This window comes from Streptomyces tirandamycinicus, from assembly GCF_003097515.1.
Taxonomy (GTDB): Bacteria; Actinomycetota; Actinomycetes; order Streptomycetales; family Streptomycetaceae; genus Streptomyces; species Streptomyces tirandamycinicus.
Genome location: NZ_CP029188.1, coordinates 3513051 through 3743736, shown reverse-complemented (window position 1 = coordinate 3743736; position 230686 = coordinate 3513051). Strand labels below are relative to the sequence as shown.

Here is a 230686-nt window from a genome sequence, read left to right as displayed (position 1 = left end):
CGCGGCGCAGAAGCACGCGCTGAACGCGGACAACGCGCACCGGCTGCGGGCCGCGCTGGTGGTCGAGGGCGGCAACATCACCTCCACCGCCCAGGCGCGGGAGAAGGCACGGGCCTCGGGCGCCTTCCTGGTGCCGGGCGTGATCGCCAATATCGGCGGGGCCGGCTCGGCTGCCCTGGCCGTCACCCGCGTGGTGCCCTTCGGCCTTGCGGCCGAGGCCCGGAAGGCCTGGGTCTTCGACTGGGTCGGCGACCGGGTCCGCCAGAACACCCGGGACCTGCTGGACATCGCCGCAGGGCGTCCCGGCGACCCGCTGCCCGAGCTGCTCGCCGTCCGGGGGAAGGAGCGCGTATGACCACCGCGACGACGAGGGGAACCGCCCCGGGCCCGGCGCCGGACACGACCGAGTATCGGCGCCGGGGCTGGTGGCGGGACGAGACCTTCCTCGACGACCTGCACCGCCAGGCACGCGAGCGGCCGCACAAGCTCGCCATCGCGGGCCGCCGGATCGCGGAGTCGCGCACCGACACGCTGGACTACGCCGAACTGTCCGCCGTGACGGACCGGTTCGCCGCCGGGCTGCTCAAGCTGGGGATCCGCAGGGGCGACTTCGTCGCCGTCCAGCTCCCCAACCGCTGGGAGATGGTGGCGCTGTTGTTCGCCTGTATCCGGATCGGCGCCGTCATCTGCCCCATCTCGCCGATCTGCCCCGAGGACGATCTGCGCCACCGCCTCGCCCTCACCGAGGCCCGGGTGTGCGTCACTCTCCCGGAGTGGTCGGGCACACCGCTGGCGGAGATCGCCACGGGGCTGAAGGCCGAACTCCCCTCCCTGGAGCACGTGCTGGTCGTGGACGGGCAGGCCCCCGCGGGCGCGCTGTCCTTCCACGGCCACTTCACGGCCGAGGCGCGGGAGGAGCACCACGGCGCGGACCTGGACGGCCTTGCGCTCACCGCCGACGAGCCGTTCGTCGTGCTGTTCACCTCCGGCACGACGGGCGAGTCCAAGGGCGTACTCCACAGCCAGAACACCGTCCATTCAGCGGTACGGGGCTACGTGGACGCCTTCGGTGCGGGCGACGACTGGGTCGCCGCCGTGTCCACACCGCTCGTCCACTACTCGGGCTTCGCGCAGGGCGTCCTCGCCGGCGTCATGCTCGGCGGCACGGTGGCGTTCCAGGACGTGCGCAGGAACGAGGCGCTGCTCGACCTGGTGGAGCGCTACGGCGCCACGCTCCTGTACGGGCCGCCCGCCACGCTCGCCGATGTGGCCGCGTCGCAGCGGGCCGAGAAGCGGGACACGAGCAGTCTGCGGCACGTGGTGATCGGCTCCGCGCCGGTCCTGGAGAAACTGGCCGCCGAGGTCCACGAAATCTTGGGCGCCCGAGCCCACTCCCTGTGGGGCATGTCGGAGAACGGTCCGGTGACCATGACCCGGCCCACGGACCCCGGCGACTGGGCGGCGCACAGCAACGGCCGCGCCATCGACGCCATGGAGATACGGATAGAGCCGTCGGGTCTCCACGGCGAGAACGGCCTCGTGGGCCGGCTGAAGGTGCGCGGGGCATCGCTGGCGCTCGGCTACCACCGGCGCGAGGAGGCGTTCGCGGCGGAGCTGGGCGCGGACGGCTGGTTCGACACCGGGGACCTCGCGCGGGACGACGGGCGGGACGGCATCCGCATCATCGGCCGGGCCCGCGACGCCATCGTCCGCGACGGCCTGGTGGCACCCATGACGGAACTGGAGGCGCTGATCGGCAGCCACCCGAAGGCGTTGGAGGCCGCGGTGGTTGGCCTGCCGTCGGCGGCGGCCCGCGGCGGGACCGCGATCTGCGCGATCGTCGTCCCGGCCGGCGGGGCGCAGCCGTCCCTCGACGACATCCGCGCCCACCTGCGGGCGTCGGGCCGGGACGACCGCTTCCTGCCGGACCGCCTGGAGCTGCTGCCCGAGCTTCCCAAGACCCTGACCGGCAAGGTCCGGAAGGCGGAGCTGCGACAGCGGTACGCGGCGCCGGCAGGCTGACCCGGCCCGGCAGCACGCGAAGGCGGCGGTCCGGACGGCCGGCCGAACCCTCGCCCCGCCTGCCCACCGCCCGGCGGACCGCCCGGGCCCCCTCCCTCCGGCCCGCCGCACCTCACCCCCTCCCTCCGGCCCGCCGCACCTCCCGCCCCCTTCCCCTTGGAGCCTGACATGCCCGAACCCGCACCGGTCTCCGTGTCGGCGACACTCGCCGCCGACGAGGCCATGGCACGGCGGCGCCGCGCCGGGGAGCAGGTGCTGCCGATGACCAGCGGGGAGATCGGCCTGCCCGTACACCCCGCCCTGCGCGAGCGGCTCGCTGCCGCCGTGGACGAGAACGCGTACGGCCCCGTACCCGGCGGGGAGGCCCTGCGCGCCGCCTCCGCCGGCTACTGGGAGCGGCGCGGGCTCGGCACGGATCCCGCACTCGTCGTCGCCGGACCGGGCAGCAAACCGCTGCTGTTCGCGTTGCTCCTGGCCATCGGCGGCGACGTGGTCGTGCCCGTGCCGAGCTGGGTGAGCTACGCCGCGCAGGCCCGGCTCGCGGGAGCCCGGCCCATCGCCGTACCCACCCTGCCCGGCCAGGGCGGCGTACCCGATCCGGAGCGCCTGCGCGAGGCGGTCACCGCGGCACGAGCCGCCGGGCAGCACCCGCGGTCCGTGGTGGTGACGGTGCCGGACAACCCGACCGGCACCATCGCCTCACCCGAGACGGTGCGGCACCTCGCCGCGGCAGCGAGGAGGCTGGACCTGGTCATCGTCTCCGACGAGATCTACCGCGACCTCGTGTACGACCCGTCGGCGTCCGTCGAGTCCCCGGCCCGGCATGCCCCCGAGCGCACCGTCGTCACCACCGGACTCACCAAGAACCTGGCGCTGGGCGGCTGGCGCACCGGCGTCGCCCGGCTGCCCGAAGGAGACCTCGGGCGGGCGCTGTACGACCGGCTCGTCTCGATCGCCAGTCAGATCTGGTCCAGCCCGACCGCGCCCGTGCAGACGGCCGCCGCGTACGCCTTCGGCGAGCCCCCGGAGATCATCGAGCACATCGCGGCGAGCCGCAGGCTGCACGAGACGGTGGCCCGCGCGGTCGCCGACCGCTTCACCGCGGCCGGTGCGACTCTGGCCCCGGTCCGCGCGACCTCCTACCTGTACCCGAGTTTCGAGGCGCTCCGGGGGCACCTGGCCCGGACACACGGCATCCTCGACGGCGACGGCCTGGCCCGCTTCCTCACCGAGCGCCACGGCCTCGGCGTACTGCCCGCGAGTGCCTTCGGCGAGTCCCGCCAGGTGCTGCGCATCAGGGCCGCCACCAGCCGCCTCTACGGCGACACCGAAGAGCGGCGGTGGGCCGCGCTCACCGCGCCGGACCCCCTCGAACTGCCGTGGATTCGGGCGGCGGTGGACCGTGTCGGCACGGTCCTCGCCAGCCTCGCCGACACGGCCTCCCTCTCCTCCAGCGCACAGTCCTGACACCCACGAGCCCCAGGAGAATCTTCCCCATGTCCGACCCGCTCCTTTTCGAGGCCCTTTACCAGGGCGCACGTCACGTCGGCTTCGACCGCCCCGAGCCAGGCGCGAAGCAGACGCTGTACCGAGTGGCCGACGGCACGCTCGCGGCGGCCTTCATCGCCACCGACGGCTCCGCGGCCGCGGTCAGGGCCGCTGTCACCGAGCGCTCCGAGGCGATCAGCGTCACCTCCGGCGACCCGGAGGTGCGGCCGCTCCCGCCGCTGCTGCCGACGGCCACCGGGAACGCGCTGCTGAGCGGCTTCATGGGCACGCACAAGAAGAAGTGGGGCGGCAGAACCGCCCCGGAGGGCGAGTTCACGCCGCCCAAGTGGTTCTTCAAGGGCTTCGGCGACTGGGTGCGGCTGCCCGGAGAGGCACTGAACGTGCCGGCGAGCCCGGTCGCCCTGATCGAGGAGCCCGAGATCGCCCTCGTCTACGTCAACGACGCCGACGGCACCCCGCACTACGCGGGCTACACCTTCGGCAACGACCTGTGCGACATCGGCCTGCACCGACGGGACCCCGGCTACAACCCGTACTGCAAACTGTGCGACACCGCCCTCGCCCCCTGGCTGTTCCTCGGCGAACCGCCGGCCTCGGCTGCCGGCCGGGTCACCATCGAGCGGGACGGTGCGACCGCCTGGGAGGGCAGCTTCGACTGCGGCGAGGACGCCCTGTACTTCCGGGTGCGGGACATGGTGGGGCACCTGTTCTCGTTCCCGGCGGTGCGCCGGCCCGGCCTGGTCAACTACGTGCTGCTGGGCGCCGACGAGGCCAGTTTCCACGACGGCTTCCGTATCGAGGACGGCGACAACATCGCCATCGACGTCAAGAGCCACGGCGTGACCTTCGACAACACGGTGCGGTTCGTCTCCCCCACCGCCCTCGTCTGAGAGCCGGGCGGTACCAGCGTCCCGTCCCACTGCGGCCGCTGCCGGTGCGCGAGCCGCCCCGGCAGCGCACCGGCCTCGCCCCCTGCCCGTCCTGCTGCGGGGACGCGCGGGAGCGGTGCCCCTCGGCCTGCACTGGTGCAGAGTCGTCGGCCACCGCCCCGCGGTCGTCCGGAAGGGTCGGACCCGAGGCGGGGCCTCAGGGACCCGCCGCGTGCCTGCCGCCCCGCGGACCGCGCCCGGCCTTCCGGGCGCTTCTCCGTTCCTGAACGGTACGCACCGGGGACCCGCCGCCGATCGCCGGTGAACCCCCGGGCACACGAGGCTCCTGGAGGCGGTGCGGGCGGCACCACCAGAGGCGGCCGATCGCCGACACCAGAGGCATAAGGAGGAAGCTGCCGCCGACGCCCGGCCCTCCAGCAGCTCTGGACGGTCCCACCGAACCTCGACCGGCGCTCCTCACCGGCCCGGTGACCCGCGTCAGTCGAAGAGGACGACGAGTCCGTTCACCCAGATCGCCAGGACCACCAGGGCCGCCGCCAGGCAGCCGACGCCCGCCAGCACGTCGCCGACCGTCCACGGCGCGGGGGACGCGTCGTACTCCTCCTCCAGGTCCTTCCGGTAGGAGGCGGGGTCGTCCCAGTCGACGGGGCGCCCCAGTTCAGCGGCGCAGGCGGTCCGGAGCGCGACCAGCTGACCCTCCGCGAAGACGGTGGCGGCGTTCGCCTCGGGACCGCGCCAGGCGAGGGCCTTCATCCGCCATCCGGGCGACCCGTAACGCGCCTCGAAGGCGGCGGTCTCGTCGGCCCTGCGGTCCTCTTCGAGGTACATCCAGCGTCCGGCCTCGGCGGCGTCGCCGTAGAGCCGGTACACCTCGGCCAGACGACGGCGGAGCGTCAGGTCGTGCGGGAAGGACGAGACGAGGCCGCGCAAGCGCTGGCGCGCGACGGGAATCCGGCCGGCTGCCAGGTCCGCGTCGACTCGGGCAAGGGTCTCCACCAGGGGCATGAACGCATGATCGGGTAACGCGCCGACCGGCGTCGACCCGGTTTCGCCGGTCAGCACCCGCTCGCCCCCGACGGGCTCTCCGATGCCCGACCGGGACGGCCGTCGGGGCGCCTCCTCGTGCTCCCCCGGGGGCCTCACGCCTGCCCTCCGATGCGCGGGCCGGCCAGGGCAGACGTGCGGTCGGCCCGCCGCGAGCGGGAGGTGTGCGGTCAGCCCGCCGCGAGCGGGAAGTGTGCGGTCAGCCCGCCGCGTGCGGCGCCGCGCGCGCGAAGTCCGTCGCCGCGAGCGCCGTCGACGCGCTGCCGTAGCGCCGCGGGCTCCACTCCGCCAGGCTCAGTTCGCCGTACGTCCGCCGGTCGGTGAAGTACTCACCGCGCAGCCCTTCGCCGGGCACGGCGCCGATCCACAGCTCGGCCACCCCGCGGTGCCGCTGGCTGCGCTGCCGGGCCCCGGGCCGGGGCTGGTTGGAGAACTGCCAGCGCAGGCACCATCGGCCGTCGTCCCCGCACCGCAGCGAGGCATGGGTGGAGGTGGACAGCGAGTCCGCGGTGAAGAGGGACACGCTGACCCGGGAGGCACTCTGCACCACGTGCAGGACGGCGGGGATCGGGGGCACCGGGGTGCCGTCCTCACGGATGACGGAGGTGACCACCTCGCCCCGCCACGTTCCGTGCAGCAGCGGGCTCCCGGTGAACCGGCGCACGAGCCTCCAGCGCCACAGCCACCTCTCGTACGCCAGGGCCACGATGGCCACCGTGGTCCCGGCCGCCGAGAAGAGCCGCAGCGGCGTCGGGGACAGCGCCTCGCCGGTGAGCAGGGCGAGCGCGAGCCACACGAGGCAGACGATCCCGACGGTGACCTGCTGCCGGATGCCCTTCACGGCCGTCGCCGCCCCGCACCGCGTACGTGATCCGCCGGAATCGGGAACGCGGTGCGGAACACGAACCCGCGCGGATCGCCGGCGTCCCTGGCCAGCACCACGCGGACGCCCGTCACATCGGTGCCGTCCGCGTGGTCGCGGCTGCGGGCCCAGCGGCCGGTCTCCCTCCCGAGGTCGGCGTCGCAGACGAAGGGACGCGGGTCGTCGCCGGCCAGCCAGTCGACGATGTCGCCGGCGGAGCGGCACAGCGCGTCGTTGACGGCGTCGGCCGCCTGCCCTGGGGTGTCGAAGGAGGACGCCCCCTTCTCCGAGGTGTACGAGGCGAACTCCCGCAGCTCGTCGAGGGAGCACCCGGTGTGCTTGTCGAGCGCGTGGCCGACGTCGCGCAGCTCCTCACGGTAGAGGTCGCTCAGCACGTCGACGCCGGACGGCGGCAGCCGGTCGGCCGGTTCGCGGTACTCCGGGTCCCGGTCCTGGAAGTCGGTGACCCGCCCCCGCTCCCGGTGGTGGCCGGGGTGCAGGTCCCGGTGGTCGTCGAGGGCCCGGCGCAGCAACTCCCGGTGGTCCCGCTCGTCCTCGGGTGTGTCGTGGCGGATCACCGTGCGCCTCCCGCCCGTGCCGCCTGCTTGCGTACGACCGCGGTCAGGTCGGACTGCCGGCGCTGCGGCGTCAGGCCGGGGAGCGGCCTGTCGAGGTCGACGTGGACCATCGCGCAGTAGGTGTCGGCGACGTCGCCGGCACAGGCGCGGCCCATGGACTGGGCGAGGTCGCCGAGGGCGGGCGCGCGGCGCGGCTCACCGCGTGGCGCCCGGTGTGCCTCGGCGCGTTCCTCCCGGCGCCGGGCGAAGGCGAGGGCCCGTCCTCGTTCCCTGCGCTGCGGCGCGCAGCCGTCCCGGCAGACGTCACGGCAGCACAGCTCGTACGGCAGCAGCCGGGACAGGGCACGGGTCGGCTCCGCCATGTGCCGTGCGACGGCGTCGTCGACGACGACGCGTGCGGTGTCCACGGCCGGGTCGGGCCGGATCTCGGCGAGCAGGGGATCGGTGGTGCGGGGTGTGGAGACGAGAGCCTGGCCGCGCCGGAGGGTGGCCGCGGTCCGCGCGGCGCGGGGTCCGGCGCCCATGTCTCCGAGCATGGCCTGCCGGCTCTGCTCGCTGCGCAGCGCATGCATGATCTTGACGCCGGTGAGGGCGGTGGCGGCCTCGTCCAGGCGTTCGGGCACCTGGTCGACGAGGACGAAGCCCTGCCCGAAGGCACTGAGCTCGGCAAGGGCGTTGGCGAGGGCGGAGACCGCCTCCGCCGACCTGCGGTCGGGACCGCCGCCGGGGCGCGCGAAGACCCGGTGGGCCTCCTCCAGCACGATGAGGTGGCGCAGCCGGCGGTTCTGGCTGCCGCGCAGCCGGGCGAAGGCCGACAGCTGGGAGAGCAGGAAGCCGAGGGTCATGTCGATCGCGGCGGGGTCGGCCATGGAGGCGAGTTCCAGCACGGCGGGCCGCTCGACGAGGCCGGCCCAGTCGGTCTGCTCCACGGTGTCGAACATGTAGCCGTGCTCGCCGCCGAGCAGGGCCCGGACGCGGGTGGCGAGGGCCGGGAAGACGTTGAGGGCCTGGCCGCGGTAGTCGCTGTCGTCCTGGAGCGTGTCGAGGACGGGAAGCAGCGCGCGCAGGGTCGGGACACGGCCGGGCAGGGTGCGCCCGCCGTCCCAGCCGGCGCGGACGTAGGTCTCCTCCAGGGCCTGCTCGAGGATGAGCGGAAGTGCGCCGTCCATGTCCGGTACCACGGCGCGGAAGACGGCCATCAGCGACGAGATGTGCGCGTGGACGGTGGTGCCCGGCGGCGGCTGGAGCGGGTTGAACCGCCAGGGCGCGCGCTCGGAGTCGCCGAGGGTGTGGATGCGCAGCGCCTCCATTCCCGGCACGGCGAGCATGCCGCGGTGTTCGGTCTTGACCGGCTCGATGACCAGCCAGGGCACCGTGTGGTCCCGCCACAGCTGGACGAGAAGGCTCTGCAGGGTCGTCGACTTGCCGGTGTTGGGCGCGCCGGCGATCAGGCCGTGGCCGACGAGGTCGTCGAGGGGGAGGTGGAGGGCGGCCGCGGGGCCGCCGCTGATCCGGTCGCCGAGGGCGAGCACGGGGGTGTCCGGACCGGTCGCGGGCGCCGGGGTGATCTGGTCCAGTGCGGGCGGCGACACCTCCAGACCGGGGCAGCCGTCCGGGCCGGGCACCGGGAGGACGAGCATCGAGGCGGCTTCCTCGGACCCGAACAGATAAGGCACGCGGCGTATGGACCCGGGTGCCTGGGGCAGCTGCCAGACGGGGTGGCCGCCCCAGGGCGCGATCGAGCCGCTGGCCAGGCACTGGGCGGCCAGCCGGAGCTCCTCGCCGTCGCCGGGCCGGACGATGCTCACGCCGCCGGACATCCCGCGTTCGGTGGCCTCGTACGACGACCCGACCGCTGCCGCGAGCATGGCGGCGACCGTGTCGGTGGTGCCCGGGTCACCGACGACCGTGGCCCGTGCCAGGACCTTGGCCGAGCTGTCGCCGAAGCGGCGCCAGGCCTCCAGGGCGCGGCGGGCGCTGTCGTCGGGCGGCAGTTCCAGCGGCCCGAGGTAGTCCTGCACGGTCCGGGGGGCGGCCTCGTACTCCAGACCGGAGCACAGGTGGCCGTAGGCGTCGCTCTCCAGGGGGGTCAGCGCGGTCGGCAGGAACACCAGGCTGACCAGGACTCGGGACGGCGTGTGCAGCAGGGCGCGGAGGAACGGGTCCCAGGCGGAGCCGTCGCCGTGCAGCCGCCCGGGCAGGTAGTAGTACTCGGCGGCGGAGTAGCCGTCCAGGGCAGGGGCGACGACCTCCTCGCGCCGGCGGACCTCGGCGCAGGTCACCGCGCCCATGGGGGCGACGAGGCCGGCCGGGTCGGCCGGCTCCACGACGAAGCCCGGGGGCAGCAGCCGCGCCGCCGCACCCAGCAACTGCTCGGCGGACGCCCGGGCATCGAACGGCGTGCCGCCCGCGGCGCGGGCGACGAGATGGCAGTCGATGCCCTGGGGGCGACCGGCGGGGGGCGAGGTGTAGCGGACCTCCAGGGCAGCGCGGTTCGCCCAGCCCTGCAGCGCGTGCACGATGCGGGTGGACACGGCGCGCATCGTCGCGCCGCTCTCCGCGGGACCGGCCGTCTCGGGTGCGCGGGGGCCGGCCGTGATCCGGGCCGTCGCGGTGGCCCAGCAGGACGGCTTGGCGAAGCGTTCCGGGTCGGCCCAGATCACGGCCTTGTCATGGCGGACGTCGGGGGGCCACTGCACGTTGTCACCTCCTGCGGAGAGCGGGCGTCGGCGGCTCAGAGGTCGTCGAACGGGTTGCGGGTGCCGTGCCGGGGCTGTGGCGCGGGGGTGTTCCGCGGGGTCTCGTCGTCGCGCATGAGGTCGGCCACGCTCTGCCGGGAGGCCTGGCGGTGCTGCTGCCGGCGCTGCGCCACGAGCAGAAGGATCGGCAGGCCGATGGGCCAGAAGGTGCCCGGCATCATGGTCTTGAAGCGGGAGCCGATGCCGTTCAGACCGGACCCGTTGATGTCGGCCCAGTGCAGGTCGAAGATGTGCATCGCGTAGCGGGTGGTGCCGATGATGCCCGCGACGTAGAGGATGAAGATGACCCAGCCCATGGCTGTCCTTCCGTGACGACTCGGATGGTCGGGGACGCGGAGGGTCCCGGACGGTCGGGGACGCAGAGGGTCCCGGACGGTCGGGACGCGGAGGGTGCGGCGCCGCCGCCAGCGGGGCGGCGGCGCGGAGGATGCGGCGGCGCGGAGGATGCGGCGGCGCGGCGGCGCGGCTCAGACGCCGAAGAAGCCGCTCTGGTACTTGCGGATCTCCTCGCGGGCGAAGCCGGTGCCGTCCGCGACGCTGTAGAGCGCGGGGACGACGGCGAGTCCGTGCACGGACTCGATGACCGCGGTGAGGTCGAGGTAGTCGAAGAGCTTGAGGTTGCCGGTGGTTCCGGTGAGGAGCCAGCCGGCGGTGAGGTTGGTGCCGACCGGGAAGCCGTAGTGCATCATCCGCAGGCCGCGGGCCTTGCGGTCCGACGGCTGGACGACGAGGAATCTGCGGGCGCCCTGCCCGCGCATCGCGGCGAACAGGCCGTCGGAGTTGTTCTCCAGGTTCATCTCCACGGGCAGGCCCTGCTCCTGGGTCGACTTGGCGACCTCGCGCAGATAGCCGTCGGAGTATCCGGCCGCGCCGGGGATCAGCTGGTTGAAGGAGTCGATGACGTCGAACTGGTTGAGGATTCCCACGGTGCCCCCGAGATCGTCCGATTGACTGACAGGGGGAAGTGAACACGCCGCATGGCGCACTTACGGCGCACGGAGCGCCCTTGCGGCGCACCGGGGGGCCACGTCCCCGTTGCCGCTCACCAGTTCCAGCGGAAGCCGACCACCGACCGCTCGACGAAGGGCACATAGCGGTGCGCCCTGCCGGTGCGGCACACCTGGGCGGGTTCCAACTGCACCGGATCACCGAGGTGGTGGTCCGACCAGGTCGCCCACCAGAGCCGGCTGGGCAGCCGAGGCGGCGCGAAGTGCACCGCCATGTCGAAGTTCTCGATCCGGCCGCGGGCGGGGCGCCGCACCTCTTGGGGTGGATGCGGGGCGGGGTGGTAGGCGGTCCGGTACTCGAACGAGGTGCGCTGACCCCGCTTGAGCGGCTGCGGGAACACGATCTCGTGGGACACCAGCCCGTCGTAGCGATGCTCCGGTCCGAGGGTTCCGCCGTGCATCACCTCGATGGCCGCCACGGAGGATTCGTGGTTGAACAGGTAGCTGTCCACCCCGTCCTCCAAGGCCATGATCACGTGCTTGGTACGACGTTCGGTCAGCTGCCTTTCACGGTCCAGGAAATAGCGTTCGAATACCGTCACCGTTCGATGCCATTGGCGCCGGACCATCTTCCGCGGTTCCCGGACCGCGTCGGAGATCCCGTCGGGCCGGCTGCCGGAATCGCTTTCGTGTGTGGCCCGCAGGCATTCCGCATCACGCGGGTCCATGTGAAAGGCGTCGATGAGCCAGGCGAGCGTCTCCGTCGTGATCATCGTGCCGTCGAGCGCACGCCGGACGCGGTCCTTCAGGTTGCGCGGGAGGGACTGCTCGGACTCGGGGAACTCGCCGGAATCCCACAGGTGTTCGGCCAGGACCTGGGCCACGGCGGCGATGCTCACCCGGCCGCCTGAACGGTCCCGCTGGACACGGGCGCGCCACCGGCTCCGGTATCGCGGCCGGGTGTCCAGCAGGTCGGTGAGCAGCACCGAAGTGGCCTCGAAAGTATTGCCCTTGATCAACGCTGCACCATCCGCGAGGAGCCGAATCACGGCACATTCATTGAACCATAGGGAAAAGATCGCCAAACTCGTCCGAAGACATCGAAGTCCACTCGCCACAGCGGTGGTTGTGACACGTGATGACGCATCGCCTATCTGCCGGCGGGCCGTCCGCCGAGACACTGCCGGACTGCGCCGCTCCTCCCCCGCTGTGCGGCGGCCCCGGGAGAAGCCGACACGGAGCGCGGCTTCTCCATGGCCCTCGGCCGCGGCCTGCTCCCGCCCTTCCCCTCGCACGCCCCGTCCCCTCACAAGGGAGGGACGAGGCCTCGGCGGACTCCCCGAAGCAGCGGTTCAGTGCACACGTGGGAGGCCGGCAGGGTTTCTCCTCGGCAGAATGAGCCGCATGGCCGTGGACAAGGACGCAGCGTTCACACTGCCGCGAGGCGCGACGGGCTTCTTCCGGCCGAAGGACGGGCCGCTACCGGAAACGGATCGGCGCAGGTTCCGGGCGGCGCTGTATGCCGCCGCCCGGGCGGCCGACGGTCGCGTGGGCGAGCTGGAGGAACAGGCGTACCCCCGCACATTCCACACCGCGACGGTCGTCGAGGGCACGCACGAGTCCGTCGTCCTGTGTCACGCCCACCACCCCTGGATCGCGTTCGCCCGGGAACGCCGGGACTGGTACACCGAGGAGTTCCTCGCACCGCCGCCGTGGGCCCACGCCTTCGCCGACCTGGGGTTCGCCGTACTTGGGCGCGCGCAGCTCACCCTGCCGCTCCCGGACGTCGACACCTCGGTCCTCACCCGGGGCGAGTGGCGCGAGGTTCGCTTCTACGGCATCACCACCTTGGGCGGAGTGCTCTTCAACGCATGGGCCTGACTCCCGGAACATCCAGCCAGGACTCCGCACTCGGGCGGGACGACGACCGTCAGGCGTGCAGGCCCGCACAAGCACTCCCGGACGAACGGCGGCCCCTCGACCGCAGGCGGCCGCCGCCACCGTCCTGCCCGTCGGACGTCCTCGGCCACCCGCCCGTCCACCGCTCCGCGCGCTCGCCGACCGCCGTCCCTCGGCCGTCCACCGGTGGTGACCGCGATGCCCGGGAGGGGGCTCCCCACCACTACGACGATGTGCTCTCGGAAAGAACAAAGGCCCAGGTCAGAGGGTATCTGTCCTGGGCCTTCCCTGAGCCGCCTTCGGGATTCGAACCCGAGACCTACGCATTACGAGTGCGTTGCTCTGGCCAACTGAGCTAAGGCGGCAGGCCGCGGATATGACCGCTCCGGCAGGAGCAGGTTCGCATCAGCAGCGGCGCCAAGTCTACAGGGTTGTTCGGGGTGCCCCTGACCAGCCCGGTGGTCACGCGGTCCGGGCCGGTCGTACGGGGCGCGAGGCCCGGCCGTCAGCGGCAGCGCGTGCCGTCCGCAGGCGGAGTTCCGGTCAGCAGGTACTTGTTGATCGCCGTGTCCACGCAGTCGCTGCCGCGGCCGTACGCCGTGTGCCCGTCGCCGTCGTACGTCAGCAGTGTCCCCGAGTCGAGCTGGCGGGCGAGGGCCTCGGCCCACTTGTAGGGGGTGGCCGGGTCGCGGGTGGTGCCGACGACCAGGATCGGGGCGGCGCCCTCGGCCTTGATGCGGTGCGGGGACCCGGTGGCGGGTGTGGGCCAGTAGGCGCAGCTCAGGGAGGCCCAGGCGAAGTTCCGGCCGAAGACGGGGGATGCCTTCTCGAAGTCGGCGGCGGAGGCCGTGACCTCGTCGGGCGAGGCGAAGGCGGGTGGCAGGTCGAGGCAGCTGACCGCGGAGTAGGCGGACATCAGGTTGGAGTAGGAGCCGTCGCTCTCGCGCTCGTAGTAGCTGTCGGAGAGGGCCAGCAGTCCCGCACCGTCGCCGTTCATGGCCTCGGTGAGCCCGTCGCGGAGTTGCGGCCAGGCGCCCTCGTCGTACATCGCGGCGATCACTCCCGTGGTGGCGAGCGACTCGGTGAGTTCGCGGCTCTCCCCGGTGGGCACCGGCCGGGCGTCCAGCTTGGCGAAGAACGCCTTCATCCGGGCCGCCGCGTCCGCGGTCGACTTGGTGCCGAGCGGGCAGTCCGGGCGCTGCGTGCAGTCGGCGGCGAACGACGTGAAGGCCGTCTCGAACCCCTCGGTCTGGTCTCGGTTCATCTGGCGGGCCGGGAGGGAGGGGTCCATCGCCCCGTCGAGCACCAGCCGGCCGACCCGCTCCGGGAAGAGCTCTGCGTAGGTCGCACCGAGGAAGGTGCCGTAGGAGGCCCCGACGTACGACAGCTTCTCGTCACCCAGCGCGGACCGGAAGACGTCCATGTCCCGCGCCGCCTCGACCGTGGAGACATGCGGGAGGACCGTGGACGACCGCTCCTTGCAACCTGCCGCGAAGCCCTTGAACGCCGTGCTCAGCTTGTCGATCTCGGCCGGGTCGTCGGGTGTCTGGTCGCTCTGGGTGTAGGCGTCCATCTCCTTGCCGTCGAGGCAGGTGACGGGCTCGCTGCGGGCCACGCCGCGCGGGTCGATGGCCACCATGTCGTACCTGGCCCGTACCGGAGCGGGGTAGCCGACGCCCGCGTACGCCTGGAGGTACCCGACGGCCGAGCCTCCCGGGCCTCCCGGGTTCACCTGGAGTGATCCGATCCGCTTGCCCGGCCCGGTGGCCTTCACCCGGGCGACGGCCAGCTTGACCGACGGCCCGTCGGGCTTGGAGTAGTCGAGCGGCGCCTTGAGCGTGGCGCACTGGAAACCGGGGGCACCGCAGTTGCGCCAGTCCAGCTTCTGGTTGTAGTACGGCTTCAGCGCGGCGGTCGACACCGGGGAGGGCGCTGCCGCTCCCGGCACCGAACCCGAGGGTTCGGACCCCTCCGAGGCCGGGCTGCCGCCGCTGCAGCCCGAGACCAGCAGCCCCAGGGCTGCGGCGGACGCGATGGCGGAGGTCCTGAGGAACTGCCTGGTGGTCATCCTGGGAGCCTATCGACACAAAGCGGGGATCATGCCCCTTCCTACCCGTATAGGTGATTCACCCGAAACATCCCCACATCCGCGAGCCAGGGGCATCCGCACGGGATCGCCACCGCCGGGAACCCGGTGACGACGCCCGCCCGGCCGAGGACCCGGTGCCGGACGGCCCCAGCCGCGCCGACGACCCGGACACCCTGTGCTGCCTGCACAGCGGCGGACCCGGGAGCGCCGGGGAGTTCACCCCGTGCGCAGCGCCACCGCCATCGCCTCCACCGCCAGCAGCGGCGCCACGTTCGTGTCCAGGGCCTCACGGCAGGCGAGGACCGCCTCCATCCGGCGCAGGGTCCCCTCCGGGCTGGAACCGCGCGCCACCCGGTCGAGTGCCTCCCGCACGTCCTCGTTGGCGAGGGGGACCCTCGAGCCCAGCTGCAGCGCGAGCACGTCCCGGTAGAAGCCCGTGAGGTCGGTGAGCGCGAGATCGAGGCTGTCCCGCTGGGTGCGGGTACGGCGGCGCTTCTGCCTGTCCTCCAGCTCCTTCATCGCCCCCGCGGTGCCCCGCGGCAGCCTGCCGCCCGCCGCCGCACCCAGGGCCGTCCTGAGGTCCTCGGTCTCCTTGGCGTCGATCTCCTCCGCGACCTGCCGCGCGTCCTCCGCGGCCGCGTCGATCAGCTCCTGTGCCGCCCTCAGGCAGCCGCCGACGTCCTCCACCCTCAGCGGGAGCTTCAGCACGGTCGCGCGACGGGCGCGGGCCGCCTCGTCGGTGGCGAGGCGGCGGGCCCGGCCGATGTGCCCCTGAGTCGCCCGGGCGGCGGACGCGGCCGCCTCGGGCTCGATGCCGTCCCGTCTCATCAGCACGTCCGCGACGGCCTCGACGGAAGGAGTGCGGAGCGACAGGTGACGGCAGCGGGAGCGGATCGTGGGGAGCACGTCCTCCAGGGACGGCGCGCACAGCAGCCAGACCGTACGCGGGGCCGGCTCCTCCACGGCCTTCAGCAGGACGTTGCCCGCGCCCTCGGTGAGGCGGTCGGCGTCCTCCAGGACGATCACCTGCCAGCGGCCGACCGCGGGCGAGAGCTGCGCCCGTCGGACGAGGTCACGGGTCTCCTTGACACCGATGGACAGCATGTCCGTCCGGACCACCTCGACGTCGGCGTGCGTGCCGACCAGGCTGGTGTGGCAGCCGTCGCAGAAGCCGCAGCCCGGTGCGCCGCCCAGCGCCCGGTCGGGACCGGTGCACTGCAGGGCCGCCGCGAAGGCGCGCGCAGCGGTGGAGCGGCCCGAACCGGGCGGGCCGGTGAACAGCCAGGCGTGCGTCATCTTGGACGCGGCGGTCGCCTGCTCCCCCGCCGCCTCCGCCGTGACGAGCGCGTCGGCGTCCCGCGCGGCGGCGGCGAGCTGCTCCTGGACACGCTCCTGGCCGACCAGGTCGTCCCACACGGCCATGCTGCCGCCACCGCCTTCCGACGTCGTATGAACCACGAACCACGAACCACGAACCACGACCCGCGAGCCATGAGCTGCGAGCCATGAGCTGCAGGCTGCGGCTGCGATCTGCGGGTGCGGGTGCAGGTCCCCCACCGGCTTCCCATTGTGGGGCAGTGGTCGGACAGTCCTCACCGCCTGTGGACAACCCGCCTGTGGACAACCGGCGCACCCGCACGCACCAGCCGGCCGGGGGCGCGCGATGCCCCTGCCGTTCCGGGTACCGGCGGCAGCCCCTCCGGACCGGCCCTGGGGCCGGCGTGCGCACGATCGCCTTCTCCGGCCGGTCCGGCTGGAGCCCCACCCGGACCGGCCCGGATCCGCCTAACGCCCCCGGCGCCCGTCGTCCTCGTCGTCGCGCGGACCCAGCAGTTCGTCCGCCAGCGTGGGCAGGTCGTCGAGCGGCGTCTCCTCCGCCCAGTCGGAGCGGCGGCGCGGCCGTCCCTCCTCGTCGACCCGGGGCAGCTCGCGCGTACGCTGCTCCTCCTCCCGGGCGGACCGCTCGTCACGGAAGAGGTACGGCGGCACACGGTCCGCGGGGCTCTCGCCCCGGACCGGAGGCAGTACCGCGGTCTCCTCGGCTCCCGCCGCCCCCGGCCGATCGCCCCGCACCGGCGGAAGCACCGCGGTCTCGTCGACCTGCCCCGCGGACGCCGGCGCGCTGCCCGGTCCCGCTCCGCGCGCGCCCCGCGCGCCTCCGTCCGGAGGCTGCGGCACCTGCGGGAGGACCGCCGTCTCCGCGTCCTCCTTGGTCATGTCGACGCGCGGGCGGGGCGTCTCGACCGTACGCGTCGCGTCGTCCGCCCCCACCGCAGGAGTGGGCACCGTCGTCTCGGCGGCCGAGGACTCCGCGGCGGCCGCGGCCGCCTCCGCGGCCCGGCGTGCCTCCTCGGCCCGCAGCAGGGCCTCCTCGGCCTTGCGCTGCTTCTCCCGGCGGCGCTCCTCGGCCTCGGCCCTCAGCCGGGCCTCCTCCTCGGCCTGACGGCGGCGGCGCTCCGCCTCCTCCCGGACGGTCTTCTCCTCGGCCTCGCGCCGGCGCCGCTCCTCCTCGGCCAGCCGCCGGGCCTCCTCGGCGCGCTGCCTCGCCTCCTCCGCCTGGCGCTCGGCCTCCCGCCGCCGCGCCTCCTCCAGTTCGCGCCGCTTGCGCTCCTCCTCCTCGGCGCGCAGCCTCGCGAGCTGCGCCTGGCGCTCGCGCTCCAGGCGCTCCTCCTCGGCCTTGAGGGCGGCCTCCTCCTCGGCCTTGCGGCGCGCCTCCTCCTCGGCGGCCCTCCGCGCCTCCTCCCGGGCCCTCACCTCGGCCTCGGAGAGGGGGAGCATCCGGTCGAGCCGGTGCCGCACCACCGTGGTGACGGCCTCGGGCTCCTGGCCCGCGTCCACGACGAGGTAGCGGCCGGGGTCGGCGGCGGCCAGGGTGAGGAACCCGGCCCGCACCCGCCCGTGGAACTCCGCAGGCTCGGACTCCAGCCGGTCCGGTGCCTCCGTGAAGCGCTCGCGCGCGGTCTCCGGGGAGACGTCGAGCAGCACGGTCAGATGCGGTACGAGCCCGTCCGTCGCCCAGCGGGAGATCCGGGCGATCTCGGTGGGGGAAAGGTCGCGGCCCGCGCCCTGGTACGCCACGGACGAGTCGATGTAGCGGTCCGAGATGACGACGGCACCGCGCTCCAGCGCGGGGCGGACGACCGTGTCGACGTGCTCGGCGCGGTCGGCGGCGTACAGAAGGGCCTCGGCGCGGTGGGACAGCCCGGCCGACGAGACGTCGAGCAGGATGGAACGCAGCCGCTTGCCGACGGGGGTGGCACCGGGTTCCCGGGTGACGACGACCTCGTGCCCCTTGGCGCGGATCCACTCCGCGAGCGCCTCGACCTGGGTGGACTTGCCCGCGCCGTCGCCACCCTCGACGGCGATGAAGAAGCCGGTGGCCGCGGGTGCCTGGGCGGGGTCCGCGCCGCGCCGGACCGCGTCGGCCAGGTCGCGGCGCAGCGGCACGCCGGACCGGTCGTCGGTCCTGGCGAGGACGATCACCGCGACGGGCAGCAGCAGCGCGCCGACCAGCATCAGGGTGAAGGCGGCACCGCCGTGGGCGAAGACGAAGTCGCCGCTGGCCAGGCGGTGCGGACCGATGGCGGCGGCGAGCAGCGGGGCGCCGACGGCGGCGAGCCCGATGGCGACCCGGACCACTGCCTGCAGATGCTCGGTGACCCGCGGCCGCCGGAACTCCTCGGTCTCCAGGTCGATCAGTGCGTGCCCGGTGTGCGCGGCGACGCCGGCCGCACCCCCGGCGAGAACGGCGAGGAACAGCACCGTCGCCGTGTCCGGGACGAGGCCCATCGCCAGCAGCGCCACGCCGGTGACGGCGATCACCAGCGCGAGCAGCCGGCGCCGGGACAGCGCCGGCAGCACGTTCGGGGCGCCCCGGACGCCGAGGGCCGTGCCCCCGGTCAGGGCGAGGACGAGGAGGGCGAAGGCGACCGGGCCGCCGCCCAGGTCCCGTGCGTGCAGGGCGGACACGGCGGCGGCGGAGGCGATGGCCTCGGCGATCGCGGCGCAGGCCACGACCAGCAGCGGGACGGCACCCGTGCGGCCCTTGTCCAGGCCGCCGCCGGTGGACGGGCGGCGCAGGCCCTCCAGCGGGGAGCGGGGGCGCGGTGTCGGTGCGTCCGGGAGTTCGACGGCTGCCAGCACGGACAGCGATGCGGCGAAGAGGCCCGCCGCCACGTACGACCCGAGCGCGGCCTGGTTCGCCGAGAACCATTCGACGCCGGTGCCGAGCAGGTTGCCGATCAGCGTCGCCACCAGCAGAGCGGCGGCGGCGATCGGGACGACCGCGAAGGAGGTGCGGAGGGACAGCCTCCGGAGGGCGTCCTGATGGTCGGGCAGCGGGCGGACCGCCGCGCCCTCCGGCGGCGGCGGGGGGAGCAGCGCGGGGGCGGCGCTCTCCCGGGCGACGGTCCAGAAGCGTTCGGCGACGCCGGTGACGAAGACCGTGGCGAGCACGTACGCCACCGCGCTGCCCGGGGTCCAGCCGATCCACAGGGGGGCGATGACGAGCAGGGCGATGCGGAGCCCGTCGGCGCCGATCATCGTCCAGCGGCGGTCCAGGGGTCCGCTCGGTGCGGTCAGCGCGGTGAGCGGGCCGAGGAGGACGGCCCCGAAGAGGAACGTGGCGAGGAGGCGGACCCCGAAGACGGCGGCGACGGCGAACGCCGCGCCCCGGTATCCGCCGCCGAAGGCTCCTTCGGCGACCGCCGTCTGGAGCGCGAGGAGGACCAGCACCAGGAGGGCGAGGGCGTCACCGGTGCCGCCGGCGACATGCGCACTCCACAGCCGCCGCAGCGCGGGCACGCGCAGCAGCGACCGTACGGCGCGCTCGCGTGAGTCCGCGGCCAGTGCGTCGGCGGCACGGGCTTCGGGTTCAGAGGTGGGGCTCTGGGCCGTTGGCTGCTCGGCTCGCGTCATCCGCCCAGCCTATCCGGAGGAGGTCGCTCCTCGGAGGCCCCGCCCGAACAAACGGGCGGCGAGCACCCGGTGAGACGACGGAGGGGCGTCCCGCGGTGCTCCGCGGGGCGCCCCTCGCCCGGGCTCGTGTGCCGGCGGCGCCGTGCCGGCCGCGCTAGGCGTCCGAGGACGCCGTGTTCGCCGCGGTCCGGTCGGCCGTGGCCTTCTTGGCGGCCGTCTTCGCCGCGGTGGTCTTCGCCGCGGTCGTCTTCTTGGCCGCGGTCTTCCTGGTGGCCGTCTTCGCCGCGGTCGTCTTCTTCGCCGCGGTCTTCTTGGCCGCCGTCTTCTTGGCCGCCGCCTTCTTCGCGGGGGCCTTCTTGGCGGCCTTCTTCACCGGGCCCTTGGCGCGCTTCTCGGCGAGCAGTTCGTAACCGCGCTCCGGTGTGATGGTCTCGACGCTGTCACCGGTCCGCAGGGTCGCGTTGGTCTCGCCGTCGGTGACGTACGGGCCGAAGCGGCCGTCCTTCACCACGACCGGACGCTCGCTCACCGGATCCGTGCCGAGCTCCTTCAGCGGCGGTTTGGCGGCCGCCCGGCCGCGCTGCTTGGGCTGCGCGTAGATCGCCAGCGCCTCGTCCAGCGTGATGCCGAAGATCTGGTCCTCGGTCTCCAGGGAGCGGGAGTCCGTGCCCTTCTTCAGATACGGGCCGTAGCGGCCGTTCTGCGCGGTGATCTCGACGCCCTCGGCGTCCGTGCCGACGACGCGCGGCAGCGACATCAGCCTGAGTGCGTCCTCGAGGGTCACCGTGTCGAGGGCCATCGACTTGAAGAGCGATGCGGTCCGCGGCTTCACCGCGTTCTTGCCGGTCCTCGGCGTGCCCTCGGGCAGGATCTCGGTGACGTACGGACCGTAGCGGCCGTCCTTCGCGACGATCTCGTGGCCGGTCTCGGGGTCCTTGCCCAGCTCGAAGTCCCCGCTCGGCTTGGCCAGCAGCTCCTCGGCGAGCTCGACGGTCAGCTCGTCCGGCGCGAGGTCGGCCGGCACGTCGGCGCGCTGGTGGCCCTCGGCGTCCTTCTCGCCCCGCTCGACGTACGGGCCGTAGCGGCCGACCCGCAGCACGATGCCGCTGCCGACCGGGAAGGACGAGATCTCCCGGGCGTCGATCGCGCCGAGGTCGGTGACGAGCTCCTTGAGTCCGCCGAGGTGGTCGCCGTCGCCGTTGCCGGCCTCTGCGGCACCGCCCTCGGCCCCCGCGGCGAAGCCGCCGCCGGGCACCGTCTCGCCGAAGTAGAAGCGCCTCAGCCACGGCACCGCCTGGGCCTCGCCCCGCGCGATGCGGTCGAGGTCGTCCTCCATCCTGGCGGTGAAGTCGTAGTCGACGAGCCGGCCGAAGTGCTTCTCCAGCAGGTTGACCACGGCGAAGGAGAGGAAGGACGGCACCAGTGCCGTGCCCTTCTTGAAGACGTAGCCGCGGTCGAGGATGGTGCCGATGATCGACGCGTACGTCGACGGGCGGCCGATCTCGCGCTCCTCCAGCTCCTTGACCAGGCTGGCCTCGGTGTAGCGGGCCGGGGGCTTGGTGGCGTGCCCGTCCGCCGTGATCTCCTCGGCGGTGAGCGGGTCGCCCTCGGCGACCTGCGGCAGCCGGCGCTCACGGTCGTCCAGCTCCGCGTTCGGATCGTCGGCGCCCTCGACGTACGCCTTCATGAAACCGTGGAACGTGATGGTCTTGCCGGAGGCCGAGAACTCGGCGTCACGACCGTCCGAGCCGGTGCCGCCGATCCTGACGGTGACGGAGTTGCCGACCGCGTCCTTCATCTGGGAGGCGACGGTCCGCTTCCAGATCAGCTCGTAGAGACGGAACTGGTCGCCGGTCAGACCGGTCTCGGCCGGGGTGCGGAAGCGGTCACCCGAGGGGCGGATGGCCTCGTGCGCCTCCTGGGCGTTCTTGACCTTCCCGGCGTACGTGCGCGGCTTCTCGGGCAGGTAGTCGCCGCCGTACAGCTGGGTGACCTGCGCTCGGGCCGCCGCGACCGCGGTGTCGGAGAGCGTGGTCGAGTCCGTACGCATATAGGTGATGAAGCCGTTCTCGTACAGCTTCTGCGCGATCTGCATCGTCGCCTTCGCCCCGAAGCCGAGCTTGCGCGAGGCCTCCTGCTGGAGCGTCGTCGTACGGAACGGGGCGTACGGCGAGCGGCGGTACGGCTTGGACTCGACGGAGCGGACCGAGAACGCCGCGTTCTCCAGCGCCGCCTTCAGGGCGCGCGCGTTCGCCTCGTCGAGGTGGAGCACCTGGTCCGACTTGAGCCGTCCGTCCGGGCCGAAGTCACGGCCCTGGGCGACGCGCCGTCCGTCGACACTGGCCAGCCGGGCGGTGAAGGCGGCCGGGTCGGACGCTCCACCGGCCTCCGGGGCGGCCCCCCATCCGGCGCGGCCCGCGGAGAACGTGCCGGTCAGGTCCCAGTACTCGGCGGAGCGGAAGGCGATGCGCTCACGCTCGCGCTCGACGACGAGGCGGGTGGCCACGGACTGGACACGGCCCGCGGACAGCCGCGGCATGACCTTCTTCCAGAGGACCGGCGAGACCTCGTAGCCGTAGAGGCGGTCGAGGATGCGGCGGGTCTCCTGGGCGTCGACCATGCGCTTGTTGAGCTCGCGCGGGTTGGCGACGGCCTCCTGGATCGCGGCCTTGGTGATCTCGTGGAAGACCATCCGCTTGACCGGGACCTTGGGCTTGAGGACCTCCAGCAGGTGCCAGGCGATGGCCTCGCCCTCGCGGTCCTCATCGGTGGCGAGGTAGAGCTCGTCCGAGCCGGCCAGCTGCTCCTTGAGCTTTCTGACCTGCGCCTTCTTGTCCGCGTTGACGACGTAGATCGGCTGGAAGTCGTGCTCGACGTCCACCCCGAGACGCCGCACCTCGCCGGTGTACTTCTCGGGGACCTCGGCGGCGCCGTTCGGGAGGTCGCGGATGTGCCCGACGCTTGCCTCGACGACATAGCCGGGGCCCAGATAGCCCTTGATCGTCTTCGCCTTGGCAGGCGACTCGACGATGACGAGTCGGCGGCCGCCCTGTGCGGTCTCGCTGGTCGGGGACAACTTCGCTCTTCTCTCCGGTCGACGCTCGGTGGGCTCGTACGGCGTACAACGTACGGCGTACGGCCGTACTGCACTTTGCTGTCGCTGCGGAGTGTGACGGTACAACCCGCCCCCGTGTCAAACGGCAAAAGTTCGCAACGGCCACTCGAACGGTAACCCGACTCCGGGCATTCCTGCCGCCCGGACTCCCATGGCGATCGGCGGGAGAAGGCGACCGGACGAGGGCCGCGAGGCGTTCAGACGCGGCTGAGGCACCAGACGCCGGCGAGCAGGAAAGCGGTGCCGAAGATCGTGGTCAGGGTTGCGGCCGTGGCGGGATTCACGCCGTGCGCGACCGGGGCCCGGTGCCGGACCCGCGCTCCCGTCCATATCAGCAGTGCGGCTCCGAACAGCGTGAATGCCGTACCCGCGAAGATCGCCGGACCGCTCTCCATCCCCGTCTCCTATTTCTCGGCCTGCCCCGGGAAGCCCCGTGGCCGAGGCTGGCACCTCCGGGCGTCAGCCACGCGAATTCCAGGTGAACGCGGCACGGGTTCACCCGGGCGGCGCCGGTGCGGGCGTGGTGCGGAGTAAGGCGCTGCGCGGAGTGAGCGGAGCCACGACCTCCGCGAGGCGCAGGCGCCCCGGCGGGTGCCGGAGCGAGGGGCCGGACGTGGTGCCGAGCAGGCGGAGTCACGACCTCCCCGAGGTGCCGAGGCGGGTGCCGGAGCGAGGGGCGCCGACCGGAGCGACGAACTCGCCGGTCCGCGCATGCGCCCGGCGCCCTGACCGGCTGCGCCGGCACCCGAGCGGTGCCCGTACGGCGCCTGCTCGGTACCCGCACGAGCCCGCGCACATTGGCCGGTTCCCGGCGGAGACCATGGCCGAAGGGTGCCGCCGCGGGACCGGAGAGGCCATTCCGGTCCTGGGTGACACGCGAGCCGGCCCGGTCGCCCACCCGGGGCGGAACGGGCCGTTCCGGCGACGGGGCGTCGATCGCACCGACCGCGCGGCGGCGCCTGACGGGCGCGGCGGGCGCGGGGGCGCGGCGGTCCCTGGCAGGGGCCGTGGACGCGGCGGGCGCCACCCGGTACGCCGGGGGCAGGGCGGCGCACGGAACATCGCGACCGCCCCCCGGCGGCTGGCTCAGTGCCGCGTGGAACGCACCACAGGGAACGCACCACAGGGAACGCACCGCAGGAAACGCACCGCCCGGAACGATCCCCGCCCGGGACGATCCCCGGTCGGCGCCCGGCGCGTCTCAGTCGCGTGGACCGGCGGGCTCCAGGAAGCCTTCACCGACCAGCAGCCTGATCGCCTCCGGCGTGCGGTCGCGCAGCAGCACCGGGTCCTCACCGACCAGCTGGGCGATGGCGTCGAGGATCCGCCCCGCGCTCAGCGTGCCGTCGCAGACGCCCGCGAAGCCGGCACCGACCGTGTCCACCTTCGTGGCACGCCGCATACCGCGGCTCTGGCGCAGCACGACGTGCTCCGGGTCCTCGGCGCCGGGCAGCCCGACCTGCTCCTGCACCACGTCGTCGACGAGCACGAAGTGGTCGGCGAGCAGTGCCGCGTCGTCGTGCGCGCGCAGATAGTCCTGCCGGGCGAAGTGAGCCCGAACGGCTTCGCCGAGCGGCTGCTCGACCGGGTGGGGCCACTCCTCGACGACGATCGACGGCCGGTCCGAGGCCGTCTTCCGCAGCACGATCCAGCCGAAGCCGACCGCCTTCGTCCCGCGCGCCTCGAACTCGTCGAGCCACGCGTCGTACCGCGCCGCGTACTCCTCGGGGGCAGCACGGTGGTCACCACTGTCCCGGAGCCAGAGCTCGGCGTACTGCGTCACGTCCTGGACCTCGCGCTGAACGATCCAGGCGTCGCAGCCGCGCGGCACCCACGAGCGCACCCGCTGCTGCCAGTCCTCCCCTGCCACGTGCTGCCAGTTCGCGAGGAACTGCGCGAACCCCCCTTCGTTCAGACGGTCCCCGGCCTGCTGAACGAGCGAGCGGCACAGATCGTCCCCGCCCATTCCGCCGTCCCGGTAGGTGAGGCGGGCATCGGGAGAGATGACGAACGGCGGGTTCGACACGATCAGGTCGTACGTGTCCGATCCGACCGGCGTGTAGAGCGACCCTTCGCGCAGATCCGCCTCGGGTGCGCCGGACAGCGCCAGGGTGAGCCGGGTGAACGCCAGGGCCCGCGGGTTGAGGTCGGTGGCCGTGACCCGGGTGGCGTGCCCCGTGGCGTGGAGCGCCTGGATGCCGGAGCCGGTGCCGAGGTCGAGGGCGGAGGACACCGGGACACGGACGGTGATGCCGGCGAGGGTGGTGGAGGCGCCGCCGACCCCCAGGACGACACCCTCGGCACGGCCGGTCGCGCCACCGGCCCCGCCGACCGCGCAGCCGAGATCGGAGACGATGTACCAGTCCTGCCCTTCCGGCCCGCCGTACGGGCGGACGTCCACCGTCGCCCGGATGCCGTCGGGGGACTCGGCCACCCAGCCGTCCGCGAGCGCCACGTCCAGCGGCAGCGCCTCCCGGGCGCGTTCGGCCGCCACCGGCCGCTGCAGCAGGAAGAGCCGTACGAGCGTCTCCAGCGGGGAGCCGCCGCGCGTGGCTCGCAGGGCGGGGACGGTTTCGCTGCGGGCGAGGGCGCTGTAGGCGGGCGCACCGAGCAGCTCGAGCAGCCCGTCGGCGGTGAAGTCGGCGGCGATCAGGGCGTCGCGGAGCCGGGCGGACTGATCGGGAACGGGAAGGCCTGCGGCGAGGCTGGTCGTACTCACGAACCCATTCTGACCCGCGGCGTTCGGCCTGTGCCGCCCGCCGCTGCCGCGGCACACCGCTTCCGCCGGGACGCGGTCCGCGCGGTCGGTCGGCCGGAACGGTTCAGTCCGGCCGGTCCAGCCGGTCCGGCTCAGGGGCCCGCATCGACGAGTCCCATCTCGCGGAGCCCCGTCCCGGGGAGCCCCGTCTCGCGGAGCCCCATTTCGACGAGTCCCGACTCGCGGAGCCCCGTCTCGACGAGTCCGGATCCCCGACACGGGCCCAGGCGGAGAGGCCGACCGGGGGCCGCCGCGGCGCTCCGTTCGGCGGAAACGCGTGTGCCGGAGCCGGCCGGGCGCGGACCGCCGGGGGATCCGGGAACGGGCGCGGCAGCGCGTCGCGACCGGGCGTGCCGCCCGCCGCGCGGCCGGCACGACTACTCGGACGCCTCGGGCTCCGCCGATCCGGCCGACTTCGACGGACCGGCCGCGTTCGACGGCTTGCCGCTCGGCTCGGAGGGGCCGTCGCCCGCGGCAGGGGGCGGGGTGACCGACGGCCTGGCCCGCTGGCAGCCCTTCTGCTTCCCCATCGCCTTGCCCAGATCGCCGGACTGCAGTTTGCCGAGGGCGACCTGGTCCGTCTTCTGGATCTTCTTCAGCCCCTTTGCGACGTCCTTCAGGCCGTCGGCGAACTCCTGCTGGTCCTTGGGGTCGAGCTCGTCGACCTTCTTCTTGAGGTCGAGGTACGCGGTGGCGGTGGCGTTGAGCTCCTTGATCGCGTCCTGCTGGAGCTGCTCCTGGCCCTCGCCGGGCGGGGTGCCCGCGGCCTGCACCGCGGAGGCCAGCGCCCTGTTGGCGTCGGCGATGTCCTTGAAGGCCTTGGAGTCGGCCGCCTGTATGTCGGCGGGCTTGCCGTCGACGGAGGTCGAGATGATGGCCTGCCGGGCGTCGGCCCGCTTCTGGATCTGCGGCTGCGCCTTCTCGCAGACGCTCTTCGCCCAGGCGTCCACCTTGGCGCTGTCGTCTCCGTCACCGCAGCCCGTCAGCGCGAGCACCAGCAACGCACCGCCGGACACGGCGGCCGAAAACTTCCTGTTCACCTTCACCGGATCGGTCCCTTCCAAGGCTCTCGGCCCCGGAAGATACACGGCCTCCGCACAACAATCCCGGGCTGGATGTCTGCCTCGTATGGATACGAGGCTGTTTGCCCGATGAGAGACAAAGCTCACCGCGGTCCCGCACCCGGACTGCCCGCGAACCGGCGAACGGGCGGACGGTGCGGTCGACCGCACCGTCCGCCCGTGCTGTGAGCAGGCGTTTCGTCCAGGTGAGACGTCTACTGCGAAACGACCGCCGGGTCCGGTGACTTCGACGACCGATCGGCGGCGTTGCTTTCGTCACCCACCGCGACCGAGCGCCTCTTCGAGAGGTACACCGCGACGACGATGACCAGGATCGCCAGGGTGGCGATCGCCGCCCGGACGCCCGCGTTGGCGTCGTCGCCGTAGCTGAACTGCACGACCGCGGGCGCGATGAGCAGCGCCACGAGGTTCATCACCTTCAGCAGCGGGTTGATCGCCGGGCCCGCGGTGTCCTTGAACGGGTCGCCCACGGTGTCACCGATCACCGTCGCCGAATGCGCCTCACTGCCCTTTCCGCCGTGGTGCCCGTCCTCGACGAGCTTCTTGGCGTTGTCCCACGCGCCACCGGAGTTGGCGAGGAAGACGGCCATGAGGGTGCCCGTGCCGATCGCACCGGCGAGGTACGAGCCGAGAGCGCCGACGCCGAGTGTGAAGCCGACCGCGATGGGTGCCATGACCGCGAGCAGACCGGGTGTGGCCAGTTCGCGCAGGGCGTCCTTGGTGCAGATGTCGACGACGCGTCCGTACTCCGGCTTCTCGCTGTAGTCCATGATCCCGGGGTGCTCACGGAACTGCCGCCGCACCTCGAAGACCACGGCACCGGCGGACCGCGAAACGGCGTTGATCGCCAGCCCGGAGAAGAGGAAGACGACCGCGGCGCCGAGGACCAGGCCCACCAGGTTGTTGGGCTGGGAGATGTCCAGGCTCAGGTTCATCTCCCCGGCCTTCGCACTGACCTCCGCGACGGCGGTGGCGATCGCGTCCCGGTACGAGCCGAAGAGCGCGGCCGCGGCGAGGACGGCCGTCGCGATGGCGATGCCCTTGGTGATCGCCTTGGTCGTGTTGCCGACGGCGTCCAGGTCGGTGAGGACCTGCGCCCCCGCGCCCTCCACGTCGCCGGACATCTCCGCGATGCCCTGGGCGTTGTCGGAGACCGGGCCGAACGTGTCCATGGCGACGATGACGCCGACCGTGGTGAGCAGTCCGGTGCCGGCGAGCGCCACGGCGAACAGCGCGAGCATGATCGACGTGCCACCGAGCAGGAACGCCCCGTAGACGCCGAGGCCGATCAGCAGCGCGGTGTAGACGGCGGACTCCAGGCCGATGGAGATGCCGGCGAGCACGACGGTGGCCGGGCCGGTGAGCGACGACTTGCCGATGTCGCGGACCGGGCGCCGGTTCGTCTCGGTGAAGTACCCGGTCAGTTGCTGGATCAGGGCGGCCAGCACGATGCCGATCGCGACGGCGACCAGCGCGAGGATGCGCGGGTCGCCCTCGTGGGCCCGGATCGCGGGCTCGGTGACGCCGCTGAGGGCGGCGTACGACGACGGCAGGTAGGCGAACACCGCCGCGGCCACTAGGGCCAGTGAGATCACCGCGGAGATGAAGAAGCCGCGGTTGATGGCGGACATCCCGCTGCGGTCGGCGCGCCGCGGGGCGACCGCGAAGATGCCGATCATCGCGGTGACCACGCCGATCGCCGGGACGATCAGCGGGAAGGCCAGCCCCAGATCGCCGAAGGCGGCCTTGCCCAGGATGAGGGCGGCGACGAGCGTGACGGCGTACGACTCGAAGAGGTCGGCGGCCATGCCGGCGCAGTCGCCGACGTTGTCGCCGACGTTGTCCGCGATGGTCGCGGCATTGCGCGGGTCGTCCTCGGGGATGCCCTGCTCGACCTTGCCGACGAGGTCGGCCCCGACGTCCGCGGCCTTGGTGAAGATGCCGCCGCCGACACGCATGAACATGGCGATCAGTGCGGCGCCGAGGCCGAAGCCCTCCAGGACCTTGGGGGCGTCGGCGGCATAGACCAGAACCACGCAGGCGGCGCCGAGCAGACCGAGGCCCACCGTGAACATGCCCACCACGCCGCCGGTACGGAAAGCGATCTTCATGGCCTTGTGCGCGACGGTCGTCAGATCCTTCGCCGGTTCCCCTTCGGCCGGGGTGGCCTCACGCGCCGCCGCGGCCACTCGCACATTCGCGCGCACCGCGAGACGCATTCCGATGTATCCCGTGGCGGCCGAGAACAGCGCACCCACCAGGAAGAAGACCGAACGTCCCAGTCTCTGCGACCAGTCGTCGGCCGGCAGCAGCATCAGCAGGAAGAAGACGACCACGGCGAAAATGCCGAGCGTCCGCAACTGCCGGGCCAGATAGGCGTTCGCGCCCTCCTGCACGGCTGCCGCGATCTTCTTCATCGACTCGGTGCCTTCACCGGCCGCCAGCACTTGACGCACCAGCAGCTGGGCGACGACCAGAGCCGCGATCGCGACGGCCGCGATCACCATTACGATCATTCTGTTGTCATCGGTGAGTACCGCGGCCGCGAGGGAAGTGGGGTCGGTCAGGGTTGGGTTGAAGAGCCCCGCCATTCGTCCTCCTTGACGTTCAGAGCTCAAGATGTGGACGGATTGTAGGGAGCGGAACCTGATCAAAACAGTGCGCGACAATGGGAATTGACCTTCGTTCGCTCCTTACCAAATGATCGCGGCTCAGGATTGCCCCCGAAAGCAGTAATGGGGCAAAAGCATTGACGGTTGATCAATGATCTAGGGAAATGAAAAAGGCCCTGCTCAGCAGGGCCTCTCAAAAGGGTGAACAGCCAGGTCGCCGTCAGCGTGGCGCGCCCGGCACGCTCATCGGGTCATGGCACGATCGTGGCCGGATTCGACGGCCAGCTCATACGGATGAGGCCTCCGCGCCCACTCGTCGTCACCTCGACGTCGTCGACGAGACCGCTGATCACCGCGAGTCCCATCTGGTCGCGGCCGTCGGCGTCCTCGGGGTCGTCCCCGGGACCGGCGCCGTGTTGCCCGGCGTCGGATCCGGGGGAGCCGCCCGACGCGGGCACCTCGTCGCCGACCTCGATCGAGAAGGACTTCTCCTCCTCGGTGAGCAGGACGCGCACGGGAGCGGTGACGCCATGGCTGCGGTGCAGCCCCACGGCACGGCTGCACGCCTCACCGACGGCGAGCCTGACCTCGTCCAGCACCGCCTCGTCGACCCCCGCCCGCCGCGCCACTGCGGCCGCCACCAGGCGAGCCGTCCTGACGTGCTCGGGCTGAGCACTGAAGCGGAGTTCAACGGTGGCCATGCGGTCCCCCTCGGACGTACGAGCGTGCGAGCGTGCTTCTCAGGGGCACCGGGCCTGGACCCGGCACCCTGGCCTTCCTCCGGACTCCCCGGAGCCTCCGAACGGGCCGGAGTCCCCGGGGAACCCCCGGGCGACTCAGTCGGTCGCCGCGACGGCCTCGTCGACCGTGGTGTGAATGGGGAACACCTTGGTCAGACCAGTGATCCGGAAGATCTTGAGAATGCGCTCCTGGTTGCAGACCAGGCGCAGCGAGCCTTCATGCGCACGTACGCGCTTCAGACCGCCCACGAGCACGCCGAGGCCGGTCGAGTCGAGGAAGTCCACGCCCTCCATGTCGACGACCAGGTGGTAACTGCCGTCGTTCACCAACTCGACCAACTGCTCGCGCAGCTTGGGCGCGGTATACACATCAATCTCGCCACCGACCTCGACGACCGTGCGGTCGCCGCCAGGGCCGGACACATTGCGAGTCGACAGGGACAGGTCCACGGATCCTCCAGCACCTTGCTATCGAGCGGTCGCCCCTCGGTCTCCCCGGCGGAGCCAGGGGACGGATCGCCAGCCGCGATGGCATTCAATCACTTACCAGCAGCCATGCACGACGCCTTGGGACCATTGTCCGTCACGCCGGTGACACACTCGGTGCCGATGGCCATGAATCACCGACCCAGACGACCCTCCGAGAGCGGGGGCACCCGCCCCTCCCCCGGTACGGTCCTCGACCGGCTCGCCGCAGCGGCGGGCCGGGCTGCGCGCATCACTCATACGGAGCACTTGCCCCCAAGGCCGGGTCGCCATGCAGTCTGGCCGCACCGCGTCCGCCCGGAAGTGATCAACGCCATCGAGCGGGCCGGGATCGAGCACCCCTGGGCCCACCAGGCGGCCGCCGCCGAGCACGCCCTGGACGGCGAGTCGGTCGTGATCGCCACCGGCACCGCGTCCGGCAAGTCCCTCGCCTACCTCGCCCCGGTCCTCAGCACCCTGCTGGACGGCTCCGAGGCGCCCAACGGACGCGGCACCACCGCCCTGTACCTGGCCCCGACGAAAGCCCTCGCGGCCGACCAGTGCCGCGCCGTGCGGGAACTCGCCTCGCCGCTCGGCAACCGTGTGCGACCCGCCGTGTACGACGGCGACACCCCCGTCGAGGAGCGCGAGTGGGTCCGCCAGTACGCGAACCACGTCCTCACCAACCCGGACATGCTGCACCGGGGCATACTCCCGTCACATTCCCGCTGGTCCTCCTTCCTGCGCTCGCTGCGCTACGTCGTGATCGACGAGTGCCACACCTACCGCGGCGTCTTCGGGTCCCACGTCGCCCAGGTACTCCGCCGGCTGCGCCGCGTGTGCGCCCGCTACGGCGCCCATCCGGTGTTCCTGCTGGCCTCGGCGACGGCCGCCGATCCCGCCGTCGCGGCCGGCCGGCTGACCGGGCTGCCCGTAACCGAGGTCTCGGACGACGCCTCGCCACGCGGTGAGCTCGTCTTCGCCCTCTGGGAACCGCCGCTCACCGAGCTGCACGGCGAGAAGGGCGCCCCGGTACGCCGCACCGCCACGGCGGAGACCGCGGACCTCCTGACCGACCTGGCCGTCCAGGGCGTCCGTACCGTCGCCTTTGTGCGCTCACGGCGGAGCGCCGAGCTGATCTCGGTCATCAGCCAGGAGCGGCTGGCCGAGGTCGACCGGAACCTCGCCCGGCGTGTCGCCGCGTACCGGGGCGGCTATCTTCCGGAGGAACGGCGCGCACTGGAGCGGGCACTGCACTCGGGCGAGCTGCTCGGGCTGGCCGCCACCACCGCCCTGGAACTGGGCGTCGACGTCTCCGGCCTGGACGCGGTCCTCATCGCCGGCTACCCCGGCACCCGTGCCTCGCTCTGGCAGCAGGCGGGCCGGGCGGGCCGGGCCGGCCAAGGCGCTCTCGCGGTGCTGGTCGCCCGCGACGACCCGCTGGACACCTATCTCGTCCACCACCCCGAGGCCCTGTTCCGGCAGCCCGTCGAGTCCACCGTCCTCGACCCGGACAACCCCTACGTACTGGCGCCGCACCTCTGCGCGGCCGCGGCGGAGCTGCCCCTGACCGAACAGGACCTGGAGCTGTTCGGCCCGACCACCCCAGAGCTGCTGCCTCAGCTGGAGAGCGCCGGGCTGCTGCGCAGACGCACCGCCGGCTGGTACTGGACACGCCGGGAGCGGGCAGCCGACCTCGCCGACATCCGCGGCGAGGGCGGGCGGCCGGTGCAGATCGTCGAGGCCGCCACCGGCCGGCTGCTCGGCACGGTCGACGAGCCCGCCGCCCACACCGCCGTGCACGACGGCGCCGTACACCTTCACCAGGGCCGCACCTACCTGGTGAAGCGGCTGGATCTGGAGGACTCCGTCGCCCTCGTCGAGGAGGCCGACCCGCCGTACTCCACCATCGCCCGGGACACCACCTCCGTGTCCGTCCTCGAGACCGACACCGAGGTCGCCTGGGGCGCCGGCCGTCTCTGCTACGGCTCCGTCGAGGTCACCAACCAGGTCGTCTCCTTTCTGCGCCGGAAGCTGATCACCGGAGAGGTACTCGGCGAGACCAAGCTGGATCTGCCGCCGCGCACCCTGCGCACCCGCGCCGTGTGGTGGACCGTGACCGAGGACCAGCTGGATGCCGCCCGGGTGAACCCGGAGCAGCTGGGCGGGGCCCTGCACGCCGCCGAGCACGCCTCCATCGGGCTGCTCCCGCTCTTCGCCACCTGCGACCGCTGGGACATCGGCGGGGTCTCCGTACCGCTGCACCCGGACACCCTGCTGCCGACGGTCTTCGTGTACGACGGGCACCCTGGTGGTGCGGGCTTCGCCGAGCGGGCCTTCCACACGGCCCGCGATTGGCTGGACGCGACCCGAGAGGCCATCGCCTCGTGCGAGTGCGACGCGGGCTGCCCCTCCTGCATCCAGTCCCCCAAGTGCGGCAACGGCAACGACCCCCTCCACAAACGGGCCGCCGTCCGCCTGCTCACCGTTCTCCTCAGTGAGGCCCCGGCCGCTCCCCGTCCGGGGTGACCGGCACCCCCGATCCCCGGCAGGCCCCGGTCACCCCGGACGGGGACGTGGAGGCGACGGAGGAGGCACCGGGCTTACAGGAGGATCCGGCAGCCTCACGGGCCTATCGCCGCGAGCCCCGGTGGGGCCGGACGCCAGAGGGACCGGAAGCCGTCGAGGGGTGACGGTGGTCCGCGGCCCCGGCGGACCGGGCCGGCTGCCCGAACCGGGCCGGACGGGCGGGCCGGGCGCCGTTCCGCCCGAGACCTCTTCGGCGACCGGCCCGGCGCACCGAGCGGACCGGGATGGCCCGGTGGACCGAGCAGGTCCTGATGGCCCGGCGGGACCCGCGGAGCCTGCGGGACCTGCGGAGCCTGCGGAGCCTGCGGAGCCTGCGAGAGCATCGGCCCTAACCGGAACAGCGGCCTCGGCCCGACCGGAGACCCGGGCGGGACCGGCGGACCGGCGCGGGACCGGACCTCGGGCCGGTACGGGCCGAGAGCCGCGGCGGCCGTCACGTCGGCGATCTCGCCGGCCACCGCGCACCGCACGACCACCGCCCCCTGTGCCCGGGCCACCCGTGCCGCCCGGGCACACGCCTGCCCGGCTCCCTCCAGTGCCCGGTCGGCCGCGGCGAGTGCCGCGAGGTCGGCCGCGGCTCCCGCACGATGACGAGCGACCACCGCCTGCCCCATGGCGAGCACCACGGCGAAGACCACGCACATCGTGCATGCCGCCATGGCCGCCCACACGGTGGCCGAGCCCCTGTCGCTTCTCCTCATGTTTCGCCGCTCCCCACTGCGTCCTCCGCGAGTGCCACCGCTTCGGCCGTCAGAGTGAGGGACGGTGTCACAGGACCCGGACTCGGTGCCTCGACCCGCACCCGCCACAGGTCCCCGTCCCTGCCCAGCAAGATCTTCGCTCCGGGCGGTGCGGCCGAACGGGCGGCGGAGAGCGCGGCGGCCTCCGGTTCCGAACGGGCGGCCGCCCGAGCCCCCGCCCTTGCGGCGTCCACGCACTGGATCTGCGCCGAGGCCGCCATCAGTGCCCACACGAGCGCCATCGTGAACACCACCAGCGCGGGCACGGCCACCGCGGCCTCCGCCGTAACCGATCCCCGGTCCGCGCCGCAGCGGGAACCCGGTTGCGCCGTGGCCGTGGTGTCGGAACCGATGTCAGAACTGCGCACTGAGCGCCTTCCCGATGATCGATTCAAGTGCCCCGGAGACCGTTTCACTCGTGATCACCTGATACAGCACGGCTGCGAAAGCGCACGCCGCGATCGTGCCCATCGCGTACTCCGATGTCGTCATCCCGGCGTCGCCATGGTTCTGCCGGCCCCTCGTCCTGGTGAGAATCGCCCTGGTCCGGGCCACGACCCCGGTGCATACGGCGTCGATCAGCCTCCTTGCGGTGCATCGCGTCGTCCGGACCCTCAGGTCGTTCATGCTCATGTCGATCTCCTCATTCCCTCGTGATTCCCTCGTGCGGCCGCAGCTGCTTACGCCATCGATCCGTCGATGCTCCTGATGCCGTGGATGCCATGCGCTGGCGTGCTGATGCGCTGATCCGGTTGCGCCACCGCTCAGTTGCCTCCGCTGCCGTGCAGCAGTCCGGTGGCCAGACCGATCACGACGGGAGCCACCCCGACCGCGAGAAAGGCGGGCAGGAAGCAGAGCCCTACCGGTGCGGTGATCAGTACGTGGGCGCGCTGCGCCCGGGACACCGCGATACGGGTCCTCTCCGCCCGGAGTCCCGCGGCGAGCCGGGCAACGGGCTCGGCGGCCGGTGCTCCCGATGCGGCCGCCTGCTCCAGGCAGCGGGCGAGTCCCGCCGCACCCGGAATCTCCCCGAACCTCCCCCATGCGCGGGCCGGTTCGCTTCCCAGCCGAAGCTCGGCCGCCGTCTGCTGCAGCCGCTCTCCGACCGGCCCTCCGAGCGACTGCCCGACCGCACACGCCGCCTCGCGCGGTCCGGCTCCTGCCGAGGCACAGGCCGCCAGGAGCTCCGCGGCGAGGGGCAGTTGACCAGATACCTCCCCCGCGGAGGCGCCCGCCACCCGGTCCCGGGCGCGGCCCCGCCGCCATCTGTGGAGCCCGTATGCCGCCGCCAGTCCCAGCAGGCATCCGGTGACGCCACCTGCCAGGACCCAGCCTGTCGTCACCGCCACGACCGTGGGAGCCCATGGCCCCACCCGCACCGGTGCGCGCACCAGGCGCCGACGGCTCGGCGTCCCGTGCCGCACCGCGCTCGGTCCCAGGAGGGCGTGAAGCCGCCGCAGCGCCCGCCGGCGACGCATTCGCGCCCTCACCACCCATGCCGCGGGCGCGCCGGCCAGCAAGGCGATGCCCAGGCCCCTGATGAACTCCACGCTCATGACCGCTCCGCCGCCCGTACGATCCGCGTCGCCCAGTACAGACCGGCGGCCTCCAGCAGTCCGCCCACCACCAGACAGCCCAGCCCCGCGGGGCTGTGCAGCAGGACCCGCAGGGGATCCGCGCCGAGCGCCCAGCCGAGAGCCAGCCCGATCACCGGTAGCAGAGCCAGTACCACGACCGTCGACCGTGATCCCGCCAACTGCGCTCGCAGAGCCGCCCGTTGGTCCCGCTCCGACCTGAGGGCGGCCTCCAGCCGGTCGATCCCCGTCGCCAGTCCGGCACCGCTGTCCACGGCGACGAGCCAGCAGGCGGCCAGCCCGGCCAGTCCCCCGGCGCCCGGCTCGCGGGACGCACGCCGAAGTTCCGCGGGCACATCCCCGCCGAACCGGGCGGCGGACAGCACCGCCGCCTCGGCGGCGCCCAGCGCGCCCGTGGCCCGGCCCACGGTCAGCAGCGCCTGCCCCGGTTGGCCACCGGCCCTCAACTCCCCCACGATGCCGCCGCATAGAGCGATCACCGCAGCGGCTCTGCCGTCCTCTGCCCGGCGCCGCTCGGAAGCCCTCAGCCGCCGCCCCGCCAAGGGGACGCCCACCGCACCCGCGAGCAGCGGAAGCACCGACTCCCCCAGCACGGCCAGCAGCGCCCCCGCCGGCAGGCACAGCCACTCCGGCCGCAACCGGTCGGCGAATCTCCTCCAGTGCGCCCAGGGCCGTCGGGGACCCCTCCCCACCACACCGCCGGACGCCAGCACCAGCCGTGCCCGCCGCAGCCCCTCGTCGCGGCCGACCGTCAGGCAGGCCGCGGCCCCCGCGCACACCGCCGCGTACACCGCCGCCGTCGTCGTCATCGCGGTCCCCCGATCAGGGACCGCAGCTGCTCCCAGCCGCGCTCGCGGACGAAGTGAGCCGCGCTCCACCGCAGAGCAGGCACGGTCACCACGAGTCCCGTGGCGTCCCGCTCCAGCACATGGATCTCGGCGACCCGACGGCCGCCGTCCCGTCCTCGTACGAGATGCACCACGACCGACAGCGCCGCGGCCAACTGGCTGTGCAGAGCGAGCCGGTCGAGACCGGCGGCCGTCCCCAGAGCTTCCAGCCGCGCGGGGACGTCCGCGGCCGTGTTCGCATGGACGGTTCCGCAGCCGCCGTCGTGCCCGGTGTTCAGCGCAGCCAGCAGATCGGTCACCTCGGGACCGCGCACCTCGCCGACGACCAGCCGGTCGGGGCGCATCCGAAGCGCCTGGCGCACCAGGTCGCGAAGGGTGACCAGCCCCGCGCCCTCCTGATTGGCCGGGCGGGATTCGAGTCGCACCACGTGCGGATGGTCGGGGCGGAGTTCCGCCGAGTCCTCCGCCAGCACGATGCGCTCGTGCTCACCCACCAGTCCCAGCAGGGTGGACAGCAGCGTCGTCTTCCCGGACCCCGTGCCGCCGCTGACGAGATAGGAGACTCTGGCCTCGATCAGCGCCCTGAAGAGCCGGTCGCCGCCCGGTGGTACCGTCCCGGCCGCCATCAGCTCGTCCAGCGAGAACGCCCGGGGCCTGACCACCCGCAGCGAGAGGCAGGTCGAGCCGACGGCCACCGGAGGCAGTACCGCGTGCATCCGGGTGCCGTCGGGGAGCCGCGCGTCCACCCAGGGGCGGGCGTCGTCCAGCCGGCGTCCCGCCACCGCCGCGAGCCGCTGCGCCAGCCGGCGCACCGCTGCCGCGTCGGTGAAGCTCACCTCCGTCAGCCGGAGTCCGCAGCCCCGGTCGACCCACACCCGGTCCGGTGCGGAGACCAGCACATCGGTCACGGCTGGATCGGCCAGGAGCGGCTCCAGCGGCCCGGTGCCGACCAGTTCGCACCGCAGTTCCTCGGCGGCGCCGAGCACCTCCGCGTCCCCGAGCAGCCGCCCGTGGGCCCGCAGCGCGGCCGCGACCCCGGCCGGGGTCGGCTCCACCCCGCTCTCCGCGAGTCGTTGCCGTACCGCTTCGAGAAGCACCGACGTCACGACGCACCTCCACCGGTGTGCGCCCGCGCCCAGAACGCGGAGCAGAACCCGGCGAGCGGGTCGCGCTCCCCGGCACCCGGCGGAACTCCCGCATCGAGATCGGCGGCCAGTCCCGTCTCCAGCGGCAGTTCGCCGAGCAGCGGCAGTCCCAGTGCCTCGGCGACCCACTGTTCGTCGAGCCCCGAGCCCCAGGGCCCGCGGACGACGACCCGCAGATCGCCCAGCACCATGCGGACGGTCGAGGCGACCCGCCGCGCGGCCGCCACGGCGCGCAGATCGCCCGGCACCACGAGCAGCCCGACATCGAGCTGCGCCAGTGCCTCCGCGGTCCCCTCGTCGACCCGGCGGGGCAGATCCACCACGACGACGCCACCGCGCCTGCGTGCCGCAGCCAGCACCGACCGCATGGCCTCCGGCGGAATCGTCACCGAGTCGCCCCGGTCCCAGCTGAGCACCCGCAGCCCGTGCACCGAGGGCAGCGCCTCCTCCAGCGCACCGCCGGCAACACGGCCTCGGGACGCCGCGAAGTCGGGCCAGCGCCGCCCCGCCTGCTGCTCTCCGCCGAGAAGCACGTCAAGGCCGCCACCGAGCGGATCTCCGTCGACGAGCATCGTGCGCCGGCCGCCCCGGGCCGCTGTCACGGCGAGCGCGCAGGCCAGCGTGGACGCGCCCGCTCCGCCCCGCCCACCGATCACCCCGACGGTCAGCGCCGGGCGGCCCACGCCCTCCGCGACGTCGGCGATCCTGTCGACGAGCCATCCCTCGGCGTCGGGGAGCCTCAGCACGCAGTCGGCACCGATCTCCACCGCCCGTCGCCAGACCTGCGGATCGTCCTGGTCGCGACCGACGAGGAGGACACCTCTCCTGCGGGTGGCCCCGACGCATCGGGCGGCCGCGTCGTCACCGACCAGGACCAGTGGCGCCGCGTCCCAGCCGCCCCGGCCTTCGGGCACCGCATGGTGGACCTGAGGCTCGGCGCCGGCCGCGGCGCACAGCCTCAGCAGGTCGTCCAGGAGCGTCGGGTCCTCGGTGATGATCAAGGGGCCGGCCCGGCGCTCTCCCTGGAGCCCGTCGCCGCCGTTCGCGCCGGTCGCACCGCCCGCACCCGCTGCTCCGGCCATCATGTGTCCCACCACGACTTCTCCCCCTCTCGCCGCGCTGCCGCGGCGGTCTCGCGGGGCGCCGTACAGCAGTCCCCACGTGCCCGGCCCGCTCCCGCGACAGGCGGGATCGATCCGGGATCGGTGATTCCTCCGGCCCGTGGACTTCACGGCCGGAATCACCGTGCAGGGCGGCCGAAAATCGTGTGGATCTTGCTCAAAAACTGTGGACGACTCAACGCTTGTGAATAACCCGGTAACCCATACCGGTGACTTCCGGCATGGCTTCCACAGCGCAGCAATACACTCACGCAGAGTGACGAACGACCGAGGAGGTGGACCGGCCCGTCTGGGCGCCGAGAGGGGAGAGTCACCGGCGAAGGCCGGCGAAAACGCGTCCGGACATGCGACGACCCCCGCCGGGGGGGAGAGCGGGGGTCGTCCCCACGGCCGACTCGGGGGGGGAGGAGTCGGACCGGGTTAGCACGGTCGCGAACGATCCGTGACTTCCATGGTGTACCCGAGAGCCTTCTCAGGCAAACCCACGCGCCCCACCTTACGCCGAATGGAGGGCGCATATGCTCTGCGTCGTGGAAAACCACTCCTTGCCGCGCACAGCAGCCTTCTTTGATCTGGACAAGACGGTCATCGCGAAGTCGTCGGCGCTGACCTTCAGCAAGTCCTTCTACCACGGAGGGCTGATCAACCGTCGCGCCGTGCTCAGGACGGCTTACACCCAGTTCGTCTTTCTCGCGGGCGGCGCCGACCACGACCAGATGGAGCGAATGCGGAAGTACCTGTCATCGCTCTGCAAGGGCTGGAACGTCCAGCAGGTGAGGGCGATCGTCGCCGAGACCCTTCACGACCTCATCGACCCGATCATCTACGACGAGGCCGCCTCCCTGATCGAGGACCACCACACCGCAGGCCGCGACGTCGTCATCGTCTCCAGCTCGGGCGCCGAGGTCGTCGAGCCGATCGGCGAGCTGCTGGGCGCCGATCGGGTGGTGGCGACGCGGATGGTGGTCGGCGAGGACGGCTGCTTCACCGGCGAGGTGGAGTACTACGCGTACGGCCCCACCAAGGCCGAGGCGGTCAAGGAGCTCGCCGCGTCCGAGGGGTACGACCTCGAGCGCTGCTACGCCTACAGCGACTCCGTCACCGACGTTCCGATGCTGGAGGCCGTGGGTCATCCGTACGCGGTCAACCCCGACCGGGGACTGCGCCGTGAGGCGTCCTCACGGGGCTGGCCGGTGCTCGTCTTCGACCGGCCGGTGCGACTGAAGCAGCGGATCCCGGGGTTCACGATGCCGCCGCGCCCCGCACTGCTCGCGGCCGCTGCGGTGGGAGCGGCCGCCGCGACCGCCGGACTCGTCTGGTACGCCAGCAGGCGCCGCGGCCCAACGGCCTGTGCCCGCATCTGAGAGGGAAAGTAAAAAGTGCGGCCAGGGGTTCCGCTTGTCGTACGGTCGGAGTACAAAGGAGTTAACGGCCCGCGAGACCTGGGACATCCGAGAGGATCACCTTCTACGCAACAAAGGCCCCACGGACCGAGCATGGACGCCGAGCACCCACGCGACGTCGACCCGTCGATTACGGGCCAGCCGCACCAGGTGACGGGCAAAGTTCCCGACCTGATGGGCAACATATCGAGGACGCTTGGTAACTTGGCCGACATGCCAGCGGCGGTACCGTCCGGTACCGCCGCAACCCTTGCGCCCGGCCGGCGCACCCCTCCACCACGTCCCTGCCCGCCGCCCTCAATGCCGTGGGCGCCCGGCGCCCTTGGCCCGGCCGGACGGCGTCACGCCGCTCCGCGCTGAAGCGCTTCGCACACCGCCGTCGACTCCCGGACGCCGAGTTCGACGGCGCGGCCGCAGTGGGCGATCCAGGCGCTCAAGCCCTCCGGGGTCCCGGACAGATAGCCGTCGAGCGCCGCGAGGTACGCCGCAGGGCCGAGCTCGGCGTGACCGACCTCCGCGGGGCAGATCGACTTGGGGTCCAGTCCGCTGCCGACGAGGACGACGCGCTCCGCCGCCCTGGCGACCAGCCCGTTGGCCGAGGAGAACGGGCGCAGGGCAAGCAACTCGCCGTGCACCACGGCGGCCAGCACCAGCGCAGGGGCCGAACTCCCCGCGATGACCAGGCGCGAGAGCCCCTCGAGCCGCCCGGCCACCTCCTCCGCGTCCGGAAGTGGCGCATCGATCAGCGGCTCGTCGACCTCCTCTCCCACGAGTCGCGGCCTGCCGACCGTCTCGTCGGGGGCGGCGCCGCCCTCGGCGACCAGGTGCAGCCGGGCCAGCACACGCAGCGGAGACTGCCTCCAGATGGACAGCAGCTGCCCCGCCTCGGCGGTCAGCCGGAGTGCCGCCCCCACGGTACGGGCCTCTCCCCCACTGCCGAAGTCCGTGCGCCGGCGGACCTCCTCCAGCGCCCAGTCCGCGCCCGAGAGCGCGGCGGACGCCCGGGCTCCGCGGAGCGCTGCCTCCGAGGTGACCTCGTTGCTGCGGCGCCGCATGACGCGGTGTCCGTAGACACGGTCCACGGCCTTGCGCACCGAGTCCACGGCATCCGCGACCCCGGGGAGGTCACCCAGTGCGGCCAAGGGGTCAGAGGAGTTCGTACTCATAAGCAGGGAGGCTACGCGCCCCGACCGCGCACCCCACGTTGGAGTGGTCTTCTTCACCCACTGCGGACACCACGGGCCACCGACCCGCTACCTTAGGTGAACATGAAGATCGCTTTCGTGGGAAAGGGCGGTAGCGGCAAGACGACGCTGTCCTCGCTCTTCATCCGTCACCTCGCCGCCCAGCAGGCCCATGTCGTCGCGGTGGACGCCGACATCAACCAGCACTTGGGCGCCGCGCTCGGGCTCGACGAGCAGGAGGCCGGGGAGCTGCCCGCGATGGGCGCACACCTGCCGCTCATCAAGGAGTACCTGCGCGGCACCAATCCGCGGATCACCTCCGCCGAGAAGATGATCAAGACGACACCGCCCGGAGAGGGCTCGCGGCTGCTGCGTGTCCGTGAGGACAACCCGGTCTACGACGCCTGTGCCCGGACGGTGCGGCTCGACGACGGGCAGATCCGGCTGATGGCGACCGGCCCGTTCACCGAGTCGGACCTCGGCGTCGCCTGCTACCACTCCAAGGTCGGAGCGGTGGAGCTGTGCCTCAACCACCTCGTCGACGGCCCGGACGAGTACGTCGTGGTCGACATGACGGCGGGCTCCGACTCGTTCGCCTCCGGCATGTTCACCCGCTTCGACATGACGTTCCTGGTGGCCGAGCCCACCCGCAAGGGCGTCTCGGTGTACCGCCAGTACCTGGACTACGCCCGTGACTTCGGCGTCGCGCTCAAAGTCGTCGGCAACAAGATCCAGGGGCCGGACGACCTCGGGTTCCTGCGCGACGAGGTGGGTGACGATCTCCTTGTGGCCGTCGGGCACTCGGACTGGGTGCGGTCGATGGAGAAGGGCCGTCCGCCCCGTTTCGCGGAACTGGAGGAGCCCAACCGTGCGGCACTGCGGACGCTGCGGCAGGCGGCCGACGCGTCCTACGCGCGGCGCGACTGGGTGCGGTACACCCGGCAGATGGTGCACTTCCATCTGAAGAACGCGGAGAGCTGGGGGAATGCGAAGACGGGGGTCGACCTGGCCGCCCAGGTCGACCCCGACTTCGTGCTCGGAGAGCAGGCCGCGCAGTTCAGCGCGCCGCAACCGGCCTGACCGCCGCGGGTCCGCCGTGCGCCGGCAGGCCCGGGAGGGGCCGGCCCTCATCCACCTTCGACGCGGACCGGACGGGTCCGGTCCGCGCCGGAGGCGGCGGAGCCGGCCCTCGGGGCTGGTGCCGGGTTCGACGCCGCCGCGGCCCGTGGCCCACCGGCCCTGTCCGGTTCGGCCGGGTCCGGCCCGGGACGGGGGGCGCCGTCGGCCACCGGCGCGCCGCCCGGCTTGTCGGAGCCCGGGGAGGCCTCGGTCAGGAAGCTCTTCCAGCCGCTGCTCGGCGCCCGGCCGACCGGCAGCGTGCGCAGTCTCCTCAGCACCTCGGGGTCCTGCTCGTCCAGCCAGTCGACGAGCTGGCGGAACGAGACGCACCGCACGTCGCGCTGCACGCAGACGTACCCGATGGTCTGCTCTACCGCGCGCATGTAGGTGCCGCCGTTCCACGACTCGAAGTGGTTGCCGATGATGAGCGGCGCGCGATTGCCCTGGTAGGCACGGTTGAAGCCCTGGATCAGCCCGTCGCGCATCTGGTTGCCCCAGAAGGTGTGCATGCTGGGGGCGCCCTTGGCGGTACCGGACTGGTTGATCATGAAGTTGTAGTCCGTGGAGAGCGTCTCGAAGGCGCGTCCGGGCACGGGGACCATCTGCAGCGAGAGGTCCCACACTCCGTGCTTCCTGTCCGGCCAGATCTGCTCGCTGATACCGCTGCTGTCGTAGCGGAAGCCCTGCTTCGCTGCGACCTTCAGGAAGTTGTCACGCCCTTCGAGACAGGGTGTGCGGGCGCCGACGAGCTCCCGGTCGTAGTCGAACGGCAGCGACCGCTCGCGCGGCAGTCCCGCGTTGGTGCGCCAGTTCTGCACGAACGACCTGGCCTGGGCGAGCTCGCTGCTCCACTCCTCGGGCGTCCAGGTGGCGCCGCCACCCACCGGCCCGCAGAAGTGGCCGTTGAAGTGGGTGCCGATCTCGTTCCCGTCCAGCCAGGCGGCGCGGAGTTCGCGAACGGTGGCCTTGATGCCCTCGGTGTCGTTGAAGCCGATGTCGGAGCGTCCCCGCTCGTGCCGGGGCGGGTCGTACAGCTCGGCCTTCCCCTCGGGCAGCAGGTACACGCCGCTGAGGAAGTAGGTCATCGTGATGCCGTGCTTCCTGCCCACCTCCCGGAAGCGGGCGAAGAGCTTCGCGCGGTCCTCGCCCGCCCCGTCCCAGGAGAAGACCACGAACTGCGGCGGTTTCTGACCCGGCTTCAGCCGCTCGGGGCGCGCCAGGCCCGGCTGGGTTCCGGTGTACGAGGTCGAGCCGTCCCCGATCTGACCCAGCTGGTTCCCCAGGGCGCCGGAGAGCCCTGGCCCTCCACCGCCACCGGTGCATGCGGCGAGGCCCACGGCGAGCACGGTGGCCACGGCACCGAGGAGGGCCCTTCGTGCGGTGGGCAGCATCCGTCCACCCTCTTCCGTCGTGTGCTGTGATACGCGGTTCGATACGCCGATACGACTGCGCACCCGGATCAAACTCCCACCCGAGCGAATGGAGCGGGGGAGGCAGGCCGAGCCGGAATGACTAATCACCGGATTGGATGAACGAGAGTCCTATTTGCCACTTAAAGCCGCGTTCCGCTTTTTACTCGGCATTACGATTCATTTACCGAGAGTTGGGACTGTGACCGAGCCCGGCTCCGGTTTCGGGCATTCCGCCAAGAGCATCCCGCCGTCGCGCGCCGCGGCCCACGGCCGCGCCCGCATTCCGCGACCGCGCCACCCCGGAGGAGACAAGACCATGTCTGCCTGCGATCTTCCCTGTGCCTCCCGAGCGCCCCGCAAACCCCGCACGCCCCGCCTGACCGGCCTCGGCTCCTTCCGCATTCCGAGTCGTCGCACCCGCACCGAGAGAGACGGCCGCGCACGAGGCGACTCACGGTCCGACCGTCCCGACGGCCGAGAGCGGCCGGAAGGCCCGGACCGGCCCCGCCGGACGGCGAGCCCCTCCGGGACCCGTCACGCCGCCGACGCCGGCAACGGCACCGAGGCCCGCACGCGGGGCACCGCCCGGCACCAGCGCCCGCACGGCCCGCCGGGCGCCGGGCCGGCCGGTGACCGGAACCGGTGGCCACGGCGACCCGGCCGCGGCTTACGGATCGCCTCCGCCGACCTGTCCGCCTCGGTCTGCGTCTTCCTGATCGCGCTACCGCTCTCCCTCGGCATCGCCCTGGCCACCGGCGCACCCCTCCAGGCAGGGCTCGTGGCCGCCGCGGTGGGCGGCGTCGTCGGGGGTTTTCTCGGCGGATCCCCACTCCAGGTCAGCGGACCCGCGGCGGGCCTCACGGTGATCACGGCCGATCTCATCCACCGGTTCGGGTGGCGGGCCACCTGCGCCATCACCGTCCTGGCCGGCCTCACCCAACTCGCCCTCGCAGCGATGCGGGTGGCCCGTTCCGCGCTCGTCGTCAGTCCGGCGATCGTGCACGGCATGCTGGCCGGCATCGGAATCACCATCGCCCTCGCCCAACTGCACATCGTCCTCGGCGGCACGCCGTACAGCTCCGCGCTCGACAACCTGCTCGCGCTGCCCGCGCGGCTGGCCCGGCTCCACCCGGCCGCGCTCTCGGTCGGTGCCGTGACCGTCGCGCTGCTGCTCGCCTGGCCCCATGTGCCGGGGAGCGCGGGCCGACTGCTGCGGAAGGCCCCCGCCGCACTCGCCGCAGTAGTGGGCGCGACCCTGTTCGCCTCGCTCGCCGGCCTCCGGCTGCCACGCGTGGACCTGCCCTCATGGCGGAGCCACGCCCTGCCCGCCCTGCCCGAAGGTCCGGTGCCGGCCATCGCCGCCGCGGTCCTGACCATCACATTGGTCACCAGCGTGCAGTCCCTGCTGTCCGCGGTGGCGGTCGACAAACTGGTGGCGGCCCGCGGGGACGCCCGGCACACCGTCCACCGCTCGAATCTGGACCGTGAACTGGCCGGTCAGGGAGCGGCCAACACGGTCTCCGGTGCCCTCGGCGGACTCCCTGTCGCCGGGGTCGCCGTGCGCAGTACGGCCAATGTGCGGGCGGGAGGTGTCAGCCGGCACTCGACGATTCTCCACGGGCTGTGGGTCGCCCTCGCCGCACTGCTGCTCGCACCGGTTCTCGATCTGATCCCACTCGCCGCGCTGGCCGCCCTGGTGGCGGTGGTCGGTGCGCAGATGGTCAATGTCGGACATCTGCGCAGCGTGCGGCGGAACCGCGAGACGGCGGTGTGCGCGGTGACGATGGCGGGGGTCGTCGTCGTCGACGTGCTCGCCGGGGTCGCCCTCGGGATCGCGGCGGCCGTGGCTGTGGCGCTGCACCGGCTCACCAGGACGCGGGTCACCGTGGCGGAACGGGACGGGACTCTTCGGATCAGGGTGCGAGGGCAGCTGACGTTCCTCGCGGTGCCGCGGTTGAGCCGGGTGCTGGCGCAGGTGCCCCAGGGCTCCGACGCCGTGGTGGAGCTGGACGGCTCGTTCATCGACCATGCCGCGCACGAGGCGCTGCACGGCTGGCGGTCGGCCCACGAGGCGCAGGGCGGCTCGGCCGAGTTCAGCGGGGGCCCGGGCGGGCGGCCCACCGAACCGGTCCCCGCCCCGCACAGCTGCTGCCGGCCGTGGAACCCCTGGCGGAACCACCACTGCGGAGGGCACCCGGCCGTCGGCCAGGAGCAGAAGCCGGAGGGGCACCGGCGTCGACTGGCCAGCGGACTCAGCTCCTTCCAGCGGAACACGGCCCCGTTGGTGCGCGACGAGCTGGCCCGCCTGGCCCGCGAAGGTCAGCGGCCCTCCCAGCTCTTTCTGACCTGTGCCGACTCCCGCCTGGTCACCAGCATGATCACCGCGAGCGGCCCGGGTGACCTGTTCACCGTTCGGAACATGGGCAACCTGGTGCCGAGACCGGGCGAGGAGACCGTTGACGACTCCGTCGCGGCGGCGATCGAGTACGCCGTGAACGTGCTGGAGGTGAGCTCGATCACGGTCTGCGGCCACTCGGGCTGCGGGGCGATGCGGGCCCTGCTCGAAGGCCCGCCGGACGGCGCCGGGGATGGGACGCCGCTGCGGCGCTGGCTGCGGCACGGAGAGCCGGGGCTGGCGCGGATGGTGTCCCGCGACGACCACGTACCGAGACTGGAGGGCCGACCCGCCGGCGACGCGGTGGAGCAGCTGAGCCTGAGCAATGTCGTCCAGCAGCTGGAGCATCTGCGCGCCCACGGGCCGGTCGCCCGCAGGCTCGCCCAGGGCACCCTGCGGCTGGACGGGATGTTCTTCGATGTCGCCGAGGCCCAGGTGTATCTGCTGAGCGGGGGATCGGGAGGAGGGGGAGTCCACAGCGGCCAGGTGCTCTTCGAACCGGTCGGTCTCGCACCGGCGGCGCCGGACGGCATCAGCCGGCGGACGGCACCCGCCTGACCGTGCGGCACTCCCGGCGGAGGTGATCCGACGGCACCCGCCTGACCGTGCGGCACTCCCGTGCGGACGTGACGCGGACGCCACCCGCCTGACCGTGCGGCACTCCCGTGCGGACGTGACGCGGACGCCACCCGCCTGACGGGACGGCATCACCCCGCGGACACCGCTCCTGAGGGCGGGCCGTCCTAGCGGACACCCCCGCCCGCGGCGCAAGGCCGGGCGGAGGCCTGACCGTGCGGAACTCCGCCTGAAGAGCCGTTGGAAGAACCGCTGAAAGAGCCGTTGGAAGAGCCGTCGCCCGGGTCGGATCGCCGGATGGTCATCGCCCACCGGACCCTGGGGCGCGGCACACCCGCCGCGCGGTGGCGTCCGGATCGGGAAAGGGGCGACCGGACACAACGTCCGGGCCACTCGGCGGGGTGAACCGACCTCGCCTGGCATACGTGAGTACGGGTGGCCCCTTCCCCCACCGCCCGGGAGAAGGGGCCGCTCGTCCGGGACGAGCGGCCTCGCGTCCCACCGGCCACCCACACCCTCAATAGGTCTAAACCATTTTCTGAAGGCCCTTGTCACCCGGCCGTCCGCCTGATGAGCTATGGCCTGGGACACATAGGCACAGAGGACGCCCTGGGAAAGGGAGATGTCGTGAGCAACGAGAGCCTGGCCAACCTCTTGAAGGAAGAGCGGCGGTTCGCCCCGCCGGCCGAGCTGGCCGCGCACGCCAACGTGACGGCGGAGGCGTACCAGCAGGCCGCGGCGGACAGGCTCGGCTTCTGGGCCGAGCAGGCGCGGCGGCTCACCTGGGCCGAGGAGCCGACCGAGACCCTGGACTGGTCGAACCCTCCGTTCGCCAAGTGGTTCGCCGACGGCAGGCTCAACGTCGCGTACAACTGCGTCGACCGCCACGTCGAGGCCGGGCACGGGGACCGCGTCGCGATCCACTTCGAGGGCGAACCGGGCGACAGCCGGTCCCTCACCTACGCCGAACTCAAGGACGAGGTCTCCAGGGCCGCCAACGCACTGACGGAGCTGGGCGTCCGCAAGGGCGACCGGGTCGCGATCTACCTGCCCATGATTCCCGAGGCCGCCGTGGCGATGCTGGCCTGCGCCCGGATCGGTGCCGCACACTCGGTGGTCTTCGGCGGGTTCTCGGCGGACGCCGTGGCCTCCCGCATCCAGGACGCCGACGCCAAGCTGGTGATCACCGCCGACGGCGGCCACCGGCGCGGCAAGCCCAGCGCGCTCAAGCCCGCCATCGACGAGGCGGTCGCCAAGTGCCCTCAGGTCGAACACGTGCTGGTGGTCCGCCGCACCGGCCAGGACACCGCGATCACCGAGGGCCGGGACGTCTGGTGGCACGACGTGGTCGCGCGCCAGCCGGCCGAGCACACGCCGGAGGCGTTCGACGCCGAGCACCCGCTCTTCATCCTGTACACCTCCGGCACGACGGGGAAGCCCAAGGGGATCCTGCACACCTCCGGCGGCTACCTCACCCAGGCGGCCTACACCCACCACGCCGTCTTCGACCTCAAGCCGGAGACCGACGTCTACTGGTGCACGGCCGACATCGGCTGGGTGACGGGCCACTCGTACATCGTGTACGGGCCCCTGGCCAACGGCGCGACGCAGGTGATGTACGAGGGCACTCCCGACACCCCGCACCAGGGCCGCTTCTGGGACATCGTCCAGAAGTACGGCGTGACGATCCTCTACACGGCGCCGACGGCGATCCGCACGTTCATGAAGTGGGGCGACGACATCCCCGCCAAGGCCGACCTGTCGAGCCTGCGCGTCCTCGGCTCGGTCGGCGAGCCGATCAACCCCGAGGCCTGGATCTGGTACCGGGAGCACATCGGCGGCGGCACCACCCCCATCGTGGACACCTGGTGGCAGACCGAGACCGGCGCCATGATGATCTCGCCGCTTCCGGGCGTCACCGAGACCAAGCCCGGCTCGGCCCAGCGTCCCCTGCCGGGCATCGCCGCGACGGTCGTCGACGACGAGGGCCGCGAGGTGCCCGACGGCGGTGGCGGCTATCTGGTCCTCACCGAGCCGTGGCCCTCGATGCTGCGCACCATCTGGGGCGACGACCAGCGCTTCATCGACACCTACTGGTCGCGCTTCGAGGGCCGGTACTTCGCGGGTGACGGTGCGAAGAAGGACGACGACGGCGACATCTGGCTGCTGGGCCGCGTGGACGACGTGATGCTGGTGTCCGGCCACAACATCTCGACGACCGAGGTCGAGTCCGCCCTGGTGTCCCACCCCAAGGTCGCCGAGGCGGCCGTCGTCGGCGCGGCCGACGACACGACCGGCCAGGCCATCGTGGCGTTCGTGATCCTGCGCGGGACGGCGCACGAGGACGAGACCCTCGTCGCCGAGCTCCGCGACCACGTCGGGGCGACACTCGGGCCGATCGCGAAGCCCAAGCGGGTCCTGCCGGTGGCCGAGCTGCCCAAGACCCGGTCCGGCAAGATCATGCGCCGGCTGCTGCGGGACGTGGCGGAGAACCGCCGGCTCGGTGACGTCACGACCCTCACCGACTCCTCGGTCATGGACCTCATCCAGTCCAAGCTGCCGACCGCGGCCTCGGAGGACTGAGCCCGCGAGGCCACCGCGAGGGGCACCCGGGGCGAACGCGCCGGGTGCCCCTTCTGCGCCTATGGTGAAAGATCAACCGGACGTACCCCCGTTCACCCGGACGAAGTCATTAGGTAAGGTAAGGAACGGCGTCGAAGACGCGACAGGAAAACCGAGGTGCGCCGGGAAGTCTGGTCGGCACGTGCTTTGCCCTGCCTATCCGACCGGAGGTCCTCACCCGTGGCAGCGCCGACCCCCACCCCCCGTAAGTTCCTCGGGCTTCTCTCCCTCCCCGAGCGGAACTTCGTGGCGGATGCCTTGCGCACCGAGACCGTCGGCGGAATCCTCCTCCTCGCCGCCGCCATCGCCGCGCTGCTCTGGGCGAACACCCCTCTGGCCCCCAGCTACCAGGCCGTGTCCGACTTCCACCTGGGCCCGGCCGCCCTCGGGCTCGACCTCTCCATCCAGCACTGGGCCGCCGACGGACTGCTCGCGATCTTCTTCTTCGTCGCCGGGATCGAGCTCAAGCGCGAACTCGTCGCGGGCGATCTGCGCGACCCCAAGGCCGCCGCGCTCCCCGTCATCGCCGCCGTCTGCGGCATGGCGGCGCCCGCACTCACCTACGTGGTGGTCAGCTCCGCAGGCGGCGGCTCCCTCGCGGGCTGGGCCGTGCCCACGGCCACCGACATCGCCTTCGCCCTCGCCGTGCTCGCGGTGATCGGCACATCGCTGCCGTCCGCGGTCCGCGCCTTCCTCCTCACCCTCGCCGTCGTCGACGACCTCTTCGCGATCCTGATCATCGCGATCTTTTTCACCAGCTCGCTGAACTTCGCCGCGCTCGGCGGGGCCCTGGCCGGCCTCCTGGTCTTCTGGCTGCTCCTCCGCAAGGGCGTACGCGGCTGGTACGTGTACGTCCCGCTGGCCCTGGTCATCTGGGGGCTGATGTACAACAGCGGCGTCCACGCCACCATCGCGGGCGTCGCCATGGGCCTGATGCTGCGCTGCACCCGGCGCGAGGGCGAGGAGCACTCCCCGGGCGAGCACATCGAGCATCTCGTGCGACCGATCTCGGCGGGTTTCGCCGTCCCGATGTTCGCCCTGTTCTCGGCCGGGGTGAGCGTCTCCGGCGATGCCCTGCACGCCGTCTTCACCCGTCCCGAGACCCTCGGGGTGATCCTCGGTCTGGTGGTCGGCAAGACGTCCGGCATCTTCGGCGGCACCTGGCTGGCCGCCCGTTTCACCAAGGCCGAGCTCAACGAGGACCTGGCCTGGCCCGACGTCCTGGCGGTCTCGTCTCTGGCCGGTATCGGCTTCACCGTCTCCCTGCTCATCGGCGAGCTGGCCTTCGCCGGCGACCCCGAGATGACGGACGAGATCAAGGCGTCCGTCCTGCTCGGCTCGCTGACGGCCGCGCTGCTGGCCTGTGTGCTGCTGAAACTGCGGGTACGCAAGTATCAGGCCCTGTGCGCCGCGGAGGAGCTCGACGAGGACCAGGACGGCATCCCGGACGTGTACGAGAAGGACAACCCGGAGTACCACCTGCGGATGGCCGCGATCCACGAGAAGAAGGCGGCGGAGCACCGGCGCATGGCGGAAGTCGCGAGTGCATCGCGCGCCGACGGCGACAGTCCGGCATGATCTGACAGCAGATCCGAAGCAGAGATGAGGGAGTCACCGATGAGCGACCCCGGCAGCACAACCACCACCCTCGAAGCCGCGGGCGACGTGGTCGGGCCGGTTCGGCTGGCCGGCGCGGACAAGTCCCTGGGACAGCTGGTGGCGACGGCGACCGCCGAGATGTCCGCCCTGGTGCACGACGAGATCGCGCTGGCCAAGGCAGAGCTCAGGCAGGACGTCAAGCGGGGGGTGACAGGCGGTGTGGCCGGCACGGTCGCCGGGGTCCTCGCCCTGTTCTCCCTGCCGGTGCTGAGCTTCGCCGCCGCCTACGGCATCCACAATCTCGGTCTGGGACTGGCCTGGTCGTTCCTGATCGTGGGAGTGGCGTTCCTGCTGCTGGCCGGCCTGGCGGCGCTGCTGGCGATCGCCAAGTTCAAGAAGGTCAAGCCGCCGGAGCGCTCCATCGCGTCGGCCAAGGAGACGGCCGCCGTGCTGCAGAACGCCAAGCCGCACCCCCGCGGGGCGAAGGACCCGTCCACATCTGTGGCACGCTCGTCCGCATGACGGCACCCGATACGCCCTCGATCGGCAACGGAAGCAGCACCGGGAACGGAAACGGCGGCCCCATCCGGATCGACGGGCCGTGGACCCATCGGGATGTGGCGGCCAACGGTGCGCGCTTCCACATCGCGGAGCTGGGCGACGGGCCGCTGGTGCTGCTGCTGCACGGCTTTCCGCAGTTCTGGTGGACATGGCGGCACCAGCTCCCCGCGCTGGCCGACGCCGGCTTCCGCGCGGTCGCGATGGACCTCCGCGGTGTCGGAGGCAGCGACCGTACGCCCCGGGGATACGACCCCGCGAACCTCGCACTCGACATCACCGGCGTCGTACGGTCCCTCGGCGAGCCCGACGCGGCGCTCGTCGGCCACGACCTCGGCGGCTACCTGGCCTGGACGGCGGCCGTGATGCGGCCCAAGCTCGTCCGCCGGCTCGTGGTCTCCTCGATGCCGCACCCGCGCCGCTGGCGTTCGTCGATGCTCGGCGACTTCGCGCAGAGCCGCGCCGGCGCGTATGTGTGGGGCTTCCAGCGGCCATGGCTGCCGGAGCGTCAGCTCCTCGCGGACGACGCGGCCTTGGTGGGACGGCTGATCAGGGAGTGGTCGGGTCCGCGCCCGCCCGAGGAGGAGGCGCTCGACGTCTACCGCCGGGCCATGTCCATCCCGTCGACGGCGCACTGCTCGATCGAGCCGTACCGGTGGCTGGTGCGGTCGATGGCCCGTCCGGACGGCATCCAGTTCAACCGCAGGATGAAGCGTCCCGTACGGGTGCCGACGCTCCATCTCCACGGCTCACTGGACTCGGCGATGCGTACGCGCAGCGCGGCGGGCTCCGGTCAGTACGTCGAAGCCCCCTACCGCTGGAGGCTGTTCGACGGGCTCGGCCACTTCCCCCATGAGGAGGACCCGGTCGCGTTCTCCCACGAGCTCGTCAACTGGCTGAAGGATCCCGAACCCGACCGGTGACCCCGAGCCGACCGGTGACCCGAACCCGACCGGTGACCCGAACCCGACCGGTGAAACCGGCCCGAGCGGGGCACCCGGGCGCGACCGGCGCCAACGCGGGCCGCGCCGCCTGGCCGCACCGCCTGGCCGCACCGCCGTCCTGCGAGGCCGCTCCGGACGGGGCTGCCGCCTGACGCCGCCCGGGGCAACGGCCACCGTGCGAACGGGTGTGCGGCGAACGGGGATTGCCCGGCGCATAGGCCAATTGGCGGGCCCCGATGCGGTTACCGACCATGGGGCACGGGCACACGTCGGGGTATGGGCTGGACGCACGACTACAGTGACACAGCACGCAACCCCCGCTCGGCCTCCGCGCCGGTAGCGGACGAAAGGGGCGGCCCCCAGGGGCGGGGTCATGATCCCCGTCTCGGGATCCCGCGCATCCTCCGCCGTCGCGCCCGCTGGGTCTCGGCGCGACTGCGCCATCCTCGCGGCTGACGCCGTCGCAGCAGCGCCCGCGTTCCTGCTTCCGCACACCTCCACGAGGTCGGACACACCTGTGGGGTACGGAGGCCTGCGCGGGGACCTCCCGTCTTCCCGGGCACGGCCGTGTGCCCGGGAACGCCTGCCCCGGCATGCGCATGCACGGATCTCGACGGATGCCCGCCACGAGCGCGCCGCCGGGCAACCGCGAACCCCGGCGGACGTCCCGCAGGGGCGTGCCGCCGTCCGTCGCGCAGCCGTGCGCGGCGAGCGTCAGAGCGCGCAGCCCTCGCTGTCGACCTCCTGGTCGGCCGTGCGGCCGAGCCTGATGTCCTCGCGGATCTCGTCGGCCGTCAGGGCGTAACCGGTGTCGGCGTCGTCGAGCGACCGGGCGAAGATCACTCCGTACACCTGGCCCTCGGACGTGAGCAGCGGGCCACCGGAGTTGCCCTGACGGACCGTCGCGAACAGCGAGTAGACGTCGCGCCGCACCACGCCGCGGCGGTAGATGTCGTGTCCCTTGGCGTCTATGCGGCCCCGGACCCGCGCAGAGCGCACATCGTAGGAGCCGTTCTCCGGGAAGCCCGCGACGATCGCGCTGTCACCGGTGCGGGCGTCCTCGTCGGTGAAGCGCAGAGCCGGCGCCTTCAGGTCGGGAACGTCCAGTACGGCGATGTCGCGCTGCCAGTCGTAGAGGACGACCTTGGCGTCGTACCGCCTGCCCTCCCCGCCTATCTGCACGGTCGGCTCGTCGACTCCGCCCACGACGTGCGCGTTCGTCATGACCCGGCGCTCGGCGAAGACGAAGCCGGTGCCTTCGAGCACCTTGTTGCAGCTCTGCGCCGTGCCGACCACCTTGACGATGGACCGCTGCGCCCGGGCCGCCACCGGGCTGTCGACCAGCGCCGGGTCCGGCGGCCTGACCTCGGTGATGGGCTCGTTGGCGAAGGGGCCGAAGACCTGCGGGAAGCCGTTCTGCGCGAGGATGGACCGGTAGTCGTCGAACCAGGTGTGCGCCTGGGCCGGCAGCACCCGGGAGACACCCTGAAGGATCTTGGAGTTCCGGACCTCCGTGCCGAACGGAGGCAGGGTGGTGCCTTCGACGGGGAGACTGATGATCCAGGCCACCAGCAGCATCGCGACGACGTTCACGAGGGCACCGCCGCTCGCGTCGAGTGCGCGTGCCGGGGTCCATGTGATGTACCGGCGGAGCTTGTTGCCGAGGTGGGTGGTGAGGGCCTGGCCGACGGAGGCGAAGACGATCACGATCACGACGGCGACGATCGCCGCCGCCGTGGAGACCTCCGTCTCGTTGGTCATCCGGTCCCAGAGCAGTGGAAGCGAATAGACGGCGACGAGTCCACCACCGAGGAATCCGATCACCGACAGGATGCCGACGACGAAACCCTGACGGTATCCGACCACGGCGAACCACACGGCGGCGAGCAGCAGCAGGATGTCCAGCACGTTCACCGTCGTCAGCCTCGCAGTTTCGTCGTCCGGCACTCCGTCCGGCAGGGGAAGCCCGGATCAGCTCCCGGTGACGCCGGACCGACCGCCGGGAGAACACAGCACGTGGGCAACGGTCTCATGAGCGCCAGTCGAGCGGGACCTGCCTGGCACGGTCCCACGGTCGCTCCCAGCCCGCGAAATGCAGGATGCGGTCGATCAGTCCGCCGGTGAAACCCCAGACCAGAGCCGATTCGACCAGGAAGGCCGGACCGAGGTGACCGCTGGGGTGGACGGCGGTGGCCCGGTTCACCGGATCCGTGAGATCCGCCACGGGCACCGTGAAGACCCGTGCCGTCTCGGCCGGGTCGACGACGGCCACCGGGGAGCGGTCGCGCCACCAGCCGAGGACCGGGGTCACGACGAAGCCGCTCACCGGGATGTACAGCCGGGGCAGCACCCCGAAGATCTGGACGCCGGACGGATCGAGGCCGGTCTCCTCCTCCGCCTCCCGGAGCGCGGCGCGCAGCGGCCCGGTGGTGGCCGGATCACCGTCTTCGGGGTCGAGGGCACCGCCGGGGAACGACGGCTGGCCGGCGTGCGACCGCAGACTGGTCGCCCGTTCCATGAGCAGCAGCTCGGGGCCCCGGGCACCGTCTCCGAAGAGGATCAGCACGGCCGACTGGCGCCCCGTGCCGCTCGCGGGTGGCAGAAACCGGCTGAGCTGCTCCGGAGCGAGAGTCGCGGCGGACCGCGCGACGGGTTCCAGCCACTCGGGCAGGCCGTCGCTGCTCACCACCGCGTCGCCGTCGTATGTCTCGTGTGTGCGTGTCATGGGCACCCCCGTGGTGTGCAACGCGTGCGGTGGCCGGGAACGTTCCAGCCGTCCCCGGCCCGCCCGGGCACCGGCGCGCCTCGGGGAGCCCGGCAGGACGAGCACGGCCGGCCGGACCGGGACCACGAGGCCCGGTGTGGGGGCCGCGCCGGCGCCGGGCAGGCGGGAGCCGGTCGCCGGTGCCCGGGCCGGCGGACGCTCGGAGTGGTCACCCGGCCCCCAGCGGGGCTGCGGGTTTGCCCGGGTAGTCGGGCGGAGGACTCAGACGCTGCCCCGGGAAGCCTCCCATCTCGTACTTGAGGAGCTTCCTCGCCTTCTCCGGATCGGTCTCGCCCTCCCCGTACGAGGGGCAGAGATGGGTGATGGGGCATGCGCCGCACGCCGGTTTACGGGCGTGGCAGATCCGCCGGCCGTGGAAGATGACCCGGTGGGAGAGCATCGTCCAGTCGCTCTTCGGGAAGATCTCGGCGATCTCCGCCTCGATCTTGACCGGGTCCTCCTGCTCGGTCCACTTCCACCGGCGGGCGAGCCGCATGAAGTGGGTGTCCACGGTGATACCCGGGACCCCGAACGCGTTCCCCAGCACCACGAAGGCCGTCTTGCGCCCGACGCCCGGCAGCGTGACCAGGTCCTCCAACCGGCCCGGAACCTCGCCGCCGAAGTCGTCCCGCAGCGCCTTGGACAGGCCGATGACGGACTTCGCCTTGGCCCGGAAGAATCCGGTCGGCCTGATCAGCTCCTCCAGCTCCTCCGGCACGGCAGCGGCCATGTCCTCGGGCGTCGGATACCTCGCGAAGAGCGCGGGCGTCGTCTGATTCACCCGCAGATCCGTGGTCTGGGCGGACAGGACCGTGGCGACGAGCAGTTCGAAGGGGTTGCGGAAGTCGAGCTCGGGGTGTGCGTACGGATACACGTCGGCGAGCTCGCGGTTGATCCGCCGGGCACGGCGCACCATCGCCAGCCGCGACTCGGGCCTGGCGGCCTGGGCGGCCCGCGCCCTGACCGCCGTACCGGAGGCCGCGGCCTTCTTCTTGGCGGGGGGCTTCTTCGCGGTCGCCTTCGACGCCGCCGCCCCCGCGGACTTCTCGGCGGCGGACTTCTCGGCCGCAGCCGTCCTCGCCGCAGCCGTCTTGGCCGAGGTCGTCCTCGCCGCAGCCGTCTTCCGCGCGGCTGTCCGCGGCGTCTCGGGGGAAGCCATGGAGGTAGTCCTATTTTTCGCTTTTGCTACATCTGTCGGTAGGAGCGAATCGCGTTCGCCCACAGCGGAATTTTCGTCCCCTGCCACTCTGACGGCCCCCTCGGCCTGCGCTCTCACCGGCGAATTGGACACCCGGCCAGCCTAAGGGCCGCCAAGGACATCTGCCCCGGCCATGGCGGATCACCACTCGAATCGGCCCCTGAGGCACTGCGGGAAAGGCCCGTGCGTCAGACTTGTGTCGGGCCTTGTGATCGATCGCACTGTTTTGCCGTGCGGCATCATGGGGACCACCGTCCCCTGAGCAGGTCGACAAGGAGAGAACTCGTGGACGACGTTCTGCGGCGCGCCCCGCTCTTCGCGGCGCTCGATGACGAGCAGGCCGCGGAGCTCCGCGCCTCGATGAGTGAAGTGACGCTCGCCCGTGGCGACGCGCTCTTCCACGAGGGTGACCCGGGCGACCGCCTCTACGTGGTCACCGAGGGCAAGGTCAAGCTCCACCGCACCTCGCCCGACGGCCGGGAGAACATGCTGGCCGTGCTGGGCCCCGGCGAACTGATCGGCGAGCTGTCCCTCTTCGACCCGGGCCCGCGCACCGCGACCGCCACCGCCCTCACCGAGGTCAAGCTCCTCGGCCTGGGCCACGGCGACCTGCAGCCCTGGCTGAACGCGCGCCCCGAGGTGGCCACCGCCCTGCTGCGCGCGGTCGCCCGCAGGCTCCGCAAGACCAACGACCAGATGTCCGACCTGGTCTTCTCCGACGTTCCCGGTCGTGTCGCCCGGGCTCTCCTCGACCTCTCGCGCCGCTTCGGCGTGCAGTCGGAGGAGGGTATCCACGTCGTCCACGACCTGACCCAGGAAGAGCTCGCCCAGCTCGTCGGCGCCTCCCGCGAGACCGTGAACAAGGCCCTCGCCGACTTCGCACAGCGCGGCTGGCTCCGCCTCGAGGCCCGCGCCGTCATCCTGCTCGACGTGGAGCGCCTCGCCAAGCGTTCCCGCTAGCCTCCCGGCTCCGCCACGCCATGGGTGCGGACGCGCCCACGAGCCCGTAGCCGGGCGGGGCCCGTCTGCCGGGGACCGCGCGGCGGCCCGTACGGGGCCCTCGTCGCGGACGTACAGAGGCACGGGCGCACGGGGACAGAAGGGGCCCGTTCGGCAGACCCATGGTCCGCCGGGCGGGCCGCGCGTGCTGGGACCGTCTCCCGAAGCGCCTCGGCCACCCCGTAGGGGGCTGGTCGGCCTGCCCCCGTGCAGGATCAGCGGTTTCCCGCTGCCGTGGCCGCGCGGCCACGGGGTGCACGAGCCGCCGCGGCCACGGTCCACACGGGTGCTCGGGCGCCGCGCACCTCCCGGTGCGGCACCGGATCCCGGGGCCGCGCGGCCCGCCGCCGCGGGCGACGAGGAAGATCACCAGGGCGGCGACCACGAGCAGGGTGGGCACGACGAACACGGCTTCCCCGTCCTCCTCACGATCCGTTGCGAGATCCCCGGACAGGCTCCGGCGAAGCGGCTCCAGACACAGGGGCTCCAAGCGCAGGGGTGAAGCGCAGGGGTGAAGCGCAGGGGCTCCAGAAGCAGGGGCTCTAGATGAGGCCGTGCTCCTGCAGGTACTCGAGCTGCGCCCGCACCGAGAGCTCCGCCGCGGGCCACAGCGACCGGTCCACGTCGACGTACACGTGTGCGACCACGTCGGCGGCCGAGCGGTGGCCGTTCTCGACGGCCGTCTCGACCTGGGCGAGCCGGCTCGCGCGATGGGCGAGGTAGTACTCCACGGCGCCCTGGGCGTCCTCCAGCACCGGGCCGTGCCCGGGAAGGACCGTGTGCACCCCGTCGTCGACGGTCAGGGAGCGCAGCCTGCGCAGCGAGTCCAGATAGTCGCCGAGACGGCCGTCCGGGTGCGCGACGACCGTGGTGCCCCGGCCGAGGACGGTGTCGCCGGTCAGCACGGCCTGATCGGCGGGCAGATGGAAGCAGAGCGAGTCCGCCGTGTGCCCGGGGGTCGGCACGACCCGCAGCTCCAGACCGCCGGTACGGATCACGTCCCCCGCGGCAAGCCCCTCGTCACCGAGCCGGAGTGCCGGGTCGAGGGCACGCACCTTCGTCCCGGTGAGCTCGGCGAAGCGGGCGGCTCCCCCGGCGTGGTCCGGATGCCCGTGGGTGAGCAGGGTCAGGGCGATCCGCATGCCGGCCTGCTCGGCCGTCGCGACGACGTTCCGCAGGTGGTCCTGGTCGAGCGGGCCCGGGTCGACGACGACGGCGAGTTCCGAGTCCGGCTCGGCGACGATCCAGGTGTTGGTGCCGTCCAGCGTCATCGCCGACGGATTGGGCGCCAGGACGTTGATGGCGCGGGCGGTCGCGCGACCGGACACGACCGCGCCGCGCGGCTGCCCCGGCAGCACCGATGCGTTGGTCATCGCGTGCCTCCCGTCAACCCGGCCGGACCGGCTCCGCCCACGGGGATGTGCTTGGTGAACTCGTCGTGACCCGGCCAGCTGAGCACCACCTCCCCGTTCTCCAAGCGTGCCTGAGCCAGGATCGGCGCGAGGTCCTGCCCGGCCGCCGCCGCCAGGGCGTCCGAGGCGGCGGCGAATCTGCCCAGCACCCGCAGGGTGGCGATCGTCGGCGGCATCATCAGCAGATCGCCCCTGTCGTACCCGGCAGCGGCGTCCGCGGGCCGGATCCACACCGTGCGGTCCGCCTCGGTGGAGGCGTTCCTGGTCCGCTGCCCCCGCGGCAGCGAGGCGACGAAGAACCAGGTGTCGAATCGGCGCGGCTCGAACTCCGGGGTGATCCATCGGGCCCACGCCCCGAGCAGGTCCGACCGCAGCACCAGGCCCCTGCGGTCGAGGAACTCGGCGAAGGGGAGCTTCCGGTCGACGAGCGCCGCGCGGTCGGCCTCCCAGTCGCCGCCGGTGGTGTCCTCGACGACGGAGTCAGCGGTCTCGCCGGCCAGCAGGACGCCTGCCTCCTCGTACGTCTCCCGGACCGCCGCGCAGACGACGGCCTGCGCGGACGCCTCGTCCTCGACCCCGAGCCGCCGCGCCCAGTCGGACAGGGAGGGCCCCGCCCAGCGCACCGGACGCGCGTCGCGCTCGTCCACCCCGCCGCCCGGATAGACGTACGCGCCCCCGGCGAAGGCCATGGAGGCGCGGCGGCGCAGCATATGGACGTGTACGCCCTCGGAGGTGTCCTTGAGCAGCATCACGGTCGCGGCCCGGCGGGGGGCGACGGCGGTGAGCTCGCCCGAGGCGAGCGCCCGGATCCGGTCGGGCCATTCCGGTGGGTACCACTGACCATTGGACATGGCCGGATGCTATGCGCTCACGCGCGGATGTTCGAGGGGTGCCCGGTCCAGCCGTGCCCAGCCGTGCCCGGCCGTGCCCAGCCGTGCGAACCGGCGGGCTCGTCAACCGGTGGTCCGGGTGGCCTCGCGACCCGGCGTCCCGGCGACACCGCGCCCACTCGGCCCCTCGCCCCTCGACCCCTCGGCCATGCGAACGCCGCCGGCGACCGGCCGGTGGGCACCTCTCCCACGGCCGTTCCCGCCGCCCGCTCCCGGCCCCTCCCTGGGCCCTGGGCCTCCGGGCTCCCCAGGGAGGGGCCGGAGGCCCTTCGGCCGGGGTGCCCGGCCCCGGGACGGGTCAGCTCTGGACGAGCTCCACCTGGATCTCGACCTCGACGGGCGCGTCCAGCGGCAGCACGGCGACACCCACGGCGCTGCGCGCGTGCACGCCCTTGTCGCCGAGGACCGCGCCGAGCAACTCGCTCGCGCCGTTGACCACGCCGGGCTGCCCCGTGAAGTCGGCGGCGGAGGCGACGAAGCCGACCACCTTCACGACCCGGGCGATCCGGTCCAGGTCGCCCGCGATGGACTTCACGGCGGCCAGCGCGTTCAGCGCACAGATGGCGGCCAGTTCCTTGGCCTCCTCGGGCGTCACCTCCGCACCGACCTTGCCGGTGACCGGAAGCTTGCCGTCCACCATCGGGAGCTGCCCCGAGGTGTAGACGTACGGGCCCGACTGCACGGCCGGCTGGTAGGCCGCCAGCGGCGGCACGACGGCCGGCAGCGTCAGCCCGAGTTCGGTGAGCTTGGCCTCGACGGCACCGCTCATGACTTCTCCCGCTTGAGGTAGGCCACGAGCTGCTCGGGGTTGTTCGGCCCGGGGACGACCTGGACGAGCTCCCAGCCGTCCTCGCCCCAGGTGTCCAGGATCTGCTTGGTCGCGTGCACGAGAAGGGGCACGGTGGCGTATTCCCACTTGGTCATGGAGCCGACTGTAGCCGCACCGGCGGGCGGCCCGGTGACACAGGTTCGCCCGGCGCACGAGACACCGGGCGAACCCGACCCGGCAAAGGCGACCCGGGGTCGCTTAGCCTGCGGGCCGACTGGTTAGGCTCCAGGACGTGAGCAGGCTCCAGGTCGTCAGCGGCAAGGGCGGAACCGGTAAGACGACGGTCGCCGCGGCCCTCGCGCTCGCCCTCGCGACCGAGGGAAAGCGCACCCTCCTCGTCGAGGTCGAGGGCAGGCAGGGCATCGCGCAGCTCTTCGAGACGGAGGCGCTGCCCTACGAGGAACGCAAGATCGCCGTGGCTCCCGGCGGCGGTGAGGTGTACGCGCTGGCCATCGACGCCGAGCGGGCCCTCCTCGACTACCTCCAGATGTTCTACAAGCTGGGGTCGGCGGGCCGGGCCCTGAAGAAGCTCGGCGCGATCGACTTCGCCACGACCATCGCGCCGGGTGTGCGGGACGTCCTCCTGACGGGCAAGGCGTGCGAGGCCGTGCGCCGCCGGGACAAGCAGGGCCGGTACGTCTACGACCACGTCGTCATGGACGCCCCTCCGACCGGCCGCATCACCCGCTTCCTGAACGTCAACGACGAGGTCGCGGGCCTCGCCAGGATCGGCCCGATACATAATCAGGCGCAGGCGGTGATGCGCGTCCTCAAGTCCGCCGAGACCGCCGTGCACCTGGTGACGCTGCTGGAGGAGATGCCCGTCCAGGAGACCGCGGACGGCATCGCCGAGCTGCGTGCCGCGGACCTCCCCACCGGCTCGGTGATCGTCAACATGGTGCGTCCGCACGTCCTCGACGAGGAGGCGGTGCGTAGCGCCGGGACCGCGGGCCGCCGCAAGGACATCGCCAGGTCGCTGAGCGGGGCGGGGGTGAGCGGCGCGGCCGGGCTGGTCGGACCGCTGCTGGAGCAGGCCGCCGAGCACGCCCAGCGCGTCGAGCTGGAGCGCGAGCAGCGTGCCGCTCTGGAGGCGCTGGAGCTCCCGGCGTACGAACTCCCCCTGCTGAGCGAGGGGGTCGACCTGGCCGGGCTGTACCAGCTGGCGACCGAACTGCGAAAGCTCGGAGTGGACACCGGAGCCGATGCCGGGGGGAATGCCCAGTGACCGGACCGACCCCAGCGACCTCAGTAGCCGCAGTGGCCGCAGCGACCGGGCTGACCGGTGTGGTCGCAGTGACCCGACTGACCGCAGTGACCGGAGTGACGGGATGACGTCCTCGATGACGCACGGCAGCACGCTGCAGGACACTCCGCTGCTCGAGATCGATGCCCTGCTCGACGACCCGGGAATCCGCATCATCGTGTGCTGCGGCGCCGGCGGGGTCGGCAAGACGACGACCGCCGCCGCCCTCGGGGTACGCGCGGCGGAGCGCGGCCGCCGGGCGGTCGTGCTCACCATCGACCCGGCCCGCCGGCTGGCCCAGTCGATGGGGATCGACCTGCTGGACAACACCCCGCGCCCGGTGGACGGCGTCGAGGGCGACGGCGAGCTGCACGCCATGATGCTCGACATGAAGCGCACCTTCGACGAGATCGTCGAGGCGCACGCGGACCCGTCGCGGGCCCGGGCCATTCTGGACAACCCCTTCTACCAGTCCCTGTCTGCCGGTTTCGCGGGCACGCAGGAGTACATGGCGATGGAGAAGCTCGGCCAGTTGCGGGCGCGCGACGAGTGGGACCTCATCGTGGTGGACACTCCCCCGTCGCGGTCGGCGCTGGACTTCCTGGACGCCCCGAAGCGGCTGGGGTCCTTCCTGGACGGCAAGTTCATCAGGCTGCTGATGGCCCCCGCCAAGATGGGCGGCCGGGCCGGGATGAAGTTCCTGAACGTCGGTATGTCGATGATGACCGGCACGCTGGGGAAGCTGCTGGGCGGTCAGTTCCTGCGTGACGTGCAGACCTTTGTGGCCGCCATGGACACGATGTTCGGCGGGTTCCGCACCCGCGCCGATGCCACCTACCGGCTGCTGCAGGCACCCGGCACGGCGTTCCTGGTGGTCGCCGCCCCGGAGCGGGACGCGCTGCGCGAGGCGGCGTACTTCGTGGAGCGGCTGGCGGCGGAGGAGATGCCGCTGGCCGGGCTGGTGCTCAACCGCGTGCACGGCAGCGGTGCCGCCCGGCTCTCGGCCGAGCGGGCGCTCGCTGCCGCAGAAAATCTTGACGAGGGCCGCATTGTGGATCAGGGGGCCGGGAAGGCTGCTGAGCGTGGCTCCACGGGGTCCTCTCCCACCCCTTCCGCCGTGGAGCCGGATTCCGAGTACCCGTACGAGCCCAAGCCCGAGCCTGAGCCCGAATCCGAGCCTGAGCCCGATTCCGAGTCCGGTAGGCCTTCGGCGCCCCCGACCTCACAACTGACCGCCGGTCTGCTGCGTCTGCATGCCGAACGCATGCAGGTGCTGTCCCGAGAGCAGCGCACGCGTGACCGGTTCACCGCGCTCCACCCCGAGGTGGCGGTGACCGAAGTGGCGGCTCTGCCCGGTGATGTGCACGACCTCGCCGGCCTGCGCGCCATCGGGGACAGGTTGGCGAGCGGCGGCCTCCCGGCCGGAGCCGGGTAGGGCTTCGGCCCTGTGGCCGCCCGGTCGGGCGCCCCGGCCGGCACCCGGCCGTCCCGTGATGTGGAGCGGCGGGGTGGTGATCGGGGTCGTCAGGGTGCCCTTTCGGTCGGCCCACCGCACGAGCCGGTCGCGCGCACGCCTCCTCCCGAGGCCGGATGCCCATGGCCCGCCCGTCCACTGTGTGATCCCTCACACGCGAACGGGGGGCGTTCAGAGCTCGTGCGCGCACGGGTGGGAGCCCGGCTCGGCGTGGGGCCGGCGCAGGGACCCGGTGAACCCCGTACGGCATCCAGGAGACCCGCGGCACGCAGGGGCAGACCGTACGGTGCGACAGGCAGGGCACCACGCGGCGGCGCGGTCACGGCGCACCGTTCCGTCTCGCGGGCCACCGCCACCGTCGGACCATGACCGTGCGACCGACCGTCGGACCATGACCGTGCGACCGCCAGCCCTGCCCGTCAGGCCGCCGGGAAGATGCCCAGGTCCCCGACGCATCACGCCACCCGCCCCGCCCCACCGACACCGTGCGATCACCGGTCCGTACGACTCACCGGCCCGACGGCACGGCCGGGTCCGCGGAGCGGCCGGAGGAGGCGCCGAGGCGGCCTCGGAGAGCCCAGCCGAACGGAGAGACGCCGAGGTGGCGTGCCCTGGCCGCACCGGCCACCGGTTCAGCCCACGGCCGCGAAAGTCTCGTAGGTCTCGTCGTCCTCGAGGCCCACGGGCAGAATGCCCGTGCTCCGCTCGTATTCCGTACGCGCGGTTTCCAGCAGGCGACGCCAGGAGGTGACGGTGGGGCGCCTGCGCAGCAGTGCGCGCCTCTCCCGCTCGGTCATGCCACCCCACACACCGAACTCGACACGATTGTCGAGCGCGTCGGCCAGGCACTCCGTCCGCACCGGGCATCCGGTGCACACCGCCTTGGCCCTGTTCTGCGCCGCTCCTTGTACGAACAGTTCATCCGGATCGGTAGTGCGGCAAGCTGCCTGCGCACTCCAGTCGGTTACCCAGCCCATGCCGGCGCCGTCCTCTCCCGAATCGAGGCTCCCCCACGGCGGCAGCGGCATATTCACCGCTGCCAGTTGAGGACGTTACGGAAGGCGGGCACAGCGCAACACCCCCTTCGGGCCCAATCTTGAATGGTCCGAACGGACTATGCGTAAGCGGCAGATCACCCGGGGGAGTGAGCTGAGGGCATACGTAATGATTCCGGCACATAAGCTGGCAAGTGGAGTCGGTCGCGGGGAGGGCGTCACCGCGGAGAGGCTCGGGGAGATGGCGCGGTGTCTTGATACACAACCGCACTGCTGTGACAGTTGGGGACAGCTTAGGCCAAGGCCTATACGCGTGTCCGGAGAATGAGAACGTAGGCTGCCCCTATGTCGAAGAAGCGATCGGGCGGTGGCCTGACCGGGACCCAGCAGGCCGCCAAGTTCCTCGGAGTCAGTGTGCTCGCGGGAGCCGTGCTGGCGGGCCTCGCCCTGCCGGCCGCCGGCGCGCTGGGACTGGCCGCCAAGGGCACGGTCGAGGGGTTCGACGAGATCCCCGCCAACCTCAAGACCCCGCCGCTGAGCCAGCGCACGACGATCCTCGACGCCGACGGGGGGCAGATCGCCACCGTCTACTCGCGTGACCGCACGGTGGTCCGGCTCAAGGACATCTCGCCGTACATGCAGAAGGCGATCGTGGCCATCGAGGACGCGCGCTTCTACGAGCACGGGGCGATCGACCTCAAGGGTGTGCTGCGCGCGCTCAACCGCAACGCGCAGGAAGGCGGCGTCACCCAGGGCGCGTCGACCCTCACCCAGCAGTACGTGAAGAACGTGTTCGTCGAGGAGGCCGGGGACGACCCGGACAAGGTCGCCCAGGCCACCCAGCAGACCATCGGCCGCAAGGTCCGCGAGCTCAAGTTCGCGATCCAGGTCGAGGAGGAGCTGGGGAAGAAGAAGATCCTCGAGAACTACCTGAACATCACCTTCTTCGGGCAGCAGGCCTACGGCGTCGAGGCGGCGTCCAAGCGCTACTTCTCGAAGTCCGCGAAGGACCTGAAGCTGGAGGAGGCCGCGCTGCTCGCCGGCATCGTCCAGTCGCCCAGCCGCTACGACCCCGTCAACGACGGCGAGGAGGCGACCAAGCGGCGCAACACCGTGCTGCAGCGGATGGCCGACGTCGGCGACATCTCCCAGTCCGAGGCCGACACGGCCAAGGAGACACCGATCGAGCTGAAGGTCAGCAAGCCGCAGAACGGCTGCATCACCGCCGTCGACGGTGCCGGCTTCTTCTGCGACTACGTGCGCGAGGTCTTCCTCACGGACCCGGTCTTCGGCAAGACCCGCGAGGAGCGGGCCAAGGTCTGGAACCAGGGCGGCCTGACGATCCGTACGACCCTGGACCCGCAGGCGCAGAAGTCCGCCCAGAAGTCGCTCAAGAACCACGTCCACCAGGACGACAAGGTCGCGGCGGCGATCACGCTGGTCGAGCCCGGGACGGGCCGGATCACCGCCATGGGCCAGTCCAAGCCGTACGGCTTCGGCGAGAACGAGACCCAGATCAACTACTCGGTCAACGCCGGGATGGGCGGCTCCAACTACGGCTTCCCGGTGGGTTCGACCTTCAAGCCGTTCGTGGCCGCCGCCGCGCTGGAGCAGGGCCGTCCGCCGACGCAGTCGTACCCGGCGCCGTACAAGATGCCGTACCCGGACTCGATCGCGAGCTGCTCCGACCGGCCCTGGCGCAACCGCGGCGGCGACACGGTGGAGAACGAGAACGAGAAGGAAGTCGGTCCCTACGCGCTCCGCGAGGCGATGGAGCTGTCCGTCAACACGTACTTCGTGCAGATGATAGGAGACATCGGCCTCTGCCCCGTCGTGGAGATGACCGACCGCCTGGGCGTGGTGCAGGGCAACGGGGACAAGCTCCCGGCCAGCCCGGCGCCGCTGACCCTCGGCTCGACCGGCATCTCGCCGCTGACCATGGCCAACGCGTACGCGACGTTCGCGAACCGGGGCACGCACTGCACGCCGACCGCCATCGAGTCGATCACGACCGCCGACGGCAAGAGCCTCAGGGTGCCGCAGACCGAGTGCGGCAAGGTGATGTCGGAGCGCACCGCGGACACCATCAACACGCTGCTGCGCGGCGTGGTCGACTCCGGTACGGGCCAGCAGGCGGGCCTGACGGACCGTGACAACGCGGGCAAGACGGGTACCACGGACGAGCGCAGGAACGCCTGGTTCGTCGGCTACACCCCGAACCTGTCCGGTGCGGTCTGGGTCGGCAGCGCCTCCCAGAAGGTGAAGATGTTCAACATCCGGATCGGCGGGCGCTACCACGGGAAGGTCTTCGGCGGCCAGGTCCCGGGCCCGATCTGGAAGGACGCGATGGCGGGAGCCCTGCGGGGCAAGGAGACCCCGGGCTTCAACACGGTCCATGTGCCCGACGGGTCGGAGGGTGAGGACGACGAGGAAGAGCGGCGCCGGGACGACGGCGGTGGCACCGACGACAAGCCCGGCAGGAACGGCGGCCGGGACCCGTTCCCCGACATCTCGCTCCCGCCGGACTTCCTCGGCGGCAACATCACCCGCGGCCAGGACGGCGGCGGGAACGGAGGCCGGAACCGGGACTGACCCCGGCACCCACGCGGTACGACGGTCCCGTCCCGGCGCCGAGCAGGCCCGGCCTCCCGGTCCACCACGCATGCCGGGGTTCTCGCCGCTCACCGCCGAGCCGTGCCGCGCGGTGGCGAGCGGTGCCGTTCGTCGCCGTGCGGATCCCGTGCGGATGCCGTTAGTCGCCGTGTGGATGCCGTGTGGTGCCGTTCGTCGCCGTGCGGATGCCGTGCGGTTGGCGGCCGTGGTGCGGACCGCATGCCCGGCGCGGGGCGGGCCGCGTCAGCCGGCGAGCATCCTCTTGACGGCCGCGGCCACCCGGCCGCCCTCGGCGCGGCCCGCCACCTTCGGGTTGACGATCTTCATGACCGCGCCCATCGCCCGGGGGCCCTCCGCGCCCGCCGCCCTGGCCTCCTCGACGGCCTGGGTCACGATGCCGTTCAACTCGTCGTCCGTCAGCTGCTGCGGCAGGTAGGCGTCGAGGATCGCCCCCTCCGCCTTCTCGCGGTCCGCCTGCTCGGCACGACCGCCCTGGGCGAAGGCCTCGGCCGCCTCGCGGCGCTTCTTCGCCTCCTTGGCGATCACCTTCTGGACCTCGTCGTCGGAGAGCTCACGCGCCTCCTTGCCCGCGACCTCCTCCTTGGTGATCGCGGAAAGGGTCAGCCGGAGCGTCGAGGAGCGCAGCTCGTCGCGCGCCCTGATCGCCTCGGTGAGGTCTTCCTGCAGCTTGGACTTGAGCGTGGTCATGCGTCGATTGTGGCAGGCGGGTGCCCCGGCGTGCCCGCGCATTTCCCGGGAGCGCGCCGGACTGCCACGCGGGGCGACCCGGGGATGCCGGCCGGCCGGCCATCGCGTCGCGGTCCGGGACGGCAGCCGCCGCGCGGCTCCGACCAACCGTCCTCTCCCCCGCGGCCTCGGCCCGCCCGGCGCCCGCAAGGTGCTCGACACGTCGTGGCCGTTTCCGAGTGGCGCCCAGGTCGGCCCACGGCCACCGGCCGTGGACAGCCTGCGCGCATGCCGGTCCGCCACGTCGCCTTCGACACCCGCCGCTGCCAGTTGCCGGGGCTCGCGGGGTCGGCGGCCCTGGCGGCGGGCGGCACGGCCGTCGGCGCCCTGTCCGTGGGCGATGTGCCGGCACCGCACTCGGGAGCGGCCGTACTCGGCCTGACCGCGGCGTACTTCGGGCTGGTGCTGCTGGTGGCGGCCTGGGCGCTGCTCGGCGTGGCGCTGATGGCGCTGTGCCTCCCGGAGCTCGCCCGGCACTGCGGCGCCGACCCGCGCGGCGCCGTATGGCTCGGCGGACTCAATCCGCTGGTACTGCTGCACCTGGTGAGCGGCACCCACAACGACGCGGTCATGCTGGGCCTGCTGGGCGCGGGCCTCGTCGCGGCGCCCGGCCGGCGGCCGGTCGTCAGTGCCGTACTCGTCACCCTCGCCGCGCTGGTCAAGGCACCGGCGGCGCTGGGTCTGCCCGCCGTGGCGCTGCTGTGGGCCCGGCACCGGCCCGGCCGTCGCCCCCGGTTGGGGGCCGTCGCCGCCACCGGCGGCGCGGCAGCAGCCACCACCGTCGTGGCGGCCGCCACCACCGTCGTAGCGACCGCGCCGGCCGGCACCGGATACGGCTGGACCGCCGCTCTCGACACCCCGGTGTCGCCGGGGAACTGGTCGATGACCTCGACCCTCGGCCGCCTCATCGGGTCCGCGCTGCGGAGCGCCGGCAGCGGGCTCGCGGAATCCGCCGTACCGGCCTGGCACTTGGCGGGACGCACCGCCACCGAGCTCGCCGTCCTCGTGTCCTGGAGGCGCCACCGGCTGCACCGGCCGGTGCACGCGGTCGGACTCAGCCTGGCCGCGGTGGCCGTCCTGGCCCCGCGATCCGGCCGTGGTACGTCTTGTGGGGCGTGTTCCTGATCGCCGCCGCGGCGCCCACGGGTTCGGTGCGTCCCAGGCGCGCGGCGGCTCTGCTGAGCGGACTCCTCGCTCTCGCGGTGATGCCGAGCGGGTTCGCGCCCGACCATAATCAGCTGTTGATCGCAGTTGGCGGAAGCACACTGGGGGTACTGGCGCTGTGGTGCGCATACAGGCTGACGGCACGAGCGGCAGACAGGGTTCCGCATCCGGAGGCACCCCTTCCGAAGGCGCCCCTTCCGGAGACACTCCCGCCGACGGGCCCCTCGCCCGCGGAACCTCCGTCGCCGCGCGACGGCGCGGTGCGGGACCCGCGCCGTCCGGTGGGCAGCACAGCGTGAGGATCCCCGCGACCACGCGGGGCCGCGTCCTGGCGGGCCTCGGCATGGCGGCGGTGGTGATCTTCTTCCTCGCGACCGTGCCCTTCCACCGGAACTGGTTCGACCTGCACGTCTACTACGGGGCGGTCAAGCACTGGATCGGCGGCGACCCGATCTACGACTACCTCAGGCCCGGAACCCACTACGGCTTCACATATCCGCCCTTCGCGGCGCTGTGCATGCTGCCGATGGCCCTCGTCGGCTGGCACAGCGCACTGGCGATAAGCCAGCTCATGAACGTCGCGGCCGCCGCAGTCGTCATCCACGTCTGCCTCGCCGCGACGATCCGCCGGGAGAGCCGCCACAGATGGTTCGCGTACGCCGTCGCGGCCTGCATGCTCGCCCTGCTGGAGCCCGTCCGGGACACCGTGAGCTTCGGCCAGGTCAACCTGCTGCTCCTCGCGCTGGTCCTCGCCGACTGCCGGCTGCTGGCCGCCGGGCGGGAACGCTTCCCGTCCCTCGGGCGGCTGGCCGGTCTCGGCATCGGCCTCGCCGCCGCGATCAAGCTCACCCCGGCGATCTTCATCTGCTACCTGCTGGTCACCCGCCGGTGGCGGGCGGCCGGGGTCGCCATCGGCACCGCGAGCGGTGCGACCCTCCTCGCGGCATGGGTGGCACCGACCGCGTCGCGCACGTTCTGGACCGAGGCGATGTGGAACACCGACCGGGTCGGTTCGCTCTCCTATGTCTCCAACCAGTCCTGGCAGGGCATGCTGGCCCGGCTCACCGAACCGTTCGCCGAGCCCAGCCGCGCCGTGTGGGCAGTCGGCGTACTGCTCCTGATGTGGCTGTGGGCCCGGCGGGCACGGCAGGCCGTCGCCGCGGGTGACGAGCTCGCCGGCTTCGCCTTGACGGGTATCGCCGCGTGCCTGGTGAGCCCGGTCACCTGGGTGCACCACCTCGTCTGGCTCATCCCGGCCCTCGCCGTACTCACCGACAAGGGGCTGCGGGCGGCGCCGGGTGGGCGGCGCCGGCGCAGGCTGCTGACCTGGGCCCTCGCCACCTACGCCATCCTGTGCAGCAGCATGGTGTGGTTGTGGCGCTGGAACGACGGCGGTGCGCCCGGGTTCCTGGGCGCCAACGCCTACGTGTGGATAGCGCTGCTCCTCCTCCTGCTCCTGCCGCTCGGGGGGCCGGGCACGGACGGGGACGGGCCGTATGCGGAGAGCGGGCCGTCTGCGACCATGGGCACATGCGCGCACGCTACGGCCTCCCCCTCAAAATCGGTGCCGGTGTCACGGCTCTCGGAGCAGCCGGCATCGCCTACGCGGCCGGGTTCGAAGCCCGCTCCTTCCGGCTCCGGCGGGTGACGGTCCCGGTTCTGCCGAGAGGGATGCGCCCACTGCGGGTGCTGCAGGTCTCCGACATCCACATGGTCTGCGGACAGCGAAAGAAGCGCGCCTGGCTGCAGTCCCTGGCGGGGCTGCGCCCCGACCTCGTCGTCAACACCGGCGACAACCTGTCGGACACCGACGGCGTGCCCGAGGTACTCGACGCCCTCGGGCCGCTGATGGAGTACCCGGGTGTGTACGTCTTCGGCTCCAACGACTACTACGGCCCGAAGCTGCGCAACCCGGCCCGCTATCTGATCGAGAAGGCCCAGGGCCGCCACGGGCTCAACGGCAACGCCCCGGCGGTGGGCGCCGTGCACAACCCGTGGGAGGGCCTCCGGGACGCCTTCGACGCGGCGGGCTGGATCGGGCTGAACAACGCGCGCGGCCGCCTGAAGCTCGACGGCGGCCTCGAGCTCGCCTTCACCGGAGTCGACGATCCGCACATCAAGCGGGACCGGTACGAGGAGGTCGCCGGCGGTCCCGACCGGACGGCCGACTTCTCGATGGCGGTCGTCCACGCCCCCTATCTGCGCTCTCTCGACGCCTTCACCACCGAGGGCTACCCCTTGATCCTCGCGGGCCACACCCACGGCGGCCAGCTGTGCATCCCGTTCTACGGCGCCCTGATCACCAACTGCGACATCGACACCGACCGGGTGAAGGGCCTGTCCACCCACAGGTCCGACGGCCTCGTCTCCTACCTGCACGTCTCCGCCGGCTGCGGCACCAACCGCTACACCCCGGTCCGCTTCGCCTGCCCCCCGGAGGCGACGCTGCTGACACTGGTGGCGCGGGACTGAGGGGAAGCGTGAGGAGGCTGAGGGGAAGCGCGGGCCGAATCAGCCGGCAACGCCGGCACGGACGGGCACCGGGCCAGGGACTTCGGATATGGGTGGGACTGCTGAGGCGCCACCCCTCCCCTCCTCCCCTCCGGCCGGGGACCGAGGCCGCTCTCACCGCTCCGCCCCAGGTGAGGACCCCGGGAAACCGGATTTCGTCTCCGGGCGCCGGTGGGCTAAAGTAAACGTCGTCGCCGCGACAGTAGCGACATCGGGGTGTGGCGCAGCTTGGCAGCGCGCTTCGTTCGGGACGAAGAGGTCGTGGGTTCAAATCCCGCCACCCCGACACAGGTCAGAGGCCCATTCGCGTGATTGCGAATGGGCCTCTGTCGTGCTCGGGGGGCCAAACGGGGGGCCAAACGAATTTGATCAGGCCACGGCGTCGCTCTCTTCGTCGCCCTCCGCGGCCTCCACTTCCTGATCTTCGGCGAAGATGTCATCCATCGCTTCGGCACCCTGCGTGATCACGGGCCGGAGCTGCTTGCGGTAGACCGCCTCTGTGGTCGCCTGACTGCTGTGACCGACCAAGAGCGCGATCCGCTCCAGGGGGATGCCGTGATCGGAGAGCAGGGACACGAAGCTGTGCCGGAGCTCCCGCGGCGTCCACTCAGGCTTCAGTCCGGCCTTCTTCACGATGGCCTTGAAGTCTCGCCGGACGTTGGCCGCGTCAAGCGGCTCGCCGCTCCGAGTCGTGAAGACACGGCCGGTCGGGCTCCACTCCATCCCCCTCGATGCTCGCTCCTGCTTCTGCCATCGCATGTGCTCTTCGAGCACTTCGACCACCTGCTTCGGCAGAGCGACAGTCCGGCGGCTCTTCCGGGTCTTCGTCTCACCGTGCTTTCGCACCGAGCGCCAGACGGCGACGTGCGGCGGTATGCCGTCCGTCGTCTCCAGGTAGACGTGATCCCAGGTGAGGGGCCGTGCCTCTTCGGTGCGGACTCCGCTCAGGAGCGAGAGCACGAGGTAGGCATAAAGCCGTGACGGACGCGCGGCGGTGAGCACGGCCTTCGCCTGCTCCAGGTTCAGCGCCTTGCTCGGACGGCCGGGGCGCCCTTCCGGTGCGGTGACGAGTAGGGCGACGTTCCGCGCAGCCTTGTCCCTGCGCTGAGCGTGCGCGATGGAGCGGCGCAGGACGGCGAGCAGGTCACGCAGGCTTCGAGTCGCGAGGAATTCCGCCCTGTCGTCCAACCAGTCGTCCACGTCGTCCGCGCTGAGTTCCTTCAGCTTGGCCTTGCCGATGAACGGGATTAGGTGCTTGCTCGCCATCGAGCGGTTCTTGCCGATGGTGCCCTTCTCGTCGCGCCCCTTCAGCCCGCGCTCCAACCAGTCGTTCACCGCGTCGGCCACGGTGTAGTTGGCCGGCGCCTTGACGCCCGTCTGCACCTCCTTCTTCAAGTCCCGGATCTTCTGGCGCACTTCGGTCTTCGTCTTGCCGTACACCTTCGGTCGACGGCGCTTGCCGTTCGGGGCGTACCCCAGCGAGACGGCGCCCACGTAGCTCTTCTTGGCGGGGTCCCAATAGATCGTGTCTGCACCGTGGCCAGCCCTTTGGGCGCGCTTCGGAGTCTCGGTCATGTTCTGTTGTGCCTCCATGGGACAGGGCCGCGCCCTGACGGGCGCGGCCCTGTGGAACTGAGCTGATGGGAGGTTCAGGCGGTGGCCTCTGCCTCGCGCTTAAGGAGTTCGACGTACTGCGCGATGTACTCCGGCGGCACGAGTCGGCGACGGCCGATGCGGACGGTCTGAAGTCGTCCGAGGCGTATCTCCTCGTAGACCATCGAGCGTCCGATCCTGAGAGCCTTGGCGGCCTCTTCGGGGCGGTAGAGGAGCTGTTCGGCAGGTTCAGCAACCGTGGTCATGCGGCGGTGCCTCCTCGGCAGGGTTCCGGGGGCGGTGGCCCCCTTCCTGTCAGGTCCGCTACTTCCGCTACCTCCGCTACCGCCCTGGTCAGGGGTGTGATCGAGGTAGCGGATAGGGGTGCGGGTAGCGGATGGAGCCGCTACCGGCCCCGGGATCGTGGCCGCGGGGCGGGTAGCGGATGGGGCGTTGCGGTAGCGGATGCGGAGCGGCTTGCCGCTACCCGGAAACCGCCTCTGAGCTGCCCGGTAGCGGAGGTAGCGGAAGTAGCGCACTTTCCGCGGGGGGTGGGCAGTAGCGCTGCCACGCGTCGTGCAGATCGCTCGCGTAGTAGCCCTTCATGACGCTCCCCCCGGCCTTGATGTTGCGGGCCGCGATGGGGGCGTTGTCCGCGGTCATGTACTCCCGCAGCATCCGCGACAGCCCGCGAGCATCGAGCGGCTTACCGCTCATGTCCGCCCACGGTGCCTCTTCGAGGCTGTGCAGCCTGTCGAGGATGGCGACGGTGGGCAGACGGTCGATGCCGTTGAACACGTAGTCGCGCAGGTCGGTCAACAGCCGGATACCGACGCTGCCCTTATCGCTGGTCTTGGCCGCGTTCACCAGCTCGATGCACGCGGCGCGGGCCCGCTCCGGCCACGCGCCGCCCGCCGCGTCCGCGATGGCGAGCAGCGGTTCCCACACGTCCGCGGGCCGGTCGCTGATGCCCTCCGGCAGTGCCGGGAACACCCCGTCGACCAGGTGGCGCACGGACTGCGCCCACGTGGAGAGCCGGTCGCGCAGCGCGTGCCCCTCCTTCTCGTGGATGCGCTGCCGGAACGGCTCCACCCGCTCGTTCGGTGCGCGGCGGCGCATGCGGACGATGACCGAGCGCGTGAGGATCGTGTCCGGCAGCGAGCCGAGTCCAGCGACCGCGACTCCGCAGAACGACGGGAACTCCTGTACCTGCTGGTTGGAGCCGTCACCCACGCAGCGCCACATGACGCCGGAGCGGCGGTGACCTGCGTTCAGGAAGCCACGGAGCTGTTCGTTCTCTCCGGCCTTGGGCCCGAATACGGTGTCGATCTCGTCAAACAGGATCGTGGGCCGTCCCTCCATCCCCGAGACCGCGCGGAAGAGCGCGGAGGCGGAGGCGTTGACCGCGACCATGGGTTGCGGGACGAGGGTTTCCACGATCTCCAGCGCGCGGGACTTGCCCGAACCCGGCTCCGGCGACAGGAACGCGAGCCGCGGTGTGGAGTCGAAGCAGTCGAGCAGGTGCGCGTGTGCGTCCCACAGCGTCACGGCGACGTACGCGGCTTCGAGAGGGAAGATGTTGAAGCGGCGGTGGAAGGCTTCCACCTCATCGAGCAGTGCGGAGCCGTCCATGGCGGGTGCCGGCGGGTTGGCGCTCATGCCGCCTGCCTCCCTTCCTGGTTGATGCGGAGCGGGCAAACGTCGCGGTGGGCGGTGTGGTCTTCGATCAGGGCGAGAACCTTCGCGTGACCAACGGCGCTGCGGTCCCTGCCGCATAGGCACTTCGAGGTGGCCGTAGGGACGGCGCCGCGCGGTGCGGAGATGCACAGCCACGCGATCGGGTTCCTGCCGTCTCCCTGGCGCGGGTCAGGACGAAGAGCAGAAGGGACGCCCTTACGGGCGGCGCCTTTCGGCTCGCCCACGGCCGGAGCGAGCGCGGCTTGTGCAGCGGCGCGCGGGCCGGTGGGAGTTGCGGGAAGGCTCTTCAGTTGGGGGCGGAGCCGGGTACTCATGCCGCCCTCCGCTGACCGTTGCGGGCAATCGACCAGTTCAGACCGCTACGAATGGTCGCCTCACACGATCGCGGCGACAGACCGGCCTGCTCCCCCGCCCACTGAAGAGCCTCCTCAACCTGCCCCCTGGGAAGGTCGCCCCACGCGATAAACCGCCCCAGGGCTCGCGCCGCCCGGAGCAAGGTGGCGTTGCGCTCGCCCTCGGGGGCCGCTCGAACGCTCGCGGTTTCCGCGTTCAAGCCCGCTGCGGCATAGCTGGACGCCCGCACGGACGCCGGTGTAGGCATTAGTGCCCGCGAAGACTGACGGGCCGTCAGGCTGGTGTACACCCACTCCGGCAGGGGCGCGGGCGGCATGTCGTTGACGACCGCGTAGGCGCCCGTGGGGGTGAGGCTGCCGGGGGCAACGACGTAGCCACCCCACGCGCGGGTGTCGATGCGCTTGCCGAGCCGTCCGGCCGTGTTGCCGAGCCGGACGCCGGGCGGGACGGTGAAGTACAGGTGGACCCCGCCGCTCGCGGTCCGCACCGTGCGTGTGGTGGGGACGGCGTGCCCGGCGCGCTCGCAGAGCGCCGTGAAGGTCGTCACGCCGTTAGGCGTGTCCGTACTGCTCTTCCGCTTGGGCATGTCGAGGTCGACGACGACCAGCCCGGACGGGCCGGTCGCGATGCCGACGTTGAACGGCAGGTCGCCCCACGCGCGGCGGATGCGGTCCGGGTCGATGGTGGCGCGCTCTTCCCACTTGCGGTGACCGCCCGCGCAGTCCCCAATGCCGGGGCAGACGTCCTCACCGTGCAGGGCCGGACGCTTGTCGCCGGGACGCAGCGGGAGGACGGCCCATCCGCGTTCCGCGGCATCCAGGGCGGCGAACAGGAGGTGACGGTTCATGCCGTCACCCCCGTCGCGCTCGATGGGGTGGCCAGGGCCGGACGGCCCTCGCCGAAGTTCGCTCGTTGGGTCATGCTGGATATCTCCTGCTCTCTTGGAGGGACTGGAGAACCGGGGCGGGCGCAGGCTTGTGGTGAGACGGCGCCCGCCTCGGGCGTAGCTAGCCGTGGAAGTGACTGCGCTTGAAGACGGCCTTGCGGATGTTGACCGTGGTCCCGCCCTTGTGGCCGCTCGCGCTGAAGACCTGCACGGCGATGAAGCCGCCGAAGATGACGGCGGCGAGGATGACGAGCTGGGTGATGAGCGCGGTCAGCGCGGTGATGAACGCGGTCAGCAGGAACATCCCGCCGCACACCGCGGCGAACCCGACGCCCCCGAGAGCGATGTTCACCGCCGCGCGGGAGACGGGCGGCTTGTGCGTGACCGGCTCGGGCTGCACGGGGGTGATGGCGTAGCCGGTGACGACGCGGCCATCGGGCAGGACGACGCTCGCCACCGCCGGGATTCCGCCGGTCCGCACAGGCACGAGCGGCGCCGTGGGCGCGGGCGTGATCGGGGTGGGGTGGTGGAGGCCCCTGGCCGCCGTGTCGTACGCGGCCGGGAGGCGAGTGGATTCGTTCACGGTCGTGGCCTCCGGTCAGTTGCCGAGTCGGGTGATGGCGTCGGCGGACGCCTGCACGAGGTTGTGGATGGGCTCGTACGCGCCGGTCCCGGCGGCGAAGAACCCGAAGAGGAACAGCACGATGGCGGCGCCCCCTCCGGCGGACTTGGTCTTGACGGCGAGAGCGGACGCGGCGCCGAACAGGAGCACGGCGGAGATGTTGAGGATCATCGGGAGCCTTCCGGTCAGGGGGTGTGGGTACCGGCGCGGTAGATGCGGGCCCAGCGGTTGTAGAGCCAGCGGCCGACGCGTATGCGCTTGCCGGTGGCCTTGCAGCGGCGGCAGTCCTTGCCGCGCTTCATGCGGCCCTTGCGGTCGGTCTTCATGGCGAAGCCCCAGCCGTTGCACTTGCGGCAGTTGCCGAACGGGGAAGCAGCGCACACGGCGATGTAACACAGCGTTACGCCAAGAATCAGGGTGATAGCGAGCAGGACAGGGGTCATGACGGGCCCTTCCAGGCGGGTTCCAGGGGTTTCCGCAGATGGGCCGCTATCCGCTAGCGGCCTGATCAGAGCGAGTTTGGGGCGCTAGCGGGGCCGCTAACGTTAGCGGGGGTTGCCGCTAGCGCTAGCGGCCCCGGAGCCTCAGCCCGCGTCCCGCTTCCCGTCACGCTCCGCAATCGTGGTGACGATGTGGGAGCGGTCGATGCCGCGCCGATTGACGACCTTGCCCTTCACTCGGCGGCCCACCTGGATCGTGGAGACGCCGTGCGGCTTCAGAGCCGCGGCCAGTCCCTCGGGGTCCCATCCGTCGTAGACCTCCTCGCGCAGCTCTGCGAGACGGGCAACGACGGTCTCGGACCACACCTTGGGCTCATCGGCCGGCACCACGGCGAGGATGTCGCGCAGCAGGTCATACGCGCTGGTCACCGGCTCGGATGCCTCGCCGAGCGCATGACCGGACAGGGTGCCCGCTTCCTCGCGCAAGCGGCGGGCACGGGCGCCGATGGCTTCGGCACCCTGGCCGTCGACGTAGACGGAGCGCACAATCCGGGCGTCGGAGCCTTCACCGACGAAGTAGTGAATGCCCTTGTCACCCCAGGCGAACATGGTCGCCCGCACCCCGCGCTTGTAGGCGGACGTGCCAAGCACCATGTCGTTTTCGAGCTGACCCATGACCTTCAGGCACCAACGAGCCGACGCGTTCGCGCTGATGCCGGTGGGCAGCGCCTTGGCGTCCGGGCGCTGCGTGGCGAGCAGCAGCACGATGCCGGTGGCCGGACCGCGCTTGACCAGGTCGGTTGCGATCTCCTCGAACTCCTTGGCGTGCTCGGGGTGCTCGAAGAGAACCTGGCACTCATCCACCCCGATCACGATCGGGTGCAGCCCCAGGGAGCGCTTGTCGGCAAGCGCGCTGGTCACCTTCGACTCCGGGCAGACATCCCGCGGCAGCGAGCGGATCACCTTGGTACGCCGCCGCAACTCCTCGCGCAGCGCGCGGAAGTCGTTCAGGCAGTAGGTGATGGACTCGTCGTCGTCGCCCGCGGCGTGCCGGTGGGAGACGGCGTCGCCGACCGGGTCGAGGTCGCCGGTGCCCTTCATGTCGTAGGTGTGGAGCTCCGCCCGCGGGTCGAGAGCGGCGATGAGCAGCAGCAGGCGCAGCAGGAACGTCTTGCCCATGCGCGGGATGGCGCCGATGACGCCCGCGATGTACATGAGCGTGGCTTCGACCCAGCGTCCGCGCTGGTCAGTGCCGTAGGCGACCGGCTTGAACAGATCCACGCTGCCGGACTTGAGCAGCGGCCACTTGGGCTGCTTCGCCTTGGACATGTCCTGATCACCGACCCACAGCACGAGATGTCCGGTGTGCTCATCCGGTACCGCCTCGGGCCACACACACCCCAGCGGCCGGCGCAGGCCGGAAGCGAGCCGGTCGCGACGCTCGATCACGTCCGTCACCGTGACGCCGTAGGGGAGGTTGCCCTCCGCCCGCCATCCGGGGCCGTCGCGGGTGATCGGGGCGGTGAACTCGAACCCGTCGCGTCCCTTGGACTGCGCCTGGTTGATGGCCGGGATACCCAGCGCACCCAGCGCACGCAGCACGATGTCACTGGTGAGCTTGACCGCCTTGGGCAGCTCCACCGCGCGGTGGATGACCGGGGCATCCGCCTGCTGACCGGCGAACCCGAGCGCCATCACGACCGCGCCCACCGAAACCGCCTGAAGCCAGTCGGGAGCAAGCACGTACATCGCGAGCACGGCACCCAAGCCAACGAACATCGCGAGCACCGCCACGAGGGTGCGCAGTCGGACGCGTCCGTCGCGCTGCCGCGACAGCTTCAGGTACTCCGCGGCATCCTCACGCCGGACCGCGGCGAGTCGGACCGGCTCCCCCTCGCGGTCGGCCACCCACCGCATCGTGCCGCCCACGAACCGCGCGGCACCGGACGGGGCTTGCAGGGCGAGCCGGGCGGCGTAGACCGGGGCACGCAGCGCGTGATACCCGGCGGCATGGGCGTAGTGGCGGGCCACCCACGCCGTGGCGGTCCGCAGCTCCACCACCGACCGCAGCCACTCGGGAACGACCGCCCGGCGGTGCGCGCCAGCGAGCCGACCGAGGTAGCCCGGACCGGTGGCGGTCGGGGCCGGTTGGTCGACCATCACGGGTGCGGTCGGGTCGGGCGACTCGGTACCCGACCGGTCCGCGCCGGAGTCGGCCGACGGGTCGGAGTCGGGTCGGGCAGTCGGGTCGGCCGACTCCGTACGGGCCGACCGTGCCTTGTCGAGGTCGACTACCTCGCCCCCGGAGTCGGCCGACATCTCGGCTTCGAGTCGGTTGAAGAGTTCGTTCTCGTCGTCGGGGTGCTTCACTGAGATTCCCTTCCAAGGGGAGGAAAGCGGGGTCCGGCCGTCGCTGTAGGAGGTGGGCGGACGGACCCCGCCGGATCGTGGTGCGGGGTGTTCAGGCGGCGCGCTGTTCCTCGGGGTAGGCGCAGGGCACGCACATGCCGACTGAGGTAGGGATGACGTATCCGGCGTCCTGTCGGCAGGCGGGGCATGTGCGGCGGGCCCGGTTCGCCTTGGCGAGCGCGGCCCACTTCCCTGGTGTCATCGGTCGGACGGGCTTGGCGCGGTCTACGCGGTAGAGGTAGGCGACCAGCGGGCCACGCCGGTAGCGCGGGCGCATGATCTGCGCTGCGATGGACTGCCCACCGGGCCGTAAGCCGCGGGCCCGTAGCTGCCGTTTGGTGGCGAGTCCGTCGGGGGCGTAGCGCCACGGGTAGGTGGGCAGTCCGTGCCTTGCGCCGGTCGGGTCGAAGCACTTGGCGAACATCAGGCAGCCTCAGCCGTCGTGCCGTCGCCCTCCGGGTCGTCCACGGAGTGCAACGGACGGCCGTTGGCACGCTCTGCCTTCAACTGCTCGCGCAGCTTTCGGGCGTTGGCCTGCGAGACATGAAGCGTGGTGCGCAGACGGTCCGCGGTCAGCTCCGCCTCGGTCCACTCTGTGGTGACCGTGCGCGCCTCGGTCAGCGCCTCCTCGAAGGTGCGCTGTGCCTTGGTCTTGCCCTTGGCCGGGGTGCGGCGGCGCGGGCGCGGCTTGGCGTCAGCCGGTGCCGGCGGATTGTCCGCCGGGGGCGGTGCGGGCATCTCCTGCTCAGCAGCGGGGGCCAGGTCGCCCATGCGCAGCATCACGCGCTCGCGCCGCGGGGTCTTCGAGCGCCACTTTCGGCCGTAGCGCTCGCGCAGGTCCGCACGGGCCAACTGCCGTTCCTTCTCCCGCGCCAGTGCCTCGGAGTAGGAGGTGACCTCCCACAGCGTCATGCGCCGCCACAGCGCGAACGTGGAGGGAAACGCCAGCAGCCAGCGAGAGAACCGGATCTTCTCCATCCGGCGACCGGTGGCCGCGCCGATCCGCACGGCGTAGATGTGCGCGCCGATCTCGGAGAACACCACCCACAGCAGCGGCATCGTGCCGTGCGCGACCTTGGCCCACACGCCGTGCCCGGCGGCAACGTTCAGCCCGCAGGTGATCAGGGTGAGCGCCCAGGGCACGAACCGCACCCACGCAAGCGCCATATCCATGCGGATCAACAGCAGGTTGGCCACGGTGAACACCGGGATGGCCACGTCGATACCGACCGGCAGCATCCACGGCTCGCCGAACCCCCAGCGAGCCGCGGCAGACGAGACCGCGTCGAAGGAAGAGATCAGACCGAGTGCGCCGACTCCGGCCGCGGCGAGCGCGCCGATACCGGCGAGCCCCATTTCCGGGCGGGTCAGCGGCGGCACGGCCGAAGACTCGACGGTCTGCACGGTCGTCATGCCGCACCCCCGGCCAACACCGGGGCGACGATGTCCGCGTAGCCCGTCAGACGGACCACCGCGCCCGCGTAGTCGACGGCCGTGCGCAGGACGCGCGTACGGCCGTCGCTCTGCTCGCGGTAGGTCACGGCGTCCTGGACGATACCCAGGGCCTCCCGCCATGTCTCGAAGCCCGGCAGGTCGTCGTAGAACGTCAGCTCCAACCGCTCTGGGTAGACGGTGGACACCTGCACCGACGGTGCCGACAGATGCCCGAAATCCGCGGCCAGCAGGCGCAGCGCGCGCAGCGGCACGGCCAGATCGTCCAGCGTCAGCGCGTCGCTCATGCCGCCACCCCCTTGCGCGCCGTGCGGCGACGGATGGGGCGGGTCAGCGGGACGGCGTCGAACAGGTCCGGGTTCTCCTCGATGACCTGCGCGGCCATGCGGATCAGGTCGTCGGGAAGGTCCGGATCGTCAGCGAGGATGTCGCGCGCCGCGTCCAGGCGGGCCGCGCGCTCCTGCTCGTTCTCGCCCTCGACACCCAGCCACAGTTCAACCGGGGTACCGAGCGCGAGTTCCGCGAACTCATCGGTGGTGACGGCCAGGTGGCGGCCGATGTAGGTACGCATGGAAGGCTCCTGATGGGAGGGACAGGGGAGCCGGAGCAGCTGCAGGCGTGTTGGTGAGACGGCGCCTGCTCCGGGAGAACCCCCGCCGCGAGCGCGGCAGGGGAAAGCGCCCCGGCCGGGAGTCGAACCCGGCCTACGACCATCGGGGCGGCAGTGCTTGCCTCCTTCATCGCGACCGCGCTCCCGTGTCAGGTAGAGCTGTCCGGCCTCGAAGTAGGCGTATGGAGACGTGACCTTTCGGTCTAAGCCCTCCGGTTAATGACAAGGCGCCGGGTCGCCTCCCCCCGTCCGATGCGGGGCTCCTGATCGTGCGGTCTTGCAGGTCAAGCACTTGCAGACACAGCCAGCGAAGCCCTTGCGGGCTCGCCGTACCAATGCGTAACAGCATGTACTAGCACGTGCCATCGCGCAAGAGTCCCGCGCAGACCTCGTGCTAGGTCGTACTAGGGGTGGGTACGCTCGATGGCGTGATGAGCGCTGATATCTCGAAAGACGACCCCAGACCGGAGTCCGAGCAGGCGGCCGACATCCTGCGGCAAGAGATCTTGTGTGGCGACATCAAGCCGGGGGCCCATGTGGGTTCCGTGCGAGACTTGGCTACGCGGTTCAAGATCTCGGGAATGACGGTGCAGCGAGCCCTTGCGATCCTCCGTGAGGATGGGCTCATCCTGACCACGTCGCGCGGCAGCTACGCTCGCGATCCGCAGCAAGCCGCCGAAGGCAGCGAAGCCGACGCGGGTGTCGACCTTCCCGAAGTCCTGCGTCAGCTCGAACATCTCACCTCCCAAGTCTCGGAACTTCGGGGCAGGCTCGAAGCGCTCGAAAGCCGCTCCGCGCCGAGTGCCTGATCTGCAACCAGCATGCGTGGAACGGGAGTTGAGAGGTAAGTGACAGCCCGGGGACAGCAGGGCGGAGGAGGGGACATGTCCGGTGACACCCCTTTGTCACCTTCCCTGTCCCCCCGGCTCACGCGCGAGACTCGGAGCAGGTACTCGGAGGAGGGCGCATGACTGACGACAGGCCCACATGGGCGCGGCGCATCGCTGCCGAACGAGCGGCCCGTGACTGGTCGCAGCGTGACGCCGTAAGGGCACTGCGCGGGCACGCTCCTACAGAGCTGCCCGCGGAAGACAGCATGATTCGCCAGTGGAAGCGCTGGGAGTCAGGCCAGATGCCGAACGACTTCTACCAACCGATCATCGCAGCCGTCTTCGGCACCGTGACGCACGCACTCTTCCCGGCGCCTTCCCGGCGGGACGGGGACACAGAGATCCTGGCAGCGTCCGGCATGGAGACGCTGGAGATCGTGAGCCGTCTCAACCGGTCGGACATCGACAACGCCACGCTCGATGCTCTGCGGATCACGGCGGACCGGCTTTCTTCGGAGTACCCGTTCATGCCGAGCGAACAGCTCCTCATCGAGGGGCGCCAGTGGCTACGCCGTGTTGTCGACCTCCACAAGAAGAGCCTCACGCTCGCGCAGCACCGCGAAGTACTCGCTCTGTCCGGTTGGCTCGCTCTGCTGGTCGGATGTGTCGAGTACGACACGGGCGACCGTCACGCAGCAGAGTCGACGCGACAGGCTGCGCTCTCGCTCGCGACCGAGGCTGACCATGCGGAGGTTGCCGGGTGGGCGCACGAGATGCGGGCATGGTTCGCCCTCACGACTGGCGACTACCGCGGCGTCATCGCGGCGGCGCAGGCCGGAGCCGAGACGGCCGCACACCACGGCGTGGCCGTGCAACTCGCTGCCCAGGAAGCCAAGGCATGGGCGCGACTCGGAGACCGCCGGCAAGTCGAGGTCGCCTTGGACAAGGGGCGGCGAATGCTCGAAGGAATGCCGCACCCCGAGAACCTGGACAATCACTTCGTGGTGGACCCCGCCAAGTTCGACTTCTACGCCATGGACTGCTACCGCCTGGTTGGTGAGGACAAGCTTGCGCGCACGCTCGCCGAAGAGGTGCTGAGGGTAGGAACGGACTTCGACGGCACTGACCGCTCGCCAATGCGTAACGCTGAAGCTCGCGTCACGCTGGGCGTCACGGCGGCACGTGAGGGTGACTTGGAACAGGCACTGATCATGGGTGCACGGGCCCTCGAAGGCGACCGGCAGTCGGTCCCGTCGCTCATCATGACCAGCCGTGAGCTTGCCGCCGAAATGAAACGCCGGTACTCCTCCGAACCGGCCGCGCGAGAGTACCTCGCCCGACTGCATGCGCTCGGACAGGAAAAGCCCGGCTTTCTACCACGGTGATCACAACGAGCTGCGCCACCATCGGAGACAGGCGGGAGCTCGCGAAATTACGAACTACCCCTTTCCCTCGAATTCGCTTCGAGCACTCGAATCAACCCCTCAGCTTCTCGCATGTAGGCCGTCTTCCAATGAAGTTCGACAAAGACGGCAGCCTTCGCACGCAACACCCATGGATCGACCGGTCTAACTAGATAGTCAACGCCGCCAGCGGCATAGCCACGAAAGCTGCTATGCCCCCCGTCCATGTCTGTGAGAAAGATGACCGGAATATCCCTGGATTCCGGTACGAGTTTGATTTGAGCAACAGTCTCGTATCCACTCATCTCGCCTTGAAGCTCCACCGAGACAATAATCAGGGAGACGCCGCCTTGCGAACTAAGGCGGAGTGCCTCCCCTCCTGTAGAAGCGAAAACTAGATCCTGATCCAACGGCTCCAGGGTTGCTCTCAAGGCAGTTGCGTTCGCAGCGTCAGATTCCACGATCAATATTTGCGACTTGGGCGGCTCCTTCTCCGCAAGCCGAGCTTCCACAGGGTCAGCATCAGAATCGCCTTCCATGGACGCGAGCCGCTGCTCTAGTAGGTCGCACCGGCTCTCTGCCTCCAAGTGGCGCGCCTGTACCGCGACTAGCTCTTCTTCAAGCTGGCGGATCGCCTCCAAGAGTTGATCACGCTCAGCTTCGAGCTCGTCAAACCTCACCCGTTGAAGTTCCAGCTCCTTAGTTAGTCGCGCGCCCTCTCGAATTCTTGAGGATTCGGACTCGCTGAGCTGAACTTGCAGGTCTGCGATACGGCGCTGACGCGCCTGAAGGGCTTCCATCAGCATTTCTTGCTGCAGGGCAGTTGCTCGCGCATCGCGGTCAGCCTCGGCCAACTGGTCCTCAAGAAGTTGAACTGCATGCATCGGTGCGCTACTTGCTTTCAAGGCGCTCCTGTGCACTTCACGCAACACATTCATCGCGTCAGGGGTGGGGGCCTTCCCCATCTGCTCCGCGACGTCGTTAATCAGATCGGCAACGAACTCCCAAGGCGGGATCCGTGAGCCGTTCAAGAAGCGCGACACCGAGCCTGGGTCGCGATGTCGCCTAGCTGCGTACCGACGCACCGAGATACCGAGACCAGAAAAAATACTCCTAAGGGCTTCAGATAATGCTCGCCCTTCTTCAGAAAGATCGCTCGCCAACGGCAGCAATTCTCCCATGCCTCCACCCCCTCAGCGTTGCCACCCCGATGGCAACGCTGTTGCAGCTGTTGCAACACCTAGCGGTAGCGGCAGCCTGATCCTCACTCACCACCGCCGCATAGCAGAAAGGTACAACGGCATGCACCCGCGCCTACGGCGAATCGACCTGATCGCATTCTTGGCAGTGCTCACCACCGGCAGCGCTCTCGTAGCCCTCGGAGTCGAACCTCAGTCTGTAGCAACGCTCGCAGTCGGACTGTCGAGCCTCTACTCGGCCTGGGTAGGGCTCGGGCGCCAACCCGAGCATGTCAAGACACAGGAGGCAGGCGACCGCACCGCTGAGCGGTCCGGTCAGGAGAGTGGCAAGGCCAGGATTGAATGAACGGCCTTCAGGTATCGCATGCGGGGTAGTCGTGTCGGGATGCACCACCAGCCCGAGCGAGGGCCGGCGGGCCTTCACCTGAGCCCAGTTGCCGCCTGAAGGGCGGTCAATCGGGGGGCCAAACAGGGGGCCAAACGAGCCGAACACCTGGGGACTGTCGTGGACGGCCATGGACACAGAGCAGTGCGAATGACCAGGCCCAAATCCCCCACACGAGGTAGCACGGGCGGCTGATCGCGTTCGGGACGAAGAGGTCGTGGGTTCAAATCCCGCCACCCCGACAGCCGAAACAGCAGGTAGACCACCTGGGAACGTCCCTAGGTGGTCTTCTTGTTTCGACCTGCGTGTCTATCTGAGTGACTACCGCTTTCGCGTGCCTATGGCCGCCGCTCCTGCGCTCCGAAGATCCCGTCCATGACCACGGCCCCGGTCTGGATCACGGGCCGGATCTGCTTCCGGTAGACCTCCTCGGTCACGGCGGTCCCGGAGTGCCCGACGAGCCGGGAGATCTCCTCCAGCGGGACGCCCCGGTCGGAGAGCAGCGAGACGAAGCTGTGTCGGAGCTCCCGGGGCGTCCACTCGTCTGCGTCGATCCCGTCGACGTTCTTGAGCGCCTGGCGGAAGGCCCGACGGACGTTGGCCGCGTCGAGCGGCGTGCCCACGGCCGAAGAGAAGACGAGCCCGTGTTCCTCCCACTTCTCTTCGGCGGCCAGACGATCCCAGCCCTGGTCTTCGAACTGCTGCCACAGAGCCTCCACGCAGCGAGCCGGTAGAGCGAGCGTCCGCCGCGACTTCCGGGTCTTGGTGTCGCCGCTTCGCCGGACCGAGCGCCAGACGGCGATGTGCGGAGGCTGGGCAGGATCGAAGTCCGGCCGGCCCGTCAGGAAGACGTGATCCCAGGTGAGGGCCCGAAGCTCCTCGGTACGGGCGCCGGTCAGCAGCGCGACGACGATGTAGGCGTACATCGAGGTCCCCTCCGCGCCCTTGAGCACGGCTTCTGCCTGGACGAACGTGAGCGCCTTCGACGGGCGACCCGCCCGGCCCTGGGGCACCGAGCACAGCTCGACGACGTTGCGCTTCACCTTGTCCCGCGCCATGGCCCGCTTTACGGCCCGGTTCAGGCACGAGTGGATCGCCTGGAGGGTCCGGGTGCTGAGCGTCTTGGCCTTGACGGCGAGCCAGCGATCAACGTCTTCCGCGCTGAGATCACGGAGCTTCCGAGCACCGAGCGACGGAATCACGTGCTTCCGGCTCAGAAGAGTGGACGTTTCGACGGTGCTGAGATCGAGGCCCGTCAGGCCGTAGGTGAGCCAGTCCGTCACCGCGTCCTTGACCGTGTAGTTGGTGGGCGCGATCGCCAAGCCGTCTTCGTGGTCCCGCAGTACCTCCTTGAGCTTGTTCTTCGCCTCCGTCTTGGTCCTGCCACTCCCCCGCTTGACGATGCGCTTGCCGCTCGGATCGAAGCCGAGGTTCGCCGTGGCAATCCAGCGTTGTCTCTTCTCGTCCCAGTGCAGGCCGCCGTCACCGCGGCTACGGCGCTTGGTCATCAGGCGGCCCGCCTCATCTGTGCGGCGATGAAGTCCCCGAGGGCGGATGCCGGAATGCGCCGGCACCGGCCGATGGCGACGGAGGGCAGACGCCGGGTGCGGATCAGGTCGTAGACCGTCGACCGGCCGACTTTGAGCCGTGCCATGACATCGGCCACGGTCAACAACTCCTCGTCACGCATGGGTTGGTTCTCCTTCCGTTCCGGGGGCGGGTTCGAGGGATGCGGCGAGCCAGGCTTCGCCGCGGGACAGGCCGGTGCCGGCGAAGACCCAGTGCGCGAGGACGAGCGTGGTTTCGCCGTCCTGCAGGACCGGCGGGGCCGCTTGGGCACGGCGCCATTCGGCGCGGGCGTCGCGGAGCGCGCCGAGGGTGGTGGAGTAGCGGCGGGACTTGGTGGAGAAGTGGCCGCGGAAGCCGAGCATGTGGGCCCAGGCCCGCAGCCGGAGGTCTGCCAGTGCGGGACGGGCGCCGAGGGCCCAGGCGGTGCGGATCATGCGCCGGGCGTGGTCGGTGATCTGGGCTTGGGCCAGCTCGGCGAGGAACTTCAACGGCCGGTCCAGGGTGCCGGTCGCCGTCTCGGCGCCCTTGGTGGCGTACTTGGCGATGTACGCCGCCACGGCTCGCTCGGTCAGCTCCTGGCCGCCGTCGAAGTCGGCGGTGCGGATCGTGCGGACGTCGAGCTGTCGGCCGAAGACGAAGGTGTGCGACCGGCCGTCGACCGTCGGACCGTTGACGCGAGCGGCGGCCGCCGCGGCCCGTATGGCATCGGTCAGCAGCTCGGCGGTGGCCCAGGTGGGGGCCGGTGAGTCACCGCCCTCCGGGCCGTCGAGGCGGATCACGGCGTGGAAGTGCACCGCGCCGCGCTTCTGGTACTCGGCCACCTTCGCGAAGGAGATCCGGGCGTGGTCCCGGAACGCCCGCTGTGTGAGGCCGACGCGCTTGGCGACCTCCCGGCGGAGGTAGATCGTGAAGCGCCGCCACAGGGCACCGGCGTGCGCGTTCCACAGCACGGCCGCTTCGTAGTCGTAGGTGTCGGGGTCGAGGGGCGTGCCCAGGGCGGTGTCTGCGTCGTCGTGCCGGACGCCGCAGCGGCAGTGCCGGCCGCTGGAGGGACGGTTGTGGACCGGGCCGAAGCCGGGAGCGGTGAAGGTGGCGAAGACGCGCGGGTGGGTGGAGACCTGTTCGGGAGTGCCCTTGCCGCCGCGGAGCCCGGCGGTGATCAGGTGGTAGGTGTCGCGGCGGTAGGCATCGGCGCAAGCCGCGCACCGGGTGGCACGGCGGTTGTTGCAGCGGACGAGGAGCTGACCGGCGGGCAGGGCCGACGAGTCCAGGTGGTGCAGGACGCGGCCGATCTCGCCCGTCGTCCGGTCCACCGCGAGCTCGGTGCGGTGGCCGTCGAGACGTACGGGGCGGGTGCAACCGCCCAGGCCGGACAGCTGGCGGGCCAACTCGGGCAGGGTGCCGAGAGAGGCCAACGTGGAGAGTTCCGCCAGCGGGGGCGGAGTCTGCCGGGTGATGATGGGAATTCCTTTCGGCTGTTGCGACGGTTGGGAGGCGGCCGGCGGGGCGGCGGGATGCTTGGCGGCGTTTGCCGCCCCGGCGGCCGGTCAGCGCTTGTGCGCGCCGGTGACGAGGGAGCGCAGGACCACGGCAGCGATGGCCACGGACACGGCCGAAACGGCAACCGCCGCCAGGAGCGCGGTGAGCACGACTCCGACGACGACCACGGCGGCGACCGCGCCGGCACCGACGCCCAGGTACGGGGCGACCGGACGGCCACCCGCGGCGGCCGGAGGCTGCGTCTGCTGAGGCGCGGCCGTCGGAGGCGGAGTCGGAATGTCGGGCAGTTTGGGGCGGAACACGGTGGTCCTCCTTGTCACTCGTGGTTGCCGTTGACGACGTCGACACCGGTACGGGTGCCGGACTCGATGGCGGGGGCGAGGAAGGTGTAGGAGAGCCAGAAGCCGAACAGGGCGATCACCACGGCGATCCAGAGCCGGACGCCGAGGAACTTGATCGCGGCCCAGGCGATGACGCCCAGGACGACGACGAGCGGCAGCGAGACGGTCACGGGAGCTCCTTCAGCGAACGGCGCAGCGGTGGGTACGGGCGGCCAGCTCGGCGGCGGCGCGGCTGTCGTAGACCGTGGCGAAGCCGCATCGCGGGGCCGTGCAGGCGGCCGTGTGCTTCTCCCGGCCCCGGCCGTCGTAGTAGGTGGCGACCTGTACGGGTCCGATGCGGACGACGCGGCGGAAGCGGCGGATGGTGGTCAACGGCGGGTCTCCTTCGGGTCTTCGCCGGTGAAGTCGGTGACGTGGTCGGCGAGCCAGCGCAAGATCTCGTCGCCCTCGTAGCTGTCGGCGGTGAGGATCACGGGCTCGGCGATGAGCACGGCTTCGGTGAGGCGGTTCTGTCGGGTCAGCTCTGCGGCGCGCTTGAGCGCGCGGAGCGTGGACGGGCGCACGAGGGGATGTCCTCCGGGTCAGGTCAGGTGGGTGGAGATGGCTTCGGCGAGGGGCAGCGGGACGCCGAGCCGGGCGCGAAGGGTCGAGGTGTCGATGGGTGTTCCGGTCCGGGCGCGGTGCTCGTCGGCGATCTTGCGCGCGAGCGTGACGAGAGCCGGCGGCACCGAGGGCGTGGAGGGCGGAGCCGATGTCGACCCTGCGGCGGGCAACTCGGCTACCGGGATCGGTTCTTCGGACGCGTCCGGCGCCGGGGCCGACTCGTGCTCGTCCGTTCGGGCATCTGCGGTTGCTCCGTGAGCGAGGAGCGTCCCTCCCAGGAAGGCGACCGCGGGCCAGCCCGCGACGAGGATCCGCAGCCAGTCGGGTACGTCGCCGAGGTCGAGCAGCCCGGCCGTGGCGACGTTGGCGCCGAGCGAGGCGGTCAGGGCGACGAGGAACCAGCACCACCCGGCCGCTTTCGCCTCACCGGAGCGGAGCCGCCGCCAGGCCGCGACCAGCAGCAGGTCGACGGAGACCGGGTAGGCCCAGGCCTTCCAGCCGTCCTGCCCGCAGCCAGCGCCAGGTCGTGCAGGTGGGCAAAGGACAGCGCGGCGGCGATCAGTGCCTGGACGAGTACGGCGTCGATACGGACGGGCAGGGCACGCACAGGACAGCTCCTTCCGGTTTTGGGCATGGAGGGGTAGAGGGGTAGGGGTGTGGCACGGAACGGCCGTGCCGGCCATGGGCGGGTGCGCCTATTCGGTGACCGGGCGAGGAGCGGCCGCGGGCCCGGACGCCTCGACCGGCATCGGCGCTAGGTATGGGCGGAAGGGATCGAGCGCCGGTACGTCGGGGGCGAGGTCAGCCGTGGCGCGGCAGATGGCCGCGGCGTCGGCGAGCGAGAGATAGGAGGTGCGGATGCGGGACCAGCCGCCGGAGGTGTCGCCGACGACGGCGAGGCCGGGCAGTTCGGGTGCGATGGCGCAGGCCGCGAGGACGGCTTCCGGGGCGATGTCGCCGAGCGCCATCTTCGCGGAGGCTTCGTCGTTCACGCGGTGGCAGACGCGGCCGGTGAGCTGTGCCCGGAGCATGGTCGCGCCCTTGCCCAGCTCGGCGCCGAAGCGCTGTCCGCAGACTTCGAGGTAGATTCCGGCGGCCCGGCCCAGTTGGGCGAGCCGGATGAGCTGGGTGACCATCTCGTCCCGCCGTTCCTCCTCCTTTCTGGTGGCGACGAGAAAGAGTTCGGCCACCTCGTCGATGAACAGCGCGATCGGGGACGGGCGTTCGCCTTCCGGCAGGCCCCAGATGTCCGAGGTGATCAGCTCCTCGGGCGTGCCGGGTGCGATGCCCTGCCGGGCCTTGATCAGGTCGTACCGGTCTTCCATCTCCTTCACCAGCGCGGGAAGCAGTTCGGCCGCCTGATCCGGGTCGGTCGCCAGAGCGGAGAGCCGGGGCGCGAAGGGCGCCAGTTCGACCCCGCGCTTGCAGTCGATCCCGACCAGGACCACCGGCTGGGCAGCCAGACCGGTCAGCAGGTTCCGTAGGTACATGGACTTGCCCGAGAGCGTGGCGCCCAGGACCAGCTCATGCGGCACGGTCCGGTAGTCGCGTACGAACGCGGTCGCGTCCTCCCGTAACGCCACCGGGATCTGCAGCGGGCCGCCGTCGAGCCGACGGGGCATCCGTACCTTCCGCAGTACGTCGAAGCCGACGAGCCGCAGTTCGACGACCCCGGGCTTGACGTCCCGCACATACACGGCGTGGACGCCCCAGGCGTGCCGGAGGCGTTCCGCGGAGGCCGCCACGTCCGCCGGCTCCTGGCCGGGAGCCAATCGCAGCCGCATACGCAGTCCGGTCGTCGTGGGCCGGATGACGCCCCGACGCGGATGCACCGGCCGGACCTCACGCCGGGTGGTCGCCCGGACGGCCAGCGCCCGCCACCGGGGCGGCTCGACGGTCAGGCCGCAGGCGTCCATGGTCGAGGAGTACGAGGCCAGCAGCCGGGCCACCGCGAGCGGCAACCCGACCATGGACCAGTACGCCGCCGGGTAGACGTGCCGGACGTAGGCGGCGCCGCCTATCGCAGCGAGCGAACCGCCCAGCTCGGCCCACGTCACCAGGTCCGTCACGGCGATCAGCCCGCTTCGGCCATGGGGAAGGCTCCCGGCGCGACGGCGGTCGCCCGGTAGGCGATGCCGTGGCGCTCCTGGCCGTTGAACACGCTCTGCCACGGTCGTGCCACCAGGCCCGGAAGGGACACCGGGGCGCCGACGGTCAGGCCCTCGGTCACGCCGCTCTCCGGGACCGCTACCTGGATCAGCGACGACTCGCCCTCGTCGATGTAGACGACGCCGACGGTCATCAGCACCTCACCGGACACCGCGTCCTTGGCGATCTCACCGGTCTGCCGGTCACGCACCTTCGGCGCCGGAGCCTCGGTGAGCAGGATGGTGGCGGTCGAGGCATCAACACGGATCACACGCACAGGGATTGCTCCTTCTGAGAGTCCATCAACCCATCTACCTGACAGGTTGACTTAGCAAGTTCGAAGCTAGGGATGACAGGTTGACTTGTCAAGTCGCAATCGCCGGCAACTCGCTCTCGACCGGGGTCAGTTCAGGCGGTACGTGTCTTCGAGTTCCTGCCGGTCAGCCGGCAGCAGAAGCTCTGAGACCTGCAACGACCGGCCCGACGCGTCGCACGCCACGACCAGCACGCTCAGCACGGGAACACCGTCCGGCAGATCCAGTACGACGGCCTCACCCGCGTCGGGCAGCCGAGCGGACACACGCTCGACGACATGGTCGAAGCGGATCTTCTTCCGGGCTTCGAGGTGTTCGCGCGCACTCTCGCCCAGGGGTTCGCCGGACCCCAGCTCAGTGCCTTCCGCCAGGTCGGCGGGGAAGTACGACGAGACCAGTTCCACCGCCTCGCCGTCCTCTTCCACCAGGAAGCGGCGCAGGAGGACCTCGGTCCTCTTCGGCAGGCCGAGCGCCGAGGCGACTCGCGGTGGGACAGGCACATGCCCGACTTCGATCAGGCGGCCCGCGGCGTGCGACTCGTCGCGCTCAAGCGCCCCACGCCCCCGCCGGTCCTTCTGCTCGACGACTTCCGGGCGGCCCCGGACGGTCGTCCCGTATCCCTGCCGGGACTCCAGCCAGCCGTCCCGCTTCAGGAGCTCCAGGGCCCGGACGACGGTCGGACGGGACATTCCGAACGTCTGCACCAGCTGGTTCTCGCTGGGCACTCGGGTGCCGGGCGCGTACGTGCCGTCTTCGATGCGACGCTGAAGCGTCTGCGCAAGGCGCAGGTACTTCGGTGGCTCCACTTCATAGGTCACGAGCGCCGCCTGTCGAGATTGGCCAAGTCAACTGGTCAACCAGCCTAGCGACACTTTCACACCGGCAGTAGAAGGGGTGGACCGTCCCGTTACGCCGGCCAGGCATCGGCGACCACGAAGGAGACGACCGTGCCGCCGTGCCGGCTGGGACCGGAGCGCCAGGAGTCGGCGATGGAGTCGACCAGGAGCAGCCCCCGCCCGTGAGCGTCGTTCGCTTCGGGGTGCCGCACCCGCACGTTCACGGGGAAGCCCGGGTTGTGCACGTCGACGCGGAGCGCGGTTCCCTCGCGGTACCACTCGACCCGCACCAGCCAGGGGTCGTCCGCCTGCCCGTACAGGATGGCGTTGGTCACCAACTCCGAGATCATCAGAGTGCAGTCGTCGACGGAGCAGGCCGGGTTGTACGGAGCGATGAACTTCCGGAACCAGCGCCGGGCGCGGGGCACCGACTGGGGTTCCGGATGCAGGGTCATCGCGCCGAGCCGCGGCGAGTCCTGGCAGGGGTAGCGGTCGATCGTGTAGGCCATGTGTGCTCACTCCTTGCCGCTGCCGTCGCAGTCGAGGCAGCGCCGCTTCGACATGGCACGGTCGCGGTCATTGGCCGTGGAGAGCGCCAGCACCGTCCGGGAGCCGACGCGCTTCCAGCCACGCCCCCGACACCCCCGGCAAGCTAACCGCGCATCCGGCTCCGGCCGCCGACTCACCACGTCGTGCCTCCTTCTCCTCCAAGTGGCCTTAGCCACTTTCTGGATAGTGGCATTAGCCACTTCGAAGACGCAAGCGGTTCGGCGCAATTGGCGAGGGGTCAGGTCAGTGGGTAGCCCTGCTCGAAGGCCCAGCGGTGCGGCGGGTAGGTGGCTTCGGCGAACTCCAGGGGGCGGTCCTGGAGGTCGAAGACGACGTGATGGACGATGAGGACCGCGGATCCCGGCTCCAGCCGCAGGTCGGCCGCCTCCTCGTCGGTGGCGCCCCGAGCGCACATGCGATCCTCCGCATAGCTGCCTTGACGCCCCGTCATCCGCTCCACGTACATCAGCGTCCCTTCCTGGATCCGCTCGGGATCCGTGAGCTTGGGCGCCCGCCGGCCGATGTCCGGCGCGAACCACGAGGTGGACAACGTGATCGGGCCGTCCTGGTTGTTCGTCACGCGCCGGCGGTGCACGGCTCGACGATCCTTCACCAGGCCCAGCGCCTCGGCGACGTGGTCCGGAGCCTCCAGCCAGCCGGCGGAAGTGATCACCGCGTACTCGCCGGGCGTGTAGATCTTCCCGGTCTGCCGGGCACGCCCGTACAACTCCCGCGCCCGTCGGTTCACTTCGAGACTGCGCACGTACGTCCCCGAGCCCTGACGCTTCTCGACCAGTCCCTGATGACTCAGCGCCTCCAGGGACCGCGCGGCCGTGGGCCGGGACACCTTCCAGTCCGCAGCGAGCTGCCGTTCCGAAGGGACCTCGTCACCCGGCCGCAGGTCGCCCCGAAGGATCTGATCACGGATGTGGTGAGCGATCTGGAGATACTTCGGTTGAGCCTCTTCGATCTGAGGCATCTCCCCTCCTTGTCCAAGTGGCTATGGCCTTTGGCCACTATAGGGTGAGTGGCCAACCCGCGAACCCGTAGTCTGATCGCATGACGCGGTTGATCGTCGCAGCAGGAGGAGGGGGCGACGCAGTCGCCGCCGCCATGCTCCACGCCGCCCTCTACGGCGACCAGGACCAAGCGGTGATCGTCACGTACGCATGGGATCGCCTCCTGATCGACCCGCTACCAGGTCCGCGGCGCCCCGCCGACTTCACCGGCCTGGAGCGCCTCACCCCGGCCGTGTGGAGAGTGCCGGCGCAGGCCCGGCCGATCGCACCAGCAGGTTCCACTCTCCCTCGACTGGCGGCGGATCTCCCCCACACCTTCGCGCTGCTCGACCCCTACCAGGGAGCCGAGGGACTCACCCATCAACTTGAGGATCTGGTGAGCCACTTGGAGCCCGAGTCGATCGATCTTCTGGACGTGGGCGGCGACATCCTCGCTCGCGGCGACGAGCCGACACTGAGGAGCCCACTCGCCGACGCCCTCGCCCTGGCAGCCTGCTGCCAGGTGAACGCGCCCGTCCGACTGCTGGTCGCGGGGCCAGGCTTGGACGGCGAGCTTCTGCCGGCCGATCTTAGCGACATGCTGGGCTCCGTCGTCCACACCTTCACTGCCAGCGAAGCGGAGACGATCAGCCCGGTTCTGGAGTGGCACCCGTCTGAAGCGACCGGGGTCCTCGCGGCGACGGCCAGGGGTGCGCGAGGCATCTGCGAGATCCGGGACGCGGGGCTCCCCGTACCGCTCACGGACGACAGCCCCACGGTGCACGAGGTCGACCTGGACGACGCCGTCAGCCGTAACCAGTTGGCCCGAGCCATCATGGCGACCGAGCACCTGGACGAGGCCGAGGCCTACAGCCGGGAAATCTGCGGCTACTCGGAAATCGACTACGAACGCAACAAGGCCCTGTGGCTGAAAGATCAGCAGCCCGCGGCTCTGGACCCGTCCGCAATCTGGCCCCAGCTCGACCAGTTCGAGGCCGAAGCCCGCGCCCGCAGCATCACCCACACGACGTTCCGCCGTATCACCGAGGCCCTGAACCTCAGCGGCTCCCAGCGCGACGACCTACGACGACTCCTCATCAACAGCCGGCCGGAACAGTACGACGCGCCACTGTGGCTCATCCCCATAGCCGCTGAGTAACAATCTTCTTCACGGGTTCAAGGGCTCGCTCCGCTCGCCGCGCGCCCGGCTTGGCGCCGGGCGACGCTCCTGTCTCCGCCCCGCTCCGCCCGGCCGCCGGACGCGCGCGGCGCGAGCAGACATAGAGAAGACGGCCGGCACGTGGCTGGGGCGGTCGGCTCCGCGGCTTTACGCAGCCACCATGGGGCGAGCCTCGAAGACCGGGGGCCCACATCGGGCTTTAGCGGGCAGGTCCAGAGACTGCCCGAGTCGCGGGAAGCTTACGGGCCCCCGATCTCTCGCCCCATGGCAGCTCCAGCCCAAAGCCGCTACGCCGACCTCGCACTGCTCACTGCAGCACGTCACCACCAAGAGCGTCGGAGGCCGCGTAAAGGAAGCTGAGATACTTCGCATTCGCTGCGGAGCTTGCTTCCTCGTAAGCAGTCGTCCGATCAGCCAAAGTCTCACCGTTCTGGACAGCCACAAATGCCTCGTGCAAGGCAGCCAGCAGGTCTAGCAGCGCGCCGGTAGCCTCGATCGAGGCGGAAGTGACGTCTCTCGGACCTTCGACGTATACAACAGCTTGAGCATGATCAAGGGATACTGACGCCGCCAACGCCTCTTCACGGAGCTGGGAAACCATTTCGATCATGTTCGCAAACTCTGAGGACCCTGGATTGTCGGCCGCCAAACAGAGTTCTATCCAAGCCCGGGCCACGAGGTCATGCCTGCTCTTCCAGAGCTCCGCGAACGTGACGTACGCGCTCTTCCTTGGATCACGCAGTGCTCGCTGATGCTCTGCCCGGACCTGTATGCGCACTTGAGAGCGCGCCAGCAACGCCGCAGTGACTGCGGCTCCTCCCGTACCCATTGCGCCGACAGTCGCTCCCAGTACTGCCGCCCACCCTGCATCCATATTGATCATTCTTGCTAGGACACCACCACCGAGTACGTGATTTTGCCGATCCGGCGCAGATAATCGCGGATCGCCGATTCCCTGGCATGCCCCACAAGGGTGGACGGCACGATCCTGGCGCAGCCCTTTGGCCGTGATCAGGCCGTCCTAGGGCAGCTAGGGGCGACCAACGTTGACACCCATCGACGGCTAAGCCGCAGGTCACAACGTTGGTCGCCGGGGAGGCCCCAGGGCAGGAGGGCCCCACGTCACTTGTTCGGCTCCTGGGCAGCAGACAGAACCCTAGAGCTGGGTGACGCTTCAATCATTCTGTGATCAATTGACCTCTTATGCCTAGATGATGGAGCCTTTAGGGAAGAGGTGAAAGGAGTCCGTCATGTCGGATCCCCAGGAAATCTTCAACGCTCAGAAGCATGCACAGGAGGAAGCCGCCCGGAGGGCCCAGGAAGAACAGGAGGCTGCGGACAAGCACGCGCAAGAGATGGCGGAGAGGAAGGCGCGCGCGGACGAGGAGGCGCAGCGGGAGCAGCAGGGCAGGGCTTGGGGAGACAAGTAGCCTGCTGACCTGGTAGGACCGCGTTGAGGTCGGCGCCAGGCTTACAAAGCAGATGTCTGCGTTCTAAGCGAACCCGGCTACGGCTGGGGCCAGCCCTCATCTGTCATGCACTGCTTGAAGGCCTTCTCGCGCTGCGTCGCGGTGTACGAGCCGGTCAGCTCGTCCAGCGTCGGATCTCCGCTCTTCGACTCGGGCCACGCCTTACCGGCGAGTTCAGTGCAGTAAGCCCGCGCTTCGAGCTGCGTCATCTGTAGCGTGCGACCGTTGCTGAGCTCATCGGTCGCCGGATCGACATCGGGGGGCGCGGCACGTCCGTCCTTACCGTCCTTCCCAGCCGGACCCGTCAGACCGCGGGGACCAGGAAGTCCCTGTGGTCCCGGCGGGCCTTGGGGCCCAGGTTCGCCGACTCGAGTCTGCAAGTCTGCGATCTGCTGTTGCTGAGCAATGATCACCACGGTCTGTCCGGTGAACAGGGCAGCGGTCAGGATGACGCCTCCGATCATGAGCCGTCGTCGTGGCCTGCTCGGCACCGGCGCCTGGACCTCGGTGGCCATGGTCCCCCCCACGGATGATGTCTGACGTGGAGTCTAAGGCGACCTGCCCCAGGACGGGAGTCGAGCGACGAGGGCGGTGGGCAGCGACTCTTCTGTACAGCAGTGGAGTACAGCAACCACAGTGACGTAGCTAACCTCCAACGCACCCGCGGAGCCGAGCGGCCAGCCCAGCAGACCTCAGCGACCGCCCCGCCCGTAGTTCGCATCGAGGGGGTCTGTTGCCAGCAATACTGCAAGCCGTTGAGGGCACGAGGAAGAGTCGATCCAATCGCCCGGGGTGGCCCGGCTGTTGAAGAGCGACGCAGTCCGTTCACGGACTAAGACCTGTCCCGTAACTGCTGGTCAGGGGTGAGATGATCTTGCCGTGTCTGGTGTGATCACGGCGTCGCAGCCCTCCTGGATAGCCCCGTTCAGCGGGTTGAGCCCGCGTCAGTTCAGCAAGCTGATCACCGCGCTCCGGCGCGAGGGTGCAGATCCGGTGCGCAAGGGCCGGCCGTGGAGTCTGCCGCTGGAGGATCGCGTGCTGCTGGTCGCCGCCTACTGGCGGACGAACCTGACCCTGCGGCAACTGGCGCCGCTCTTCGGGGTGTCGAAGTCCGCGGCCGACCGCATCATCGACCACCTCGGGCCATCGCTCGCCCTCCAGCAACGCAAACGGTTCCGCAAGGACGCCGTGCTGATCGTCGACGGCACCCTGGTCCCCACCCGCGACCACAGCATTGCCGAACAGTCGAAGAACTACCGGTACTCCACCAACCACCAGGTCGTCATCGACGCGGACACCCGGCTGGTCGTCGCGGTCGGCCGCCCGCTGCCCGGCAACCGCAACGACTGCAAGGCGTGGGAGATGTCCGGCGCGAAGGCCGCCGTCGGCAAGACCACAGTCATCGCGGACGGCGGGCTACCGGGGCACCGGCCTGATCATCCCGCACCGCCGCGAACCCGGCCAGAGCGAACTCGAGGCATGGAAAGAGGAACACAACACCTCGCACCGCAAAGTCCGTGCCCGCGTCGAGCACGCCTTCGCCCGGATGAAGACCTGGAAGATCCTCCGCGACTGCCGCCTCAGAGGCGACGGCGTCCACCACGCCATGCTCGGCATCGCCCGCCTGCACAACTTCACCCTCGCCGAGTGACGAAGGAACAAGCAGGTCAGCGAACACACCGTAGATCATTTACGGGACAACGCTTAGTATCTCGCCGTGGACACAGCATCCGATCAAGATCTCGACGTCTTCTGCAGGCAGATCCGCGAGCGGTCACGCGAGCACCAAGAGGTCATGTCTGTCGCGGCGCAGTGTGGCTGGCGGTCCACCGCCGTTGGCATTCTGCGGCAGGAGCTTGATTCGATGATCCGGGTCATCTATCTGCTCGCGCAGCCAATCTCAGTCCGCGCACAGCTCGTCGCATCGTCTGTCTCCGGCGAGCGTTGGAGAATCGCGACCGCCAACGGAAAGTTGAAGATCGTCTCAGATCGCGACATGGTCGACCACGCGGAGAGTCTGCACGGCTGGGCTCGGAATGTGTACGATTTTGGATGCAGGTTCATTCATCTCTCGAATGCCCACGACCACCAGGCACGCGATCCTTTTCGAGCTCTACCAGTTGAAGATCGCCGAGTAATCGCGAATCACCTAAACAAGTATCACGGCGGTCGCGGTGAGCCGGTATCTATCGACTCTACGTTCGACGATGTCATTACCTACGCGCCGCACGTGCTGAAAAAGATCTCCTCCAACCTTGAGGTGGAGGTGGCCCGGCTTCAGGCGAGTCACAGCAACCGTCCACGGCCAGTAGCGCCCCCGGGGGCCACGGAGCGAACGGTATGAACGTCACTGACCGATCCGGCTAGAGCTACGGATCAGAAGACACCGTTGCTCTCGGGTGGTGGAGAGTAGTTGGACCCACCGTGGCGCCGGCCACCGACATCCCCGGGAAGGTCAGGGCCAGTAGAGCCGAGACTCCACCCGCTGAGGCTCCATCTCCTTGGGTGGCTCGACCGAATAGCCCAACTCTCGCAGCGTCTCTGCTGCGGACTCGTGAGCGTCACGAACCGCTGACTTGAGTTGGAGTATCCGCCACTTCCGAAGGTGCCGATCAAGGACCGCTTCCCAGTCATCCTCGACATCGATGGCGAACTCACGGACGAGCAGCAGCAGCACGTCTTCGAGCGCTGGCCTGAGCCGATGGCCGCCAACGGGCAGATGCATCTCCGACAGGCGGGGCAGCTTCCCCTTGCGCATCATCGCCGCTGGCCTGCCCTTCTTCCTTTCGGCCAAGCGAAGAAGGTAGGCCATCTCGTCTCGGTGAGCGTGCACCTGGAGGTGAGCCCCTGGGGGGTTCTTCGAGTGCCGCAGGTACTCGAAGCGCAGCAGCGGATCTTGTACGCCTTCGAAGAAGACGTGCACGTCAGCACGATCGGCAGCGAGGTACATGTTCGGGCCATCCCAGCAGCAGAAGTGCTGAACGTGCAGGTTGAGGCACCTCACTCCATCGATCTTGATGGGGATACGCTTGCTTCGGCCGTCCGCAGCCAGAGGTGCAACTCTGATGCGATTGCCGACGTTCAGGGCAGAGAAACGCGGGGAGTCTTGACCGAGAACTCCCCGCGTAAGGTCTGTCAGCGTGTCGGCGAACTCAGCCGCCTTGCCATCGAGCGTAGCTTCCTCAGCAGTCACCGTTGAGAAGGTAGTCGATGCCCTCAATGGTGTGCCAGACGTCGAGCTCGTCGCTGCTCAGGCTGTAGCTCTCGACGCGATCACGAAGCTCTTCGAAGGTCATATGCACCTCTGCGAGCAGGCGTTCCCGTTGAGCTTCGAGCTCCGCATGCGTCGTGCGGATCATGGTCGTCATGGGTGCTCCCTCGTGGTGTTCGGAGACCAAGTGAAGCAGGCGCCTCTGACAATGACGCTAGAGGCTGGGCTTCAATACGCCAAGATGGGTGCACCCGAACGCTTGCGGCAGTGCGTCAAGCCTCCGCCTGGGACACGACGGGCCTGGAGCCGGTCTGATGGCACAAGTGTCACGACTCCTCACTTAGCGTAAGCAGACCGGCCTGTGCGAGAGACCGCAGTTACGAACCGGCGCCCGGAAGAAATCCTGCCGGAGTAGCCGCCTCTTCGACTCGCGGCCTATTCGTGCACGGCGGCGGCGCGCAAAAGTCATCGCCCGCCCCTGAACAGGACTAATGCGAGACGCACGGGGCCTCCGGAGCCGGGTGCGAATGGCTGCGAGTGGGGACCTCACAGAGATGCCCACGTACTCGCTGAGGTCAGGTGTTCCGTTGGCTTTCCCAGATCGCGTGGTCCAGTTCCCACGGTGTACACCCCAGGCGTGCCGCAGCCTCAGCGATGAGTGCGATCGCTTCGGCCGTGGTCACCGTGCGCTGCAGCACTGATTGCAGCCATCGGAGAACCATACGGTCCGGCTTGATGCGGCTGTCGTCTCCCAAGAGCATCCACAGGTAGGCGAGACGTGCGCCGGAGCCATGGCCAGCAACCCCCGCGAGGTTACGCTCAACGGCGTTCAGCTTGTCCACGTCAGCGAGTAGCGCGTTGGCATCGTCAAGGGTTGCGATGCCGTGAGATACCAGGATCTCGGCGTACTGACGGGCAGCCTCCGCCTTCAGTGGAGCATCGCGGTTTGCCCGTGTTCGCTGCTTGTTCTCCAAGACCTCGGAAGAGAAGGCTGCTTCGCCGTGGGTCTGGATGTGTGTAACGAAGTCCTGAAGCGGTTGCTCGTCGGGGACGGGGAGCTGCGCGCTACCTGACAGCGGAACTGAAATGCCGCACCAGGCCGCGTAGCGGTAGCAGGTTGGGACGGTGTGTCGTTCGTAGTGGGCGTTTATAGAGAAGACAGCGTCCAGGACACACAGTGAGGCATGGGCCCACCGAGGGCCTCGCGGTTTGAGTGCCAGACGCCCAGCGGCAACGACTACTCGGCCTGTCTCGTCCATCGGTCCCCCAATGATGAAGCAGGGAGACAGTCTTGCATGTAGCACTGTCAGGACAGGCAGGTTCGTTCGCATGCCCGAGGACGTCGACATGGTCTGGGTGCCCTGTCGAATACGTGTCGAGACTCTTCGGCGAGCACTCGGTAGCCGGCACGGCTGTGCAGCTCAGATGCCTCGCGAGGGCAAACCGTCAGTGCGCCTTCTAAGAGGCCGTTTCTGATGGCGTGATCGCTCGTTGAGCCGTGCATGACGGATCTGGTGGAGCGGTTGGTACCGGACGAGCTGTGGACGCTGTTTCGGCGGGTGGTGCCGCCGACAGAGGTCATACGCCCCCAGGGCGGCGGCAAACGGAGGGCCGGTGACCGCGAGTGCCTGGCGGCGATCATCTTCGTGGCCACCTCGGGCTGCACCTGGCGGCAGCTGCCACCAGTGTTCGGGCCGGCCTGGCCCACCGTCTACCGCCGCTTCACCCAGTGGAGCCGGGACCGGGTCTGGGCCAGGCTGCACCGCGTCATCCTCGACGAACTCGGCGCCCGGGGCGAGCTGGATTGGTCGCGGTGCGCGATCGACTCCGTCAGCGTCCGGGCGGCAAAAGGGGGCCACTGACCGGACCGAATCCGACCGACCGCGGCAAGCCGGGATCGAAAATACACCTGATCACCGACCGAAACGGCGTGCCGCTGTCGCTGGGCATCTCCGGCGCCAACATGCACGACAGCCTCGGCCTGGAGCCGCTCGTGCGCGGGATCCCGCCCATCCGCTCCCGCCGCGGCCCGCGCCGCCGACGTCCGGCCAAGCTCCACGCCGACAAGGGCTACGACTACGACCACCTGCGGAAATGGCTTCGTAAGCGTCGCATCCGCCACCGCATCGCCCGCAAGGGCATCGAGTCGTCCACGCGGCTCGGCCGACACCGCTGGGTCGTCGAGAGGACGGTCTCCTGGCTGGCCGGATGCCGACGTCTGCACCGCCGTTACGAGCGCAAGGCCGAGCACTTCCTGGCCTTCGTCGGCATAGCCGCAGCCCTCATCAGCTACCGCCGACTCACCAACTGAAACAACGTCTAAGGGCCCGGCTGGTGGCGGAAGCAGGGACGCCTCGATGCTTTTGAGGTGTCTGTACAGGGATGTAGCCTGCCCACAGGAGATCGGCTTTGGGGGAGGCGTCAGTGGACTTTGCTCTCAGCAGTCCAACGCGGTTGTGGTCAGCGGCCGAAGTGTTGACGCGTCCGTGCCCGGTTCCTGCCGCTGCCGGCGTCTACGGCTGGCACTTTGACGAGGCCCCGGCTCCGGGTCTGGTTGCCGGACAGCTGCTCTACGTCGGTATCGCTCCGCGGCACATGTCCAACCGGCCAAGTACTCAGAACCTGCGGAAGAGGGTGCGGTACCACTTCCGGGGCAACGCTGCTGGCTCGACGCTACGACTGACCCTGGGCTGCCTCCTCGGGTTGGAGCTGCGTCGTGTTGGCAGCGGTGGTCGAATGACGTTCGGCCGTGCCGGAGAAGCCTCCCTCACGGAGTGGATGGCAGAGCACGCGCAAGTGTGCTGGCTGGAGCACGAGGAGCCCTGGACCATGGAGTCGGATCTGATAGCAAAGCTCGACGTGCCGCTGAATCTGGATCAGAACCGGCACAACGGATTCCACGCCACCCTCAGCAAGATCAGGTCTGATGCCCGCGCACGCGCTCGGGAGTTGCCCATCACCTCGTAGTCGGAGGCGTCGTGCCAGATCCGTGCCAGATCGACCGGTCAACCACGGTCAATCGGGGTGCGGCAGGGTCCTGACGGACAGGACAGACCCGGTGCCGTTGTACGTCGCTTGACCAGCCGAAACCAGCTCGTGATCGACGCAAGGCTTACAAGGCAGCAATCGCGGTATCGGACAGTCATGATCTACCTATGGACGAGTACGTGTGGCCCACGGGCCCTGAAGTGCCGACAGCGGACGCGGTTCTGCGGAGCTGGGCGACGACTGTCGCGGCTCTGCCCGTAGGCGCCCGCATCGCTGGAGAGGTCATCGGGCGGCAGCCCTTCGGTGTCTTCGTTCGCCTTGACCGTTCCCCGAACGCCGTAGCGCTGGCCGAGATCACGGCGATGCCGCATGGAATGGAGCTGCCTACTGTCGGGGCCCGCGTCGAGGGTGAGGTGATCTGGCACGTCGAGCACAACCACCAGGTGAAGATCAGGCTCGACGAGTGGACGACATCTGTCGAATGATCGTCTCGGGGCCATCCCTAGGCCATCCCAAAGCAGCAATCGAACTTCCGAAGCGATGCTCACCGCTCGTGCCCGATCCGTGCCCGACCGGTCGGTAAACCACGGACAACAGCGCGCGCCAGGAAGAGCCCCCGGTTTAGCACTTGCGCCCGTTCACGCTGGCCAGGCCGCAGCCGAGGCCCCTAAACGCGGTGATTCCCAAGCTGATGGCTCAGGCAGTGTGCTCACGGGCCGGCCTTCTTCGCTTCCTCTGGTCGACGACACCTCGACAGCGTGGCTGAGGGCAGGGGGTGCGGCGAGGCCCACGCGCGCCTGGTCGGTCGGCAAACCCACCGTCGTGGCTGACTGTCGTGGGGTGAGGTGCAGACCGCTTGAGTCCACGATGCACCGTGCGGTCGGGTGAGGGGACGTCCCTGCCCTGCGTGATTCTGCGAGGTGGAAAGGGAATGCAGCCCTGTGGCGGAATAGGGCCAGGGGAGGGATGGACAGGTGGCGCAACGGGACAGCGGCCGAGGCAACGACTATCAGCAGCAGCAGGCGTTACGACGTGCCCAGGAGCAACGGGCGCGACAATCGGAGCGGGAACGCAAGGCCGCTGTGACGGCCAGCAAGCGGCAGGAACGAGAGCGGAAGACTGCCTATCAGGAGCAGCAGGCCGAGCAGGCGCGGGTTCGCACGATCGGAGTCGAGCACGAGGTCGAGCAGCTTGGGCAGTTGCTCCGTGACGCGTTGGTTGGCGATCCGCCCACGACGTTTGAGCGCCGGCGGAGGACTCACACGCCGAGAGCGCTAGACGAGCGTCCTTGGTCTCGTCCGGAGCCTTCCCCGCGCTGGGAGGAGTTCGCACCATCGGAACCCGGCGGTCTGACTGCTGTCCTGGGTCTTGGCAGGAAGCGCTATGAAGCTGAGGTTGCCGAGGCGCGTGTGCGGTTCAGCGAGGCACAAGAGCGCCACAGGCGAGCCGAGGAGAAGCGGCTGGCAACGCTGGAGCGGAAGCGTGCCGAGCACCGCCAGGCCGAAGCGCAAGCCCTTGACGAGGTGGCGACCTTTAACACGAAGTTGGATGAGGAGCGCGAGGCGTACAGAGCCGGGGATCCCGCGGCGGTCGAGGCTCATCTAGGGGCTGTTCTGGACGCATCGGTGTACCCAGTGGGCTTCCCCCACGAGCATCGAATCGCCTTTCGCCCTGCCACCGGTGACGTACTCGTTGAGATCCACTTGCCGCCTGAGTCGATCGTTCCCACCGCGCGGGGCTACCGGTACGTGAAGAACCGAGACGAGACGACCGTGCTGCCTCGTCCCGAAAGGGAGCGCAAGGAGATCTACGCCTCCGTCCTGGCCCAAGTCGCTCTAAGGACAGTGCACGAAGTCCTGACGAGCGATCCGGACCGGGTCGTCAATGGCGTGATCCTGAACGGCCATGTGAAAACCATCGACCGGGCTACCGGTCAGGAGGTCTCACCCTGTCTGGTGACGCTCAGTGCCAGCAGGGAGCAGTTCGGGAAGCTCCGTCTCAGTCAGGTTGATCCAGCGCAATGCCTCAGGGGGCTTAACGCTCTGGTGTCGCCCAACCCCTACGATCTCGAACCGATTCGCCCCATAGTCGAGTTCGACCTGTCGAAGTACCGGCTCATGGACAGCATGGATGTAGTCGCTGGCCTCGACAGCAGGCCCGTGCTGGTGAAGCTGACGCCCACCGAGTTCGAGCACCTGATTCGCCAACTGTTCGAGGCGATCGGCATGGAGGCCTGGAACACCCAGGCATCCAAAGACGAGGGCGTTGACGCGGTGGCCGTCAGCAAAGACCCCGTCTTCAACGGCGAGTGCATCATTCAGGCGAAGCGCTACAGCAAGCTCGTCAGCGTTGAGTCCGTCCAGGCGCTCGCCGGAGTGGTCGAGCACAAGCGGGCCGCCAAGGGGGTCCTGATCACCACATCGTGGTTCGGTAGGGCCAGCCACGACTTTGCCCGCCAACATGGCCGGCTCCAGCTCATCGAAGGGCCGGAACTCAAGTACCTGATCAAGGAACACCTGGGCAAGGATGTGATCCCGGGCCCGGTTCCCCCGAAGAGGCGCCCCTCGCGCTGAGGCTGGCGGGCCGCCCACCCAGACCGAGGAGCTGGGCCGTCTCTGGGCCGTCCGAGGCCGCTCATCAGTGGCCAAGGACGACCAACGACGACCACCAGGCGCACGATTCCACCGCCCCTGACCAGCAAAACCCAGCTAACCAAGATCCCCGGCAAGACCCAGGGCAAGAAGACATATCAGGTTGCGGCGCGTGGCGGATCCGGCAGGTTGTGCCACGCGTGACCACATCCGCTGGCGCAGTGCAGCGTCCGCCTGCGTGTGTCGGCGATGCTGAAGAGGGCGACGAGTAGGCGGAAGGACTTGATTAGTTCGCAGGCCGGAAGTGCTTCCATTCCGAAGCGCCACTTCGTGAGCATCACCGCCGGCGTGTGAGTAGGGCGGATGCCGGAACGCGCGATGCTCTCTGGCACGTCCTTTTCGCAGGCGCGGGCCTGCCCGCAGAACAGCACCAGTGCGTGCAGGACCTTACGTTGGTCACCCTCCGAGAGGCCCTGGAACCACTCAACGCCCTCATCCACAGGTCTGAGTCCCTGAGCGAGTTCGTTCAGGATCACCTCGTGTGCGTACAACACAGACTTCCACCCCCACGGTCCAGACCGACGGTACGCGGACGGCGACCCGTGGGCAGCACGGTTTCCCACACCCTGATGACACAGCCATCTGACGCAAGCAGCAGGCCCCTCGTCGAAACGGCGCAGTGCGTCTTCGGGAGGTCCGTATCCCCAGTGCGTGTCTAACTGCGTGACAACGCAGACGAACAGCGGCGGACAACCGCGGACGCCTGTGGACCGTTGCTCCAGGTGAGAGCCAGATCAGCCCAAGGCAGCACCCCCACCCAAGTTGCTTCGGGACGAAGAGGTCGTGGGTTCAAATCCCGCCACCCCGACAGCCGAAACAGCAGGTTAGGCCCGACGCTGAGGGATGAGCGTGGGGCCTGACTTGCTTGTCAAAGGCCTCTCTGGGGGAAATCCTGGAGGAGATCTTGGAATTCGCCTCCAAACCAGTGCCTACCCGACGAGCCTTCAGCTGCGCGTCGAGGGCCGCCGCGGGCGAGCCGTGGCACATCGCCCGGCGTGCGTCCAACGCTTCCTCCCACATCCCGGTGAGCCCGATCATCAGCGTCGACCGCCATCCGGGACGTGATGTGGTCATAGCGGGACTGGACGGAACCGTCCTCGTGGCCCATGCGTTCATGAGCTTCGGCGGGGTCCCCGCTTCTCTTTCTCTCATGGGGGTCTTGTGCGTATGGCGCAGCCCGTGCTGATGGGGATCTTCGAAAACGGCCGGGGTCGCTCCTCGCCTCACTTGCATGTTCTTTGAACTGTGTGAGGAGGATGGGGATCGAAGAGCGGTCCTTGATCACCAGAATGTAGGTTTCGGCCATGACTGGTGACTGGCGGAGGGACCGGATCGGGACTGCGCTGAGGGGTGAGAACCCGACTGTGCTGCGACGGCTGACGTCGGGGTTCGCGGTGATCGGGGACGTGCAGTTCCTGCCTGGCTACTCGGTCCTGCTCGTGGACGAGCCGGATGTGCAGCGGCTGTCGGACCTGCCGAGGGCGAAGCGGCTGTCGTTCCTGTCCGACATGGACCAGCTCGGCGAAGCGGTCGAGCGTGTCTGTCGGCGGCTGGACCCGGCTTTCCGGCGGGTCAACCTGGAGATCCTGGGGAACACGGACCCGTACTTGCATGCGCATGTCTGGCCGCGGTTCGAGTGGGAGCCGACCGATGTGGTGGGTGCTCCGGTGTGGCTCTATCCGCGTGAGCGGTGGAGCGACGAGCGGTTCATGCTCGGTCCGCAGCATGACGTGCTGCGGGATGCGATCAGCGGCGAACTGGAGCAACTGCGCTCGGCGGCCTGAGTATTGTCGGCCTGCCGATGGTCAGGTCGGCGGGCCCGGCGGTGACGGTCAGCCGAAGCTCACTGGAGGCGTCTGAGCGGGGCGATGTCGGTGACGCGGTTGGTGATCGTGGGGCGGGCGGCTTCCTGGGTGGCGAGCAGGGCGCGATCGTGACGGGCTGTCCGAGCTCCCTCGGCGTCCGTTCTTCGGCGCCCTCCATCGGCTGGGATGCCACGGACGATTGACCACCCGGTGGCAGGCGCGGCGGAGTCGGCCGCGTCGATGGGTCTGTCCACCGCCGAGAGGGGCGATAGGCCTGTTGCTCGCCCGAGGTATCGCCGGCGAGCCGATTCCGGCCCTGTCCTCGCATGGCGACACTCCGCGGGAGGCCTCAGCTCTCAGCGGCTTCGCGTGTCACTCGGCCCGTCGAATACGGGGACCCGAGCCGGTACTGGGCTTGAACCCGAGGGATTCGTTGACCACATGGCTGATGGCCACAAGTTCCTCGTGGGGAACGGCCGGCACTCGATAGGAGCACGCCCGCATCTGTGCGGCAAGAGGTTCGGGCAGCGCCACGTTGTGCCGCTCCACATAGTGAGCGAGATCCCAGCGCCACACCCAATCGCCATCGGTGAGAACGGACGAGGCTCCCGTCACACGGGAACTGCCGTCGACGATGTCCGGAGAGGAGTCCGCGACGTCCAGAACGGGATGTCCTGACCGCAGGTAGCGGACGGCGTCCTGGACCCGGTAGTTGGGACCGGCCGCAACAGCCGCCGATATGTCGTCACCGAACACGGCAAGACCATCCGGCTCGAGCTGCCGAAAGAACCCCGCGAAGCGAACCACGTTCTCCACCAGTCGGTATCGCCTGCCTGCCTCCGCCGAGGGCCGGCTGCGCCCCGGCTCCGGCTGGACCTCGCCGGCCGCGAGGTTGCCGGCTGCGGCACGGCCGACCACCAACGCCGAAGGCGTCGCCGACGCCGTCGGCACGACGGTGGCCGGGAAGCCCGGCCACGTGATCCACAGCGGATACGGCAGTGAATATACGTCGACCCGGTTCCGGCAACATCAGCACGCCCCTCGCGGCATGACGATCACATGTCGGAGAGTCCGGAAAGCGTCATGCGGAACCGTGCCCACGTCCTCGTACGCCAGGGTGACCGCCCGGTCGCCGCACTCCTCCCCGGTCCGCGTCGCAGGCGGCGCGGAGGAGACCGGACCGTCGTCCGCCTCGGGCGCGTCGGAGACGTTCTGCGTGTCCTGGTGGGCCTGGACCGTGCCCCTCCCTCCGCCGAGGGGCAACGGTCCAGGCCCGCCTTCTGCACGCCCGAGACCGTCACCCGGGGATCGGCGATCACGGTGTTCCGGACCCGTCATCTGCCGGTCGCCCGCCGGGCCGGAAACGGCCTCGGCCGGTCCTCGGTCGCCCCGGCAGGCCGACGCGACACGCCCGGTGGTGCGGGCGACCCGCGTGTCGCCACCCGTTCGCCGGGCCGTTTCGAGATTCCGCCCTTGAGCGTATTGCGGCCGCCGCGACCTGTGGGAATGCCGCGACACGAAATCGGCGCGGAATCGCCGGGTCATTTCGCTGCGGTCGTTTGATCACAAGAGCTGGTTGCCTTTCCCCCTGAAGCGCGGCGTCATCGTCGGGACACCGAGTCCTGGCCCGCGCCACTCGGAGGGTGGTGAAAATGCGTACCGCACGTCTTCTCGCCGGCAGTGCCCTGGCCTTGGCCGCACTCGGCACTTCGGCTCCCGCGGCAGTCGCCGAAGGGTCCGAGGTCACGGTCAGTCCCGAGGTGGGTTACCCCGGCTCGACCATCACCGTCAGTACGGAGGGGGTCTGCGACCCGGCGGCGACCTACGCCAAGGGGCAGGCGGAGATCGGGGGTCAGATCAACCTGGTCGAGAGCGGCCGCGCGGGGGAGCTGGAGGGCACGTTCACCGTTCCCGACAACGCCAAGGAGGGTACGTACGACATCACGGTCAAGTGTCCTCCCGGAGTGCGCGTCAACTCCGAATTCGAGGTCGCCGGCCGCCCGAACGGCGCGGTGAGCGGTGGGTTCGGCGGCGGCGGCGGGATGAACGGCACGGAGTTGGCCATCGGAGCCGCACTCGTCCTCACCGCGACGGCAGGCGGTCTCCTCACCCTGCGGCGCCGGCACGGCAGCGGTTCGGCGGCCTGAGCGTCCCCCGGCACCAGCCAACGGGACCCGCCAACTCCGTAATCGAGACCGGAGCCCGGACCGCTATGGGACGCAGGTACTCCTCCCTCTTCACGTCGAGCAGGATCTTCGGCGTCATGCTGCTGGTCGGCATCGGCCTGCTGGTTCACGGGCTGCGCGGCGAGACGGCTCCCCAGCCGTCCGCCGCCCAGGCCTTCACCGCGCCGTCGCCGGGTGCGACGCTCTCCCACCGGCCGGCAGTCCCGGCCCTTCTCGCCGCCCCGAGCCCCGGAAGGACGGCCAAGGCGGCACCGGGTACCCGGTCGCGTTCCGTGCCGGTGCGGCTGCGTATCCCGGCCATCGGGGTGGACACCCCGTTGATGAACCTCGCACTGGGCAAGAACGGCGTGCTGGAGGTGCCTCCGGTCGACAAGGCGCAGCTCGCGGGCTGGTACTCCAGGGGACCCGCGCCGGGTGAGGTCGGTGCGGCCGTCGTGGCCGGCCATGTCGACACCCCCACCGGCCGCGCCGTCTTCTACCGGCTCGGAGCACTCACCAAGGGCAGTGCGATCCAGGTCACCCGGCTCGACGGGCGCACAGCGCACTTCTCCGTGGACGCCGTCGAGGTGTATGCGAAGCACTCCTTCCCCAGCCACAAGGTGTACGCCGGCGCCACCGTTCCCCAGTTGCGGGTGATCACGTGCGGCGGGGGCTACACCAAGAGGACGGGCTACCTCGGCAATCTCGTCGTCTATGCGACGCTCAAGCGGATCGCCTAGCCTCGCCGAGCCTCCCTCTCCCGCCGAGGCACGGGCGTATGCCGCCGCCTTTCGACCCTCCTGCTGCTGCTCGGGCACCCCTTCCACGGGAGCCCGGGACCCGGCCGCATGATGGTGTCCGTACGCTGCGGAGACTCAGGGACTCCAAGGGACTCGGGGACTCACACGATCAGAGGACGTGAGGGTCCTGAGGAACCTGAGGAATGTGCGGGACCCGAGGGACCCGAGGAATGTGCGGGACCCGAGGGACCCGAGGAATGTGCGGGATCCGTGGGACTTGTGGGACTTGTGGGACTTGTGGGAGGGGATGCGGCCGTGAACGTCGTTCCGATGACAGCCGCGCATGCGGAGCAGGTGCTCGCCGTCTACCGGCTGGGCATCGAAGAGGGCGACGCCACCTTCGAGACCCGCGCTCCCACCTGGGCCGAGTTCGACGCGGCCAGACTGACGGAGCATCGGTTCGTCGCTCTGGGCGACTTCGCTGCGGCGCCGGCCGCGCACCGGGCGGACGCCGGGACCGCCGGCGCTGCCGCCACCGCGGGAGTCGCCGACGTCCCGAGCGACGACATCCCGAGCGCCGCCGGCGCCGTGGGGGTCGCCGGCGACCGCGACGCCCGAGTGCTCGGCTGGGTCGCGGTGTCGGCCGTCTCCGACCGCTGCGCATACGCCGGAGTCGTCGAGCACTCGGTGTACGTCCATCCCGCCGCCCGCGGCCGGGGCGTGGCCCGCGCGCTGCTGGCCCGGCTCATCGCCTCGACCGAGGCCGCGGGCATCTGGACGATCCAGTCCGGCGTCTTCCCCGAGAACGAGGCCAGCCTCGCCCTCCACCGGAGGATGGGCTTCCGGGTGATCGGCACCCGTGAGCGCATCGGTCTTCACCACGGCTTGTGGCGGGATGTGGTCCTTCTCGAACGGCGCAGCGCCACCGTCGTGTGATGGGACGCGTCCTTCGACGGCGGAGGGCGCCGCAGTGGGCGGCGGCATCTACGCCGGCACGCCGACGAGCGCGCTCGACATCGGTGTCCGTACACGACCACAAGCGCAGCCGCCGCTCCGTACCCGGTCCGCCCCCCATACCTTGATTCCGGACCAGGTGGCCGGTGTACGGTGACGGACGCGTTGCCGACCGCGGCGAGCGCCGTGGCGACGCAGAAGACGCCGGCTGCGGGAGGGGGCCGCCCGGGCCCCGCCGGACCGCCGGACACGGGCGGACCGCCGTACTCCCGCCGTCTCGACGAAAAGACGCGCGAGGAGACCGAACCGCCCGGCCCGGGCTGAGTGACGGCTTGTCGTGTCGTCGCTACCTGGCGGTTCACCCGACTCCCTGCCCTGCTCACGATGCACGCGGATCCATGGTCGCCGACACTTGGGCGCCCGGGGCAACTGCCGCTCTGACATGCGACTTTCGGCACCCGGGTGGACAATGGAAGCCGGAGTCCCGCCCCGGCGGCCGACGGCCACCGGAGTCGCCGGAGGGTCCGGTCGGCCTATGCAGCACGGGTCGGTGGGGCGCGGCGCCCGGCTCGGATTCGGGGGGGGTGGCCACGGTCCGGACCCCGCGGGACGCGGGACGGGGCCGTCATTCTCCGGGCCACCCTCGACAGCCGCCGCACCGGTGTGTCAGCCCGGGCCCCTGGCTGCCGTCCCGGCCGGGCCGAGAGCAGACCGGCGGGCCGGACGGGCCCGCGAACCGCCGGCCCGACAGCTCTCCCAGGCCCGCCGGACCCCACAGCCGGACGGAGGATTCGCCGTGGTGATGAAGCAGGAAACGGTTCCGATGCGCGACGGATACGACATCGGCATCGGGGTGTCGATGGCGAGCGGCAGCCCCATGGCCCTCGGTGCAACAGGTACGGTGACCCCGCCGCAGGTCGGCGGCGGCGAGAGCGGCTCCTTCACCTTCCGGCGCATCGAGACGACACAGGATCTGGAGTCGGAACTCGGCGTGGGAGCGGATGTCTCGGCAGGCATCGGCCTCTTCAGCGGCTCCGCCTCACTCGACTTCTCCAAGCGGTGCCGGGTCCAGTCGAGCTCCCTCACCGTGATGGTGTCGAACTCGCGAACCTTCGCCTTCGAACAGATGGACTCGCCGGTGCTGTCGGAGGCGGCGGCGAAGCTGGTGGAGCGGGGGAAGCCGCTGGAGGAGCAGTTCGGCGAGTACTTCGTGCGCGGTATCGGCACGGGCGGCCGGTTCTTCGGGGTCGTACGGATCGACACCAAGAGCGTGCAGTCCAAGATGTCGCTCAACGCCGCACTGGAGGGAAGTTACGGGGTGACGGTCTCGGCCGAGGTGCGGATCCGCATCTCGGAGGCGATGCGCAACGCGGAGGCGCGGGCCGAGGCGTTCATCCTCCACGACGGCGGCACCTTCACCACCCAGCCGCGCAGCGGAGACCCGGTGGAGCTGGTGAACCAGCTCTACAAGGCGATGGACGAGTGGACCGCGAGCGTGCGCGCCGAGCCGCGGTCGTACACGGTGACGCTGGCACCTTACGTGATCGCACTGGGGCCGACCCCGCCCAACATCGCCGACATCGAGAAACAGCGCCGGGTGCTGATCCGCTGCGCGAAGCTGCGGTCGCAGAGCATCGACATGCTCAACCTGGTCGACTACATCCTCGATATCCGGCACACCGACGAGTTCGAGTTCGTGCCGGACGGGCCGGACCTCCAGGCCCTGCGGGCGGCGCTCGCCGGCGACCTCGACGTGATCGAGGAGGCCGCGTCCTTCGCCATCGAGAACCTGAAGGAGGCGCGCGACCCCGAGGTGTTCATGCGGGACATCCACGGGAAGGCGGACTTCCGGCTCACCGGACTGCCGGCCAACATGCCGAAGCAGAAGGAGATCCTCCCTCCGGTCACCCCGCCGCCGGCGGCGCCCAACACGATGCCGAATCTCGTCGGCCAGATGGCTGAACCGGTCATCGACCTGCTGGCCTGCATCAACCTGGAGGGTGTCGACCACTGCCTGAACTTTCTGGGGCCCCGGCTGGACGCGCTCGGGCTCGACCGCAGGGAGCTGGGCAACTTCTTCTTCACCGTGCTCCGCAGCGGTGTGACCCCCGATGTCCGGGGCGACGCCAGCCGTCCGGGCTCGCGGATCACCTCGCAGTCGCCGGCCCCCGGTACCCCAGTGGAGCCGCTGACGGTCATGACGCTGGTGGTGGCCTGAGCCGCCCGGTCCGAACGGGCGGCCGGACGCGCCGGGAAAGGAGCGACCATGTCGGCCACAGCACTGGAACTGGGGGAGATCGTCCAAGTCGAGGTACGGGACGCGGCGGGGGTGGTGACGGACTTCTCGCACGACTACGCGGTCGATGCCAGCCGCCTGCTGCGGATTCCCTCGCTGAACATGATCCTCGCCGAGGGCAAGCCGTTGACGCCGGACCTGCGGGCCGAGATCGAGAACCGGTTCATGACGGACGGCATCCTCACCACGGTCACCGTCAATCTCGGGATTCGGGGCGACCGCGTGGACCTGGAGAACACCATCCAACCGGGGGACAAGCTCTTCGTGCGTATGCTCAACCCCGACGGCACCATCGACGCGAGTTCCGGCTCGTTCCCGGTGGACGCCTCGGGCAGCATCAACATGCCCTTCCTGGGCGGGGTCCTCGTTCGCGACAACCGCTTCTTTGAGGCAGAGCACCAGATCGAGCAGGGGTTGCTGGATGCCCAGATCTTCACGCAGCCGTTGGTCAACGTGACCCGCGTGGAGCTCTTCTGAGCCTCCCTCCCCGAGGCCGGCGCATACGGGAGCGCCCGCCCCGCGTTTCCTCGCTCTGCTCTCCCGGGCTCGACGTCAGGCCGCGGTGCGTGATCGCACGTCCCCAGCGGTGGGCCGCCGTTCCCCCGGCACCCGACCGGTCGTCCGCGCCTTTTCCACGGCCGGCGGCTGCCCGGAGTTCCCGCCCTGTCCGCGTCGCGTCCCGGCGGCCCGCCTCGGCCGGGACTCGCCGGCCCGCCGAGGAGCGGAGGCAGCAGGGCACGCCGGTCCGGAACCGCACACCCCCGCGTGGGACGAGGAGGCATACGTCCCACCGGGCGCGGTCGGTCCGGCGCCGGTCCGGAGGGGTGGTGGGTACGTGTCGCGGAGGGGGTGGTGGGTACGTGTCGCGGAGGTTATCCACAGGCTGCGGAGGGGGCGAACGGATTGTGGGTGCCGCGGCGCAGAATGGTGGTCATGACTGAGATCACCGAAGCCACGGCGTCCGACGCGCCCACAGCGGGTTCCGCGGACCCCTCCGCCGACCGTGCGGGCGGATCCGCGGACATGCCGGCCTGGGAGCAGCGGTTCCGCGCGCCCCGGGTCTCGCTGCCCGACTGGGCGGAGGACGCCCCGGACCGCGCCCTTTTCGTCTCGAACGCCACAGGGACGTACGAGCTGTACGCGTGGGACCGCGCCACCGGCGAGCAGCGCCAGGTGACCGACCGGCCGAACGGGACGACGGACGGGATACTCACTCCCGACGGCGCGTGGATCTGGTGGTTCTCGGACACGGACGGTGACGAGTTCGGCGTCTGGATGCGGCAGCCCTTCGGCGGTGGGCCGGACGAACCGGCCACGCCGGGCCTCGAGCCCTCGTACGGCGCGGGCCTCGCCCTCGGCCGGGACGGCACGGCCGTGGTCGGCCGCTCCACCGACGAGGACGGGACGACGATCCATGTGGTGCGGCCCGGCGCTGCGCCGGTGGAGATCTACCGGCACCGGGAGTCGGCGGGCGTCGGCGACCTCTCCCACGACGGGACACTGCTCGCGCTGGAGCACACCGAGCACGGCGACGCGATGCACTCGGCGCTGCGGATCCTCCGGCTGGACGGGGCGCCGGTGGGCGAGCTGGACGACACCAAGGGAGGCACGGAGGAGCTGGGGCTGGAGGTCCTCGGTTTCGCCCCGGTCCCCGGCGACACCCGGCTGCTGGTCGGTCACCAGCGGCGGGGGCGCTGGGAGCCCATGCTGTGGGATGTGGCGTCGGGCGAGGAGACCGACCTGGCGCTCGATCTGCCGGGCGACGTGAGCGCGGAGTGGTACCCGGACGGCTCCGCGCTGCTCGTCGCGCACAGCTTCGAGGCGCGCAGCGAGCTGTGGCGGTTCGACCCGGCCACGCGCGAGCTGACCCGGGTGGAGACCCCGGCGGGAACGGTCTCGGGGGCGACCGCCAGGCCGGACGGGACGGTGGAGTACCTGTGGTCGTCCGCCGCGCAGCCGCCGAAGGTCCGCTCCACGGCGGGCCGGGAGGTGCTGGATGCGCCGGGCATGAAGGCGCCCGGCTCGGTCGGCGTGGAGGACGTGTGGGTGGAGGGCCCCGGAGGTCCCGTGCACGCGCTGGTGCAGCGGCCCCGGGGAGTGGGACCGTTCCCGACCGTCTTCGACATCCACGGCGGTCCGACCTGGCACGACAGCGACGCGTTCGCGGCCGCGCCGGCGGCCTGGGTTGACCACGGCTATGCGGTGGTCCGGGTCAACTACCGCGGCTCGACCGGTTACGGGAGGGCGTGGACGGACGCCCTGAAGCACCGTGTCGGGCTGATCGAGCTGGAGGACATCGCGGCGGTCCGCGAGTGGGCCGTGGCCTCCGGCCTGGCCGACCCGGCGAAGCTGGTGCTGTCGGGCGGCTCGTGGGGCGGCTATCTCACGCTGCTCGGACTCGGCACCCAGCCCGATGCCTGGGCTCTCGGCCTGGCGGCGGTGCCCGTCGCGGACTACGTCACGGCGTACCACGACGAGATGGAGGCCCTGAAGGCGTTGGACCGCACGCTGCTGGGCGGCACACCGGAGGAGGTCCCGGAGCGTTACCGGGCCTCGTCCCCGCTGACCTACGTGGACGAGGTCAGGGCTCCGGTCTACATCTCGGCCGGGGTCAACGACCCGCGCTGCCCGATCCGGCAGGTGGAGAACTACGTGGACCGTCTCGCGGCCCGCGGCGCGGTTCACGAGGTGTACCGGTACGACGCGGGCCACGGCTCGCTGGTGGTGGAGGAGCGGATCAAGCAGGTACGGCTGGAGCTGGCGTTCGTGGAGAGACACCTGGGGTAGCGACTGCGGGGCCCGTGTATCACGGGCCCCGGACGGCACCGGGAGCCGGACGACAGCGGGGCCCGGTGGCTGACCGCGGGCAGCGGCCGGGAAGCGGTGGGCGCGGTGTCGGATCGGGGACCCGGGAGAGGGGGAAAGCGGGGCGTTCCGTACCGTGGGGGCGTGTACCGGTTCCTGCTGACGCCCCGCTGGTGGGGAATCAATCTCTTCGTCGCGCTGGCGATCCCCTTCTGCGTCTTCATGGGGGCCTGGCAGCTCGGCCGGTTCGAGGACCGCGTCGACACCCACCGGGCCGCCGAGCAGCGTCCGGACCCGGGCGCGCGGGCCGCGGCGCCACTCGCCGAGCTGCTGCCGGTGGACAAGAGCACCTCGGGACGGCTCGCCACGGCCGCCGGCCGGTACGGCGAGCAGTTCACCGTGCCGGGCCGGGAGCTGGACGGCCGACGCGGTTCGTACGTCCTGACCCTGCTCCACACCGACACCGGCAGGGCCCTGCCGGTGGTGCGGGGCTGGCTCCCCGCCGGGGCGACGGCACCGCCCGCTCCGTCCGGCGAGGTGACGGTCACCGGGGCGCTGCAGGCCTCGGAGACCCAGAGCAGCGACGGGGTGCACACGGCGGGCGGGCTCCCGAGCGGTCAGCTGGGCATGATCAGCGCCGCCTCGCTGGTGAACCTCGTACCGGACGACGTGTACGACGCGTGGATCACGCTGACCACGGCGCCCGAGGGGATGCGCCCGGTGCCCGCAGCCGCGCCGCAGGGGAGCGGGCTCGACCTCAAGGCGTTCCAGAACCTCGGCTACACGCTGGAGTGGTTCGCCTTCGCGGGCTTCGTGCTGTTCATGTGGTTCCGCTTCGTACGCCGCGAGGCGGAGACGGCGAAGGACCAGGCGCTCGGGCTCGACCCGGTGTGATCCGGCGGCACGGGCTGCCCAGGTACGACCGCTGGCGGCCGTGTGATCCGGCGGAACGCTCACGGGTGGCCGCCGCCACGGAGCGGCAACGGATCGGCGGCACGGGCTGATGTGGCCCGGCCGCCGCGGACCGGGCGCCCACCGGCGGCACCGGCTGCCGTGGTACGGCCGCCGCCGCCCGGTGCGGTGTGACCGCACGAGCCGGTGGGATCGATCCGGCCCTCGGAGGAGGAGGCCGCGCGGTCCGGAGGCCTCCCGGCTCCCGTGCGGTTCACCCGGCCGGTAGGCCGGGCTCGCGCGGAGGGTGACGGCCGCTGGCGCCCTGGGGTACGCCACGGCCGGACGGGCCCGCCCGGAACCCGGCGGGTGCGGTCGCGGACCACGCCGGGGCCGCGGCGGCGGTCAGGACGGGTTGAGGAGACCGGTGCGGTAGATGGTGCCGGCGCAGGCGTTGGGGATCGTGGCCTCCGCGTTCGGTGCGCCTTGGTCGGGGGTGTGGACCACCGAGACGCTGCCGTCGGCCATGGTTCCGTCGTAGAGCTGGGGCTCGCTGTCCGAAGCCGCTCCCGCGCCGTCGGTGGTGCCCGAAGCGCCGTCCGTGGGCGTGGGGTCGGGCGAGGCGCCGTTGGTGGGGCAGGTGTCGGAGGGGACGAAGGCGAACTTCACCTCGTACGAGGTCTCCGGCTTGAGCACCAGCGCACCGACTTCCTCGGACGGGTCGGGAAGGCCGCTCGCCGCGTCCCCGGTGGTGTGCGTCACCACACTGATCTTCGTGGCGTCCGCGGCACCGGCCGTGCGGAAGGTCACCGCGCCCGCCGCACCGATCGAGCACTCGCTCGCGGAGACGTTGGAGATGCGGAACGTGCCGTACACCGTGCCGTCGGCGTCGGGGGCGCCGGCCTGTGCCGCGTCCACACCGAGCTGCCCGGCTTCACAGGCCGGTGTCGAGGCGACGCCGCCGTCGGACGGCGCGGTCCCCGTGCCGCCCGGTTCGCCCGCGGTCGCGGCGGAGCCGGGGCTGGACGACTGCTGCGTGGCACGAGGCGCGCCCGGGAGGCTCGGCTGACGCCCGGCGGGATCGCCGTTCGACGCCTGCCCGCCGTCCAGGAGCTCCTCCTCGCCGGTGCCGCCCTGGGCCTGCTCACCGTGCCCGGCGTTAACCGGGTTGTCGGCCAGGCCGCCCGAGCCCGCCACATGGACGAAGGCGGGGACGGCGGTGCCGAGCAGGATCACCGACGCCGCCATGCCCACCAGTGCCTGGCGCTTGCGGGCACGCCGAGCGGGAACGGCCCGGCGCAGCTGCTCCAGCGCGCCGTCGGTGGGTTCGAGATCGCCGACGGTGTCATGGAGCAGCCGTCGCAGTGCGAGTTCGTCGTGGGCGAGGCCGTCGTGACCGAGTTCGGCGTGGCCGAGGCCGTCCGGGCCCGGTACGTGGCCGAGGCCGTCCGGGGCCGGCACGCCGGGCACGGCCGCGGGAGCCGTGGAACCGGGAGCCGTGGATCCCGGAGCGCCGGTGGCCGTCCGGTGACCGGAACCGTCCGCAGCGCCATGGCCTTCCCAGCCGTTCCCGGCGTGGCCTTCCCGGCCCTTCCCGGCACCCTTCCCGGCGTGCCGGCTCCGGTCCTCGCCTTCCGGGCCGCCCCGGTCACCGTGCTCGCGCCCGTCCGGAGCCGGGCCGTCTTGGACCGAGCCGTCCTGGGCCGGCCCGCCCAGCAGGTCGCGGAGCAGCCGGTCCCGGCCCGGCAGGTCGCCGGGGGGAGTGGGCGGGACGGAGGGCACGCCGTCCCGGGGTGAGTCGCCCCTGAACCCCTGGTCGTCCATTCCGTTCCGCGGCCCGTCGTTCACAGTCTCTTTCCCAGTCCGGTCGTTCAACGGCCCGTCCGGCCCGTAAAGCCCCGTGGTGTGCTCCCCGTCCGGCGTGCAGCCGGACGGGTCCTGCTGCACGCCGCCCTTCCGCGGCCGGTCCGTCCCGGCGCGGTCCTCTCTGCGGCCCTCCGCCGCGGGACCGGTCCGGGCCGGCACCTCGCGCGAGACATCCCCGCGCGGAAGATCCTCGCGCGGGAGTTCGTCGCGCCCGTGCTCGGGCCCGTGCTCGTGCCCGGTCATGCCGTGGCCTCCATGGCGACGCGCAGGGCCGCGATGCCGCGTGAGCCGTACGCCTTCACCGAGCCCAGCGATATGCCGAGCGTCTGGGCGACCTGGGCCTCCGTCATGTCGGCGAAGTAGCGGAGCACCAGCACCTCGCGCTGGCGGCGCTGGAGGCCCTTCATCGCCTTGATGAGAGCGTCCCGCTCCAGCTGGTCGTACGCGCCCTCCTCCGCGCTCGCCATGTCCGGCATCGGCTTCGACAGCAGCTTCAGTCCGAGGATCCGCCGGCGCAGCGCGGACCGCGACAGGTTGACGACCGTCTGCCGCAGGTAGGCGAGGGTCTTCTCCTTGTCACGGACGCGGCGGCGCGCCGAGTGGACGCGGATGAACGCCTCCTGGACGACGTCCTCACAGGAGGCGGTGTCGTCCAGCAGCAGGGCCGCGAGACCGAGCAGCGACCGGTAGTGCGCGCGGTAGGTCTCGGTGAGGTGGTCGACGGTGGTGCCCGCCGGCACCGCGTCCTCGGCGCTCTCACGCTGCGACGGCAGGGGGGCGGGGTGGGCGGCCGGCATGGGAGCGATCACCGGCATCCCGCCGCCGGAGGCCCTGCCCGGAACACGAGAGGGGCGGGGCGCCCGGAGCGGGAGCACCACGGTGCCGCGGGCCGGAGCCCGGTCGGCGCCCCGGACCGTGGGCGGACCCGGGGGCCGGGCCGGGACGAACGCCCTGCCGCGGGCCGGGGCCACCGCGGTGATGTCGAGTACCTGTGCCACGACTGTTGGACGCGCCGACCCCCGTCAGGGTTGTACGCGCACACCATTGCTCGCGGCGATGCACCGTATGCCCTCATGCGCCTCTGATCTCCCCCTATGCCCCGTTCGTCCTGGCTTGTCGCGGCACCACGAAGGGGCGACCGCATAGACGCTCCCCGCACGGCAACCGGTTGCACAGTGGCGTGAATGCATCGTCGAACATGCCATCACCCCAGTTCAAGTGGCACGTCCTGGTTGTTTGATCACAGGGAGTGCACAGATCCTACAAAGGTGCACCGACATACGACTCAGAATTCGCGGGCGATCGCCTCTGCGAGCTGAGCGGTGTTCAGGGCCGCACCCTTGCGGAGGTTGTCCCCGCACACGAACAGGTCCAGGGCTCTCGGGTCGTCCATGGCCCGCCGGACGCGACCGACCCAGGTCGGATCGGTGCCCACCACATCGGCGGGGGTGGGGAATTCGCCGGCCTCGGGGTCGTCGAAGAGCACCACGCCCGGCGACGTGGCGAGGATGTCGTGGGCCCGCTCGACGGTGACCTCGTGCTCGAAGCGCGCGTGCACCGAGACCGAGTGGGATGTGAGGACCGGCACACGCACACAGGTGGCGGAGACCCGGAGTTCGGGGAGGTCCAGGAGTTTGCGGGTCTCGGCCCGGATCGCGAGTTCCTCGGAGGACCAGCCGTCCTCCGCGAGCTCCCCGGACCAGGGGACCACGTTCAGCGCCGTGGGCGCGGGGAACGGGCCGAGTCCGTCGCCGATTGCCCGGCGCACGTCGCCCGGGCCGGTGCCCAGTTCCGTGTCCGCGACCAGCGCGAGCTGGGTGCGGAGCGCCTCGACCCCGCACTGCCCGGCACCGCTGACCGCCTGGAGGGCGGAGACGACGAGTTCGTCCACGCAGAACTCGGCGTGCAGCGCGCCCACCGTGACGATCATCGCCAGGGTGGTGCAGCCCGGGCTCGCGACGATGCCGCGCGGCCGGAGCCGCACGGCATGCGGGTTGATCTCGGGGACGACGAGCGGAACGCCGGGATCCAGCCGGAAGGCGGCCGAGTTGTCCACGACCACCGCTCCCTTGGACACGGCGACCGGCGCCCACTCGGCCGCGACCGGGGCCGGCACCAGGAACAGCGCGACGTCCACCCCCGTCAGGGCCGCCTCGGAGAGGGCGACGACCTCGGTCTCCTCGCCGCGGACGGCCAGCTTGCGGCCGGCTGAACGCGGTGAGGCGACCAGGCGTATCTCGCCCCATACGTCCGCGCGCTGGGACAGGATCTGGAGCATCACCGCGCCGACGGCTCCGGTCGCACCCACGACCGCGAGCGTCGGCTTGCGGCTCATCGCACGACCGCCGTCGCGCGCCGGGCTGTCACCGGCCGGTGCCTCCGTAGACGACGGCCTCGGCGGAGTCGCTGTCGAGGCCGAAGGCGGTGTGGACGGCCCGGACGGCCTCCTTGACGTCGTCGGCGCGGGTGACGACCGAGATCCGGATCTCGGAGGTGGAGATCAGCTCGATGTTCACACCGGCGTCGGACAGCGCCTCGAAGAAGGAGGCGGTGACGCCCGGGTTGGTCTTCATGCCGGCGCCGACGAGCGAGATCTTGGCGATCTGGTCGTCGTAGCGCAGCGACTCGAAGCCGATGACGCTCTTGGTCTTCTCGAGCGCGTCGATCGCCTTTCGGCCCTCGGTCTTCGGGAGGGTGAAGGAGATGTCGGTGAGGCCCGTGGACGCGGCGGAGACGTTCTGCACCACCATGTCGAGGTTGATCTCGTTGTCCGCGATGGTGCGGAAGATGGCGGCCGCCTCGCCCGGCTTGTCCGGGACGCCGACCACGGTGATCTTCGCCTCCGAGGTGTCGTGGGCGACTCCGGAGATGATGGCCTGCTCCACCTTGCGGGCTCCTTGCTCGGCGTGCGGTTCGTTGCTGACCCAGGTGCCCCGCAGTCCCGAGAAGGACGAGCGGACATGGATCGGGATGTTGTAGCGGCGTGCGTACTCCACGCAGCGGTGGAGAAGCACCTTGGAACCGGAGCTGGCGAGCTCCAGCATGTCCTCGAACGAGATCCAGTCGATCTTGCGGGCCTTCTTCACCACCCGTGGGTCGGCGGTGAAGACGCCGTCGACGTCCGTGTAGATCTCGCAGACCTCGGCGTCCAGCGCCGCGGCCAGCGCGACGGCGGTGGTGTCGGACCCGCCGCGGCCCAGTGTGGTGATGTCCTTGCTGTCCGCCGAGACGCCCTGGAAGCCCGCGACGATGGCGATGTTGCCCTCGTCCAGCGCGGTCCGGATCCGGCCCGGCGTGACATCGATGATGCGCGCTTTGTTGTGGACCGAGTCGGTGATCACACCTGCCTGGCTGCCGGTGAACGACTGGGCCTCGTGACCCAGGTTCTTGATCGCCATCGCCAGCAGGGCCATGGAGATCCGCTCGCCGGCGGTCAGCAGCATGTCGAACTCACGCCCGGCAGGGATCGGGGACACCTGCTCTGCGAGATCGATCAACTCGTCCGTCGTGTCACCCATCGCCGAGACCACGACGACCACCTGGTGGCCGTTCTTCTTGGCATCGACGATCCGCTTGGCGACCCGCTTGATGCCCTCGGCATCGGCAACGGAGGAGCCTCCGTACTTCTGCACGACAAGGCCCACGTGCGCTCCTCGCTCGTCTGTGCCGCAGTCAGCACTGCGGTCTGCGTCAGTTTAGCGAGCAGCCCGGAATCGCCACCGCCATACCACATCGTGAGATGTCCCGCTCACTCCGTGATCATCGGCAAGGCCGGGCTGCCCGGGGATGCACCTGCCCAAGGGGACACGGGGTACGCGGTTCTGTGGGCGGCGTCACACCTGGCGGCCGCCCGGCCGGGGCTCGCGACGCGCCCCCGCAGTCCCCGCCCGGCGTGCCGGGGCGGGGCCGCGTTCGTCCCCGCACGGCATCCCGAGACGCGTCCGCGTTCGTCCCGCCCGGCATCCCCGGCGCAGTTCACCGCCCCGTCCCCGGGGCGTTCCGATGCCCCTCACCGCCCCGTCCTCGGGACGTTCCGACGCACCTGCCGGCGGCGCGCGGTCACCGCGGCGCGGGAGCCCTCCGCAGCCCGAGCGGCGCCGCGATCTCCTCCGCCATCACGCGCCCCGCCTCCTCGGCGAGGTCGTCCTCGGGGAGGTCCTCGTCGGTGTCCAGCCCGTCCAGCTCCTGCAGGGGCTGGTCGAGGCGCACATGGGAGACCAGCGACTGGAGGGCGCGCAGCGTCGCGGAGGCGGTCGGGCCCCAGTTGGAGAAGTACGAGAACTGCCACCACCACAGCGCCTCGGTCGTGCGGCCCGCGCGGTAGTGGGCCAGGCCGTGGCGCAGGTCGGTGACGATGTCCGCGAGGTTGTCGGAGATCCGGAACGGCACCGGGGCCTTGCGCGGCTCGTACGGGTCGAAGACCTCGGAGAAGACGTCGACCGGGTCGAGCAGCCGGGCGAACCGCTCGCGCAGGTCGTCGACGTCCAGGTCCGGTCCGGTGTCCGTCTCGTAGCGCTCCTCGGGGACGATGTCCTCGTGGGCGCCCAGCCGGCCGCCCGCGAGCAGCAGCTGGGAGACCTCCAGCAGCAGGAAGGGCACGGCGCTGTCCGGCTCGTCGCCCCGCGCCACCTCGGTGGTGGCGACGATGAAGCTCTCGATCGAGTCGGCGATCTGGACCGCGAAGTCGTCCGGGTCCTGCGTGGCGGAGTGGAGCGTAGCGTCAGACATCGAGAAGTCGTCTCCCCTCGAAGGCACGCCCGAGCGTGACCTCGTCGGCGTATTCCAGATCACCGCCAACGGGAAGCCCGCTGGCGAGACGCGTCACCTTCAGCCCCATGGGCTTGACCATGCGCGCCAGGTACGTGGCGGTCGCCTCACCCTCGAGGTTGGGGTCGGTCGCCAGGATCAGCTCGGTGACCGCGCCGTCCGCGAGCCTCGCGAGGAGCTCGCGGATACGCAGGTCGTCCGGGCCGACGCCCTCGATCGGGCTGATCGCCCCGCCCAGCACGTGGTAGCGACCGCGGAACTCCCTGGTCCGCTCGATCGCGACGACGTCCTTGGGCTCCTCGACCACGCAGATGACCGCGGGGTCGCGGCGCGCGTCCCGGCAGACGGCGCACTGCTCCTGCTGCGCGACGTTCCCGCACACCGCGCAGAACCGGACCTTGTCCTTGACCTCGAGCAGCGCGTGCGCGAGGCGCCGGACGTCGGCCGGCTCGGCCTGGAGGATGTGGAAGGCGATCCGCTGCGCGCTCTTGGGACCGACGCCGGGCAGCCTGCCCAGTTCGTCGATGAGGTCCTGAACCACGCCTTCGTACAACGGAACGCCTCTCTGGGAATTGCTTCGATGGTTACGGTAGTTGGTCCGGTCCGACCAGGGTCAAGACCGGCGCGGACAGGGCGTCAGAAGGGGAGTCCTGGGATCTGGCCGCCGCCGAGTCCCTGGGCGAGCGGGCCGAGCTTCTGCTGCTGCAGCTGCTGTGCGTTCTCGTTCGCGGCCTGGACGGCGGCGACGACGAGATCGGCGAGGGTCTCGGTGTCGTCCGGGTCGACGGCCTTGGGGTCGATGACGAGGCCGCGCAGCTCGCCCGAGCCGGTGACGGTCGCCTTCACGAGACCGCCGCCCGCCTGGCCTTCGACCTCGGTCGCCGCCAGCTCCTCCTGCGCACGGGCGAGGTCCTGCTGCATCTTCTGGGCCTGCTGAAGCAACTGCTGCATGTTGGGCTGGCCACCACCGGGAATCACGGTCACTCCTGGCATTTCGACGTCGATTGTTCGGTAAACCGAGCCTACGCGGTCGGGGGACGGCATGCCCCGGCCAGTGGGCACCAACTCTTTCGAGTGACTTCCGGTTCGAGAGGCGCACCTCTCCCCTACCGGATCAGGACGCTCATGCGGGCGGAATTACCGGGATTCCGCTCCGCCGGCCCACCGTTCGGCGGTAGGAAGACCCTGCGCACCAGGACCCTCGCGTACCGGGATTGTCACGCAGGGTTAGCGGGACTGTGTCCATGACCGCGCACGGCGCGTGGTCACCGCCCGCTGCCACGCCCAGCCGTAGTCACGCACCGCCGTAGTCACGCACCGCCGCAGTCACGCACCGCAGTTACACAGAGCCGCAGCCACACACGCAGCCGTAGTCACGCACCGCAGTCACGCAGAGCGCAGAGGAGTGCACCGGTGAGCCAGCCGGAGATGCAGCCTGGGGGATCGGCCCGGGAGGAGGACGGGACCGGGGTCCCGGAGACCGGCGGCGTCCCGGGGCCCGGAACCGGCCCGCGCCGTGACCGAGGCCCGGATCTGGCCGGCCGGCCGTTCCCGCTCGGTGACTGGGGCGAGCCGGCGGAGCGCCTCGACGAGCTGTACCGCTGGGTGGAGGCCGACGCGCTGCGGACCGCGGAGTGGTATCTGGACGACCGCGTGCGCAAGCGCCGTGGCGCCCGTGCGCTGCGCGCCGGCACGGTCCTGGGGGTGATCGCGGGCGCGGCGCTGCCCCTGCTGGACCTGACGGGGCTGCTGGCCGGCGCGGCGGGCTGGGGGTACCAGTCGTTGCTGCTCGCCGCCGCCTGCGTGGCCTGCGACCGGTACTTCGGCCTGACCTCGGGCTGGACGAGGGACGTGGCCGCGGCCCAGGCCGTCCACCGGCGGCTCCAGAGCCTGCAGTTCGACTGGGCCTCCGAGAGCGTCCGCGAGGTTCTCGGCCCCACGGAGGGCACGGCGAGCGAGGCGGCGGAGCGGTGCCTCACCGTGCTGCGCCGCTTCTCGGAGGACCTGACGGAACTGGTCCGCACCGAGACGGCCGACTGGATGCTCGAGTTCCGCGCCGGTCCGGCGCCGCTGCTGATGCAGTCGGCGCCGGTGCCGTCGCGCCCGGACCAGGCGCATCCGTCGTGGGGCCGGTTCCCCCTGCCCCCGCCCGCCCGGCCGAACATGCCGAGGCAGCGGCCGCCGGAGGCGCGGTAGCCGGTCCAGAACAGCCGGAACCGCGAGCGGGCGGTGGGCCCGCCGCCGCGCGTATTGCGGTCAATGAGGCACCGCGGGTGAACGACAAGCGGGTCGATGGGGAGACGGGCGAGCGAGCTCGCCCTGCGTACTGGACTCCGGAAGGGTGACCTCCTCGGCCTCCGGCGGGAGGACCTCGTCGACCTCAGCGCAGGCACCGCCACCATCCGCCACTCGCTCCCGCGCACCCGAACCGGCGGCCTCACCCACCTACAGCCCGGCCGCGCATGGCTGGACGGAGGACCAGCGCTGCGCCGCAGGGCCGGCATCAAGCTCGGCTTGCAACCGTTCTGCCTGGCATCGCTGAGCTGACACGGGAAGCCGCCGGGCCCCCTGGGAGTCCAGGGCGGGCCTGCCGCCGTCGCGCCATGCGTACGCCGACTTCCGCGACACCTGTAACCTGCGGGCCACCTCCGGCGGCCGCATCCCCTGCCCGCACATCTCCGCGGCTCGAAACGCACCGCCTCACGCTTCGGCCGCCCCGCAGCGGTCAGACCGACGCCATCCGCGTACCTCATGACGAGGATGTAGCACCACCAACGCTTGCTGTCACCCCACCCTTTCAACCTCGTCCAGGGCTCGGCGTAGTCGCGTAACGTCCGGTTTGTGATCACCCGAGGCCGCGGACGGCAAGGGGTCGGGGTCGCGGGCGTTGTGCTGGAGACTGACTGCGATGTTCCTCGTTCCGGCTGTCCGGAGGGCGCGCCGATGGCGAGGTTGCGCCAGGTGGCCATCGCGCGGGGTGCGCTGCCGGTCCGTACTTGGAAGGCGTCTTCGGCGAAGGTGGTGTCCCGGACGTGGTGCAGGGCCTCGATCGTCCAGTGGTCGCGGACGAGCCGGGCGAGCTGGGGCGGGGTGGCCTGCTCGGCGGTGAGGCTGGTGACGGCGTAGACCGTCTTGACAGTGCTCTTGCGGGTCTTGCGGTCGGTGCGGCGGCGTGTGATCTGGACGGCTTGTCGGGCTCCGGGAAGTACAGGTTGTTCACGGTGGCGACCTTGATCCGGCGGAGCTCTGAGCGGCCGTGGCCGACACCCTTGGTGCGGCCATGGAGCGGGATGTCCTTCCAGGGAAGGGACTGCAACTGCCGGTGGAGCTTCTTCTGATTGCCCTTGGCGATCACGATGTAGTGTGCCGCGCGGCCGAGGAGGTACTGGGCGTGTTCGCGCTGGGTGTGCATCGCGTCGCTGGTGACCTCAGTGCCGGCCAGGTCGGCGACGGTGTCCAGCAGTAGCTGGAAGCACGTGATCTCGTTGGTCTTCTCGCCGACGTCCAACTGGGCAAGGACGAGGCCGGTGGTGTGCTCCAGCGCAGCGAGCAGATGGATCTTCCGGTCGTTCGCCCTGGCCGCGCCGCGCAGACTCTTGCCGTCCACGGCCAGACCGCGCAGTCCGGCGGACCCGGTCGTCTTCGGCCGACGGTCCGCGAGCCAGCTCCCGACCGATCTGTCCAACCCATCGCCATCGATGCGGGCCAGCAGCCTGCGGACCGTGGTCTCGGCGGGCAGGGCCCGCCTGGGAGCAAGCACCGCCCCGTTCCAGCACATGTGCGGGGGCATCGGCGGTCCACTCGCCGACCGCCAGCAGCGACGTCGCTCCGGCCAGCACCGCGCACGCGGTCAGCGCGAGTACGACGGACAGGCGGTGGCGCACCCCGCGCGGATCACGCGGGTCCGGCACCTCGGCCAGCCGTTCCAGCACGCCGGGGATCTCTGCGGGCCCGAACTGCGGATTCTCGCGCAGTTGGTCAAGGGCGGGCGGGATCAGCGATGATGCGTCGGCAGGCACGGTCTTCCACTCGGATCACGGGGCGTAGAGAACTCCATGATCTTGGAAGCCGCGCCTGTCACGTTCCGGCCCCGCCACTCACCTGAAGGACCACCACGAACCGGGCGTCACACGACTACGCCGAAGCCCTGCCTCAGCGTCAAGCACCTTCACGCCCAGCAAGGGGGCGAATCGGGGCGCGAGATTGCGTCTATACAGCCCGAAACGCTGGAATCTCGACCTCTTCAGGGTCGACACAGGATTCATCCTCGCGACCTTCAAGAATGAATCCGAAGAATTCCCTCAGCGCCTCATTTCCGAAATCGATCGGATGGAAGGGCAAGCTATAGCCCACTTCACTTCGAACCGAATGCTCACCTTCCCAGAAGGGAACTTCGAACGGGAGGCGTTCGCCTACATCCTCGATGACCCCTGAATCCGGGCTCACACACAGAGACCTGACTAGACGACCATCCGACCAGATCGCGAAAGCCCCCCAGTCCTCAGCACTGTGCATGAAAACAGCGTAGGCATCTCTGCCGCTCGCCACTTGGGAGATCCACTCAGTCAACTCGCTGGGCCGACGCCGCGCGAGTTCGCGAGAACAGACAACCTCATACTCAGGCAGGCTCGCGGCACACACAATCCCGCTATCAGGCCAAACAGCCCGGTCAAGCGCGAGAAGGCCTGCCTCATTCGAAGTGGCTCCGAGGACCATCTCCGCGAGACGTTGCGACTTGGCGCGATCGATCACGACGGAGTCACGGAAAACCCTTTTGGGTTCCGCTTCGACAAAAACCACCACCGCGGCCTTTGATCCCATCGAATGCCTCCCTAGAAATTCCGGCCACGCTCTCGAAGTGACACACCCTCTAGCAGTCAGGACAGCGCCACAGGTCCACTTCTACCTTCATCGTGACCGTTGAGCCCTTCTTCAGGCCCGGCACCCGGCTCGTATTCAGCACCGCACCGCCATGACCAAGCTCAGCGTATCCCAGCGCTTGATTGTCGGTCAGAGATGCGCCTCTACCGGTCTTCACCTCAACCGCCACCCAGTTCCCTGCGGGGTTCTGCGCAACGAAGTCGGCACGGAATACATCCCCTTGACTGTTCTTGAATCTGACTTCTCTTGTGATGTTCGTGTACCCCTCATTTTGAAGCCTCTGAAGAGTGGCACTTTCACCAAGGGCGCCGTGCGGCAATCCAGTGACAGGACATTCACCGGCGTTATGTACCAGCACCGGAGTCTTGCCAGCCAGCACATAGTACGTGTGGATGTCGGCGACGGTGAGGTCGTGTGTCCGCTGGCGCTTGGTGTAGTGGTCGACGTTGGTTACCTGGGCGTAGGTTCCTGCGCTGGTACGCAGGAGGTTGCCAGGTTTGAGGTCGCCCGCGTCGACCCACTTTCGCAGACCGGGAACCCAGAAGGGATGGCTGTCCGTTGCCGTGATCTCAGCAGTATTGGCTTCGGGACCGTCATCCGTCGAGACGGTGAGGGTGATGAACTCCTTGTCGTCTTCGGTGGTGATGACGGCTGCGACGGACTTGTTGGCAGTTTCACCAGTTTCAGGATCGGTTGCGAGGACCTTGTCCTCAGTCGTCACATCCTCGATGTCCTTGATGGATCCGTCCGCCAGCTTGACTCTCGTGCCGGGGAGGAAGCTGTGGCGGGAGCACTTGCCGAGCACCTTCGCTGCTGCTGTTGTTGCCCGGTGGGCGGCCAAAGTGCCAATGCCCCACCCGAGCAGGCCACCTGTCGCTCCCCACGCAGCCCCCTCAGCCTGATCAGCAAGCTTTCCGGTTGCGCTGTGGTCGGCGTCGGGGGACATGAGGTTCGTCACCGACGCACCGGCCGCACCCGCTAGGGCGCCGCAGCCTACGGCAGCTGCGAGCGCTGCCCCGCCAGTAGCGACTCCGGCTGCCACGGCGCCACCGACGCAGAGCCCGCCCACAACCAATTCGGTCACGACTGCGAGGAACGGGCCGGAAGGTGGGGAGGCGTCGGACATCGCGTCGCGGAAGCAGTTGCCTTCCTTGACCGAGCACACCGGGCCTCTGCCGGTGCCCGTGGAGACCCCACTGCCGCCGCGGCCCTTGGGGGCCCCGGCTTGGCTGCCGTTGCCTTTCGGCCTACTGCCCCCGCCTTTGCTGATCTTGCTGGTGTTGACGGGGTGGGCGCCTTCAGGCTTGCTCTTACCGTTGAGATTCCCCTGAGGTGTGTCCCAGTTGCAGCTGTCGCAGTAGAGGCCGCTCGGATCGGAACCCGTGACCGGGCTGCCGTTGGCGTAGGTGTACCCGTTCATCTGCATCGGGTCGGTGATGTCGATGAGCGGGTCGGCGCTGATGAAGCGGCCGATGGTGGAGTCGTACTCGCGGGCGCCGATGTGCGTCAGGCCCGTGGCGGGGTCGTCGATGCCGACGCCCAGGTAGGTACGGCGGTCGGGCCAGTCGGCGGGCTCGGTGCCGCGGGGGTTGCCGTACGGGTCGTACGTACGGCGCAGGATTCCCTGGCCGGCGGTCTGGTCGACGGAGTTCGTGGCCGTGTTGTGGTGGTCGGTGAGCAGGACGGTCAGCTTGTGGCCCGTGGTCTTGCCGCCCGTGGTGCGGACCGTGGTCGGGGCACCGGGGTGGCTGTAGTAGCGGCGGGCGTCCATGGCCTGGCCGGAGGTGTTGACGGTGATCTCGGCTTCGCCGAGGTAGAGGGTCCGGGTGGTGCCGTCGTCCTCGATCAGGCGGTTGCCCGACGCGTCGTACAGATAGGTGACGTTGGGCGTGCCGTTGTTGTCCGTGTCGACCGACGTGAGCTTGTTGCGGCGGTCCCACGTCAGGGCCTGGGTGTTACCGCCGATCACCCGCTGGGTGGTGTTGCCGAAGCTGTCGTAGGCGTAGGTCTGCTGCGAGTTCACCGTCGAGCCGGGCTCGCGCACGGTCGACTCGACCTTGGTGAGGGTGTGGGGCTGGACCGTGGGTGCGGGCTGGGAGCCGCCGATGGTGGTGCCGTGGGTGTAGGTGTGGACGTCGTCCAGGCCCGGGTCGGCGAGGTCGTGGACGGTCATCCGCGTGCGGTTGCCGATCGCGTCGAACGCGTACGACTGCCAGTAGCCGCCGCCGTCGATGCCCGGGGACACCTCGGCGCGGTCAGGGCCCGAGCCCTGGGCGCCCGACGCGGTGGGGCAGCCCGTGGTACCAGTCCAGGCGTGGACCAGCCGGCCCATCGGGTCGTAGGCGAAGCACTGGCGGTCCACGCGTGACGACGACTGGGTGTCGGTGATCGAGGTGATGTTGCCGACGGTGTCGTAACCGTACGTCAGTGCCGAGATCCGGGACGGGTTGAGCGTCTCGCGGTCCGTGACCGACTGGTGGATGCGGCCGGTGTTGGCGTTGTAGATGTGGGTCGTCCACACACGCCGCGGCGCCTCGCCGGAGACCGTGCGCAGCACCTCTCCGTAGGGGCTGTAGCGGGTGTCGGCCGTGTACCAGGCGAGCCCCGACGTGGTGACCGGTGCGCCCTCGCCGTTGTAGCGGGTGATCACCTTCTCCGCCGCCAGTCCACCGGGCGTCGCCGGCAGCTGGACCGACTGGAGGCTGCCCGTCTCGGTGTAGGAGTGGCTGTAGGCGTAGGTGCCCGCCAGGCCCGTCGTCACCGACGTCGATGGGATCGTGGTCTTCGAGCCCGTCGGCCGGTACTCGCTGTCGTAGCCGGTCACCTCGCTCGTGAACGCGGCACCGTTGTGGTAGCGGGTGGAGGCGACCGGGTGGCCCTTGGCTCCGGGCAGCGAGTCGAACGTCCACTTGGCCACGAGGGATCCGGTCGGTGAATCGTCGCGGAGCTCGGTCTGCCGGCCGAGGGCGTCGTAGAGCGTGTGCTGTTCGCGGCCCTGGCCGTCCTTCGACCAGATCCGCTGGTCCAGGGCGTTGTAGCCGAACGTCGCCGATCCCGTGTCCGGGTCCGTCGACGCCGTCAGCCGGCCGCGCGCGTCGTAGGTGTACGTCCAGTCGTTGCCCTCGGCGTCCGTGACCTGGGCGAGCTTGCCGCGCGGGTCGTACACGTACGAGGTGTCGGTGTCGGTCGTGAGGTCGGCCGCGGTGAAGTGCTGGATCAGGGAGGTCCGGCCCAGCGCGTCCGTCCAGGTCTTCGCCGCGCGGCTGCCCGACAGCGGCGTCGTGCCGTCGGCCGACATGCCCGTGCGGGTCAGCGTCCAGTCACCGGAGTACTGGACCGTGGCCGAGTGCTGCGGCACGTCCTCGTGGAGCGTCGTCGTGCGGATCGCCCGGTCGAGGCCGTCGTACGCCGTCTCCGTGGAGTTCGGTACCTCGAACACGGTTTCCGGGAAGAAGAGCAGCGGCTCCGGTTCGCCCGCGGCGAGGTAGCCGTTGTTGGTCTGCCGGACCGTGCCGCCCGCGTTGTACAGGCTGTCGGTGACGATCCGGCCGCCGCCGAGCGCCTCCGTCTGCGTCTGGCGCGGGCGCAGCAGACCGTCGTAGATCGCGACCGTGTCCTCGTAGGTGCCGTTGTCGCGCAGGGTGCGCGTGGTGACGGCAGGCGGCTTGTTGTCCGCGATCTGGTAGGTGAAGAGTGCCGACGCGCTGTCCGTGCCCTGGGTCCGTGACGGGGACCAGACGCCGGTGACTCGCCCGAGGTCGTCGTAACTGCTGCTGGTCTTGCGACCGTTGGGGTCGGTGACGGACAGCACGTTGCCGCGGGCCGGGTCTGAGACCGAGGTGGAGGCGTGTCCGAGTGCGTTGGTGACGGTGACCTCGAAGGCGGGGCCGGTGACCGGGCTGTAGGCGGTGGTGGTGGAGTGGCCGGCGGCATCGGTGACCTCGGTGACGCGGCCCAGCGCGTCGTACGCCGTCCGCTGGGAGGTGATCCAGCCGGTCCCGGCCGCTCCGACCGTGTCGGCCTGGAACGGCAGGCCCTTGACCGGGTTGATGCCGAAGGCGCCCAGCGCGTCGTACGCGGTCCGGACGTCGGAGACGACCTGGTCGCCGGTCGCGGACGCCGCCGCGGCGCAGTCGCCCACCGTTGTGCGGGACCGCTCGGGCAGGCCGATCAGGTGCTTGCCGATGTTGTGGACGTACGAGGTCGTCGCGCATGTCTGGTCGCCCGTTGTCCAGCCGCCCGAGCCGTTGGGGGTGAGGCTGCGGGTGTGCGTGGTGACCGGGAGGTCGTGGGTGGACTCGTAGGTCATCGTCGCCCGTACCGTCCGCGTGGCACCACCGCTGACCGTCTGGATCGAGTCCGTCCGGGTCGTGCCCGTGCGGTACGCCTCCAGCGCCGGCAGGCCCGGCCGTGCCCGGGACGCGGTCTTCCTGCTGTACGGCCAGGTCAGTTCGCGCGCGACGACGCTGCCGCCCGCCTTGGTGTAGGTGATGGTCTCCGCGACCCGGCCCTGGTGGGCGAGCAGGTCCTCGCCCAGGGTCTCGGTGCCCGTGGAGTCCTTCACGGTGACCGCGGGGCGGCCCGCGTCGCCGGACATGCCGCGGAAGTAGCGAGTACGGGTCTGGGACTGCTCGGTCGCGTCGGACTTGCCCGCGTTGGCGGTGACGCCCTTCTTCACGACCACGGCGGCGTAGCCGCGCCACTGGTCGTACGTGCGCAGCTCCGGCTTGGTGAACTCGTCGGTGCCCTTGGCCCAGGCGGCGCCACCCTCGTAGGTGTAGGTGGTGACGACGGCGGGCTGCCGGGCGACCCGGTCCTTCTCGGTGACGCTGTCGACGACGTACTTGTTGAACCACTCCAGCGGCGGTGTCTCCAGGTCCGGGTCGGGCGACCAGTGGACCGGGAAGCAACGGGAGGTGTTGCCGGAGGGTGCGGGGTGGGTCGTGCCGACGGGGCACGGGGCGGAGTAGTCGACGTATACCTCTGCGCCGGTCTCCGTGCGGATGGTCTCCACCCGCAGCCGGTCGAAGTCCGGGGTCTGGTCGGTGGTTCCCCTCGCGACGCGGTTGGGCATGTCGACGACGTTCGCCAGGAACGAGACCGGCGGGAGCGAGCTGCTCAGCTGGTTGCCGGCCTCGTCCCGGGCGGTGCCGTAGCCGGTGCGGGTGATCGACTCCAGCCAGAGCGGCGGGTGGGTGTCGGTACGCTGCCTGGGGAACGACTGGTGCAGGTTCCAGCGGTCGACCAGGGACATCGACGTCGTGCCGGGAGTGCGCTGGCCGTAGGCGGTCACCGCCGTGAGCCGCATCCGGCTCCAGAAGGTGGGGGCGGTGACGTAGCAGTTGGCGGCGCCGACCTTGCAGTGCAGCGTGGAGGGGGTGTCCCACCAGGGCTGCTTGTCCTCGTAGTTCCTGGACTCGAACTCGGTGTCCGAGCAGTCCGTGGAGCCTTCCCTGATGCAGCGCTCGTCGACGGTGAAGACGACCTTGCCGGCGGGGGTGCCGGTCAGGTTGTCGGAGCGCAGTCCGTAGAGGATCTGGGTCGGGTGGCCGCCGCGGACGTAGGGGACCGGCTGCTTGAACTTCTCGTTCTTGGCGTAGCGGTTGGTCTCCTGCTTCCAGTCGATGATCATCGCGTTGCCGTGGACGTCCTCGACGTAGTCGAGGTTCCAGCGCCAGGCCTGGGTGCAGGAGGATTCGGCGTACGCGGTGGCGTGGCACGGTTCGCCGTCGTGGTTGCCGAAGACCGGCACGGTGAAGGCCGAGTTGGTGGCCGTGGCCCGCCCCGGCAGTGCGTTGCGGCCGAACCAGTAGCGGGTGCCGTCGCGGGTCGTGACGACCCAGTGCTCACCGTCGTACTCGCCGGTCTGGGACGCCTTCGCGCTGCCGTCCTTGGCCTTGTACTCGACCCTGGCGCCGTCGTCGTCGGCGGCGACCCATGCGCCACTGGCATCGTCGTGGACCAGCTCGGTCGACGAACCGCCGAGCGACAGCACGAGGTTCTCGCTCGCCCAGCACAGGTCTGACTTCTTCTTGTTGGCGCTGTTGTCGTTGTTCGGGCTGTTCTTGCGGTCGTCGGAGCACGAGCGGTAGCGGCGCTCGACGAAGCCGGGGTGGTAGTCCCAGCCGTCACCGATCCAGGATGCCTGGCCGTTGGCGACCGAGGTGCGGCCGTCGACCGACTGGGAGGAGTACGTGAACGCCACCTTGGGCGCGGGGCCGGCCGGCGGCGACGGGACGGTGAGCGGGTACGTCCAGGAGAACCCGCCGCCGCTGCCCCCCGCGGACCAGGTGCCGGTCGCGGACAGCGGGGTCGCCTTGTACGTGCCACCGGCGCCCGAGGCGGAGTCGGTGGCCGCGAGGACGACGGGACCGCCGCCGGCCTGGGTGGACAAACCCTGTGCCTGGCTCGCGGCGGGATCGACGGTGGCGCGGACGGTCTCGGTGGAGGGGTCGTTCTCGCTCGGGACGACGACCGCGGTGGTGCACTCCTCCAACTCGGGGGTGGTGAGGAAGCACTCGGGAAGCTGGGTGAGCCGGAGGCGGGAGGACCACTCGGTGCCGTACAGGTCCTCGAAGGCGCCGTAGTCCAGCTCCACGTCGACGGGTGTGGAGCCGGTGCCGGGCGGCGTGACGGTGATGATCGCGCCGTCGACGTCGGCCGCTTCGGTGGTGGTGCGGGGTTCGATCTCGACGTCCCAGGTGCCACTGGGGGCGGGCGGGTCGGGCTCGGTCTCGGTCGGGGACGCCTGGCCGATGCGGACGGGCAGCGTACCGGCCTGGACGAGTTCGCCGTCCGCGCCGTCGAGGGGAACGGCGGCGTTTCCGCCGGCCGGGGGCGCGACGTCGGTGGGGTTGTACTCGGCCGGGGGCTCCACGGGGTCGCCGGACCAGGCCGCGTTCTCGTCGATCCTCACCGCGTCCGGGTCCGCGGGGGTGTCCTGCTGGACCGCGACCAGGTTGGGGCCGTTGCGCGGGTCGCCGGGCGGGATGGCCCAGGCCTGGGCCGGGAGCAGCGTCGCGACGAGGACGGCCGAGAGTGCGATTCCGGTGCCGCGGGGGGCGGAGGTGCGGCGGCGTTCCGAACGCCTGCGCGTGAAAGGCGAAACACGCGCACGAGACCGGCTCACTCTTCCGGGCAGGCGAAACGTACGTCCCGAATCGGACGAGGACATGGAACCCCCCACTTCCACTGCGCGCCGCCGGACAGCACGGGCACAGGGAATCGACAAATAGCCCGGCGATTGTGCAGGCGGACTGCACGCAAAATCCATAACCGCCGGGCGCGTGTGACGTCAATCACGATCACGAAAGGATGGATTGCCGACTGAAGTGAATTGACGGCACATCAGCCGTCGAATCGCTGGGACCCGGCAGCGGGACGCCATTCGGGATATATCGGCGAAAGTATTCCAGAGAGCACCCGAGGGCTGTGGGCAATGTCCTGGGATGCCCTCTTTCCAGGGTGGCCGGATCGGGCGAGGCACCTGCTCACAGGCCACCGTTCACCGAATGGACGCGCTCGGCAGGCCTGCGGTTCCGCCGGACCGGGCACCGGCCGGGCGGTGACGAAAACGTGAAGATGAGTCATGCTCTGCTGCGCACACGTCTGCACAGAGCAGGAGTTCCGAGGGCAGCTCAGCCATCCAGGCGCCCGCGGGGGGAAGGATATGATGGACGCCTCGAAGAACGTGGAGAGCACGGAGAATTCTCCACCGCAGAAGGAAGCGCGGACCGAGGGAGCACGCACGGAGGGCGCGCCGAACGACGACGCGAGTTCCACCGAACTACTCCTTGGCTGCGCCGAATTGAAGCGGCGTCGGAGGCGGCGCGGATTCGCCGTTCTGGCCGGCGTGCTCGCCGCCGCGATCGCCGTGCCCGTGGGTGTGCACCTCACCGGCGAACGCGGGCACGAGCCCTCGCCGCGCGCCGGGCGTGACGCGGCCCGTCAGCAACCCGTCGAAGCCGCCGAGGCGGTCCGGGAGGCGCGGCGCACCGGCAAGGACGTCGAGGTCACAGCCCGGCACACTCCGGACTCCACCACCTGGGCCCGGCCCGACGGGCTGCTCAGGACCCGAACGTACAGCGACACGATCCGGGCCAGAGTCGGCGGCGAGTGGAAGCCGGTCGACACGACCCTGCAGCGCGTGGACGGCGGCTACACGCCCAGGGCCGTCAACGACCCGCTGCTGTTCAGCGCGGGCAGCGCGGACCACCCTGGGAGCAGGGGCGGCGCCGGCGAAGAGGACGGCGGCGGGCGGGCCTCCCGCGCGACCGTGCGGACGCCTCTGCCCGGGGCGGGAGCCGTCAGCCCCTCGTCCTCGGACGGCACCTGGACCGATCTGGTCCGCATGACCACCGGCGGCCACGACCTCGTCGTGCGCTGGCCCGGCCCGCTGCCCGAGCCCCTCGTGAACGGCCCCCGCGCGCTGTACCAGAACGTGCGCCCCGGCATCGACCTGCTGCTCACCGCTCGGGACGGCGGCTATTCGCACGTCCTCGTCGTCCACACCCGTCAGGCCGCGCAGGACCCGCTGCTGGACCGGCTCGACTACCGGCTCTCCTCCCCCAGCCTGAGCTTCACGCTCGACGACGCCACGGACGTCGTCAGTGCCCGTGACAGCACCGGCGAGGAGTTCGCCTCCTCCCCGACCCCGTACGTGTGGGACTCCGCCGGGGCCGTCAGGGCCACCATCGGCGAGCCCGTACCGGCGCCCGATCCGGCAGTGGGCTCCACCGCACTCGCCCTGCCGGGTCTCGCCGGGCCGCAGCCCGGGAGCCACGACGCCGTCCTGGACGCCAGCCTCGACGACGACGGCGTGCTCGGCCTCGACGTGGACGAGGAGCTGCTCGCCGATCCGGAGACGGTCTACCCGGTGTTCATCGACCCTTCCTTCAAGGGGCGGAAGAAGAACTGGACGCTGCTGTACGCGAAGTACCCCGGCTCCAGCTTCTACAACGGCCAGAACTTCAACGACGGCACCAACGACGCGCGCGTCGGCTACGAGTCGACCACGGGCGGACTCTCCCGCTCCGTCTTCACCTTCGAGTACGGCTCGACCCTGCACGGGACGAAGGTGCAGTCGGCGACCTTCCGCGCACTGCAGACGTACTCCTGGGGATGCTCGTCGCGTCAGTACAACCTCTACCTCACCGGTGCGATCTCCAGCTCCAGCACCTGGAACAAGCAGCCGAGCTGGACGCGCGTGCTGTCGAGCCAGACCAACGGGCACGGCTACAAGTCGGGCTCCTGCCCGGACAAGTGGGTCGCCATGGACATCAAGTCCGCCGCCCAGGAGGCATCCGACAAGAAGTGGACGGCGCTCACCCTGGGGCTGCGTGCAGCGAACGAGAGCGACACCAACGCCTGGAAGAAGTTCCAGGCCAACGGCGAGAGCTCCCCGTACGTCGAGGTCGTCTACAACCGGGCCCCGAACGAGCCGACGGGTTCGCTCATGAAGACCTCCCCGGGCGGCACGTGTGACACCGCCTCGCCCTACCTTTCGATCGGGAAACAGGACATCACGTTCAGCTCCTCGGCCTCCGATGCCGACGGAAACCTCAAGTACCTGCACCTGAAGGTCTGGCGCACGGGATTCGCGAGCAGCCCGCTGCACGACGCCGACCACGCCACGAACAGCACCGGCGCCATGACGCCGTACACCATCCCGTGGTCCAGCTTCACGCACGGCGCGACGTACACCTGGTCGGTGTACTCGAAGGACGCCGAGGGAGCCACCTCCGCGTGGGGGCCTCCGCACACGACCGCGCTCTGCCAGTTCACCGTCGACCACTCGGCACCGAACAGCCCGGGCGTCTCGTCCGCCGCCTTCCCGCCCCCGGGCGATGACGGCAGCACCTGGAGCACGTCCGCCTTCGGCACGGCGGGGCAGTTCGTCTTCACGCCCAACGGGCCGGCGGCCGGCGTGAAGGAGTACCAGTACAGCTTCAACACGGCCTTCGACAAGAAGGCCCTGCCCGACTCGGCCAACGGCGGCCGGGCGGTCGTCACGCTCCAGCCGCCGCACGCCGGCCCCAGCGTGCTCTACGTACGCAGCGCCGACAGCGTCGGCAACATCTCCGGGGTCACGAAGTACCTGTTCAACGTGCGGCCGAGCCCTCAACTGGACGCCGCCGGGGACGTCACCGGCGACCAGGTGCCGGACGTCTACACCATCGACCCGTCGGGCAATCTCCTCCTGTACGCCAAGACCCAGGGCACCGACCGCCTCCACTTCTCCATGGCGGCCGCGTACTCGGCGGCCGGGGATGGCGCCGCGCTGCTCGACGACGGGTACTGGACGGATGCGCTGATCTCGCACAACGGGGACTGGCTGCCCGGCGACGGCATCCAGGATCTTGTCGCTCGGATGCCGGACGGGAAGCTCTACGTCTACCCCGGTGACGGATACGGCGGCTTCGACGTCGGGCAGCGCCGGGAGATGCTGCTGCCGGGCGGCGCGCCGGCCACCGGGGCGCTCACCCAGATCCTGTCCGTCGGTGACGCCACCGGCGACGGGCGCCCCGACCTGCTCGCCACTGCCGGCAGTGGCCTGTGGGCCTTCACCGGGTACACGGGGGCGAGCTTCAGCGGCGTCACCCAGCTCAGCGGGGACGACTGGTCGCAGCGGGACCTGGTGCAGGTCGACGACGTCAGGGGCGGTGCGGGACTGGATCTCGTCTACCGGACCGACACCACCGGCAGGATCTACCTGCGGCAGGGCAAACTCGCCGGCGCCGGGACCGATCTGTCCTCGTTCGCCGTGCAGACGGCCGCCGAGGGCGGAGTCGACTTCCTCTACGGCAGCGCGGGATGGCACTCGGACGATGTGCCGTTCGTCCTGGGCACGCCCGATGTGACCGGCGACGGCGTACCCGACGTCTGGGCCGTGCGGTCGGACGGCAACGCCTCGGTGTATCTCGGGAGCGGCACCGTGCGGCTCGGTTCCACCGCGATGTTCAACGTCGTCAACACCAGTGTCGGGACCAGTTGGAGCGGTCACACCGCTATCGGCTGACCCGCTGGAAGCGAAGAGGGCAGCTCGCGCACATGCGCGGGCCGCCCTCACGTGCGCGGGGTGCCGTCGCGGCACGGGCCGCGGTCACGGTCGCCGGCGCACGGGCGGATGCGCGGTCAGCTGAAGATGATCATTGAGCCCTGGCCCAGGCTTCGGGTCGCGGCCGCGTGCAGGCCCAGCCAGACATGGCGTTCACGGGCGAACGGGCTGTCGTCGTGGGGGATGGGTCCCGCCGGCTCCTCCAGGGAGGTGGGACGGGTGGGCGGGGCCGGGGCGGACGGGGGGTTGGCGGGGTCGATGCCGATGGACGGGGCCACGTACTCGAGTTCGCGCAGCAGGCCCTGGGAGGACCCCAGCGGCCCGCCGCCGGCGAGGAGTTCCTCGCTGGACAGGGGCTCGGGAAAGTCGACGGGGACGTAGGCGCCGGCGTGGTCGTAGTGCCACACCAGGTGGGACCGCTGGGCTGTGGACTCGAACATCTCCAGCAGCTGCTCGTAGTCGCCGCCCAGTTCGTCGACGGGCGTCACCGCCAGCCCGCAGAGCTGGAGGAGGTACGCCCGGCGCAGGAAGTGCAGGGCGTCGTAGTCGAAGCCGGCGACCGGGGCGACATCGCCCGAGAGGCCGGGCATGTAGGCGAAGACGGGAACGGTGGGCAGACCGGCCTCGGTGAGGGCCTTGTCGTACGAGGCGATCTCCTCGGCGAAGGGGTTGTCCGGGCTGTGGCACAGCACATCGACGAGGGGGACCAGCCAGAGGTCACAGGCCAAGACGGGCTCGCTCTCCATCGGAGTCGTAGCAGGTTGTGCGACGGTCGGCACAGCGTAGTGCTCCTGGCACATCCCGCACAGACAGCCGTCGCCGACGCCGGTTCGGCCCGGGTGGCGGCACCGTGCCGGGGGTCTGCAGGTCCCTTACCCATCCTCGGGCCGGTCCGCGCGGCCCCGGGCCCGCCGGTTCCCTCGGGGGTTGGGTCGGGGCCCGCCGGTTCCCCCGGGGTCCGGGCCGGGCCCACCGGTCCGGCTCGCTCCGGCCTTGCTCCCGCCCGGTCTCGTTCCGGCACCGGACCTGCCGTCACTCCGGGTCTCGCCGGTCCGGCTCGGTCACCGGCCCCGCCGTCACTCCGGGCGCCGCTCCAAGCGCTCCGCCCAGCGCAGGGCCAGGTCGTCGTCCGCCGCGATCAGTGTCCGGGCCGCCGAGGCGTCGCCGCGTGCGATCGCGTCGGCGAGCTGCTCGTGACCGCTCCACAGCCAGCTCCCGAGGTCGGGCTCGGCCCGTAGCCGGGGCACGGCGAAGACCCAGGACTGCACCCGGAGCCGGTCGAGGAAGTCGGCGATGTAGCGGTTGGTGACGAGGGCACCCAGTTCACGCCAGAACCGCAGGTCGTAGCCGATGAGGACGTTCAGGTCGCCGCAGCGGGCGGCCCGTGCGGCCTCCTCCGCGCGGCGGCGTACGGAGACCAGCGCGGGGCCCACCGCCGGCTGGGCGCCGGGCACTCCGCCCCTGCGGAGGACGGCGTCGACGATGAGCGAGCGGGCCTCGATCATGCCGCGGAAGTCCTCGACGGAGAAGCGGTGCACCTGGAAGCCGCGGTGCTGGTTGGAGTCGAGCAGGCCCTGTCCGGCGAGGTCGACGAGGGCCTCGCGGACGGGGGTGGCGGAGACGCCGTACTGCTCGGCGATGTGTTTGACGGTGAACTCCTGGCCGGGCCGCAGCCGTCCGGCCAGCACTTCGTCCCGCAATGCGTCGGCGATCTGCTGCCGCAGGGTGTTGCGTGTGACAGCTCCGCTCGCGGGCATGGTGTCGGTCTCCTCCGTCCGGTTCGACGGACACCCTAAGCCCCACGGCGGCCGCCGCCCCGCCCACGCCGCCCGTAGGCTCCCGCCCGGGCCGTGCCGAGCCCCACGGCGGCCCTCGGGCTCCCGCCCCGGGCCGCGCCGGACCCCCGGTAGCCTCGTGGCCCGGCCGCCCGGGCGCAGCACCGGCTCCACCCCTCACCGCACGGTCGGCCCCGGCCCCGGCCCCGTGGCGTACGACAGAAGGGCCGGGGCGCACGCGTAGAGGGGCCGGGGCGGGCTCGCCGCCCCGCCGGCCCGGCGTGGGACCGGGTGCCGGCCCCGCGGGACCGCGCGCCCGGCCGCGTCAGACGGTGTGCTCGTCGGCGACCGAGAGGGCCTCGTCCAGGGCCGCCAGTCCCTCCTTGGCCTCGGCCTCGGTGATGTTGCAGGCCGGGACGGCGTGGGTGCGGTTCATGTTGATGAAGGGCCACAGGCCGTTCTTCTTGCAGGCCGCGCCGAAGGCGGCCATCGGGGCGGCCGCCTCGCCCGAGGCGTTGTACGGCACCAGCGGTTCCCGGGTCTCGCGGTCGCGCACCAGGTCCAGGGCCCAGAACGCGCCGAGACCGCGCACCTCGCCCACCGAGGGGTGGCGCTCGGCCAGCGCGCGCAGCCCCGGGCCGAGCACGGTCTCGCCGATGTGGGCGGCCTGCTCGACGACCTTCTCGTCCTCCATCACCCGGATCGTCGCGACGGCGGCGGCGCAGGCGAGCGGGTGGCCGGAGTAGGTGAGGCCACCGGGGTACGGGCGCTTGTCGAAGGTCGCCGCGATCTCGGCGGAGATGGCCACGCCGCCGAGCGGCACATAACCGGAGTTGACCCCCTTGGCGAAGGTCATCAGGTCGGGCACCACGTCGTAGTGCTCCGCCGCGAACCACCTGCCCGTACGCCCGAAGCCCGCCATGACCTCGTCGAGGACGAACACGATGCCGTACCGGTCGCAGATCTCGCGGACCCCGGCGAGGTACCCGGGCGGCGGGGTCATGATGCCCGCGGTGCCGGGGATGGTCTCCAGGACGATCGCGGCGACGGTCCCCGGACCCTCGAACGCGATCGTGTCCTCCAGGTGCTGCAGCGCCCGCGCGCACTCCTCCGCCTCCGTGGCGGAGTAGAACGGCGAGCGGTAGGGGAACGGCGCCCAGAAGTGGACGACGCCCGCCGAGGCCGTGTCGGACGCCCAGCGGCGCGGGTCGCCGGTGAGGTTGATCGCCGTGGAGGTGGCGCCGTGGTACGAGCGGTACGCCGAGAGCACCTTCGCCCGGCCCGTGTGCAGACGGGCCATCCGGACCGCGTTCTCGACGGCCTCGGCGCCGCCGTTGGTGAAGAAGATCTTGTCCAGGTCGCCGGGGGTGCGCTCGGCTATCAGCCGCGCCGCCTCCGAGCGCACGTCGACGGCGAAGGCCGGCGCGAACGTGGCCAGCCGCCCCGCCTGTTCCTGGATCGCCTCGACGACCCTGGGGTGCTGGTAGCCGATGTTGGTGTAGACGAGGCCGCTGGTGAAGTCGAGGTAGCGGTTGCCGTCGTAGTCCCAGAAGTACGAACCCTCCGCGCCGGCCACGGCGAGCGGGTCGATCAGGCCCTGGGCGGACCACGAGTGGAAGACGTGAGCGCGGTCGGCGGCCTTCACGGCCGCGCCGGCCCGGGGATCGGGTTCGACATGAGGGGTCATGCGGCCAGGTTAGGGAGGCGCCGGCCGGGGCCGACATGGCCACCTTGTATGGCCTCCGCCACTTTCATGGGCAACGTGTCGCGGGATGCCACACCCACCATTGACAGAATGCTGTCATCATGACAGCCTTCTGTCATCGAGGGAGCTCGACCGCAGGGGCGGGACGGAGCTCGACCACCGGGACGGGGAGGCCGCCATGACCGCCGACACGACATCCACCACCGGGACCGCCGAGGCTTCGGCAGCCGCCAGGTCGGTTCACGTGGCCGTCTACGACACGTTCGCCGACTGGGAGACGGGGCACGCGACCGCCTGGCTCGCGCGCACCGGCCACACCGTGCGCACGGTCGGCATCACCGCCGACAAGCAGGTCACCACGATCGGCGGCCTGCGCATCCAGCCCGACCTCGACCTCGACGCGCTGCGGCCGGAGGACAGCGAGCTGCTCATCCTCGCCGGCGCCGACCTGTGGGACACCGGCGACGACCTGGCGCCGTTCGCCCGCAAGGCGCGGGAGTTCCTCGACTCGGGGGTACCCGTCGCCGCGATCTGCGGGGCCACGGCCGGGCTGGCGCGCGAGGGTCTGCTGGACGACCGGAGGCACACCAGCGCGGTGTCGTTCTACCTGGCCGCCACGGGCTACGGCGGCGGCGGGCACTACGTCGACACCGATGCGGTGACCGACCGCGATCTGATCACCGCCGGCCCGACCGAGCCGGTCGCGTTCGCCCGTGAAGTGCTCGGCAGGCTCGGCGCGTTCGAGGGCGGCAAGCTCGACGCCTGGTACCGGCTGTTCCACGACTCGGACCCGGCGGCGTTCGAGGAGCTCGAGGCATGACCGGCGGCCGCAGCATCGATCCCGCTGGCTCGGGCCATGGCTCGGGCCATGGCTCGGAGCGTGATCCGGGCCATGGTTCGGGCCATGGTTGGGACCGTGATCCGGGCCATGGTTCGGGCCATGGTTGGGACCGTGATCCGGACCGTGGTTCGGCCGTCCCACCCGCCCGGGAACCGGCCGGGGAGCGTCAGGACCTGCTCAGCAGGGCCGCCCTCAGCGTGTTCCGGCTGAACGGCCAGTTCCTCGGCGTCGCCGACGAACTGGCCCGGCCGGCCGGGCTGACCTCCGCCTGGTGGCAGGTCCTCGGTGCCGTGCTGCGCGAGCCCCTTCCGGTCGCGGGCATCGCCCGGGCCATGGGCATCACCCGGCAGAGCGTGCAACGGATCGCCGACCTGCTCGTCGGCAACGGCCTCGCCGAGTACGTGCCGAACCCGGCGCACCGCCGGGCCAAGCTGCTCCGGCCCACCGCCGAGGGCATGGCGGCGATCGAGAAGATCGGCCCGGGTCACGCCGAGCTCGCCGGACGCCTCGCCGGCCACCTCGGCGACGAGCAGTTCGCGGAGACCGTACGGGTGCTGGAGCGGCTCTCCGCCGCGATGGAAGCGCTCGCATCGGACGGCGGGCAGGCCACGGCCACCCCGGACGAGGCCGCCGGGTCGCATCGCTGACATGGCCTGAGGGCCGGGGCCTCGGGGCCAGGCCGGGGTCCGGGTACGGGCTTCGAGTCCGGGGCTTCGAGTCCGGCACAGGGGCGGACCGGGTCCGGACCGGGGACGGGTACGGCACAGGGACGGACCGGGTCCGGGTCCGGGTACGCCCGTTCGATGTGTCGCGCACGGGCTTCCGGCGGCGCGTCCGCCCGATTCCCGGGAACCGGCGGAACGGTCGTGGGTGTCTCCTGGCCCGGGTGTCTCCTCACGGGCCCACGGAGGATCGCAACGGACGGGAACGCGGCTGGGTTTCGGGCCGGTCCCGGCCCGGACGCGATTGTCCGCGGGTGCCGGCCCGGAGCGCACTATTCTCATGCGATCGGGCACGCGCGTAGAACCGTACGCGCACACCCGCACGCACACGCGCGTGATGTCCACGCATGTCGGGGGAGGGGCGCTCGGCCATGGAGCAACTGGCATCCGGAGATCCGCACCGCATCGGGGCGTACCGACTGCTGGCCCGCCTGGGTGCCGGCGGCATGGGGCAGGTCTATCTGGCCCGCTCCGACCGCGGGCGCACGGTCGCGGTCAAGCTGGTCCGGCGGGAACTGGCCGAGCAGGAGGAGTTCCGCAGCCGGTTCCGGCACGAGGTCGCGGCCGCCCGCCGGGTGGGCGGGGCCTGGACTGCTCCGGTGCTGGACGCGGACACCGAGGCGGAGGTGCCGTGGGTGGCGACGGGCTATGTCGCCGGGCCGTCGCTCCACTCGGTGGTCTCCGGAGGGCAGGGCAGTCCGGCGCACGGACCGCTGCCCCAGCACTCGGTGCGCACCCTCGCCGCCGGACTGGCCCGGGCTCTCGCGGACATCCACAGCGCGGGGATCGTGCACCGCGACCTGAAGCCGTCCAACGTCCTGATCACGATCGACGGGCCCCGGGTCATCGACTTCGGTATCGCCCGCGCCCTGGGGACCGCCACGGACGGCGGGCTGACCCGTACCGGCGCGCTGGTCGGCTCGCCCGGGTTCATGGCACCGGAACAGATCCGGGGGGACCGCGTCACCCCGGCCTGCGACGTGTTCTGCCTGGGCTCGGTCCTGGCGTACGCGGCGGGTGGACGGATGCCGTTCGGCTCCGCGGACAGCGGCGTCCACGCGCAGATGTTCCGCATCGCCGAGGAGGAGCCGGATCTGTCCGGTGTCCCGGAGCCGCTGCGGGGCCTGATACGGGACTGCCTGCACAAGGATCCCGGCTCCCGGCCCACTCTGGAGCAGATCAGGGAACGGGCCGGGGGCGTGTCGGAGGACTCGAGCGTGCCGTGGCTGCCGGGAGCCCTCATCGCCCAGCTCGGCAGCCACGCGGTGAGGCTGCTGGAGGTCGAGCACCCGGAGAGCTTCGCGGACGCTCCGGGGGCGGGCCCGGCGGCCGGGGGGCAGGCACCCGGCCGGGGTCCGCGGACCCCGGACGCCGCACGGCAAGCCGCCCCGCAGGACTCCCCCGCCGTCGGCCCGGCGGTTCAGCACCCCGCCGCACGACACCCCGCCGCACCGGGCTCCCCCGCCGCGCAGTCCTCCGGCCGGGACACACCGGCCGCCGCGGGTTGAAGAAGAACGGCACGGAGAAGCATCCGGCCCGGGCGGCGCGGCACCCGCCACGGGATCCCTCAGGGACGGACCAGGAGCTGGAACTCGAAGGCGTACCGCGAGGCCCGGTAGACATGCGAGCCGAACTCGACGGCGCGCCCGGTGTCGTCGAAGGTGGTCCGCTCCATCGTCAGCAGCGGGGAGCCCGCCTCCTCGCCGAGCAGCCGCGCCTCGTCGCCGGTGGCGGCCCGGGCGCCGACCGACTGCCGGGCGCTGTGCAGGGTGATGCCGGCGCCGCGCATCAGCCGGTAGAGCCCGGCAGGTCCCCCGTCCGCGCCCAGCGCAGCACGTCCTGCGCACCACGGGTGTTGACCACGCGCGACTCCGGCACCCCGCACTCCTCGGCCCGGGCACAGCCGTTGATCTGCCAGTCGAGCTGGCCCGGAGCGTGGGCGTCGGTGTCGATCGCGAAGAGCACGCCCGCGTCCACCGCGCGCCGCAGCAGCCGGCGCGGCGGATCGAGGCGGTCCGGACGGCAGTTGATCTCCACGGCCGTGCCGGACTCGGCGCAGGCCGCGAACACCTCGTCCGCGTCGAACTCCGACTCCGGCCGCCCGTGCCCTCCGCGCCCTCCGCGCCCTCCGTCACGTCCCTTCAGCAGCCGTCCCGTGCAGTGCCCGAGGACGTCGACGAGCGGATCGGTCACCGCGGTGACCATCCGCCGGGTCATCGGCCTCGCCTCCATCCGCAGCCGGGAGTGCACGGAGGCGACCACCACGTCCAGCCGGTCCAGCAGTTCCGGCTCCTGGTCGAGCGACCCGTCCGGCAGGATGTCGCACTCGATGCCGGTGAACAGCCGGAACGGCTCCCAGGTGCGGTTGAGTTCGGCGACCACGTCCAACTGCTCCCGCAGCCGCTCCGGGCTGAGCCCGCGGGCGACCGTGAGCCGGGGCGAGTGGTCGGTGAGCACGGCCCATTCGTGCCCGAGGGCGGCCGCCGCGCGCCCCATCGCCTCGATCGGGCTGCCGCCGTCGGACCAGTCCGAATGCAGATGGCAGTCCCCGCGGAGCGCCGCACGCAGCCGCGCCCCCGGGGCGTCCCCGCCGGCCTGCCCGCCCGCCTCCTCCTCCAGCCGCCGCAGATACGCCGGCACCTGACCGGCCAGGGCCTCCCGGACGACCTGAGCGGTCTTGGGCCCGAGACCCCGCACCGACTCCAGCGAGCCGGCCGCGGCCCGTTCGCCCACCTCGTGCTCGCCCAGGGCGGCGATCGCCGCCGACGCCGTACGGAAGGCACGCACCCGGTACGTCGGAGCCGCGGACCGCTCGAGCAGGAAGGCGATCCGGTCCAGTGCCTCCACCGGGCCCGTCGCCGGGTGCCGCCGGTGTTCGCCGCGGGAGCGGGGAGCGGACGCGGTCCCCCGGTCCGGGCGGGCGCCCGCCGCCCTGTCGTCGGCCGTCATCGCACCGCCCTTCCTCGCCCGGTCCGTGCCGGTCCGTCCCTCCCATGGTGCTCCCGCCGCACGTCACGAGCGACCGACGAACTTCCGCGCGAGTCGGTCGCCCAGCCTCACCGCGGCCCGGTGCGACTCGATGGGGGTGACCTTGGAGTCCCGGAACAGGATGTACGTCACGCCGGAGTTGACGCCTCCGGTGGTCGGGTCGGGGTCTATGCCCAGCGCACGGGCGGTGGCGTGCGACGCCTCGCCGATGAGGTCGGTCGGGCCGACGTCGCCGACCACCGCGTACACGAGCCGGTTGCGGTAGATGACGGCGGCGACGGTGCCGCCGCGGATGCGCGAGTAGTTGTAGTCCCACACCGAACTGATCGCCGGTACGACGATGAACGGCAGGTCGGCGGAGTCCAGCGGGTATCCCTCGGAGTCCCAGTACGCGGTCTCGGGCTGCCAGTACTCGTCGGTGTCGGGGTTGCACTCCGGGCTGCCCAGGCCGTCGCAGTCGATGTCGAGGTCCGCCTTCCAGAAGACCACCGAGCGGGTGCCGCACACCGGTATGGACTCCTCCTGGTCCGCGTCGGACCGGAACAGCCCGTCGGATATCCGGGTGCAGCTCCTGACCTTGGCGAGGAGTTCGCGCGCGGTCACGGAGCCCTCGTAGGCGGGACGGGCGGTGGCGGTGGCCGGCAGAGCGGCCGCGACGAGGAGTGCCGCGCCGGACAGGGCGACGGCCTTGGAGCAACGGGACACGGGGTGTTTCCTCCGGTTCGGGGCGCGGCCGCGTTCAGCGGCCGCCGCGTATGTGGTGGGCGAGCCGGTCCAGGAAGACCCGCTGGCCGGGGACGAGCAGCTCCGCCGCGCGCTCCAGGGGGAACCAGCCGACCCGGTCGACCTCGGGGAACTCCGTCGGTACGCCGGACCGCGGCGGCCACTGCATCGTGAACGTGCCGGGCACCACCGAACGGGGATCGAGGTCGCCCTCGACCGCCCACACGGTGACGGTCTTGCCGCCCGTCTGGCGGCTCTCACCGAGCGCGATGCGCTCGCCGTCCGGGGCGGGCAGCCCGAGTTCCTCCTCGAACTCCCGCCGTGCCGCCGCCTCCGGCTGCTCCTCCGGGCCGTACTCGCCCTTGGGAATCGACCACGCGCCCTCGTCCCTGGCGGCCCAAAAGGGGCCTCCCATGTGCCCGATCAGCACCTCGAGATCCGCCGCGGTGCCCCGGAACAGCAGGAGACCGGCGCTTCGCTTGCCCGACATGCTGCCGAGTCTGCGGGGGGCTCACGGCCGTCGCCATCGGACCGCCGGGGTGCCGGTGGCCGGTCGAACGGCCATGGCCGGGTGCACTGCCGGTTCACTCCCGGGAGTGGCCGCTCCGGGCGGCGCGGCGGGGTCCGGCCCACGAGAGCGGAGGTGTCTAGCCCAGGAGAGTGGACAGGTCGACGCTGTCGTCGGCGGTGGGAGTCGCGGTCGGGACCGGCTCGTCGTAGTCGGAGAAGTCCACGGTCGCCTTCGCCGCGCCGGCACTCGTCACCACCAGGCGCACCGGATGGGGCTCGCCCTCGGTGGCGACGTACAGGGTGACCGTCCGGCCTGCCAGATTGCCCGTCACCGGGATGGCCTCGACGCCGTCGACCTCCGTCTTCTCCCCCTTGGTGAGGGAGACGTCGCTGGTGGGAACGCCGGTCAGCCGGTCGAGGAACGTGTCGAGGTCGCAGACCCCGGCCATGCCCTTCAGCAGGCCGATGTCGGTGGTGCCGCGCAGATAGCGGTCCCCGACGAGTTCCCTGACCGCTTCGCCGCCGCCGGGCACCTGGTTCTTCCAGAACGCCGCGTCCGGCTTCATCCACACCGTCTCACCGCGTTTGATGATCTCCACGGAGCCCTCGCCGCCCATGCTGACCGTCCCGGCGCAGTTGCCCGAGCGGTCCAGGGCGAGGTCCAGCTCGTTCGGCGAACCCGGTTCCCGCAGGTCGCCCTTGCTGGTGATGTGCACCGACTCCGCGTCGAGCAGGGCCTCGCGGGCCTTCTCCGCGATCTGCCGGGCCGTGAGCGTCTCGATGTCGTCGCCCGCGTACGCCGTGCCGCCGGCCGCGAGTGCGACCGCGAGGAGAGCCGCGGACGACGCCCGTGTCCAGGTCCTGTGGTGTGCGCTCACGATCGCCTCCCGGGAAACGCGCCGGGTGGGTGCTCCGCCGATCCCGAGCCTACGCCGAGGGGGCACCCGCCGCCCGTTCGGGTGAACCGCCGGGAGGACGGCGGCGGCCGTGGCGTACGGCCCGGGAGGCGACGGCGGCCGTGATGTACGGCCCGGGAGGGCGACCGCGGCCACGGCGTACGGCCCGGGAAGCGGCCGGCGGTGACGGGTCGGTCCGCCCGGGACCGTCGCGTTGCGCCGCCGCCCCGGGCGCGGCAGGGTCGAAGGTGCGGCCCAAGGAGGACACAGCCATGGCCATCGCCAGTGTGAATCCCGCGACCGGCGAAACGCTCAAGACCTTCGAAGCCATCGGCCCCGAGGAGATCGAGAACCGCCTGGCCGCCGCTCACGCCACCTTCCGCGCGTACCGCACGACCTCCTTCCCGGAGCGCTCCCGGCTCCTGAGGCGGGCGGCGTCGCTGCTGGAGGAGGACCAGGAGGACATCGCCCGCACCATGACGAGCGAGATGGGCAAGCCGCTGACGGCGGCGAGGGCCGAGGCCGCCAAGTGTGTGAAGGCGATGCGGTGGTACGCCGACCACGCCGAGGAACTGCTCGCCGACGAGCACCCCGCGGACGGCGACGTGAAGGACTCGGGCGCCTCCGGCGTGACGGTCCGCTACCGCCCGCTGGGCGTGGTGCTCGCCGTGATGCCCTGGAACTTCCCGCTGTGGCAGGTCGTGCGGTTCGCGGCGCCCGCGCTGATGGCCGGTAACACCGGGCTGCTCAAGCACGCCTCGAACGTTCCGCAGACCGCCCTCTACCTGGGCGACCTCTTCCACCGGGCGGGCTTCCCCGCGGGCTGCTTCCAGACCCTGCTGGTCGGTGCGGGGGCGATCGAGGGCGTGCTGCGCGACCCGCGGGTGGCCGCGGCGACGCTCACCGGCAGCGAACCGGCGGGGCGCTCCGTCGCCTCGATCGCCGGTGACGAGGTCAAGAAGACCGTCCTGGAGCTCGGCGGCAGCGACCCGTACGTGGTCATGCCGTCCGCCGACGTGGACCGGGCCGCGCGGGTCGCCGTCACCGCCCGGGTCCAGAACAACGGGCAGTCGTGCATCGCGGCGAAGCGCTTCATCGTCCACGAGGACGTGTACGACGCCTTCACCGAGCGCTTCACCGCCCGGATGGAGGCGCTCGCCGTCGGCGACCCCATGGACGAGTCCACCGACGTCGGACCGCTGGCCACCGAGCAGGGCCGCGCCGACCTGGAGGAACTGGTCGACGACGCCGTACGGTGCGGAGCGCGGGTGCTGTGCGGCGCCGGCCGCCCCGAAGGCCGGCCGGCCGGCTGGTACTACCTGCCGACGGTGCTCGCGGGCGTCACCCCGCGGATGCGGATCCACCACGAGGAGGCGTTCGGCCCCGTCGCGACCGTCTACCGGGTCTCCGGTCTCGACGAGGCCGTGGCCGTCGCCAACGACTCGCCCTTCGGCCTGAGTTCCAACGTCTGGACCCGGGAGGCGGGCGACATGGAGCGGTTCGTCCAGGACATGGAGGCGGGCGGGATCTTCTTCAACGGGATGACCGCCTCCCACCCTGCGATGCCCTTCGGCGGCGCGAAGCGGTCCGGTTACGGGCGTGAGCTGTCCGACCACGGGATCAAGGAGTTCTGCAACATCACGACCGTCTGGACCGCCGCCTGAGTCCGGCCCCCGGCCCTCCCGGCCTGAGACCAGGCCCCCGGCCCCCTCGGTCTGACACCAAGCCCCGCCCCTCCCGGCGGCCGGTCCGGGACACCGCACCCCAGGTCCCGGACCGGCCGTTCGCCGCGCGCGATTGCCGGGCAGGAAGAGGGGCAGCGAGTCGCGGACGAGGGGCAGGGGGCACTCGATCATGGACCGGCGTACCGACTGGCAGTTCCTCGACGACCGAGGCCGTCTGGCCTCCTCCGATCAGCGGCCCGAACGGGTCGTCAGCTACATCCAGGCCGGAGCGACCCTCTGGGAGCACGGCATTCGGCCGGCCGGGGTGTTCGGCTCGAACCACGACGGGGACGGACCGGACCCGGTCAAGGCCGGGTCCCTGCCGCTGGACGGCCTCGGCTATCTCGGCTCGGGCGACGCGCTCGACGCCGAGGCGCTGCTCGGCGCCGCCCCCGACCTGGTGGTCGCCGTCACCTACGGCGGAGGGCAGGTCTACGGCCTCGATCCGGACACGGCGAAGCACATCGAGGAACGGGTGCCCCTGGTCGTGCTCGACGTCGGCCAGGGGCAGTCGCTGGGCGACGTCCGCGCCCGTTTCGCCGCCCTCGCCAGATCCCTGGGCGCCGCCCGGGACACGGCGGGCGCCGTCGCCCTCGCCCGCGCCAGCGCCAGGATCCGTGCCCTCGCACACGACAGCGCCGTCCGGCCCGCCCTGCTGGCCCTGTCACCGGCGTCCGCCGACAGCGCCTACCTGGCCAGGCCGCACTCGTGGCCCGACCTCAGGGAACTCACCGCCCTCGGCCTCGACCTGGTGTCGCCTCAGGGCGGCCCCGGCACCAACTGGTGCACCGCCGACTGGTCGTACGTCGCGGAACTCTCCGCACCGGTCCTCCTCGTCGACACACGCGCCAACGCCTACCCCTTGGCTGCCCTGAACGCCCCGGACGCCCCGGGCGGCAGCGCCGCCTGGTGCGAGGCCGCGGCCCGGGCACGGGTCGTCCCGTGGAACCCCGAGGCGCCGTGCAGCGACGGCGCGCACGCGCGCTTCTTCGACCGGGTGGCCGACGCGGTGGCGGCCGCGGCCGGCGGGTGACGGGGGCGTTCCGTGCCCCGCCGGCCGGGGGCGCCTCAGCGGCGGCCGGCGAAACCGTCGAGCGCGGCCAGCACCTCCGCACGCGCCGCGTCGCCGCCCAGGTGCCCCGCGCCGCCGACCGTCACCAGCCGGGCGTCCGGCCACGCCCGGCACAGCTCCCACGCGGTGTCCGGAGGGCTGGACAGATCGAGCCTGCCGTGCACCAGCACCCCGGGGATTCCGGTGAGCCGTGCCGCGTTCCGCAGCAGCACGCCCTCGTCCAGCCACGCCCCGTGCGCGAAGTAGTGGGAGGCGATCCGGACGAAAGCGATCCGGTCCGCCGAGGCGGGGGCGGAGTAGACCCCGGAGGGGCCGTCGGGCTCCAGCGAGACCACGGCATCCTCCCAGGCACACCAGTCCTCCGCGGCCCTCGCCCGTATCCCCGGGTCCGGGTCGTTCATCCTGCGCGCGTACGCCGCGACCGGGTCGCCGTCGCGTCCGGCCTCCGGCACCCCGGCCAGGAAGCGGTCCCACTGTGCGGGGAAGAACCGCGCCACGCCGCGGTAGAGCCAGTCGATCTCCGAACGGCGGGTCGTCGTGACCCCGTTGACGACGATCTCCGACACCCGCTCCGGGTGGCGCTGGGCGTACGCGAGCAGCAGCGTCGACCCCCAGGACCCGCCGTACAGCAGCCAGCGGCCGATGCCCAGGAGTTCCCGCAGCCGCTCCATGTCGGCCAGCAGATGCCCGGTCGTGTTGGTGGTGAGGTCGGCGCCGGGGTCGCTCGCGTGCGGGGTGCTGCGGCCGCAGCCGCGCTGGTCGAACAGGACGACCCGGTAGCGCTCCGGATCGAACAGCCGCCGGGCCCCGGGCCCGCATCCCGATCCCGGGCCGCCGTGCACCACCACGGCGGGCTTGCCGTCGGGATTGCCGCAGACCTCCCAGTACACGTGGTGGCCGTCGCCGGTGTCGAGCATGCCCCGGTCGTGGGGCTCGATGGGCGGGTATCGCGTGGGCATGACGGCTCCTCGGCTGCGCAGGGGCGAGGGGCGAGGGGCGCGCCCGCGACCGGCGCCGGGCCGGGCGCGGGGAGAGCCCGGGTACGCGCCTGCGGGTGCGGGCGGCCCGCCGCGGGACGAACCGGCCACGATAGTGCCGGGTGCCCCGCGTCCCAAGGGGGTTTCCGGACCGGCGCGGGGGCAGCCCCGGGAAGGCCGTGTCCGCCTTCCGGGCGCCCTCGGTGCGCTCGGGTTCACCCTGGTCTCGACGGCGGTCGATCCACACCGCTCGCTTCGGCGCCCGAGTCGCCGGGGGCGGGGCGGTGCTCGGTGGACGCGGTTCCGGTCGTGCCCGCGGTGCTCCGTGCCGCGGCGGGGTGGGCGTCGCCGCCGTCCCGGTCCCGGGTGGCGATCAGGGACCAGGCGATGGAGACGGTGATCGTGGCGGCGATGACGCCCAGGGTGAGGGGGATGGGCAGCTTGCCGACGGGTGTCTCGGACAGGATCAGCTTCACCCCGGCGAAGGCGAGCAGCACCGCCAGGCCGTAATGCAGGTACCGGAAGCGGCGCAGCAGTCCGGCGAGGCAGAAGTACAGGCTGCGCAGGCCCAGGACGGCGAACGCGTTGGCGGTCCACACCAGGAAGGTGTTGGTGGTGATCGCCAGGATCGCGGCGACGGAGTCGACGGCGAAGATCAGGTCGGTGGCCTCGATCGCGACGAGGACCACGAACAGCAGGGTCGCCACCCGCCGGCCGTCGACGCGGGTGAAGAACCTGTCCCCGTGGAACCGGGCATCGGTCGGGACGGCCTTTCGGACGAGGCGGACGACGGGGTTGCGGTCGGGGTGGACCTCCTCGTCCTTGGAGGCGGCCATCTTCCAGCCGGTCCAGATCAGGAACGCACCGAAGACGTATGCGGTCCAGAAGAACACCCGCAGCAGCTCCGCGCCGACGAAGATGAACACCAGACGGGCGGCCAGTGCCCCGATGACGCCCCAGAAGAGGACCTTGTGCTGGTAGGCGTCCGGCACGGCGAAGAAGGAGAAGACCAGCGCGAAGACGAAGACGTTGTCGACCGACAGGGCCTTCTCGATCAGATAGCCGGCGTAGTAGGTGGTGGCGACGTCGCCGTCCTGCCATGCGAGCAGGATCAGGCCGAAGCCCAGTCCGGCGGCGATCCAGACGCCGCTCCAGACCGCGGCCTCGCGGAAGCCGATCACGTGGTTGTCGCGGTGGGCGAGCAGGTCGACGGCGAGCATCACACCGATACCGAGGGTCACCGCGGCCCATACCCACAGCGGAACCGGGAACGACAGGTCGTTCATGACGATCGGGCTTCCTCGTCGTGGCCGGGGGAACGGCCCGGCAGGCGGCGGCGGGTGCCGACCGGACCGCTTCGGGCGGGGTGGGGGTCAGCGTGCCGTGCGGAGTGTCCGCGGCGCCGGGGAGACGGCGTGCACGGCCGGACCGCCGCGTATCGCGGCCGCCTCGATCAGCGTGCGGGCGTCCAGCCCCGCCGGGCCGCCGCGGGAGGCGAGTACCACCGGCGAGTGGTGCCGAGCGGCCAGGGCGAGCAGCCCGGTCGCCGCCCGCAGCCTGCCGCCCCGCGCATCGGGGCCGCGGTGGACGGCCGGGATGTACCCGACGCGGGCGCGGCCGACGCACGGCAGCACCCGGCCCAGCACCGCCCGCGCCTCCGCACCGTCCGCCCCGGCGCCCGGCCCCGGTGCGGGGGAGTACGGCAGCACCGTGACGAGCAGCAGCGGCACACCGAGTGCGGCGGCCATGCGGGCGGCGGCGTCCGCGACGGCCACGTCGTCGAGGCGGTCGGTGAGCACGGCGGTCACCGGCCGCGGCAGGGAAGGTGGCAGGGACGGCGGCAGGGAAGGTGGCAGGGACGGCGGCAGGGAAGGTGACAGAGAGGGGAAGCGGGACGGTGGGAGAGACGGTGGGAGAGACGGTGGGAGAGACGGCGGGAGGGGCGGGCGTTCCGGCACGGGGACGGCGGGCGCCCGGTGCTGCGGGGGCGGGAGGTTCACGGCCATCACCCCTTCGGGGTAAGTGGTGCGACATCTCCAGGGTCACCCGAACGGCCAAGCACGTCAACGCTTACGCGAAAAGAATTTCGCCAATCTGGGTTCAGGTGAAGGGGTAGGGTGGAGCCCATGAGTGTTTCCTCCACCCGCGGTGACACCTGGACGTTCCTGACCAATCACGCCCGCGTCCTGCTGTGCCTGGCCGACGACCCCGAAGCGCGGCTGCGCGACGTCGCGTCCTCCATCGGCATCACCGAGCGCGCCGTCCAGCTCATCGTCGCCGACCTGGAGAGCGCCGGATATCTCACCCGGACCCGCGTCGGGCGGCGCAACCGCTACACCATCGACGCCACCCTCGCCCTGCGCCACCCCCACGAGGCCCACCATCCCGTCGGCGACCTGCTGAACACCTTCCTCCACCGCGAGGACACCCAGGAACCCCGGCCCGCTCCCTGAGCCCCCGCCCGCTCCCTGAGCCCCGGCGTGCCGCCGCCCGCCCGCCAACCCGGCCCGTACCCGCGGCGGATCACCGCCCGCCGTCCGCGCTGCCCCGCCGGCTCAGCCGCCCGTCGTCTCCGCTCTCATCGGCGGCGCCGCGGGCGGCCGGGCCACGGGGCCGAACAGCACCGCCCGGGCCACCCTCGGGGCGAACAGGGCGCTCAGCGGCGCGGTGAGCGTCAGCACGGAGCGGAACACCGGGCCGACGAGCGCCGGATCACCCACGTACCGCCGCTGGACACGGTTCAGGTACCAGCCGACCGGACGGTCCACGGCCCGGGAGGCGACGGCGTTCCCCACCGCCCCGGGCATGGCCCGGTCGGCGCCCGCGGAGATGTCCCACGCCTGGCGCGAGGCGTCGAAGAGCGCCCGCTGCACCCGCAGGGTCGTCGGCCTGCGACGCGGGTCGGCGAGGGCGTCGCGCAGTGCCACGGCGCTCATCGCGGCGACCGACATGCCCTGCCCGTAGATCGGGTTGAAGGTGCACAGCGCGTCGCCGGTGGCGAGGAACCCCGCGGGACGCCGGCCCGGACGGTCGTATCTGCGCCGCAGGTTGGCCGTCGCCCGGAAGCCGTACACCGGTGTCCGCGGCTCGGCGGTCAGCAGCCACTCGTGCAGGAACGGGTGGGGCAGGCGCGCGGCGAAAGCGGTGAACCCCGCGTCGTCCGTGGGCGGTTCCTGGCCGCGGAGACCCGCGAGCGCGACGAGGTGGCTGCCGTCCTCCAGGGGGAGCACCCCGCCCGCGTACGTCTGTGCGGGGTTCGGGTAGAACCAGTACGCCAGGGCCTCGGTGCCGAGGTGGGCGCCGGTGTCGCGGTAGACGCGCGAGGCGTACGCCTGGCCGGTGTCGATGGTCTCCTCCGCCGGCGGCTCGGCGCCGATCGCCGCCAGCCACTGCGGGGCGCGCGAACCGCGCCCGGAGGCGTCCACGACCAGGTCGGCCGGCAGCGTCCGCTGCCGCCGCCCCGACGCGCCGGCGCCCGCGGTTCCGCCCGTGCCGCCGCGCTCCCGCAGCAGCACACCCCGGACCCGGGACGCGTCGCCGGCGAGCCCGACCGCCTCGGCGGACTCGACGGTCCTGATCGCCGGATCGGCCAGCACACGCCTGCGCACCAGGTGTTCGAGATGGGCCCGGGAGCCGGTGTGGATATGGGTCGTCGGGGCCGTCCGCCGGACCCAGGCGCCGCCGCTCCACGCCACCATGTCCTCGGGCATGCCCACGCGGGGTGCCCCGGCCGCCCGCAGCTCGGCCGTGAACCCGGGCAGCAGCGAGTCCAGCGCCAGCTGACCGCTCTCCAGCAGCACATGGGCGTGCCTGCTCTGCGGGACGCCGGGACGCGGCTCCGGGCCGTCCGGGATCCGGTCGCGCTCCACGACGGTCACCCGGTCGGCGTGGCCGGCCAGCACATGCGCCGCGAGCAGTCCGGCGAGGCTGCCCCCGATCACGACGGCGTGCCGTCCGTTCCCGTGCGGCCGCCGACCGCCCTTGTCCCGCGCGTGGTTCACCATGTCCGCCCCTCGTGGTCAGCGAGTCCTGCCATGGCCGACCAGTATCCCCGGCGGCGAGGGGCAGATCACGGGCAGCGAGCCGCAGGCGCGCGATGTGGTAATGCGTGCCGCGAGAGCAGCTCCGTCCGCCCGCAGGGCGGGTGGGACTCTCGCGCACGCCCTGAAGGGATTCGTCCGGGCCTGGTGGCACGGGCGCGGGCGGGGAACGCCCGCCGCCCGCCGCCCGCCGCCCGCTGCCTGTCGCCCGCCGCCGCCTGTCGCCGCCCGCCGCCTACCCCCGCCGGGGCGCCGGCGGCGGCCCCCCGACCTCCGCCAGCGCCTCCGTGAGCCAGCCGATCCAGAACCGCTCCAGCTCGATCCCGCCGCGCAGCACCACATGCCGCAGACGGTCCTCGGCCGCGTCCCGCTCCGGCGGGAAGTGGCGCCTCTCGATGTCCTCGTACTCCGCCAACTGCCTCCGGTGCAGGTCCAGATGGCGGCCCAGTTCCGCTTCCAGCCCTTCCGTGCCCACGACCGCCGCCGCTCGCATCCGGAGCAGCAGCGCGTCCCGGACCGGTTTGGGGTCCTCGCTCCTGCCCACCCAGCCGGTCAGCTCCGCGCGGCCCGCGGGCAGTACCTCGTACTCCTTCCGCCTGCCCCTGGCCGGCTGGGCGGAGGGCAGGGCGCGGATCAGCCCCGCCTCCTCCAGCTTCCCCAGTTCGCGGTAGATCTGCTGGTGCGTCGCCGACCAGAAGTAGCCGATGGACCGGTCGAAGCGGCGGGTCAGCTCCAGGCCCGAGGACGGCTTCTCGAGCAGGGCGGTGAGGATGGCGTGCGGGAGGGACATGACCGGCATCCTAGGGAGGCGGTGTCAGATCCCGGCCGCCAGCCGGGTGCCCTGGTCGATGGCGCGCTTGGCGTCCAGCTCGGCGGCCACGTCGGCGCCGCCGATGAGGTGCACGGTGCGGCCCGCGGCGGCCAGCTCGTCGTACAGGCCGCGCCTCGGCTCCTGGCCGGTGCACAGCACCACCGTGTCCACGGGGATCGTCCTCGCCGTGCCGTCGACGGTGATGTGCAGGCCCTCGTCGTCGATCCGGTCGTAGGCCGCCCCGGCGACCATCGTGACGCCGCGGTGCTTGAGCTCCGTGCGGTGGATCCAGCCCGTCGTCTTGCCGAGGCCCGCGCCGACCTTGGAGGACTTGCGCTGCAGGAGGTGCACGGTGCGCGGGGACCGCGGCCGCTCCGGGGCCCGCAGCCCGCCCCGCTCGGCGTACCCGGTGTCCACGCCCCACTGCCGGAAGTAGGTCTCCGGGTCGAGGCTCGCGCCCTCGCCGCCGTCGGTGAGGAACTCCGCGACGTCGAAGCCGATCCCGCCGGCGCCGACGACGGCGACCCGCTCGCCGACCTCCGCGCCGTCGCGCAGCACGTCGAGGTAGCCGACGACGCTGGGGTGGTCGACGCCCTCGATGTCGGGGGTGCGCGGCGTGACCCCGGTGGCGACCACGATCTCGTCGTACCCGGTCAGCAGGTCCGGTGTGGCGAAGGTCCCGAGCCGGACCTCCACCCCGCGCAGCTCCAGCTGGGTGCGGAAGTAGCGCAGCGTCTCCTCGAACTCCTCCTTGCCCGGGATGCGCTTGGCGATGTTCAGCTGCCCGCCGATCTCGTCGGCCGCGTCGAAGAGGGTCACGTCGTGGCCGCGTTCTGCGGCCGAGACCGAGAACGCCAGGCCCGCCGGGCCGGCGCCGACGACCGCCAGCCGCTTGCGCAGCCGGGTGGGGGAGAGCACCAGCTCGGTCTCGTGGCAGGCCCGCGGGTTGACCAGGCAGGAGGTGATCCTGCCGCTGAAGGTGTGGTCCAGGCACGCCTGGTTGCAGCCGATACAGGTGTTGATCGTCTCGGCGCGGTCCTCGCGGGCCTTGGCGACGAAATCGGGGTCGGCCAGGAAGGGCCGTGCCATGGACACCATGTCCGCGCGGCCCTCGGCGAGCACCCGCTCCGCGACCTCCGGCGTGTTGATCCGGTTGCTGGTGACCAGCGGTACGGACACCGCGCCCATGAGCTTCTCGGTCACCCAGGTGTACGCGGCGCGCGGCACCGAGGTCGCGATGGTCGGTATCCGGGCCTCGTGCCAGCCGATGCCGGTGTTGATGATGGTCGCGCCGGCCGCCTCGATCTCCTTGGCGAGCGCGACGACCTCGTCGAGCGAGGAGCCGCCGGGCACGAGGTCGAGCATCGACAGCCGGTAGACGATGATGAAGTCGTCGCCGACGTGCTCGCGGGTACGGCGGACGATCTCGCGGGGGAAGCGGGTCCGGTTCGCGTAGGAGCCGCCCCAGCGGTCGTCCCGGTGGTTGGTGGCGCTCGCGATGAACTCGTTGACGAGGTAGCCCTCGGAGCCCATGATCTCGACGCCGTCGTACCCCGCCGACTTCGCCAGCCCGGCCGCGCGGACGTAGTCCTCGATGGTCTGCTCCACCTCCTCGTCGGTGAGGGCGTGGGGGACGAACGGGCTGATGGGGGCCTGCAGCGCGCTCGGCGCCACCAGCTCCCGGTGGTACGCGTAGCGGCCGAAGTGCAGGAGCTGCATGGCGATCCGGCCGCCCTCCGCGTGCACCGCGTCGGTGATCGTGCGGTGCTGCGCGGCCTCCTGCTCGGTGGTGAGTTTGGCACCGCCCTCGTACGGGCGCCCCGCGTCGTTGGGGGCGATGCCGCCGGTGACGATCAGCCCGACGCCGCCGCGGGCGCGCTCGGCGTAGAAGGCGGCCATGCGCGCGAAGCCGTTCTCGGCCTCCTCCAGGCCGATGTGCATCGAGCCCATCAGCACCCGGTTCGGGAGTGTGGTGAAGCCGAGGTCGAGCGGGCTGAGCAGATGCGGGTACGGGGTCGGGGTCATCGGGGCGCCTCCTCGCGCGATAAGCGTCGACCCCTTTTGTAGACGCCGGAGGCCCCGTTATGCAACTAGTTGCACAACGAGGTCCGGGTGAGATGCGCTACGCGGGTACGGCCCAGCGGTCCAGTTCCTCCGGGGTCCGCGGACCCGGACGGCCCGCCTCCAGCAGCCCGTGGGCCCGCAGCACCTCCTCGGCCGCCATCGCCCAGGGCCGCCGCAGCCGGGCCGCGTCCAGCAGCTCCCGGTCCGCCAGCAGCTCCGCGACCGGCCCGGTCCGCAGCCCGGCCGGGGACAGCACGGCGGCGTCGTCGGCCCAGCGCAGCGCCAGGTCCACGTCGTGCGTGGCCATCACCACGGTCGTGCCGGACTCCCGGAGCCGCTCCAGCACCGCCAGCAGCCGCTCCTGGCCGTGCGGGTCGAGCCCGGCCGTCGGCTCGTCCAGGATCAGCACCCGCGGCCGCATGGCCACCGCGCCCGCGATCGCCGCCCGCTTGCGCTGCCCGTACGACAGCAGATGCGTCGGCCGGTCCTCCAGCGCCGAGATGTCCAGCGCGTCGAGCGCCTCGGCGACCCGGGCCCGTACCTCCGGTTCCGGCAGCCCCAGGTTCATCGGCCCGAACGACACGTCCTGGCCCACGGAGGCGGCGAACAGCTGGTCGTCCGGATCCTGCACGACCAGCTGCACCGTCGTCCGGAGCCGGGTCAGCCCTGCGCGGCCGTGGCCCACCGGCTCGCCGTCCAGCAGCAGCCGGCCCTCGCCGCAGCGCAGTCCGCCGCTCAGCAGCCGCATCAGGGTCGTCTTTCCGCTCCCGTTGCGGCCCAACAGCGCCAGCGACCGTCCCGCGGGCACCGCGAAGTCCACACCGCGCAGCACCGGCGGCCCGTCCGGGTAGGAGAACCCGGCGCCGGCCAGTTCCACCAGGGGGACCGCGCCCCCGCCGCCGCTCGCGTCCACGGATCCGCTCACAGGACGGACCTTTCCAGTACGAGGGTGAGGGCGACGAGCCCCGCGAGCAGGCCCGCGGTCGCCGCCAGGAAGCGCACGGACACCGTCGCGGGCGGCACCAGGACCCGGAGCGTCCCGTCGTAACCGCGCCCGGCGAGCCCCGTCTGCAGCCGCTGGGCCCGGTCGAAGGCGCGCACGAACGCCGTGGCGGCGAGCCCCGCGAGGGACCGCCAGGCCGCCGCCCGGGTGGTGTGACCGAGCCGGGCGGCCTGCGCCTGGCGGATCCGGCGCACCGCGTCCAGCAGCAGGAACGCGATCCGGTACATCACCAGGGCCACGTCCACCACCGGCCCCGGCACCCCCGCCCCGGCCAGCCGGGGCAGCACGTCGGACATCGGGGTGGTGAACGCGAACAGCAGCACCCCGAGCGAGGCCGCGGACGTCCGCAGCAGCAGCCGGACCGCGTGCAGGGGCCCGTCGGGCGCGAGCGCCAGGAAGCCGTCCGGGCCGCCCACCGCGAACAGCAGCGGAACCGCACCCGTGACGCAGAATCCCAGCGGGATGCGCCAGGCCCGCCACAGCTGCCGGGGCGCCACCCCGGCCGGTCCGAGCAGCACCGCGACGGCGGCCGCGGCCACCAGGACGGCACCCGGCCACGGCGGCAGCGCGACGGCGCAGACCGTCAGCCCCAGACCGAGCGCCGCCTTCTCGCCCGGATGGCGGCCGCGCCAGCGGCTGCCGTGCGCCGCCGCGTCGATCGGCAGCATCGGGGACTACGCGCCCGCGCCGGCGGGATCGGCCGTCCCGGCGGAATCGGCCGCACCGGCGTCCGCCGCCCGGCCGTCCCGCGTAGCCGTCCGGCCGTCCCGCGCCGCCGCCCGGGCCTCGCCCTGCCGTCGGCCCCTGCGCAGCCCGAAGTAGTACGCGAGGACACCGGCGCCCAGCGCGGCCTGGAGGGCGAACAGGGCCGACTCGACCTCCCCGGACGGCGGTTCGTACAGCGGGGCGAACCAGGGCTCGTAGTCCGGGGCGATCTCCGTGATCGCGGTCTCCGCCTCGCCGTCGGCGCCGGTGAAGGGCTCCTCCTTGTGGTCACCCAGGCCCAGTGCGAGCGGCAGCACCGCCAGCGCGGCCACGATCGCCAGCAGCAGTGTGTTGATCTTCGCGTTGCGGCTCATCGGACTGCGGCCTCCTTCTTCGCCCCGCCCTGGAGGAGCACCCCGAGCCGGGTCAGCTCACCCTTGCTCGACTGCACCAGCAGCCGCATCACCAGGACGGTGAGCAGGCCCTCGCTGATCGCCAGCGGGAACTGGGTGACCGCGAAGATCCCGCCGAACTTGGCCAGGGCCCCCACCACACCGCTGCCCGGGTCGGGGAACGCCAGCGCCAGCTGCACGCTGGTGACGCAGTACGTGGACAGGTCGGCGGTGAACGCGCCCAGGAACACGGCCACCATCAGCGGCGCCCCGGACCGCCGCAGCAGCGCGTACACCCCGAACCCGGCCCAGGGCCCCACGATCGCCAGCGAGAAGACGTTCGCGCCGAGCGTGGTCAGTCCCCCGTGGGCCAGCAGCAGCGCCTGGAAGAGCAGGGTGATCGTGCCGAGGACCGCCATGATCGGCGGCCGGAACAGTATCGCGCCCAGGCCCGTTCCGGTCGGATGGGAGCAACTGCCCGTCACGGAAGGGATCTTGAGCGCGGACAGCACGAAGGTGAAGGCGCCGGACGCGCCGAGCAGCAGCGTGGACTCGGGGTTCGCCCTGACCTCACGGGTCAGCGCCCGTACACCGTGGATCACGAAGGGGGCGGACGCGGCGGCCCAGGCGGCCGCGTGCACAGGGGGCAGAAACCCCTCGGCTATATGCATGGGTTGGGAGACCTCTCCAGCACCTCGTGGATGGACAACGCGCCCTGGCCGGTCTCCTGGCTGACGGGTCATGCCGCCCGGGCTCCGCCTTCCCGGACACCGCGGTCTCCCGCGGCGGTCCAGTGGCTTCCTTGCGGAGAGAGCCGGACTTCCCGATCACAGTGGCGAGGGCCGCACCGGTACTCCACCGGTTTCCCGTTCACCAAGGCCCTGCGACACTAGTGCGTTGACCAGGTGCATCACAAGCCGCGTACGGATGCGTACGGTCACACCTTCCGGTAGCCGTACGCCTCCTCCGCCGCCGCCACCACCGCGTCCAGATCGGCCCCGGCGGCCGCCGTGACCACCGCGGCGACGGCCCCCTCGACGAACGGCGCGTCCACGAGCCTGGTCCGCTCCGGGAGTTCGTCCCCCTCGGCCAGCAGCGCCTTCACCGTCAGCACGGCGCTGCCGATGTCGACCAGCACCGCCACCCCCGCCCCCCGGTCCACCTCGTGCGCGGCGCGGGCGGTGAGCTCCGAACTGGTGCCGAGGCCGCCGTCCGCGGTGCCGCCGGCCGCCGCCACCGGCACGCCGTCGCCCGCGCCGGCCAGCCTCCTGGCGAGGTCGGCGACCGACGCGGCGACCTGCGCGCTGTGCGAGACCAGGACGATCCCGACCACGCCGGTCATCGCGCGGCCTCCTCGAGGGTGCCGATCAGCAGGGCGGAGGACGTCGCCCCCGGATCCTGGTGCCCGACGCTGCGCTCGCCCAGATAGCTCGCGCGGCCCTTGCGCGCCAGCATCGGCACGGTCGCGGCCGCGCCGCCCTCCGCGGCCTCGCGCGCGGCAGCGAAGGACTCGTCCAGCGCCACCGCCGCCGGCTCCAGCGCGTCCAGCATCGTCTTGTCCCCGGCCTTCGCGCCGCCCAGCTGGGCCACCGCCGCGATCCCCGCGCGCAGCGCCTCGGCGAGCTGCGCCCGCGACACCCCGGCCTCGTCGCCGAGGGCCTTGCCCGCGCGCCGCAGCAGCGTCCCGTACAGCGGCCCCGAAGCCCCGCCGACCGTCGAGATCAGCTGCCGCCCGGTCAGCATCAGTACGGCACCGGGGGTGTCCGGCGCGTCCTTCTCCAGCGCGGCCGTCACCGCCGTGAAACCCCGCTGCATATTGGTCCCGTGGTCGGCGTCCCCGATCGCGGCGTCGAGCTCGGTGAGCCGCGCCGCCTCCCGGTTCACCGCCTGGGCGAGGGCGTTCATCCAGCGGAGGAAGAACTCCGCGTCGAGCACCGCGTCTCCGTCTCGTGGCACGTCGGCTCCCTTGTGCGCGTCGTCGCGGCCCGCGGACGCGGCACCGCCGTCGCCGGCCGGGCCGGGCATGGCTCAGCGGCCCCAGCGCAGGGCGGGCGTCTCCACGGGGGCGTCCCACAGCCGCAGGATCTCCTCGTCCGCCTCGCACAGGGTCACCGAGCAGCCCGCCATGTCGAGCGAGGTGACGTAGTTCCCGACCAGGGTCCGGGCCACCGGCACACCGCGCTCGGCCAGCACCCGGTGGACCTCCGCGTTGAACCCGTACAGCTCCAGCAGCGGTGTCGCGCCCATGCCGTTGACCAGGGCCAGCACCGGACTGGACGGCCGGAGGTCGTCGAGGACCGCCTCCACGGCGAAGTCCGCGATCTCCCGCGAGGTCATCATCGGCCGCCGTTCACGGCCGGGTTCGCCGTGGATGCCGATTCCCAACTCCAGCTCGCCGGACGGCAGGTCGAACGTCGGGGTGCCCTTGGCCGGGGTGGTGACGGCGCCGAGCGCGACACCGAAGCTGCGCGACCGCTCGTTGACCCGGCGGGCGACGGCCTCGACCCGCTCCAGCGGGGCGCCCTCCTCGGCCGCGGCGCCCGCGATCTTCTCCACGAAGAGCGTGGCGCCCGTGCCGCGCCGGCCCGCCGTGTACAGGCTGTCCTGGACGGCCACGTCGTCGTTGACGAGCACCTTGGCCACCTGGACGCCCTCGTCCTCGGCGAGCTCCTGCGCCATGTCGAAGTTCAGCACGTCGCCGGTGTAGTTCTTCACCACGAAGAGCACACCCGCCCCGCTGTCCACCGCCGCCGCGGCCCGGGCCATCTGGTCCGGTACCGGGGACGTGAAGACCTCGCCGGGGCACGCCGCCGAGAGCATCCCGACCCCCACGAACCCGCCGTGCAGCGGCTCGTGCCCCGACCCGCCGCCGGACACCAAACCCACCTTGCCCGCGACCGGGGCGTCGCCCCGGACCACGACCCGGTTCTCCACGTCGACGTTCAGCCCGGGATGCGCAGCGGCCAGGCCGCGCAGGCCGTCCGCGACCACCGTCTCGGGGACGTTGATGAGCATCCTCATGGGAACCTCCTGATGAGACTGGCGACGAGCACTCCGGACGGTGTCCTCTCAGGCGGGCCGTGGCGGAACGCGCCGCACACCCTCTGCCAGTATCGGCGCAAACGGCCCGCCCGGCACCGCGCTCCCGCGAATCCGGCGGCATGGTCCGCGGGACCGGCCGGAGGTCCCGCGGCGGTGGCCGTCCGGCGGGTGGTCGGTGGTGCGGGACGGGCGTCCGGCGGGCGACCGTGGGTGCGGGGCGGCCGTCCGGCGGTGGTCGGTGGTCGGCGGTGGTGGCGGTGCGCGGCGGGCGTCCGGCGGTGGTCGGTGCTGCACGGCGGCCGCCCGTCGGGTGATCAGTAGCGCAGGGCGCTCGCGATACCGCCCATCCCCGCAAGGGTGCCGTCCGGTACGAAGCGCACATCCGCCCCCGTGTCCAGGGACTTCTCGACGATCTCGTCCACGACGTCGACCAGCGCGTCCAGGTCCCCGGGCTCGGCGGGCAGGAGGTGTCCGCCGGTGTCCCGCACGGTCTCCCGGTAGTTCTCCTCCACGGCGAGCAGCGCGACCCGGCCCGTCTGCACGTTCTGGTGGATCTCGTCCACCCCGGCGGCGAACGCCCGCCTGCCCCTGGCCCGGTCCAGCTCCTCCAGCACGCCGGAGACCTCCTGCTCGGCGCGCGCCTCGACGAACGGGCGCACCGCCTGCCAGACCGCGTCGGCGGACCGCCCGGCCACCCCGCCCCGCGGCACATGGACGGCCTGGCCCTTGGCGGCCGTGCCGACGTCGTCCAGCAGCGCGAGCGCCGCGGGTTCGCCGGTCACGTACAGCGGCCGCGGATCCGACTTGAGCACCGAGGCGAGCGCCGTGTCGGCCTCCCGCAGGAAGTGCCGGGTGGCCTCGTCCATGAAGGCGCTCGGCACGTCGCCGATCTGCTCCTGGCGCTCGGCGTCGAAGTTCTCGGCGCTGCGCGACATCGGGAAGGGCCCGGCGTGGTCCTCGGTGACCCGGTCCGCCGTACCGCTCCAGAGCGACGCGCGGTCGGAGGCGACCGCGAGGACCCAGAACGGGCGCTCCGCGGCCTGCGCCGAGACGAGATTGCGGGTCAGGTACGTGTCCGAGAACACCACCCGCTCGGGCACGGGACGCCCCAGCGTCCAGACCTCGTGCTCACCCGGAGCCGCGAAGACCACGAGTCCGTCCTCCGCGTGCGCCAGGTCGATCTCGCCCAGCGCCCGGTCGAGCTGCTCGGACACGTCCATCCGGGTCTCGCGGGTGACGGCCGGGTCGGCCCTGAGCTGCTCCTTGGCCTCGGCCATCAGATTGCGCAGCCGGACCGGGTCCTGCGCGTTGTCCGGCTCGCGGCGGTGTGTGGGCATCAGGACCGACACCGCGGGATAGGGCCGCTGCCGGCGCAGCCGGACCAGGTCGTCGGAGTTGAGGGCTGGGTGCATCGGGACCACCCTTTCCGAGCACGCGTGCACTGGAGGGCCGGGCTGTCCGCACCGGAGTGCGACGAGCTGAAACCGACTCCTTGCACCATAAGTCCGATCGTCTGCGCGGGCACCAGGACCGGGGCGGGCCGGCGGTGCGGCGGCCGGGCCCGGGTGCCCGCCGGGTACGGGGGGTGTCGGGGTGCCGGCCGCCGCGTACGGATGCGGGGGTGCGGGGTGCCGCCGCACGGCGCCCGTGTGCCCGGTTGCCCGGGTGCCCAAGTACGCCGGGTGCCCGGGTCCCCGAGTGCGCGGAGGCCGGGTGCCCGCGTGCCCGCCGTCGCGCAGCCCACCCACGCGGGTGCCCGTCGCCTCACACTGCGGTCACCAGCCGGTCGGCGACCGTCCTCGCCCGCGGGCCCATCAGGATCGTGTAGTGGTTGCAGTCCGGGACCGCTTCGGCCGTCAGCCGGGGCGCCCGGGCCGTCCAGCGCTCGACCAGCTCGGCGGAGAGGATGCCTGGCTCCGTCCCCGTCATCCCGCGGGGCGCGTGGAGCAGCCTCGCGGGCACCGTGAGCCGCGTGAGGTCCTCGCCGAAGGCCGCACCCGAGGTGAGCAGCTCGCGGCCGTCCCGGCGGACCGGCCCTTCCTGGGCGCGGGAGCGACGGGCGCCGGCGGGGCCCGTGATGTCGTAGCGGACGTACGACTCGATGTCGTCGTTCCACTCCGGTCCGAGGGCGGGATGGGCGCGGAAAAGATCCACGTACGCCTCGTCGGTGCGGAACGTCCGGGACAGCCTGGCCAGTATCGGCCCCATCGACGCGTCGAGCAGGGCGTCCGGATCGGCCCCCTCCGCGACCGGGATCGGCAGTCCCCCGTCGACCAGCAGCAGCCGGTCGAAGAGCTCCGGTCGGCGCGCCGCGGCCCGCAGCGCGACGCACGCCCCCATCGACTGGCCCGTGACCGCGACGGGCGCTCCGTCCCCCCAGCGCTCGGCTGCGGCGCACAGGTCGGAGGCGTGGGCGTCCAGACCGTACGGCCCCGGGGCGTCCGCGCTGCCGCCCCGGCCCCGCAGGTCGAGGGCGAACAGCGACCAGTCCGGGGGCAGATGCCGGGCGACCCCGCGGAACGACATCCCGGACGCGGTGATGCCGTGCGCGGCGACCGCCGTGCGCGGCCCCGAACCGAACCGGAGGACGCGCAGCGCCCCGCCGTCCACGGGGAGTTCGAGCTCGACGGGGTCGGTCATCCGGTGGTACCTCCTGAGTGGTCGTCATGCCGGCGGGCTGCCGGGAAGGTCCTGCGGCCCATCGGTTCGCCGGACGGCCCTGGCCGTCCTGCGGTGCCTGGCCGTCCTGCGGTGCCGCCCGGCGAGTCGCCGGTCGCCGGTCACCTGACCATTCTGGAGGCACCGGCGCGGTCGGCGCCCCGAGCCGGAGCCTCGACGGCCGGTTCACGCAGACCCGTTGACTTCCGCGGCCGAGCATTGGTTCAGTGGCTCATCCACTGAGCCACCGGGAGGCACGGCGTGAAGACACTGCCCCGCGAGACGATCGTCGACGTCCTGGAGGGCCGGCTGCGGGAGGACATCCTCACCGGCCGCCACCCGGCGGGCAGCTATCTGCCACCGGAACGCACCCTGGCCGACGGCTACGGCGTCACCCGCACCACCCTCAAGCACGCCTTCGGCCGGCTCGTCCAGGCGGGACTGCTGGAGACCCGGCACGGAGTGGGCACCCGGGTGAGGGACTTCGCCCGGCTCGGCGGAGCCGATCTGCTGCCCATGCTCGTGAGCCACGACGCGCGCTGGGTGCACGAGGTCTTCGAAGTGCGCCGCAGCGTCGGCGCGTTGATCGCCGAGCGCGCCGCCGTGCGGGCCACCGCCGAGCAGCGGGCCGAACTGGGCACGTTGCTGGCGGCGGTGCGCGCCGCCGCGAGCGGAGACGCCGTGCAGCTCGCGGACATCGAGGTGCACCGGGCGCTCGCCCGCGCCACCGGCAACCGCGTCTACGGCCTCCTCACCAACACGCTCTTCAACGCCTACCTGCCCGTGCGCGCCGCGCTCGTCGGCCCGTTCACGGACGCCGAGGCGGCCCACGCGCGACTGGAACCCGTGGTGACGGCCGTGGGCGCCGGTGACGCGCGCGCCGCGAGGCGGGCCGCCGAGGCCTACCTCGCCGAAACCGAACGGATCATGCTGGAGGGCCTCGCATGAGCACGGGCGGGAACGCCGAGGGCGCAGGCGCGGGTCCGGCGGGTGCCATCGCCGCAGCCGCGGCCACCGCGACGGCCGTGCCCTCGACGGCCACCCGGAGCGCGCCGGGCGGCGCTGGCCGGCGCGGCACCGTGTTCGGCGAGACCATGCTCGGCACCGTCCTGCTCGAACGCGAGGACCGCGCCCGCCGCATCCGCCTCGACCTCCGGGTGGCGGCGGACCGCGTCATGCGTCCGTTCGGCACGACCGCCGCCCGGGCGAGCGGCCGCGTCCGCGTCGCCGGATGGGCCGACGACACGCATGCCGAGGGCGAGTTGGAGATCTCCCCGCTCGCCCGGCGCCGCATCCGCTACCGGATCTCCTTCACGGCGGAGGGCCGCCGGTTCATGCTCGACGGCTGGAAGTCCATCACCCCGCGCAGACCGGTCGCCTCGCTGACCGTGCTGCCCTTCACCCTCTACGAGGACGGTACGCGGGCGGGCCGGGGCACCCTGCGCTTCCCCGTGGCCACGCAGCTTCCGCCCTTCCTCGCGAGCTTCCGCTTCCCCCGCGCCACCGGGAGCGCCGAGACGCTGACGGCGCCCCGCTGGCAGGGCGAGCCGGGGCGCACCGAGGTCTGGTACACGACGCTCACCGACCCGGCGACCGGCACCGGTCTCTGGCTCCACCACGAACTCGTCGCGCCCGCCGACGGATCCGAGCCGTACGCCCACGGCTGGGCCGCGGTGTTCCCGAAGGACGGGCCGGTGCGCCACGCACGCTTCGGCCCCGCCGGCTGGACGCCCGGAGCGGCCGGCTTCCGTGCCGCGGGCGTCGAGGCCGCGCCCGGACGGCTGACCGGTTCGGCCGGCGCACTGCGCTGGGACCTGGCCGAACAGGCCGCGGACGCACCGCTGTTCACCTTCCCCGGGTGGTCCTGGCGCAGGCCGCTGCTCCCCGCCGCGCAGATCCTCCCGGCCGCGCGCGCCTCGTACGACGGGACCTTCTCGTACGACGGCACCACCCTGACGCCCACCGCCGCCCCCGGCGCCTCCGCGCGGATCTACGGGCACGGCAACGCCCGCCGCTGGGCCTGGCTCCACGCCGACCTGGGCGGCGGCGACGTACTGGAGATCGTCGCGGCGGTCTCCATGCGGCCGGGGCTGCGCCGACTTCCGCCCCTGGTGTTCCTGCGCCTGCGCCGCGGCACCCGCACCTGGCCGCGGCGGGCGGAGCGGTCGGCCGTGGGCTGGGCCGGGCTCGGCCGGTTCCGCGCCGCCATCGGCCTGCCCGTGTGGACCGTCAGCGGTCGCGCGGGGCTGCGCCGGATCAGGGTCGAGGTCACCCAGCCGGAGGACCGCACCATCGCACTCGACTACACCGATCCGGACGGCTCGCGCGCCGTCTGCCGCAACAGCGAACGCGCCGGCGCCCACGTCCTGCTGGAGCGCTGGTGGTTCGGCGGCTGGCGTACCGAGGCCGAGTGGACCCTGGACGGCACCGCACACGCCGAGGTGGGGACCCGATGACCCTCACCGGCCTCGCCGCCTCCCTCATCGGCGACGACGGCACCGACGGCTGGCCGGCCCGGGTGCCCGCACGGCTGGACGCCGTGCTCGACTCGCTGCCCCTGCCGGCGCGCGCCGCGGTGCGCGCGGCCGCCCTCGCCGCCGGCGCCTACGCCGTCGTCCGCACCGGCCGCGGTCTCGCCGCCCTCACCCCCGGCGAACGGGAGTCCGTCCTGGCCTCCCTGGCCGCGCGCCCCGCGCTGCTGCCCCTGCTCGACGTGCTCAAGGTGCCCGTCCTGCTCGCCGCCGGCACGGAGCAGATGCTCCAGCGGCCGCCGCGGGTCCCGCCGCTGGTGCGGACGGACCCGCCGCTGGACTGCACCCCCGCCGGGGAGTGGCCGGACCGCTCCGTCGCCGACGCCGTGGTCGTCGGCTCCGGCGCGGGCGGCGCCATGGCCGCGAGGACCCTCGCCCGCGCCGGGCTCGCCGTCGTCGTCCTCGAGGAGGGCCGGCACCACTCCACTGCCTCCTTCGCCGGGCGTCCCCCGCTCGAACGGTTCGCCGAGCTGTATCGCGGCGGCGGCGCCGGCGTCGCCCTGGGCCGCCCCCCGCTGCTGCTGCCCGTCGGCCGGGCCGTCGGCGGCACCACCGTGGTCAACTCGGGGACCTGCTACCGCACACCCGACCATGTCGCCGAACGCTGGACCAGGGACTTCGGGTTCGCCCTCGCCGAACGCCTCGGACCCTGCCTCGACGAGACCGAACGCACCCTGAACGTCGCGACCCAGCCGCTGGACGTACTCGGCGGCAACGGCCGGACCGCCCTCGCCGGGGCCGAGCGCCTCGGCTGGCGGGCCGCTCCGCTGCGGCGCAACGCGCCCGGCTGCCTGGGCTCCTGCCAGTGCGTCGTCGGCTGCCCGACCGGGGCCAAGCAGAGCGTGCAGCTCTCCGTGCTGCCCGATGCCTGTGCCGCGGGGGCGCGGATCGTCACCGGGGCCCGGGTGCGGCGCGTCCTGGTGGACGCGGACCGCCCCGGCGGACCCCGCGCCGCGGGAGTCCGCGTACGGCGCGAGGACGGCGGCGAGTTCGAGATCCTCGCCCCGCTGGTCGTCGTCGCCGCGGGCACCCTCCAGTCACCTCCGCTGCTGCGGCGCTCGGGGCTCGGGCGGCATCCGAGACTGGGGCGCAACCTCAGCGTCCACCCCGCCACCAGCGTCGCCGGGCGGTTCGACGAGCCCGTCACGGCCTGGGAGGGCGTGCTCCAGAGCGTCGGCGTGGAGGAGCACCGCGACGGCGGCGTGCTCATCGAGGCGACGGCGACCCCACCCGGCATGGGGTCGTTCGTGCTGCCGGGACTCGGCCGTGAGCTGCGACGGGAACTGGAGAGCGCCGACCGGCTCGCCACCCTGGGCGCGATGATCGCCGACCGGCCCTCGGGCCGGGTCCTGGGGCGCGATCGCACCCTGCTGCGCTACGACCTGGACCGGCGGGACGGCGCCCGGCTGATGCGCGCGGTACGCGCCATGGGGGAGATCCTGTTCGCGGCCGGGGCCCGGGAGGTCCTCACCGGCATCCCCACCGCGCCGCGTGCCCGCGACCTCGCCGGACTCGACGCGATCCTCGCCGGTGCGGGGCCCCGGGAACTGCATCTGTCCGCGTACCACCCCACCGGCACCGTCGCGGCGGGCTCCGATCCGCAGCGCTCCCCGGCGGACGCCACCGGGCGGCTGCGGGGCGCGGCGGGCGTGCTGATCGCCGACGCCTCCGTGCTGCCCTGCTGCCCCGAGGTGAACCCGCAGCTGAGCGTGATGGCCGCCGCGCTGGCCGTCACCGAGGCGCATCTGGAGCGGTGAGCGCGCCCCCGCCGGGTGGGAGGGGGCCGGGAGGTGCTCGCCGGGTGGGAGCGGGCCGGGTGGTGGGCTGGGTCAGGACTCCATGACGGGTGGCTACGGGTGGCTACGGGTGGGGCTGGGACGGGCGGCTCCATGGCGGGTGGATCTGTGACGGGTGGATCTGTGACGGGTCCGGGATCGGGAGAACGGCGATCTCGAACAGGCGGAACGTGTCCCCGCCCGCACGGTTCGACCCCCGATGCCGCTCGGCCACCTGACCCCGGCCGACCTCCCCGCGCCCGGCCCGACCCTCCGCCGGCGGCGCTCGCCTCGCGGAACCGCGCGCGGTCGCGCAGCGTGGATGACGGGGTCCGCAAGAAGGGTGGAACGGCATGAGTACGAGCGATCCGGCTCCGCGCGTGGTCGTGGGCATCGACGGCTCGCCCTCGTCGTACGCCGCGCTGCGCTGGGCCGTCCGGCACGCCGGTCTGATCGGAGCGACGGTGGACGCGGTGGCCGCGTACGAACTGCCGGGCGCGCACGGCTGGTCGGCCCCCGCGGTCGACACGGAGTTCGACGCGGGTGAGGCCAAACGGGGTCTCGTGGAGGAAGTGCGCAAGGTCCTCGGCGAGACGGGCGAGACCCAGGTCCACGAGCGGCTGGTGCACGGCAACCCCGCCGAGGCCCTGCTGGCTGCGGCCGAGGGGGCCGAACTGCTGGTGGTGGGCTCCCGCGGCCGCGGCGGGTTCGCCCGGATGCTCCTCGGCTCGGTGAGTCAGCAGGTCAGCCAGCACGCGCCCTGCCCCGTGGTGATCGTCCGCCCGGATGTGAAGGTGGGCGGCGCCGCGGCCGGCACGGACTGACGCGCAGGGACGGCCGCCCCGGCACGAGGCCGGCCGGTCCGTGATCCCGTGCGGTCGGCTCGGCCCGGCACCCGGGGCCCTCGAAGCCGCGGGCGCCGTAGCCGCGGGCCGTCCCGTTGCACCCCGGTCCGGTCCCTCCTGGTCCGGTGCGCCCCGGTCCGGTGCGCCCCGGGGCGGTGGGCGCTGGTCCGGTGGGGCGCGTCTCCGGTCCGTTCGGCGGTGTCAGGCTCATGCCCGGCCGCCCTCCCCGCGGCCGCCACCCTCCCGCTCTCCGGCCTCGCCGCCCCGCTCCACGTCGCCACCGCTCTCCCTGCCCTCCCCCTGCCCCTCCCCGTTCCCGTCACCGTCGCCGACCCCATCGCCATCGCCATCGCCATCGCCGTCGTCGCCGGTGCCGTCCCGCTCCCGGGCCGGTCGTCCGCCGGGCAGCTGACGGGTGAAGGGGAACGCCGCGAGCGTCACCCCGGAAGCGGCCAGGATCGCCACCTTGAGGCTGCCGAGCTGCGCCTCGGCGTACGAGGACACCAGCGCGTCCACCTCGGCGGGGGGCAGTGCCGCCTGCTCGGCCGCGGCCCGCACCTGCTCGGTGCCCACGAAGCTGACCCCCGCCTCGACGGCGATGCCGGTCTGCCGGCGGGCGGCGTCCGAGACGCGGGGGTCGTCCTCGATCTGCGTGGTGAACACGCCCACCAGCGCGCCGATCAGGATGGAACCCATGAGCGCGGTTCCCAGGGAGGACCCGAGGTTCTGGGCCGTGTACTGCAGACCTCCGGCCTCGCTCCGGTCCTCCTCCCCGACGCCGGACTGCACCACGTTGCCGAGCTGCGAGGCGAGGAGTCCCATGCCCAGGCCGAGCACGGCCATCGACAGCGCGAACTGGACGTCGTCGAGCTGCGGCTCGATCGCGGCCAGCAGCCAGAGTACGGAGGCGAACAGGACGAGCAGGCCGATCCGCACCACGGCCCGCGGGCCCGCGATCCTGCCGAGCAGCGGCCCGCTCAGCGAGGCCACGAGCATGGTGACCGAGACGGGCAGCAGCCTGACGCCGGTCTGGAAGGCGTCGAAGCCGAGAACGACCTGCAGGTAGAGGGGAATGACGAAGAACAGGCCGAGCAGCACGAGGTTCTGGCACAGCAGCATGGCCAGCCCGGCACGCAGCGGGGGGATGCCGAACAGGGAGAACCGTACGAGCGGATCCCGGTGCCGCGCCTCCCGGTGGCGTTCCCACGCCCGGAACAACCCGAGCGCGACCGCCCCCGCGGCGATGACGGCGAGGGTCGGTGCGAAGCCGAACACCGTGAACGGGGCGTTGCGCGGCCACACCCACCCCCAGGAACTGCTCTGCAGCACACCCAGGACCACCAGCCCGAGGCCGACGGCCGACAGCGCGGCACCGACGCCGTCGATCCGCACCCGGGGCCCGGTGGCGGGGCGGTCGTCGATCCAGCGGACGCAGCACAGCAGGGCCAGGACCACGACGACCTCACCGGCGAAGACCAACCGCCACGTCAGATAGGTCGTCACCCATCCTCCGAGCAGTGGTCCCACCGCGATGCCGGCGCCGGCGAGCCCGCCGACGACGCCGTAGGCGACGGCGCGGTCGCGACCGCGATAGGAGCCCGCCACGAGGGCGGCCAGCGCGGGCAGCACCAGCGCCGCGCCGACACCCTCGACGACCGACCAGCCGGCCGCCAGCACCCACAGCGCCGGGGCGACCGCCGTGATCGCGGAGCCCACGCCGTAGACGGCCAGGCCCACCGCGAACGTACGGCGTCGCCCGAACGCGTCCCCCAGCCGTCCGCCCGTGATCATGAAGGCGGCCATGACCAGGGCATACAGGGTGATCACGGCCTGGATCGCGGTGACCTCCGTGTCGAAGTCCTCGACCAGGCGGCTGATCGACACGTTCATCACCGAGGTGTCCAGCACCATCAGGAACTGGGCCGTCCCCAGCACCAGGAGAGCTCGCCACCGCCGCATGGCCGCACCTCCGGCAGTCGGCACGAGAGGGAGCGTCCAGCTCAGCGTCCCAGCCGCGGTGACGGTGCGCGACCGCGGGTGGCGACCGTACCGGCAGGGGGACCCTGCCCGGCCGGCCGCCTTGTTGTCCGGCCTGCCTTGTCGTCCGGCGCGCCCTGTTGAACTGCGCGCCCCGTGCCCGGCCGGTGTGCCGCACGGTCGCGCGGGCGCCCGCGGGCGGGGGATCCTGGAACCCGGGCCGGCGCCCCGGACGGTGACGTCGACGGTCGTCGCCCCGGTGCCCCGGTGCCCGGGGCGAGCCGGCCCGGCGGCGCGGCCCGCACGGGCGAGGAGGTACGCGATGACACGGACGCTGGAATGGCAGGTGCGCATGTACCTGTCCGAGGAGGACGGCACGACCAGGGCCAGGATGGTCCTGGACACCGGTACGGCGAAACTCACGGGCCGGGGGACGGCGCGCTGTAATCCGCAGGACGTGGACGTCCCGGAGATCGGCGACGAACTCGCGGCGAGCCGGGCCATGAGCGACCTCGCCCGCCAGCTGATGCGGGTGGCGGACCAGGACCTCGAGGCGGTGGGCGCGGGGCCCGGGAACACGGTCTCGGCCCCCTACGGCTGGCCCTCGGCCTGACGGGCCTGACGGGCCTGACGGGCCTGACGGGCCCGACCGGCGTGATCGGTCCGCCGGGCGGGCCGGTGCCGGCCCGCCGGTGCCGCCGGTGTCCGTGCGGCCGGGCCCGGCGCGCCCTGGCGGTACCCGTCGCCCGGTGATTCCATGGAAGTGACGGAAAGGGCTCGTACAGAGGACGCGGAGAAACGGTCGGAACGCTCACCGCGCAATCAGGATCCACGAGAAGTGGATGGGCCCTTTCCGCCTTCCGTGTGCGCCGGGAGGCAGGCGGGAGAGGCGGCGCGGAGGTCGGCCCGTACGGGCTCCTGCGGGCCGCCCGCCTTCGCCGGGACGGCGGGGCGACGGCGCGTGGCGGGGCATGACTGTCGGACTCCGGCGGAGGTGTCATGGGCGGCGACGTCCGGAGCGATGAAGGCCGGAGCGAAGAGGGCCGTAGCGAACAGGGCCGGGGCGAAGAGGGCCGAAGCGTAGAAGGCCGGAGCGGAGAGGGCCGGAGTGAGGGTGGCGTCCCCCGGCTGAGGCTGGACGAGCTGCTCGAAGAGCTCCAGGTCCGCATCGACGAGGTGCGCGGCACCAGGGACAGGCTCAACGGCCTGCTGGGGGCCGTCCTCTCGGTGGGCCGGGGGCTGGACCTCTCGCAGGTGCTCCGAGAGATCGTGGAGGCGGCCGTCGTCCTCGTCGACGCCGAGTACGGGGCCCTCGGCGTGATCGGGGAGGACAAGCGCCTGGCGCAGTTCCTGCCGGTGGGCATCAGTGACGAACTGCGCGGGCGGATCGGGGACCTGCCTTCCGGACACGGACTCCTCGGCGAACTCATCCGGCATCCCGCGCCGCTGCGGCTCGCCGAACTCGCCGACCACGAGGCGTCCGCCGGCTTCCCCGACCACCACCCTCCGATGCACTCGTTCCTCGGGGTGCCCATCAGGGTGCGCGACGAGGTGTTCGGCAACCTCTACCTGACCGAGAAGCGCGGCGGGGCCTCGTTCGACGACGAGGACGAGGCGGTGCTGACGACGCTCGCCGTGGCGGCCGGAATCGCCATCGAGAACGCCCGGCTGTTCGAGGAGACCCGCTTTCGCGAGCAGTGGCTCGCCGCGAGCGCCGAGTGCACCAGCGCCCTGCTGTCCGGCGCCTCGGAGTCCGAGGTGCTGGAGATGATGCTCGACCGGGCACGCCGGATCTCCAGCGCCGACCTCGGGCTGGTCTACCTCACCGAGCCGGACGGGAACCTGTCCTGCGCCCACGCGCACGGCGAGGGCGCCGGGCGCCACCTCGGCATGGTGCTGCCGCCCGGCGAGGGCACGCTCGCCAGGGCGGCCCTGCTCAGTGGCAACGGCCTGATGACGACGCCCGACGTGGCCCGCGACCCCCGTGTCACCTACCTGCCGGAGAGCTGGCGGGACTTCGGCCCCGCGATGGCGGTTCTGGTGGGCGACCCGGACAAGCTGCGCGGCGTACTCATACTGGCCCGTGCCGCGGGCCGCGCTCCGTTCGGTGACACGGAGACCGCCCCCCTCTCCGGGTTCGCCGGACAGGCTGCCCTCGCCATGGAACTGGCCGACCGGCGCCGGGAGGCCGAACAGGTCAGCTTGCTGGCCGACCGCGACCGCATCGCCCGGGACCTTCACGACCTCGCCATACAGCGGCTGTTCGCGACGGGGATGACGCTGCAGAGCGCCGAGCGGTTCGTGGACCATCCGGTGGCGGCGGAACGGCTCGAGCGCGCCATCGACGACCTCGACTCCACGATCAAGATCATTCGTTCGACGATCTTCGGACTCCGTGAGCACGAGACCGACGGGACGCTGCCGGGCCTCAGGGCGCGCGCCGTACGGGCAGTCGAGCAGGCCACTCCGGCCCTCGGCTTCGCTCCCGCCCTGCGGATGGAGGGCCTCATCGACACCGAGGTGCCGCGCCGGGTCGCCGACGAGGCCGTCGCGGTGCTCGGCGAGGCGCTGGCCAACGTCGCCCGTCACGCCCGGGCCTCGAAGACGGAGGTCACCATCGCGGCGCACGGGGGCCGGCTGTCCGTCACCGTCGCCGACGACGGCATCGGCATCCCGCCGCACGGCCGCCGCAGCGGACTGCGCAACATGGCCGAACGCGCCGAGAGGCTGTCCGGGGAGCTCCTCACCACCCGCGGAGCCGCCGGCGGCACCCGGCTGGTGTGGTCCGTACCCCTGCCCGGGAACGGCTGAGGGGGAAGCCGACCGTCCGAAAGGGAGCCGACCGTCCGAAGGGGACCCGACCGTCCGAAGGGGACCCGACCGTCCAGGGGGAAGCCGTCTCCCAAGGAAGCCGACCGTGGAAGAGGCAGCGGGGCGTGGCAAGGAGAAGCGGGCCGTGGCAGGAGAAGGGTGCCGTGGCAGGGAACCGGGCCGTCCGGCAGGAGGTCGACCCTCCCCGCCGGCGCGCACGCCGGGGCGTCAGCCGCGCGGTCCGTCGTGCTCGTGGGCCTGTGCGGCGATGACCGCTGCCTGGACGCGGCGCTCCACGCCCAGCTTGGACAGCAACCGCGAGATGTGGTTCTTGACGGTCTTCTCCGAGAGGTAGAGCCGTTTGCCGATCTGGCGGTTCGTCAGGCCCTCGCCGATCAGGTCGAGCACCTCGCGCTCCCGCTCCGAGAGCGCCGCGAGGCGTGCGTCCTCGGCCGGCTGGGCGCTCTCGGGGGTGCGGAGCGAGTGCATCAGCCGTGCGGTGGTCGAGGGATCGAGCATCGACTTGCCCGTCGCCACCGTCCGTACGGCGGAGATCAGGTCGGACCCCTTGATCTGCTTGAGCACATACCCGGCGGCCCCGGCCATGATCGCGTCGAGCAGCGCGTCCTCGTCGTCGAAGGACGTGAGCATCAGACAGGCGAGCTCCGGGATCCGGGAGCGCAGTTCGCGGCACACGGTGACGCCGTCGCCGTCGGGCAGCCGGACATCCAGGACCGCGACGTGGGGGCGCAGCGCGGGGCCGCGGGCGAGGGCCTGCTCGGCGGTGGCTGCCTCGCCGACCACCGCTATGTCGGGTTCCGCGTCGAGCATGTCGTGCAGCCCGCGACGGACCACCTCGTGGTCGTCCAGGACGAACACCCTGATGGGCGACTCCTCGGAGAAGACCGGTGCCTCGGACATCTGAGCCCTCCACGTCTGTCGTCCCACCCCGCCTCACCCGGTCGCATCGACCAGCGGACGCGGCAACGGGGCCGTCCCGCTCGCCGGTGGTCCGCCTTCCCGCCGCTCCTTCCTCGTCCCCAGGTTTCCTCGTCCCCAGGTTTCCTCGTCCCTAGGTCTGGTCCCTAGGTCCGGTCCCCGGGCCCGGTTCTCGGGTCCGGTTCCCGGGCGTCGTCCCAGGTCCTCGTCCCCCGGTACGCCTATCCCGTAGGCCCGCGCCGGAACCACGGGCGGTCCGCCAGGCGGGCACCCGGCCGGGCCGCCCGGAGCGCCGCCGCCCACCGGGCTCCGCCGCCGTGCGCCTCACCGGACCCGCCGGTGGCAGGGCGGTCAGGGCACCACCGGAGCCCACCCGCTGACGACTTCCCGCTGCACGCGGTCGGCCAGGGAGCCGACCATGGCGGCCAGCGTCGGGGACAGCCCGGTGCCGACCGACGGGTCGGCTCCCTGTACCGCGTACACCACCAGCCGCCCCGGCAGCCTCCCGAGCGTCCGGGAGAGTTCCACGGCCTCGTCCAGCACGGGGTCGTACGGCTCTCCCCGCAGCGGCAGGGCGAGCCCCTGCGCGCCGAACTCCCGGCGGACCACCCTGCCCGGCTCGCCGGGATAGGCGTGCGCGCAGGTCACGACCACCGCCAGGTCGGCGTCGTGCCACAGGCCGACCAGCCTTTTGGGGTCCCCGTTGCAGGTCGCGAGACCGACCACCGGGGGAAGGGGCCGGTCGGCGGCGCGTTCCCGGAGTGCGTCGACGACGGCCCGGCCGACACCGTCGTCACGCCTGGAGTCGCTGCCCAGTCCGATGACCGCGATGCGGGTGCGGAGGTCCATGGCGTGGCTCCCGTCGTGCTCCCCCCTACGCTGGCCCGCCCCGGGCCGGCGCGCATGGGCCGAACGGCCCCATTGGGGGACCACTCCGCCCCGACCGGCGTCCTGACCGGCGTCCCGACCGGCGCGCCGAGGGCCGCCGGCCCGGGACGGCGGCCCCGCGCGTGAGTGCGGGGCCGCCGGAGCATCGGCGCTCCCGGCGTCGTCCTCCTTCCCTGTCTGCCCGGTCCCTTCCGGGCGTCCTGCCCGGCCCGTCCCGGCCTCCTCCCGGCGCCCTCCCCGGGACGCCGCCGCCGGGGACGCCACCGTCGCCACCGGTCGCCACCGCCGCCGCAGCCGTCGTCGTCGTCCGCGTCCGTCTCAGTTGGCCAGCAGCGACTCCAGGACCGCCTCGTCCGGCGGGGTGCTTCCGGCCCGGTTCCCGGAGACGCAGTCCGGGTCGAGGCGGAGCCGCGCCAGTTCCCGTCCGGCGACGCCCCAGGCGTGCCACGACCCCCGTTCCCAGGCCAGCTGCGGCGGGTTGTACCAGCCGTCGCCGAGACCGGAGAGCACCGGCTGGGCCTCGGCGAGACCGGGCCCGATCCGGTACACCAGACCGCCGAAGACGGAGGCGAACACCTGCCCGCGGTGCACGGTCAGCTCGCCGTAGCTCGGCAGCCTCCCGGACCGCAGCACCGTCCGGGTCTCCAGGTCCATGGCGAACCAGGTGCCCGCCAGCCGCTTGTAGACGCCGTACAGCACTCCGTCCAGCACCTCGATGTGCTGCAGGCTCGCGTACCCCTCGATCGGGGCGACCTCCCACAGCACCTTGCGGCGGCACAGGTCGAAGGCGACGATCGTCGCGCTCGGCCGGGCCGGGGTCACGCTCCCGCCGCCCCAGGTGTCGCCGGCGAGGTACACGATGCCGCTGCCCAGCCGGTCGTCCAGGGCCAGGGACATCACGCTCTGGTCCGTGATCACGTCCTGGTACACGGTCAGCCGCCGTCTCACCCGGTCCGCCAGGGTCAGCGCGCCCTTGAGCCGGCCGGCCGGCGGTGCGGACGCGATGAGGAACCGGTCGATCACCCGCGCGTACAGCATGTCCGTCGGCCGCTGCTGGTCGTTGTCGATGAACCCGAGCGACCGGACCTTGCCGCGGTCCGGGTCGAGCTCCAGCACCTCCGTGCTCGGATAGAGCGCCGCGTAGACGCGGTCGCCGGCCGTGCGCAGCTGCTTCGGCTCGCCGGACACCGGGATCCGCCGGCTCGCGCCCTGTGCGGGCCGGTGGGTGGTGATGGAGAAGTGGCCGCCGACGTGCACCGTTCCCGGTCTGCCCAGGGTCAGGGACTGCACGGGATCCGGGCCCGCCATGGCCGTGTCGATCAGCTCCAGCGTGGTCGACCCGCCGCTGTTCGGGTCCAGCCACCACAGCCGGCCGCTGCCGGCGCCGCCCAGCAGCCTGCCGTCCGGGAGCGGGAAGAGCGCCCGGTGCTCGTCCAGCGGTGTGGGCGCGGCGACCGGTACGAGGGTCTCGCCGTCGCGGCGGTAGACCGTGCCCGTCGGCCGTCCGACGCAGTACACCGTGCCGTCGCCGGTCGAGGTGATCGCGTCGACGAGACGCTCCGCGGCCGGTATCGGGATGACCCGCGCGTCGCTCCCGTCCGGCGCCAGGTCCACGATGGACCTGCCGAACCCGCCGACCACCCGTCCGCCCCGGGCGAGCAGGCACGCGGCCCCGCCGTACGGCGTCGGCGTGATGGATCCCTTCGCGCCGGTGGCACGGTCGTACGCGACGATGTGGCCGCGCGGGAGGGTACCCGCGTAGACGTAGCGGTCGTCGGCGGCGATCGCGCGCACGTACTGCTCGCCGGGCATCGCGACACCCAGGTTGCGCAGCGCACCGGTCGCCGGCGAGTACTCCCAGACCTCGCCGCGCGGATAGGTGCCCGCGTACACCGTGCCGTCCGGCGCCGTCGTCAGGCACCAGACGAAACCGCCCGACGGCCCTATCGTGCCGAGCTGCTGCACCGCACCGCTCGCCGGGTCGAAGCGGTAGAGGTCCGGGACGGGGTACGTGCCCACGTACACCTGCCCGCCGGAGACCGTCGCGGCCCAGCCGCCCTCGCCGCGTGCGAGCCGCACCGTCCTCGTGAGCCTCCCCGAACCGAGGTCGATCTCACCGAGCAGCGGCGGGTTCTGACCGCGTGCCACCACGTAGGCGTGACCGCCCAGGACGGTCATGCCGACGATGGCCGCGGTGTACGTCGCTACGCCGTACGTCGAGACCGCCGGACCCGAACAGCGCCCGGCCGTGCCGGCCGGGACCGCGGCGCCGGGTGCGCCCGTGCCGTCGGCGGTGCGGGCGAGAGCCGTGGCCGGGGTGAGTACGGGCCCCACCACCGACGCCGCGACGAGCCCGGCTCCGGCATGCAGTAACCGCCTGCGTTCCATGCGAGCCTCCCAGGAGATGCGGACCGTTGCCTAGAGGATGACCAGCGGCTTCTGCGGAAACACCTTGCCACGAGCGGATTCTGATGCAGTTTCAGCCACTCGCCGGAAGGGAGGAGGACCGGCCGCCGGGGGGGCCACGGCGGGTACCCGTGCATCCGGCCCCCGCACGTCTCTTCCGGATTCCTGCAACGCGTTCTACTCTGTGCCGCCGCAGGACCGCAGGACCGCAGGACCGCGCGCCGGCACGAGACGCCTGGAGGGACCCGTGCACCTGGAGTACACACCGGGACAGAAGCGGTTACGCACCGAGTTGCGTGCCTACTTCGCCGGACTCGTGCCCGACAACGCCTACGCCCGCCACGTGGACCACGCCGAGCGGAAGCGCTTTTACCGGGAGACGATCCGCCGGCTCGGCGCCGACGGCTGGCTCGGCGTCGGCTGGCCGGAGGAGTACGGCGGACGCGGTCTGACACCGCTGGAGCAGTTCGTCTTCTTCGACGAGGCCGCCCAGGCGGGTGTGCCGCTCCCGCTCATGGCGCTGAACACCGTCGGCCCGACGATCATGCAGTACGGCACCGACGAGCAGAAGGCGTACTTCCTGCCCCGGATCCTGTCCGGCGAGATCGACTTCGCGATCGGCTACAGCGAGCCGGGCGCCGGGACCGATCTCGCCGCCCTCAGGACCCGTGCCGTACGCGAGGGCGACACCTACGTCGTCAACGGCCAGAAGATCTGGACCACCAACGGTGACACGGCCGAATGGGTGTGGCTCGCCGTCCGCACCGACCCGGACGCCCCGCCGCACAAGGGCATCACCATGCTGCTCGTGCCGACCTCCGACCCGGGGTACTCCTTCACGGTGATCAACACCCTGGCCTCCCACGACACCACCGCCGGCTACTACGAGAACGTCCGTGTGCCCGTCTCCCGGCGGGTGGGCGAGGAGAACCAGGGGTGGCGGCTGATCACCAACCAGCTCAACCACGAGCGCGTCACCCTCGCCGCCCACGGCACCATGGCCGTCCGCGCCCTCCACGACGTCCAGCGCTGGGCGGCGGGGACCAAGCTCGCCGACGGGCGGCGCGTCATCGACCTCGGCTGGGTGCGGGGGCGCCTCGCCCGTGCGCACACCCGGCTCGACGCGATGAGGCTGCTCAACTGGCGGATGGTCGGCGCCGTCCAGGACGGCACGATCACCCCGCAGGACGCCTCGGCCGTGAAGGTGTACGGGTCCGAGGCCCGCCGTGACGCCTACGCGTGGCTGATGGAGGTCGTCGGGGCCGCGGGCCCGCTCAAGGAGGGCTCGGCCGGGGCCGTCCTCCACGGCGAGCTGGAGCGCGGCTACCGGTCCGCCGTGATCTTCACCTTCGGCGGCGGCAACAACGAGATCCAGCGCGAGATCATCTCCTGGATCGGGCTCGGGATGCCGCGGGTACGGCGCTGAGCCCGCCGCGGGTACACGGCGCGGCCCGCACGACGGGCCGGCGGCGGCGCCGGAGTCCTCGGCATCCCCGCCGCGGAGCTCGCGCTTCCGCCTCCCGCCGCTACCGTTCCGGGCGGCCTTCCTGGTCACGCACCCAGGACCGGTACGCCTCGACGGCGGTCGGCAGCGTGGGGAAGATCCGCTCCTCGCCGACCGACGCGGTCAGCCCGTAGGCGTCCAGCTCCGCCCGCAGGTCCTGCTTGACGCGTGCCAGAGCGAAGACGATGCCGCGGGCGGCCAGTTCCGCGCGGACGGCGTCCACCGAGTCGAGGGCGGTGATGTCGACCGCCACGTTCGCCTCGGTGTTGAGCACGAACCACCGTACGGGGTTCTCCTGCTCGTCCACGGCGGCCAGGGCGCGGCGGCGGAAGTCCTCCGCGTTGGCGAAGAACAGCGGTGAGTCGTAGCGGTAGACCAGCAGCCCCGGAACGACCCGGGCCTCCGCGTAGTCGTCCACGTCGTGCATCCCCGCCATACCCGGCACCAGGCCCTGGACGGCGTCGTGCGGGCGGGCGACCCGGCTCAGCAGCTCGGCCACCGACAGGGCCACGGCCAGCAGCACGCCGTACAGGATGTCCAGGACGAGCACCCCGACGAGGCAGCCGAGCGCGAGCAGCAGCTCCCGGCGGCGGAAGGACGCCAGCCGCCGGTACCCGGCCAGGTCGATCATCCGGACCGCCGCATAGACGACCAGCGCCCCCAGCACGGCCGTCGGTGTGCTGCGGAGCAGCGGACTGAGGAAGAGCAGCACCCCCACCACGGCGGCTCCGGCGACGAGCCCGTACAGCTGGGTGTGCGCCCCCACCGACCGGGCGAGCGCGGTCCGGCTCGCGCTGCTGCTCACCGGGAACCCCCGCAGCAGACCGGCGCCCAGGTTCGCCGCGCCGAGGGCCAGCAGTTCCTGGTTGGGGTCCAGGCGCGGTTCGTCCTCGTCCGTGACGAAGGCGCGGGCCGTGAGGATGAAGTCGGTGTAGCCGACGAGCAGCACCCCGACGGCCGGCAGCAGCAGCCGGGGGAGTTCGCCGAGGTCCGGCAGGGCGAAGCCGGGCAGACCCGCCGGGACGTCCCCGACCACCGCGACGCCGCGGGCCTGCAGGTCGAACACCGCCGCCGCGGCCGTCCCGAGAGCCACCACCAGCAGCGGTCCGGGAAAGGCCCCCGGGAGCCGCAGCGCGGCGAAGAGCAGTACCAGCGCCACGGCGCTGAAGGCGACCGTTCCCGGATGCGCCTCGGCCAGGTGGGAGAGGAAGGACGCCAACCGCCGGAAGAAGCCCGGCCCCTCCGTCGGTACGCCCGTCAGCGTGGTCAGCTGATCCACCATCATGATCAGTGCCACGCCGGTGAGATAGCCGATCAGCACGGGCCGCGACAGCAGATCGGCCACGAAACCGAGCCGCGCCGCCCACGCCACCAGGCACACGAGGGCGACGGTGACGGCGAGAGCGGACGCCAGGACGGCGTACCGCGCGGGATCGCCCGCGGCGAGTGGTGCGACGACGGTCGCGGTCATCAGCGCGGTCGTCGACTCCGGGCCGACCGACATCAGCCGGGACGAGCCGAGCAGCGCGTAGAGGGCGAGTCCCGGCAGGATCGCCCACAGCCCCGTGACCGGTGGCAGGCCCGCGACACTCGCGTACGCCATGACCTGCGGTACCAGGTACGCGGCGACGGTGACCCCGGCCAGCAGATCGCCGCGCAGCCAGCGCCGCCGGTACGCGCCGAGCACCGTGAGGGCGGGAAGGGCACGGTGCCGGCGGCCGCCCGTTCCGGAGGTGCGGTCAGCCATGGCCCCGCTTCTCGCGGACCCCGCTCGCCCCGGCCCCCGCCCTCGCCCCCGGAACCGTCGCCTCCGGCACCCTCGTCTCCGGTTCCGGCACCCTCGTCCCCGGTTCCGGGGCGGTCCGCGGGGCGGCCTTCTGCGTGGTCCCGGTGCCCGGCCCCGGCACGGTCGCGGGGCCCGGCAGCGGCCGGGCCCCGCCGGTCGTGCCTCTGCCGTACACGGACTCACCCACCTTGATCAGCGGACTCCGAGGAGCGACGGGGGCGCCCCAGGGCCGGCGTGCGGGGACGAGCGCACCCCTTCCAGAATCGCCCCGCGCGCCATGCCACGCCAGCGCGTTCGGCACGCGGTGACAACGCCTCCGGGCCCGTGGGGCGTCGTGACAAGACGGGCTCCGGGCCCGTGGGTCGTCCGTCTCCCGCCCCGCCCGGCCTCGCGGAGCCGGAACGGCCCGTGCGTCGCCCGGGGGCTTGCGTCTCCGCCCGGCGGAGCCGTTACCCGGCCCGTGCTGCGGAGACCGGCCCGGGGCCGCTACCGCGGGGGCACGACGACCACCGGGCAGCCCGCGCGGTGCAGTAGACCGTGCACCACGCGTCCGAGTCTGCCGCCGGTGCCGGCATGACGGCGCGACCGGCCGACGACGAGGGCGAGAGCGGTGCGGGAGGCCCTGACGAGTTCCTCCACCGGGTCGCCGGTCGGCACCTCCAGCTCGACGTGCACGCCGGGGAACCCGCTCGAGCATTCGGCGACGGCCCGGGCGAGCGCCCCGTGCCGCCGTTCCTCCGCCCGCTGCCGGCGGCGGGCGAGCGGCAGCAGAGGCGGCCTGCCCACGGAGACCGCGTTCAGCGCGGCGCCGCGCAGCGCCGCCTCGCCGAAGGCGAACTCGAGGGCGGGGGAGGAGGGAGAGTCCGCGTCGATGCCGACGACCAGCCGCGGCCGCGAGGTCCGCGCGGTCCGGGCGGTCGGCGGTTCGCGGACCACGACGACGGGGCACTGGGCGCGGGCGGCGAGGGGCACCACGACCGAATCGGAGCCGAGTACCTCCTGGAGGCGGCTGAGGTCGCGTGAGCCGACCACGACCGACTGCGCATGCCGGGATCCCGAGGTCAGCGCGGCGACGGGGCTTCCGTCGTAGACCTCCATGATCACTTCGGGCAGCGCGTACTCTGCCTCGACCCATGCCGCCGCTGACTCCAGCTCCTGTCCGGCTTGCCTGCGCAACGTCGTGCGCTGGGGTTCGTCGCCGAGGTGCCGGGTGTCCACGAGCCATGGCACGGACACCACCAGCCGCAGGGGCAGGCGCCTGAGCCGGGCCTCCGCCGCCGCCCAGGCGACCGCCGCACGCGACCGGTCCCGGGGGTCGAGGCCGACGATCACCTCACCCTTCCCGGTGCCGCTCGAAGCTCCGTCGTTCATGGCTCCCTCCGAGGTCCGGGGCACGCCTGCGTGCGGTGTACGCGGTTCCCGCCTGCGGTCCGGGCTGCCTCACGGCCTCGTCCGCCGGGGCCGGGGCGCCGCCGTGTCCGGGCGACGGGACCACCGGGGCCCGGCGGCACCTCTTTGCGTTCCGCTGTCCCCAGTGTCCGCCGCCCGCGCCCGCGGGCACGGGGGAACCGGCGGGCCACGGGGGAACCGGCGGGCACGGAGGGGGGCGCCCTCGGCCACAGCGGACCCGCGCCACCCGCTCCCACCTGGGCCGCGGTCCGGCCCGAGTGCCCGGGAGCGGCCCGCGGGACCATTGGACCCGCCGGGCGGACTGTTCGGCCCCTGCGGGTCCCGGTCCGCCGCAGTTGAATGGCGGTGTCGCAGGCGCGGACGCCGTGGAGGACGCCGGGTGCGTGGTCCGCTCGATCGTCCCGCACTGCGGGCGCCGGCTCGACGGGAGTGGCGAACATGAAGCACAGCAAGGTCGGAAGCCTGATGGTGGGGGACGTCGTGTCGGTCGTGCCGACGACCCCGTTCAAGGAGGTCGCCAAGCGGCTGGCCGAGCACGACATCAGCGGCCTCCCGGTCCTCGACGAGGACGACCGGGTGGTCGGCGTCGTCTCCGAGACCGACCTTCTGGTTCGCCAGGCCGCCGCTACCGGGAACGGGCCTGCCATCCCCGCGTCTTGGGCCGGTACCGGCGCCCTGCCCGGGGACGGCCGCGACGGGCTCACCGCCGGGCGGCTGATGTCCTCGCCCGCGGTGACCGTGCACGCCGAGGAGACGATCGCCGAGGCCGCCCGGACCATGCTGCGGCGCGGCGTCGAGCGGATGCCCGTCGTCGACGAGGAGAACCGCCTGGTCGGCATCGTCACACGGCGCGACCTGCTGCAGGTGTTCCTCCGTCCGGATGCCGAGATCCGTCTCCAGGTGATCGAGGAAGTGCTGGTGGCCGCGCTGGGCCTCGCACCCGACGCGGTCGACGTCCATGTCGTCGACGGACGGGTCACCCTGGAGGGACGGCTGGAGGCGGCTCGCCAGATCCCCGTCCTGGTGAAGCTGACGGAGCAGATGGACGGTGTGGTGTCGGTGAGCCAGCACCTCGCCGCGCCCGGTGACGGCTCCCCGCGCACCCGGAACGGCGAGTGACGCCTGGGGCGGCGGGGCAGAGTCGACGTATGAAGGGCGAAGCCGGCGACCGGGACCCCGGCCTGTTCGGCCCCGCGTCGGTCACCTGGCAGATGCACGGCGACCCCATGATGTGGATCGCCGGGGTCCGTGCGCTCTACCTCCAGGCCCTGCACCCCCGGGCCGTACGCGGAGTCATGAGCAACAGCGACTTCCGCAAGGACGCCTGGGGCCGCCTGCTGCGCACGGCGGACTTCGTCGGGACCATCTCCTACGGCACCACCGAGGCGGCCGAACGGGCAGGTGCGCGCGTCCGCAGGATCCACCGCCTCCTCGGCGTGGACGATCCGGACCTGCTGCTCTGGGTGCACTGCGCCGAGGTGGACTCGTACCTGGACGTCCTGCGACGCTCCGGGTTCCCCCTCACCGGCCCCCTGGCGGACAGGTACATCGCCGAGCACCGGACCAGCGCCCGCCTCGTCGGGCTCGACCCGGCCTCCGTCCCCGGCACCGGAGCGGCGCTCGCCGGCTACTTCGCCGCGGTACGGCCCGAGTTGGCAGCCGGTGCGGACGCCCGCCTCGTCGACGACTTCCTGCGCCGCCCGCCCGCCCCCACGCTGCTCGTCCCGGCGCGCGAACTGATCTGGCGGCGCGTCGCCGGGCTCGCGTACGACGCGCTGCCCCCGTACGCCCACGAACTCTACGGCCGCCCCGCGCCCCCGCCCGGACGCGTCACCCGGCGGCTCGCCGCCACGGGAGCCGCGCTGCGCTGCGTCCCCCCGCGCGTACGCTGGCAGCTGCCGCCAGGTCACATCTTGAAGGCGATGGCGCGACTCGGGCCCGGCAGCAGGCCCGCACCGTACAAACTGCGCAGACAGGCGGCCATACTGGACGGGCCGGGGAGGGCGTAGCGAAGCGACGGGGGCGACGGCACGCGATGGCGGACACCAGGCTGATCCAGGGCCGGTACCGGCTGCTCGAACTGATCGGCCGGGGCGGCATGGGCGAGGTGTGGCGGGCCCGCGACGAGTCACTGGGCAGGCGGGTCGCGGTCAAGTGCCTCAAGCCCCTCGGGCCGCAGCACGACCGGACGTTCATGCGCGTCCTGCGGGAGCGTTTCCGCAGGGAGGCCAGGGTCGCCGCGGCCCTGCAGCACCGCGGGGTGACGGTCGTCCATGACTTCGGGGAGCACGAGGGCGTGCTCTACCTGGTGATGGAGCTGCTCGAGGGCCGCAACCTGAGCCAGCTGATGGAGGACGGCAAGCAGCAACCGCTGCCGGTGCCCGACATCGTCGACATCGCGGACCAGGTCGCCGACGCCCTCGCCTACACCCATGGGCAGAACATCGTCCACCGGGACCTGAAGCCCGCCAACATCATGCGGCTCACCGACGGCACGGTGAAGATCTGCGACTTCGGTATCGCCCGGCTCGGCCACGACATCGGATTCACCTCCCGTCTCACCGGGACGGGCATCGCCATGGGCACCCCCCACTACATGTCGCCCGAGCAGATCGCCGGCGGCCATGTCGACCACCGCAGCGATCTGTACTCCCTGGGGTGCGTGCTGTACGAGATAGCCACCGGGGCGCCGCCGTTCGACCTCGGCGACGCCTGGTCCGTCCTCGTCGGCCACCGGGACACCGCCCCCCGGCCGCTGCGCAGCCACCGGCCGGAACTCCCCGGCTTCATCGAGGAGATCGTCCTCGGCCTGCTCGCGAAGACACCCGAGGAGCGGCCGGCCGACGCCGGGGACCTGCGCCGCAGGATCGGTGCCGGGCGTGCGACGGCCGTCCCCGCCGCCGGCACCCCGCCGCCGCACCAGCACCAGCATCCGCACCAGCACCCGCTGCCGTACCCGCACGGCGGAGCCGAGCCGGGGCTGCCGTTCTGGACCCGCGGCATGACGACCGGCCACAAGGCGATCACCGTCTCCGCGCTGCCGGCCCCGCCGCCCGACTTCACGGCGGGCCTGACCGGCGAGTGGACCACCGGGGTGGATCTGCGCGGCCCCGCGCCCGTGAAGCTCCCGCGGCCGCAGCGGCCCACCCCGTCACCCGAACTGCTGGCCGTACTCACCGGCCGGCACAACGCCGGCCTCAGCCTCGGGCGGCTCGGCCGCTGGGAGGAGGCGGGCGAGGTGCACCGCGCGGTCGCCGCCGAACGCGAGCACGCACTCGGCCCGGACCATCCGGACACCCTCGCCAGCCGCTACGAGGTCGGTTTCACGCTCAGCAGGACGGGCCGGGCGGCCGACGCGCTCCGCGAGTTCGGTCGCGTCGCCGAAGGCCGTGAACGCGCCCTGGGCCCCGACCACCCGGAGACCCTGGCAGCCCGGCAGGAGATGGCGTACGTGCTCGGCCGGCTCGGCCGGCACTTCGAGGCGCACCAGGTGTACACGTCGGTGCTCGCCTCCCGGGAACGCACCGCCGGGCCGGACCACCCCGACACCCTGCACTGCCGTCACAACCTCGCCTTCAACCTGAGCCGCCTCGGCCGGCTCGAGGACTCGTACCGCACCGCGCAGGAGGTCGCCGAGGCCCGCACCAGGGTGCTGGGCGCGGGACATCCGGACACGCTCACCACCCGCTACGAGGTGGCCTACGCCCTCGGGCGGCTGGGCCGCTGGACCGAGGCCCTGCAGACCTACCGGGACGTGGCGGCGGCCCGCGCGGGGGCGCTCGGCCCGGACCACCCGGACACCCTCGCCGCACGCTACGAGATCGGGATCAGCCTCGCCCGCCTCGGCCGGAGCGCCGAGGCGGTGGAGCAGTACCGGGCGCTGGTGGCCGACGGCACCCGGGCCCACGGTGCCGCGGACCCGGAGACCCTGCGGGCCCGCCACGGGCTCGGCGTCAACCTGGGCCGGCTCGCCCGCTGGGAGGAGGCGCTGGCCGAGGCACGCGACGTCTGCGCGATCCGCGAGCGGGTCCTGGGCCCCGACCATCCGGACACCCTCGTCAGCCGCCGGGAGGTCGCGGTCGGCCTCGGCTGGCTGGGCCGCTGGAGCGACGCGCTCGCCGTCTACCGGCAGGTGGCCGAGGCCCGCGAGCGCGTCTTGGGCGCCGACCATCCCGACGCCCTGGCCAGCCGCAACGACCAGGCCCACTGCCTGGAGCAACTCGGCCGGGGCGGCGAGGCGGTCGAGCTGTACCGCCGTGTGGCGGCACTGCGCCGCCGGGGCGGGGCGGACCGGCAGCCGCCCACCGGGGCCTGAGGGGGGAGCCGGGCACGCCGGGGGGAGCCCGGCACGCCGCCCCCCGGGTGGCTCCCGGTGCTCGGTGCGGAGGCCCCGGGCCCGTCGTCCGGCGTCGGGTCATCCCGGTCTGCGCCTTCCCGGTCTGCGCCTTCCCGCGTCGCGACGGCCCCGCCGCGACCGCACACTGTGACCATGACGGATCCGGCCGAGGAGAGGGAACGCGGCCGAGCCGTGCGCAAGGAGGTGCCGCGGTCCTCCCACGGGCTCTGGATCCCGGCCGCCGACCGCCCGGATCCGCTCGCGGTGCTCCAGGGCCAGGCGAGCACCCGCGAACCGGACCTGGTGCCCGTACGGTACGGCCGGATGGCCGTTTCGCCGTTCACCTATCTGCGCGGCTCTCCGGCCGTCATGGCGGCCGACCTCGTCGTCCAGCGGAACACCGGACTCCGTGTCCAGCTCTGCGGCGACGCCCATCTGCTCAACTTCGGGGTCTTCGCCTCACCGGAACGCACCCTCCTGTTCGACCTCAACGACTTCGACGAGACCCTGCCCGGGCCCTTCGAGTGGGACGTGAAGCGCCTCGTCGCCAGCGTCGCCGTCGCGGCGCGGGACAACGGCCGTCCGGATGCGGAAGCCCTGCGGGCGGCACGGGCGGCGGCCGAGTCGTACCGGCTGTCCATGCGGCGCCTCGCCGGGCTCGGCGAGCTCGAGGTCTGGTACGAGCGGATCACCGCCGAGGACCTGGTGCCCCTCGTGCGGGACCTGGATCGGGCCCGCCTCGAGGCCCGGCTGGCCAAGGCGCGGCGCCGGACGAGTCTGCACGCGCTGGAGAAGCTCACCGAGGTCGTCGGGGGCAAGCGCAGGATCGTGCAGGACCCCCCGCTGCTGGAGGCAGTGGCGGGGCTCGACGCCGCGTCCGTGCGGAAGATCCTCAGCGACTACCGCAGCACCCTGCCCGAGGACCGCAGGGTCCTGCTCGACCGGTACCACTTCGTGGAGGCGGCCCGCAAGGTCGTCGGCGTCGGCAGCGTGGGCACGCGCTGCTTCGTCGCGCTGCTGACCGGCCGCGACGCGGAGGACCCGCTCTTCCTGCAGATCAAGGAAGCCCAGCGGTCCGTGCTGGAGCCGCATCTGCCGAAGTCGGCCTACCGCCACCAGGGCCAGCGGGTCGTCGCCGGCCAGCGTCTGCTCCAGGCGGCGAGCGACATCTTCCTGGGCTGGGTCAGCGGGCCGGGCGGCCGGCACTACTACTGGCGCCAGCTCCGGGACATGAAGGGGTCGGCGGACGTCGCGACGATGTCGCCGGCGCTGCTCCGGGACTACGCCGCGCTCTGCGGCAGGGCGCTGGCCCGGGCACACGCCCGGTCCGGGGAGCGCATCGCGATCGCCGCCTACCTCGGCTCGTCCGACGGCTTCGAGCGGGCCATGGGCGACTTCGCGCTGGCCTACGCGGACCGGACGGCCGAGGACCACAAGGCCCTGTGTGCGGCGATCGGGTCCGGCGCAGTGGAGGCGACCCCGGGAGTCTGAAGCCGCGTCCCGCGTCCCGTATCCCGCGTCCCGCGTCCCGCGTCCCGCGTACTGCACCCGCACTGCTTCCCGGCGCCGCGTCCCGGCGCCGCGATCCCGGACCGCAAACGTGACCCCGCTCTCTGGCCCGCGCGATCATCGCGTGTTACGAAGAGGCATGTCTGCAGCCTCCTCCCGATCGTTCAGCCGGTCCGTGTACGACGCCGTCATCGTCGGCGGCGGCCACAACGGGCTGGTCGCCGCCGCCTATCTGGCCCGTGCGGGGCGCACCGTCCTGGTCCTCGAACGCCTGGGGAACACCGGGGGAGCGGCCGTCTCCACCCGCCCGTTCGCCGGGGTCGACGCCCGGCTGTCCCGCTACTCGTACCTGGTGTCCCTGCTGCCCGGCAGCATCGTGCGCGACCTCGGGCTGGCGTTCGCCGTCCGCAAGCGCACCGTCTCCTCGTACACCCCCGTCGTGCGCGACGGCCGGGCCACCGGACTGCTCGTCGGCGCGGGCCGTACCCGCGAGTCGTTCGCGGCCCTCACCGGCTCCGACCGCGAGTACGCGGCGTGGGAGGCGTTCTACGGCAGGACCAGGCAGGTCGCCGAAAGGGTCTTCCCCACGCTGACGGAGCCGCTGCCGACCCGCGGCGAGCTGCGGGAGCGGGTCGGGGACGAGACGGCCTGGCGGACGCTGTTCGAGGAGCCCATCGGCGCCGCGATCGAGGCGAACTTCGCCGACGACCTGGTCCGCGGTGTCGTCCTGACCGACGCCCTCATCGGCACGTTCGCGGACGCCCACGACCCTTCGCTGGTGCAGAACCGCTGCTTCCTCTACCACGTCGTCGGCGGTGGCACCGGTGACTGGGACGTGCCCGTCGGCGGGATGGGCGCGCTGACCGACGCGCTCGCCGGGGCAGCCCGGGCCGCGGGCGCCGAGATCGTCACCGGCCATGAGGCGATCCGGATCGAGACCGACGGGACGGCCGCCGAGGTCGTCTTCCGCACCGACGACCGGGAGGGCGCGGTCGCCGCCCGCAAGGTGCTGGTCAACGCCTCACCGCAGGCCCTGTCCGCCCTTCTCGGCGAGCCCGCCCCGCCCTCGCCGGAGGGCGCCCAGCTCAAGGTCAACATGCTGCTGCGCCGGCTGCCCCGGCTGCGGGACCGCACGGTCGACCCGCGGCAGGCGTTCTCCGGCACCTTCCACATCTCCGAGGGCTACGGCGAGCTGGCGACCGCGTACGCCCAGGCCGCGGCCGGACGCCTGCCCGAGGCGCCGCCGTCGGAGATCTACTGCCACTCGCTGACCGACCCGTCCATCCTCGGTCCCGAACTGGCCGCCCAGGGCTACCAGACCCTGACCCTCTTCGGGCTCCACACGCCCGCCCGGCTGTTCCACGAGGCGCCGGAGGCGGCCCGTGACGCGCTGCTCAAGGCGACCCTCGCCGAACTCGACGCCCACCTGGACGAACCGATCACCGACTGCCTGGCCCTCGACGAGGCGGGGCGTCCCTGCATCGAGGCGAAGACCCCGCTGGACCTGGAGCACGAGTTGCGGCTGCCGGGCGGGCACATCTTCCACCGCGATCTCGCCTTCCCCTGGGCCGACGCCTCCACCGGCCGCTGGGGCGTGGAGACCACCCACCCCAATGTGCTGCTGTGCGGGGCGGGAGCGGTGCGCGGCGGTGGCGTGAGCGGCATCCCCGGTCACAACGCGGCGATGGCGGCACTGGGCCGTTGACCGTTCGCCGCCGGCGGCGGCGGGCCACCCGGATCCGGCCGCCCGCCGCCTGCGGCGGTGGTCAGAGCCCGGCCGTGGCCCGGCCGGAGGCGGCCGCGGTGTGGAAGGTGTGCCGGTAGGCGGCGGGTGAGACGCCGACGAGTGCACGCATGTGCTGCCGCAGCGAGTTGGCGCTGCCGAAGCCGGCGCGGTCGGCCACCAGGTCGATCGACAGGTCGCTGGTCTCCAGCAGCTGCTTGGCCACCTCGACCCGCTGGGCGGTGAGCCACTGGCCGGGGGTGACTCCCGCCTCGTCGCGGAACCGCCGGGTGAACGTCCGCACGCTCATCCGCGCGTGCGCGGCCAGCTCGCCCAGCGTCAGGGGGCGGTCCAGCCGCTCCAGCGCCCAGGCCCGGGTGGGCGCGGTGGTCGCCGTCGTGGGTTCGGGCACGGGCCGCTCGATGTACTGGGCCTGGCCGCCGTCGCGCCATGGCGGGACGATGCAGCGGCGGGCCACCTGATTGGCGAGCGCGCTGCCGTGGTCGCGCCGCACCAGGTGCAGGCACACGTCGACGCCGGCCGCCGCGCCGGCCGAGCTGAGCAGGTCGCCGTCGTCGACGAAGAGCACGTCCTCGTCGAAGCGCACTCGCGGGAACAACCGCCGGAAGTGCTCCGCCTCCGCCCAGTGGGTCGTGGCGGGCCGGCCGTCGAGCAGTCCCGCCGCGGCGAGGACGAAGGCGCCCGTGCAGATCGACACCGTGCGGGTGCCCGGCCGGATGCGTGCGAGGGCCTCCGCGAGGGGCGCGGGCAGCAGCCCCTCCTCGGCGATGCTCCCCAGCCGGTGGGTCGGTGCGACGATCACGGTGTCGGCGCTCTCCAGGGCCTCGGGGCCGTGTGCCACGTCGATCGAGAAGCCCGCCTCGGTGCGGACGGGCCGGCCGTCCGGGGTGCAGACGACGACCTCGTACAGCGCCGCCCCGTCCGAGGACCGCGCGCTGCCGAAGATCCGCGCGGGGATGCCCAGTTCGAAGGTCATGACCCCGTCGAGGGCCAGGACCGCCACACGGTGGGGATCCGGCCCGGGCGGTACGACGCAGCCGTCGTGCACGTCCCACTCGTCGCTCGCCTTCCGCCGCGCGCCGGCCATGACCCCCGTCGTGCGGTCCGCGGCGCGCCCTGTGTCCCGTCCCGTGTCCTGTCCCGCAGTACCCATGGCCAGATTCTGTCACATCATGGCCATCCAGCCAGTTCTGGGCGGGGTCGCCGGCGCCGATGGTGGAGGCGTACCGAGAACGGAAAGGACCTCTCATGCACGACACCCACACCGGCGCCGACACCCACACCCACACCCACACCCACACCGGCACCGGCACCGGCACCACGATGCGCGCGATCAGTCCGGCCGCCTGGGGCGGACCGGAGGTGCTGCGCGAGGTGACCCTCGCCCGGCCCGTCCCCGGCCCCACCGAGATCCTGGTGCGGGTGCACGCGGCCGGGGTCAACCCGATCGACTGGAAGACGCGCGCCACCGGAGGCTTCGGGATGCACGGCGAGCCGCCGGTGCTCGGATACGACGTCTCCGGCGTCGTCGAGGCCGTGGGGCCGGGTGTCACCGTGCACCGCCCGGGCGACGAGGTGTTCGGCATGCCGGAGTTCCCGCGCCAGGCGGGCGGCTACGCCGAGTACGTCACCGGCCCGGCCCGGCACTTCGTGCCCAAGCCCCCGGCCCTGAGCCATGTGGAGGCCGCCGCGTTGCCGCTGGCGGGCCTCACCGCCTGGCAGTCCCTCGTGGAGACCGCGGGTCTCGCCCCCGGCCGGCGGGTGCTCGTCCACGCGGCCGCTGGCGGCGTCGGCCATCTGGCCGTCCAGATCGCGGCGGCCCGCGGCGCGTACGTCATCGGCACCGCCCGCGAGGAGAAGCACGCACTGCTGAAGGAACTCGGCGCGGACGAGCTCATCGACTACACCCGGCAGGACTTCACGGCCGTGCTCGGGGACCGGGCCGTCGACGTCGTCCTGGACTCGATCGGCGGGGACTACGGGCACCGGTCCCTGCGGGTGCTGCGCGACGGCGGCACGCTCGTCACACTGCCCTCGCCCGACGAGGTGCCCGCTCCGGAAGAGACCGCGCCGAGGGGCATCCGCACCGGATTCACGCTCGTGGAGCCGGACTCCACCGGGATGCGCGCCCTCGCCTCGCTCGTGGCGGAGGGAAGGCTGCGCCCCGTCGTAGAGACGGTGCTGCCGCTGGAGCGCGCGGCCGACGCCCACCGGCTGGGCGAGACCGGACGCACCCGGGGGAAGATCGTGCTCACGGTCGTGGACGTCTGACCGGGCAGCCCATCCGCCGTGCGGAGGCGCTTGTTCCGTGTCCGTGTCCGTGTCCGCGGCCTCGGCCGTGTCCGCGGCCTCGGCCGTGTCCGCGGCCTCGGGGAGGGGCGGGCCCGCGGACCGCGCTCGAGTCCCTTCTCGGCACCTCAGTCGGCGGACCGGGTCCAGCCGGCCGCCTCGATCCGGGCCGCGTCGCCGGGTCGCGACCCGTCGAAGAGCGTCCTGCCGCCGTCCGCGATCCGCAGGCCGTCCACATACGCGCCGCGCCCGACGTACAGCCGGTCCGTCGTGTACCGCCAGCGCAGCCGGAGCGGCCGGCCGCGCCAGGCGGACAGATCGGACTCGACGCCGTGCCATACCCGGCCCGACCAGCCGGACACCCGGCCCTCGGGGCGGGGCACGGCGTGCCCGCCCCGGCTCCGCGTCTCGAACGGGACGGCCTGCCAGCTCGCCCCGCCGTCGGCGGAGGCTTCCAGGAACACCCCGTCGGAGCCGGGTTCGGTGTCCCACCACAGGGAGCAGCGCAGCCGGGCGCGTCCGGTGGACGGGCTGACCTCGGGCAGCGCCAGCGTCGCGGTGGTGGCCGAGGCCATCCCGGAGAACCAGGCGGTGCGGCCGTGCGCGGGCCGTACGGGTACGGCGCGGGCGAGGTGGTTCGCGGCGGCGACGCGCGGTGCGCTGCCGGAGCGCCAGCTGCGCACCGGATGCACGGAGTTGCCGAGGACGATCAGGAAGGAGTCCGTCGAGGGGTCCAGTACCACGCTGGTGCCGGTGAAGCCCGTGTGTCCGGCGGTGCGGGGCGTGGCCATCGCGCCCATGTACCAGTGCTGGTACAGCTCGAAGCCGAGTCCGTGCTCGTCGCCGGGGAACGCGGTGTTGAAGTCGGTGAACAGCAGTTCCACGGACTCGGGGGTGAGGATGCGGGCCCGGCCGTAGGCGCCGCCGTTGAGCAGGGTGCGGGCGAGCACCGCGAGGTCCCAGGCGCGGGAGAACACCCCGGCGTGCCCGGCGACCCCGCCGAACGCGTGGGCGTTCTCGTCGTGCACCTCGCCCCACACCAGCCCGCGGTCCAGCCCCGACCACGGCTGCCGGGCGTCCTCGGTCGCGGCGATCCCGGGCCGCCAGGAGGCGGGTGGGTTGAACCGGGTGCGGTCCATGCCGAGCGGCGCCGTGACGTCCTCGCGCAGCAGGGTGTCCAGGCCCCGGCCGGTGATCTTCTCCAGGACCAGCTGAAGCGTGATCAGGTTCAGGTCGGAGTACCGGTACTGGGTGCCCGGCGGGCTCACGGGCGCCTCGTTCCACAGCCGCCGGAGCCGGTCCTGGTGGGTGGGCTCCTTGTAGAGGGGGATCCAGGAGCGCAACCCCGAGGTGTGGGTGAGCAGTTGGCGTACGGTGACGTCCTGCTTGCCCGCGGCCCCGAACTCCGGCAGGTAGGAGGCGGCCTTCTCCTCCAGTTCCAGCGTGCCGCGCTCGATCTGCCGGACGGCCAGGACGGACGTGAACAGCTTGGACACCGACGCCAGGTCGAACACGGTGTCCTCGGTCATGGGGATCTGCCGCTCCGGCGGGAACTCCACGCCGGTGTCGGTGCTCTCGTCGTAGGCCGAGTAGCGCACGGCCTTGCCGATCGGGTGGTGCAGGGCGACCGTGCCGCCGCGGCCGGCCAGCAGTACGGCTCCGGCGTACCAGGGGCGCCGGGGGGAGGGCGAGAGGAAGGTCTCGGCGTCGGCGACCAGCCGGTCCAGGGGGCCGGCGAGGAGCCCGGCCCGCCGGGGCGTACCGCGCCGCAGCGTCGTGCGCCGGTGCCCGCCGACCCGGCCCGCGGCGCCTTCCGCCGCGGCGGCTCCCGGGACCGGTCCGATCACGAGGGCTCCTCCCAGTGCCAGCAGTCCGCCGCCGAGCCGGCGGCGGCTGATCCCGCTGCCTGCCGAGTTCTCCGTCATACCGCACCCTCCCTGAAAGAATCCTTCGGGCGACCGTGCAACACGTGAAACTTTCTTACCGGGCCCGGGGGGCGTCAAGGTCGCGGAAGGGTCCGGGTTCCCAAGAATCTGACACTGCATCAGAAAATCTCTTCCCTCGGCCGTGCCGCTGCGGCATCCTGCGCCCATGGAGACGGAGCTGAGCAAGAGACTGGGAGTCGAGCACGCCATCTTCGGCTTCACCCCGTTCCCCGCGGTCGCCGCCGCCATCAGCCGGGCCGGCGGCTTCGGCGTCCTGGGTGCGGTCCGCTACACCGCACCCGGCGACCTCGCCCGGGACCTCGACTGGATGCAGGAGCACACCGGCGGCAGACCGTACGGACTCGACGTCGTCATGCCGGCCGGCAAGGCCCCGGGCGTCACCGAGAGCGAGGTCGAGGCCATGATCCCCGAAGGGCACCGCCGGTTCGTCGGCGATCTGCTCGCCGCGCACGGCGTACCCCCGCTGCCCGAGGGCGAGGCGTCCGGCTGGCGGATCACCGGGTGGATGGAGCATGTCGCCCGCAGCCAGCTCGACGTCGCCTTCGACTATCCGATCGGTCTCCTCGCCAACGCCCTCGGCTCCCCGCCCTCCGACGTCGTCGCCCGGGCCCACGACCGCAACGTGCCCGTCGCCGCGCTCGCGGGCAGCGCCGCGCACGCCCGGCGCCACGCCGAGGCCGGCATCGACATCGTCGTCGCCCAGGGCTACGAGGCGGGCGGCCACACCGGCGAGATCGCCTCCATGGTGCTCACCCCCGAGGTCGTCGACGCCGTCGGCCCGCTGCCGGTACTCGCCGCCGGAGGCATCGGCAGTGGCGAGCAGATCGCCGCCGGACTGGCCCTGGGAGCCCAGGGCGTCTGGCTCGGCTCGATCTGGCTCACCACCACCGAGGCCGACCTGCACTCCCGCGCCCTCACCGCGAAGCTGCTCGCCGCGGGGTCCGGCGACACCGTCCGCTCCCGCGCCCTCACCGGCAAACCCGCCCGCCAGCTCCGCACCGCGTGGACCGACGCCTGGGACGACCCGGACGGCCCCGGTGCCCTGCCCATGCCCCTTCAGGGCCTCCTCGTCGCCGAGGCCGTCTCCCGCATCCAGAGGTGGGAGACGGAACCCCTGCTGGGCACCCCCGTCGGCCAGATCGTCGGCCGGATGACCTCGGAGCGGAGCGTCCAGCAGGTCTTCGACGACCTCACCCGCGGCTTCGAGCGCGCCGTCGACCGGGTCCAGCGCATCGCCGGAAGGAGTGGATCATGAGCGAGCGGCCGCCGAAAGCCCTGCGGACGGACTCCGGAGCCCCGCGGACGGACGCGGCAGTCCCGCGGACGGATTCGGGAACCCCGCGGCCGGGCTCGGCAGTCCCGCGGACGGATGCGGGAGTCCCGGGGGCGGACTCGAAAGCCCCCCGGCCGGACGCCCCCGGGGGCTTCTGGGCGCAGGCCACCGCCGATCCGGCACGGACCGTGCTGATCGCCCCCGGTGGCGAGCAGTGGACCGCCGGGCGGCTGCACGGCGACGTCAACCGGCTCGTGCACGGGCTGCGCGCGGCGGGGCTGCGGCGGGGTGACGCCTTCGCCGTCGTCCTGCCCAACGGCGTCGAGTTCCTCACCGCGTACCTCGCCGCCACCCAGGCCGGCTTCTACCTGGTCCCCGTCAACCACCATCTCGTCGGCCCGGAGATCGCCTGGATCGTCGCCGACTCCGGCGCCAGGGTGCTCATCGCGCACGCACGCTTCGGCGCCACCGCGGCCGCGGCCGCCGACGAGGCGGGTCTGCCCGCGAGCGGGCGCTACGCCGTCGGCGCCGTGGACGGCTTCCGGCCGTACACCGCACTGCTCGACGGACAGCCCGCGACACCGCCCGCCGACCGCACCCTCGGCTGGGTCATGAACTACACCTCCGGCACCACCGGCCGGCCCCGGGGCATCCGCCGCCCCCTGCCCGGCACACCGCCGGAGGAGACGCATCTCGGCGGGTTCCTCGGCATCTTCGGCATCAGGCCCTTCGACGGCAACGTCCACCTGGTGTGCTCGCCGATGTACCACACCGCCGTGCTCCAGTTCGCCGGAGCGTCACTGCACATCGGCCACCGGCTGGTGCTGATGGACGGGTGGACGCCCGAGGAGATGCTGCGGCTCATCGACACCCATGCCTGCACCCACACCCATATGGTCCCGACCCAGTTCCACCGGCTGCTCGCGCTGCCGGAGGAGGTCCGGGCCCGCTACGACGTGAGCTCCATGCGACATGCCGTCCACGGCGCCGCGCCCTGCCCCGGCCAGGTGAAGCGGGCGATGATCGACTGGTGGGGGCACTGCGTCGAGGAGTACTACGCGGCCAGCGAGGGCGGCGGCGCCTTCGCCACGGCCGAGGACTGGCTGAAGAAGCCGGGCACGGTCGGGCGGGCCTGGCCCATCAGCGAACTCGCCGTCTTCGACGACGACGGCAACCGGCTGCCACCCGGTGAGGTCGGCACCGTCTACATGAAGATGTCGACCGGTGGCTTCAGCTACCACAAGGACGAGGCCAAGACCCGCAAGAACCGCATCGGCGACTTCTTCACGGTCGGCGACCTAGGCCTCCTCGACGAGGACGGCTACCTGTTCCTGCGCGACCGCAAGATCGACATGATCATCTCGGGCGGCGTCAACATCTACCCCGCCGAGGTCGAGGCCGTGCTCCTGGGCCACCCCGCCGTCGCCGACGCCGCCGTGTTCGGCATCCCGCACGCCGACTGGGGCGAGGAGGTCAAGGCCGTCGTCGAGCCGGCCGAGGGCCACACCCCCGGCCCTGAACTCTCCGCCGCGATCCTCGCCCACTGCGAGCGCCGCCTCGCCGGCTTCAAGCGGCCCAGGAGCGTGGACTTCATCGGCGCCATGCCCCGCGACCCCAACGGCAAGCTCTACAAGCGCCGCCTGCGGGACCCGTACTGGGAGGGACGCGACCGCCCGGTGTGACGGCACGCCGGAGCCGGCGCGGCCACCCGGCCGACCCGGCCGATCCGGTGGCCGCGGCACCCGCTGGAAGGGGCGCGCCCTGGTCCCGTTGGCCCACCAGTCCGGGCGATCCGCCCGGGCTGCTGGCAGCGTGGCGCGCATGAGGATCGGCACGAGGGCGCTGAGCGCGCTGGGCGCGCAGTGGACCACATGGGTGCCGGTCGCAGCCGCGCTGGCGCTGGTCCTCGGCTGGGGCAGACACCTTCCGGGCTTCGCCGCGACCGTCGTGGGGCTCTGCATCGTCGGGGCCGTACTGGCCGCGGTGCACCACGCAGAGGTCGTCGCCCACCGGGTCGGCGAGCCGTTCGGCTCGATCGTCCTCGCCGTGGCGGTGACCGTCATCGAGGTGGGACTGATCGTCACCCTCATGGCGGGCGGCGGGGAGAAGGCCTCCACCTACGCCAGGGACACCGTCTTCGCGGCCGTGATGATCACCTGCAACGGGGTCGTCGGACTGTCCCTGCTCGTCACCGCGCTGCGCCGGCGGACCGCGGTCTTCCACGCCGAGGGCTCGGGCGGGGCCCTGGCCACCGTGTGCACCCTCGCGACCATGACGCTGGTGCTGCCGAGCTTCACCACCGGCCGCCCGGGCGGCGAGTTCACCACGGGCCAGCTGGCGTTCGCCGCGATCGCCTCACTGTGCCTCTACGCCATCTTCATCGCCGTGCAGACCGTCCGGCACCGCGACTACTTCCTGCCCGTCGCACGCGCGGGGCGGGCGAGCGACCCCGAGGAGCACGCCCCACCGCCCGGAACGCGCCAGACCTGGTGGAGCCTCGCACTGCTGTTCGTGGCGCTCGTCGCCGTCGTGGGGGACGCCAAACTCGTCTCGCCGACGATCGAGAGCGGTGTGCAGTCGGCGGGACTGCCCAGCTCCGTCGTCGGCGTGGTGATCGCCCTGATGGTGCTGATGCCGGAGACCCTCGCGGCCGTCCGGGCCGCGCGCCGGGACCGGATGCAGACCAGTCTCAACCTCGCGTACGGCTCCGCCATCGCCAGCATCGGGCTGACCGTCCCGGCGATCGCACTCGCCTCGGTCTGGCTCCCCGGAACCCTGGTACTGGGGATCGACGCCACCCGCCTGGTGCTGCTCGCACTCACCGCCGTGGTCAGCGCCCTGACCGTGGTCCCCGGCCGGGCCACCCTGCTCCAGGGCTGCGTCCACCTGGTGCTGTTCGCCGCCTTCGTCCTGCTGTCCTTCAGCCCCTGACACCGCGTGCGGTGACGGGTGCTCCGGACGCCACGCCCGGCTCGCGTGAGCAGGCGTCCGCGACCGGGGCGCAGCGGCCGCGAGAACCGGGCCGCCGCAGCGGTGTTGCTCCCCCTTCGCGGCCTGCGCGGACCCGGGGCGGTCCGAATCCCCCGGCCGGGGGAGCCCGACCGCCGCCCCGGCGGTACGCGCCTACCGGCCGTGCGGGAACGGCTGCGCCTGCTGGGGGTGTGTACCGGCCGGTGCCGCTCCCGGCCGGATCAGCTGCTCCAGACCGCGCAGGGTCTGCTCGGCCTCCTGGCGCACCTGGGCGGGCACATCACCGCGTTCGGTGACGAGCCGGTCGTAGATCGGCGCCTCCTGCCACACAGCCAACCAGCCCTTTCCCCATACGAGTTTCGCCCCCGGTACCGGAGGCGGCTGCCGAGCTTAGCCGGTCCCCGGCGCGGCCCCTAAACCGGCCCGTCGAAGCCGTCCGCGCGCCGTCCGCGCGCCGTCCGCGCGCCGCCCGGGTCCGTACCGGTTCAGCGCCGCGTCAGCGGTGCCGGGCCGCGAATGCGGCGGTCGAGGTGTCGTCCAGGTCCACGCAGCAGCCGTAGCCCCAGTAGACGTAGTAGTGCGGGGTGGCGAGCCGGCGGCGGCACTCGACGCACTGCACCGGCTGGTGCGGGTTCGCCCGGATCACGGCGGTGTCCTTGAGGGCGAACACCGTCCGGGTCGCTTCGAGCCCGTGCTCCTCGATCCCCTGCTTGACGAACTCGAACGCCCCGTACACATGACCCGAGGGGCACTTGATCCGGTTGGAGTACGCCGATCCGCACGCCTCGGCCCCGAGTTCCTCCCTGATCCGGGCCATCTCCTCGTCCGACACCGGCTCCAGACCGAGCTGCTTCATCCGGTTGGGGGTCCAGTACCACGCGTTCACCGCGTCGAACTGCGACCTGGTCAGATAGAAGGTCGCCGTACGGCCGCTGCGCACGGTCTCCTTGACCGCGTCCACGACGGCGGTGTCGTCCGCCGCCATGACGGCTCTGCCGCCCTTGACGACCGACTCGATCGCGGCCAGTGAGGATGCGTCCACGGTGTATCCCTCCGCGGGAAGGACAGGCCGGGGTGGCCTGTGGCAGGGAGGCTTCCGCTCCGATGGTCCGTCGGGTCCGGGCGCTCCGCAACGCGTGGCGGGCGTTCGGGCGGCGCGCGGTGCGCGGGCCGCCCGCAGCCTGTTCGAGTTCGACGCGGGCACCCTGACCCGGATGGAGAGCGTGGCCCCCTGGGACGGACGGGGCTCTCCAAGTACGTGCGCTGACGGGGAGGGCGGCAGATCGATGGGCACGTTCACCTATTCCGACCTCATGGCACTGGATCTCGGCAGGCTGGGCACCGCCGTCACGGACTGGGAGACGATGGCGGGGAAGCTCGCGAGGCTTCAGACCGATGCCAGGGACGGTCTGCTGAAGAAGTCCGAAGCGGCCCGTTGGCAGGGTGTCAACGCGACCGTGACCAGGGACTTCGTGCGCAAGGCTGTCAAGGAGTTCAGTGATCTGCACAAGGAGGCGCAGAGCGGCGGCGCCGAGGGCTTCGCGCAGCCCCCGAGCAGCAGTCCGGCGGCCAGCAGGGGCAGCGCTGCTCTGGTCAGTACGGTGCTGAGCACTCCGCGATGTCCTCTCGTGATCCTCGTGCGGTGCGGACGGCCGGAGCGTTCCGGCGGATTCACACGGCACGTGCGGTCCGGGCGGCCGCTGCGGCGCGTCCCGCGCCCGGGGCCGGGTCCCGGTGGGCCGTCGACGGCTCCCCGCGTGCATTCCCGCTGCGGGGCCGCGCGTCGTCGGCGCGGCGCCGTGAACGACTCGGAAGGAGCACGAAAACAACGCGGAAGGGCCCGGAACCCGATCGTGTCGATGCCCGATCGGTTCCGGACCCTTCCTGCCTCACCGGGTCGCGGCCCGCCGTTCGGCGGGCCCGCCCGGCGGGCCTGGTCTCACTTGGTGGGCTTGTACGGCGTCGGCTTCGCCGGTCCCTTGTAGAGGCTGATGTGAAGCTCCTTCAGCCGGGCCTCCTCGACCTCCGCCGGGGCGCCCATCAGCAGGTCCTGCGCGTTCTGGTTCAGCGGGAACGCGATGGTCTCGCGGATGTTCGGCTCGTCGGCCAGCAGCATCACGATGCGGTCGACGCCGGGGGCGATGCCGCCGTGCGGCGGGGCGCCGTACTGGAAGGCGCGGAGCATGCCGGAGAACTCCCGCTCGACGGTCTCACGGTCGTAGCCCGCGATCTCGAAGGCCTTGAACATGATGTCGGGCTGGTGGTTCCGGATGGCGCCGGAGGACAGCTCGACGCCGTTGCAGACGATGTCGTACTGCCAGCCGAGGACGTCCAGCGGGTCCTGGGTGCGCAGGGCCTCCAGACCGCCCTGCGGCATGGAGAAGGGGTTGTGCGAGAAGTCGATCCGCCCGGTGTCGGGGTCCTTCTCGTACATCGGGAAGTCGACGATCCAGCAGAACCGGAAGACGTTCTCCTCGAAGTGACCGGAGCGGCGGGCGGCCTCGACCCGCACCGCACCCATGATCTTGGAGACCTCGTCGAACTCGCCGGCGCCGAAGAACACCGCGTGACCGGGCTTGAGGGCCAGGCGCTCGGTGAGGACCTCGACGTTCTCCTCGGTGAGGAACTTGGCGATCGGGCCGGACAGCGCCCCGTCGTCGCCGACGCGCACCCAGGCCAGGCCCTTGGCGCCCTGCTCCACGGCGTACTCGCCGAGCTGGTCGAAGAACTTCCGCGGCTGGTCCTGGACGGCCGGCACCGGCAGCGCCCGGACGTGCTTGCCCGCGAACGCCTTGAACTCCGAGCCCTCGAAGACGTCGGTGATGTCGACGAGCTCCAGCTGCGCCCGCAGGTCGGGCTTGTCGGAGCCGTACTTCAGCATCGCCTCGCGGAACGGGATCCGCGGGAACGGCGAGGTGACGTGGCGGCCGCCGCCGAACTCCTCGAACAGCTCGGTCATCAGCCTCTCGACCGGCCGGAAGACGTCCTCCTGCTCGACGAAGCTCATCTCGATGTCGAGCTGGTAGAACTCGCCGGGCGAGCGGTCGGCACGGGCGTCCTCGTCGCGGAAGCAGGGCGCGATCTGGAAGTAGCGGTCGAAGCCCGCGATCATCAGCAGCTGCTTGAACTGCTGCGGGGCCTGCGGCAGCGCGTAGAACTTGCCGGGGTTCAGCCGGGACGGCACCAGGAAGTCACGGGCGCCCTCCGGGGAGGCCGCGGTGAGGATGGGGGTGGCCATCTCGTTGAAGCCGAGCGCGGTCATCTTCTGCCGGATGGCGGCGATGACGGCGGTGCGCAGCATGATGTTGCGGTGCATGCGCTCGCGGCGCAGGTCCAGGAAGCGGTACTCCAGGCGCCGCTCCTCGTTGACCCCGTCGTCCGTGTTGATCGTGAAGGGCAGCTGGGCCGAGGAGCCGAGCACCTCTACGCCGGTGACCTCGATCTCGACCTCACCGGTCGGCAGGTCCGGGTTGACGTTCTCCGCGCCGCGGGCCGAGACCGTGCCGTCCACGCGGACGACGGACTCCTTGGTGAGGTGGCTCAGTGCCTCGTTGGCGGGGGTGCCGGGGCGGGCGACGAGCTGGACCAGACCGTAGTGGTCGCGGAGATCGATGAAGAGGATGCCGCCCAGGTCTCGGCGATTGTGCAGCCAGCCGCTCAGCCGGACGTCGGTGCCGACGTCAGAGGCGCGGAGCTCGCCGCAGGTGTGGGACCTGTACCGATGCATCGTCGTTCATCCAGTCTTCGCGAGGGGGGATGTGGGCGGACCCACCCAGGTTACCGTCCGGCCCGCGGCGGCCCGTCCGGATTACCGCGCGGTACGGCGCGGCCGGGCCGGTGCGGTGCGGCGACGGCGCGAACGGGTCGGTGCGGTGCGGCGACGGCGCGAACGGGTCGGGTGCGGGGACGGGCCCGGAGCCGGCGGGGCCCCGACCCAGCGGGTGTGCGCCGGAGCAACCTGAATACAGTAGGAAAATGCGCACCGAGGACGTCCTGGCCGCGACGGCGACCGGTCTTTGGCGCTGGGACAACGCGACCGGGACCGTGGGCCTCGACGCGGAGGCCGCCCGGCTGCTGGGGATGCCCGGCGGCGCCGGCACGTACACCACCTCGGCCGTGCGCTCCCGGCTGCACCCCGTCGACTGGAACGAGGTCAGCGGCATCATCGGGCTGGCCGTGGCCGAGGGGACCCTGGCCGAGTCCCGGGTGCGGGTCGTCGACGGTCAGGGGCGGGTGCTGCGCACCATCCGCAGCCGTTCCAAGCCGGTGGCCGAGGGCGACGGCTACCACCTGTTCGGCACCATCCAGGAGGTCCCGGAGCCGCAGCCGGGCACGAGCGCGCACACCCCGGTCACCGGCGACTGGCGGCGCTCCCGCGAGGCGTTCCTGCTCGACGCGGGCCGGGCGCTGGCCGAGGCCCGGTCCACCGCCGAGGTGTTGCGGGTCGCGGCCTCGCTGTCGATGCCGGGCTTCTCCCCCGACGGTCTGGCCGTCTTCGGTGTCGAGGCGGACCGGCTCACGGTCGTCGGGCACCACGGCTACGACGAGCACGTGGCCGGCCCGCTCGCCGACATGCCGATCGAGACCGAGTACCCGGTCGCGGAGGTCATCCGCACGGGACGGGCCCTCTACGTACCGACACCGGAGGAGTACCGGCGCCGGTACCCCATGATGTGGCCGCTGATCGAGGGCTACGGCAGGCAGTCCTGGGCGTTCCTGCCGCTGATCGTCGCGGGCCGGACCATGGGCACCTGGATGGCCGCGTTCAGCCATCCCGTCGCCTTCACGCCCGACGAGCGCTCCGTGCTGGCCACGGTGGCCCGGATGCTGGCGCAGGCGCTGGCCCGCGCCGGGGTCGCCGAGAGCGAACGGGAGCTGTCGCGCGGGCTCCAGCGCTCGATGATGCCGTCACTGGGCCCGGGCATCCCGGGCATGTCGGTCGCGGCCCGGTATGTGCCGACCGGCGGCGGCCTCCAGGTCGGCGGCGACTGGTACGACCTGATCCCGCTGCCCGGCGCTTCCCCCGCCGAAGGGCCGGGCGGCGGGAGGATCGCGCTCGTCATCGGCGACGTCCAGGGCCATGACGTACGGGCGGCCGGGCTGATGGGGCAGCTGCGGACCGCCCTGCGCGCCTACGCCTCCGAGGGCCACCGCCCCGACGCGGTGCTGGCCCGGGCCTCCCGCTTCCTGGCGGGGCTGCACGACTACACGGAGAGCGAGGCGTACGACGACGGCGACCCCGTGGGCGGCCACACCGCCCCGCGCTTCGCCACCTGCCTCTATCTGGAGTGCGACCCGGCGACCGGCACCATCGAGATCGCCCGGGCGGGGCACCCCGATCCGGCGATCAGGCTGGCCGACGGCACGGTGATCCTGCGTCCGACCGCGGGCGGTCTGCCGCTGGGGATCGACCCGGACTCCGACTACCCCACGACGCAGATCGTGCTGGAGCCGGGCGAGACCATCATGATCTGCACGGACGGCCTGCTGGAGACCGGCGGCCACGATCTGGACAGCGGGTGGGAACGGATCCGGGCCGTGCTGGAGGAGCACCGGGACGCTGCGGGTTCGCTGGAGAAGCTCGCGGACGCGCTGGTGCAGGCCGTGCACGGCCCGGCCTCGCACCACACCACCGGCCCGCTCTCGGACCGGCGCGAGGACGACATCGCGGTCGTGCTGCTGTCCCGGCACGGCAGGCCCGCCCGCCGGGCCCCGCGGCGCACGGTGCTCACCGTCCGCCAGGCCGAACCGGAGCGGATCTCGATGGCGCGGCGGCAGATGCGCGATCTGCTGTACGACTGGGCCGACGAGGAGCAGATCGACTCGGCCGTGCTGATGGTCTCCGAGATGGTCACCAATGTGCTGGTGCACACCGACGGGGACGCGCTGATGGTGGCGGAGGCGGCCGGGGAGCACGGCTGCCGACGGCTGCGGGTGGAGGTCTCGGACACCAGCGACGAGCTGCCGCACAAGCGGCGGCCCGGCGAGCTGGCGTCGTCCGGCCGGGGGCTGGTGCTGATGGAGCTGCTCGCCGACGTCTGGGGCGTGGACCCGCGGGGCGAGGGCAAGTCGATCTGGTTCGAGCTCTACGAGCCGGGGTCGGGGGACGGCCCGCCGGAGCCGGTGCCGCCGGGTCCCTGCGTGGGTTCGCCGACTGCCTCGTAGCGGCTGCGCAGTTCCCCGATGATGCCGAACGCGGCGGCGGTCAGCGGAACGGCCAGCAGCATCCCGAGGATCCCGGCGATGCCCGCTCCCGCGGTGATCGCCAGCATCACGACCGCCGGATGCATCTGCACGGTGCGGCTCTGGATCATCGGCTGGAGCACATGCCCCTCCAGCACCTGTACGGCGAGGACCACGCCGAGCGCCCAGAGCGCGATGACGAAGCCCCGGTCGGCGAGCGCCACGAGCACCGCCATCGAGCCGGAGATGAACGCCCCCAGATAGGGGATGTAGGCGAAGACGAAGACCAGCGCGCCCAGCCCGACCGCCCCGGGCACGCGCAGGACCAGCAGGCCCACGGTGATGCAGACGGCGTCGATGAGGGCGATGAACGTGGTGCCGCGCATGAAGCCCTCGACCGCCTCGAACGCCCGCCGCCCCATCGCCTCCGCCATGTCCCCGGTGGACTGCGGGACCAGGGAGCGCAGGGTGGAGACCGCCCGGTCGGAGTCGCGGAGGAAGAAGAAGCTCAGCAGCAGGGCGAGGACGGCGATGGCGATCATCTCGCCCACGACGCTGATGCCGGAGATCACCTCGGACGCGGCGGTCCCGCCGAACTTCGTGAGCAGCTGCCTGGAGTTGGTGGCCAGGTCGTCGAGCGAGGTGCCGGCGGCGCCGAAGTGCCTGGCCAGGTCGGTCGCGGCCCGCTTGAGGGAGGCGATGATCTGGTCCCCGGACTCGATGAGCGCGTTGACCACGATGTACATCGCCCCGCCGACGACCGCGACGACGGCGGCGCAGGTGATCCCCGCGGCGAGCGAGCGCTGCACCTTCATGCGGATCAGGCGCCGGTGCAGCGGGCCGAGCAGCGCGGTGCCCAGCAGCGCGAGCAGCAGGGGGGTGACGGCGGTCTTGAACTCGACGATCAGCCATACGCCGACGGCGCCGACCCCCGCGACGAGCAGCGCGACGGCGCACCAGGCGGCGAGGCGCTGCACGGGCCGGGGGAGAAGGGTCTGCGGCGGCGGCACGGTCCCAGCCGATCACGTCCGGCGCCGGCCGTCCCGTCCGCCGGGTCCGGACGGGTGACGGCTCGTCAGGCAGGTGGGGGCGGCGGCCGCCCCTCGGGGAGGGAAGCGCTTCGGGGAGGAAACCGCCCCTCGGGAGAGCAGCCGCCCCGCCCCTCCCTGGAGAGAACCGCTTGGGGGGCGGGGTGTCCGGTCGGCACGGGCTGCCCCCGATCAGCCCGTGCCGCCGGTGCTCCGCGGCGGGGGCCGCGGTCGGCCGGGGTGCCGTGCTCAGCCGGTGCAGCCGGGTACGGCTCCGGGCGGGGCGCAGTTGTTGGGGAAGTTCCCGATGACGCGGGTCTGGTCGAGGATGACGGTGCTGCCGGGCTCTTCGAAGATGCCACCGCCGTCGGCGGCCCTGTTCCTGGTGACCTTGGAGTCGGTCAGGGTCGCGGTGCCGTCGTCCTGGTACAGACCACCGCCCTGGTCGAAGGCGGTGTTGCCGCTGACTTCGCTGTCGCTGACGGTCATGTCGCCGACTCTCAGAATGCCGCCGCCGTCGACGTCGGCGGTGTTGTTGTTCACCGTGCTGCGGTTGAGGGACACACTGCCCACGAGGGCGAAAATGCCACCGCCGTCCTCGTTGGCGCTGTTGCCGTTCACCGAGCTGCGGGTGAGGGACACACTGCTCCCGATGGTGTTGATGCCGCCGCCGTCGCGGCCGGCGATGTTGCTGTTCACCGTGCTGCGGGTGAGGGACACAAGGCCCCCGATGGTGTTGATGCCACCACCGAAGGTGGCGGCGACGTTGTCGTTCACCGAGCTGCGAGTGAGGGACAAGCTGTCCACGATGGCGTTGATGCCGCCGCCGCCGCGGCCGGCGACATTGCCGTTCACCGAGCTCCCGATGAGGGCCAGGCTGTCCCCGAAGACGCTGATACCGCCGCCGTCGCTGCCGGCGGCGTTGCCGTTCACCGAGCCCCCGGTGAGGGCCACACTGCCCCCGAGGGCGAAGATGCCACCGCCCTCCTCGTTGGCGGTGTTGCGGTCGACGTGGCTGGAGGTGGCGGTGATGGTGGCGACGCCCTCGGTGGCGACCGCGCCTCCGACGTCGTCGGCGTGGTTGCCGGTGAGGGTGGTGCACTTCAGGGTCAGGCTGCGGTTGTCGTCGACGAAGACGGCGCCGCCGTCGTCGGTGCTGCTGCCGCCGCGGACGGTCAGACCCGAGCCGCTCCGGCAGTCCCGGTCATCGCGGTCCCGGTCGCGGTCCCGGTCGCGGTCGCGGTCGTTGCCGCCGAGCGCCGAGGCCGCGCTCCAGCCGTCGCCGCGGCCCTTTCCGCGGCCGGTGCCGTCGAGGGTGAGGGCGCCTGCAGGGCCGGTGATCTCGAAGATCCGGAACTGGGGGGCGGCGGCGAAACGCTCGATCACCGTGCGCTTGCCGCCCTTGAGCGTGATGGGCGTGGTGATCAGCGGCAGGCCGTTGGGGTCCCCGCTGGGACCGGTGTTGTCCACCACCGTGAGTGTGTAGGTGCACTTGGAAGGCAGCCGGATCGTGCCGCCGCCCGCGGCGTTGGCGGCGTCGATGGCATCCTTCAGGGCCTCGACGTCACAGGCGATGGCGTCGGAAGGCCTGGACGGGTCGGCCTGCGCGGACAGGGCCGGGACCAAGGCGAGGCCGAGGGCCAGGGCGGCGCAGACACCGCCCGCTCTCGCAACGAATCTCATGGCAGCTCCATAGGCGTGGGGACCAGCACCGTAGGCGCCACCCGGCCACCCTCGCCGCCAACACACCACACCAACGGAGCGGCACCACACCGACGCACCACCCGGGGCGGCCGGACCCGTCGCGCAAACGGTCCGGGCCTGGTGCCGGGCCCGTCACCCGTCCGCCGAATCCCGGTGGACGGGTGATCGGCCGTCAGAGGAACGGCCGGCGGTTCTCCGGACCGACGGATGCTGGCGGCGCACGCCCACCGGGCCTCGGCGGGCGGGCTGCCTCGACCGCTCGCCGGCCGGATCGCGTGGACCATCGTGATCGGGGTGCGGGTGATGCCGGGACTCGGGGGCGGGGTGTCCGGCCGGCACGGGCTGCCCCCGATCAGCCCGTACCGGCCGGTGGTTCGCGGCGGGAGCCGCGGTCGGCCGGGGTGCCGTGCTCAGCCGATGCAGCCGGGTACGGCTCCGGGCGGCGCGCAGTTGTCGGGGTCGTTGTTGACGACCGCGGTCTGGTTGAGGGTGACGGTGCTGCCGGGCTCTTCGAAGATGCCGCCGCCGCTGGCGGCCTTGTTCCTGGTGACCCTGGAGTCGGTCAGGGTCGCGGCACCGCCGTCGTTGTACAGGCCACCGCCCCGGTCGGCGGTGGTGTTGTTCTTGATCACGGTGGACTCGACGTCGAGGGTGCCGGAGTTGGTGATACCGCCGCCGTCACTCCCGGCGCCGGGTGCGGTGTTCCCGGTGACCCGGCTGTCGCGCAGGGTGAGAGTGCCGTCGAGGAGGAAGATCCCGCCGCCCAGGGCCGAGGATCCGGTGACCGTGTTCTTGCTGACGCCGGTGGATTCCATGGTGGTGTTGCCGCCGATGATGAAGAGACCGCCGCCGACTTCCCCGGCGGTGTTTCCGCTGATCTCGCTTCGGCTGAAGGTCGTGAGGTCGCCGCTGGTGATGATCACGATGCCGCCGCCGAGGGCTCCGCCGGTGTTCCGGTTCACCTGGCTGCGGATGTACGTCGCCGGGGTCTCGACGGAGAGTACGCCGCCTCCGCCACCGTCACTGGCCGTGTTCTTGTTCACGGTGCTGTCGGTGAGGGAGAGACTGCCCAGGGCGGTGAAGATGCCGCCCCCGTCGCCGGCGGCGTTTCTGTCGGCGCTGCTGTGGGTGAGGGAGAGGGCGGCTTCGTCGGTGAAGATGCCGCCGCCTTCGTCGGCCGCGGTGTTGCCGTCCACATGGCTGGACGTCGCGGTGACCGTGGAGTCGTCCTCGGCGTAGACCGCACCGCCGTCGTCGTCGGCGTGGTTGCCGGTGAGGGTGGTGCACTTCAGGGTCAGGCTGCGGTTGTCGTCGACGAAGACGGCGCCGCCGTCGTCGGTGCTGCTGCCGCCGCGGACGGTCAGACCCGAGCCGCTCCGGCAGTCCCGGTCATCGCGGTCCCGATCGCGGTCCCGATCGCGGTCGATACCGCTGAGTACCGGATTGCCGAGTACCGAGGCCGCGCTCCAGCCGTCGCCGCGGCCCTTTCCGCGGCCGGTGCCGTCGAGGGTGAGGGCGCCTGCAGGGCCGGTGATCTCGAAGATCCGGAACTGGGGGGCGGCGGCGGAACGCTCGATCACCGTGCGCTTGCCGCCCTTGAGCGTGATGGGCGTGGTGATCAGCGGCAGGCCGTTGGGGTCCCCGCTGGGACCGGTGTTGTCCACCGCCGTCAGCGTGTAGGTGCACTTGGAAGGCAGCCGGATGGTGCCGCCGCCCGCGGCGTTGGCGGCGTCGATGGCATCCTTCAGGGCCTCGACGTCACAGGCGATGGCGTCGGAGGGCCTGGACGGGTCGGCCTGCGCGGACAGGGCCGGGACCAAGGCGAGGCCGAGGGCCAGGGCGGCGCAGACACCGCCCGCTCTCGCAACGGATCTCATGGCAGCTCCATAGGCGTGGGGACCAGCACCGTAGGCGCCACCCGGCCACCCTCGCCGCCAACACACCACACCAGCGGAGCGGCACCACACCGATGCCGCACCACACCGCACCACCCGGGGCGGCAGGGGGCCCTCACGGATGCGACCCGGCGGGCGACCGGTGCCGCCGTACGCCCCACCGGGCCCGGGGCGGGCGGCGCCGACCGCCCCGGGCCGCGAGCCCCGGCCCGGGGCTCACATGCCGTGGACTGCCGGGACCGTGCCGAGGCGGCCCTTCTGGAAGTCCTCGAACGCCTGCTGCAGCTCCTCGCGGGTGTTCATGACGAACGGCCCGTAGTGCGCCATCGGCTCCCGGATGGGCCGCCCGCCGAGCAGCACGATCTCCAGGTCACCGGTGCCGACGGTGTCCTGTGTGTCGTCGGCCCGCACGGTCAGCGCACCGCCCTCGCCGAACACCGCCGTCTGGCCCATGTGCACGGGCCGCCGCTCGGCGCCGACCGCGCCGCGCCCGGCGAGGACGTACGCGAGGCCGTTGAAGTCCTCGCGCCACGGCAGGGTGATCTGCGCGCCCGGCCGCAGGGTCGCGTGGACCATAGTGATCGGGGTGTGGGTGATGCCGGGCCCCTGGTGCCCGTCGAGCTCACCGGCGATCACGCGCAGCAGGGCGCCGCCGTCGGGGGAGGTGAGCAGCTGGACCTGGCCGCCGCGGATGTCCTGGTAGCGCGGGTCCATCATCTTGTTCGCCGCGGGAAGGTTCACCCAGAGCTGCAGCCCGTGGAAGAGGCCGCCGCTCATGACCAGGTCCTCCGGCGGGGCCTCGATGTGGAGCAGCCCGGAGCCCGCAGTCATCCACTGGGTGTCGCCGTTGCGGATGGTCCCGCCTCCGCCGTTGCTGTCCTGGTGGACGAAGGTGCCGTCGATCAGGTACGTGACCGTCTCGAAGCCGCGGTGCGGGTGCCAGGGGGTGCCCTTCGGCTCCCCGGGCGCGTACTCCACCTCGCCCATCTGGTCCATCATGATGAACGGGTCGAGGTACGTGTAGTTGATCCCGGCGAACGCGCGGCGCACCGGGAAGCCCTCTCCCTCGTACCCCTGGGGCGCCGTGGTCACGGCCAGTACGGGACGCTGCACGGCGTCACCGGCCGCGGTCACGCGCGGCAGGGTCAGCGGGTTCTGGACAGTCACTGCGGGCATGGGGACCTCCTCGTACGTCCAGGTTAGTTGAATCCTGAACTTCTCGCCACCCCCAACACGGATGCCGCCGACCGCATTCCCGCCCCGCCGCGGGCGCCACCCCGCGCCGGTACCCCTGCACGAAAACGACCGGCGAGCACCGAAGGGTGCAGGCCGGCCGTCAGACCAGAAATCGAAGATCGGGGCGAGAGAAGCAAGCGGAACGAAGAAGGGCAGGCAGGGGAAAGCGGTGCGGGCCCGGGACCGGTCAGCCGTACATGCGCCGCATCGCGAAGTCGACCATCTGCTCCACGGCCTTCGCGTCGAAGACCATCCGGTGCTCGCCCTCCATGTCGAGGACGAAGCCGTACCCGGTGGGCAGCAGATCGATCACCTCGGCGCCCGTGATCACGAAGTACTTGGACTCCTTGCCCGCGTAGCGGCGCAGCTCCTTGAGCGAGCTGAACATCGGGATCACCGGCTGCTGCGTGTTGTGCAGGGCCAGAAAACCCGGGTTCTCGCCGCGCGGGCAGTACACCTTCGAGGTCGCGAAGATCTGCTGGAAGTCCTCCGCGGAGAGCGACCCCGTGGTGAAGGCCCGCACCGCGTCGGCGAGCGAGGGGGGTGACGGCTCGGGGTACAGCGGCTGCTCTCCATAGCCCGCCCCGGGCATCCCGGCACCCGGCATCCCGGCTCCGGGCATGCCCGCACCCGACATCGGCTGCTGCGGCGGAGGGCCGTAGTGCTGCTGACCGCCGGGGGTCTGGTCGTAGCCGTACATGGGCGCAAGACTACCGAGGCTCCGCCGGGAGCGGGCCCGGCCACCGGTCATGCCTCAGCGGGTGAGCTCCCCGGACCTGATCGCCCCGACGAACGACGGCCACGCTCCGGCACCGACCTCGAGGACGGGCCCGTGGGGCGCCCTGGAGTCGCGGCCGGGAACGACATGGGCGAGGCCGTCGGCAACTTCCCGGCATTCGCCACCCGTTCGTGCCGGACGAGTCGGGACGGGACCTCGCCCTGCCGGCGGCGATCGGTCTGCGCCGGGGTGTGGACCCGGGCCCCGACGGCAGGACAGTCTGGTGCGAGCTGCCCGGCCCGGCTCAGCCGCCGGATGCGGGGCGCGTCACAGATGCCGGTGGGGGGTTGCATCTTATTACCGGCGGGTAGCATCATCGTAGCTACTTGCTGGTAATGCAACGAGGAACCCTGCCTCCTCCCCGATCCGTTACGGAGCCGTCGCCATGGGGCACTACAAGTCGAATCTCCGCGACATCGAGTTCAACCTCTTCGAGGTCCTCGGGCGCGACAAGCTGTACGGCACGGGCCCGTTCGCGGAGATGGACGTCGAGACCGCCAAGAGCATCCTCGACGAGATCGCCCGCCTCGCGGAGAACGACCTCGCCGAGTCCTTCGCCGACGCCGACCGCAACCCGCCGGTCTTCGACCCCGAGACCAACACCGCTCCGGTGCCGGAGAGCTTCAAGAAGAGCTACAAGGCCTTCATGGACTCCGAGTACTGGCGCCTCGGCCTCCCCGAGGAGATCGGCGGCACCACCGCGCCGCGCTCCCTCGTCTGGTCCTACGCCGAGCTGCTCCTCGGCTCGAACCCGGCGATATGGATGTACTCCTCGGGCCCGGCGTTCGCCGGCATCCTCTACGAGGAGGGCAACGAGGCGCAGAAGAAGGTCGCCCAGATCGCGGTCGAGAAGCGGTGGGGCTCCACCATGGTCCTCACCGAGCCCGACGCGGGCTCGGACGTCGGCGCGGGCCGCGCGAAGGCGATCCAGCAGGACGACGGCTCCTGGCACATCGAGGGCGTGAAGCGCTTCATCACCTCCGGTGAGCACGACATGGAGGAGAACATCCTCCACTACGTCCTCGCCCGCCCCGAGGGCCACGGCCCCGGCACCAAGGGCCTGTCCCTCTTCCTCGTGCCGAAGTTCCACTTCGACTGGGAGACCGGCGAGCTGGGCGAGCGCAACGGCGTCTACGCCACCAACGTCGAGCACAAGATGGGCCTCAAGGCGTCCAACACGTGCGAGATCACCTTCGGCGACAAGCACCCCGCCAAGGGCTGGCTGATCGGCGACAAGCACGACGGCATCCGCCAGATGTTCATGATCATCGAGTTCGCCCGCATGATGGTCGGCACCAAGGCGATCTCCACGCTGTCGACGGGCTACCTCAACGCACTGGAGTACGCCAAGGAGCGCGTCCAGGGCCCCGACCTGGCCAACTTCATGGACAAGACCGCGCCCAAGGTCACCATCACCCACCACCCCGACGTGCGCCGCTCGCTCATGACGCAGAAGGCGTACGCGGAGGGCATGCGCGCCCTCGTCCTCTACACCGCGTCGGTGCAGGACGAGATCGCGTTCAAGGAGGCCGCGGACGAGGACGCCACGTCCCTGCACGGCCTGAACGACCTGCTGCTGCCGATCGTGAAGGGCTACGGCTCCGAGAAGGCGTACGAGCAGCTCGCCCAGTCGCTGCAGATCTTCGGCGGCTCCGGGTACCTGCAGGAGTACCCGATCGAGCAGTACATCCGCGACGCCAAGATCGACACCCTCTACGAGGGCACCACGGCGATCCAGGGCCAGGACTACTTCTTCCGGAAGATCGTCCGCGACCAGGGCGCCTCGCTGAACGCGCTCGCCGAGGAGATCAAGAAGTTCCTCGCGGTCGGCACCGGCGGCGAGGAGCTGGCCGGCGCCCGCGACGCCCTCTCCAAGGCCGCCGTCGACCTGGAGGCGATCGTCGGGCGGATGCTCACCGACCTCACCGCCACGGGCGAGGACGTCAGGAACATCTACAAGGTCGGCCTCAACACCACCCGCCTGCTGCTCGCCTCCGGTGACGTCGTCGTCGGCTACCTGCTGCTGCGCGGAGCGGCCGTCGCCGCCGAGAAGCTGGAGACCGCCTCCGCCAAGGACAAGGCGTTCTACCAGGGCAAGATCGCGGCCGCGAAGTTCTTCGCCGCCAACGTCCTGCCGGGCGTCTCGATGGCCCGCGAGATCGCCGAGGGCGTCGACAACGAGCTGATGGACCTGGACGAGGCGGCCTTCTAGACCCGGCCCCGCCCACCGACCGAGGCGAAGACCCGCTCCCACCCGGGAGCGGGTCTTCCCGCGTACCGGGCCGGCAACCGCCGCGCGCAGCCGTCCGGGCCCACACGCGCAGCCGTCCGGGCCCAGGGGACGCACCGGCCGCGTACCGGTGCCGCCCACCCGGGCGGACCGGCCGCGCGGGGCACGCTCGTTAAGGTGAACCCCATGAACAGCCGTGCAGCCTCCCCGTCGCCCACGCCCTTCGACCGCGGCCACACCGAGGACATGATGTCCTTCCTGGCGGCGAGCCCCTCGCCGTACCACGCGGTGGCGAACGTCGCCGGGCGGCTGGACAAGGCCGGGTTCCGGCGGGTCGAGGAGACCGACGCCTGGGACGGGGCCGCTGGCGGCAGGTACGTGCTCCGGGGCGGCGCCGTCATCGCCTGGTACGTACCGGAGGGCGCGCCGGCCCACACCCCCTTCCGCATCGTCGGCGCCCACACCGACTCCCCCAACCTCCGTGTCAAGCCGGAACCGGACATGGGCGCGCACGGCTGGCGTCAGATCGCCGTCGAGATCTACGGCGGACCGCTGCTGAACTCCTGGCTCGACCGCGACCTCGGCATCGCCGGGCGGCTCACCCTGCGGGACGGCTCCGCCCGCCTGGTGAACATCGACCGCCCGCTGCTGCGCGTGCCCCAGCTCGCGATCCACATGGACCGCTCGATCCATGAGAAGGGGCTTCAGCTCGACAAGCAGAGGCACATGCAGCCCGTCTGGGGTCTCGGCGACACCGTCAGGCAGGGCGACCTGATCTCCTTCCTGGAGGAGGAGAGCGGGCTCCCGCCCGGCGAGGTCACCGGCTGGGACCTGATGACCCACGCCGTGGAGGCCCCCGCGTTCCTCGGCCGCAACCGCGAACTCGTGGCCGGGCCGCGGATGGACAACCTGCTCTCCGTGCACGCGGGGACCGCGGCGCTCGCCGCCGTCTCCGGCCGGGACGACCTGCCGTACATCCCCGTCCTCGCCGCCTTCGACCACGAGGAGAACGGCTCCCAGGCCGACACCGGCGCGGACGGCCCGCTGCTCGGATCGGTGCTGGAGCGCTCGGTGTTCGCCCGCGGCGGCACGTACGAGGACCGCGCCCGGGCCTTCGCCGGCACCGTCTGCCTGTCCTCCGACACCGGCCACGCCGTCCACCCCAACTACGCGGAGCGCCACGACCCGACGCACCACCCCCGCCCCAACCGCGGCCCCATCCTGAAGGTCAACGCCAACCAGCGGTACGCGACGGACGGCAGCGGCCGGGCCGTGTTCGCGGCCGCCTGCGAGCGCGCCGATGTGGAGTGGCAGACCTTCGTCTCCAACAACGCGATGCCGTGCGGCACGACGATCGGCCCGATCACCGCCGCCCGCCACGGGATCCGGACCGTCGACATCGGCGTGGCGATCCTCTCGATGCACAGCGCCCGCGAACTCTGCGGCTCGGACGACCCGTACCTGCTGGCCAACGCGCTGGTGGCGTTCCTGGAGGGCTGACGCGCCGGGGGCTCCTTCCGCCCGGAGCCGCCGAGGACCGTCCCGGGAGCCGCCGAGGTCCGTCCCGGGCCGCCGAAAGGCGTCCCAGGAGGCTTCCCGGGGGCCGCTGAGGGCCGTCCCAGGAGGCTTCCCGGGGGCCGACGGGAGCCACCCGGGGCCCCTCGGCCGGGGTCCGAGCGAACGTCATGGGGGCTTTCCCGCGTAGGAGTTGCCGGCCGGGGTACCCGGAGGGCCGACATCGACTCGGGAGGCCGGAGGGCCTACACCGACACGGGAGGCGGAGACCATGGGCCTGGGAGGCTGCATCCTGCTGATCGGCGCGGGGGCGATTCTCACCTTCGCGACCGACTGGAAGACCGAGAGCGTCAACCTCGACCTGGTCGGACTGATCATGATGGCGGTCGGCATCATCGGGGTCGCCGCCTTCACCAGCATCGCGCGCCGTCGCCGGGCGCTCGTCTCACCGGTCGCCCCGACCGTGATCGAGGAGCCCCGGCACGGCGGCTACGAGCGCTGACGCGGCGCCCGGCCGGATCCGCCGGGTCGCGTCACCGGCCGGGGCCCATGACGCACCGCCCGCCGGAGCCGTCGAGCGGTGCGGCCGGGCCGGCCGGTCAGGCGTCGTCCAGGCCCGCCAGGACCAGCGGCAGCCGGGACGCGCCGTCGCGGGTCAGCCGGACCGGAACGCCCCAGTCCTGCCGGTGCACATGGCACGCCGGGTACTCTCCCCCGGTCTCCGACCGGGAGGTGCCCCCAGCCGGATCGTCGCAGGACGCGGCCATCGCCGAGACGTGCAGCACGCCCTCGGTCACCGCCGGGTCCAGCTCCAGCTCCCGGAAGAGGTCCGTGCCCGCACCCGCGCCCTTGGCCAGCAGCTCCGGCGGGGTCGACGACACCAGCAGCCTGGTCGAGGGCCCGTAGCGGGTGTCGAGCTTCTGCCCCTCGGGCGCCTGGAAGACCACGTCGAGCCGCAGCGTCCCCGGCGCCACCTCGGTGGCCGCCCGCTGCGTACGGTGCGCCACACCCTCGACCCGGACGGCCTCCTCGGGGAGCCGCAGCCGCGTCAGGCGGTGCCGCGCCGACTCCACGACGACGATCTCCCCGCCGTCCAGCACCGCGCCGGAAGGCTCGCGCAGATCGGTGGCGAGGGTCGTCACCTCACCGGTCGCCGGGTCGTAACGGCGCAGCGCGTGGTTGTACGTGTCGGACACCGCCACCGAGCCGTCGGGCAGCGCGGTGACGCCCAGCGGGTGCTGGAGCAGGGCCTGTCCGGCGTCCCCGTCCCGGTGCCCGAAGTCGAAGAGGCCGGTGCCGACGGCGGTGTGCACGACTCCGCCGGTGTCGATCCACCGCAGCGCGGAGGTCTCCGAGTCGGCGATCCACAGCCGGTCCCCGGCCGCGGCCAGCCCGGACGGTTGCGCGAACCACGCCTCGGCCGCCGGTCCGTCCACCAGGCCCTCGTTGGTCGTGCCCGCGGCCACCTCGACCGTGCCGGTCTCCGGGTCGTACGTCCACAGCTGGTGGACCCCGGCCATCGCGATCCACACCCTGCCCTGCCACCAGGCCACGTCCCACGGCGAGGAGAGATCCACCTCCAGCGCCGGGCCCGACGTCGGCGACCCCTGCCACCACTGCCGCCCCGTCCCCGCGACCCGCTCGACGGCTCCGGTCCCGGGATCGACCGTCCGCAGCGCGTGGTTCACGGTGTCGGCGACGATCACCTTCCCCGACGGCAGCAGCGCGAGCCCCTGCGGCTCCCGGAAGTCGCCGTCGCCGATCCGCCGCACCAGAGTCTCGCCGTCCGCCTCCAGCTCGACCAACTGGTGCCGCGTCGTGTCGGAGACCAGGAAACGCCCGGAGGGCAGCCGCAGCGCCTTCCCCGGGAAGCGGAGATCCGTCGCGACCGGCTCCGGCGGCACATACGGCCCGTCCCCGCGCCGCAGCGTGCCCTTCGCCTCGTGCTCGGCCTCCAGCTGCTCCACCAGCCGCTCGATGGCGTGCGCATGGCCCTCGCCCGCGTGCTGTGCGACCACGTACCCCTCGGGGTCGATCACCACGAGCGTCGGCCAGGCCCGTACCGCGTACTGCTTCCACGTGGCGAGCTCCGGGTCGTCGAGGACGGGGTGGTGCACCCCGTACCGCTCGACGGCGTCGACCACGGCCTGGTGATCGGCCTCGTGCACGAACTTCGGCGAGTGGACGCCGACGACCACCGTGGTGTCGCGGTGCTTCTCCTCGAGCTCGCGCAGCTCGTCCAGGACGTGCAGGCAGTTGATGCAGCAGAAGGTCCAAAAATCCAAGATCAATGTGCGACCTCGGAAGTCGGCGAGCTTCAGATCCTTCCCGCCGGTATTGATCCAGCCGCCCTTGCCGATCAGCTCGGGAGCACGGACACGGGCACGGCGGGGCGCGGGCGCGGGGGTGGGCGCCGAGGCAGCATCGTTCATGTTTCAAGCTTGCCATCCGCTTGTGAAGGCGGGATCACGCCCGTACGAAGCGACTCAGGGCACCCGCTCCACCACGGCGACTTCCGAGAACTCCCGGAGGAAGGTCATGTGACCGGTCCGGCCGGTGTGCTGTATGCACATGTCGGTGCACATGTCAGCGTTCCCGGTCGGTTCGGAGGTCCACCGGCAGTCCGGGTTCAGGCACCGCGCGGTTGCCGTGGTCTCCGCCGATGGGTGGCGGTGCATGACGTAGCTGACGTATCGGAGCACGGCTCTCACCGTCATGCCACTTCCCCGGGGTGCGGGTGGTTCCGGAGCTCCACGTTGCAATCGCTGACCGTGGAGTGGTCGCTCAGAAGGCGGGCTTCCCGGCGCTGTGAGGCCAGAGCGGCGCAGACTCCGCAGCCAGCCGCCGGTACGGGCTCCGGATCCGTTCGCAGCGGCAGCTCTACCGGGGGCTGCGCATAGGTGATCGGCTTCACGGCCCGATCTCGTGTCGTCCGCATGGTGACCACGCTAGGAACGCCGAGGTCGCACTTCCCATGAGATTGCATGAGGTTGCACGGCTATCACCGCAGGGTCTGAATGACGCTCGTGATCAGTGCTCGGGCCTTCGCCCCGTAGAGCGCCATGTCGGCCAGCTCCCTGAACGTGTCCGCGTAAGCGGCAACCTCACTGGGCTGGGTCAGCGTGAGGTAGCCCGAGACCAGCTCGACGTTGACCTGCGCGGTGTCGAAGATCCAGAACCCCTCCACCGGCATCCTCGATCGCTCGGTACGTGTGGGAACCACGCCCAGGCTGACGCTGGGCAGCGAGCCGACCGTGAGGAGGTGGCGGAGCTGCTCCTCTTGCACCTCCGCCCCGCCGAGCCCGTTCCGCAAGACCGATTCCTCAACCAGGAACGCAAACCGCCGATCGCCCTTATGGAGCACGCGCTGACGCTCCATGCGAACGACGACCGCGTCGGCAACGTCGTCCACTTCGACCCGTCTGCGCTGGACGCAAGACGGCTTCCGTGTAACCGTAGGTCTGGATCAGGCCCGGAACGAACCACGAGGAGTACGCGCGGAACCGGCGGGTTCGCTCGAAGAGCGGGAGGCGGGCTTCCTGGGCTTGCTTGAGCCCAGCGCGCTCCACTCGCCGCCACCCGACCCACATGCCTTCGGCGGTACGCAGCGAGGCCAACAGGTCTTCCGTCTGATCTTCCGAACCACACGCCCGGCACCACGCCCGGATGTCATCAGCGGACGGAGGCGTACGGGCGTTCATGATCCGTGACGACTTGGACGGATGCCAGGAGCACAAACGGGCGATGTCCCGTCCGGTGAGGCCGGCATCCCGGCACAGCTCAGCGAGTCGATTCGCCAGTGCCTGCCGGGCCTGCTGTGCGCTTGATGAGGGTGAGACGGCCATGGTGGTAACAGCTCAGCGCGGTCGGTACTCCTCGTGCGGAACGGCCCGTTGCCAGGCTGCTTCGAAGGCGACGGCGCACAGCTTCACCCGCTCGGGCTCCTCCGTGTACTCCCGCCCGTCCTGGTCGAGCTGCCCGTTCCCGGTGAAGTGGTGGAACAGCGCCTGCGCGCTGTCGAACAGCCAGAAATCGGTACCCGGCAAGGCCAAGTCCGTCGTCTGCCGCCGCGGCAGCCACCGGACCAGTTCACCCGCCGCGATGTTCGTGAACGTGCAGTCGTACTCGTACCGCACGTAGTCGCTGATCGGCTCCGACACGATCCGGAGCCGCCGGACCACGACCCCTCGGCCCGTCGCTTCGCTTACCGCGTCGTGCCAGCCGCCCCACCACGAAGACCGGTCAGCGGGGTCGAGGCGCTTCCCCTGCTGCCACGCGATGAACTCGGGGTCATCGAGCATGTAGCTGTCACGCAACTCAAGATGCACCGCCGAGTGCTTTGCTCGTGCCAGTGCATGACGGGCGGGTGGCTGCACGGCCTGCCTCTCAGTTGTCGTCCGGGTGCGGGATGTACTTCAGCATCACCGCGGGCAGCCGGATGATCGTCTCGTGGTCCGGAACGTCCGTGGAGTGGCCCGGGATCGAACCGATCTCCTGGCAGGCCCTCACTTCGTCCTCGGTCGCCTTGTACGACTGGATCAGAAGGTCGCCGGTCTCCTCGTGGAGTCAGATCGTCGGAGACTCGTCAGTCGGCGTGTTCGGGATGATGCCGAGGAACTTTAGGGTCATGGTCGCTCCCGCCGTCGAGTGGGTTGCACCAGCGTGCACGAGCCTCACCCCTGCGGCTGAGCCGCGCAAGAGGGCCTTAAGACAGGGCGGTTGGGGTGCCAGCGAAGGGACGAGAGCCCCCGAGCCCGCCGTCCCGATCGGGAGGGACGACTGCGGAGGCTCGTGGTGTTGCCCTGCCCTCCGGACTGCATCATGGGGCGTTCGGCGGGCTTTGCACGGCGTTAACTGTGTCGCTCTGGCGCCTGCGGCGGTCAATATCCGCTGGTCAGGGTGATGATGGTCCCGAAAAATGGCGTCGCACCCAGCGTGCGTATTTCGAGCTGGGGTCGGGGTCGGGATGGTGACCCCCAGCGCAACTTCGCGCCGACCCTCCGATGGCCCCAGTGACGAAGTGACGGAATGACGTTTTGCTCTATTCCATCTATAGAGACTTAGAACATCTCTTAAAGGGGTAATGGGCTTCGACCGTCATTCCGTCACTTCGTCACCCGTGGATTCCACCCCAGCCTCGCTTCTGGTCGCCCAGACGATCCGGCAGCGCTCGTCACCGTTGAACCTCACGCCCACCTTGCCTCGCTGGACTTCCACGCGATCGATTGCGAGGCCGAGGCGTTCACGCCTTCCGGCTGCGTCGTCGGCCTCCCAGGCTTCACGCAGCAGGTTCGCATCCAGGAGTGGAGAGATGTCCACGGAAGGGGTCGGCATCCGCAGTAGGTCCGCGCGCAGCCCCTCGATCCGGGTACGAAGTCGTCCGGCGAGCCGGTTGTACCGGTCGATCGCGTCTTCGCCGGTGAACTCGCCACGGACGTACCTGGCCTCCTCCAGTTCCGCCAGACGGGCCCCCTCGTCCGCGATCTCCGCCTCGATCGCGTCCCGCTTCGCGAAAACCTCCGGGTCCTCCCTCTGTACCCAGCGATCGGCGATCACGGCGAGCAGCGGGTCCTGAGGCTCCAGGGACGGCAGGCGTGAGAGGAACGCCCGAGTCACGTAGTCGTCAATGCTCTCCACACGGGCCGAGACACCGGAGCATCCCCGCCCCATGCGGTGGCTGGAGCACTGGTACGACGTGCCGGCCTTGCTCATCCGGGCCCCGCAGAGCCCACAACGTGCTATCCCGGTGAGCAGCGACTTCCCCTGCTTGTGACCGTGCCGCTTCCCCGCCAGAGGAAACGTGCGCGCTTCGAGCTGGCGGAGGATGAGCTCACGCTCCCCGACCGTGATGATCCCCTCACCGATGCTCACGGTCTCCAGCGTCTCCGGGTCTCGGTAGGGAGAGACCCGGTTCATGTACTTGCGTGTCCCGTCCGGCTGCTCCTCGTACTCGGTCTGCGGCATGAGACCGGCGAAGGCCGGTGAACGAAGGAGTTGCATGACGCTGGACGAGTTCCACTCGCCCCCACGGGCGGACTCCACCCCGTGCTCGTTCAGCAGCCGGGCGATGTGGACGAGGACCTTCCCGGACAGCGCCTCGTCGGCGATCAGGCGGGCGTAGACGGCGGTCTCGGGGTCGTGGACGAGCTTCTTCGCCTCCGGGTCCACCAGCAGCCCGTAAGGCGGCTGTCCGCCGATCCACTGGCCCCGCTGCCGTAGGTACCGCTTGGCGTTGCCGACGCGCATCCCAAGGTTGCGGGACTCGTTGCGCGCCAGTTCCGCCAGCATCGCGATGGTGACCCGGGCGCTGTCGTTCTTCGTGTCGAGGCCGTCCATGACGGAGACCAGCCGTCCGCCGACCCGGCCTATGTCGTCCAGCGCCTTGCCGACCTCGCCGATGCCCTTGCGGGACAGACGGTCGAGCTTCCAGACGATCAGAACGCCCACTACGCCGGCCGTGGCTGCTGTGATCGCCGCATCGAACCCCTTGCGGCTGACGTTCTTGTAACCGGAACGTCCACGGTCGATGTGGACCTTGCGGACGGTCAGTCCGTTGCGCTCCGCCCATGCGCGGCAGTCGGCTTCCTGGCGGTCGATCGCGGTCTTGCCCTCCCGGTCCAGGGACAGGCGCAAGTACAGGTCAGCAGTGGTGTGTTGGTGCACGCGCCCAACGCTAGCGAGGAGTGCTCACATTGGTTCAGGAAATCCAGAAATCTACAACAACGCACTTACCTCGTAGGTCCGCGAGCGTCAGACTCTTGCCACCCGTGTTGAGCCAGCCACCCTTGCCGATCAGCTCGGGGGCACGGACACGGGCACGGCGGCGGGGCGCGGGGGAAGCGGCGGCGTTCATGCGGTCAAGGGTGCCACTCGCGGAGCGGGGGGACCGCGGGCGGTCCGGCACCGCCCGGCGGGGGGCCGCTCCCCCCGGGACGCAGTGGACGCACGGGGTCCACGCGACCGCCGACGGGGACCACACGACCGCCGGGACCCACGGCTGACCGCCACGGGCCTGCGGCGGGCGGGAGCGGCCGGGTCCCGTCCGGCCGGGGCCGGGCGGGGCCGGTCTCGGGGTGTCAGCTCCCCCGTACCGCCGGGGGTGCCAGGCCCAGACGGCGGTCCTTGAGGGCCGGGAACTGCTCGCGGGTCGCCCCCGGCCTCTTCGGGTCCAGGTCGACCGTGAGGACCTCCTCACCGGCGCCCGCCTCCGCCAGGACCTCGCCCCACGGGTCGACGACGATGCTGTGGCCCGCCTGCTCCACGCCCGCGTGGGTGCCCGCGCTGCCGCAGGCGAGGACGTACGCCTGGTTCTCCACCGCCCGGGCCTGCGCCAGCAGGGTCCAGTGGGCACGCCGCCGCTCCGGCCAGCCCGCGGGGACGACGAGCGTGTCGGCGCCGGCGTCCACCAGGCCGCGGAAGAGCTCCGGGAAGCGCAGGTCGTAGCAGGTGCCGAGACCGAGGGTCGCCTCGGGCAGCCGTACGGTCACCAGGTCCTCGCCCGCGGCCATCATCACGGCCTCGCCCTTGTCGAAGCCGAAGCGGTGGATCTTCCGGTAGACGCCCGCGAGGCGGCCCTCGGGGGACAGCACCAGCGAGGTGTTGAAGAGGCGGCCGTCGGCGGCCCGCTCGACGACGGATCCGGCGTGCAGCCAGACGCCCGCGTCGGCCGCGGCCTCCGCCATGACCCGGTGCGTGGGGCCGTCCAGCGTCTCGGCCTCCGTCTCGAAGGAGTCGTAGGCGAAGGCCCCCACGGTCCAGAGTTCGGGAAGGACGACAAGGGCGGAACCCCGTTGCTCCCGGACCAGTTCGGCCGCTCGGCGACGGCGGGAGTCCACCGGTTCGTCACGGTCTACCGCGATCTGGATGAGTGAGGCGCGCACACTACCACCGTCCTGGCATTCGAGCCGTCAACACGGGCCTACCATCGTCACACGAAAGCACTGCCGGGGTGCCCAAGGGCAGCGTACTGTTCTCTCCCGGGGGTCACCCCCAGGACCCCCGGCAGCCGCCCGCACCCAGACCGCGCACGACCGCCGAGGGGTTCCGTGACCGTCCATCCCAGTCTCCAGACCTACGCCGACGCCTGGACCCACTCCATCGAAGCCATATCCGAGCTGGTGCAGCCGCTCGCGGAGGGCGAGTGGAACCGCCCGACGCCGTGCCCCGCATGGTCGGTTCGCGACATCGTGTCGCACATCATCGGCATGGAGTGCGAGATGCTCGGCGACCCCCGCCCGATCCACAGCCTGCCGCGCGATCTCTACCATGTGCGCAGCGAGTTCGCCCGCTACATGGAGATGCAGGTCGATGTGCGCCGCCACCACACGGCGCCGGAGATGACCTCCGAGCTCGAGTACACGATCATCCGGCGGAACCGTCAGCTGCGGAACGAGAACCGCTCTCCGGAGACGATGGTGCGCGCCCCGCTGGGTGCGGAGCAGACGCTGGAACAGGCCTACCGTATGCGGGCGTTCGACGTCTGGGTGCACGAACAGGACCTGCGCGCCGCGCTGAACGCGCCGGGCAACCTCGACTCCCCCGGCGCGTTCGTCGCCCGTGACCAGTTCATCTCGGCGCTGCCGAAGGTCGTCGCCAAGGGCGCCGGGGCGCCACCCCACTCGGCGGTGGTCGTCGATGTGCACGGGCCGGTGGAGTTCCTGCGGACGGTGCGGGTCGGCGCGGACGGACGCGGCACCGTCGACGGCTCGCCGTCACTGGGCCCGGCCGTGACGCTGGCGCTGGACTGGGAGACCTATGTGCGGCTGGCGGCCGGCCGGGTCCGGCCCGCCGCCGTCGCCGACCGAATCAAGATCGAAGGGGACCCCGGCCTCGCGGACGCGATCCTGGAGTCGTTCGCGGTGACGCCGTAGCGGGGTCGGGTTCCGGGCGCCGTGGCCGCATCCGGGGCACGTCGGACGCCTCCGGTGCACCTCGGCCGCTAACCTCCGTGGGGCGCCGTGGACGGTGCGTCACGTCCGCCCCGGCGCCGCACCGCGCGCCCCGGACGCGGGACGCGCCCCGCACACGCCACGCCAGGGCACCCACACCGCACCCCGCACACCGGGACGTGCCCCGCCGCCGCACACCGGGCCCTGCCCTGCCCGCGCCACACCAGGGCACCCACCACGCCCCTCACACCGGGACGTGGACCGCCTCGACCCGGCTCGCCACCAGCCGCTCCCGCTCCAGCCGGACCGTGCGTGCCCGCAGCCGGAGGATCTGCGTCACGCCCAGCGCCTGCAGGGCGAAGACGGAGGAGAACGCGACGCGGTAGTCGCCGCCGGTCGCGTCCAGCAGTACGCCAACCGCCAGCAGCGTGGTCATGGAGGCCACGAAGCCGCCCATGTTGACGATGCCGGACGCGGTCCCCTGGCGTTCCGGCGGGTTGGCGGGGCGGGCGAAGTCGAAACCGATCATCGAGGCGGGGCCGCATGCGCCGAGGACCGCGCAGAGCGTGATCAGCAGCCACATCGGGGCCCGGTCTCCCGGGAAGGCGAGGGTGGCCGCCCATGCCGTGGCCGTCGCCGCGGCCGTACCGAGGGCGAGCGGCGCCCGGGCGGCGTGGTGCCGGGCGATGATCTGCCCGTAGACCAGTCCCACCACCATGTGGGAGACGACCACGAGGGTGAGCAGCCAGCCGGCGGTCTCCCGGGAGAGCCGCTGGGCCTCGACGAGGAACGGCAGCCCCCACAGCAGCAGGAACACCATGGCGGGGAACTGGGTGGTGAAGTGCACCCACATCCCGAGCCTGGTGCCGGGCTCGCGCCAGGAGAGGGCGAGCTGCCGGCGGACGAAGACCGCACCGGCCGGCCCGGCGGACGGCGGCTCCCAGCCCTCGGGATGGTCCCTGAGGAAGAGGAGGAGCAGGACGAGGACGACCGCCCCGGCCGCGGCGCTGCCCGCGAACGTCGCGGTCCAGCCGAGGCCCTCCAGCATCCGGGAGACCACGAGGGTGGAGACCAGGTTGCCCGCCATCCCGAACAGTGCCGCGACCTGGGCGACGAACGGTCCACGGCGGGCGGGGAACCAGCGGGAGCCGAGCCGCAGCACGCTGATGAAGGTCATCGCGTCGCCGCAGCCGAGGAGCGCCCGTGCGGCGAGGGCGGTCCCGTACGAGGGGGAGAAGGCGAAGCCGAGCTGCCCGGCGGTGAACAGGACGACGCCGAGGGCCAGCACCTTCCTGGTGCCGAGCCGGTCGACCATGAGGCCGACGGGTATCTGCATGCCCGCGTAGACGAGCAGCTGGAGTATGGAGAAGGCCGAGAGCGCGGAGGCGTTGACGTCGAAGCGGTCGGCCGCGTCGAGGCCGGCGACGCCCAGCGAGGTACGGAAGATGACGGCGACGAAGTAGACGGCGACGCCGATGCCCCAGACGAGGGCGGCCCGGCGTCCACCCGGGGGATCGCCGGGCAGTGCGGCGCACTCCCGGCTCATCCCTCCTCACCCCGGACCAGCACCTTCACCCAGCCCAGGTGCCGGCGCACACAGGCCGCGGCCCGCTCGGCGTCACCGGCCCTGATGGCGTCCAGCAACTCGGCGTGCTCGGCGATGTTCTTGGCGACGCGGTCGGGGTGGGAGTGCATGACGGCGACCCCCATCCTCAACTGGCGGTCGCGCAGCTGGTCGTAGAGGCGGGAGAGGATCTCGTTGCCGGCGTGGCGGACGATCTCCGCATGGAAGCAGCGGTCGGTGGCGGCGACCTCGGCGAGGTCGCCGGACTCGGCACACCGCCTGTGCTCGTCGAGCAGTTCCTCCAGGCGCCGGATCAGCCGGGGCGGGGCGGGGACGGCCCGGCGGACGGTGAACTCCTCGACCAGCAGCCGGGTTTCGACCACGTCCGCGATCTCCTGCGCGGAGACGGCGAGCACGAGCGCGCCCTTCTTCGGGTAGAGCCTGAGGAGTCCTTCCATCTCCAGCTTGAGGAGCGCCTCGCGGACGGGGGTGCGGGACACCCCGACGGCTTCGGCGAGTTCGCCCTCGGTGAGCAGGGTGCCGCCCTCGTAGCGGCGGTCGAGGACGGCCTGCTTGATGTGGGCGTAGACGCGCTCGGCGGCAGGGGGCTGTCTCACGGGGGCGGTGGGCATGCGCA

General features: G+C 71.8%; 189 protein-coding genes, 2 tRNA genes, 8 pseudogenes and 1 riboswitch (1 of these 200 running past the window's edge). Of the genes and pseudogenes, 71 read left to right on the top strand and 128 right to left on the bottom strand.

Annotated features, from left to right (window positions below; translation table 11 throughout):
- The 4 genes from DDW44_RS16545 to DDW44_RS16530 all read left to right on the top strand — a co-directional run.
- On the top strand, positions 1-355 hold the final stretch of the coding sequence (locus DDW44_RS16545; protein ID WP_108906932.1) for a Glu/Leu/Phe/Val dehydrogenase dimerization domain-containing protein. 779 nt of this gene lie to the left of the window's left edge; 355 of the gene's 1134 nt are visible here — the last part of the coding sequence; its start codon lies off the left edge, out of view; it ends in the stop codon at positions 353-355.
- A complete protein-coding gene (locus tag DDW44_RS16540; protein ID WP_108906931.1) occupies positions 352-2022 on the top strand; it encodes an AMP-binding protein in 1671 nt (556 codons plus the stop codon). The genes DDW44_RS16545 and DDW44_RS16540 overlap by 4 nt, the downstream gene beginning before the upstream one ends.
- A gap of 168 nt (positions 2023-2190) precedes the next feature.
- Positions 2191-3489: a pyridoxal phosphate-dependent aminotransferase gene (locus DDW44_RS16535; protein WP_108906930.1), complete on the top strand. Its 1299-nt coding sequence runs from the start codon at positions 2191-2193 to the stop codon at positions 3487-3489.
- 29 nt (positions 3490-3518) lie between these two features.
- On the top strand, positions 3519-4421 hold the full coding sequence (locus DDW44_RS16530; RefSeq protein ID WP_108906929.1) for a fumarylacetoacetate (FAA) hydrolase: 903 nt from the start codon (positions 3519-3521) through the stop codon (positions 4419-4421).
- 477 nt (positions 4422-4898) lie between these two features.
- On the opposite strand, the gene DDW44_RS16525 is transcribed toward DDW44_RS16530, so the two are convergent.
- From DDW44_RS16525 to DDW44_RS16495, 7 genes are all read right to left on the bottom strand, one after another.
- The gene (locus DDW44_RS16525; protein WP_108908857.1) at positions 4899-5426 is read right to left on the bottom strand and encodes a DUF6584 family protein; all 528 of its coding nucleotides are present in this window, start codon (positions 5424-5426) and stop codon (positions 4899-4901) included.
- Positions 5427-5664: 238 nt separating this feature from the next.
- Positions 5665-6306 carry a Cap15 family cyclic dinucleotide receptor domain-containing protein gene (locus tag DDW44_RS16520; RefSeq protein WP_018892463.1) on the bottom strand — a complete coding sequence of 214 codons (642 nt, stop codon included), beginning with the start codon at positions 6304-6306 and terminating at the stop codon, positions 5665-5667.
- Positions 6303-6905, bottom strand: coding sequence for an RNase A-like domain-containing protein (locus tag DDW44_RS16515; protein WP_017947782.1), 603 nt, complete (start codon positions 6903-6905; stop codon positions 6303-6305). The genes DDW44_RS16520 and DDW44_RS16515 overlap by 4 nt, the downstream gene beginning before the upstream one ends.
- Positions 6902-9604 carry an ATP-binding protein gene (locus tag DDW44_RS16510; RefSeq protein ID WP_108906928.1) on the bottom strand — a complete coding sequence of 901 codons (2703 nt, stop codon included), beginning with the start codon at positions 9602-9604 and terminating at the stop codon, positions 6902-6904. The genes DDW44_RS16515 and DDW44_RS16510 overlap by 4 nt, the downstream gene beginning before the upstream one ends.
- Positions 9605-9639: 35 nt before the next feature.
- Positions 9640-9960, bottom strand: coding sequence for a hypothetical protein (locus DDW44_RS16505; protein ID WP_018892460.1), 321 nt, complete (start codon positions 9958-9960; stop codon positions 9640-9642).
- A 171-nt stretch (positions 9961-10131) separates the two neighbouring features.
- Positions 10132-10590, bottom strand: a complete 459-nt coding sequence (locus DDW44_RS16500) for a hypothetical protein (RefSeq protein ID WP_017947784.1) — start codon at positions 10588-10590, stop codon at positions 10132-10134.
- A 116-nt stretch (positions 10591-10706) separates the two neighbouring features.
- Positions 10707-11630: a hypothetical protein gene (locus DDW44_RS16495; RefSeq protein ID WP_108906927.1), complete on the bottom strand. Its 924-nt coding sequence runs from the start codon at positions 11628-11630 to the stop codon at positions 10707-10709.
- 385 nt (positions 11631-12015) lie between these two features.
- On the opposite strand from DDW44_RS16495, the gene DDW44_RS16490 reads away from it, so the two are divergent.
- Positions 12016-12492: a hypothetical protein gene (locus DDW44_RS16490; RefSeq protein WP_108906926.1), complete on the top strand. Its 477-nt coding sequence runs from the start codon at positions 12016-12018 to the stop codon at positions 12490-12492.
- A 309-nt stretch (positions 12493-12801) separates the two neighbouring features.
- On the opposite strand, the gene DDW44_RS16485 is transcribed toward DDW44_RS16490, so the two are convergent.
- The 11 genes from DDW44_RS16485 to DDW44_RS16435 all read right to left on the bottom strand — a co-directional run bounded on the left by DDW44_RS16485 (position 12802) and on the right by DDW44_RS16435 (position 30273).
- A tRNA-Thr gene (locus DDW44_RS16485) sits at positions 12802-12875 on the bottom strand.
- A gap of 140 nt (positions 12876-13015) precedes the next feature.
- Positions 13016-14578, bottom strand: coding sequence for an alpha/beta hydrolase (locus DDW44_RS16480; protein WP_027733724.1), 1563 nt, complete (start codon positions 14576-14578; stop codon positions 13016-13018).
- Between the two features lie 237 nt (positions 14579-14815).
- A complete protein-coding gene (locus DDW44_RS16475) occupies positions 14816-16021 on the bottom strand; it encodes a DNA polymerase III subunit delta' (RefSeq protein ID WP_108906925.1) in 1206 nt (401 codons plus the stop codon).
- Positions 16022-16384: 363 nt separating this feature from the next.
- Entirely contained in the window at positions 16385-19516 is a 3132-nt protein-coding gene (gene tmk, locus DDW44_RS16470) for a dTMP kinase (protein WP_108906924.1), read from the bottom strand.
- A gap of 154 nt (positions 19517-19670) precedes the next feature.
- On the bottom strand, positions 19671-22592 hold the full coding sequence (gene topA / locus DDW44_RS16465; RefSeq protein ID WP_108906923.1) for a type I DNA topoisomerase: 2922 nt from the start codon (positions 22590-22592) through the stop codon (positions 19671-19673).
- Between the two features lie 236 nt (positions 22593-22828).
- The gene (locus DDW44_RS16460; protein ID WP_017947791.1) at positions 22829-23026 is read right to left on the bottom strand and encodes a hypothetical protein; all 198 of its coding nucleotides are present in this window, start codon (positions 23024-23026) and stop codon (positions 22829-22831) included.
- 806 nt (positions 23027-23832) lie between these two features.
- The gene (locus DDW44_RS16455; RefSeq protein ID WP_108908856.1) at positions 23833-25350 is read right to left on the bottom strand and encodes a DUF7059 domain-containing protein; all 1518 of its coding nucleotides are present in this window, start codon (positions 25348-25350) and stop codon (positions 23833-23835) included.
- A gap of 416 nt (positions 25351-25766) precedes the next feature.
- Positions 25767-26435 (bottom strand): small secreted protein, encoded by a 669-nt coding sequence (locus tag DDW44_RS16450; RefSeq protein ID WP_108906922.1) that lies wholly within the window; start codon positions 26433-26435, stop codon positions 25767-25769.
- Between the two features lie 230 nt (positions 26436-26665).
- Entirely contained in the window at positions 26666-29062 is a 2397-nt protein-coding gene (locus DDW44_RS16445) for a sodium-translocating pyrophosphatase (protein ID WP_017947794.1), read from the bottom strand.
- Between the two features lie 272 nt (positions 29063-29334).
- Positions 29335-29784 carry an ATP-binding protein gene (locus DDW44_RS16440; protein WP_108906921.1) on the bottom strand — a complete coding sequence of 150 codons (450 nt, stop codon included), beginning with the start codon at positions 29782-29784 and terminating at the stop codon, positions 29335-29337.
- A gap of 135 nt (positions 29785-29919) precedes the next feature.
- A complete protein-coding gene (locus DDW44_RS16435) occupies positions 29920-30273 on the bottom strand; it encodes an STAS domain-containing protein (RefSeq protein ID WP_003967428.1) in 354 nt (117 codons plus the stop codon).
- Between the two features lie 78 nt (positions 30274-30351).
- Here DDW44_RS16435 and DDW44_RS16430 point away from each other — a divergent pair, with 78 nt between their 5' ends.
- Positions 30352-32817, top strand: coding sequence for a DEAD/DEAH box helicase (locus DDW44_RS16430; RefSeq protein WP_170811863.1), 2466 nt, complete (start codon positions 30352-30354; stop codon positions 32815-32817).
- A gap of 95 nt (positions 32818-32912) precedes the next feature.
- Here the strand turns inward: DDW44_RS16430 and DDW44_RS33555 are convergent, their stop codons facing one another.
- From DDW44_RS33555 to ssd, 7 genes are all read right to left on the bottom strand, one after another.
- Positions 32913-33521 (bottom strand): Rv3654c family TadE-like protein, encoded by a 609-nt coding sequence (locus tag DDW44_RS33555; RefSeq protein ID WP_425275694.1) that lies wholly within the window; start codon positions 33519-33521, stop codon positions 32913-32915.
- Between the two features lie 53 nt (positions 33522-33574).
- Complete coding sequence (locus DDW44_RS16420) at positions 33575-33985, bottom strand: TadE family type IV pilus minor pilin (protein ID WP_108906919.1); 411 nt, start codon at positions 33983-33985, stop codon at positions 33575-33577.
- Positions 33972-34250, bottom strand: coding sequence for a DUF4244 domain-containing protein (locus DDW44_RS16415; RefSeq protein ID WP_108906918.1), 279 nt, complete (start codon positions 34248-34250; stop codon positions 33972-33974). The genes DDW44_RS16420 and DDW44_RS16415 overlap by 14 nt, the downstream gene beginning before the upstream one ends.
- Positions 34251-34381: 131 nt before the next feature.
- Positions 34382-35173, bottom strand: coding sequence for a type II secretion system F family protein (locus tag DDW44_RS16410; RefSeq protein WP_108906917.1), 792 nt, complete (start codon positions 35171-35173; stop codon positions 34382-34384).
- Positions 35170-36021, bottom strand: coding sequence for a type II secretion system F family protein (locus DDW44_RS16405; protein ID WP_108906916.1), 852 nt, complete (start codon positions 36019-36021; stop codon positions 35170-35172). The genes DDW44_RS16410 and DDW44_RS16405 overlap by 4 nt, the downstream gene beginning before the upstream one ends.
- Positions 36018-37166 carry a TadA family conjugal transfer-associated ATPase gene (locus tag DDW44_RS16400; protein ID WP_108906915.1) on the bottom strand — a complete coding sequence of 383 codons (1149 nt, stop codon included), beginning with the start codon at positions 37164-37166 and terminating at the stop codon, positions 36018-36020. The genes DDW44_RS16405 and DDW44_RS16400 overlap by 4 nt, the downstream gene beginning before the upstream one ends.
- Positions 37163-38287 carry a septum site-determining protein Ssd gene (gene ssd / locus DDW44_RS16395; RefSeq protein WP_425275693.1) on the bottom strand — a complete coding sequence of 375 codons (1125 nt, stop codon included), beginning with the start codon at positions 38285-38287 and terminating at the stop codon, positions 37163-37165. Before ssd ends, DDW44_RS16400 begins: the two co-directional genes overlap by 4 nt.
- Before the next feature lie 557 nt (positions 38288-38844).
- Between ssd and DDW44_RS16390 the strand changes: the two genes are divergently transcribed.
- Positions 38845-39690 (top strand): HAD family hydrolase, encoded by an 846-nt coding sequence (locus DDW44_RS16390; RefSeq protein ID WP_017947803.1) that lies wholly within the window; start codon positions 38845-38847, stop codon positions 39688-39690.
- Positions 39691-40070: 380 nt separating this feature from the next.
- On the opposite strand, the gene DDW44_RS16385 is transcribed toward DDW44_RS16390, so the two are convergent.
- Positions 40071-40895: a Fic family protein gene (locus DDW44_RS16385; protein WP_108906913.1), complete on the bottom strand. Its 825-nt coding sequence runs from the start codon at positions 40893-40895 to the stop codon at positions 40071-40073.
- 102 nt (positions 40896-40997) lie between these two features.
- Between DDW44_RS16385 and DDW44_RS16380 the strand changes: the two genes are divergently transcribed.
- Positions 40998-41993: an ATP-binding protein gene (locus DDW44_RS16380; protein WP_108906912.1), complete on the top strand. Its 996-nt coding sequence runs from the start codon at positions 40998-41000 to the stop codon at positions 41991-41993.
- Positions 41994-42040: 47 nt separating this feature from the next.
- Here DDW44_RS16380 and DDW44_RS16375 read toward each other — a convergent pair whose 3' ends face one another.
- Positions 42041-43423: a polysaccharide deacetylase family protein gene (locus tag DDW44_RS16375; protein WP_108906911.1), complete on the bottom strand. Its 1383-nt coding sequence runs from the start codon at positions 43421-43423 to the stop codon at positions 42041-42043.
- Positions 43424-43760: 337 nt separating this feature from the next.
- On the opposite strand from DDW44_RS16375, the gene DDW44_RS16370 reads away from it, so the two are divergent.
- From DDW44_RS16370 to DDW44_RS32820, 6 genes are all read left to right on the top strand, one after another.
- Positions 43761-46397: a bifunctional SulP family inorganic anion transporter/carbonic anhydrase gene (locus DDW44_RS16370; protein ID WP_108906910.1), complete on the top strand. Its 2637-nt coding sequence runs from the start codon at positions 43761-43763 to the stop codon at positions 46395-46397.
- Between the two features lie 645 nt (positions 46398-47042).
- Positions 47043-48998, top strand: coding sequence for an acetate--CoA ligase (acs, locus tag DDW44_RS16365; protein WP_108906909.1), 1956 nt, complete (start codon positions 47043-47045; stop codon positions 48996-48998).
- A gap of 219 nt (positions 48999-49217) precedes the next feature.
- A complete protein-coding gene (gene nhaA, locus DDW44_RS16360) occupies positions 49218-50615 on the top strand; it encodes a Na+/H+ antiporter NhaA (protein WP_108906908.1) in 1398 nt (465 codons plus the stop codon).
- A 39-nt stretch (positions 50616-50654) separates the two neighbouring features.
- Positions 50655-51158: a phage holin family protein gene (locus tag DDW44_RS16355; RefSeq protein ID WP_018891914.1), complete on the top strand. Its 504-nt coding sequence runs from the start codon at positions 50655-50657 to the stop codon at positions 51156-51158.
- Entirely contained in the window at positions 51155-52117 is a 963-nt protein-coding gene (locus DDW44_RS16350; RefSeq protein WP_018891915.1) for an alpha/beta fold hydrolase, read from the top strand. Before DDW44_RS16355 ends, DDW44_RS16350 begins: the two co-directional genes overlap by 4 nt.
- A 297-nt stretch (positions 52118-52414) precedes the next feature.
- Positions 52415-52594 (top strand): hypothetical protein, encoded by a 180-nt coding sequence (locus DDW44_RS32820; RefSeq protein WP_078503441.1) that lies wholly within the window; start codon positions 52415-52417, stop codon positions 52592-52594.
- Between the two features lie 258 nt (positions 52595-52852).
- Here DDW44_RS32820 and DDW44_RS16340 read toward each other — a convergent pair whose 3' ends face one another.
- The 3 genes from DDW44_RS16340 to nth all read right to left on the bottom strand — a co-directional run bounded on the left by DDW44_RS16340 (position 52853) and on the right by nth (position 56061).
- Entirely contained in the window at positions 52853-54052 is a 1200-nt protein-coding gene (locus DDW44_RS16340; protein WP_108906907.1) for a MarP family serine protease, read from the bottom strand.
- 115 nt (positions 54053-54167) lie between these two features.
- Entirely contained in the window at positions 54168-54863 is a 696-nt protein-coding gene (locus DDW44_RS16335) for an NUDIX hydrolase (RefSeq protein WP_018891916.1), read from the bottom strand.
- A gap of 208 nt (positions 54864-55071) precedes the next feature.
- Complete coding sequence (nth, locus tag DDW44_RS16330; protein ID WP_108908855.1) at positions 55072-56061, bottom strand: endonuclease III; 990 nt, start codon at positions 56059-56061, stop codon at positions 55072-55074.
- A 324-nt stretch (positions 56062-56385) separates the two neighbouring features.
- Here nth and DDW44_RS16325 point away from each other — a divergent pair, with 324 nt between their 5' ends.
- Positions 56386-57060: a Crp/Fnr family transcriptional regulator gene (locus DDW44_RS16325; RefSeq protein ID WP_017947815.1), complete on the top strand. Its 675-nt coding sequence runs from the start codon at positions 56386-56388 to the stop codon at positions 57058-57060.
- Positions 57061-57641: 581 nt separating this feature from the next.
- On the opposite strand, the gene DDW44_RS16315 is transcribed toward DDW44_RS16325, so the two are convergent.
- The 4 genes from DDW44_RS16315 to sp36 form a co-directional block, all read right to left on the bottom strand.
- Complete coding sequence (locus DDW44_RS16315; protein ID WP_018891920.1) at positions 57642-58472, bottom strand: MBL fold metallo-hydrolase; 831 nt, start codon at positions 58470-58472, stop codon at positions 57642-57644.
- Complete coding sequence (locus DDW44_RS16310; RefSeq protein WP_108906905.1) at positions 58469-59362, bottom strand: NUDIX hydrolase; 894 nt, start codon at positions 59360-59362, stop codon at positions 58469-58471. Before DDW44_RS16310 ends, DDW44_RS16315 begins: the two co-directional genes overlap by 4 nt.
- A gap of 337 nt (positions 59363-59699) precedes the next feature.
- Positions 59700-60170, bottom strand: coding sequence for a RidA family protein (locus tag DDW44_RS16305; RefSeq protein WP_108906904.1), 471 nt, complete (start codon positions 60168-60170; stop codon positions 59700-59702).
- Positions 60167-60325, bottom strand: a complete 159-nt coding sequence (gene sp36 / locus DDW44_RS16300) for a Sp36 family protein (protein ID WP_017947820.1) — start codon at positions 60323-60325, stop codon at positions 60167-60169. The genes DDW44_RS16305 and sp36 overlap by 4 nt, the downstream gene beginning before the upstream one ends.
- A 137-nt stretch (positions 60326-60462) precedes the next feature.
- Here sp36 and bagA point away from each other — a divergent pair, with 137 nt between their 5' ends.
- Both bagA and bagB read left to right on the top strand, forming a co-directional pair.
- Entirely contained in the window at positions 60463-61455 is a 993-nt protein-coding gene (gene bagA, locus DDW44_RS16295) for an ATPase BagA (protein WP_017947821.1), read from the top strand.
- A 103-nt stretch (positions 61456-61558) separates the two neighbouring features.
- Positions 61559-62908: an ATPase BagB gene (gene bagB, locus DDW44_RS16290; RefSeq protein WP_108906903.1), complete on the top strand. Its 1350-nt coding sequence runs from the start codon at positions 61559-61561 to the stop codon at positions 62906-62908.
- A gap of 671 nt (positions 62909-63579) precedes the next feature.
- Here the strand turns inward: bagB and DDW44_RS16285 are convergent.
- Complete coding sequence (locus DDW44_RS16285; protein WP_017947823.1) at positions 63580-63924, bottom strand: WhiB family transcriptional regulator; 345 nt, start codon at positions 63922-63924, stop codon at positions 63580-63582.
- A gap of 363 nt (positions 63925-64287) precedes the next feature.
- Here DDW44_RS16285 and DDW44_RS16275 point away from each other — a divergent pair, with 363 nt between their 5' ends.
- The gene (locus DDW44_RS16275) at positions 64288-66534 is read left to right on the top strand and encodes a transglycosylase domain-containing protein (protein WP_108906902.1); all 2247 of its coding nucleotides are present in this window, start codon (positions 64288-64290) and stop codon (positions 66532-66534) included.
- 264 nt (positions 66535-66798) lie between these two features.
- Here the strand turns inward: DDW44_RS16275 and DDW44_RS16270 are convergent, their stop codons facing one another.
- Positions 66799-67263, bottom strand: coding sequence for a GatB/YqeY domain-containing protein (locus DDW44_RS16270; protein WP_018891923.1), 465 nt, complete (start codon positions 67261-67263; stop codon positions 66799-66801).
- A 267-nt stretch (positions 67264-67530) separates the two neighbouring features.
- Here DDW44_RS16270 and mptB point away from each other — a divergent pair.
- The 4 genes and pseudogenes from mptB to DDW44_RS16250 all read left to right on the top strand — a co-directional run.
- Positions 67531-68615, top strand: a pseudogene (gene mptB / locus DDW44_RS16265) (polyprenol phosphomannose-dependent alpha 1,6 mannosyltransferase MptB); the annotation flags it as partial.
- A gap of 146 nt (positions 68616-68761) precedes the next feature.
- A complete protein-coding gene (locus DDW44_RS16260) occupies positions 68762-70114 on the top strand; it encodes a glycosyltransferase 87 family protein (protein WP_108906901.1) in 1353 nt (450 codons plus the stop codon).
- Complete coding sequence (locus tag DDW44_RS16255; RefSeq protein WP_026165280.1) at positions 69997-70938, top strand: metallophosphoesterase; 942 nt, start codon at positions 69997-69999, stop codon at positions 70936-70938. Before DDW44_RS16260 ends, DDW44_RS16255 begins: the two co-directional genes overlap by 118 nt.
- A gap of 251 nt (positions 70939-71189) precedes the next feature.
- Positions 71190-71263: transfer RNA gene (locus tag DDW44_RS16250), tRNA-Pro, on the top strand.
- Positions 71264-71346: 83 nt separating this feature from the next.
- Here the strand turns inward: DDW44_RS16250 and DDW44_RS16245 are convergent.
- The 12 genes from DDW44_RS16245 to DDW44_RS16185 form a co-directional block, all read right to left on the bottom strand.
- Positions 71347-72552: a site-specific integrase gene (locus DDW44_RS16245; protein WP_108906900.1), complete on the bottom strand. Its 1206-nt coding sequence runs from the start codon at positions 72550-72552 to the stop codon at positions 71347-71349.
- A gap of 74 nt (positions 72553-72626) precedes the next feature.
- Positions 72627-72836, bottom strand: coding sequence for a helix-turn-helix domain-containing protein (locus DDW44_RS16240; protein WP_108906899.1), 210 nt, complete (start codon positions 72834-72836; stop codon positions 72627-72629).
- A 217-nt stretch (positions 72837-73053) separates the two neighbouring features.
- Positions 73054-74229, bottom strand: a complete 1176-nt coding sequence (locus DDW44_RS16235; RefSeq protein ID WP_108906898.1) for a DUF3631 domain-containing protein — start codon at positions 74227-74229, stop codon at positions 73054-73056.
- Between the two features lie 349 nt (positions 74230-74578).
- A complete protein-coding gene (locus DDW44_RS16225) occupies positions 74579-75469 on the bottom strand; it encodes a bifunctional DNA primase/polymerase (protein WP_108906897.1) in 891 nt (296 codons plus the stop codon).
- Positions 75470-75629: 160 nt separating this feature from the next.
- Positions 75630-76091 (bottom strand): hypothetical protein, encoded by a 462-nt coding sequence (locus tag DDW44_RS16220; RefSeq protein WP_108906896.1) that lies wholly within the window; start codon positions 76089-76091, stop codon positions 75630-75632.
- A 15-nt stretch (positions 76092-76106) separates the two neighbouring features.
- The gene (locus DDW44_RS16215) at positions 76107-76301 is read right to left on the bottom strand and encodes a hypothetical protein (protein WP_018891930.1); all 195 of its coding nucleotides are present in this window, start codon (positions 76299-76301) and stop codon (positions 76107-76109) included.
- A 14-nt stretch (positions 76302-76315) separates the two neighbouring features.
- Positions 76316-76573: a hypothetical protein gene (locus DDW44_RS16210; protein WP_108906895.1), complete on the bottom strand. Its 258-nt coding sequence runs from the start codon at positions 76571-76573 to the stop codon at positions 76316-76318.
- Positions 76574-76714: 141 nt separating this feature from the next.
- Positions 76715-78940, bottom strand: a complete 2226-nt coding sequence (locus DDW44_RS16205) for a cell division protein FtsK (protein WP_208647967.1) — start codon at positions 78938-78940, stop codon at positions 76715-76717.
- 91 nt (positions 78941-79031) lie between these two features.
- Positions 79032-79403 carry an RRQRL motif-containing zinc-binding protein gene (locus tag DDW44_RS16200; RefSeq protein WP_108906894.1) on the bottom strand — a complete coding sequence of 124 codons (372 nt, stop codon included), beginning with the start codon at positions 79401-79403 and terminating at the stop codon, positions 79032-79034.
- Positions 79403-80392, bottom strand: a complete 990-nt coding sequence (locus DDW44_RS16195) for a DUF2637 domain-containing protein (protein ID WP_108906893.1) — start codon at positions 80390-80392, stop codon at positions 79403-79405. The genes DDW44_RS16200 and DDW44_RS16195 overlap by 1 nt, the downstream gene beginning before the upstream one ends.
- Positions 80389-80718, bottom strand: a complete 330-nt coding sequence (locus DDW44_RS16190) for a hypothetical protein (protein WP_108906892.1) — start codon at positions 80716-80718, stop codon at positions 80389-80391. Before DDW44_RS16190 ends, DDW44_RS16195 begins: the two co-directional genes overlap by 4 nt.
- Positions 80715-81002, bottom strand: coding sequence for a hypothetical protein (locus DDW44_RS16185; protein ID WP_108906891.1), 288 nt, complete (start codon positions 81000-81002; stop codon positions 80715-80717). Before DDW44_RS16185 ends, DDW44_RS16190 begins: the two co-directional genes overlap by 4 nt.
- A gap of 470 nt (positions 81003-81472) precedes the next feature.
- Here DDW44_RS16185 and DDW44_RS16180 point away from each other — a divergent pair, with 470 nt between their 5' ends.
- Positions 81473-81850 carry a GntR family transcriptional regulator gene (locus DDW44_RS16180; RefSeq protein WP_146207028.1) on the top strand — a complete coding sequence of 126 codons (378 nt, stop codon included), beginning with the start codon at positions 81473-81475 and terminating at the stop codon, positions 81848-81850.
- Positions 81851-82008: 158 nt separating this feature from the next.
- The gene (locus DDW44_RS16175) at positions 82009-83256 is read left to right on the top strand and encodes an NsdA family TPR-like regulatory protein (RefSeq protein WP_108906889.1); all 1248 of its coding nucleotides are present in this window, start codon (positions 82009-82011) and stop codon (positions 83254-83256) included.
- A 47-nt stretch (positions 83257-83303) separates the two neighbouring features.
- Here DDW44_RS16175 and DDW44_RS16170 read toward each other — a convergent pair whose 3' ends face one another.
- The 14 genes and pseudogenes from DDW44_RS16170 to DDW44_RS16105 form a co-directional block, all read right to left on the bottom strand.
- A complete protein-coding gene (locus tag DDW44_RS16170) occupies positions 83304-84455 on the bottom strand; it encodes a response regulator (protein ID WP_108906888.1) in 1152 nt (383 codons plus the stop codon).
- A 741-nt stretch (positions 84456-85196) separates the two neighbouring features.
- Complete coding sequence (locus tag DDW44_RS16165) at positions 85197-86366, bottom strand: site-specific integrase (RefSeq protein WP_108906887.1); 1170 nt, start codon at positions 86364-86366, stop codon at positions 85197-85199.
- Positions 86366-86548 (bottom strand): helix-turn-helix domain-containing protein, encoded by a 183-nt coding sequence (locus DDW44_RS16160; RefSeq protein ID WP_108906886.1) that lies wholly within the window; start codon positions 86546-86548, stop codon positions 86366-86368. Before DDW44_RS16160 ends, DDW44_RS16165 begins: the two co-directional genes overlap by 1 nt.
- Entirely contained in the window at positions 86541-87842 is a 1302-nt protein-coding gene (locus DDW44_RS16155; RefSeq protein WP_167455499.1) for a replication initiator, read from the bottom strand. Before DDW44_RS16155 ends, DDW44_RS16160 begins: the two co-directional genes overlap by 8 nt.
- A gap of 132 nt (positions 87843-87974) precedes the next feature.
- On the bottom strand, positions 87975-88229 hold the full coding sequence (locus tag DDW44_RS16150) for a SpdD protein (protein WP_108906884.1): 255 nt from the start codon (positions 88227-88229) through the stop codon (positions 87975-87977).
- 14 nt (positions 88230-88243) lie between these two features.
- Positions 88244-88438, bottom strand: a complete 195-nt coding sequence (locus DDW44_RS16145) for a hypothetical protein (protein ID WP_108906883.1) — start codon at positions 88436-88438, stop codon at positions 88244-88246.
- Positions 88439-88448: 10 nt separating this feature from the next.
- A complete protein-coding gene (locus DDW44_RS16140) occupies positions 88449-88640 on the bottom strand; it encodes a mobile element transfer protein (RefSeq protein WP_108906882.1) in 192 nt (63 codons plus the stop codon).
- Positions 88637-88831, bottom strand: coding sequence for an RING finger protein (locus tag DDW44_RS16135; RefSeq protein ID WP_108906881.1), 195 nt, complete (start codon positions 88829-88831; stop codon positions 88637-88639). Before DDW44_RS16135 ends, DDW44_RS16140 begins: the two co-directional genes overlap by 4 nt.
- An 18-nt stretch (positions 88832-88849) precedes the next feature.
- A pseudogene (locus DDW44_RS16130) lies at positions 88850-89478 on the bottom strand (DUF2637 domain-containing protein).
- An 88-nt stretch (positions 89479-89566) separates the two neighbouring features.
- Positions 89567-90940 carry an FtsK/SpoIIIE domain-containing protein gene (locus DDW44_RS16125; RefSeq protein WP_108906880.1) on the bottom strand — a complete coding sequence of 458 codons (1374 nt, stop codon included), beginning with the start codon at positions 90938-90940 and terminating at the stop codon, positions 89567-89569.
- Between the two features lie 5 nt (positions 90941-90945).
- On the bottom strand, positions 90946-91296 hold the full coding sequence (locus DDW44_RS16120) for an SCO3933 family regulatory protein (protein ID WP_017949979.1): 351 nt from the start codon (positions 91294-91296) through the stop codon (positions 90946-90948).
- Positions 91297-91422: 126 nt separating this feature from the next.
- Entirely contained in the window at positions 91423-92151 is a 729-nt protein-coding gene (locus DDW44_RS16115; RefSeq protein ID WP_108906879.1) for a GntR family transcriptional regulator, read from the bottom strand.
- 89 nt (positions 92152-92240) lie between these two features.
- Complete coding sequence (locus DDW44_RS16110; RefSeq protein ID WP_108906878.1) at positions 92241-92678, bottom strand: ATP-binding protein; 438 nt, start codon at positions 92676-92678, stop codon at positions 92241-92243.
- A 278-nt stretch (positions 92679-92956) separates the two neighbouring features.
- Positions 92957-93697, bottom strand: a complete 741-nt coding sequence (locus tag DDW44_RS16105) for a GntR family transcriptional regulator (protein WP_017949982.1) — start codon at positions 93695-93697, stop codon at positions 92957-92959.
- A gap of 80 nt (positions 93698-93777) precedes the next feature.
- Between DDW44_RS16105 and DDW44_RS16100 the strand changes: the two genes are divergently transcribed.
- Entirely contained in the window at positions 93778-94875 is a 1098-nt protein-coding gene (locus tag DDW44_RS16100) for a DUF1152 domain-containing protein (RefSeq protein WP_108906877.1), read from the top strand.
- A gap of 328 nt (positions 94876-95203) precedes the next feature.
- On the opposite strand, the gene DDW44_RS31695 is transcribed toward DDW44_RS16100, so the two are convergent.
- Positions 95204-95779, bottom strand: a complete 576-nt coding sequence (locus DDW44_RS31695; protein WP_146207027.1) for a hypothetical protein — start codon at positions 95777-95779, stop codon at positions 95204-95206.
- Between the two features lie 367 nt (positions 95780-96146).
- On the opposite strand from DDW44_RS31695, the gene DDW44_RS16095 reads away from it, so the two are divergent.
- The gene (locus tag DDW44_RS16095; protein WP_108906876.1) at positions 96147-96326 is read left to right on the top strand and encodes a hypothetical protein; all 180 of its coding nucleotides are present in this window, start codon (positions 96147-96149) and stop codon (positions 96324-96326) included.
- A gap of 77 nt (positions 96327-96403) precedes the next feature.
- Here the strand turns inward: DDW44_RS16095 and DDW44_RS16090 are convergent, their stop codons facing one another.
- Positions 96404-96880, bottom strand: a complete 477-nt coding sequence (locus DDW44_RS16090; RefSeq protein ID WP_146207026.1) for a hypothetical protein — start codon at positions 96878-96880, stop codon at positions 96404-96406.
- A gap of 364 nt (positions 96881-97244) precedes the next feature.
- Between DDW44_RS16090 and DDW44_RS16085 the strand changes: the two are divergent.
- From DDW44_RS16085 to DDW44_RS32415, 3 genes and pseudogenes are all read left to right on the top strand, one after another.
- Positions 97245-98016, top strand: a pseudogene (locus DDW44_RS16085) (transposase).
- Positions 98017-98082: 66 nt separating this feature from the next.
- The gene (locus DDW44_RS31690) at positions 98083-98709 is read left to right on the top strand and encodes a hypothetical protein (protein ID WP_146207025.1); all 627 of its coding nucleotides are present in this window, start codon (positions 98083-98085) and stop codon (positions 98707-98709) included.
- Positions 98710-98970: 261 nt separating this feature from the next.
- Positions 98971-99564: a hypothetical protein gene (locus DDW44_RS32415; RefSeq protein WP_208647966.1), complete on the top strand. Its 594-nt coding sequence runs from the start codon at positions 98971-98973 to the stop codon at positions 99562-99564.
- Here the strand turns inward: DDW44_RS32415 and DDW44_RS16075 are convergent.
- Both DDW44_RS16075 and DDW44_RS16070 read right to left on the bottom strand, forming a co-directional pair.
- Positions 99548-99733 (bottom strand): hypothetical protein, encoded by a 186-nt coding sequence (locus tag DDW44_RS16075; RefSeq protein WP_108906873.1) that lies wholly within the window; start codon positions 99731-99733, stop codon positions 99548-99550. The two genes, DDW44_RS32415 and DDW44_RS16075, sit on opposite strands and share 17 nt — an antisense overlap.
- 418 nt (positions 99734-100151) lie before the next feature.
- On the bottom strand, positions 100152-100550 hold the full coding sequence (locus DDW44_RS16070; RefSeq protein ID WP_146207024.1) for a hypothetical protein: 399 nt from the start codon (positions 100548-100550) through the stop codon (positions 100152-100154).
- 528 nt (positions 100551-101078) lie between these two features.
- Here DDW44_RS16070 and DDW44_RS16065 point away from each other — a divergent pair.
- The 4 genes from DDW44_RS16065 (at position 101079) to DDW44_RS16050 (ending at position 105137) form a co-directional block, all read left to right on the top strand.
- Positions 101079-101887 (top strand): IS5 family transposase gene (locus DDW44_RS16065; RefSeq protein WP_108906482.1). Its coding sequence is split into 2 segments (ribosomal slippage): positions 101079-101426 and positions 101429-101887, totalling 807 coding nucleotides; the frame shifts between segments, so codons are not numbered across the junction.
- Between the two features lie 113 nt (positions 101888-102000).
- Positions 102001-102543: a GIY-YIG nuclease family protein gene (locus DDW44_RS16060; protein WP_108908852.1), complete on the top strand. Its 543-nt coding sequence runs from the start codon at positions 102001-102003 to the stop codon at positions 102541-102543.
- A gap of 188 nt (positions 102544-102731) precedes the next feature.
- Positions 102732-103049, top strand: coding sequence for a hypothetical protein (locus tag DDW44_RS32410; protein ID WP_208647965.1), 318 nt, complete (start codon positions 102732-102734; stop codon positions 103047-103049).
- A 489-nt stretch (positions 103050-103538) separates the two neighbouring features.
- Entirely contained in the window at positions 103539-105137 is a 1599-nt protein-coding gene (locus DDW44_RS16050; protein WP_108906871.1) for a restriction endonuclease, read from the top strand.
- 176 nt (positions 105138-105313) lie between these two features.
- On the opposite strand, the gene DDW44_RS16045 is transcribed toward DDW44_RS16050, so the two are convergent.
- Positions 105314-105691, bottom strand: a complete 378-nt coding sequence (locus tag DDW44_RS16045) for a DUF5958 family protein (RefSeq protein WP_244224050.1) — start codon at positions 105689-105691, stop codon at positions 105314-105316.
- A gap of 828 nt (positions 105692-106519) precedes the next feature.
- Here DDW44_RS16045 and DDW44_RS16035 point away from each other — a divergent pair.
- Positions 106520-106999, top strand: coding sequence for an HIT family protein (locus tag DDW44_RS16035; RefSeq protein ID WP_108906869.1), 480 nt, complete (start codon positions 106520-106522; stop codon positions 106997-106999).
- A 393-nt stretch (positions 107000-107392) separates the two neighbouring features.
- On the opposite strand, the gene DDW44_RS16030 is transcribed toward DDW44_RS16035, so the two are convergent.
- Positions 107393-107836 (bottom strand): hypothetical protein, encoded by a 444-nt coding sequence (locus tag DDW44_RS16030; protein ID WP_244224049.1) that lies wholly within the window; start codon positions 107834-107836, stop codon positions 107393-107395.
- Between the two features lie 836 nt (positions 107837-108672).
- On the opposite strand from DDW44_RS16030, the gene DDW44_RS16020 reads away from it, so the two are divergent.
- From DDW44_RS16020 to DDW44_RS15990, 7 genes are all read left to right on the top strand, one after another.
- The gene (locus DDW44_RS16020; RefSeq protein WP_018891945.1) at positions 108673-109167 is read left to right on the top strand and encodes a hypothetical protein; all 495 of its coding nucleotides are present in this window, start codon (positions 108673-108675) and stop codon (positions 109165-109167) included.
- A 65-nt stretch (positions 109168-109232) separates the two neighbouring features.
- Entirely contained in the window at positions 109233-109925 is a 693-nt protein-coding gene (locus DDW44_RS16015; protein WP_017947832.1) for a class F sortase, read from the top strand.
- Positions 109926-110240: 315 nt separating this feature from the next.
- The gene (locus tag DDW44_RS16010) at positions 110241-110861 is read left to right on the top strand and encodes a GNAT family N-acetyltransferase (RefSeq protein WP_108906866.1); all 621 of its coding nucleotides are present in this window, start codon (positions 110241-110243) and stop codon (positions 110859-110861) included.
- An 820-nt stretch (positions 110862-111681) separates the two neighbouring features.
- Positions 111682-113097, top strand: a complete 1416-nt coding sequence (locus DDW44_RS16005) for a PASTA domain-containing protein (RefSeq protein WP_146207023.1) — start codon at positions 111682-111684, stop codon at positions 113095-113097.
- Between the two features lie 48 nt (positions 113098-113145).
- The gene (locus tag DDW44_RS16000; RefSeq protein WP_108906865.1) at positions 113146-113652 is read left to right on the top strand and encodes a polysaccharide biosynthesis/export family protein; all 507 of its coding nucleotides are present in this window, start codon (positions 113146-113148) and stop codon (positions 113650-113652) included.
- A gap of 447 nt (positions 113653-114099) precedes the next feature.
- Complete coding sequence (locus DDW44_RS15995) at positions 114100-115962, top strand: S9 family peptidase (protein WP_108906864.1); 1863 nt, start codon at positions 114100-114102, stop codon at positions 115960-115962.
- Positions 115963-116124: 162 nt separating this feature from the next.
- Entirely contained in the window at positions 116125-116874 is a 750-nt protein-coding gene (locus DDW44_RS15990) for an SURF1 family protein (protein WP_108906863.1), read from the top strand.
- 402 nt (positions 116875-117276) lie between these two features.
- Here DDW44_RS15990 and DDW44_RS15985 read toward each other — a convergent pair whose 3' ends face one another.
- The 7 genes from DDW44_RS15985 to DDW44_RS15955 form a co-directional block, all read right to left on the bottom strand.
- On the bottom strand, positions 117277-118980 hold the full coding sequence (locus tag DDW44_RS15985; protein ID WP_108906862.1) for a hypothetical protein: 1704 nt from the start codon (positions 118978-118980) through the stop codon (positions 117277-117279).
- On the bottom strand, positions 118977-119735 hold the full coding sequence (locus DDW44_RS15980) for a SigE family RNA polymerase sigma factor (RefSeq protein WP_199787452.1): 759 nt from the start codon (positions 119733-119735) through the stop codon (positions 118977-118979). The genes DDW44_RS15985 and DDW44_RS15980 overlap by 4 nt, the downstream gene beginning before the upstream one ends.
- A gap of 287 nt (positions 119736-120022) precedes the next feature.
- Positions 120023-121072 (bottom strand): aspartate-semialdehyde dehydrogenase, encoded by a 1050-nt coding sequence (locus DDW44_RS15975; protein ID WP_108906861.1) that lies wholly within the window; start codon positions 121070-121072, stop codon positions 120023-120025.
- A 28-nt stretch (positions 121073-121100) separates the two neighbouring features.
- Positions 121101-122381 (bottom strand): aspartate kinase, encoded by a 1281-nt coding sequence (locus DDW44_RS15970; RefSeq protein WP_017947840.1) that lies wholly within the window; start codon positions 122379-122381, stop codon positions 121101-121103.
- Positions 122382-122796: 415 nt separating this feature from the next.
- The gene (locus tag DDW44_RS15965) at positions 122797-123465 is read right to left on the bottom strand and encodes a DUF5063 domain-containing protein (RefSeq protein WP_017947841.1); all 669 of its coding nucleotides are present in this window, start codon (positions 123463-123465) and stop codon (positions 122797-122799) included.
- Positions 123458-124057, bottom strand: coding sequence for a recombination mediator RecR (gene recR / locus DDW44_RS15960; RefSeq protein ID WP_026281973.1), 600 nt, complete (start codon positions 124055-124057; stop codon positions 123458-123460). The genes DDW44_RS15965 and recR overlap by 8 nt, the downstream gene beginning before the upstream one ends.
- 83 nt (positions 124058-124140) lie before the next feature.
- A complete protein-coding gene (locus DDW44_RS15955; RefSeq protein WP_078509268.1) occupies positions 124141-124482 on the bottom strand; it encodes a YbaB/EbfC family nucleoid-associated protein in 342 nt (113 codons plus the stop codon).
- 435 nt (positions 124483-124917) lie between these two features.
- Here DDW44_RS15955 and DDW44_RS15950 point away from each other — a divergent pair, with 435 nt between their 5' ends.
- Positions 124918-125700, top strand: a complete 783-nt coding sequence (locus DDW44_RS15950; RefSeq protein ID WP_108906860.1) for an SLATT domain-containing protein — start codon at positions 124918-124920, stop codon at positions 125698-125700.
- A 114-nt stretch (positions 125701-125814) separates the two neighbouring features.
- Positions 125815-125952: pseudogene (locus DDW44_RS32810) on the top strand (site-specific integrase); the annotation flags it as partial.
- Between the two features lie 397 nt (positions 125953-126349).
- Here the strand turns inward: DDW44_RS32810 and DDW44_RS33360 are convergent.
- The 4 genes and pseudogenes from DDW44_RS33360 to DDW44_RS15925 form a co-directional block, all read right to left on the bottom strand.
- The gene (locus DDW44_RS33360) at positions 126350-127282 is read right to left on the bottom strand and encodes an ISAs1 family transposase (protein WP_341867072.1); all 933 of its coding nucleotides are present in this window, start codon (positions 127280-127282) and stop codon (positions 126350-126352) included.
- Between the two features lie 46 nt (positions 127283-127328).
- Positions 127329-127388: pseudogene (locus DDW44_RS32805) on the bottom strand (hypothetical protein); the annotation flags it as partial.
- Between the two features lie 325 nt (positions 127389-127713).
- Positions 127714-128325 (bottom strand): DUF6928 family protein, encoded by a 612-nt coding sequence (locus tag DDW44_RS15930; RefSeq protein WP_108906859.1) that lies wholly within the window; start codon positions 128323-128325, stop codon positions 127714-127716.
- Between the two features lie 49 nt (positions 128326-128374).
- Positions 128375-135514 (bottom strand): polymorphic toxin-type HINT domain-containing protein, encoded by a 7140-nt coding sequence (locus tag DDW44_RS15925; RefSeq protein ID WP_244224048.1) that lies wholly within the window; start codon positions 135512-135514, stop codon positions 128375-128377.
- Positions 135515-136054: 540 nt separating this feature from the next.
- On the opposite strand from DDW44_RS15925, the gene DDW44_RS15920 reads away from it, so the two are divergent.
- A complete protein-coding gene (locus DDW44_RS15920; protein ID WP_146207022.1) occupies positions 136055-139402 on the top strand; it encodes a DNRLRE domain-containing protein in 3348 nt (1115 codons plus the stop codon).
- A 116-nt stretch (positions 139403-139518) separates the two neighbouring features.
- Here DDW44_RS15920 and DDW44_RS15915 read toward each other — a convergent pair whose 3' ends face one another.
- The 3 genes from DDW44_RS15915 to DDW44_RS15905 form a co-directional block, all read right to left on the bottom strand.
- Positions 139519-140169: a hypothetical protein gene (locus tag DDW44_RS15915; protein ID WP_026165283.1), complete on the bottom strand. Its 651-nt coding sequence runs from the start codon at positions 140167-140169 to the stop codon at positions 139519-139521.
- Positions 140170-140517: 348 nt separating this feature from the next.
- On the bottom strand, positions 140518-141198 hold the full coding sequence (locus DDW44_RS15910; RefSeq protein ID WP_108906856.1) for a GntR family transcriptional regulator: 681 nt from the start codon (positions 141196-141198) through the stop codon (positions 140518-140520).
- 343 nt (positions 141199-141541) lie between these two features.
- Positions 141542-142903: an aspartate aminotransferase family protein gene (locus DDW44_RS15905; protein WP_108906855.1), complete on the bottom strand. Its 1362-nt coding sequence runs from the start codon at positions 142901-142903 to the stop codon at positions 141542-141544.
- 196 nt (positions 142904-143099) lie between these two features.
- On the opposite strand from DDW44_RS15905, the gene DDW44_RS15900 reads away from it, so the two are divergent.
- The 3 genes from DDW44_RS15900 to DDW44_RS15890 all read left to right on the top strand — a co-directional run bounded on the left by DDW44_RS15900 (position 143100) and on the right by DDW44_RS15890 (position 145992).
- Entirely contained in the window at positions 143100-143741 is a 642-nt protein-coding gene (locus tag DDW44_RS15900; protein ID WP_108906854.1) for a DJ-1/PfpI family protein, read from the top strand.
- A gap of 218 nt (positions 143742-143959) precedes the next feature.
- A complete protein-coding gene (locus DDW44_RS15895; RefSeq protein ID WP_244224047.1) occupies positions 143960-144409 on the top strand; it encodes a MarR family winged helix-turn-helix transcriptional regulator in 450 nt (149 codons plus the stop codon).
- Positions 144410-144855: 446 nt separating this feature from the next.
- Positions 144856-145992 (top strand): serine/threonine-protein kinase, encoded by a 1137-nt coding sequence (locus DDW44_RS15890; RefSeq protein WP_425275639.1) that lies wholly within the window; start codon positions 144856-144858, stop codon positions 145990-145992.
- A gap of 59 nt (positions 145993-146051) precedes the next feature.
- On the opposite strand, the pseudogene DDW44_RS15885 reads toward DDW44_RS15890, so the two are convergent.
- From DDW44_RS15885 to DDW44_RS15865, 5 genes and pseudogenes are all read right to left on the bottom strand, one after another.
- Positions 146052-146288 (bottom strand): annotated as a pseudogene (locus tag DDW44_RS15885) (UTRA domain-containing protein); the annotation flags it as partial.
- The gene (locus tag DDW44_RS15880; protein WP_244224046.1) at positions 146273-147433 is read right to left on the bottom strand and encodes a PHP domain-containing protein; all 1161 of its coding nucleotides are present in this window, start codon (positions 147431-147433) and stop codon (positions 146273-146275) included. The pseudogene DDW44_RS15885 and the gene DDW44_RS15880, both read right to left, overlap by 16 nt.
- 63 nt (positions 147434-147496) lie before the next feature.
- Positions 147497-148177, bottom strand: coding sequence for a glycoside hydrolase family 75 protein (locus DDW44_RS15875; RefSeq protein ID WP_018890910.1), 681 nt, complete (start codon positions 148175-148177; stop codon positions 147497-147499).
- A gap of 34 nt (positions 148178-148211) precedes the next feature.
- Positions 148212-148685 (bottom strand): NUDIX hydrolase, encoded by a 474-nt coding sequence (locus tag DDW44_RS15870; RefSeq protein WP_108906853.1) that lies wholly within the window; start codon positions 148683-148685, stop codon positions 148212-148214.
- 157 nt (positions 148686-148842) lie between these two features.
- On the bottom strand, positions 148843-149583 hold the full coding sequence (locus DDW44_RS15865; protein ID WP_017948284.1) for a LolA-like protein: 741 nt from the start codon (positions 149581-149583) through the stop codon (positions 148843-148845).
- Between the two features lie 290 nt (positions 149584-149873).
- Between DDW44_RS15865 and DDW44_RS15860 the strand changes: the two genes are divergently transcribed.
- Together DDW44_RS15860 and DDW44_RS15855 are read left to right on the top strand one after the other, a co-directional pair.
- A complete protein-coding gene (locus DDW44_RS15860) occupies positions 149874-151265 on the top strand; it encodes an NADP-dependent succinic semialdehyde dehydrogenase (protein WP_108906852.1) in 1392 nt (463 codons plus the stop codon).
- A 190-nt stretch (positions 151266-151455) separates the two neighbouring features.
- Positions 151456-152358 carry a substrate-binding domain-containing protein gene (locus DDW44_RS15855; protein WP_108906851.1) on the top strand — a complete coding sequence of 301 codons (903 nt, stop codon included), beginning with the start codon at positions 151456-151458 and terminating at the stop codon, positions 152356-152358.
- Positions 152359-152393: 35 nt separating this feature from the next.
- On the opposite strand, the gene pip is transcribed toward DDW44_RS15855, so the two are convergent.
- From pip to DDW44_RS15840, 3 genes are all read right to left on the bottom strand, one after another.
- A complete protein-coding gene (gene pip, locus DDW44_RS15850) occupies positions 152394-153356 on the bottom strand; it encodes a prolyl aminopeptidase (RefSeq protein ID WP_108906850.1) in 963 nt (320 codons plus the stop codon).
- Positions 153357-153589: 233 nt separating this feature from the next.
- Complete coding sequence (locus DDW44_RS15845; RefSeq protein WP_108906849.1) at positions 153590-154660, bottom strand: TerC family protein; 1071 nt, start codon at positions 154658-154660, stop codon at positions 153590-153592.
- An 87-nt stretch (positions 154661-154747) separates the two neighbouring features.
- Positions 154748-155182, bottom strand: a complete 435-nt coding sequence (locus DDW44_RS15840; RefSeq protein ID WP_240800620.1) for a universal stress protein — start codon at positions 155180-155182, stop codon at positions 154748-154750.
- A 318-nt stretch (positions 155183-155500) separates the two neighbouring features.
- On the opposite strand from DDW44_RS15840, the gene DDW44_RS15835 reads away from it, so the two are divergent.
- Positions 155501-155827, top strand: a complete 327-nt coding sequence (locus tag DDW44_RS15835) for a helix-turn-helix transcriptional regulator (protein WP_018890905.1) — start codon at positions 155501-155503, stop codon at positions 155825-155827.
- A gap of 102 nt (positions 155828-155929) precedes the next feature.
- On the opposite strand, the gene DDW44_RS15830 is transcribed toward DDW44_RS15835, so the two are convergent.
- The 12 genes from DDW44_RS15830 to DDW44_RS15775 form a co-directional block, all read right to left on the bottom strand.
- Complete coding sequence (locus DDW44_RS15830) at positions 155930-157378, bottom strand: FAD-dependent oxidoreductase (RefSeq protein ID WP_108906847.1); 1449 nt, start codon at positions 157376-157378, stop codon at positions 155930-155932.
- A gap of 271 nt (positions 157379-157649) precedes the next feature.
- Positions 157650-158204: a PadR family transcriptional regulator gene (locus DDW44_RS15825; protein ID WP_108906846.1), complete on the bottom strand. Its 555-nt coding sequence runs from the start codon at positions 158202-158204 to the stop codon at positions 157650-157652.
- A gap of 24 nt (positions 158205-158228) precedes the next feature.
- A complete protein-coding gene (locus DDW44_RS15820; protein ID WP_108906845.1) occupies positions 158229-160250 on the bottom strand; it encodes an NADPH-dependent 2,4-dienoyl-CoA reductase in 2022 nt (673 codons plus the stop codon).
- 97 nt (positions 160251-160347) lie between these two features.
- Positions 160348-161214 (bottom strand): energy-coupling factor ABC transporter ATP-binding protein, encoded by an 867-nt coding sequence (locus tag DDW44_RS15815; protein WP_027732517.1) that lies wholly within the window; start codon positions 161212-161214, stop codon positions 160348-160350.
- A complete protein-coding gene (gene cbiQ, locus DDW44_RS15810; RefSeq protein ID WP_108906844.1) occupies positions 161211-161960 on the bottom strand; it encodes a cobalt ECF transporter T component CbiQ in 750 nt (249 codons plus the stop codon). Before cbiQ ends, DDW44_RS15815 begins: the two co-directional genes overlap by 4 nt.
- Before the next feature lie 6 nt (positions 161961-161966).
- Entirely contained in the window at positions 161967-162371 is a 405-nt protein-coding gene (locus DDW44_RS15805) for an energy-coupling factor ABC transporter substrate-binding protein (RefSeq protein WP_108906843.1), read from the bottom strand.
- The gene (locus tag DDW44_RS15800) at positions 162368-163060 is read right to left on the bottom strand and encodes an energy-coupling factor ABC transporter permease (protein ID WP_026165350.1); all 693 of its coding nucleotides are present in this window, start codon (positions 163058-163060) and stop codon (positions 162368-162370) included. The genes DDW44_RS15805 and DDW44_RS15800 overlap by 4 nt, the downstream gene beginning before the upstream one ends.
- A gap of 29 nt (positions 163061-163089) precedes the next feature.
- Positions 163090-163309: riboswitch (cobalamin riboswitch) on the bottom strand.
- A 17-nt stretch (positions 163310-163326) separates the two neighbouring features.
- Positions 163327-163731 (bottom strand): PTS-dependent dihydroxyacetone kinase phosphotransferase subunit DhaM, encoded by a 405-nt coding sequence (locus tag DDW44_RS15795; protein ID WP_017948298.1) that lies wholly within the window; start codon positions 163729-163731, stop codon positions 163327-163329.
- Positions 163728-164414: a dihydroxyacetone kinase subunit DhaL gene (gene dhaL, locus DDW44_RS15790; RefSeq protein ID WP_108906842.1), complete on the bottom strand. Its 687-nt coding sequence runs from the start codon at positions 164412-164414 to the stop codon at positions 163728-163730. The genes DDW44_RS15795 and dhaL overlap by 4 nt, the downstream gene beginning before the upstream one ends.
- Positions 164415-164417: 3 nt before the next feature.
- On the bottom strand, positions 164418-165410 hold the full coding sequence (dhaK, locus tag DDW44_RS15785) for a dihydroxyacetone kinase subunit DhaK (RefSeq protein ID WP_017948300.1): 993 nt from the start codon (positions 165408-165410) through the stop codon (positions 164418-164420).
- Positions 165411-165745: 335 nt separating this feature from the next.
- A complete protein-coding gene (locus tag DDW44_RS15780) occupies positions 165746-166843 on the bottom strand; it encodes a baeRF3 domain-containing protein (protein WP_108906841.1) in 1098 nt (365 codons plus the stop codon).
- Between the two features lie 352 nt (positions 166844-167195).
- Positions 167196-168071: an alpha/beta fold hydrolase gene (locus DDW44_RS15775; RefSeq protein ID WP_108906840.1), complete on the bottom strand. Its 876-nt coding sequence runs from the start codon at positions 168069-168071 to the stop codon at positions 167196-167198.
- A 279-nt stretch (positions 168072-168350) separates the two neighbouring features.
- Between DDW44_RS15775 and DDW44_RS15770 the strand changes: the two genes are divergently transcribed.
- The 4 genes from DDW44_RS15770 (at position 168351) to DDW44_RS15755 (ending at position 173219) form a co-directional block, all read left to right on the top strand.
- Complete coding sequence (locus tag DDW44_RS15770) at positions 168351-169037, top strand: FadR/GntR family transcriptional regulator (RefSeq protein ID WP_108906839.1); 687 nt, start codon at positions 168351-168353, stop codon at positions 169035-169037.
- Positions 169034-170545, top strand: coding sequence for a hypothetical protein (locus DDW44_RS15765; RefSeq protein ID WP_108906838.1), 1512 nt, complete (start codon positions 169034-169036; stop codon positions 170543-170545). Before DDW44_RS15770 ends, DDW44_RS15765 begins: the two co-directional genes overlap by 4 nt.
- Positions 170542-172377 carry a GMC family oxidoreductase gene (locus DDW44_RS15760; RefSeq protein ID WP_108906837.1) on the top strand — a complete coding sequence of 612 codons (1836 nt, stop codon included), beginning with the start codon at positions 170542-170544 and terminating at the stop codon, positions 172375-172377. The genes DDW44_RS15765 and DDW44_RS15760 overlap by 4 nt, the downstream gene beginning before the upstream one ends.
- Before the next feature lie 371 nt (positions 172378-172748).
- Entirely contained in the window at positions 172749-173219 is a 471-nt protein-coding gene (locus DDW44_RS15755; RefSeq protein WP_051077632.1) for a universal stress protein, read from the top strand.
- Between the two features lie 228 nt (positions 173220-173447).
- Here the strand turns inward: DDW44_RS15755 and DDW44_RS15750 are convergent, their stop codons facing one another.
- On the bottom strand, positions 173448-175199 hold the full coding sequence (locus tag DDW44_RS15750; protein WP_108906836.1) for an MFS transporter: 1752 nt from the start codon (positions 175197-175199) through the stop codon (positions 173448-173450).
- Between the two features lie 340 nt (positions 175200-175539).
- Here DDW44_RS15750 and DDW44_RS15745 point away from each other — a divergent pair, with 340 nt between their 5' ends.
- The gene (locus DDW44_RS15745; protein WP_108906835.1) at positions 175540-175830 is read left to right on the top strand and encodes a DUF1876 domain-containing protein; all 291 of its coding nucleotides are present in this window, start codon (positions 175540-175542) and stop codon (positions 175828-175830) included.
- Positions 175831-176216: 386 nt separating this feature from the next.
- Complete coding sequence (locus tag DDW44_RS15740) at positions 176217-178028, top strand: sensor histidine kinase (protein ID WP_240800621.1); 1812 nt, start codon at positions 176217-176219, stop codon at positions 178026-178028.
- Between the two features lie 228 nt (positions 178029-178256).
- Here DDW44_RS15740 and DDW44_RS15735 read toward each other — a convergent pair whose 3' ends face one another.
- The 3 genes from DDW44_RS15735 to DDW44_RS15725 all read right to left on the bottom strand — a co-directional run bounded on the left by DDW44_RS15735 (position 178257) and on the right by DDW44_RS15725 (position 182243).
- Positions 178257-178949, bottom strand: coding sequence for a response regulator (locus DDW44_RS15735; protein ID WP_108906834.1), 693 nt, complete (start codon positions 178947-178949; stop codon positions 178257-178259).
- Between the two features lie 369 nt (positions 178950-179318).
- Complete coding sequence (locus tag DDW44_RS15730) at positions 179319-179816, bottom strand: hydrogenase maturation protease (protein ID WP_108906833.1); 498 nt, start codon at positions 179814-179816, stop codon at positions 179319-179321.
- Between the two features lie 357 nt (positions 179817-180173).
- Positions 180174-182243, bottom strand: coding sequence for a PQQ-binding-like beta-propeller repeat protein (locus tag DDW44_RS15725; RefSeq protein WP_108906832.1), 2070 nt, complete (start codon positions 182241-182243; stop codon positions 180174-180176).
- 265 nt (positions 182244-182508) lie between these two features.
- On the opposite strand from DDW44_RS15725, the gene DDW44_RS15720 reads away from it, so the two are divergent.
- Positions 182509-183687, top strand: a complete 1179-nt coding sequence (locus DDW44_RS15720) for an acyl-CoA dehydrogenase family protein (RefSeq protein WP_017948313.1) — start codon at positions 182509-182511, stop codon at positions 183685-183687.
- A 100-nt stretch (positions 183688-183787) separates the two neighbouring features.
- On the opposite strand, the gene DDW44_RS15715 is transcribed toward DDW44_RS15720, so the two are convergent.
- Positions 183788-185512: a SulP family inorganic anion transporter gene (locus DDW44_RS15715; RefSeq protein ID WP_017948314.1), complete on the bottom strand. Its 1725-nt coding sequence runs from the start codon at positions 185510-185512 to the stop codon at positions 183788-183790.
- A gap of 525 nt (positions 185513-186037) precedes the next feature.
- Entirely contained in the window at positions 186038-186922 is an 885-nt protein-coding gene (locus DDW44_RS15705; RefSeq protein ID WP_108906830.1) for a universal stress protein, read from the bottom strand.
- Between the two features lie 477 nt (positions 186923-187399).
- Here DDW44_RS15705 and DDW44_RS15700 point away from each other — a divergent pair, with 477 nt between their 5' ends.
- The 5 genes from DDW44_RS15700 (at position 187400) to DDW44_RS15680 (ending at position 194511) form a co-directional block, all read left to right on the top strand.
- Positions 187400-188080, top strand: coding sequence for a CBS domain-containing protein (locus tag DDW44_RS15700; RefSeq protein WP_108906829.1), 681 nt, complete (start codon positions 187400-187402; stop codon positions 188078-188080).
- Between the two features lie 29 nt (positions 188081-188109).
- Positions 188110-188970, top strand: coding sequence for an oxygenase MpaB family protein (locus DDW44_RS15695; RefSeq protein ID WP_017948318.1), 861 nt, complete (start codon positions 188110-188112; stop codon positions 188968-188970).
- Positions 188971-188996: 26 nt separating this feature from the next.
- Positions 188997-191276 carry a serine/threonine-protein kinase gene (locus tag DDW44_RS15690; protein ID WP_108906828.1) on the top strand — a complete coding sequence of 760 codons (2280 nt, stop codon included), beginning with the start codon at positions 188997-188999 and terminating at the stop codon, positions 191274-191276.
- A gap of 174 nt (positions 191277-191450) precedes the next feature.
- Positions 191451-192788 carry a DUF2252 domain-containing protein gene (locus DDW44_RS15685; RefSeq protein ID WP_108906827.1) on the top strand — a complete coding sequence of 446 codons (1338 nt, stop codon included), beginning with the start codon at positions 191451-191453 and terminating at the stop codon, positions 192786-192788.
- 157 nt (positions 192789-192945) lie between these two features.
- Positions 192946-194511: a phytoene desaturase family protein gene (locus tag DDW44_RS15680; RefSeq protein ID WP_167455498.1), complete on the top strand. Its 1566-nt coding sequence runs from the start codon at positions 192946-192948 to the stop codon at positions 194509-194511.
- A 61-nt stretch (positions 194512-194572) separates the two neighbouring features.
- Here the strand turns inward: DDW44_RS15680 and DDW44_RS15675 are convergent, their stop codons facing one another.
- Positions 194573-195703, bottom strand: coding sequence for a GlxA family transcriptional regulator (locus tag DDW44_RS15675; protein ID WP_244224045.1), 1131 nt, complete (start codon positions 195701-195703; stop codon positions 194573-194575).
- A gap of 170 nt (positions 195704-195873) precedes the next feature.
- Between DDW44_RS15675 and DDW44_RS15670 the strand changes: the two genes are divergently transcribed.
- A complete protein-coding gene (locus DDW44_RS15670) occupies positions 195874-196821 on the top strand; it encodes an NADP-dependent oxidoreductase (RefSeq protein WP_026281820.1) in 948 nt (315 codons plus the stop codon).
- 146 nt (positions 196822-196967) lie between these two features.
- Here the strand turns inward: DDW44_RS15670 and DDW44_RS15665 are convergent, their stop codons facing one another.
- Positions 196968-198764 (bottom strand): serine hydrolase domain-containing protein, encoded by a 1797-nt coding sequence (locus DDW44_RS15665; protein ID WP_108906823.1) that lies wholly within the window; start codon positions 198762-198764, stop codon positions 196968-196970.
- 166 nt (positions 198765-198930) lie between these two features.
- Here DDW44_RS15665 and DDW44_RS15660 point away from each other — a divergent pair, with 166 nt between their 5' ends.
- From DDW44_RS15660 to DDW44_RS15650, 3 genes are all read left to right on the top strand, one after another.
- On the top strand, positions 198931-200040 hold the full coding sequence (locus DDW44_RS15660) for an NAD(P)H-dependent flavin oxidoreductase (protein ID WP_108906822.1): 1110 nt from the start codon (positions 198931-198933) through the stop codon (positions 200038-200040).
- Positions 200037-201740 (top strand): acyl-CoA synthetase, encoded by a 1704-nt coding sequence (locus DDW44_RS15655; protein ID WP_108906821.1) that lies wholly within the window; start codon positions 200037-200039, stop codon positions 201738-201740. The genes DDW44_RS15660 and DDW44_RS15655 overlap by 4 nt, the downstream gene beginning before the upstream one ends.
- Before the next feature lie 139 nt (positions 201741-201879).
- Complete coding sequence (locus tag DDW44_RS15650) at positions 201880-202989, top strand: calcium:cation antiporter (RefSeq protein WP_108906820.1); 1110 nt, start codon at positions 201880-201882, stop codon at positions 202987-202989.
- A 192-nt stretch (positions 202990-203181) separates the two neighbouring features.
- Here DDW44_RS15650 and DDW44_RS31685 read toward each other — a convergent pair whose 3' ends face one another.
- The 3 genes from DDW44_RS31685 to aspS all read right to left on the bottom strand — a co-directional run bounded on the left by DDW44_RS31685 (position 203182) and on the right by aspS (position 206755).
- Complete coding sequence (locus DDW44_RS31685) at positions 203182-203364, bottom strand: hypothetical protein (protein WP_146207021.1); 183 nt, start codon at positions 203362-203364, stop codon at positions 203182-203184.
- Between the two features lie 160 nt (positions 203365-203524).
- Positions 203525-204070: a hypothetical protein gene (locus DDW44_RS15645; RefSeq protein ID WP_018890874.1), complete on the bottom strand. Its 546-nt coding sequence runs from the start codon at positions 204068-204070 to the stop codon at positions 203525-203527.
- A gap of 897 nt (positions 204071-204967) precedes the next feature.
- Positions 204968-206755: an aspartate--tRNA ligase gene (gene aspS / locus DDW44_RS15635; RefSeq protein WP_108906819.1), complete on the bottom strand. Its 1788-nt coding sequence runs from the start codon at positions 206753-206755 to the stop codon at positions 204968-204970.
- Between the two features lie 248 nt (positions 206756-207003).
- Between aspS and DDW44_RS15630 the strand changes: the two genes are divergently transcribed.
- Positions 207004-209193 (top strand): ATP-binding SpoIIE family protein phosphatase, encoded by a 2190-nt coding sequence (locus DDW44_RS15630; RefSeq protein WP_018890756.1) that lies wholly within the window; start codon positions 207004-207006, stop codon positions 209191-209193.
- Here DDW44_RS15630 and DDW44_RS15625 read toward each other — a convergent pair.
- From DDW44_RS15625 to DDW44_RS33355, 6 genes are all read right to left on the bottom strand, one after another.
- Complete coding sequence (locus tag DDW44_RS15625; protein WP_017948144.1) at positions 209115-210221, bottom strand: AI-2E family transporter; 1107 nt, start codon at positions 210219-210221, stop codon at positions 209115-209117. The genes DDW44_RS15630 and DDW44_RS15625 overlap by 79 nt on opposite strands.
- Before the next feature lie 267 nt (positions 210222-210488).
- Entirely contained in the window at positions 210489-211922 is a 1434-nt protein-coding gene (locus tag DDW44_RS15620) for a hypothetical protein (protein WP_108906818.1), read from the bottom strand.
- Positions 211923-212353: 431 nt separating this feature from the next.
- A complete protein-coding gene (locus DDW44_RS15615; RefSeq protein ID WP_108906817.1) occupies positions 212354-213820 on the bottom strand; it encodes a right-handed parallel beta-helix repeat-containing protein in 1467 nt (488 codons plus the stop codon).
- 234 nt (positions 213821-214054) lie between these two features.
- Positions 214055-215014 (bottom strand): pirin family protein, encoded by a 960-nt coding sequence (locus tag DDW44_RS15610; protein ID WP_108906816.1) that lies wholly within the window; start codon positions 215012-215014, stop codon positions 214055-214057.
- A gap of 247 nt (positions 215015-215261) precedes the next feature.
- Positions 215262-215774, bottom strand: coding sequence for an SseB family protein (locus DDW44_RS15605; protein WP_017948147.1), 513 nt, complete (start codon positions 215772-215774; stop codon positions 215262-215264).
- A gap of 54 nt (positions 215775-215828) precedes the next feature.
- Positions 215829-216071, bottom strand: a complete 243-nt coding sequence (locus DDW44_RS33355) for a DUF397 domain-containing protein (protein ID WP_108908848.1) — start codon at positions 216069-216071, stop codon at positions 215829-215831.
- 166 nt (positions 216072-216237) lie between these two features.
- On the opposite strand from DDW44_RS33355, the gene DDW44_RS15595 reads away from it, so the two are divergent.
- From DDW44_RS15595 to DDW44_RS15585, 3 genes are all read left to right on the top strand, one after another.
- Complete coding sequence (locus tag DDW44_RS15595) at positions 216238-218064, top strand: acyl-CoA dehydrogenase (protein ID WP_018890752.1); 1827 nt, start codon at positions 216238-216240, stop codon at positions 218062-218064.
- 204 nt (positions 218065-218268) lie between these two features.
- Positions 218269-219582, top strand: a complete 1314-nt coding sequence (locus DDW44_RS15590) for a M18 family aminopeptidase (protein WP_017948149.1) — start codon at positions 218269-218271, stop codon at positions 219580-219582.
- A 286-nt stretch (positions 219583-219868) separates the two neighbouring features.
- A complete protein-coding gene (locus DDW44_RS15585; protein WP_017948150.1) occupies positions 219869-220099 on the top strand; it encodes a hypothetical protein in 231 nt (76 codons plus the stop codon).
- A 97-nt stretch (positions 220100-220196) separates the two neighbouring features.
- On the opposite strand, the gene DDW44_RS15580 is transcribed toward DDW44_RS15585, so the two are convergent.
- The 7 genes and pseudogenes from DDW44_RS15580 to DDW44_RS15540 all read right to left on the bottom strand — a co-directional run bounded on the left by DDW44_RS15580 (position 220197) and on the right by DDW44_RS15540 (position 227477).
- Positions 220197-222029, bottom strand: a complete 1833-nt coding sequence (locus tag DDW44_RS15580) for an NHL domain-containing thioredoxin family protein (RefSeq protein ID WP_108906815.1) — start codon at positions 222027-222029, stop codon at positions 220197-220199.
- Between the two features lie 54 nt (positions 222030-222083).
- Complete coding sequence (locus DDW44_RS33655) at positions 222084-222314, bottom strand: DUF7848 domain-containing protein (protein WP_108906814.1); 231 nt, start codon at positions 222312-222314, stop codon at positions 222084-222086.
- A 284-nt stretch (positions 222315-222598) separates the two neighbouring features.
- A pseudogene (locus tag DDW44_RS15565) lies at positions 222599-223442 on the bottom strand (helix-turn-helix domain-containing protein).
- Positions 223443-223454: 12 nt separating this feature from the next.
- Entirely contained in the window at positions 223455-223973 is a 519-nt protein-coding gene (locus tag DDW44_RS15560) for a DUF6879 family protein (protein WP_341867071.1), read from the bottom strand.
- A 10-nt stretch (positions 223974-223983) separates the two neighbouring features.
- Positions 223984-224226: pseudogene (locus DDW44_RS15555) on the bottom strand (hypothetical protein).
- A 468-nt stretch (positions 224227-224694) separates the two neighbouring features.
- Positions 224695-226260, bottom strand: a complete 1566-nt coding sequence (locus tag DDW44_RS15550) for a recombinase family protein (RefSeq protein ID WP_108906812.1) — start codon at positions 226258-226260, stop codon at positions 224695-224697.
- 413 nt (positions 226261-226673) lie between these two features.
- Positions 226674-227477 (bottom strand): carbon-nitrogen family hydrolase, encoded by an 804-nt coding sequence (locus DDW44_RS15540; RefSeq protein ID WP_108906810.1) that lies wholly within the window; start codon positions 227475-227477, stop codon positions 226674-226676.
- 165 nt (positions 227478-227642) lie between these two features.
- Here DDW44_RS15540 and DDW44_RS15535 point away from each other — a divergent pair, with 165 nt between their 5' ends.
- Positions 227643-228467, top strand: coding sequence for a maleylpyruvate isomerase family mycothiol-dependent enzyme (locus tag DDW44_RS15535; RefSeq protein ID WP_017948153.1), 825 nt, complete (start codon positions 227643-227645; stop codon positions 228465-228467).
- Between the two features lie 262 nt (positions 228468-228729).
- Here the strand turns inward: DDW44_RS15535 and DDW44_RS15530 are convergent, their stop codons facing one another.
- Both DDW44_RS15530 and DDW44_RS15525 read right to left on the bottom strand, forming a co-directional pair.
- Positions 228730-230031: an MFS transporter gene (locus DDW44_RS15530; protein ID WP_027734544.1), complete on the bottom strand. Its 1302-nt coding sequence runs from the start codon at positions 230029-230031 to the stop codon at positions 228730-228732.
- Positions 230028-230681: a GntR family transcriptional regulator gene (locus DDW44_RS15525; protein WP_206307330.1), complete on the bottom strand. Its 654-nt coding sequence runs from the start codon at positions 230679-230681 to the stop codon at positions 230028-230030. Before DDW44_RS15525 ends, DDW44_RS15530 begins: the two co-directional genes overlap by 4 nt.
- Positions 230682-230686 lie beyond the last annotated feature (5 nt).

What these genes read in the sequence shown, in the direction of transcription:
- DDW44_RS15690 (WP_108906828.1), top strand. Translation starts at nt 188,997, where the DNA reads ATGGCGGACACCAGGCTGATCCAGGGCCGGTACCGGCTGCTCGAACTG.
- DDW44_RS16355 (WP_018891914.1), top strand. Translation starts at nt 50,655, where the DNA reads ATGAGCGACCCCGGCAGCACAACCACCACCCTCGAAGCCGCGGGCGAC.
- DDW44_RS15845 (WP_108906849.1), bottom strand. Translation starts at nt 154,660, where the DNA reads ATGAACGACCTGTCGTTCCCGGTTCCGCTGTGGGTATGGGCCGCGGTG.
- DDW44_RS15835 (WP_018890905.1), top strand. Translation starts at nt 155,501, where the DNA reads ATGAGTGTTTCCTCCACCCGCGGTGACACCTGGACGTTCCTGACCAAT.
- DDW44_RS15965 (WP_017947841.1), bottom strand. Translation starts at nt 123,465, where the DNA reads ATGTCTGACGCTACGCTCCACTCCGCCACGCAGGACCCGGACGACTTC.
- cbiQ (WP_108906844.1), bottom strand. Translation starts at nt 161,960, where the DNA reads ATGCTGCCGATCGACGCGGCGGCGCACGGCAGCCGCTGGCGCGGCCGC.
- DDW44_RS15755 (WP_051077632.1), top strand. Translation starts at nt 172,749, where the DNA reads ATGAGTACGAGCGATCCGGCTCCGCGCGTGGTCGTGGGCATCGACGGC.
- DDW44_RS15795 (WP_017948298.1), bottom strand. Translation starts at nt 163,731, where the DNA reads ATGACCGGCGTGGTCGGGATCGTCCTGGTCTCGCACAGCGCGCAGGTC.
- DDW44_RS16410 (WP_108906917.1), bottom strand. Translation starts at nt 35,173, where the DNA reads ATGAGCGTGGAGTTCATCAGGGGCCTGGGCATCGCCTTGCTGGCCGGC.
- sp36 (WP_017947820.1), bottom strand. Translation starts at nt 60,325, where the DNA reads ATGACCAAGTGGGAATACGCCACCGTGCCCCTTCTCGTGCACGCGACC.
- DDW44_RS15930 (WP_108906859.1), bottom strand. Translation starts at nt 128,325, where the DNA reads ATGGGATCAAAGGCCGCGGTGGTGGTTTTTGTCGAAGCGGAACCCAAA.
- DDW44_RS15870 (WP_108906853.1), bottom strand. Translation starts at nt 148,685, where the DNA reads ATGTCGGGCAAGCGAAGCGCCGGTCTCCTGCTGTTCCGGGGCACCGCG.
- DDW44_RS15620 (WP_108906818.1), bottom strand. Translation starts at nt 211,922, where the DNA reads ATGAGATTCGTTGCGAGAGCGGGCGGTGTCTGCGCCGCCCTGGCCCTC.
- DDW44_RS16180 (WP_146207028.1), top strand. Translation starts at nt 81,473, where the DNA reads ATGAGCGCTGATATCTCGAAAGACGACCCCAGACCGGAGTCCGAGCAG.
- DDW44_RS16190 (WP_108906892.1), bottom strand. Translation starts at nt 80,718, where the DNA reads ATGAGCGACGCGCTGACGCTGGACGATCTGGCCGTGCCGCTGCGCGCG.
- DDW44_RS15660 (WP_108906822.1), top strand. Translation starts at nt 198,931, where the DNA reads ATGGAGACGGAGCTGAGCAAGAGACTGGGAGTCGAGCACGCCATCTTC.
- DDW44_RS15825 (WP_108906846.1), bottom strand. Translation starts at nt 158,204, where the DNA reads ATGTCCCTCCCGCACGCCATCCTCACCGCCCTGCTCGAGAAGCCGTCC.
- DDW44_RS16105 (WP_017949982.1), bottom strand. Translation starts at nt 93,697, where the DNA reads ATGCCTCAGATCGAAGAGGCTCAACCGAAGTATCTCCAGATCGCTCAC.
- DDW44_RS15590 (WP_017948149.1), top strand. Translation starts at nt 218,269, where the DNA reads ATGAACAGCCGTGCAGCCTCCCCGTCGCCCACGCCCTTCGACCGCGGC.
- DDW44_RS16445 (WP_017947794.1), bottom strand. Translation starts at nt 29,062, where the DNA reads ATGGCGGGGCTCTTCAACCCAACCCTGACCGACCCCACTTCCCTCGCG.
- DDW44_RS15700 (WP_108906829.1), top strand. Translation starts at nt 187,400, where the DNA reads ATGAAGCACAGCAAGGTCGGAAGCCTGATGGTGGGGGACGTCGTGTCG.
- DDW44_RS15860 (WP_108906852.1), top strand. Translation starts at nt 149,874, where the DNA reads ATGGCCATCGCCAGTGTGAATCCCGCGACCGGCGAAACGCTCAAGACC.
- DDW44_RS16315 (WP_018891920.1), bottom strand. Translation starts at nt 58,472, where the DNA reads ATGACCAACGCATCGGTGCTGCCGGGGCAGCCGCGCGGCGCGGTCGTG.
- DDW44_RS15910 (WP_108906856.1), bottom strand. Translation starts at nt 141,198, where the DNA reads ATGCCCGCGAGCGGAGCTGTCACACGCAACACCCTGCGGCAGCAGATC.
- DDW44_RS16240 (WP_108906899.1), bottom strand. Translation starts at nt 72,836, where the DNA reads ATGACCACGGTTGCTGAACCTGCCGAACAGCTCCTCTACCGCCCCGAA.
- DDW44_RS16350 (WP_018891915.1), top strand. Translation starts at nt 51,155, where the DNA reads ATGACGGCACCCGATACGCCCTCGATCGGCAACGGAAGCAGCACCGGG.
- DDW44_RS16490 (WP_108906926.1), top strand. Translation starts at nt 12,016, where the DNA reads ATGGCCGTGGACAAGGACGCAGCGTTCACACTGCCGCGAGGCGCGACG.
- DDW44_RS16245 (WP_108906900.1), bottom strand. Translation starts at nt 72,552, where the DNA reads ATGACCGAGACTCCGAAGCGCGCCCAAAGGGCTGGCCACGGTGCAGAC.
- DDW44_RS15920 (WP_146207022.1), top strand. Translation starts at nt 136,055, where the DNA reads ATGATGGACGCCTCGAAGAACGTGGAGAGCACGGAGAATTCTCCACCG.
- DDW44_RS16415 (WP_108906918.1), bottom strand. Translation starts at nt 34,250, where the DNA reads ATGAGCATGAACGACCTGAGGGTCCGGACGACGCGATGCACCGCAAGG.
- DDW44_RS16020 (WP_018891945.1), top strand. Translation starts at nt 108,673, where the DNA reads ATGCGTACCGCACGTCTTCTCGCCGGCAGTGCCCTGGCCTTGGCCGCA.
- DDW44_RS15995 (WP_108906864.1), top strand. Translation starts at nt 114,100, where the DNA reads ATGGTGGTCATGACTGAGATCACCGAAGCCACGGCGTCCGACGCGCCC.
- DDW44_RS15800 (WP_026165350.1), bottom strand. Translation starts at nt 163,060, where the DNA reads ATGCATATAGCCGAGGGGTTTCTGCCCCCTGTGCACGCGGCCGCCTGG.
- DDW44_RS16255 (WP_026165280.1), top strand. Translation starts at nt 69,997, where the DNA reads ATGCGCGCACGCTACGGCCTCCCCCTCAAAATCGGTGCCGGTGTCACG.
- DDW44_RS32410 (WP_208647965.1), top strand. Translation starts at nt 102,732, where the DNA reads ATGGACGAGTACGTGTGGCCCACGGGCCCTGAAGTGCCGACAGCGGAC.
- DDW44_RS15745 (WP_108906835.1), top strand. Translation starts at nt 175,540, where the DNA reads ATGACACGGACGCTGGAATGGCAGGTGCGCATGTACCTGTCCGAGGAG.
- DDW44_RS16390 (WP_017947803.1), top strand. Translation starts at nt 38,845, where the DNA reads ATGCTCTGCGTCGTGGAAAACCACTCCTTGCCGCGCACAGCAGCCTTC.
- DDW44_RS16225 (WP_108906897.1), bottom strand. Translation starts at nt 75,469, where the DNA reads ATGAACCGTCACCTCCTGTTCGCCGCCCTGGATGCCGCGGAACGCGGA.
- DDW44_RS16095 (WP_108906876.1), top strand. Translation starts at nt 96,147, where the DNA reads ATGTCGGATCCCCAGGAAATCTTCAACGCTCAGAAGCATGCACAGGAG.
- DDW44_RS15975 (WP_108906861.1), bottom strand. Translation starts at nt 121,072, where the DNA reads ATGAGCCGCAAGCCGACGCTCGCGGTCGTGGGTGCGACCGGAGCCGTC.
- DDW44_RS15580 (WP_108906815.1), bottom strand. Translation starts at nt 222,029, where the DNA reads ATGAACGATGCTGCCTCGGCGCCCACCCCCGCGCCCGCGCCCCGCCGT.
- DDW44_RS15650 (WP_108906820.1), top strand. Translation starts at nt 201,880, where the DNA reads ATGAGGATCGGCACGAGGGCGCTGAGCGCGCTGGGCGCGCAGTGGACC.
- DDW44_RS16310 (WP_108906905.1), bottom strand. Translation starts at nt 59,362, where the DNA reads ATGTCCAATGGTCAGTGGTACCCACCGGAATGGCCCGACCGGATCCGG.
- DDW44_RS15805 (WP_108906843.1), bottom strand. Translation starts at nt 162,371, where the DNA reads ATGAGCCGCAACGCGAAGATCAACACACTGCTGCTGGCGATCGTGGCC.
- DDW44_RS15705 (WP_108906830.1), bottom strand. Translation starts at nt 186,922, where the DNA reads ATGAACGACGGAGCTTCGAGCGGCACCGGGAAGGGTGAGGTGATCGTC.
- DDW44_RS31695 (WP_146207027.1), bottom strand. Translation starts at nt 95,779, where the DNA reads ATGATCAATATGGATGCAGGGTGGGCGGCAGTACTGGGAGCGACTGTC.
- DDW44_RS15890 (WP_425275639.1), top strand. Translation starts at nt 144,856, where the DNA reads ATGGAGCAACTGGCATCCGGAGATCCGCACCGCATCGGGGCGTACCGA.
- bagB (WP_108906903.1), top strand. Translation starts at nt 61,559, where the DNA reads ATGACGTCCTCGATGACGCACGGCAGCACGCTGCAGGACACTCCGCTG.
- DDW44_RS16075 (WP_108906873.1), bottom strand. Translation starts at nt 99,733, where the DNA reads ATGACGACCATGATCCGCACGACGCATGCGGAGCTCGAAGCTCAACGG.
- DDW44_RS16480 (WP_027733724.1), bottom strand. Translation starts at nt 14,578, where the DNA reads ATGACCACCAGGCAGTTCCTCAGGACCTCCGCCATCGCGTCCGCCGCA.
- DDW44_RS16100 (WP_108906877.1), top strand. Translation starts at nt 93,778, where the DNA reads ATGACGCGGTTGATCGTCGCAGCAGGAGGAGGGGGCGACGCAGTCGCC.
- DDW44_RS16405 (WP_108906916.1), bottom strand. Translation starts at nt 36,021, where the DNA reads ATGACGACGACGGCGGCGGTGTACGCGGCGGTGTGCGCGGGGGCCGCG.
- aspS (WP_108906819.1), bottom strand. Translation starts at nt 206,755, where the DNA reads ATGCATCGGTACAGGTCCCACACCTGCGGCGAGCTCCGCGCCTCTGAC.
- DDW44_RS15900 (WP_108906854.1), top strand. Translation starts at nt 143,100, where the DNA reads ATGACCGCCGACACGACATCCACCACCGGGACCGCCGAGGCTTCGGCA.
- DDW44_RS15695 (WP_017948318.1), top strand. Translation starts at nt 188,110, where the DNA reads ATGAAGGGCGAAGCCGGCGACCGGGACCCCGGCCTGTTCGGCCCCGCG.
- DDW44_RS15615 (WP_108906817.1), bottom strand. Translation starts at nt 213,820, where the DNA reads ATGAGATCCGTTGCGAGAGCGGGCGGTGTCTGCGCCGCCCTGGCCCTC.
- DDW44_RS33655 (WP_108906814.1), bottom strand. Translation starts at nt 222,314, where the DNA reads ATGACGGTGAGAGCCGTGCTCCGATACGTCAGCTACGTCATGCACCGC.
- DDW44_RS15715 (WP_017948314.1), bottom strand. Translation starts at nt 185,512, where the DNA reads ATGGCTGACCGCACCTCCGGAACGGGCGGCCGCCGGCACCGTGCCCTT.
- DDW44_RS16035 (WP_108906869.1), top strand. Translation starts at nt 106,520, where the DNA reads ATGACTGGTGACTGGCGGAGGGACCGGATCGGGACTGCGCTGAGGGGT.
- DDW44_RS16430 (WP_170811863.1), top strand. Translation starts at nt 30,352, where the DNA reads ATGGCATTCAATCACTTACCAGCAGCCATGCACGACGCCTTGGGACCA.
- DDW44_RS16185 (WP_108906891.1), bottom strand. Translation starts at nt 81,002, where the DNA reads ATGCGTACCTACATCGGCCGCCACCTGGCCGTCACCACCGATGAGTTC.
- DDW44_RS16090 (WP_146207026.1), bottom strand. Translation starts at nt 96,880, where the DNA reads ATGGCCACCGAGGTCCAGGCGCCGGTGCCGAGCAGGCCACGACGACGG.
- DDW44_RS15675 (WP_244224045.1), bottom strand. Translation starts at nt 195,703, where the DNA reads ATGGGTACTGCGGGACAGGACACGGGACGGGACACAGGGCGCGCCGCG.
- DDW44_RS15985 (WP_108906862.1), bottom strand. Translation starts at nt 118,980, where the DNA reads ATGACCGGGCACGAGCACGGGCCCGAGCACGGGCGCGACGAACTCCCG.
- DDW44_RS16175 (WP_108906889.1), top strand. Translation starts at nt 82,009, where the DNA reads ATGACTGACGACAGGCCCACATGGGCGCGGCGCATCGCTGCCGAACGA.
- DDW44_RS15610 (WP_108906816.1), bottom strand. Translation starts at nt 215,014, where the DNA reads ATGCCCGCAGTGACTGTCCAGAACCCGCTGACCCTGCCGCGCGTGACC.
- DDW44_RS16440 (WP_108906921.1), bottom strand. Translation starts at nt 29,784, where the DNA reads ATGGCCACCGTTGAACTCCGCTTCAGTGCTCAGCCCGAGCACGTCAGG.
- DDW44_RS16380 (WP_108906912.1), top strand. Translation starts at nt 40,998, where the DNA reads ATGAAGATCGCTTTCGTGGGAAAGGGCGGTAGCGGCAAGACGACGCTG.
- DDW44_RS16530 (WP_108906929.1), top strand. Translation starts at nt 3,519, where the DNA reads ATGTCCGACCCGCTCCTTTTCGAGGCCCTTTACCAGGGCGCACGTCAC.
- DDW44_RS16305 (WP_108906904.1), bottom strand. Translation starts at nt 60,170, where the DNA reads ATGAGCGGTGCCGTCGAGGCCAAGCTCACCGAACTCGGGCTGACGCTG.
- DDW44_RS15630 (WP_018890756.1), top strand. Translation starts at nt 207,004, where the DNA reads ATGCGCACCGAGGACGTCCTGGCCGCGACGGCGACCGGTCTTTGGCGC.
- DDW44_RS15655 (WP_108906821.1), top strand. Translation starts at nt 200,037, where the DNA reads ATGAGCGAGCGGCCGCCGAAAGCCCTGCGGACGGACTCCGGAGCCCCG.
- DDW44_RS15725 (WP_108906832.1), bottom strand. Translation starts at nt 182,243, where the DNA reads ATGGAACGCAGGCGGTTACTGCATGCCGGAGCCGGGCTCGTCGCGGCG.
- DDW44_RS16285 (WP_017947823.1), bottom strand. Translation starts at nt 63,924, where the DNA reads ATGGGCTGGGTAACCGACTGGAGTGCGCAGGCAGCTTGCCGCACTACC.
- DDW44_RS15585 (WP_017948150.1), top strand. Translation starts at nt 219,869, where the DNA reads ATGGGCCTGGGAGGCTGCATCCTGCTGATCGGCGCGGGGGCGATTCTC.
- DDW44_RS16235 (WP_108906898.1), bottom strand. Translation starts at nt 74,229, where the DNA reads ATGAGCGCCAACCCGCCGGCACCCGCCATGGACGGCTCCGCACTGCTC.
- DDW44_RS15830 (WP_108906847.1), bottom strand. Translation starts at nt 157,378, where the DNA reads ATGGTGAACCACGCGCGGGACAAGGGCGGTCGGCGGCCGCACGGGAAC.
- DDW44_RS16210 (WP_108906895.1), bottom strand. Translation starts at nt 76,573, where the DNA reads ATGACCCCTGTCCTGCTCGCTATCACCCTGATTCTTGGCGTAACGCTG.
- DDW44_RS15525 (WP_206307330.1), bottom strand. Translation starts at nt 230,681, where the DNA reads ATGCCCACCGCCCCCGTGAGACAGCCCCCTGCCGCCGAGCGCGTCTAC.
- DDW44_RS16460 (WP_017947791.1), bottom strand. Translation starts at nt 23,026, where the DNA reads ATGGAGAGCGGTCCGGCGATCTTCGCGGGTACGGCATTCACGCTGTTC.
- DDW44_RS16200 (WP_108906894.1), bottom strand. Translation starts at nt 79,403, where the DNA reads ATGTTCGCCAAGTGCTTCGACCCGACCGGCGCAAGGCACGGACTGCCC.
- DDW44_RS15880 (WP_244224046.1), bottom strand. Translation starts at nt 147,433, where the DNA reads ATGACGGCCGACGACAGGGCGGCGGGCGCCCGCCCGGACCGGGGGACC.
- DDW44_RS16170 (WP_108906888.1), bottom strand. Translation starts at nt 84,455, where the DNA reads ATGGGAGAATTGCTGCCGTTGGCGAGCGATCTTTCTGAAGAAGGGCGA.
- DDW44_RS16110 (WP_108906878.1), bottom strand. Translation starts at nt 92,678, where the DNA reads ATGGCCTACACGATCGACCGCTACCCCTGCCAGGACTCGCCGCGGCTC.
- tmk (WP_108906924.1), bottom strand. Translation starts at nt 19,516, where the DNA reads ATGACGCGAGCCGAGCAGCCAACGGCCCAGAGCCCCACCTCTGAACCC.
- DDW44_RS15680 (WP_167455498.1), top strand. Translation starts at nt 192,946, where the DNA reads ATGTCTGCAGCCTCCTCCCGATCGTTCAGCCGGTCCGTGTACGACGCC.
- dhaL (WP_108906842.1), bottom strand. Translation starts at nt 164,414, where the DNA reads ATGCCCGGCCCGGCCGGCGACGGCGGTGCCGCGTCCGCGGGCCGCGAC.
- DDW44_RS16335 (WP_018891916.1), bottom strand. Translation starts at nt 54,863, where the DNA reads ATGACACGCACACACGAGACATACGACGGCGACGCGGTGGTGAGCAGC.
- DDW44_RS15730 (WP_108906833.1), bottom strand. Translation starts at nt 179,816, where the DNA reads ATGGACCTCCGCACCCGCATCGCGGTCATCGGACTGGGCAGCGACTCC.
- DDW44_RS16215 (WP_018891930.1), bottom strand. Translation starts at nt 76,301, where the DNA reads ATGATCCTCAACATCTCCGCCGTGCTCCTGTTCGGCGCCGCGTCCGCT.
- DDW44_RS33360 (WP_341867072.1), bottom strand. Translation starts at nt 127,282, where the DNA reads ATGTGCTGGAACGGGGCGGTGCTTGCTCCCAGGCGGGCCCTGCCCGCC.
- pip (WP_108906850.1), bottom strand. Translation starts at nt 153,356, where the DNA reads ATGCCCACGCGATACCCGCCCATCGAGCCCCACGACCGGGGCATGCTC.
- DDW44_RS15670 (WP_026281820.1), top strand. Translation starts at nt 195,874, where the DNA reads ATGCGCGCGATCAGTCCGGCCGCCTGGGGCGGACCGGAGGTGCTGCGC.
- DDW44_RS15765 (WP_108906838.1), top strand. Translation starts at nt 169,034, where the DNA reads ATGAGCACGGGCGGGAACGCCGAGGGCGCAGGCGCGGGTCCGGCGGGT.
- DDW44_RS16275 (WP_108906902.1), top strand. Translation starts at nt 64,288, where the DNA reads ATGTCGAAGAAGCGATCGGGCGGTGGCCTGACCGGGACCCAGCAGGCC.
- DDW44_RS16165 (WP_108906887.1), bottom strand. Translation starts at nt 86,366, where the DNA reads ATGACCAAGCGCCGTAGCCGCGGTGACGGCGGCCTGCACTGGGACGAG.
- DDW44_RS15820 (WP_108906845.1), bottom strand. Translation starts at nt 160,250, where the DNA reads ATGACCCCGACCCCGTACCCGCATCTGCTCAGCCCGCTCGACCTCGGC.
- nth (WP_108908855.1), bottom strand. Translation starts at nt 56,061, where the DNA reads ATGGCTTCCCCCGAGACGCCGCGGACAGCCGCGCGGAAGACGGCTGCG.
- DDW44_RS15775 (WP_108906840.1), bottom strand. Translation starts at nt 168,071, where the DNA reads ATGACCGACCCCGTCGAGCTCGAACTCCCCGTGGACGGCGGGGCGCTG.
- DDW44_RS16005 (WP_146207023.1), top strand. Translation starts at nt 111,682, where the DNA reads ATGAAGCAGGAAACGGTTCCGATGCGCGACGGATACGACATCGGCATC.
- DDW44_RS15855 (WP_108906851.1), top strand. Translation starts at nt 151,456, where the DNA reads ATGGACCGGCGTACCGACTGGCAGTTCCTCGACGACCGAGGCCGTCTG.
- DDW44_RS16375 (WP_108906911.1), bottom strand. Translation starts at nt 43,423, where the DNA reads ATGCTGCCCACCGCACGAAGGGCCCTCCTCGGTGCCGTGGCCACCGTG.
- DDW44_RS33555 (WP_425275694.1), bottom strand. Translation starts at nt 33,521, where the DNA reads ATGTGCGTGGTCTTCGCCGTGGTGCTCGCCATGGGGCAGGCGGTGGTC.
- DDW44_RS16535 (WP_108906930.1), top strand. Translation starts at nt 2,191, where the DNA reads ATGCCCGAACCCGCACCGGTCTCCGTGTCGGCGACACTCGCCGCCGAC.
- DDW44_RS15735 (WP_108906834.1), bottom strand. Translation starts at nt 178,949, where the DNA reads ATGTCCGAGGCACCGGTCTTCTCCGAGGAGTCGCCCATCAGGGTGTTC.
- DDW44_RS16195 (WP_108906893.1), bottom strand. Translation starts at nt 80,392, where the DNA reads ATGACGACCGTGCAGACCGTCGAGTCTTCGGCCGTGCCGCCGCTGACC.
- DDW44_RS16525 (WP_108908857.1), bottom strand. Translation starts at nt 5,426, where the DNA reads ATGCCCCTGGTGGAGACCCTTGCCCGAGTCGACGCGGACCTGGCAGCC.
- DDW44_RS16385 (WP_108906913.1), bottom strand. Translation starts at nt 40,895, where the DNA reads ATGAGTACGAACTCCTCTGACCCCTTGGCCGCACTGGGTGACCTCCCC.
- DDW44_RS16475 (WP_108906925.1), bottom strand. Translation starts at nt 16,021, where the DNA reads ATGGCCGTGTGGGACGACCTGGTCGGCCAGGAGCGTGTCCAGGAGCAG.
- DDW44_RS15605 (WP_017948147.1), bottom strand. Translation starts at nt 215,774, where the DNA reads ATGTACGGCTACGACCAGACCCCCGGCGGTCAGCAGCACTACGGCCCT.
- DDW44_RS15740 (WP_240800621.1), top strand. Translation starts at nt 176,217, where the DNA reads ATGGGCGGCGACGTCCGGAGCGATGAAGGCCGGAGCGAAGAGGGCCGT.
- DDW44_RS16000 (WP_108906865.1), top strand. Translation starts at nt 113,146, where the DNA reads ATGTCGGCCACAGCACTGGAACTGGGGGAGATCGTCCAAGTCGAGGTA.
- DDW44_RS16540 (WP_108906931.1), top strand. Translation starts at nt 352, where the DNA reads ATGACCACCGCGACGACGAGGGGAACCGCCCCGGGCCCGGCGCCGGAC.
- DDW44_RS15750 (WP_108906836.1), bottom strand. Translation starts at nt 175,199, where the DNA reads ATGCGGCGGTGGCGAGCTCTCCTGGTGCTGGGGACGGCCCAGTTCCTG.
- DDW44_RS15530 (WP_027734544.1), bottom strand. Translation starts at nt 230,031, where the DNA reads ATGAGCCGGGAGTGCGCCGCACTGCCCGGCGATCCCCCGGGTGGACGC.
- DDW44_RS15595 (WP_018890752.1), top strand. Translation starts at nt 216,238, where the DNA reads ATGGGGCACTACAAGTCGAATCTCCGCGACATCGAGTTCAACCTCTTC.
- DDW44_RS16160 (WP_108906886.1), bottom strand. Translation starts at nt 86,548, where the DNA reads ATGCGTGACGAGGAGTTGTTGACCGTGGCCGATGTCATGGCACGGCTC.
- dhaK (WP_017948300.1), bottom strand. Translation starts at nt 165,410, where the DNA reads ATGAGGATGCTCATCAACGTCCCCGAGACGGTGGTCGCGGACGGCCTG.
- DDW44_RS16505 (WP_018892460.1), bottom strand. Translation starts at nt 9,960, where the DNA reads ATGGGCTGGGTCATCTTCATCCTCTACGTCGCGGGCATCATCGGCACC.
- DDW44_RS15665 (WP_108906823.1), bottom strand. Translation starts at nt 198,764, where the DNA reads ATGACGGAGAACTCGGCAGGCAGCGGGATCAGCCGCCGCCGGCTCGGC.
- DDW44_RS16370 (WP_108906910.1), top strand. Translation starts at nt 43,761, where the DNA reads ATGTCTGCCTGCGATCTTCCCTGTGCCTCCCGAGCGCCCCGCAAACCC.
- DDW44_RS16270 (WP_018891923.1), bottom strand. Translation starts at nt 67,263, where the DNA reads ATGACCACGCTCAAGTCCAAGCTGCAGGAAGACCTCACCGAGGCGATC.
- DDW44_RS16015 (WP_017947832.1), top strand. Translation starts at nt 109,233, where the DNA reads ATGGGACGCAGGTACTCCTCCCTCTTCACGTCGAGCAGGATCTTCGGC.
- DDW44_RS15685 (WP_108906827.1), top strand. Translation starts at nt 191,451, where the DNA reads ATGACGGATCCGGCCGAGGAGAGGGAACGCGGCCGAGCCGTGCGCAAG.
- DDW44_RS32820 (WP_078503441.1), top strand. Translation starts at nt 52,415, where the DNA reads ATGGGCTGGACGCACGACTACAGTGACACAGCACGCAACCCCCGCTCG.
- ssd (WP_425275693.1), bottom strand. Translation starts at nt 38,287, where the DNA reads ATGGCCGGAGCAGCGGGTGCGGGCGGTGCGACCGGCGCGAACGGCGGC.
- DDW44_RS15780 (WP_108906841.1), bottom strand. Translation starts at nt 166,843, where the DNA reads ATGCACCCAGCCCTCAACTCCGACGACCTGGTCCGGCTGCGCCGGCAG.
- DDW44_RS15760 (WP_108906837.1), top strand. Translation starts at nt 170,542, where the DNA reads ATGACCCTCACCGGCCTCGCCGCCTCCCTCATCGGCGACGACGGCACC.
- DDW44_RS15905 (WP_108906855.1), bottom strand. Translation starts at nt 142,903, where the DNA reads ATGACCCCTCATGTCGAACCCGATCCCCGGGCCGGCGCGGCCGTGAAG.